Origin of the sequence: Rickettsia endosymbiont of Seladonia tumulorum (genome assembly GCF_964030815.1) — a bacterium.
GTDB lineage: Bacteria > Pseudomonadota > Alphaproteobacteria > Rickettsiales > Rickettsiaceae > Rickettsia.
In genome coordinates this window covers 346,028-510,000 of the sequence record NZ_OZ034963.1, presented here as the reverse complement: position 1 = coordinate 510,000, position 163,973 = coordinate 346,028, and the positions used below count along the sequence as shown (strand labels likewise).

Sequence of the window (163,973 nt, the reverse complement as noted above, 5' to 3'; positions counted from 1 at the left end):
CCTGTCTCTCTATTTGCAATATCTAAAACACCGCAATGTTCTTCAACTATTCTTTTGACTATAGCAAGCCCTACTCCCATACCTTTACTTCTAGTGGTTACATAGCTTTCAGTAGCCTTACCTATTAGCTCAGGCGGGAACCCTCTGCCGTTATCTATGACTGCAATATTAATAAATTGCTCACTCGCATTTACATTAATTTTTATTGCTGCTTGATTACTTCCCTCTAATGATTCTTCAGCATTTTTAAGCAAATTTATCATCACTTGATTTATTTGAGTAGTATCACACGTAAAATTAAATTGATCGATATTAGTTTCAAAACTATAGGAAATATTATCATTAAGTAATTTACGTGCTTCTACAATATTATTAATTACATAAATCAAATCACAATTGGTAAATTTAGGTGCAGGAAGACGAGCAAAAAGAACAAATTCAGATACAATATTTTTAATATCATTAGTATGGCGAATAATCATTTTTAAATAATTCTCAAACTCTGCCCTTTCTTTAATTTCAGGACTAAATTTTTTAAGCAATCTTTCAGAAGCAAGCAAAATAGGTGTTAACGGATTTTTAATCTCATGTGCTACTTTTTTTGCTACATCCGACCAAGCTAATGCCCGTTGTGCTATCACTAAATCCCTTTGTTGGCGTGAAAGCTGCTTAATCATTCTATTAAATGCCGCATAAAGCGTTCCTATTTCGTCTTTATCTACTTCATTCTCTGGGACTTGCACTGTTAGATCACCGCTTTTTACTTTATCGGTTGCAATAACTAACTTCTTAATGGGATTTACTATTTTAGCAGTAACTATAACACCAAAACTTATCGCTATTAAAAGAAGTAATAAGGCTATAAAGATAAAAATAATTGAGAATTTTATTTGTATATTCCCTATCTGGTTTTTAAGACGATGATACTCTGCTGCCGCTCCATTAGTTGCATCTATATGATCAATAATTTTATTATCAATTGACCTACCAACTAGTAAATACACATCATTATATTCTTTTAACTTAATTAACATTCTTATTTTAGTTGGATCAGATTTTACTTCTACAGGCTCACACGAATCTGCCTTTTTAATTAGATGGGCAGGAATAGTTGCAAATGATAGAGAAAAACTTAAATAGCTATTAGCAATTATTGTATTAGTCGACTTATTTAACACTATTGCTTCATCAAGCGATCTCATTTCTGCTTCGGTGTTTAATGTTTTAGTAAATAAAGCGGGATTATGAATTAAATCGTAATACATATCACTTAAATCCTCAGCAACAGCAAGTGCTGTCTCTCGTAACAGCACTTTATGTTCAGCAATATAAGAATCAGCAACCATTATAGATTGATCAAGTACAACAGAAATTTTTCGATCAAACCAAGCCTGAATACTAAGGTTTAAAAAATAAGCAGAAGATATTGAAACGATTATAGTGGGAATAGCAGCAGCTAGACTAAATGCAACTACTATACGATTTTGTAACTTAGAAGTATTTTGATCGCTATTTTTAAAGAAAAAACTTTGGAAAAATCTGCGAGTTAATAATATGCCAAGGATTAAGAAAATTATTAAATCAATTAGTAAAAACCAAATCACTTTACTAGAATTAACTGCACCATTTTTTGTGCCGATAGATATTGTGTAATAAGTGAAATAAGAGAAAATAATAGCTATTGCGACTAAAATACCTATAAATCTTTTACTATAGAGATATTTAAATAAAAATATTTTTAATTTCGGCATCTTGCTATCTTAAAATCTTAATTCGTTTGTTATTTTAACGTGTTGCATGGCTCGTAAATCGTCATTGCGAGCGACCAAAGGAAGCGTGGCAATCTCATGAAGTAGAACTCCTAAGATTGCCACGTCGAGGCTTCGCCTCTTCCTCGCAATGACGACTATCCATCCACGCAAGCAAGTCTCACGCAGGAATAACATTGACTATAATAACAAAAAAAGCTAGAAATACCACTATTTCTAGCTTTTATGCTTTCTAATAAATGAAGATGGTAATTTAATTAAATTCAAGCAGCATCTGACCTTTGACCACATTATCCTTTTCACTTACGAAAATTTTAGCTATTTTCCCGTCACGTTCGGCTAAGATGATATTTTCCATTTTCATAGCGGTTAAGATCATAATTTCCTGCCCTATTGTTACTTCTTGTCCTTCTTTCACTTTAATTGATGCAATTTGACCGTTAAGAGGAGCTTGCAGTTCAGAATTTTCTTCTGTTACTACTTTCGAAACCATTAACCCTTCAAGTTCTGAAATACGAGGAGAACGAACGAAGGCTTTTACGCTAATACCAGCATGTGATAGTAAATAACCAGTTCTGATATTTTCAATTTTAATATTTGTCTTTTTGCCATTAATTATAGCTACAAAAAGCTCATTACCTAAATTCCAGTTACTACGAATATATATTCGGTCACTTTCATGGCGTATATTATAGCCATTTTCAACAGGCGTAATTAGAACGGGGAATAATTTATCGTCAATCGTTACCACCCATCTAGTACCGATTTTATTAGCTTGGTTATTGATATTTCCAGAAATTAAAGAAGCACGTCTTTGCTCAGATATATAAATAAAAATAGCGGTTGCTAAAAATACTCCCGTTACTTCTGAGGTTAGACTTGCACCAGAAAATCCATCTGGATATTCTTCTTGAATAAAAGCAGTAGAAATATCACCGCTAACAAAACGAGGATGAAGCATCACTGCTTCTAAGAAACTAATATTATGAGAAATACCATTAATAATATAAGAGCTTAAGGCAGAACGCATTACCTCAATTGCCTGCTCTCTTGTTTCGCCGTAAGTACATAATTTTGCGATCATCGAATCATAGAACATGCTAACTTCACCGCCAAGTCCAATACCGGTATCTATACGAATATTTGGACTTTTTACAGGTTCAGAATACGCCGTAATCCTACCACTAGAAGGCAGGAAACCACGACTTGGATTTTCTGCACAAATTCGTGACTCAAACGCCCAACCTTTTAATTTTACATCATCTTGCGTAAATGATAATTTTTTACCGGCAGCAATTTTTATCATTTCTTCAACGATATCTATACCAGTTATTAATTCAGTAACAGGGTGTTCTACCTGCAATCTCGTATTCATTTCTAAGAAATAGAAATTTTTCTCACTATCTACTATAAACTCAACAGTACCTGCTGAATAATATCCTACCTTTTTGGATAAAGATATTACTTGCCTATACATTTCTTGCCTTATTTCTTCGGTAATGAATGAGCTTGGTGCCTCTTCAATTACTTTTTGATGGTGACGCTGTATTGAACACTCACGTTCCCCAAGACATACGCTATTGCCATACTGATCAGCAAGCAATTGAATTTCGATATGACGAGGTCTTTGGATCAATTTTTCAATAAACAACCTATCATCACTAAAACTATTACCGGCTTCAAGCTTTGCAGATTCAAAAGCATTTGCCATTTCAGAAGGGTTATTTACCACTCTCATACCACGCCCGCCACCACCGGCAGCCGCTTTTACAATGACCGGAAAACCTATTTCTTTTGCAATATCTATTGCTTGCTTAACATCATTTATAGTTCCCATATAGCCAGGAACAGTACTAACTCCTGCTTCTATTGCTATCTTTTTTGCTTCAATTTTATCGCCCATTTTCTTTATAGTAGCAGCATTAGGACCTATTAAAACTACTCCCTCTCTTTTAAGAACATTGGCAAAATTAGGGTTTTCAGATAAAAAGCCATAGCCAGGATGTACGGCATTTGCACCGCTTTCACGAATTGCGGAAACAAGATTTTTAATAGATAGATAGCTTTCGGTTGCCGGTGAATCACCTATATAATAAGCTTCATCTGCATGCTGAACATACATTGAGTTTGTATCGGCTTCAGAATATACAGCAACCGACCCTATCCCCATTTTTTTTAAAGTACGGATTATTCTAACAGCAATTTCGCTACGATTAGCGATTAAAATTTTATCAAATAAAGGTTTAGTCATAGTTTTTTGTTTATATTATTATGAACTTTAATAATGTCATTCTTTCATAGGGTTGGCGTTATTGCGTAGAACATATGTCATTCCCGCTTAAGGCTTGCCCCACGTGGATCGAAAAGCACCCTCGGTGTCAAGCCACGGGATGACATCAAATGCGTCTTACCTACGCAAGGATGACAGCTATAACGGCAAATTATCATGTTTCTTCCAAGGCAATTCTACCTTTTTAGTACGTAAGAAATTTAGGGCTTTACATATTCGCCATCTTGTATTTTGTGGTCTTATTATATCATCTAAATAGCCTCTAGATGCTGCAACAAAAGGTGATGTTACTACTTTTTTATATTCATCGATTTTTTGTTTTTTAGCCTCTGGATCTTTGCATTCTTCTCTAAATATTATTTCAGCTGCTCCCTCTGCTCCCATAACTGCGATTTCGGAATTAAACCAAGCATAATTTATATCACCTCTAAGATGTTTAGAGTTCATCACTATATAAGCTCCGCCATAAGCTTTACGAGTAATTACAGTAATCTTAGGGACTGTTGCTTCAGCATAAGCATATAAAAGTTTAGCACCGTGCTTGATAATACCATCATGCTCTTGAGAAGTACCTGGCAAAAACCCTGGCACGTCAACAAGACTTACTATAGGAATATTGAAAGCATCACAAAATCTAATGAATCTTGCTGCCTTTCTTGAAGCATTAATATCTAAACACCCCGCTAAATGCAATGGTTGATTCGCAACAAACCCTACTGGATATCCTTCCATATAGCCAAAACCAATGATGATATTCTTAGCAAAATCCGGTTGTAATTCAAAAAACTCTCCTTCATCTACAATACGTTCGACAAGTTCTTTCATATCATAAGGTTTATTGGGAGTATTAGGGATTAGAGTACTTAGAGACATATCAACCCTATCAGCAGGGTCAACAGTAGGACGAATAGGAAGAGGACTACGATTAGATGATGGCAGAAAATTAAAGAACCTACGAATTTCCAACAATGCCTCTATGTCATTATTAAATGCAAGATCAGCCACACCGCTTTTGGTAGTGTGCATACGTGCACCACCAAGTTTCTCTTGGCTTACTTCCTCACCAGTAACGGTTTTTACTACATCAGGACCGGTTACAAACATATAGGAACTATTTTTAACCATGAATATAAAATCGGTTAAAGCAGGCGAATAAACAGCACCGCCCGCACAAGGACCCATAATTAAGGTAATCTGAGGAATAACACCTGATGCTAAAACATTACGCTGGAATAGCTCACCATATCCAGCAAGAGCATCCACACCCTCCTGAATTCTTGCACCACCTGAATCATTAATGCCGATTACGGGAGCACCAGTTGCTATAGCTTGATCTAGAATATCGCAGATCTTTTTAGCATGATACTCACCAAGTGAACCGCCAAGCACTGTAAAATCTTGGCTATAAATAAAAACTAATCTACCATTTATTGTGCCATGACCCGTTACAACACCATCACCTAAAAACTTCTTATCATCCATCCCAAAATTTTCACATCTATGAGCTACAAACATTCCTGTTTCGGTGAAACTATTAGGATCTAATAATACCTCTATTCGCTCACGTGCTGTTAACTTACCTTTCTTATACTGGGTATTAATTCTATCTTCACCACCCCCTTGCCTCGCAATATTTTTTTTTTCGTCAAGTAACTCCGCAGAGATTATATTACTTTGATTCATAGATATTTATAATTTTATTTTTCAAAATATCCGTAGTATAATATAATAATGTTAGCGTGAAAAGATAATTATTTATGTCATCTACCAAAGATAGCAAAGAACAAACTAGAAAAACTAAAATAAAGCCTAATTTTAGCAATTTATCATCTGCTCTAAAAAAGAATTTACAGAGACGAAAAAAAGCTAAGGAAGAAAAACCTAACAATTAAATATTTTAAAAAGGTAAAATATGAATTTATATACATTAATGATTAAAATTGGTAATTTTTTCTCTTTATTTATTCCTGAACAAAATATAGAAAAATCTAGTAATGATATTCCGGCTAATAGAGAAGCCACCCGTGATTATTATGAAGATTTAGGCAACCCTTATTAAAAGGACTAAATATAATTTAAGTTGACGCTATCTCAAGCTTAAAGTAATAATAAAAAACAAATATTATTGAAGAAAATATAAATTATATTACTATTCGAAATCAAACCTTATCTGAACTACAAGAAAAGATAAAAAATTATACAGATTCTAAAGGAAAGAAAATTTCTTTGGCGGATGAATTAATAAAATCAAGACTTCTAGAAGCTGAGAATGAATAATATAATTTATGTCATCTACCAAAGATAGCAAAGAACAAACTAGAAAAAGATGAAAAGATGTAACTTCTTATAAAAATATTTCAGAAGTTAAGATTTCTTTACCGTTAGCAAATAATTTAGCTTGTAATATATTAAAATAAAGTATAATAATGCACGGCAAATTACTAATGAGGAGGAAACGAATATGATTATAACGCATGAAATAATAAATAGAATAGCAACACAACAAGTTACAAAAGATGATGTCGTAACACTAAAAAGTGCTTTTGGTAACGATATCCCTGGACGCAAAGCTTTTCTTGCCGTATTAGATGAAATTTTAACAGATCAGGATTTACATGCATTAAACTCCGCAGTAATGAAGCATGCTAACATTTTAAGTGACGCACCGAATCTTTTATGTAGGACGCAAGAAGAGAAAGTTTTTGCTGACTTACTAGTAATGGAAGCTAAACGTAGTGGTATGCAAATAAAATTTGACAATAATAATAACGCACAACCTCTAAAGCCTCAAGACATTCCTGACGCTATTTTAGCTCATTATAATACATTACAAAAACATTTCTATAATGATACTAAGGTAAGAGAGAATAATAAATCTAATTATGATATCAATAGTTTAGTATCTCAAAGCATAAACTTTCTTTTATATCCTTCTCTTTTAAGAGCTACAAAAACTTACCAAGATTGGAGCGATGAGACTAAAATGAGTACTGAAATAGCATTGCAAGATATGAAAGGTCAGTATATTAAGCAGTTAAGTGACTCTAATATTGCACAACATGCAATCAATCATAAACAAGTAAAATTCAACTCAGACCCACAAAAAAATATATCTTCAGATGATAAAGTTAATAATATTATTACTATTTACGGTAATAATTTAGGTATAACTACAGAAAAAATAGTATTAAGTGCCATAGAACAATATGAAAATAACAACAAATTAAATTTAGATAATTCAACTAAAACAAACGTAACGAAAATATTAACCGATCAACTAAACGATAGTTTACTCAATAAGCTAGAGAAGAATTTTTATCCGACGTTAGTTATAAATAGCAAAAAAATAGTAGATATAATTACTAAAGGATTGGAAAAAATTAAAATAAATAAGCTTAATATATTTAGCAAATTCAAAAATTTTAATGAAGAAAATTTATTGACAATAATTAACAAAGTACCAGAAAAAATAGGAATCGCTAAAAATAAATCTAATATAAATAGAAAGCCACAAATATCACCAGTAATTAAAGGCGATGTAGATGAAATTTTGAATAAATTGTCTAAAATGCCAAATTTATCAGAAAAAGAAAAAATGTTATTACAAAAACCTAATATAACAAATAAACCAAAATCACGAAAAAGCCATACAATTTGACAATAATTCAAACCTAGGGTAATGATTAAAATCATGTATCCTATGTCATCCCGTGGACAAGCCACGGGATGACACATCGGACGCATTTTCCTAACTACAAAACCTCGCCAACCTTACGCAGGAATTAGAAGCAAAACTAATAAACTACTATATACTATGGATTCAAATAAATTATATCTCTTTAAGGATAGGCGATTCTTACCGAATTTTATAGTACAATTATGTGGTTGTCTTAACGATAACATCTTGAAAAATGCTCTTGTAATTCTAATTACTTATGGAGTTGTTGGTTCTCTAAGCAAATATAATAACTTACTTGTTTTAGTTACCAATGCTATTTTTGTCTTACCTTTTATAATATTTGCAAGTATAGCCGGGCAAATCGCTGATAAATATGAACGCTCTACCCTAATTAAAATAATAAAAGCTTGCGAGATTGCTATAATTGCTTTTGCTATTTACGGCTTTCATCATAATAATATTATAGTACTGCTCTGCTCTATTTGCCTAATGGGTATTCATTCCACTTTCTTTGGTCCAATTAAATATAGCGTTCTTCCTGATCATTTGAGTAAAGAGGAATTGCTTGGAGCTAACGGCTTTGTTGAAGCCGGAACTTTCATTGCCATTTTTATTGGTACTATAATCGGCAGTTATTACACAATCAGTAATAATTTCATAATTTATTCCTTAATTACAATTGCAGCTATTGGCTTTATTTCAAGCCTTACTACACCAAAATCAAATAACGCAAATCGTGATATTAAGATAAATTTTAATATCATAAACGAAAGCCTAAATATGATAAGATATGCTCAAACCAAAAAGCAAATATACTTAGCAATACTAGGCATTTCATGGTTTTGGTTTATTGGAGCTGCTATAATTTCTCAGATACCTTTGCTTGCTAAAATAACGTTTAAAGCTGATGAGAATGTTGCTAATTTATTTTTAGCGGTTTTCTCGCTTGGCGTTGGTGTCGGCTCATTTTTATGTAGTAAAATATTTGAAGATGAAATCACTGTTAAATACCTCTTTATTTCAGCACTTGGCATTAGTATTTTTGGCATCGATTTATTTTTTGCTAGTAGAATTAGTGCAGTTGCTTATGAACCAGCTCAACTAAAAAGTATCTTTGTATTTTTATCAAAAAGGCATAATTGGCGAATAGTTATTGATCTATTCTTTTTAGCAGCAATTGGTGGATTATATATTGTGCCTCTTTTTGCTATATTACAGCATTACGCAAATCCCGCTCACCGCAGCCGTATTATTGCCGTAAATAACCTAATTAATTCTATCTTTATGGTGGGATCAACTATTATCCTATCATTATTATTTTATTTAAATTTTACGATACCTTGGATAATATTATTTATCAGCCTATCTAATATCATCGTTACTATCTATATTTATCGCCTAATCCCTGAAGTTAAAATTATTCCTTACCCTGTCTTGCGTAGAATATTCCAATTTTGGTTTGATTTAATGTATAAGGTTGAAGTTAAAGGACTTGAGAACTTACAGAAAGCAGGTAGCAAAGTAGTAGTAATTGCCAATCATATTTCATATCTCGATCCACCTTTAATTGCAACCTATCTAAAAGAGGAAATGACCTTTGCAATAAGCCCTGATATACGCAAAATATGGTGGATTAGACCATTCTTGCGTATGGCTAATACTTTGCCTGTTGATCCAAACAACCCAATGGCAATTAAGACCTTAGTAAAAGAAGTACAAAATGACCGAAAAATAGCTATTTTTCCGGAGGGCAGAATAAGTGTTACCGGCTCTTTAATGAAGATTTATGAGGGTCCTGGGATGATTGCCGATAAAGCAAATGCAACTATTTTACCGGTTAGAATAGATGGCACACAATTTACTCATTTCTCAAAGCTACAAAATATATTAAAGAGAAAAATATTTCCTAAAATTACTGTTACTGTTCTACCGCCAGTAAAATTTGCTGATATTGGTGCTACATCCGGTCAAGAAAGACGCCAATATATAGCAAGAACTCTATATGATATCATGGCTGATATGATGTTTGAGAGTTCAGACTATAAGAATACTTTATTTGCATCGCTGATAGAAGCTGCCAAAATTCATGGGTTTAAGAAAAGAATAGTTAATGATTTTGAAAATAACAAAGCTACTTATCGTGATTTAATACTCAAATCTTTTATTCTTGGTGATTTAATCAAAAGAAATAATATTTTTGGCAAGCATCTAGGTTTAATGCTACCTAACACGACAAATACCCTAATTACCTTTTATGCCATGCAATTTAGCGGGTTTGTTCCAGCTATAATTAATTGGAGCAGCGGGATAAATACTATTATTAACTCATGTAAAACTGCACAGCTAAAAGTAATTTATACCTCAAAGCAATTTATAGAAAAAGCAGAGCTACACGAATTAATAACTAATTTATTAGATTTTGGTATTAAAGTAATATATTTAGAAGATTTTAAAAACCAAATCAATCTAGCTCTAAAATTAAAAGCCTCAATGGGCATCCGTTTTTCTAAAACTTATTATAAGTATTTTTGTCGTAATCGTGATGATGAAAAGCCAGCAGTAATAATTTTTACTTCAGGCACTGAAGGGGAGCCTAAAGCTGTAATGTTATCTCATAGAAATCTGCAAGCTAATAGATATCAAGCAACTGCTAAAATACCTTTTAGCCCTGACGATATAGTATTTAACTCACTGCCATTATTCCACTGCTTTGGGCTTGGCGGAGCGATTATTACAACTTTAAACGGCATTAAGCTATTTTTATACCCCTCACCTTTAAATTACCGCAGCATACCAGAAATGATATATGATGTTGGAGCAACCATATTAATTTCAACTGATACATTTTTAAATGGCTATGCCAATTATGCTCATCCATATGATTTTTATTCATTGCGTTATATATTTGCAGGTAGTGAAAAACTAAAAGAAACTACCAGACAATTTTGGCTTAATAAATATGGCATACGTATTTTTGAAGGATATGGTATAACGGAAAGCTCACCTATCATTGCTTGCAATACTCCTATGCATAGTAAAGCTGGTACTGTTGGGAGGTTGTTGTCAAAGATTGAATATAAACTTGAAAAAGTTGAAGGGATAGATGAAGGTGGACGTTTACTAATTCGTGGTCCTAACGTCATGCTTGGTTATTTAGACGAAAATGGTAACTATATTTATAAAGAATGGCACGATACGGGTGATATAGTTAAGATCGATGGAGAAGGCTACATAACCATTTTAGGACGTTTAAAAAGATTTGCTAAAATAGCTGGCGAGATGATTTCGCTTACAAAAGTCGAGGAGCTTGCAAGTGAGATTGATCCTAGCTCCTTGCATGCTGCAATTTCTACACAAGATGAAACGCAAGGGGAAAAGATTATTTTATTTACTACCAGTACTATTATAAATAGAGAAAATTTTACAAATAACGTACGCAAAGCACAAGTTTCTTTACTCTATATACCGAAAATAGTTATTACTTTACCTGAGATACCGCTACTTGCAAATGGTAAGGTTAATTACTTAGAAATGATAAGAAATTTGGATAAGTATACCAATGAATAATACTTTGCCATCGTGAATAAATTGTCGTATCATTGCAAACGACCGAAAGTCGTAGGGAATTACAAAAATAATAAAAAATACTAATTTATAGCATTTTTTTTACTGAATTGCGTACGTACAATTACTTCGTAATTTCTTAAGCTCAAAAAGAAAAATACATGTACACGCTTAAATCCATATCGATAAAATAAAATGACAAAGCTAGTTAGAGATTTAGTTCCGCAAGCCATCTTAAAATCAGGCAGAATACCGATTACCTATATTGCAGAATCATATGAATATAAAAAACTATTGAAAAATAAACTACTAGAGGAAATAGAAGAATTTGAACGTATCGAAGAAATTGCCGACATATTAGAAGTGCTTGAAACAATTTGTAATATTAATAACTATAAACTAAAAGATATACTAAACAAAAAAAGAAATCTAACGGTGGCTTTAGTGATATAGTAGTTTTAGAAAAGATACTAAACTAACTTACTATATTTATCATCTAAACCGTACTTTCTCCCTTTATTAGAAGAATCTACTATTTTCAAAAACCCCTGATCTACCCAATCGGCACAAAGCTTAGCACTTGTTCGAGGTTTAAAACCAAAAACTTTACCAATTTGACTACTAGTTACAACTTCAAATTGCTTAAAAAGCTCTAAAACTTTTCTCTGTTTAGGATCAAGCTTTCTAAGTAATGCACTCATGTCAGGAAGCTCTTTATTACTTACCTCTTGCATTTGATTAAGTACTTTTTCAAAAGATATAGCCATACCATTTATAAAATACTCTACCCAGCCTGTTATATCTGCTTCAGCATGCCCCATATAGTAATTATGATGTCCTATGCTAATAGCCTCATAATAAGCTCCTAGGTTTTTAGCATAGTACTCTTCAAGAGAATACAAGCCTTTAAGATCGTAACCTCCTAAATGAAGTATTAAGGTTGTAAGTAGTCTTGCAGTTCTACCGTTACCGTCATAATAAGGGTGTATAGTTGCAAATTGATAATGAGCTATTGCTGCAATAACAGGAAAAGGCAGCTCATTATTATTAATCCATAATACCATATTGTGCATAAGATTTTTTACGTCTTTTGCTTCCGGAGGCATATAAATAATTTTTTTTGTCCCGCTATCTTTAATGACATTTTGTCCATCACGATATTTTGTAGGCTTAACATTAGTTTTGCCATTAGACATAACTAAAGCATGAATAATTTGTATTATACTCTCTGTAATTTTTATATTTTGGGCTACCCATTTTTCTACTTGCATTAAAGCTGCATAGTAACCTTTAACTTCATGCTCATCTCGTTCTCTTCCTGGAAAATGCTCTTGATGTTGAACTATGTTTTTAATCTGATCTGCATCAAGCCTATTCCCCTCAATCATAGTAGAATAATGTGTAGTATAAAGACGTGCAGTTTCTCTTAAAGAACTAAGAACAGTAGGATTTAATGGCAAATGCAGTATTTCAGCTTTAACAGCTTCAATACGCATTAATGAGTTCATAACTTGAGGAGTTATTTTATAGTTTGGTTTAAATTTTAGATTTATCTGCATAATAACGGCATTTTATCTGCATAGTTCATTATTACATTATGCAGATAAAGTACAGATAAATCAAATATTTATTTCTCTAAAACCTTTAGCCCCTCTTTCAAACCATGTTTTATAAATGTAATTTTAGCTTGTTTACCATCAGCCGTTATAAACTCTAAATAATTATCATTTGATAAAATCATTTCAATATCATCTTGTGTAATAGTAGCTATAGCTTGGCAACTATTTATCGTACAATTTATATATATTCCTGGTGCAATATTTTTCTCGCCACTATTAATAGCTGTGCCGGCAGGAATTTGAACATTTGGCGGTAGTACTTTAATTAGCTTTAATTCTTTTTTACTTTGATCACTATTGAAATAACCAATATGGTACATTGCTAATATTTCTGTCTCTTTATCTTTTTCGGTATTATTAATTTGTTGTGATAAAAAGCAAATTTGTTTTTGTTCATTATTAAGATTACAATTTAAATTCCAAGCTCCATATTTTTTAGGTGCTGTTGATGCATTAACATTTTCCACCCTAAATAATACAAAAACCCCAGCTATTACAAATAACCCGCTACAAACAAATATAATTTTCTTTATGTAATTTTTCATTTTACTTTTAACCTTTTTAAAATATTTTCTTTCCCTAAAATTTCAGCAATTTCAAATATGCTAGGTGAGCCAACCATACCCGTAATTAAAGCTCTCACAGGCTTCATAACTTCATTTAGCTTTAAACTATTTTCTGTTGCTATTTTCTTAAATTCAGACTGTACTGATTCTTTATCAAACTGCTCAAGTTTTTCTAGGCTTTCTACAACATTGCTAAGCAAATTTTTATCGCAATTTTCTATAATTTCCTTTGCATCATTTTCATAAGCAATAGGAGTATCTATTAAATAAATTTTTGCAAGATTTGCTAAATCTAGTAAGGTTTCGCTTCTAACTAATAAACCTTGTAGACCACATTTTATATAATTTACTTCCTGCTCGCTGACCTTATAATTTCGATTTAATATCTCTAAAATTTTAGTAATTAAACTATCTTCATCAAGCATTCTTAAATAATGGCTATTTAAACTATTCATTTTAGTAAAATCAAGTTTTGCAGGTGATTTACCAAGTGAATCTAGGTTAAACCATTCGATAGCTTGATCTATCTGGATAATCTCATCATCCCCATGACTCCAACCAAGACGCAATAGATAATTACATAAGCTTTCCGGCAAATACCCCATATCCTTATAAGCTTCAACACCTAAAGCCCCATGCCTTTTAGACAATTTAGCACCATCTGCTCCATGAATTAGCGGTATATGAGTCATGCTTGGAACGTGGTAACCAAAAGCGTTATATATAGCGATTTGCCTTGCAGCATTCGTTAAATGATCATCACCTCTAATAATATGAGTTATGCCCATATCGTGATCATCGACCACCACGGCTAACATGTAAGTAGCAGTGCCATCACTACGCAGCAGTACCATATCATCAATGTGAGAGTTCTCAATTACTACGTCACCCTGCAAAGTATCATTAATTGTTATACTGCCTGTGCGAGGAGTTTTTAAACGTATAACTGGCTTTATATCTTTGGGGTAAGTATCAGGAGTTTTATCTCGCCACCTACTATTAAAAATAAAATGCTGCTTATTTTCTAGAGCTTCTTGTCTTTGCTTTTCTATTTCTTCCTGAGGCGTAAAACAATAATATGCCTTACCCTCTGCAAGCAACTTTAATGCTGCTTCCTTATAAAGATCATTGCGTTTAGATTGGAATACAACTTCATCATCCCAATTAAGCCCTAGCCATTTCAGTCCTGAAAATATGGCTTCTACCGCTGCTTCTGTTGATCTTTCTTTATCAGTATCTTCAATACGTAATAGAAATTTGCCGTTATTATGCTTAGCAAATAAATAATTGAATAAAGCCGTTCTTGCTGAACCTATATGTAAAAACCCCGTCGGTGACGGAGCAAATCTAGTAATCACGTTGTTAGTCATTTTTTTATACATAGATGTCATTGCGAGAAGAAACTATAAGTTTTGTACGCGTGCAATCTAGGGATGTTTAATGAGATTGCTTAGTCGCTACGCTCCTCGCAATGACGGGTTATCATTTTTCTTCAAATACATAAAATAATTTACGTCTATATCATCGTCACTTAATACCCATTTGTCTTCTGCCATGTTATACACCAAGCCTTTTATTTCCTCAATTTCTATATTGGTATTTTCTAGCATCTCATAAATTTCAGATGGTTTTAGAAACTTACTATAATCATGGGTATTTTTCGGCACCCATCCAAGTATATACTCAGCTGCTATTATCCCAAGTAAATAAGCTTTTTTGGTGCGGTTAATCGTAGAAATTATAGCCATACCTTTTGGCTTAATACGCTTTACCAAATTAAGCATAAATTCTTGAACATTTTCCACATGCTCGATAACTTCAAGGCAAATCACTACATCATATTGCTTATCGTTTTCTAATTCTTCTATAGTGCTTTTTAAATAATTTACCTTAATATTATTTTCCGTCGCATAAGCCAAAGCAGTATCGATATTACTTTGCAAAGCATCAATAGCCGTAACCTTAAAACCTTGCATTGCAAGATTAGTAGCAATTAAACCGCCACCACAACCTACATCTAATATTTCCAAATCAGAAATATCGTTGTAATGCGATTTTATCTTCTCTATTATATAGTTAAGGCGAATAGGATTTATGCTGTGTAAAATACCGAACTCCCCATCCTTATTCCACCAACTATGAGAGATTTTCTCAAATTTTTCTAATTCGTTTTTATTAACTGAAGACATAGCTATAATATACTTATATGGTACTAATAATACTAGCCCTAATTTTAATTAGCTGCATATTTGCTCCCATTGGCTGCATAGCATTATGGAAAAGATACGTTTACTTTGGCGATGGGCTTGCTCATAGTAGCTTTCTTGCAGTCAGCATTAGTATTATCACTCATTTTCCGTTAATATATTCAGGATTAATTGTTGCAATTCTTTTTTCAATTTTTGTATTTATCTTCCAAAATAATTCTGAAAAAAATGCAGTTATTAATTTAATTTCTAGCTCTATGCTGGCTATTGCTTTAATTATTAATTATTTTTCTTCTGCTCAAAACAATATAGTAAATTTACTGTTTGGCGATATTTTATCTGTAGCTTTTGATGATTTAATTGTGCTAGCAATAATGCTTATAGCTATTATATGCTTTATTGCATATTTTTATAATAAAATTCTTCTTATAATTATTAACAGAGATATTGCCGTAATTAAAGGCGTAAAAGTTAATATTATAGAACTACTATTTTTACTTATTTTATCTATCTCAGTATTTTCTGCAATTAAAATAGTTGGGGTTCTTATGGTGACAGCTGTGTTACTTATTCCTGCTATGATTGCAAGATTTATGGTAGGCAGCCCTGCTATGATGATTATAATATCAATTTTTATTTCGCTATTTATTAATTTCTGTGCTGCTACTGCCTCTTTTTATTTTGATCTACCTCTAACACCATTAGTTATAATAATTGGCTCGTTGATTTATGGGGGGGTGTATTTCTCTGTCATTGCGAGGAAAAATTGGAATTATTAAGTGGCTCTTATATCATTCCGACGTAAGGCTTACTTGCGTAAATACCAAGTCGTCATTGCGAGGAAAAGCTGCAAGCTTTGACGAAGCAATCCAGTTTAAAATACCGATAAATTAGTATTTTTTATTATTTTTTCTGGATTGCCATGCTCATTTCATTCGCTCGCAATGACGTTACACATAATAAAAAAGGCAAGCTATTTAACAATAACTTGCCTTTCATTTTATTTGAAACTAATTAGAAATTATAATCTTCGTACATTCTTTTACGAGCAAACTTTCTTTTTCTTCGTACAGCTTCTTGTGCTTTACGAACACGCTTTACTGACTTCGGTTCGTAGTAACGCTGTTCTTTCATCTTACGAAAATAAAGCTCTCTTTGTAGCTTTTTCTTAAAATTCTTAAGCGTATTATTACAATTACCGGCGTGAACATTTACTAGTATCACTAAAATTACTCTCCTTAAAATAAATATATATTGGTAACAAGCTATATTATCTATATAATAAGTTATAATGTCAAGGTTAAAAATATGAATATTCAAGAAGAACACTACACAAAGAAAATAAGCTTCATGCAATCATTGCTAGAATTATTACCATTTAATGAATGGAATGACAAAATAATTAATGAAGCAGAAGAAAAATGTGGCTTTGCTAAGGTCTATAGTTTAATACTTTTTCCAGATGGATTAGCCGAAATAATAAAATTTTTTGAAAGCTATCTAGATAATATTACGTTAGAAAGTTTAAATGAGCAGAAAGTACCAAATAAAATTAGAGAAAAAATATCCTTAGCAGTAAAAACTAGAATTAAAGCTGTGTTACCTATTATTCATAGCAAGAATGCTGCATATTTCGCATTAAATCCTGTTCAAGGTACAGAAGTTGCATTCCACAGCTGTGATATTATTTGGCAATATGCTGGTGATAAATCGATTGATTATAATTATTATACTAAACGAGGCTTACTACTTTCAGTTTATGTATCATCTATTCTTTTTTATATTCAAGATGACTCAGAAAATTATATTAATACCGATAAATTTATTGATAGTTCTGTAGAAAATATTGTGCAAGCTTTCACGCAAATGAAAAAACTACTCGATCCTTCAAATATTCCAATAGTTAGGATGTTTACATAGAGGATATAATGAGAATTTATTTTATAACTATTATAGCTATATTACTAACAAGCTGCACTTTACCATACAATCCATTAACCTCCAATATCATACTACGGCTTGTACCTTAGGTATCCTTTAGATACGAATTGCAACATAAAACCCTGCTACAACGCCACCATGTGGGGACATTGCCCGCATGGATCAGCTTTTCCGTCATTGCGAGCGAATAAAATGAGCGTGGCAATCCAGAAAAAATAATAAAAAATGCTATAAGTCAGCATTTTTTAGCTGGATTGCGTATGTACAATTACTTCGTAATTTCCTTAGCTCAGACGGAAAAACCGATCCATGTAACAAAGCCGGACAAGCACTTAGATGAGAGGAACGGAAATGATCCTCCCAACAATTATAATTACATTAAGCTTTAAAGTAATAAAATTTTATTTCATTATCTTTAAAAGCATCTCTTTTATTTTTGAAACCCTTTTTTAATGAGCCAGAAGAAAAGTTACTTGTACCAGCTTGTGCAATATCAGGACCTTCTAATTTTATCTTTTCTATATCTTTACTACTTGGAATAACAACTGCAATATGCCCTGCTCTTTTTGGGTTAGCATTCTTATATACCGATACAACAAAATGTCCTTGGTTAGCAAATTTTTGTGCTTGAACAAAACTATCATCACGATTTGCAGTCTTAATATAACTCCATCCATTTTTTACCCCTTCTGTTTCAAGCCATTCAGCTTGTTTATTTGACAAAGCAGGTATAAACTCCTTATCACCCTCAGGGTGAGGAAGTAGTGACTTATTCGGAAGACCTAATGCCTTAGAGGCAGCATATGCAAAACAACTACAATGTGATAAACGCTTTAACTTGGGAGAGTCGTATTTTTCTGTTTCTTCTAATAAAGTTTCACCTGTCCTACAGTTTATTACGCTACCTTTCTGCCATTTTCTTTCAACATTTAAGGAGTTAATTATCTCTAGATTCTTTTTGGCAGTTTCCGACATATTTTCAGCTTGTGCAGTAATATTAATACCAAGCAAACAAACTATAATTAGCTTAAAAATTTTATGCATTTTCTTTCTCTTATTAATTATGAAACTCTATATACAATATCTAAAATAGTAATTCAACTATTAATTGTAATTATTTTTATATTTTATTGTTTTTTAAGAAATGGAATTATAACATATATTCTTAATAAATGAAAAGTCAGTGGAGGAAGTTTTATTTGGAAAGATTGGGTATAAATCATTAACCTGAAGTGTTTCTTGACAAACTATAAGCTTTTATATATGCTTCTTTAGGATTTAGCACCCGTAGCTCAATTGGATAGAGTATATGACTACGGATCATAAGGTTAGGGGTTCGACTCCTCTCGGGTGCGCCACTCTTCAGTTTTTGCTATCTGTACGAACGTATTGAACGGCGAACGCAAGGTATAATCAAGGTTTTGAGGTTTTAGCGTCAGGTTAGCAAATTTACTTCTTACTTTTATTTGAACACCTAATTATGCTGAATAAGGTATATCTCCAGTAAGCTTATATTCACTATCATCAACAGTATATATATGTATTTTATCAGATGTATTATTACTTAGTTCAATTTCAGGTTCTATAATTACTCTAGCATGCGGTTCTAAAATTATCTCGGATACATTTTCTTTCATACGCTGATGTATTCTAAGCTTATCATTTATTTTAACTTTGACTTTATATTTTATAGGTTCATCATCGCTTGTGTGTTGCATAATAAATTCTTTTAAATAGATTAGAAAATTAAAAATGTACTAATATATAAACATATAGAATAAATCAATCTAAAATTTAATAATAATTTTTTCTATTTTGCACTGCTATAGTAGAAATAAGTGCCAGAATTATACTTACTACAAAGAAAATACCTAATATTAAAGGAGATTGATATTTCTGTAATAAATAGGAAACTATGATTGGAATAAAGCTTGCTACTGAATAAGCACTATTATAAATTAACGCTGTAGCCGTATAACGCATTTTAGTAGCAAATAAACGTGATAATATAGGCATATAACTAGTAAAAATTCACTTGAAGAACAGAATCTTTAACTTAATTATTCAATTCTAACGCCTAATCTTTTAAATATTGAAATATTAAATTTGATCCTATTTTCTTCTTCTATTTCTAATTTTGGCAATAACTTTGATTCATATGGATCATTAACATCTAATAATTTAGAAGAGCATTCAAAATGCACCCCCGAAAGAATAGCTATTCCTTTATCGCACTTAATTTCCACGATCGCCGGTAGATAATTATTATCTTTTTCAATATGATAATATGCTAATACATTTACATCTTTATAAGAATCAGCATTATAAAAGTATCCTCCTCCATTATAATAAACACTTATATTAGTGAAGTCATTATCATCAGGCATGTTTACTTTGAGTAGTGCCGCTCTAGCTCCACTATTTGTTTTATAGTCATATTTAGCAAGAATAGGACCGACAGATTTATCAGGGAAAAATGCTAACTCCCTTTCACCCAGAATCTCTAATGCACCATTTTTATCAAACTCAACAAAATTAGAACCATAATATGCTCCTGCACAAAATCCTAAATAACTTCCACCATTTTCTACATATTCTTTAATAATTTTATTTCCCTCACCATTAAGTTTTTTAGTATAAGGTATATCTGCACCACCAGGTATTACTAATAAAACAGCATTTTTAGCCCACTCTTTAGCTAAAATATCTTGTGCATTTATAAAACTAATTTTATAAGCAGTAGCGATTTTTGCTAAGGTATCAAGAACATACTTTATGGAATTTTCACCCGCCCCCTCATCATTATATATGTATATAATATTTGGCGTATATTCTGTATTATTTAAAACCGTTTGTTATTGCTGCCTCGTGGCTTCTGGTTCTAACATAACTCATCATATTTATAGATACGACTTATAAAATATAAAATTCTGTCCAATAATTCAATTTGAATAAAATTTATACTTACTATATTTGCATCCTAATAAAAATCCTTTTTAATATTAAAGTTAATATAGTTAAAATATGTTGTTATAATTATAGATAGAAATTATTACTCATTATTAAAACTCTCTATTATTTCCTTTTATTCCTTATTAATCCTTATATTTCTCAAATTATACTTAGATTATTAATTTATATCTTTAGTTAAATTTCTATTGCATTCTTAAATCTTCTTATCTAGATTCTTTCCATAGCTCATTTTTAACAAAATATTAAAAATTATAGAATTTGATAGAGGATGTAATTCATGTTTACCCAATTAATAGAAGCAATAAATAAATATTATAATCCACTAAATAAAATAGAGGAAATAGAAAATCTAATCTCTCAAATGAGTGCTGCGGAATTAGATAAAGTTGATGGTAATAAATGTACGGCATTGCATTTAGCAGTTATTAGAGGGCAAGAAAAAAATTGTGAATTATTAATATCTAAAATGTCTGATGAAGCTATTAATGCTGTTGATAAAGACGGTTATACAGCTCTGCATTTAGCAGTTATTAGAGGGTAAGAAAAAAATTGCGAACCATTACTATCCAAAATGTCTAAAGAAGCTATTAATGCTGTTGATGAATACGGTTATACAGCTTTGCATTACGTAGCTAGTAATGGAAATGAAAAAATTTGCAAATTATTACTATCCAACATGTCTAAAGAAGCTATTAATTCTATTGATGATGCAGGTCATACAGCTCTACATTTTGCAGCTAGTAATGGAAATGAAAAAATCTGTGCATTACTCATAAAAGAAAATTCTGGTTTAATAGATGTAGCTGATAAAAACGGCAATACAGCTATACACTTTGCAGCTAGTAACGGAAATGAAAAAATTTATGAATTACTAAATATAAATCCCAAAGTAATCAATCATTTTGATAAAAGAGGCAATACAATTCTGCATTTTGCAGCTGTTAATGGAAATGAAAAAATTTCTGAATTAATTTTAGGTGAAAATTCTGGACTAATTGATATCACTAATAATGATGGTCATACAATTTTATATTCAATAGCTAGTGGGGGAGGACAGCACACTAAGTATACTAAACAATTGAGAGCTAAACCAGGAATAATGCTCCCTAATATATTGAAAATTGTTGATAATAAGGGTTATTGTCTAATTTTCCAAAATAGAGCTAATAATAAACTAGAAGAAGTTTATAAATTACTTATAGAAAAAAAACCTGAACTTCTTAATACTATTGATAAAGATGGTAATACAGCTTTACATTTAGCAATTATTCATAAACAAGAAAAAACCTGTGAATTGCTCATAAAAGAAAACTCTAAACTAGTTGATACTATTACTAAAAATGGCTATACAACTCTGCATTGGGCAGTTAACAGTGGAAATGAAAAAATTTGTAATCTACTGATAGAACAAAAACCTGAACTTCTTGATATTACTGATAAAAATGGCAACACTGTACTACATTTAGCAGCCACCCAAAGAAATGAGGAAATTTGTAATTTACTAATAGAGAAAAATCCTAAGTTTCTTGAGGTTATAGATAATAATAGCTATACAGAGCTACTTTACGCAGCCAGAAATGGAATTGTAAAAGCTTACGAGTTACTAATAAAAGCAAATCCTAACTTTCTTGATAATATTGATGATAAAGGTTATACAGAACTACATTATGCAGCTCAAAATGGAAATTTTGAGATTTTTAAATTAATTATAAATAGAAAACCTGAATTACTTAAAACTGTTGATAAACAGGACAATACTGTCTTACATTTAGCAGCTAATAGTGGACAAACAAAAATTTGCGAACTACTTATAAACGAGAATCTTCAAATAACTAAGTCCGTGAATAAAGGAGGTCGTACCGCTCTGCATTTGGCAGCTAGTTTCTATAATGCTCGGGTAAATAACATAGATTTTGAAATTTGTAAATTATTGACGGATAAAGATCCTGATCTAGTTAATATTGTTGATAATCAAGGTAATACGGCTCTACATTATGCAGTTAAAGGAACAGATAGAAAAGAGAAAGTTTGTAGATTACTTATAGAAAAAAATCCTCAAATATTGGATATAAAGGACTATCGTGGTAATACTGTCTTACATAAAGCAGTTATTTCTGGAGACGGGATAATTTGTGAATTACTTATAAAAGAACATCCTCAATTAATTAATATAAAGAATATATGGGGTAGTACGGTTCTACATTATGCAGTTAAAAGAGGACTATTTATGTATGATTTAATAATAAAAGAAAATCCTGAACTAATTTTTGTTACTGACAATAATGGTCGTACAATTTTGCATTATGCTACTGAAAAACCAAATGAAGAACTATGTGAACTCCTAATAAAAAATAATCATCAATTAATTAATATAGTGGACAATGAGGGTAATACGGTTTTACACAAAGCAGCTTCTCGAGGACATATGAAGAGTTGTGAATTGCTTATATCCAAAATGACTTATCAGCTTATTAATCAAGTTAACAAACATGGCTATACAACTCTGCATTGTGCAGCTATCGGCGAACAAGAAAAAATTTGTGAATTACTTATAAAAGAGCATCCTCAACTAATTGATGTCATTGATAATAATGGTAAAACAGCGTTGGATATAGCAAAATCAAGAAATTGCAATAAAATTGTCGAACTTATAACTACAAAATTAACTCAAATACAACAAGAAAAACAACAAGCTGAGTTATTAACTAAGCAGCAAGCAAAACTAGAGGCACAAAAAGCTGAGCTACTAGCAATACAGAAAGCAGAACAAGAAGAATTACAATTTAAAGAATTACTATCAACGATAAGAGAAAATAATCTAGAAGAAGCAGAGAAATTGGCTAAGGATATAAGCGGGCATATACTCAATAATGTTGATGAGAACTCTAATACCGCATTACATTTAGCAATAGAACAAGGTTTAACTGAAGTAGCAAGAATATTAATAATTAAAATGTCTTTTGAAGCTATTAATAAAATTAATAATAATGACCAGACAGCATTAATGCAAGCGGCTAGCAAAGGTTTAAAAGAAATAAGTAAATTATTAATGACCCAAGCAAGTAGGGAAGAAATATCTAAAGCGAAAATTCTATTAGAGGAGTATGACAAACAGCACGCTACATTTGAAGAGAGATTGGTTACATTTCAAGAGATAGTATTCAAAGTAATTTCTCAACTAAATAATAACAATAATATTAGCGAACAAGATAAAGGAAAATTACAAGAAAGAATAAATGAGATAGCAAAAGCGGTAAATACTTTTACAAACAAAGATGACATAAATGCTATGATTATAAATATGGAAAACTCTGCAAAGGGTGAAATTACTATAGAAAGCATTGAAATTTTATAAAGATATTTAAACCACATAATAGAACAGCAGATTTTATTAAATGATAAAATACGCACGGAAAAACTTACTGAATTTGACAACAAAGTAACAGAGCTGACAACTAAAATAAAAAGCAGTACAACTATTAATGAACAAGATAAAAATTTAATGCAAAACAGTATAAAGGAAATTGTAAGTAAGGTACAGAAATTGGACGATAAAAGTGATATAGAAGAGATAGCTAAGAACATAGAAAAACTTGCTGAAAATAAAATTACTAAAGCAAGAATTGCAGTTTTAGAAGAGGATGTAGATCAATTAATAACACAACAACAAAATAAATTGAGTCTAACTACGAGAAATGAAAATCAACCTGAAAATAATTTAGAAAGTTCAGCTGAAAAAATAAAACAAGATAAGTTAAGTATATTCAAAGAAATAACAGCAAAGGTAATTGCTAATTTGGAAAACAATAATGCTATTACTGCAGGTAATAAAATTACAATGCAAAATTCTATAAATGAAATAATAAGCAGAGTACCGCTATTAACGGATATATCTTATATAGAGAAAATAACGGCTAGTATGAAAGAGCTTACAACAGGAAAAATTGAAAAAGGCAAACTTTTGGATTTAAAAGATGAAATCAATGCAACGATATCAATGCAAACGAATGAAAAAGCCAACTATATGCCAATACTTGCGGTAACAAAAATAATTTATGATAATCCGCTTTTGAGTAATCCAAAATTGTTGCAAGCTGCTGCAGAGAATAAATTAAGCTCTGATTTAATCCAAGAGGCAATTAATAATAATGATGAGGAGCTTATTTTAGCTGGATTAGTGAGTGTAGGATATGATATAACAAAAATTAATTAAGTAAGGATAGGTGGCGGTAGCTTGCCGCCACCATTTAAATTTATACTGCTCGTGAATTTCGTTGTATAAAAAAGTATCACTTATTCACCCCCTATAACTATTTTAGGTTAGTAAATCATATATGCTATTTTAAGCCTCATTACTCTTCAAGCTTTTCGGTTAGATATTCCAGCGGTTGCCATTCATTATATCCATATTTCTTAGCAAAAATTGTAGCTTTATGTATAAAATTATTATCTTCGTTTATAATCTCTAACACTATTTTCTTATTTATTTCATAATAAGTTTTAACTTTGATAAGTTTTAAAGTACTAAGCGTACCAAGCACCGCCCAAAGTATTTTATTGATAGACGAATTCATTGAAAGCTTTTGAATTATGACTATAACCGGTTTAATAGAACAATCTCTTACCTGCACTACTAGCTCATTTAAACTTTCATGATCATAAGGATTTTTCAATTCAATAGTTTCAGGTATACCTAAATTATATTTTTTGCAATAAGCTGCAATTCTTGTTTTAAGTTTGTCGCTTCTGGAATTATAAGGAGGTTCTAGTAAAAGAATAGAGTTTTTTATTAATTGATCTTGGTTAGCCATGGACTTGCCACCGTTAAACTTATTAAATTAAACTTAACCACCAATAATTATACCTTTTGGTGGCCAGGGCGTTAGAAAAACCGTTAGAGAAACAGCCGTAGTAACCTTTAGGTTATACCTTGAACATAGCTACTACCACCCCGACCAAGTCGAGGAACACATTTTTTTTGGAAAATGTAACCATCTCTAATAGGGTTTTCTAAGCCCCAAAACAGTTTTAACTGCTTCAGTTAAAATTTATACTTAACTCCCCAAAAAAGTCAATTAACAATTATAAACTTTAAATTAAATATTTACTTATTTTAATCTAGACAAAAGTATATTTTCATATAGTATTTTACTACTTTCAATTTAATCCAAGGTTAAAATATGGCAAAAGAAAAAGGAGTCTATCATTTTGCATTAGGAAAAGAAGGGCAAGATCGTCACGATTTAATAAACAGGTTAAATAATCCTTCAAGTTGTAAATTCTTATTAAAAAAGGGCTTACAACCAGGGATGACAGTATTAGAACTTGGATGTGGTACGGGAACAATGGCTATTTGGCTAGCACAACAAGTGACATCTTCAGGTAGAGTTATTGCAATAGATAATAGTGAAAAACAACTAGAAATAGCTAAAGCTGCTGCAGAGAAAGCAGGAGTTAATATAGAATTTCATCAAATGCCTGTGAACGATGTTGGTAATTTGGGCTTGAATGGCACAATAGATTTTGTTTTTTCTAGATTTCTTTTTATGCAATTAACTCACCCTCAAGAAGCGTTAAATATTGTTAAAAATGTTCTTAAATTAAATACCGGCGTTATTGTATCACAAGAACTTATATCTAAGTTAGCTTTTAGTTCTTCAGATAGCCCCGCTTTACCACAATTAGTTAATTTAGCAGCTAAACTTAACAAGCATTTAAATAAAGATAATAATTTAGGTCTGAAGTTGTTAAAGCTTTATAAAGACGCAGGCTTAAAATTTTCAGATTCAGATTACAAATTTAAAAATACTTTACTAAAAACGAAAGAGGAAAAACTGCTATATTATAAATCTCTTGCAGAAGCAACACCAACTATTTTTAAAAATAATCTAGCTACTGAAGAAGAGGTTAACGAGCTAAAAGAAGGTCTTATGGATTTAGCAAATACTGAAGACATTATTGTCGGTGGTATGTCCAATATAATTATTGCTGGTACTTTGATGGGTGAACAACATACACCGACTACAGATTTAGAATAATAGTAAACTTTACTATATGACTCTTATGTCATTCCTGCGTAAGACTTGCCTGCGTGGATCAATTTTTCTTCTGTCATCCCGTGATGGCATTGTTGCGTGGATCAAAAAACGCCCTAAGGTAGCCATACCATGGCTTGACCACGGTATCCAGAAAAGCAACTTTTAATACTAATAATTTCAGTATTTTAAGCTGGATCCCGCGATCAAGTCGCGGGATGACAGAGGAAAAATTGATCCACGCAACAATGCCGCCACAGGATGACACCGATCATGTTTTTTGATCCACGCAGGCAAGCCTCATGCGAGGAATAACATAAGTGCTATGCAACAACCTATATACAAGCCACGTGATGACTACCTTAAAGCATTTTTTGATCTCAAAAAAATGCCGATTTATCTACAAGATGATATACTCTAATAAGTGAAAAGTTACTAGATAAAGTTTAATTTATTAAATGAGTATATACTGCAAATACTTCTCCTTTATATTTTAAACCCCTATATTGTGTTTTTATTACTTAAATTAAATATTAGCTAAATTTTTTTAAAGATAATTAATAATAAAATTGTGTGCCATATAAATAAAAGTTAATATTTATATATAAATGTTAAAGTGAATATTAATTTTCTTTATTAATACTTTAAAACTAGGTAATATATGAATTTCGATAGCTACAAAAAAAATGAAATACTAAATTTTAATGGTAAATTACGTAATGATGATATTCCGGATCTATTAGAATATTTAAACAAGCATCCTGAAATTACTAATCTTAACTTATCCCGTTGTTGGGAATTAACTGATGAGGGTTTTAAATCCTTAACAAACTCTCCTAACGCTAAAAATATTACTGATCTTGATTTATCATACTGTGTTAAATTAAGTGATGAAAGCTTCAAGGCTTTAGCAGACTCTCCTAATTTGGAAAATATTACTAAACTTAGTTTAGCGGGGTCTAATATAACAGATAAGGGATTTGAGGCGTTAGTAAATGCTCCTGATAATAAAATCACTGATCTTAGTTTGTATAATTGTAGAGAAATAACAGGGGCTACAGTAGTGTTATGCTTTGAAAAGTCATCATTTAAAAATATTGAGTTTTCCCTATCAAAGGAACAAAAGCTTTATAATGCTTTAGTTAAAATAAGAGATAGTAAGGATAAACCAAACTTTAAAATAGAAAATACTGTAAAAGATTTGGTATTTGATTTAGCACCAGCTGATGAAGAAGGTAATGTAATCAGATATATAATAGAAAATTCAGCAAAATTTCCTTTTGCAATCAATTCAACAAGTACAGATGGTTATGATTTGGCACTTTTCTATACTCATTCTCCTAAGATGCAGGAGTTTCTGTTTAAACATGGCATGATTCCTCCAGAAATGAAAGATCAAACTTTAGAAGAGATAGCAAGAGATAATCAATCTGTGCATCAAAGTGAAGCTGTAAAGAAGACTAATTTTATAACAAATGAATTAATGGAATCGACCCAGTTACCGCCTGATAAACTCAAAGAAAGTGCTAAAGAATACCAAAATAAAATACTTCCTGAGCTATATAAAGATAATAACCCTCTAGCTATTAAACTTCTTGAATTAACTGACGGCGAAAAACACAGCGTAATGAAGAGGGTTTTAGGAAATAATAAAGCTCCAGATGATCAAAATTTTATTAAGGAGGTGAAAGAAAAATCAGAAAATATATTAAAAAATGAATATTTAAACGAAAACAGTTCCAAATATAAGGCTTTGATCCAATATGATTGGAGAAAGGGATCAGAAAAGAAAACTACTATTCCTGAATCAATTGGTCTAGTAAGTGAATTAATAGATAAAGCAGCTATCCCCACTAGGGATAAACAAGAATTATGTGTTACTCTTTTAGCAAAAAATCCTAAATTGACTGAAGCAAAATTTACTGAGGTTAAAAAAATCTTAAATGATCAAAATCTTACTTTAGAACAATTAAGTAGTAGAGAAAATCTTCATAAATTATTGAATAATATAGGTGATGATAAATTAAATAACTTATTTAACAATGTAAGTGGGTTTAATATAGATGAAATTTGGAAAGAACAAAAAAACTTTACTTTAGCTAAACAGCTCTACGTAGCAGCAACAACTTATGGAGAGAATACTAGTGCTTGTATTCAAGGAACATATTCACAAATTATAGATAGTGCTTCAGAAATAGACACAACATTACTTACTAAATTTGCAGATTATAAAGAAGAAGAAAAAAAACAAGCAAATAAAATAGGAGCTATTAACGACAATAACATTGCACCTTTTATAGAGACAGTGGTGAATAAATTAAAAGAAGATGAAACTATCATGAAAGATGCAGCATTAAAAGATGCTTTGGAGCGTTTAGATAGTGGGATGATAGATGTTAATGCTCCTAATAATATTACTATAGCTGAGCAAAAAATATTAGCAAAAATAAATCAGGAATTTGTTAATCATATAAAAGACTATATCCCTAATTATAAAGGAACAAATGAAAATTTAGTACCTACACGTGAAGACTATAAAGCGATTATGTATGGAATGTTTGATAAACTAGAACCAGTACAAACTACTCAGATAGGGCAGCCTCAAAAAAATGTAGATATACAAAAGGATACAAAGCAAAATATTATAAGTAATACAAAATCAGCTGATAATAAATCATTTGCTGACCGTGTTCAAAATAGTAGATCATCATCTCCTCAAGGTCGAGGTTTATAAAATATGATTCTAAAAAACAATAAAAAATTTAAAAAAAGATCCGTCATGGCGAGAAAGTTATGTAATAACTGACGAAGTACTCTAGTAAAAAAATACTAAAATCAGTACTTTTTTACTATTTTTTCTGGATTGCCACACTCACTTTGCTCGCTCGCAATGACGAGTTAGTATCTATACAGAACTCAAAAATTTCTCGGCTTCAAGGGCAGCCATACAGCCAGTACCTGCTGCGGTTATAGCCTGCCTATAGATTTTATCCTGAACATCACCAGCAGCAAAAACACCTTCTATATTAGTTTTAGTGCTATCAGGTGCAGTAATAATATAATTATCGCTGTCCATTGTAACTTGTCCTGCAAATAAAGCAGTATTTGGTTTATGCCCAATAGCTACAAATACGCCGTTACAATTTACTAAGCTTGTTTCTTTAGTATGAACATTTTGAATTTTAACTCCAATAACAGATTTTGGGTTATTATTACCAACTATCTCTTCTACTACATGATCCCAAATCACAGATATTTTAGGATTTTTAAATAGCCGCTCTTGTAATATTTTCTCAGCTCTAAAACTATCTCGTCTATGTACTATAGTAACTTTGCTTGCATGATTGGTCAGATATAAAGCCTCTTCAACAGCACTATTACCCCCACCAACTACTACTACTTCCTGATTCTTGAAAAAGAAACCATCACAAGTAGCACAAGCTGACACCCCAAATCCCATAAATTCTTGCTCTGTAGGAATACCAAGCCATCTTGCTTCCGCACCAGTACAAATAATTATGCTTTCAGCTTCGTACTCTGTCCTAGATCCTGTAGACACTTTAAAAGGTCTTTGTGACAAATCCACTTTCTCAACATAATCATTAACAATTTTAGTGCCGACATTTTCAGCCTGCATACGCATCTGTTCCATTAGCCAAGGTCCTTGTACGCTTTCTGCAAATCCTGGATAATTCTCAACATCGGTAGTAATAGTAAGCTGACCGCCAGGCTGAATACCATTAATTAATATTGGATTTAAAGACGCCCTTGCTGCATAAATAGCTGCACTTAAACCGGCAGGACCTGAGCCGATTATCAGTACTTTAGTAGTAATTTTCATAATTTAATTTATTTTTTTATAATTTTTCTAACCAAGATTTTATATGTTCAATTTCATTAGAATTTGTTAAGGAGGGAGTATGACCTGCATATTTAATTTCGTAAAGATCAAAATCTTTTGTTTTTTGCATTTTTTCAACAGTAGATTTTGTTAGAACTTGAGATTTAATGCCGTGAATCAGTAATATTTTACATTCTATTTTATTCCATACAGACCATAAATCTACATCTTTTTGGCTTTTGACATTTCTTATGCCTTTTGTTATAGCAGGATCATAATTCATTTTATATTTTCCGCCAAACGTAGAAATGACACTATACTTTGTTAAATAATCCCAATCTTCTTCATTTTTAATCCCTGATTGTCCATAAATAAGCTTTAAATGCTCTTTTGCACTTTCTAGATCATCTAATATGACAGTTTTTTTAGCATAAGCTGCAATTTTGACTAAAGTAGCAGAATCTATAAACGCCCCTATATCATTTAATATTAAACCTTTAAAAATATTTTTAAATTTACTGGCAAGAACCATACCTATAATTCCGCCCATTGAAGTACCTAGCCAAATAGGTTTTTTTATCTTTAACTTATTTAAAAACAGCAACGTATCTTTAATATCAAGTAGTATAGTTATAATGGCTGGTTTTTTTAAAATTTTCACTATCCCCGCGTCCGGGATAGCTTAGAGAAATTACTCTATAATCTTTACTTAATTCCTTAGCTATTTTATCAAAATCATGAGCATTTCTTGTTAAGCCATGAGCACATATTACTACGTTTTTATTTTGGGGATCACCAAATTCTACATAAGAAATTTTATGTTCTGGTATATATTGAAGAGGAAGAAAGTTAATATATGGACCAACTTTAATTGAGTTAATTTTCATATAAACCTACTAATTTAAATCACTTAAAAATATACTGACCATTGTCGGCATATATACTACTACAAAAAGTAGCGATAAAAACACGGTGGCAGCGACCTTTTCAGGATAAAATTTTTGTAAATTTGCTATAACTATGGTATTTGCAGCTAAGGGAGCTGTAGAAAGTAGCTTTAACGCATTATAATAATCATTATTATACCATTTTGTTACAAAATGATCAAACATGATAAATAGCCCTACCCCTAAAGGATAAAATAAGAATTTAGCAGCAAAAGTAGCAAGAGTAAATTTTATATCCACTTCAAATTTTTGAAGTGATGAAAGAGCAAGTCCTACCATAACCATACCAAGTATAGAAAAAGAACCTTTCATATTATATATAAAATCATCCAAGAAATCAGGTAAAGTAAAACCACAAAAACTAAATAAGCAACCTAGAAAAAATGCATTTAAAATTGGCAATTTTACTACTTTCAATATACTATCAGTAGTATTTGCAAAGCTTCGCATGCAAATATAAAAGCCTACCGAACACTCGTAAATATTAACGCCTATCACTGCCATCATATAAATACTTAGCGTATAATCATCAAAAAGTGCAGCAGCTATAGGCAACATGAAATATCCCCCATTTGCTGTACCAGCAGACAAAGCTATAATATTACGTGTATGATCCTGCCAAAATTTACCGAAAAAATAGTAAGAAAATAATGACAACAATGTCGCAATTACAAAGGTTACAACTGTAACACTTAATGCTGAAAATGTCAAAGTTGTGCTAGCAGGAATAGTAAAGAATACTATAGGTGATATAAAATAGAATAATAAAGAAGAGATACTGTCCCTTTCAACATTTGAGTATTTACCCGCTAAAAACCCGATTACTACACTTAATAACACTGAAACGGTTTTAAAAAAAACTATACTAAAAATTACCATGTAATGAGCTAAAGATATAATTATCTATAATATATTAGATTTTATCTTTTTTCACTAAATTTTGTAAAGATTTTTAATATTAAGTTTTAAGAGGATTTTATTTAACTTTTAATTGAAAAATTATAAATATTATGATATTAATAATGTACGGATATCAATTTATAAAAAATAATCTTACCTATTCCCCGATCTAATTCACTAAGGTTTTCATATGTTTATAAAAAACTTATTATACTTTATTATCGTATTTTTATCCTTAAACTCTTACTCTAACCCTACTCCGCTTGGGCTTGAGCTAAATAAAGCTACCACTTCAGATTTAATAAAAAAATATAAAATTACTGGAGAGGAACTTAATTATTGGCAAGGGCATAATTATTTTATAGAACCTAATGAAAAATACATATCTAAAGCTTTAGTAATATGTAATGATTTTAATATAATAGAAGCAGTAATTTTAACTATAGATAAAAATAAATTTGAAGAATTTTATGAGATTTTGAAAGATAAATATATTTTGGTAGATAATGTAATAGAACAAGAAAGTGGAAAAATGGCTACTTTTAGAAATGATGATTGCTTAGTAATACTTGAATCATCTGAAGATAACTCGAACATGGAGCTAGTATATGTTACGAATAATTTCTATAAGGATTTTTTAAATAAGCTAGAAAAAGAAGAAAAATTAGAACAAACCCAAATAAAAAATTTATTGTGATGTATACCTTTGATACTTCAAAATTTGGTACGTCGAACTTCGGGATTTGCCTTTGCTAACCTAGTTATCTACTACCACTTATTTGACTTCCAGCTTTTAAAGTATCTGTAGTATACTACAAATAAATGAGAAATTTGGAATGGTGGAAGCAAGTAGTAAGATTTGCTAACCAATACCACTCACAGAAGCCAAATTAGTGACGCTTTTTTTATGCAACAAAATTCACAAGCAGCATAAGAATTTAAGGGAACAAATTATCCCCTTTTTTATTCGTTATTTCCTGCAACTTTAACTTCACATCCCCAAGGCGTATCATCTAAATAAGATACTATATGATCTAATATTTCGGATATAAGTCAGAGATATGTTTAACATCACCAGAAATGCTGGACGTTAATTTTTTACATACACCTTTAATAGTAAAAATGTTTGTTTTAATAAAATTATTTAGTTCTTGCAGCTTATCTTCAATATCATCAACCTCAGGTCTCATAGGATTATCACTTACCTTTTTCATCAAATCCTTTTTTAATAATTGTTTGTTAACTATTTGATAATATTTATGAGCATTTAAAACTTTAAAAATTTTATTACTATCATTTTTAAAAAAATAATCGTATAATAACGAACTGAATTTTTTAAATAACTTACAATTTAATTCAATTTTTTTTGTTATTTCCTCAATGCCTATTGGATTTACTTCATAAGTATAGTTACTTTCATAGTCGTGTTCCATGCGATAAATATGAAGCGAAGTAATAGTAGAATTATCCTTTAATCCTCTAGCGATTCCTGTCGCAAATTCTATATTATTTTCACTAAGATCAAGAGAAGTAAGAGAATTATTATTTACTAGATATTCACCGATTTTTGTTGCTCCATCATCTGCTATAAAATTGCCTCTAAGTGTAAGAGAAGTAAGGGAAGTATTACCATTTAGAGCTTCAACAATTATTGCGGATCCTGTATCTGTTATAGAATTGTTATCAAGACTAAGCGACTTAAGAGTATTAAGCTTTAGAAATTCACCGATTTTTGCTACTCCTTCCTCTGTAATATTATTACTACTAAGGTCAAGAGAAGCAAGGGTATTATTACCATTTAAAGCTTTAATTTTTAAAACTTTAATAACTTCTTCAATTTCTATGTTCCCTATATCGTTCCTTATAATATTGAGAGAGGTAATAGTATTATTATTTTTTAAAGCTTTAGTAAAATTTTTTATGTTTTTATTATATAGTACTGTTTCACTATCATCAGGACCACCATTAACGTTAAGAGTAGTTAAACGGTTAACTTCTTCGATAAACTTATGCTTTTTTAAAAATTCTATTAATTCTTCTATATTGTCTTTTTGATAAAATTTTTCAATATTAAGGTTAAGGGGGGCAGTTAAACGATTAACTTCTTCCTTAACTTCTTCAATAGATTCGTGTTTTTTTAAAAACCCTATTAATTCTTTCATACATTTACTCCTTAATTAAATTCTATAATTTTTAATATTTTGTTAAAAATGAGCTATGAAAAAAATCTAGATAAAAAGATTTAATAATGTAATAGAAATTTAACCAAGGATATAAATTAATAACTTAGGAATAATTTGTGAAATGTAAATATTAGTAAGGGATACATGGAAATAATAGGAAGTTTAATAATTAGCAATGATTACTACTTGTGATTATAACAGAATATTTAAAGAATTTTTATTAAGATGTAAATGTAGAGAGTATTTTAGGCAGAACTAACAACCGCTGCTGTAGCTGCTTCACTCAAAAACAAAGACCGCTCTATTTCTCTACGTTTAACGAGTCCTTGCAGCTTCACACCGCCTTTAGCTTTTACCCATCTAAGGAGCTCATCGGCGGCATTATCGTATTCACTTCGGTTAAGTTTCTGCCGCAAGGTTGATGCTTGAAATGCCCCGTAACAGCAGTTGAAGATAAATGAAATTAAAATGGATTATTGGCTTTAGTTAATAGTAAGTTAGTACTATTAAGAAATATATCATCTCAATATTAAAATTAAGTATTTTGGAACATATAAGGAACATATGTTTTTTTAGAAGATTTAAGAAAGGCTAAAAAGCCTTAAAGTAACTGGTGGAGCCAGGGGGAATCGAACCCCCGACCTTTTGAATGCCATTCAAACGCTCTACCAACTGAGCTATGACCCCTAATAGAAAGATAATTGTTTATACTCTAATAATAGTATTAAATCTATAAGTTTTTTTATGTGTTGTGTTAAGATACTGTCATTGCGAGGAGATTCGGGAGTTGTCGCATGGCTCGTTTATGTCATTGAGAACGAATAAAATGAGTGCGGCAATCCAGAAAAAATACTAATAATATTAGTATTTTTAACTGGATCCCGTGAATAAATCTATAGTACCGGACTTATTATTATATGTCATTCTTAGCAACGGCGGGAATCCAGTAAAATAAACATAAAAGCAGCAAGTTTTTTAAATTAAAAGCTCGATTTATCTCGCTTTATGCTGGATTCCCGCCGTTGCTAAGAATGACATATAAGGTCACCTATACCTGAAAAAAATATAATATTTTTTTTAAACTGTCCGGTACTATAGAATAAATCACGGGATGACAATTGGAAAACCGATCCACGCAACAACTTCGGAGATGCAAAGCATTGACACGGCAATCTCGTCAAACATCCTAAGATTGCTTCGTCGAAACTTTCATCTCCTCGCAATGAAGATTTGCTACTGGCTTTATTCCTTATCTTTTAATAACTTAATATCTCTGTACGTAATTATTTTGTCGATTATGCTGAATTTTTTTGCTTCTTCAGGTGACATAAAATTATCACGCTCCATACTTTTCTCAACATATTTCACATCTTGCCCAGTATGTTTACTATATAAGCTATTAAGGATTTTTTTGATTTTCAATGTTTCTTGAGCATGAATTTCTATATCTGTTGCCTGACCTCGATAACCTCCGGATGGTTGGTGGATCATAACACGGCTATGCGGCAGGCTGTATCTCATTCCTTTTTCACCACCACAAAGTAAAAATGACCCCATAGAACAAGCTTGACCGATACAAAGAGTAGCTACTTTAGGCTTGATATATTGCATCGTGTCATAAATTGCAAGACCAGCTGTTACGACTCCTCCAGGAGAATTTATATACATATATATATCTTTTTCCGGATTTTCTGCCTCAAGGAACAATAATTGAGCAGTAATCAAATTTGCCATATGGTCTTCAATAGGACCACATACAAAGATTATGCGTTCTTTTAATAACCTTGAATATATATCATAAGCACGCTCACCCCTAGAGGTTTGTTCAATTACTATCGGTACGTAGGACATTGGATATTTTTCCTTAAAGTTTTTGTTGGAAGGATATGTGTCACCCCGTGGTGGCATTGCCCGCGTGGATTAGTTTTTCGGTCATTGCAAGGAAATTACGAAGTAATTGACGAAGCAATCCAGTATAAAAATGCTAACTTATAGCATTTTTATTATTTTTTCTGGATTGCCACGCTCATTTCATTCGCTCGCAATGACGACTTAGTATCCACGCAACAATGCATCCCGTGGATAAGCCACGGGATGACACACCGAGGAGATTGACTAACAATCCTACTTCTTACTATCTTCTAAAGCATTAGCAAGTATGTCACCCATATTGGTTGTATTATCGCTAGAGCCATATTCTTTAAGAGCTTTTTGACGCTCTGCTATTTTATGGGCTTTTATTGATAATAAAATTTTATTGGTTGACTTTTCGATAGAAACAACTTTTGCTTCGATTTCTTGATCTACTGCAAACATTTCAGGCTTTTGTTCTTCTTTTTCATCTGATAAATCAGATTTTTTAACAAATCCTGCGGCTTTATCGTTTACTAATACTTCCAATCCATCGTCTTTGATTGCTGTCACAACAGCTTTAACTACTGTTCCTTTTTTATATTCATCAGCAATTCCTTGATATGGATTAGGAGTTAATTGCTTGATACCTAGACTAATTTGTTCTTTTTCAATATTGATTGTTAGAACTTTACAATCTACTTCGTCACCTTTTTTGTATGTTTTGAGTAACTCATTGCCATTATCTTCCCAAGTAATATCACCCTCATGAATCATACCGTCTAAATTGTCGCTAAGTGCAACAAAGATTCCAAAATCAGTAATGTTTCTAATTGGAGCTTTAATCACTGTTCCAACAGGATTAGTTTCAGCAAATTTTATTAAAGGATTTTGCTGGCATTGCTTAATACTTAAAGAAACACGATGTTTTTCTGTATCAACTTCTAACACCATGAATTCTACTTCTTGACCTATGGTCAGAGTCTTTCTAGGATTTTGATTAGATTTAAGCCAACTAATTTCACTTGAGTGGACAAGCCCTTCTAAACCATCCTTTAATTCAATAAACACACCATAATCAGCAAAATTTGTGACTTTTCCAGTCATTTTTTTACCGACAGGGAATTCTTCTTTAATTTTTTCCCATGGGTTATAATCAAGTTGTTTCATACCAAGAGATATTCTTTTTGTCTCTTCGTTAAACTTAATAACCATTACTTTAACTTTCTGATTAAATTCTAGCACTTCTGATGGGTGGTTAACTCTACCCCAAGAAATATCAGTTAAGTGTAATAAGCCGTCAACACTACCAAGATCAATGAATGCACCATAATCTGTAATATTCTTTACTGTTCCCTCAAGGATCATTCCTTCTTTGATTTTAGATAGCATCTCGTCTCTAGCTTCAGAACGTGATTCTTCTAATATAGCTCTTCTTGAAACAACTATATTACCAAGCTTTTTATCCATGCTTAGGATCTTAAATGGCTGTCTAATATTCATTATAGAGCTAGGATCTTTGATTGGTCTAACATCAACTTGGCTTCCTGGTAAAAACGCTACAACACCGGATAAATCAACAGTGAACCCACCTTTTACACGACCAAAAATTGTACCATCAACAAACTCACCTTTGCTACACATGAGTTCTAACTGACCCCATAATTCTTCTTTTATCGCTTTCTCACGGCTTAGGGTTTTGCCGCTATGTCCTTCAGTTTTTTCAATATAAACATCAACTAAATCACCAATCTCAGGTAATTTATGTGCCGGTGATAATAAAAATTCAGATTTAGGTATTCTACCTTCATTTTTTAATCCAACGTCAACAACCACTACTTCATTAATATCAACTACTTGACCTTTTACTACTGTTCCAGGTTTTATATGACTCGTATCAACAGTTTCAAGCATTTTAGAAAAATTATCTTCAAATTCATGATTAACTGCTGCAAGTTGTGGAACGAATCTTTGTTTTAATTTTGTTGTCATATTTTTCTTGTAAATATTAGCGGTGCTGAACTAATAGATAATCTTTTTAAAGGGTTAATAAAAAAGATATTTTCCAAATATCACTGTCATCCCGTGGTGGCATTGCCTGGGTGGATCAGTTTTTCCGTCATTGCGAGGAAATTACGAAGTAATTGACGAAGCAATCCAGTAAAAAATGCTAACTTATAGCATTTTTTATTATTTTTTCTGGATTGCCACGTTCATTTCATTCGCGTAGCTCAGACGACTCTCGATCCACGCGGGCAATCTCTCCCGTGGTCAAGCAACTAGATGACATTTCTATCTATAAGCGAGTTTGGAAAAATATCCTCTAAATAAAATAAACTATAAGCACCAAGTTATTTTATTCTTTTAATATAAATTGCGTTATTTGTTCTACAACCGATAAGGGTGAAAGCTTGGAAGTATCAATAATTAAAGCATCCAAAGCCGGTAATAAAGGTGCTACTTCTCGCTCTTTATCTCTTTTATCACGCAGAATTATCTGTTGTAAAATCTCGTCAAGTATACATGCTTTCCCTTTAGCTTGCAACTGTTTATATCGCCTCTCAGCTCTAACCTTAGGGTTTGCGGTTATAAATATTTTAAAATCGGCATTAGGTGCAACTATTGTCCCTATATCTCTACCCTCCATAAGAATTCGAGGTGTAATATTAATTAACTTTACTAAATGCTTATTTAGATTATCTCTTACCTCAGCTATTACGGCAATTTGCGAAGCAACGCCTCCTATATTTTCATCCTCTAAGTCAAACTTATCTGTAATATCTATTTCTTTAGATAAGGAGATTACTTTATTGATATCTGTAATGTCTATTTTTTCTTTAATACAATTAAAAGCAAGCTGCCTATAAACAATACTAGATTGAACATATTTTAAAGAAAATTTTTCAGCAAGCATAAGCCCAATAGTACCTTTACCGGAAGCAGCAGGACCATCAAGTGCAATAACAAAATTTTGTGAAAAGTCTAAAGCTTTAGATTTTAAGTTTGTCATAAAAAATTTGTAGAATAGATAATAAAATACTATAAATAATGTAAATAAAGCTTGAAATCTACTATATTATACAATAAATATAGAACTTAATATTTATAAGGGTGATTAGCTCAGTTGGTTAGAGCATTACGTTGACATCGTAAAGGTCAGAGGTTCGAATCCTCTATCGCCCACCACCTTACCTCCTAGCTTTTCATAATCTACTAATTTTACCTCCCTACTCTGTATGCTGCTTATATGCTCCTCGCATTTTTAAAAATACTGCTTTAATTGCCTTATTACCTCGATTAAACCTGATGTTTAAGTTGAGGTCTTATGCACACTATATGCTGCTCACATTTCACTCCTGATTGTGTAATCCATAATCATAGTGATAAAAATCACACTATCTTCTACAATTTTGTTGGTAATTTTATTCCACCTGAATGGAGTACTCTTACCTCTAATAATGGTAAAATCTTAAGCAAAACTGCAAGACAGCTACTATCTCTAATAGTCTTTCGCTTGCAAATCTATCATAATAATAGCATTGATGAACTTCAGGAAACTTATCACTTCTTTCAAGAGTCCCTAGGCGTGTGTCAAGAACGAGTACGACAATGCTTACTTGAATTACAAAAAAGTAGCTTTATTAAAGTTTATAATGCAACAATCGTGAAATATGGTATTAAATGCCGCAATACTCCTTGTATTAAGCTGGCTAAAAATTTCCAACCTACTTCTAGCAAAATACCATCTGAAAATGAAAAAAATGCATCTATTCACAATAATCAACAACAGTTACAACAACAAAAACTTGCAGCAGATTTACAATTCAAGGCAACAAGCTCAATCAACGATCAACAACAAGCTGATAATACTAATTTCTCTAGTGCTAATATCACAACAGGTGCTACACGGATTAATACTACACTGCAAGCAGTTATAAGTAGCAATAATGCTGCAATTAGGGCTATTAATCATAAAAGCTGGTTCAAAAGAAAGAAATTAGCAGATTTTTATCCATTAAGCCAAGAAGATGCTGATTTACTGCAAGTAAAATCAAATAGAGAATTTAACCTAGATTTTATCAACAAATTGCTCTTAAAGCTTGCAGGAGAATATTCCAATCACCATTTTGGTCATAAGAAAGTGTTACTAAACTATATGGCTAAAGCTTTAGCTCATGAGTTACGTGAAACTACTAAAGCTAATAATAGTGCATTTCAGTTTAAATCTAGCGACTTAAACAACGCTAAAGAACAATATCTAGATAAGATAGAAAGTAGCCTTGATACTAGCTTGCAAGCTCAGCTAAAACGTAAAATTGTTGGTAGTTTTGATCCTGATTCAGCTTATGAATTACTAAGCTCCTGCTCATTTATTGGGGTAGTAGATAATAGGTATCAAATAAAACTGCTTAAAAATATGCTTCTTTCAGAACATAGCCAAGATAAAATATTGCAGCAAGTGCGAATGATCTATGGCAGTAATATTGGACAGTTGCAAATCATACCATTTGCTGAACTTAAAACGAAGCAGAATAATACTGAAGATGAAAAACAAAATTATCTATTGCAGCTTAGCAGGCAATTAAATCCTGATTCAGTATGGTACAGGGTACGGAAATTTCTTATCGAACGTTATAACCAATATATTGATTTTGGGGTATTAAGTAAATTAGTAGTTGTAGAGGAAGATATCATCAATAAGAAAATAATCCTTAAATCAACAACGGCTTTTAATGATTATTATGTTAGGAATCGTTATATGCAAGATCTTACAGAAGCTTTTAAGACTCAAGATTATTGCTTTGAATTAATCAAGTTTGAATATAACTAAGCTATTGTGGTAATTGATAATTTGTAATAACTACTTCATCAGATATTTTATTATGTTCAGGCATGGAATATTTAACTTTAATAATACTAATATTAAAATTTTTGTATAAGTTTCTAATAAAGGGAGTATTACTATTAGAAACCATTATTTTAACATTTTTATCATTGAGTTCTGTAGCAAAATCTCGCAGTCTCGTTTGCTCATTTTCATCAAATGGTAATCTGGTATAAAACTTCTCACCTGACTTATGATAAGGAGGATCAAAATAAACAAAATCACCTTTTTGTGGTTCAATGAAAGAAAAATCCATAGCACAAATAGATGTGCCAGATAAAAGCTGACTACACTGTTTTAATCTAAAGGCAATATCAGATTTACTATAATTTCTACCAGAGAAAGTTTGAGCTGGTTTGCCATCAATATTAATTCGGTAAATGCCTTTAAATGAATATCTATTAAGATAGATAAATCTTGCAGTAATCTTCGCTGGGTCATTACTGTCATTATTACTTCTAACTTGATAATAATGTTCTTTGGAGTGTTTTTCTTTATGGGAGTCTAATAGTTTACTAACCTTATCTGGATTCTTCTTAACCGCATTATAGGACGTCACTAGCTCTAGATTAATATCAGATAAAGCCCCACCACCAAGGAATGGTTCATAGTAGTTATTTAGTGTTGATGGAAAAAACTTAATTAATTGATCGGCAATTTTTCTTTTACCACCAACCCATTGTAGGAATGGTTGTGTTTTGTTTGAGTTATTTACTGACATGAAATTATTATTCAAATATTTACACTATAATTATAGTATAAAATAGGCTTAAATGCTAGCAAAATGCTGTACTCGAAGGAATTTCTGATAATTTTTGTAGCATAATTAATGCTGATTTTGATTTATATGTAATGGATAAAGAATTGAGTTAACCAACAATATTAATTTAACAGTGTCTCATTTGTGCAGCTGTTTGCCTAATTGTATAAAAATCTGTCAAAAAGCTCTTAAATCCTCTGTACTTCGCAGAATTGTGGTGATATCTGTCCTTGTTAAGAGCGGCCGTGGTGCAGTTCTGAGTTCAGAGGCTAAGTTAAAAACAACAAAATTTTATCACCTTAACCTCTGAGCTGTTTTCTTAACTTTAACAGCAAGGAAATGTTATGACAATTAATAATCAAAATCAACCAAAAGATAATCATAATATTACTAAAACAAATTGGAATCTTCAATTATCTCCCATATCTGTCACATTAATACCATATCAGCAAGAAGAGAATGTCATTAATTCGACGATCACAAATTATACTGATATAATTAAATATAAATTAGAATTACAAGAAGCAAATAATAAATTGAAAGAATCTGAGTTATTTAAAAGAGATGTAGTTCAAAATATGGTACATGGATTAAAGATTCCATGTAATGGAATTTTTTCATTAGTAACAGCTCTTTATGAAATAGAAGATAATCCTGAGAAAAAGGATTATCTAGCTAGTGTAGTAAATTGTGCTGAAGAATTACTGGATTATTATAACAACATAATTAGTTATCTACAGAATAATTCTGGACTACCTCCTATAGTTTTAAATAAGTTTGATCCAAAACAGTTGGTAAACAAGATTATTGATAAAGCGATGCCAATAGCTCAACGTAAGGGATTAAATTTATCTTGTAATTTTCAGTATGATTTAACAAATGCTATAATTAGTGATACTTATCGAATAGGAGTAATATTAGAGCAGTTAATAGATAACGCTATTAACTTTACTAAAGAAGGTAAAGTTGTGGTAACAGTGAACATGTTTGCTATTAGTCCTGCATTATTAGAATCAGAACAACAAAATAGAGAAATGGTATTCCAATTTATGGTACATGATAGTGGTGTTGGTTTATCTAAAGAAATCAGGCAACATCTTCATGAAAAGATTGATAAATTTGATATTGCTATGCAATATCATGGACTTAGATCAGGATTAAGTTTTGTAAAACGTCTAATTGGTGAGCTAAATGGAGAGATTGAAGTAACAAGTGAACAAGGTAAAAGTACTACTATCGTCTGTAATATACCAATTAAGTTACCTCTTCTTGATGATCTGATTTATGATAAATAATGTTGATACTTATAAGGTTTTGATGATAATACACACACAAATTATCTCTAAAAGTAAAGTTTTGAAAGTACTCTATTAATTAACAAGTATGATTTTCTTGATTATTGCTATGATTCTTACTACACTTAAATAATATTAGGGATAGATAGATGGCAAAAAATCAAGAAAATCATCAAAAAACTATAGCTCCTATTGTAGGAAAGTTAAACTTACTTAAAGGTATAGATATTGAGCTAGACAAAGTAAAAATTACAGATCTATCAAATTGCCGATATAGTAAAAGGCTATTAACTAAAATCATACTTATTAATAAGATTTCTGAGCACAAAGTTGATCTTAATAAAATTAAAAAAGCAATTTATTTTGCTAAAAAATATCATGGCGGACAAAAACGAGAAACAGGAGAGTTGTATTATTCACATCCTTTAGAAGTAGCATATATGGTTTCTGATTATTTATTTAGAACAGATATCATAGTAACCAGCATATTGCACGATTGTATTGAAGATACATTACTTACTAAAGAAATGATTATACAAGAATTTGGCCATAAGATTGCTAATCAAGTTGAAGATTTAACACGAGTTAAAAATGCTAAAAAAATTAGTGCAGCAGAAATAGTTAAAATATTATATCAGCAAAAGAAAAAAGAGTTGCTATTAATTAAATTATGTGACCGATTACATAATATACAAACAGTAGGAGCTAAATCTCCTGAAAAAGGGTGGAAAACGATTTTAGAAACTTTACAGTTCTTCTTCACTATTGCTACTTACCTAAAAATGCCAAAAGTTGCAAGACAATTACACACACATTGTTTTAATATAACTACAAATTACAAAAAATCAAATTTATATAATAACACAGTACCATTTTCTTCTCTTACTGATTATTTTAATAGATTATTATAATGAGTATACCTCTAATAAATGAATAGTTGTCATTGAAGTAAGAAAGTATTATAAAATCAGGATGAGTTATAGGAAATTAATATCAGTAGAAAGAGAAGAATTAAAGCTGTGTCATAGAGGTGAGAGGGATAAGAGAATTTATGATCGAATCAAAGCCGTTCTCATGTATGATGATGGTTATAGTATTGCTGAGATAGCAAAAGTTTTATTACTGAGCAATGAAGGGATAAGAAAACATTTAATAGACTATCATAATGATAAGAAGCTTAAGCCCGAAAATGGGGGTAGTGATATTAAACCTTACTAGAGGATAGGAAGAAGAATTAATAAACCACCTAGAAATGAATAATTATGTTTATGCTAGAGATATAGGTTTATATATAGAAAGGGAATATGGAGTAATTTATACATTAGCTGGGGTAATCAATCTTTTACATAGACTGGGTTTTAGTTATAAAAAACCTAAGTTACTTTCTGGGAAAATAGATTTAGCTAAACAAGAGGAATTTAAGCTACAATATAGTTTGTTAAGAAATAATTTAGCTAGGGACAAGTCTATTTACTTTATGGATAGTGTTCATCCTCAATATCAATCTAGAGCAAGATTTGGTTGGATTAGGAAGAATGTAGCTAAGACTTTACCAAGTTTTAGTGGTTGGAAACGTAAGCATATTATAGGTGCGATTGATCTAAAGAGTCTAAATTTAGTAACAACTGATAATCCTAAAGTTAATAGTGATTATATCATTGAATTTTTAAAGAAATTAGATAGTAGATGTAGCATAATATTTTAACTCTAAAGTTAGATATTTTTAATAATTGCACTTTATCTATCAACTCTTAAATATGTGCTCCTGCGTGCGTAAGGTGAGTAAAAATCTAAACTCACGCTATGTTTTAGAACAAGTGGCTTTAAGTAACAGGATATTTTAAAGATGCTGCATTATTAAAATCTGCCTTATAAAGAATATAAAATACATAAATTTTAAGTAAAATTGGATAATAATGAATCAAATAATGTCTAATCCTAGTAGTTCTACTAACAATAATAGCCAAATATTACAAAAATGGCTTTTATATACATTTAATATTATCAATGTATATGTTGAGGTAGTAAAAGAAAAAGGTTCTTTTCATATTTCAAATATACACTATAAGAGAATAGGTACAGGAAATGATGGGAATCATATTATTCCTATTACCTTTTTTCTATCACTTATTAAACATTTTTTCATTGTTGGAAGCAAAACTTATGATTGCTTTTCAAAAGCACAATGTTTATTAGAGTTTTTTCATAAAATCCCAAATTCTAAAGAGGAATATGAGGTTATAAAAGATGAACTTCAGAACAGAATAGATGAAAATGACAGTGTATGCTGTCAACAGAAAGTCCAAGTATTTTTTAGTAGTATTTTTATACCATATTTATTATATGTCTGGGATACAAGAGTGAGTGCTAAACACTTTGATAGTAAATATGAAGTATCTCAGGAAGCAACTTTAGTAAGAAGTCTTAATGAAAAAGTAAATAATTTAGTATATTCCTTAGATAGTATCAATTTGGAAGAGCAACTATATAACATACGTAATAGCTTATTTAAAGTACTCGACATACCTATTTTTATACAACAAAATACTAAGATAAGCAATATCAAGGATGAAAATGTAATAAACCAATATCTGAAAGAAATACTATTATTTCTTGTACATAATGTCAAAAAAAATCTAAATTCTTCAGCAGGAGATGAATTCAATTCATACATAAAATATTTACAAAATAAAAAACTTGAAATTAAAATAAATGCACGAAAAGTACAAAGCTTACTTAACAGTTTATCTGCACAGAAACAGCACATGGATGATAAATATTACGAAATAATAAATAATTTACAAGCGTTAGGTATCAAGAATACAAAAACATTGAATATAAATAGATTTTATAAAAATAATGAGGAATCACTTAAGTACTTAGTACAAGATTATTTCAATCTAATCTTATATGATGCACGTAAACATTTATCTTTGCTCTTGTTAACTATACAACAACAAACATATGACAAAAATACTATGGATTATTTTTGTACATCAAAACACAAAAATTTTTTAACAATATTTCTCAATAAAAAAGATTTTGCTACTGAGTTTATTCAGTATATTAATAAAGATTATAAAAAAAACCATGGTAAATTTTTAATATATAATAAAAATGCAATTATAAGTATGTTGGATAATGATAATTCGGAATTCAGTTTTCAATTCTCGAATGATGAATCCTTATTAGCTCAACATGAAAATCCAATACATATTTATCAACTTATTGATAAATATTTCTATACTAATAGTGTTAATATTACTACAGAACAGAGAATAAAATTTATAGAGTACATTCTAGAACTAGATGTAGAAAGCAATAGTGTTGTTATTGCGAAATTAGAAGATGCTAAAATTGGTAATATATCTGTAATTCAGTGGTACATTAACACTTGTTTTAATAATCCTACCCTTCCTGAATTCCTCAAAGAAGTAAAAAATATTTTAACCAAATGTAATGAAAGGACATTAAAAAAGATAAATATCAATGAACAAGCACCGTACAAATGGTATTTTAATAATCAACAAGATCAAGAAAATAGAATTGAAGTAACGAATAGTTTATTGCGACATAGCGATAGCTATGTTATAGAATTTTGTCAATATATTTTGACGCTTGATATACCAATTATTAAAGCAAAAGGAGGAAAACTACGTGGTATTGATCCATTTTTTACGTGGTATATCAAGTCAATAAGTGAGCACGTTGCTGATAATACACCCACAGATTTGATAGCGGCAATTAACAACATTTTAATTAAGTGTAATCAAGATATTATTAGAGATTTACTCGACATCAAGATTGATGGTCAAGAATTTTTAGAATGGTATATTAACAATAGAAATATAAATAATAATACTAAATTAGAAGCATTAAAGAGCATTATAGGAAAATGTAATGACACTTTAATAATACAGCTAATTGAGTATATTATTTTTTTCCCTCAAGATGACTATACTTGTTTTAGTACAGAACTAGCAAACATTCAGGTACATAATCAGCAAGCAATTAAGTGGTATTTAGGTAATCATAACGTAACTCATAATGACAAAGTTATAGCAATAAATTCTATTATTCCTGTATTAAATGATAATGATATCTTGACCATTATAAAAGATATTCTAACTGCAGATGATACAGTGAAAAAAGAATTAATAAATATCCAGGTTCATGATCAGCAAGCAATTAAGTGGTACTTAGGTAGTCACAGTGTAACTCCTAATGACAAAGTTACAGCAATAAAAACTATTATCCCTATATTTGAGGATGATAATATCTTAACAATTATAAAATATATTCTAACTGCAGATAGTACAGACCTGAAAAAAGAATTAATACACATTCAGGTACATAATCAGTCGGCAATACAATGGTACTTAGGTACTCACAACAGTGTAACTCATAATGACAAAGTTACAGCAATAAAAACTATTATCCCTATATTTGAGGATGATAATATCTTAACAATTATAAAATATATTCTAACTGCAGATGATACAGTGAAAAAAGAATTAATACACATTCAGGTACATAATCAGTCGGCAATACAATGGTACTTAGGTAGTCACAGTGTAACTCCTAATGACAAAGTTACAGCAATAAAAACTATTATCCCTATATTTGAGGATGATAATATCTTAACAATTATAAAATATATTCTAACTGCAGATAGTACAGACCTGAAAAAAGAATTAATACACATTCAGGTACATAATCAGTCGGCAATACAATGGTACTTAGGTACTCACAACAGTGTAACTCATAATGACAAAGTTACAGCAATAAAAACTATTATCCCTATATTTGAGGATGATAATATCTTAACAATTATAAAATATATTCTAACTGCAGATGATACAAACCTGAAAAAAGAATTAATACACATTCAGGTACATAATCAGTCGGCAATTAAGTGGTACTTAGGTAGTCACAGTGTAACTCCTAATGACAAAGTTACAGCAATAAAAACTATTATCCCTGTATTAAATGATAATGATATCTTGACCATTATAAAAGATATTCTAACTGCAGATAGTACAGACCTGAAAAAAGAATTAATACACATTCAGGTACATAATCAGTCGGCAATACAATGGTACTTAGGTACTCACAACAGTGTAACTCATAATGACAAAGTTACAGCAATAAAAACTATTATCTCTGTATTAAATGATAATGATATCTTAACAATTATAAACGATATTCTAGATGTAGATAATTTAAATCTTATTGATGCTTTAGGAAGAGAAGTCACAATTCATAATCAACTAACAATTAACTGGTACTTAAGTAGTGTCAATCATAGTGAGATGATACAGCATATAGAAAAAATCATATCTGTGTACAATCAAACTAGTGATACTACTCTTTACGAGGTTATTGATTATATTATAACTAACTGTAATCAATTATTGCTTAAAGAATTAGATACTAAAACTACTATTAGTAGATTATCAATATTGCATTGGTATATACAACATATGATAGACCTTACATATAATGATATTATTGATATAAATGATATAGCACGATCACTATATAGTATACTTATGGAGTGCAGCAGAAATACAATACAGGCAATAGAACAATTACATATGGATGATAAATTAATATTTCATTGGTATATGCAACATATAGAAAATCATGGAATAAATCTTAACAATTATGAAAATAATGTAGTAGAGGAATTAATAGATAATGACATTGAAATATCACTAACCCAAATACTTATGAAATGTAGTACAGATACAATACAGTCGATAGAACAACTACGTATAAATGATAATAACATATTCTTTTGGTATGTTAATTATTGTGTAAATTTTAAATGTGATATAATACAATCACTACACCAAATACTTATAAAGTGCAGCACAAATACAGTTCAATTGATAGAAACAGCACATGTAAATAATACACCAGTATTTTTATACTATGTAAAATATATTAGAAAATATGGGGTTAATGACAGTACTAATGATTATGTTGAAGATGATCTTGCTCAATCACTAAATTATATAAATAATAAATGTAGTCAAAATATGGTTCAGCAGATAAGCATGTTACATATGAATAGAGAGCCGATATTTCAGTGGTATAATAATTATGAGCATAATGATATTAGATACAATGGTTTTTACGAGATGGATGGCTTGGATCAAAAATCAATTCACTATAATCTGCAAAATATAAATGGTGCTAAAAGAATACTAAATCAAAGTAAAGTAATAGTTGAATATGTACATGAGTATAATAAATATTTAAGCATTTTAGGTATACAAGATTATAAGAACAATAACCATGCTGTTGTCTTCTTTAAATATGGCGATAGTCTATCAATTATTGATCCTCTTGATTATATATCAAGCTGTAGCAATAGTTTTATAAAACTAAAAAATCAGTTTTTAAGTTTAGGAATTAAAACTATGAATATTATATATTCTGGATTACAACAACCTGATTCTGGGATATGTGCTGATATATCACTAATCTTGATTAAAAATTTTGCCAATAAATTACAAGATGTGCAATCAGCTGATGATGTAATTAAAATTATCACAACTGTAAGAACAGAAATGTATGGTAGAACATCAGAAAAAAATCAAGAAACAATAATAATAAAATCCTTTGATGCTGTTATATCTAAAGTAATAGATGGTTTAACAAGACTCAATAATTATGATGTTGGTATACAAGATAAACAACAACAAAATAACTGTTCTATTAATAATGAATTTGTTTTTACGGTTCAACAAGATAACTTTTTTATAAAACCAACAGAGTTAACAGGAGATATTGTCGAGTAGAAATCATAGCTCTTACCACTTCCTAATTAGTGAAGTTTCATTGCTATGATAGCCCTCACAGAACCCTACAGGTGGTTTTCCCACATAAGGCTCTTCAATATAGCTATTCTGCTTTACAACAATAGTTTTACTATATAGAGAATACATTATTTTAGGCATTGGTAGTGGATTCCACTGTAAATAGTTTCGTAACCATATATAGCTTACTTTCCTACTACCTCTACGGTTTATCCACTTATGTACTATCTGCACAGTTCTATGATAGAATTTAGAGATAGATTGATAATTACCGCTAATTCCAAAATAATTATAATGTCCTGTTAATTTTGATTTCAGTATTGGCCACCAGTCTTTTAAAACTGCTTGAGATCTTATTGCTTTTAACCATTCTTGCGTTTCTTTTAGTTTTCTTGCAAAGCTACTCTTTATAGTCTTATGACCCATTATAAAGTATCCTTGCCTACTTTTCCCGCAATAATGGGTAAAACCCAGAAAGTTAAATGTCTCTAATTTCTCTTTATTTTTACTGGCGAGTTGCCAAGGACGTCTACCAAACTTAACAATCCTTGTTTTCTCTTCTGATATAGCTAATCCAAAACTTTTTAATCTATCATGTAGTAGGCTTAAAAATTCTTCCGCATCCTTCTGACTTTCGCAACACACCACAAAATCATCACAATATCTGATTAGTTCAACATAGCCTTTAGCTTTTGGTTTAACAACTTTCCCAAACCATAAATCTAAAACATAATGTAAATAGATATTTGCAAGAATTGGGCTTGCCACTGAGCCTTGCGATGTACCTTGATCGCTGGTACTAACAACACCATCCTTGATTACTCCTGCTTTTAAAAGCCTTCTTATTAGCCATATAAAATTCTTGTCTAATATTCTCTCTTCTAAACACCTTTGCAACCAGTAATGATTTATGTTATCGTAAAATTTTCTAATATCAACTTCTACAACATAGTTAATTGGCTTTTTCATTACTACTGTATCTAACGCTTTTATTGCTGCATGACAGCTTAAGTTAGGCCTGAATCCATAAGAGCACTCTAGAAAATCTTGTTCATATATTGCTTCTAATAACTTCTTAACTACTAGCTGCACTAATTTATCTTCAACTGTCGGAATGCCAAGCCCTCGCTTTTCTTTACTATTAGCTTTAGGTATTTCTACCCGTCGTACAGCATTGGCTCTATAGCTTTTATCCTTCAGTCTATGTAGCAGATTGTCTATATTCTCTTCAAGATTCTTGCCATATTCTTCAACTGTTACTTCATCTATGCCACAAGCTCTATTTTTCTTTAGCTCCTTGTAACATTCAATAAGATTTTCCTTATTTACATGATGCACTAATGCCGTAAATTTTAGTCTCTTATCTTCCTTAGCTTTCGCAGATATAAGTTTAAGTTTACTTTCCATTCTACTCTCTAACCTCCGTGTATTAGTGAATTAAGCGTACTTAAACTAACGCTATATTGCTGACCACTTCCCCATGTACATGGCTTTCCCATGCTCAAAGTACTATTAGTCAGTCCGACTTCCATTGTATCTTCCTTTAATCCTTGCTCTTGACAACTTGTTTCAAAGTACTCACTTACGTAAGAATACAATGGATCTCCTAGATTTAGATAAATTCCATCTTGTATCGTGTCGTGGCCTGAGACTCCGGTAGAGCAATAGTTGCTTGCCTTATCGCAACTACACATTCTGCTTTCCATGTGATACAACATGTCAACCTCTACAATATTGTACATTTCGGAGCTTATATCCTTCACTTGCGTTACAACCCGATACATCCCGCCTCTCAGCTTCACATAATTCGTTACCTCCTTACATGTGAGATTTGGTTCTACGCTGCTGGCTAAACTTTACGTAGATTGGATTCTCACCAACTGTAATTTATCCACTTCGCCTAGCGCCCGTATCATATACTACTTAAAAAAGTGCCAAGAATAGAGCTATTGCTTATGTTCTCTAAATAATGAGACAACTCTGTAATGAGGTTTTTAGATAATGGTAAAATAGAGATTGATAACAATGTTGCTGAACGAGCATAGTGGTAGGTATGAAAAACTGGCTTTTTTGTTGGATCATATGCTGGTGGAGAAATCACAGCTGTTATATATATAATCATATAATCAAAAGATATAGGATTACTTGGAAAATTTAGGTAAAAAGTATTGAAAATAATTAATAAGCATTAATGAAAAAGATAGAAGGTTATCAAACAAATTTTGAGATATGTATTTATGCTAAGAAGTTATTAGATAAAGTAATATATTTAAATAGTGTAGTAAAAGTACCACCAGTGGGTGTATTGGAGGTAAAGAAAGCTATATACTATGCTAAGAAATATCATGGTAGTCAGATGCGTCAATCAGGAGAACCATTTTATTCACATCCGATAGAAGTAGCATATATGATATCAGATTACTTATTTAGAACAGATATACTAGTAACTAGTATATTGCATGATACTATAGAGGATAGTGTGCCATAGAGAAACAAGAGAATAACAACTACTTGTTCATAAGCTTTATAGAAGATGAAGGAAGGTCCTTCGGAGTCGGTTTACAGGAGCGGGCTTCAAACCACCCAGTGCAGCTATCATAAAGAGTGATAGTTGTGAGCGACTGAGGAAAAATCGAGATAAACTCGGCAGGTATGGATCAGAAAGACGAATAAACCTGAACTACTGTTGACGCGTCGTAAGAGTAGAAGTTTGACATCAAAACTAGAAGCGTGTCCTCCTTCTAGGATAAATTTGCAAGAAACCTGATTTACTGTGCAGGTGGTGTTCGGCGTAGAGGTAGCGTGATTCTGATCTTGGCTTTTATAAGGAACTATGGGAACTAGTCGTCTTGATGTTAAGGGAGAAATATAAAAGGTGGATATCGTGAATATGAGAGTACCGATGCAAGAAACTAGGGCGGAGCAATTCGTAGTAGCGGAGAAGCTTCTGTAATGGAGGTGGAGCGAAGGGATTGCGTTAGGTAGTTATATTTAAAAAGCAACTTGCAAAAGGAGGATATTTTGAGTACAACAAAACCATTTACTATTCCAAAAGAACTAGTAATGAAAGCGTTTAAACTAGTCAAAGCAAATGATGGAGTTGCTGGGGTAGATCAACAATCCATAGAAAGCTTTGAAGAAGACTTAAAGGAAAATCTTTATAAATTATGGAATAGATTATCATCGGGCAGTTACTTTCCACCACCAGTCAAAGTGGTAGCCATACCGAAGAAAGCTGGTGGTGAAAGAATACTAGGGATACCAACAGTATCAGATAGGATAGCTCAGATGGTAGTAAAGTTAGTTTTTGAACCTTTAGTAGAACCATATTTTTATCCAGACTCTTATGGCTACCATACGCATCAAGTTAAGGGATATATCTCATATTCAAGCATTTTAAGTGTAAAATCATTATGTTTTGTTTTACCCTAAATAAGGCATTTATATTTAAATATGTCTTCATAGGTACATATGATGCCTATCATCAAACTATTCATAAACTACTGTAATAAAGGCAGTTTACACCTTAACTTGATGCGTATGCTTATGGCTACAGACCTGAGAAATCAGCTTTGGAAGCAATAGGGGTTACTCGAAACATAAGTGGAACAAAATGCAAAAGCAGAGTAAATAGCTTGAGTATGAGGGTCTGCCTTAGGAAAAAATAATTCATTCAATAAAACTGTCATATGAACATATAGCATCAGATCAAAATATTCTAAAAATGTTCCAATTGATAATAATCCTACAGCTTTTTTTTGTTCTGTTGTTAATGAAGTAAATGTTCCTTCATTATGTTTAATATATTCTATCATTACTTGACTGTTTTAAATACCATATAATGGTATCAGATGATATACAATTTATCTACTCCTTAATTTAAATATTAAAAATTTTATATATGATATTAATATTAAATTATCTTAATTCGTGATTATCAAAAATATTTTTGCCGATTTTAGTCCAGTGATCTTGGATATTAGGATTTTGTATTAATTTTTCTTTTAAAGAAACAAAAGCTCCTAGTAAACTGTTAGTGGGTAAATCATCAAGTTTAGCTTTAACAACTAAGCCACCGATTTCAATTAAACGACGGGTACGAGCTTTTCTCCTAACAAACTAGATCTCAAGAATGCTCTATTTTAATCACACTAAACCCTAGTTTTGCTGCCTGTTTCTGAAAGTTTTTTACTATTGTTTCTTGATATTGTTTTTCATAATTTTCAATTCCCTTTTCTATATAGTCTTGACCATATCTTAGTAAGCGATAAAATATACATGCCAGCTTCCTTGCTGTAGCAGTAATAGCTTTTTGTACACCAGCTCTACTTTTGATCCTTCTGTAAAATCCTGCTAATGCTGATTTTCCTTTACCTAGGTTAAAAGCAGCCATTCTAAAAGCCATACTTGCTTTATTTTCTACCTTCTTTGTTCTAGTATAAAACACTTTACCACCAGTAATTTTGTTAGTAGGACTTAAACCAAGCCAAGATGTAAAATGTTTCTCTGTAACCCATTTGTCTATATCTAATCCCACTTCAGATACTATTGTTTGTACACTTAATTCACTTAATCCTGGAATCGTAGTAAAATCTACTCCTGTTGCATTATATAGTGATTGTTGTAAATTAAACTTTGGAGCATTTTTACTTCTGTATTGTTTTGTACTATTTATTAACTCACCATCACCACGTTTCTCAAACTCTTTGTAATATGCTTCTATTTCTTTGTCACACTCATTGATTTGTTTTAGGTAAAACTCATAAATATCTAATTCTTGCTTTAATACTATAAGATGCTCTTTACGATAATCTCCCTCTAGTGCTTTAATTATAGTTTCTTCATCATTCTTTATACGATGATCTCTAAACGCTGCTAATTTATTTGTATCTCTTTCACCAGCAATAATTGCTTTTATTATACTTATCCCAGTAACGCCCGTTATATCACTAATCACATGATGTAACTGAATATTCATTTCATTAAGGGCTTTCTGCATACGGTTGATATGGGTTACAGCACTTTTTGTTAATCTGTCCCTTTGCCTTGTAAAAGTTCTGAGTACACATATTTGATCTTTTGGGCGGAATGATCCATTTAATAATCCATAGCTATGTAGTTGTTGTAACCATTGGCAATCTTTAATATCTGTCTTACGACTAGGTACATTTTTTACATGTCTGGCATTAACTAATATTACTTCAAAACCACTACTCTCTAAAATCTGAAATATAGGTATCCAATACACTCCTGTTGACTCCAGAGCTATAGTCTTAACACCACATTTTTTTAACCAATTTGCCATTTCTTTTAAATCACTTGTAAAAGCTGCAAACTTGCGAACATTCTTATCATCTCTGTCAGCTGGTACACATACGTAATGTTCTCTAGAACCAATATCTATACACGCTGCATCGGGATTAATTACAGATAGTTTTTGTTTATTATTTTTACTATTTGGCATACAACCTCCTACGTTCACAATCAGACCGAGCTAATTTAAAGTTGGAGTGGTGTTAAAAATTAATCTCCTAAACGAGGTCTCTTATATATTAATAAAACATACAACACCATCAATGATATTACCAACAACTCCAAAATCATGCTTTCTTACGGACTGCTTAAACCGTACCATTAAAAGCCACCGATTATAGCTCTTTAACTAACTCGGCTAACTTAAACTTTAACACAAAATACCTATAATATCCTTATAGTTGATAACTTACCTCTAATAGTTTGTCTATATTATTACATAATGCTTAGCATTTTGTTCTCTGCTTGTTTGTAAAAACAGGGAGAGACGCAATATATAAACCTAAAGGTTTATTTTTGTTTGCTGGTTCATATGTTTGAGATTCAGTGGATGATTTTAAGATTGCATGGTAATGTCAATGATGGATTGAACATTGTTAGAATTAACAAACCATGGCAATACAGTTTGCAAGAATAGAAATAGTTGGCAGAAGTGAAGGTAAAAATGCTTGTCTGAAAGCTGCTTATAATGCAAGGCTGATTATTAAAGATGAGAGAACTAACATTACTTATAATTTTAGCAAAAAAGGCGATAATGTTTACCATGCAGTATTATTACCTAGCCACGTAGATCAGAAATTCAAAAATCCAAGTATCTTGATGAATGAAGTGGAAAGGAGTGAGAAAAGAAAAAATAGTCAATTATTAAAAGATGTAGTTATAGCTCTACCTGATGATAAGGAATTAGATTTAGATGATAGAATAACTATTACCCATAAAATAATCGAAGAGATGGGATGGGTAAGAAATGGACTTGGAGTTCAGGTTGATATTCATCAGCCACATGATGGAGAGAAGAATTGGCATGCCCATCTGCTTGTTACCACCAGAAGATTCACAGAAGACGGTAAAGCTTTAGGAGCTAAGGCAGTAGATTTAAATCCTAAATTTGCCAAAGTTAAGGGCAAAGCATTCATTATCCCCGAAGATAAAATTATTCATGAAAAAGCTAAAGAAGTAATCAATCAATATTTTGCTAAGTTAGGTTTAGAAATCAGAGTAGACCCGATAAGTTTTATGCCACAGCAGCATGTTGGTCCTACTAGAATGAGAAGTATTATCAATGAAATATCTGAGCAAAATAACATATGCAGGCTTGCCCATCTTGAAATTATCAAAGGAGCGGATGGAGTGCTTGATCGCATGATTCGTCATCAAGCTATTTTTACTAAATTGGATATAGAAAAAGCAGTAAAAGAGATTAAAGAAGAAGCAGAAAAGCAAAAACTAATAAGGGAAATATTAAATTCAGATAGGCTGGTAAAACTATATAATGAAGATGGCACTGATACTAAATACTATACTACTCAAGAGATAAGGGATGAAGAATTAAGGATACTAAGAATAGCAGATAAGATCAATAGTCAGATTCATTTTAATAACGTTATTAAGCTTAAAAGTGCTATCGACAACCTAGCTAGTGTTAATGAAGCACAAAGAGCAAGCCTGCATCATATATTAATTAATAGTCAAGGTATTAGAATCCTTCAAGGTAGAGCTGGCAGCGGTAAGTCACAAGTACTTGCGAAAGCTTATAAAATTGCCACCAATCATGGGCAAAATATTATAGGACTCGCTCCTACTCATAAAGCAGCATCAGAACTTAAAAGTAAAGGCTACCAGAAGTGTCATACAGTAAAAGGATTTTTATTTAAATTGTATAATGGTAAAGCTAATCTACCAAGAAATACTACGCTAGTAGTAGATGAAGCAGGAATGGTAGGTAATAGTGATTATTTAGAATTACTAAAAGTAGCAAGGAGTAACAATTGTAATCTAATACTGGCTGGAGATGAGAGACAACTAACTTCCGTTGAGCGAGGAGGAATGTTTACAGTATTGGCTAGTAAATTTGGCTCATATGAATTAAGTAACATTAGAAGACAAAGCAAGGCATGGGCAAGAGAAATGGCTTCATGCTTTGCAAAATCAGATATTGCCGGTGGTTTGCGTTTACTTGCACAGCATAAATGTTTAAAGATTGATCATACGCTAGAAGAATCAATGGCAAGATTAATTAACGATTGGAGTAACAGCAAATTTGCTCTAAATGAGCGTTTAATAATTACCATGCGTAATGCTGAAGTAGATAGTATTAATCAAGGGATCAGGGAGTTACTAAAAGCTAAAGGCTTGCTTACTGGTCAAGAATATAGATGCTATCTACCAGCTCAGCAGTATGAAGATTATATGGCAGGAGATCGTATTTTGTTTAAAACAACTATTAAAGATTTACAAATAGAAAATGGGGAATTTGCAACGATAACTTCAGTAAGCAACGATAAGTTTGTTACTAAAACAGATAGCGGGAAAGAAATAGAATTTAATCCTCAAGATGTAAGCTTTAAACATGGCTATGCTTCTACAGTGTATAAAGCACAAGGAGCCTCAATTAAAGATGTCTATGTATTACATAATCTAGCAGGAAATAGCAGAAATTCTTATGTAGCCATGACTAGACATATAGAAGAGGTAAAACTCTATTATAATAGGGAGGCTACCAGGAATATGGCCAGTTTAATATCGCAACTTAGTAAAATAGATAATAGGCTATCTAGCATTAATTTTAAAACTTTAGAAGAATTAGTAGCGATTCAAGATCAAAAAAATAAGAGTCCTAATATTATAGATAAAGTAGGTAATTGGTTTAAAGGGGTAGTAGAAGATATTAAGGATAGATTACACAGTAATGATAACTATTACCACTTAAGAGTGAGATCAAGATCATCTGCTAAAGTAGCAGAAATCCTAAGAAGCACTAGCACAAATTTTGCCACAAGCCATAAAGCCCAAGAAGAGCAAAAAAGCTCTTCTTATAACCTTACGAATTGTAATAAACAAGATACAACAATCAGTGTTAAGTTACAAGAGGATATTATGGCAAAGAATAAAATAGATTATAATTCTATTAATAAACAAAAAGCAGTAGAATTAAAGCAACTATTATCATTTAAAGCGGAAGAAATAGGTAGAAATTTGCTAGGCAGTCCAAACAAGCATTTATCAAATAGTCAAGTGTTACGCTGGGAGAAAGATGGCAAAATAGTGATGAGGATAGGTGGCAGTAAAGCTGGCAGATGGTATGATTTTAGTAAAGGAGAGGGAGGAGATTTATTTACCTTAGTACAAAGAGAAAAAAATTGTGATTTTGTAGAAGCTAAGAAATATTTACAAGATATGGTTGGTGTGTCAAACAATAGCAAGTTATTAGAAGATAAGATAAAAGAGCAATTTGACCAAAAAGTTAAGAATCAAGATCAACAAGCGAAATATGCTGAAATATCTAAGATAAAGAGAGCTGAAGAATTATATGAAAAATCAGATTCTATAATCTATATGACGCCAAATAATATAGCAAAAAAATATTTATTAGAACATCGTGGAATTAAAAAAATATTAACAGGATATCAACTAAATAATGATCTTAGAACCAATATGATGTGGGACAGTAATAGCAAACAATATTATCCTGCATTAATTGCTTTTGCTAGAAATAAAGATGGTAATATTACCGGTGGACAATCAATTTATTTAAACAAAGACACAAATAATAAAGCTGATATTGAGGTTAATAAACGTTCATTTGGTAGAATCAGAGGTTCTTTTGTTGAGATTAATAAAAATAACGAACAGCAGAACGTACAAAGCAGGAATGTACAAAGCAGTACAGATGGCAATAATTCAGTTAGTAATATAACGATTATAGCAGAAGGGGTAGAAACGGCTTTAAGCATTGCAGAAGCTGGTATTAAAGGCAAAATTCTTTGTAGTTTAGGTGTAAGTAACATTAGGAACTATGAGCCTATCAAAGGTGAGAGAATAATAATTGCTGCTGATAATGATGGTCAAGAAGCAGTATCGGTTCACACTGTAATGAAAGCTCAGGAAGAATTAATTAGCAAAGGAGCTGTAGTATCAATAATACGACCACCAGAAAAAGGCGATTTTAACGATATGTTAAAATCCCAAGGAGCAGAATCTATAAACAAGCTTATAGAGCCTGAAATAGCAAAATTAACAGTAGCTAGTAAAATAACTAAACAGTCATCCTTAAAAGCAAGTGATGATAGCAAATCACAATTTCAGTCTATAGAATTACTATTGTCAAAAATGGTAAATAACGATAATAACGAACTAAATAATTTGCAACAACAGCAAATAAAAGCTTTAGCACAGTTTGGCACAGCAGAAAATATCGATACTGCTTTACAAATCTACAGAGAAAAAGGTATAGATTCTTGTACTGCTTATAGTAACAAGATTTGCATAGCAGCAATAGAGCAGAAGATACAGAAAGATTTACAAATTATGCAGAATAAATTTGATCCTAATTATAATCTTGGTGATAAAAAATTTTGTGATATAGTAGTACATGATTTTCAAGGCAAAAGCCATCTCGTCCCTGAAGATTACTTAAATGCCATAGGAAGAGATAAACAAATAATGCAATATATAAGTCCAAGCTCAGAAATAGCTAAAGAAATAAGAAGTGCGGTAAAGCAAGTATCTGAGATCAAGCTAAATCAAGGAATAAGAGTTTAGAGTGTAGTGTAATAATATTTTATCAAGTTAAAAAATATAAATATATGAGTGAACAAGGAAACCTGCTGGGTGATCCAGATCAGGATAAGAAGAAAGCTAAGCATGATAAGATATTTCGTAAGGCACTGGAGAATCCTCTAGTTGCTAATGAGTTCTTTAATGCACATTTGCCCCCAAATATTAAAAGTTTAATAGATTTTCCTAGTTTAGCAATGGAAAATACCACTTTTGTAGAAAGCTCTTTAAAAGATTCTATCTCTGATGTTTTATTCTCATGCAAATTTGATAAACAAGATGGATATTTATTTTTGCTTGTCGAACATCAATCAAAAGCAGATCATTTTATGGCTTTTAGGCTATTTAAATATATGATTAATATTTGTGAGCGATATTTAATACAAAATCCTAAATCTAAAACTTTACCGTTGGTATACCCGATGATATTCTACAATAGTCAGGAGAAATACAATGTTGCAAGGAATTTGTGGGATTTATTTGCCAATAACAAATTAGCAAGAGAATTATGGATTAATGATTACCAATTAGTGAATGTCCATGAAATACCAGATGAAGAGTTTAAACAAAGGATATGGTCAGGGATATTAGAATTTTTTCTCAAGCATATACATGAGAGAGAGTTGTTAAAAAGATGGCAAGAAATATCAGATATATTACCGGAATTAACCAAAATAACGATAGGCTATGATTATCTAGAAATGATACTATATTATACTTTGACAAAGATAGAGCAAGCTGATAAAATAAAGCTAGAGAATTTATTATCAACAAAGTTGAATACGGAAATAGGAACAAGGCTTATAAGAAGTTTAGCAGAGCATTGGCAACAAGAAGGAAAAGAGTTAGGTATTCTTGAAGGCTTACAAGTTGGTGAAACTAAAGGTATCCAAATTGGAAAAGCTGAAGGAAAAGCTGAGGAAGGAGTTGAAATAGCAAAAAAACTATTATCCCAAGGTTGTAATATTGCTTTAATTTCTAGTGTAACCGGTCTTGATGAAGCTTTTATTAGTTCTTTAGAGTAAACATATTTCTTGTAAAATTTACTCTGCTGTTTGAAAAATCATTTATAAAAATTCTGAAATAACAAAAAAGTTTTTTATACACAGCTTACCTCTAAAACTCGTAATACTAAATTAGCGATTTAAAGGGGCATTATAATAGAATATTTCTTTATAAGGTTCCCCCCCTCCATCAAACAATTGAAATCTTTTAAAAATACCATTAAAATGGTTTTATATTTTTAGATTTAAATCAAGTTTGTAAATTCATTTTAAGTTTAGTAATAGGGAAATTACCCGCAAGTTTTACATAACAGGTAAGATCTTCTAGATTCATAATTTCAGAAGGCATTACTAATAATTTTCTTTTCTCTAAGCTGTGCATATTTACTCCATCACGCATGGAGTTAGCACCATAAGAGAGATTCTCTTGAGTTTCAATAATTTCTTGCTCACCAAGCATTAAAGCTGATTTATGTGCTGTTTGTTGATCACTTACTCGAAAAATAAACTTGCTGCCAAATAGATCAAGCATTGAAGCTGCTCCTGCATGACCATATATTTCCTCTAATTGATGAATATTTTGCATACCTGCAACAACGCAGCCACCATATTTCCTACTCTCAGCTAAAGCTATAGGGAGTGAAGATATCTTGTGTAAAGCTGGCAGCTCATCAATCACAAACCACATATTACTATGAGTATTATTGATATTTCTATTCATTAATGCTTTTATCGCTATGCTAATCCATGCAGCAATAAGTGGTCGAAGCATTACTCTTTGATTAGGAGTACTAGTTATAAATAACCAACCTTTGTCCGCAGTAAACCACTTTCTAATACTAAAACTACCATCAGGCTTTAAATGTTGCAGAGCTTCAATATTTTTACTAACAGTTGCTTGAATACCTGAAGATGTCTCAGGGGCACTACTGCTAATTATACCGGCTACTGCACTATTTTTAAAGACCCTAACAAATTCCTTATTATTTGCATAAAGAATAGTATTTATTAGCTTTTTGATGTCTTTACTATCCTGATATAATCTTAATCCTTCAGCCAGTACCAACTCAGCACTTTTAGCAAAAAAATCATCTAATTTTGGATTATAATTACTAAAGTTACTTGCCATATCATTATAATCCCAAATTTCATGACAATCATTCCATGGTAACCATGCTGAACTATTCTCTTGTAAGGGATTAAGTATCTTATCACATTTGGAATCAAAAAATCGATCAGTAAAGCTACCTGTTAAATCAACAATAATTGCTCTACCTCGCTCTTTTCTAATCTGAGGTAATAGCTCATTTAACATATTAGTTTTACCGCTACCTGTAGTACCGGTAATAAGAATATGTCTCCTTTCACTATTTTTAACTAATGGTAATCCAGAAAAGCAAATATTAGCAGCTTGCTTGTTTTTATAAAGCATTTTTGCTAAAATACCTGCTTTGACAAAATCTGCTCCTCTGATCTTATCTTGAATAACAGCTTTTTTACCTCGATACATAAAAAAGATTATAGCAGTAAATATTCCAACAGTAAAAGTAATGATACCTTCTTGCCAAGCTGAATGCAATAAAAATTGCCCAAATTGATTGATATTATGCGAATGTGGTGTAATATGCCAGAATTTATGCACAAATTCTTCAGCATTACGGTAAACCCAAGCTTTTTGTTCTAAATAATAGAATTTAATGCCTATTTGGCTTATAGGGTAAAAATGCTCTCCTATGGCAAGTTTTAATTGTACGTATCTCTCTATAATAAAATAATATAAGCTTACTAAGGATAATTTCTGATATATACGCCACATTAACCAAACTACAGTAAATACTAACCCAATAGTTAAAGCATTGATACTTCCTTGACTAAACATTCGTAGCTGATGAGCAAAAATTTGTGAACCACGAGTAAAATTATTTTGATTTTGTGGTTGCATAGAATTACAAATTATCTTGCATTATCTTTAATTTTTCTTCAAACTCATTAGCCATAAGATCATTACCTAATTTCCTTAGACCTTTAATTGCTCTTTCATATTCCTCTATAAGATTAGACCTATATTTAAGAGCCAAGTTAAAGTTCTTTGTAGCTTCTTTGTGTTTACCTAAATTAACTAAAACAATACCTTTTTCAAAATAACTTTCAGAATAATCATCTTGATGCTTAATAGCTAAATCATAGCTCTTAATTGCATCTTTATATTTTCCTAATTTTCTTAAAGATGTACCTTTGTTACAATATACCGCTGCATAATTTGGTTTGTGATTAATGGCTAAATCATAATTTTTAATTGCCTCTTGGTGCTTACCTAATATACTCAATGTATAGCCTTTCAAATTGTATGTTGCTTCATCATCAAGCTTATATTTGATAGCCAAGTCAAAATTTTTAATTGCTTCCTCATATTTCCCTAAATGCATTAAAGATGTTGCTTTATTATAATAGGCGTATGCATAATCAGGTTTATATTGAATTGCTAAGTTACAATTTTCAATTGCTTCTTGATATTGACCTAAGTTTATTAAAGCAATTCCTTTATTATAATAAGCTTCCGGGTATTTTATGTCATATTTAAGTGCAAGATTATACTGTTCTATTGCTTCTGGATATTTTCTTAAGTCATTTAATACACTACCTTTATTATTATATGCTGATGCAAAATTTGGTTTATATTTTATAGCTATGTTATAAAATACAATCGCTTCTTGGTATTTACCTAATTTTTTATATGATACTCCTTTATTATTATATGCTTCCGCAAAATCATACTCATATTTAATAGCTAAATCATAATTTTTAATTGCTTCCTCATATTTTCCTAAATTAGCTAAAACCATTCCTTTATAGTTATAAGCATCGGCATAATTAGGTTTATATTCAATTGCGAGGTTTAAATTTTTTATTGCTTCCTCATACTTACCTAATTTATATAATGACTTACCAATATTAAAATATTCTTCAATTAAAATATTTGGATCTTGAATCTTGTTTTGTAGATCTATTGGTTGTGGTTTGTCATTAACAATACTAGTGGTATTTTCTGCAAAAGCACTGCTAAAAAATATTAATGGTAAGATGAATATGAATGCTAATTTTTTGATATTTTTCATAAACTTATCCTTAATTATTTTCATTTTTATAGCCTGGTAGTTTAGTGTTTCTTTTCTTTATCGCCTTGCTACTTATTTCAAGATTATCTGCTATTTGCTGGCCAGTTCTGACAATCGTTGATTCAGGAGTTTTATTAAATTCATCTTCAATTTGTTCCCTCTTATCTTTTACTTTAGCAGATAACTGCTCAAGAATCTTTACTTTTTCTACTTCATTATTATCTACATTATTAATTAGCATTTGTTCTACATTTTTATCATAAATATCATTTCTTCTGTCATCAATACTACTAATAGCCGCTTGATCATTTAATCGTTGTTTATTTTCATCAAAACTTGATCGCAAGCTTTCTTTAGATGGAATATGAGAGCTACTTGTAGAACTTAAATTTTGCGGTATAGTATTATTAATTTTAGCTATATCTAACGCTATTTGTTCAGCATCTTTTTGGTGAGTACTTGCCCACATAGCAGCTTGCTCTTTACTACTTACTCCAGGAATATTTTTGGCAATTATGCTATTTAATACCGGTTCATTTAAATTACAATCAATAGCAGCAGAGTTTTGAGACACGTAATTCATATTATAGCTTAATTGCTCGATATTTTGTTTAGTTCTGGCTATTTCTTGCCCTACAGATTGTTGCTCAGAAAAATTACTATTTAGATTATTACTAAATGACTGCAGATCACTATTTGTGTGACCTAATCTACCCTCTTTAGTGGCACTTTTAATCTTAGATAATGCTTCATTATATGATTGTTGTTGGTTGACTGATTTTCCTTGTTCTTTTCCTTGGACATGATCTGATGTAACTCTTGATATTGCAGTACCAACCATAGTATTTAACCCTATACTTCCCTCAGCACTAGTACCAGTTCCTTTTCTATTACTGCTACCAGTATGATCAGTAGCAGCGATGCTATCTGAATTCATCTGCTGCAAGGCTAGATACTGGCTATCAGTAATACCTATAGATTTTGCTTCTTCATAGCTTAATCTTTTTCCTATTTCAGTTGCTATAGAATTTCCTGTAGTAGTTAAATCACTATATCTATCATTTAATGAGTCAAGATAACTTTGTGAGCTCATAAACTGAGATTGATAACTATCCTGTAATAATTTAGAAGAGCGGTAGTTGTTAACAAGTGAGTCTACTGCTTGAGTCAGCACTTGTCTACCACTAGCAGTACTGGTGACTCTCATTCCCCCATCATCAATAATTCCTCCTGCCATTTGAAGTAGTGGGGAAAGATTTTGTTGAGCAACAGTTCGATTGCCGATACTATAATTATCCATAGCAAGGTTATTATCAGCAATATTAGCACCAATATTACTTGCAACCGGTACTGGAGAAAATTGATTAGCCAAAGTGGTAGTTGCATGAGCACAAGCCTTTAATACTGCCCATGATAACATTGGAACTGAAGCTGCTAACATCTGAAATGTTGCAAACTCATGCAACAGAATTTCTGAAAAACTCCCCTGCGATAAGATATTTAAACCAGTAAGGTGACTCACGCCTTTACTAGCTAAGCTAATCATCCCTAAACAATGAATCACCGTAAAAAATACCGACCAGCTAGTTACCCAGATAATTAATGTGATCCAGGTCTTAAAGATAGTATAACCGCCTGGCAGCATCGACATTGGAAATACTACGAAGATGAGACAAATTACTAAGGCAAAAAATACTGATTGTAAGATAGGCATTATATTTGCTGCCATCTCTCCTGCAACCAGATAAGAAAATGATTGTTGAAATAATCCGCGGGTAGCATTCATACTAACTAACTGAGGATATATTCTAGATAGCAAAAATTTTTCTCTTAAATCATCATAAGCTTCACGATTAGCATTAAGTAACATTGCTTGCCTCATCCACTGGTGAATATCTGTTTGCTCTTTTTTAAGATATTTTAGAGTATCAGAGGTCATAGTTTTTAATCTGCTAGATAATATCTCTTGCCTATCAGACTGAATCCCTATGATATTTGCAAATTTAGTTAATAACCCATCATTTAATTCTTTATTAATAGCTGCCTTAATTAAAGGAGTTACTTGCTTGCAAGTTTTAAAAGAAATAGCAGAATTACTTGGGTCTTTATAATAAATACCAAAATTATTCGGCATATTTTGTTCGATAAAAGCAATTATATCACTGGCTCTTTGTGCTTCGGCTTTTTTACCTAAAATATTACCGATTATATAAGGTTTCATAAAGCATTGTCTTAAGAATTCTTTTGCGTTGGTTAAAGTTACTGGATCTTCTATTTGAATATCTTTGATTTTACCGACAGCTTTTGCCCCAAACATAATCCCATTCTTCCTGCTTGATAACCCTTCATCAGGTGGTAGTAAATGTTTTTCTAGCATTTCTGATAAGGAATAACTTATTTTTGATGATATAGAGGCAAATAAAGCAATTCCTATTGGAATATTATCAATTTTAACAGGAGCCTGCATTGATATTTCATCCTTAAGCCATACATTTGCTTTTGGAGCAAATAAAAAGATAAAAATAAATAAGGATGGAAAAAACCACTCCATGGCAAAAATACCAATATTACCTCTAAAAATAGCACGAGTTGCTGCCCAAATTCCACCGATTGTCAAAGCAAATTTACCTACCGGTGTAAAATACTCACTATTTGAGGCAAAGACTCTTCCTATACCATTAAAAATTTGCCATAATATATCTCCTCCACCAAATGTATGTATTACGTAATCTGCCATATTCTTTTTAATTTTTATCTGCTTTGCTTATTTTTGTACTGCTTATCTGCTTGCTCATCTAATTTTAATTTATAATTAATTTTTAAACCTTCTCTTTAGCAATTAAATGTTGTTCTATTAATCTTGCTCTTCTATCAATCTGATCACTACTTGTTAGCATATTACTCCATTTCTCCTGAGCAAAAAGTTGTACTTGATCTAAAGCTTTTAAGTAGGCAGTTAAATGATGATCTGCTACTTGCTTGGATTTTAGCATAGTTACTGCTTTTCTGACCTCAGAGACTACCTCCTTTAAATGCTGCAACAAGCTGTAACTAGCCACTAATTCTGAGGAGCTATCTAAAATAGTTACCCCAGATATTGCCTCTAAAGTAATATAATCATATATTGGAAATGCTTCTCCTATTGAAGATAGGAAAGATATGTCTGTATTACTAAACTCATTGTTGCTTGCCAGTTTACTCTTTAATTCATCTAGTTTTGTTTTAGCCTTGCCTTGATATGATTGATCTGGAGCAATAGTAATATTGCGTCTTAGAGCTGGGTTTAAACAATGAATATTATCACAAGTATAAATTGAGGCTGATTCTCCGCCTTTTAAATGAGCAATCCAGCTCTTTTCATCTTGAGCAAGTGACGCAAAGAAATAGACATTATTATCTCGAACTATTATAGTTCCCGTCATTGACATAATGGCATTTCTCATATTTTCAGGAATCCCTGCTTTTTCTGCTGCCCTGATAAAAATATTATAATTATCTAGCATTAGCTCTGGATCTTTATTTTGGATATTCGCTAAAGCTTGTTTCTGCTCTAAATCACTACGACATTTTTTACCGGCAGCAAAATAATCAAAGCCAGAGCTGGATTGTAAATCCTTGCAAACTGATTCTCTCATTGCTGAATCTTTAGGCAGTACTGAAGCAAAAAGAGCCTTAGTCATTTCACAATCGCCCTTAGCAAATTGATTCATTTCCATAGCAAGATTTCTTAAATCTTTTAGGGCATTTTCTATTTGCGGAGCAAAGGTCTTAAGGCCCAATGAAAATGCATAAGCTTTTGCTTGCGAACCTATATTTTTCATCAGCTGTACTAACTCATCTCCTGAAATAATAGAAAAACTACCAAGATAAGAATCAATACCACTACAGCTCATGGTCAGTGTTGGCGGAGTTATAGAGATCGGATTAAAAGCTGTTTTACTAGTCCGCATTGATAGTCCTCCTGCTGCATAATAGCCGGCAGCTTGAGATTGATATGAACCAGGTTTCGTTACATTAACACTCATCCCTTCAAATACATCCTGTAAATCCCAAGCATAAGATGTTGTCGCTTGTAACAATAAAACTATCATGAAAATATGCATCACATGTTTTATGTAGATCACTCTTCTAAACTTATTGTTACCAATCATAATCACTAACCTTTAGTACATTATAGTACTGCACTATCAATAAAATATTTTCAGAAATTTTATTTTCACTAATAATGCCTTTTGCAATTAGATATATTTGTTTGCCGCTGCTATCGACTAAATATAATACCGGTACAAGCTTTGCAGGATTTAGTGTTTGTAATAAACCGGTATCTTTAATGGTTGGCATCCCTTGAAATCTAGTTTCACTATTACTTACAAAAATTAATTGAAAGCCATATTTATCTGCAAATTCTCTTACAATAGGGGTAAATGCCTGACAGTAATTGCATCCTTGATTTACTTGCATAATTAATCCCCAATTCTTAGCTAACAATCTTAGTTTTTTGCTGTTTTCTTCTTCTTGCCTTACTTCATATAATTTTTTATGTAAGGAATTTACTGGTTCATCCATGTTTACTAGCTTGTAATCTAGTATCGTTGCTAGTTGCCACATGGTGGCAAATTTATGTGATTTTTCTAAAATTTGTTTATGTAACCTTTGAGCAATAATGACATTTTCTAGCGTTGGATTATCAAGAGCTTGACGCTGAGCTCTATTAAATTCCTTCTTTAAAGCTTCTATCCTTTCATCATAAGGCTCAAGTTCTGGCTCTTGCTTTTTTTTATCTTGAGAAAATTTTAATATTTCTGGCTTGTAAACATGATCCTCATTATACCATAAAAACCCTTGAGGTTGTTGCCAAAATTGATTATTTACATTAAACCTGATCATTTCATTTTTATTACTACTATCTAACTCCATAGTACCAGCAAATGCATGATTTGACCAATCATTGATTAATAACCATAAATTAATTACTAGTAATGTAATAGCTAGTGATGATTTAGTTATTGTGTTTACTAACCACTTCATTATTTTAATAAGATAAATTTGAATCAGTACAATTATTATTAGACCTTTGTTGTTGCATTATAGGCATCTGGTTTTTTAGTTGCTGTGGAAAACTCTTACTCATTTTACTTTTAGCATGATCAAGTAAATCACTAAATAGCTCCTCTAAATCAAACTTAGAAAAATCTATTCTTTGCAGCTCTTCTACTGTAAATCCCCTACAATTAGCATATTGTGCTGTGCCAAAACCAATAGCTAATTGTTTTTTGCCTTGTTCTTGAAATACTCTTGCAAGTTTTGAATTAAAACAACAATAAGTAGATTTTTTAGTAATACATGTCTTAAATATTTTATCTTTCTTAGCACAATATGTACCAACATAGTAGCACTGACCTTTTGCTTTTTTTAAGGCTAAGGCTTTTTCTTCTGCATTACACCTACTTAATCCTAAATCTTTGCCCCAGCCTTTAAACCCAGAACAACAATTAAGAAAATTACCAATATTTACTTTGCGGCAACTGCTGGCATGCCCTTTAAATACTGAAATCGGATTTGTCTGCATATCTTTTTTCATTTCATTTAGCATGGCAAGGTGACCAATACTTGCAATATCATTCTTTGGCACAATAGTTGCAGTATGACAATTCCCTCCTAAACAAAACATTTTTGATCCTGCTATAGAGGAGCTAAACTCTTTTTTCTGGGCTATACATATGTAATCTTTGTGCCATTGCAAACAAATACTAGCAGCTTGCTTAACGCAATTGCTCCTTGCAAGTTCACAAGCTTGCTTCTTTAAATGATCACACCCATATTTTGGCTCACTACTACATTGATATTTAATTTGCTCACTCCAGCATGGACGATTAACATTATATTGATTAAAAAATAATTTATCACCAGCTTCAAGACATATGCGATTTATTTCATGGCATTCATGTTCTTCAAGCAAAGCTTCTAAAGATTTATTTACTATTTGGAAATATTCACCTTTTTCTCTAAATTCCTTGATTTTATCACGATATTTATAAGTAAAAACATATCTATCCCATTTTACTATATCTCTATCCCAGCCTTCAGTTAACGCTCCTTCTCCTTGAGAAGAAATGCCAATATATGTATCAATATGATCAAGAGAAACATTTAACTTACCGGCAATTGCTGCTCTTACATCAAGCATTATTGCTTGATTATTATGCATATGCATGCTGTATATTGTTTTACGCTTACCGAAATGTCTTTTCTTTTTCCAAAAGACAGGATAAAGCCAGTGATGATAACTGTTACTTATCTCAGAACCTGAAAATGCTATTGCTTTATCTTGCCAATCGCCCCATTTATCTATTAATTCAGCATCTAGTATAAGATTCCTGATAATATCTATTTCAAATTCTGCCCCTTCACAGCAACTCTTATTAATTTTGGTTTTGAATACTTTTTCACTAACATTAAGTGCAGTCCCTTCTGTATGCTTTAATGGATCTGCCTCAATCTTAGCTGAATTACTAATTAAGGGATTGTCAGGATTAAGGTCATATTCTTGCATTGCATTTATTTTCTTCAGCTCACTTTGTTGCAGTAATTGCCCTTGTGCAGAGTTATTTAGCATAACACTACCTTGATTTGTTAAGTCTTGATCATTCATTTTACTTAAATTTGATATATTTACCTCTTTATCAAATATTATCTTATTGCCCATTTGATTAGGATTACCAAGCTTAATACTGTGTTCATACTGTCTGGCACTATTATAACTATCCTCCATAGTAGCAGAGTAAGAACTGATTGCATTCATCACTAAAGTAACTAACATAATAATATTAATACGGGCTGTTGAAAAAGTCTACAATGATTTAAATATATTACAAAATATAAACTCTTAGTTTACGCTAAAATGCGTTTATTTAGTAAAATTTTAAGTTATTACATAGAAAGGATTAGGTATAAAGCACTTTTTCAACAGTCCGATGACATTAGTTTACAGAATGAAGCGAAGTGGTGGAAAGTATTAATTGATCGCAATAAGAATGGTGAGAGATTTTTAACTGAGAATTTGCAAATATTTATCACAACTACAAAAAATGGAGTGGAAATAGCAGAAGAGAAACTGCTGAGCCATTATAATAGTTTAGATTTTCAACTAGCTAGAAACGATAAATTGCATCTTGTTGGTTTATTATCAATACTGCCAATGCAGCAAGCAGTTTTTTGGAAGTCTTTAAAATTCTTTCAATTAGTAAAAAACGTTCCTGCAAGTGAGGTAGTTGCTAAATTACCTATTCATGGAGAATGGAAAGGTATTAATAGAAGCGGTGTATTACTACTTGGTCACAAAGGTGAGATGTTTAACTGGAATCCATTTTATAGGGTAGGAGGTGCCGGTAACTATAATGTATGCGTGATGGCACCGTCAGGCAGTGGGAAGTCATTTTTTTTGCAGGAACTCGCTACTAGTTTAGTGTCGCAAAATGTACAAGTATTTGTGCTAGATATAGGATCGTCTTACCAAAATATTGCTGAGGCTATGGATAATAGTGAGTTCTTAAGATTTAATGCATTAAATGATCTATCACTTAATCCGTTTCATGGGATTATAGGTAGCGGAGCTGTTTATTTAGAAGCTCAGAAGCTAAAGCGAGAAGGTAAAAGCAAAGATGAGATTATGCAGCGTACCGGTTTAACTGCTGAAGGATTAGAAATATTATTCTTGGAAAATAATAAGGCAAAAGAGGTCGCCGAGAATGAGACTATTGAGGTTTTAAAGATTGGAGAGCATTTTGTAACCAAGGATGCGATTATTTATGCAAAAACTACTATAGCTACAATGTGCGGTGTGAGCGGAGATAACACAAAAGAAGCTATAATTGAAAAGGGATTAAATGAAGGGATAAAGCAATACGGGGATACGCTAAACTTAGATAAATATGCGGGGGTTCTAGAAGAGATGGAAAATGGTATGGGAAGAGATCTTGCAATATCTCTATATCCATATACATCGAGTGGAGTTCATGGCAGGTATTTTAGGCAAGGAAAGAATGCTAAATTCAATTCACCTTTAACTGTATTTGAATTTGAAGAAGTTAAAGGTGATGAGGTATTCTTGTCAGTCATTTTGGGCATAATATTAATGCAAATAACAATGCAATTTTTATGTGGGGATAGAAGTATAAGAGATTTGTATTAATTGTTGATGAAGCATGGAGAATTATAGATCATAGCGTAGGTTTTTTAGAAGCATTTGCAAGAACTGTCAGAAAATACGGTGGGAGTTTAATCACCTGCGTACAAGAGTACAAAGATTTAGATAACGGACCGAAGCATCAAGCAATTTTAAATAACAGTAGCTGGACGGCAGTGCTGCGTCAAGAACCAGCTGGGATTGGTCAGATGAGACATTCTGAGAAATTTAAGAACTGTGCGGCATTAATCGAGACTATTACCAAAGATCCGGAAAATAAATATTCTGAGATTATGATCATGGGCAGTAACTTACGTGTTGTAGGAAGATTAGTGGTAGATCCGTATAGCGAGTGCTTGTATTCGACGGAGAGTGAGGATTATGGCTTTTTGCATCAATGCAAGAATAATGGAATAGATAAGGATACGGCAATTAGAGAGCTTATCAAAAGAAAGGGCAAGAAACTACCGGCATTTAAAGTGGATCATAAAAGTATAGAGCCAAAAAGCGGCAGAGAGGAGATAATTCTAATATGAATCAGAATCAGATATCAAATAACGAGTCTAAGACATCACTTCAGGTGGAGGCTGTAAATAATATTACAGTAAATAAGCATCAAGTGAATGTGACAAGACTTATGATAATATTGTTAATATTTCTAATTGGGTGTTGTTGTGGACATCTTGGATCGCAAATGCTCTCTAATTACCAAGATAAAATGCAAATATTATATGTATCACGCAGTGAGATAATGGATTTAGAAAAAGCAAGACTTGAACAGAGCCAAGATCCTGCGGGCAGGATGTTTTTTGGAGAGATTAATAAGGCAATCAGTTTAATTCGGAGAGAAGCGATTAATTATGAGGATAAATATCACCGTGTGATATTTGTAGGAGATAATTATGTGGAAGGGAGAAATGCTAAATCTATTAGTAAAATAGTATATGAAAAAGTAATGCATCAATTAAATGTCATAAATAGTAGTATATAATGATTAAATTAACATTTAAAATACTAATAATTTGTAAAGTAATATTTATTATTGATGCCCATGCTATGGATCCAGGAAAGCAAGGTGCAACATACGAGGTAGTAGAGGAAGGGTTTGTCAGCATGATTAAGAATCGTTTATCGACGCTTGATTTGCAGCAACATCAAGAAGAGATGCTACGAACAGCAAGACGTCAGGTATTAGAGCCAGCACCTGTTGTTGGCATAAGAGCTACAAGTAAGCCAAGGGAGTTTTGGTATGATCCAAGTTTTACCTTAACAAAGGATATAAAATTATCTGACGGCAAGATATTACATAAGGCAGGTACAAAAGTGAATCCTCTAGATCACATGGTGTTTGATCGCGAGCTAATATTCATCGATGGAAGAAGTCAGGAGCAAATGGAGTGGCTTAAGCAGCGATTAGATGGTGCAGAACAAAATAATACGCAGATGATAGTTACACAAGAACGCCAAGAAGAATATAATAATTTAGAAATGATAATTCTTGTAGGTGGAAAAATACTGGAGTTACAAGAGGATATAGGTAGAACATTATATTTTGATCAGGCAGGTGAGTTAACGAATAAGTTTGGTATTGAGCAAGTTCCGGCGATAGTGGTACAAGACGGCAAGAGGCTTAAGATATCTGAAATCAAGATTTAGATTAGACGTAAAATAACTGCTGGCGACGAATAGAAAAAAGAACGCCTCCAGCAGCAAGAGTCATAAAGAATAACGTTAGTAGGTGACAAGAAGAAGAGCAGGAAACCTACTAACATAAATAAGTTAAAAGTAATAATAGCAACAAGTCAAGAAGAATTTAAAGCGAGGTAATAAGGTAATCATGGTAATAAAGCAATATAGTGGGAGTGATGGTACTAGCATTAATATTCAAGGATATGCAGAGTTTTTAGAGAAATTAAAGAATCGAGTTGCTACAAGCAGATTGAGAGCGGCTAGAGCAGTTAACACGGAGCTAACAACACTTTACCATTATATTGGTACTGAGATTTTAGATCGTCAAAAGAGATATGGCTGGGGTTCTAAAGTAATAGATAATTTAAGTCAAGATTTACACTCAGCTTTTCCTGAAATGAAAGGTTTTAGTAGTAGAAATTTAAAATACATGCGACGCTTTGCTGAAGAATATCAAGATTTTCAATTTGTGCAAGAGGTGCTTGCACAATTAACGTGGTATCATAATGTGACTCTATTAGACAAAATATCGGATAAACGCACTAGATTATTTTATATACACCAGGCAATAGAGTATGGTTGGTCACGCAATATTATGGTTATGCAAATCGAACTTGCGTTACATAAGCGTCAAGGTAAGGCAATAACAAATTTTCAAGATACATTACCATCTCCACAATCAGATTTAGCTTATCATACACTTAAAGACCCATATATTTTTGATTTTTTGAATATAGGTAATGAAGCACATGAGCGAGAAGTAGAAAAAGAATTAGTAAAACATGTAGAAAAGTTTTTATTAGAATTGGGTGCAGGATTTGCATTTGTAGGCCGACAGTATCACTTAGAGGTAGGAGATCAGGATTTTTATATTGATTTATTATTTTACCATTTAAAATTACGTTGTTTTGTAGTGATTGAGCTAAAGAATAAGGACTTTAAACCGGAATATGCGGGAAAAATGAATTTTTATTTATCAGCAGTAGATGATTTATTAAAGCATTCAAGTGATAACCCAACTATTGGGCTAATTTTATGTAAATCTAAAAATAATGTATTAGCCGAATATACATTACGAGATATGAGTAAACCTATTGGTTTAGCTGAATATAGATTAACAGAAAACCTACCGGAGGAAATAAAAACAGATCTTCCTACCATAGAAGCGTTAGAAGCAGAATTATCTAAAGATTTAAATTTTAAAGAATATAAGAATCAAGAATAAAAATATAAAGTAGTAAAATAATGAGAAGCAAAGATTATACAAATAAGGTGGTTAACCAGTCGCAAGAGACTAGCAATTGTGTGAAAAAATATTTTTGGCGAGTATGGGCATTAGATAAGATGATGACATGTGCACTAATTATGAGTTTATCAACACTTATGTTGCCTAATTTAAATGATGCAATAATTCTTTTTTTCCACTAATGCTTTTTGTCTAGGGCGGTAGTATGTATCACAAAAGAAAGTTTGAAACCCAGATAGTCTATATGTAATAGTTGAGACGGGCTGTTGAAAAAGTTATAAAAAGAAGTAGAAAAGAGTTAATCTAAGGAATAAGCTGTATTTTTATGCTTAAATGAAGGTGTAAAGATGCAGGGTTATAAGCTTGATCAAAGTGTGAGATGTAATAGCCTTAGCTTAAGGCACATGATACCTAATGATCATTTATTAGTGAGGATTCATGAAGCTAAAGAATTAGAGTTTTCTTTTATCTATGAAATAACTAAGAATCGTTATTGTGCTAATTACGGACGTCCATCAATTGATCCTGTATTATTTTTTAGGATGCAAATAATAAGTTACTTATATGGTATAAAGTCAAATAGACGATTATGTAAAGAAATTCAGTTAAATATAGCATATAGGTGGTTTTGTGGTTTAAGTTTAGAGGATAAAGTACCGGATCATTCATCATTAAGTAGGATAAGAGATAGATTTGGGGTAGAACTATTTCAAGAAATATTTATAAGCTTGATTAAGCAATGGTATGAACTAGATATTATAAAAGGAGAAACAATTATTTCAGATGCCTCTTTAGTTGAATCTAATGCCTCTATGAATAGCCTAATATTAAGAAAAGATCAAGGTGATTCACAAAAGAGAGAATTAAAAAAATATGAACGTCGTTATCATGATTTCCGAGAAGGGAAAAAAGTAAGGAAAATATCTAATCAAACTCATGTCAGTAGGACAGATCCTGATTGTAGTCTTGTATCAAGAACTAATGGTTATAAAAAGCTATGTTATAAGACCCACTACTCAATTGATTCAGATTCACGTATTATAATAGATTGTTATGTAAGTACAGGATCACAACATGAGTGTATTGTACTTCCAAGTAGAGTTTGGAATATATTAAATAATTTTTCTTTTAGAGTAAAAGAATGGATAGCAGACAAAGGTTATGGTAGAGGTCCAACCTATGGATATTTTAAATTACTTGGAATTACAACTTATATACCTTTACATGTAGATAATCTTGGTGAAGGAAAAATAAGTAGGGGGGAATTTCAATATGATAGAGAACAGGATAGATATAAGTGTCCACAGGGACATTATCTTTATCCGTATGATAAATTAGATAAAAAACAAATAAAACGTTATCGTATTACAGGAGGGCATTGTAAAAATTGCTCTCTAAAATCAGGTTGTATTTCTGATAATTATAGTAATAGAGGACGATTTATTTATCGTAATCCTTATCAGGATGAAATAGATGAGGTAAAGGTCAGACAGAATAGAATTGATTTTAAGAAAAAACTAATTGAGAGAAAGTGGAAAATAGAAGGTCTATTTGGTGAAGCTAAGGAGAATCATGGTTTACGAGGAGCAAAATTTAGAAGTGTACAGAAAACACAGATTCAAATACTGATGATTGCGATAGTACAAAATTTTAAACGGATACTTAAAATTATTTTTTGGTTTTTTTATCTACTGCTATTAAAGATAAAAAAATATTAAAGTATTTGCAACCTTATTGATTTTTTCAACAGCCCGTCTGAAGGTTTATACTATATTCAGCCCAATGTACATTATCACTGATGGGAAAAGTCAGCAATATATTTGCCGTAAATGTTGGAAGATATACTAAAACATCACCTGAGCAAAGAATTGCATTTGCATCCGTTAAATCCATTTGGGATGAGAAGCCACTCAAAGACTGCTTGCTGCCTGAAATCTAAAAATATAGCTCTTTTTGACACTATTTTACTTAACTTGACGGCACCCAATCTAATGAATGGCTTCCAAGTAAATCCGGTTCATACTGAGCAACTACTTTACTATAATCACCCACACTATAACCGCCGCCACCTTTTGCAGGATCCATATCTAATGAGGCATCCCAACCGCTTACGTTTCCAAGCCCTTTAGCACCAATGAAATACTTGTTTATTTCTGCTTGATCCTCAACAGTGTTTACTTTGCCGTTTAAATGCTTAGCATACATTAGACCGGTCATTTTGTAAATTTGTTCAGTGCTTAAGTTAGTCCAAATCTCTTTTAATTGTTTTATTGCACCTTTTCTGTTGCCGTCTGTGTCATTTGCAGCATCGCCTTCAAGAGAAAGTCTAGCACATTCGAAAAGATTAGAGCTTGAACCTTGACCAAATTCCATAGACATACAGTTAACAAGCGATGGCGTAATACCTGCTTCGTATAATTTGTTAAGGAAAATTACACCATTTGCATTAAATCCCATTAACCCAGGAGCACCGTCTACAGGTAAGGTATAAGAGACTTTTAATTCAGGATGTGCTTTAATCACCTCAGTTATTGCTACAATATGTCTATCTAAAGCTTCATTATGGGCTAAGAACCCACCCTCGAAATCAAAATCAATTGCAGTCAAATCATAATTTTTGATAGCTTTTAAATAAATATCTACAATTTGTTTAATGTCTGTTATTGGTCCCTCTATTGGTTCATTTGATGCACCGCCAAAAGATAAAATTATATCACCATTCTTTTCTCTAATACCACTAATATAAGATTTATAATAATCAGAAACAATTACGTCTCCTTCATATTGCTGATTATCATTTCCATCAGACATACTTAGGTTACCGCCCCAACAAGCTTTTACTTCACCTGTATTTTTATCGGTAGCAGCAGTAATAAACCCTAAGAAATATCCTTTTAAATTTGTTGATTCAGCCCATTTATCAATAGGTGGTGTAGGCCAAGCCGTTGCATCAACGAAAGGCGAACCCTTAATATGATTACCTTCTTGCCAAGCTGCAGGACCTTTTAAAGCTTCACCGGTAGAAGCGTAATATAAGCTAGGCACAGAAGTATTATTAGCATAGTCAAACACTGTAATATAAATTTCGTAATTTGTATTAGTAGTTAAGTTTTTTAAAGAAATGCTATTAGTTATAGTAGATGCTTCATGATATTTTGTTTCATTAGTGACTCTATACTTTACTATATATTTATCAACACCTGTATCTTTATCTATACTTGGTGTCCAGTTTAAAGAAAAACTTGTAGGGCCAGAAGAAGTTGTTGTTATATTTTTGACTGGTGTTGGAGGAGTATGATCTTCAGGTATTACTATAGGTTCACCGCTAAAAGTAAAGTCAGTAGGTAATGAAGGATATGTGGAGGTGCTAGAAAAACTAACACCAAAAGTTAAAGTTGTAGAACTTTTAGCTTTTAATAAAGATAAATGCTCTGATAATTTTTCTTTAATTACAGGAGGAGTAAATGTTTGTTGAGCAAAACCTGTGTATGCTCTAATTTCACTACCTGGAGTAATGTTGTGTATTTTATTCACGTCAAAGCTTATTTCAGGAGAATTTACATCCTGATCAGTGTTATTTCTGATTGTAAGCTCTAATGGTATATACCAATCAGCTAAGTCTTTTCCCCATTTTGCTGTAATTATATAAGATAGTGGCATAATAACCTCCTCTAATTTATTAAAAAAAAATTGTTCTTAATATAAAAATAGACTGAATAATAAGCTATCTTTATACTTAATTATAAAAATTGCTGAGAATGAGGTTAACATAAGTATTTATTGTCATATGTGCACTCATCCTTACTTTCAAGCTAGCATATTATCTTTTTTTTTAGATAATTAAATTTATGTTACTGCCATATTTCTGTATCATTGTTGTAAGTCTGCACTGTTACAAATAGAGAGAAGTAGTAATATAGGTTCTGTCACATCTAGCAAAATTATAGAAAATGATAACGACGCTATGCGGGTTTCAAGGCAGAAATTTGGCCATTTTATTACAGATGTGACAGAGTCATCATTGATGCCCTCCTTAAGCTCTTCTATATTTTGATAATCATTAATAAATATTTCAGTGTCCTAAAGAAACGCTCAATAACAATATTGTCAATACTCCTGCCATTACCATTCATTGATATCTGAATATTATTATCTTTGAGAATCTGTATATGATCCATTACTGGTATATTGACTACCTTGATCACTATTAAATATCTGTGGAGCTTGATACTTACTTAATGATTCCTTCAATACATCAGTTACCAAGGTGCCGTCAAGACTTATTTAACCGTTCTTTAATGATCCTATAATGATTTGGGGTCAACTCATCATATCGCCATATAAATACCCCCCCTAAATTCAAATCAATAATTTGATCTAGAAAGTAATTTAAATTCCAGTCTGTCAGCCCTACGGTAGTCAAGGCTAACACAATTTTATCTTGTTCTATGCCATAAGAGATACTTTGTACTAATGCTTGTTTTACATTATTGATAATATCATCTTGATTCCACATTGCAGCAGCGTAACAATAATGCACTAATCTATCGCATTGACCTGATGCGATAATCGCCTTAACTTTGTCGGTAATCTTCTTCCCTTTTTCTGTATTTGGATTGTTATAAGAATAACCTGCAATAAAACCAAAACTAGTTTCTTTATTATTTTTTTTTAGCATTTTCATTGTTTCAATAACAAATGCAGTGTTCATATTACACTCGTCATCAAAATCAACGCCATCCCAACCATTATTAATGGTCGCAGATATAATGCGGGATACATCATTCATACTAGAGGGTTTTCCTTCAGGAGTACATCCACCCCCGCCATAAACCCAAAGTCTTTTACCTGTAAAACAAGGATTATACTCTGGTTTTGGTTCATGTTCTGGACTCCACCCTTGAGAAGTCATGCTTCCTGTTGTTAGTTCCTCAAGATTTGTAACCATACCATACATTATGTAGTCAAATTCATTCAATGGGTAACGAGTTAAAGACATACTCCAACCACCAAGTAATTTACTCATACACACCTTTTTCATTTTTGTTGTGGGCAGTAGTACCAAACAGATAATCCTGAGTACTTAAGTTATCATATTTATGATCTTTAGTCCAATAATAATCCATGTTTATTAATTATAAATGTAAGTGCCTATAAGTAATAGCAAAGCATCCAACCATTTTACTCACATCCGATAGAGGTGGCATATATGATATCAGATTACTTATTTAGAACAGATATACTAGTCACTAGTATATTGCATGATACTATAGAGGATACAGAACTTACCAAGGAGAAAATATTACAAGAATTTGGAGAGAATATAGCCAATCAAGTAATGGATTTGACTAGGATTAAGGATAATGGTATAAAGATTAGTTCTGCTGAAATGGTAGAGATGTTATACAAAGAGAAGAAACATGATGTACTGCTAATAAAACTTTTTGATAGGCTACATAATATGCAGACACTAGGGGTAAAATTTCCTGAAAAAATCAGAAAGATTGTAAATGAAACTCTTAAAAAATTTATAACCCTAGGTATTTATTTTGAAGATCAGGTATATGGAGTATTAAATATATCAAACAAAATAGCCGAACTATGCCATCATTATTCACCTATAAAAAAACGTATGTTACAGGATCAAACAATTATATTTAAGGATAATTACCAGCTTCCTTTTCCAACTGCTCAAAATGCGATAATCCATAATTATATCCGCCATATACTGGTATCAAAATAATTAATAATCCCCAATTACCAAAATATTTTATAACATAAATAGTACCGAAAGAGGTTAGTATATATACTATTGCACGTGAAAACGCATATGAAAAGTTACTATAAGTAAATCGTTGAAATATTGGAAAATATTTGAAGAAAATAGGAAATGCTGGTGATTTAGATGGACCAAATATTACAAAAAATAGTTGTAATAACATCACACAAAATGGCGTTGTTAATCCATGCTCTAATATATATGGACAAAATGGAATAAAAATAAGCATAGTCATTATTTTTATTTTTAGTATTTTCAGTGGATATATTCTACGGCTTAAATATGCTATTGATACCAAAAAGTTGTGACTAATAACTTCCTCTGGCGTATAACCGAATTGATTTTTAAGAATATTGCCACAATAAATGAAAGCAAAATAGTTAATGGCCAACTATAATCTATTAAAAATAAAGCTAAAATGCTTTTTTTGTCAGGTTTTTCAGACCACATAGGGTCATCTTGTAATATTCTGTGATGCGTATCATTATCTTGCAGTATTTTTTTTACTCGTGCTTTTGCATTTGCAAATTCCGGCGTTTCTCTAAGAGCAGTTCTAGCTATCGTTCCTATGAACGCAATTAATGCTCCTATCCAAAACACTATCCTCCAATTGAATGCAAATGAGGTAACAATATATGCCATACATAAAGCGGCGGTACTTCCCACAGCAGCAACAGCATCTATTAATGTTACAACTGAATATTGTGCAGGTGGTTTAGTAATTTCAGTGAGATAAAGTTGTGCTCCCATCAGTTCTCCCATCGAAGACATACCTTGTACAATGCGACATATAGTCATTATCACAGTGGCAGTAATACCTATTTGAGCATATGTAGGGAGAGTAGCCATAATTATACAGGCTATAGACATCATAAAAGTAGTAATAACTACTGTGATTTTACGTCCAATATGATCACCAATCCAACCAAAAATTAATGCTCCAACAGGTCTAAAAACAAAAGTAGAACAAAATGCTGCTGCATAAAGAGCTGTAGTTTCAGGATTAGCTTTTGGGAAAAAAAGTTCATTAATGACCACTGCCATATGCACATAAATCATTAGATCAAAATACTCTAAGAATGTGCCTACAGATAATAAGCCAATAGCTTCCATCCGTTGCCTTACAGTAAGCTCTCTTGCTTCTTGCTGATTTTTCATCATTTTTGCACCTTTCAATTATTATGGATGTACTCCAATATTTGCTATTAATTGGCTCTATTATCATTTCAGCTTTTATTGTTTCTAAAACTATCTTTGTTTTTTCTGATGCACTATATTATTTTGCTTTTTTATAAATATCATTGCATGTTGTATTTATATTTTATTTTATAATTTTACTGCCCAGTTTTTGGGTACCATTATAATATTTTCTTACAATAATATTGTATCTCTGTAACAATACTTATACAAGAAGTATTATTAGGAGTTATGCCTTTAACTACGCAGAGTAAATCTCGGGGGCAAGCCCGAAAGAAATCTATTGAATAAATTGACTGGATTTAAATTATGAATTATTTTTGTTATCAATCTACTTTCAATACAGACTCTGAGATATGTCATATCAGGGAGCATAAATGATGCTAAAATTTTTAAAGTATTATTTTTATATAATACTATTATTAAGTACAAAATCTATGGCATCGCTAAATCCAGAAGCAGAACAATATATATCAAGCATGCTTAATAAACATGTACCATATCAGGTAAGTGTTCTTAACAATAATTTTATTATCAATAATGTTAACGCTTATCCTCCTGGAAAATTAACGGCCATGTTTGCAAAATTTTTAATAGACAACAATTTAGTAAAAAATAAGGTGTTTGCAGATATAGGATCTGGATGCTTTGCCTTAGGTATAATAGCTGCAAAGAACGGGGCTCATACAATTATTGGTAGTGATATAAGTGAACATGCAATACAATGTGCAAAAGATAATTTGATACTTCATGGTATTACAAACAATATGTATTTATTTAATGGAGAAGGTGTATTACCGTTGTTACCAAAATTTCTCGGTAAGATAGATATACTTGTCTCAGGGGTGCCTTGGGATAATTTATCTAAAAATGAATTTAACGGTATAATACCTGCAAGACAATCAATCAGCCGAGCTTTTTATGATGTTGATAATGCACTCATAAAAGATATTATGTTGCAAGGTTTTAATTTATTATCAAATCAAGGAAGAATATTTATTACTTCATCACTAAGAAAAATTCAACGAATAGAGCAATTATGCTCAGAGTATCAACTGAATTGTAAGATACTTAAAAGCGAGGATATACACAATGATGGTAACACACATTATATATTAGAAATAACTCGTATAAAATATTTAACTGATAGTAGTTGATACGGAATGTGGTAAAAGTTGTTGACAGTCAAAAATTGTATTAATTGACATTGTAGAAGTCAAGAGGGCTGTTGAAAAAATCAATAAGGTTGCAAATACTTTAATATTTTTTTATCTTTAATAGCAGTAGATAAAAAAACCAAAAAATAATTTTAAGTATCCGTTTAAAATTTTGTACTATCGCAATCATCAGTATTTGAATCTGTGTTTTCTGTACACTTCTAAATTTTGCTCCTCGTAAACCATGATTCTCCTTAGCTTCACCAAATAGACCTTCTATTTTCCACTTTCTCTCAATTAGTTTTTTCTTAAAATCAATTCTATTCTGTCTGACCTTTACCTCATCTATTTCATCCTGATAAGGATTACGATAAATAAATCGTCCTCTATTACTATAATTATCAGAAATACAACCTGATTTTAGAGAGCAATTTTTACAATGCCCTCCTGTAATACGATAACGTTTTATTTGTTTTTTATCTAATTTATCATACGGATAAAGATAATGTCCCTGTGGACACTTATATCTATCCTGTTCTCTATCATATTGAAATTCCCCCCTACTTATTTTTCCTTCACCAAGATTATCTACATGTAAAGGTATATAAGTTGTAATTCCAAGTAATTTAAAATATCCATAGGTTGGACCTCTACCATAACCTTTGTCTGCTATCCATTCTTTTACTCTAAAAGAAAAATTATTTAATATATTCCAAACTCTACTTGGAAGTACAATACACTCATGTTGTGATCCTGTACTTACATAACAATCTATTATAATACGTGAATCTGAATCAATTGAGTAGTGGGTCTTATAACATAGCTTTTTATAACCATTAGTTCTTGATACAAGACTACAATCAGGATCTGTCCTACTGACATGAGTTTGATTAGATATTTTCCTTACTTTTTTCCCTTCTCGGAAATCATGATAACGACGTTCATATTTTTTTAATTCTCTCTTTTGTGAATCACCTTGATCTTTTCTTAATATTAGGCTATTCATAGAGGCATTAGATTCAACTAAAGAGGCATCTGAAATAATTGTTTCTCCTTTTATAATATCTAGTTCATACCATTGCTTAATCAAGCTTATAAATATTTCTTGAAATAGTTCTACCCCAAATCTATCTCTTATCCTACTTAATGATGAATGATCCGGTACTTTATCCTCTAAACTTAAACCACAAAACCACCTATATGCTATATTTAACTGAATTTCTTTACATAATCGTCTATTTGACTTTATACCATATAAGTAACTTATTATTTGCATCCTAAAAAATAATACAGGATCAATTGATGGACGTCCGTAATTAGCACAATAACGATTCTTAGTTATTTCATAGATAAAAGAAAACTCTAATTCTTTAGCTTCATGAATCCTCACTAATAAATGATCATTAGGTATCATGTGCCTTAAGCTAAGGCTATTACATCTCACACTTTGATCAAGCTTATAACCCTGCATCTTTACACCTTCATTTAAGCATAAAAATACAGCTTATTCCTTAGATTAACTCTTTTCTACTTCTTTTTATAACTTTTTCAACAGCCTGAATACTTTGTCTCACATTTGTTCCTCTTGCATTATCTGCAATGCATCATTTAATCCTATATGACCTGCTAGTTTTTTAACTTTGCCTTGGTTATTATCTATCACTACTATCGGTACAGAAGTAATTTGATATTTCTCAAATAGATTTGGATCAATATCAAAACTAATACCAATTTCATCGGCTTTTGCTTTAGTCTCAACAAATGAATTATTTTTTAAACCTCGCATTACAAGTCTTACACCTTTTTGTTCTGCTTCAATATAATAACTCTTTAATGCTGAATCAGGCATTGAAAATGAAACAAAAATGTAGATTTGATTATATGTTTTAGTCTCTAATTTAGGTTGTACTATATTATGTAACAATACTTCTGGTTGTGCCAAAGAACTTGTGCTACCTAATATTAGTAAACAAGTTAAAATTATTGTTTTTAGGTTAAATTGCATACTTCTCAATTTTATAAAAATTTTACAAATTAAAATAAACAGCAACTGCGTTTACGCCAGATCGAATAACCAAAATCTTCACCTTTAACAGGAAATTCTCTTCCCTGCTGCCAGATAATTTCAGTCTCACCAATTTTTTTACAAGAATGCACCTCTGGTATAGGATAAGTCATCTGCAGTCTATATTGGCTCTTTTTGATTATTGGCATTGGATATTTAGAACATAATCCTTCTCTTCCCATATACCCCCAGAGTAACAATTCCCTATGTAACTTAGCCATAAATTTAGCTACTATTAATGCAGAAGATCCAACTCCACAATTATGAGAGCTAGTTGTACCGGTAAAGGGATAAAGATATCCTTGACATCCACCGCACCAAAACATCGCATCATTAGAAAGACTACCAGAACTACAGCTTACACAATCAGCTATACATGCACTTTGAGCTGTAATACTGCCAAATAATAAACTTTCAGGATTTAATATGGCAGCTTTGCTATCGTCTCCCCATAATGGATCAAATTCAGTTAAATATGTGATATCTACTTGTGACATCTCTAAACAGGCAAAATCAAGTAAGATCTCAAGCCAGTAAATAACCGGATATATATACCAATGAACATGATAAAAGCTACTTCCCTCTATATCATCCTTAACACCTTTTTGCATGCTAGTACCAAGATTAATGCCTCCAAGACTTACCATGCACATAGGGGATTTAGTTACATCCACCAGTCTTACCGGCTCCCAGAATCCAATTGGAATACCAGGAACTGGCATCGGAATCGAAGGCTTAGGGCAAAAACAAACAATTTGCCTTGGGTTATTAGTATCAGCCATAGAACTTGATACAATTTTTACTCCTCCGATAGTAATTGGAAATAAACATTTCCAGCAAACATCAGTGATTGGATTTACAAACCTGCCTACGCAGCCAATTGATGCATAACTATAATTACCAAGCAAAATAATTATAATAAACATTATTAACTTCATTATTACTTGTATATTTCAGAAGTGACTAAATCTGTATTTGCTTGACAACCTACCTTTGCTTGCTCAGCTATCATATTATTTTTCTCACCTGCAATTAGATATACTACTTCTCCACTAGATTTTACTATTGCATGCACCTTACCTTGTAATACATGATCTATTATCTTTTCTAAATTTTGCTTTGCTTCTGGTAATTGCCATTTCTTCATAGATTACCTCCGGATTTTATCAGTTTTTATTCACACCTTAATTTTTACTCAAATACTATAATATTTCAATTAATCTTTATTTCACTAATCTTTAATAAAATCCCTTTTTGCTCTATTATAGCTGGAATAGCTTTTATCTTAAAACGAGTAGTAAGCACACCCCCTTGATCAAAAAATATTTGCTTGTTTAATTCTTGCCCAAGCTCTATAGGGTTTCCTTTAGTAAGTACTAATCTTCCTATTTGTAATTTAGCCCACTTAACCTGCTGCTCATCATCTCCATCAATAAATATCAATAGCTCCCCCCAACTTATTTTTTCTAAAGGATTCACACTTGTTCCAGCTTTTACTATGATGTTTCCCGCTTGATCTTTTATATCTGTCTTTTGTATAAAGCTTGGATCATAGTACCAGCTACGGTTTTTATTTGCTTTTGCTAGAGCTAAGACAGGAGTTGGTCTAGAGATTTTTTGCTTTGCTCTATTTTGAAATTCTTCCTGTATTTTCTCTAAATTTCCATTTTGTTTTACTATTTTGAGCCTCGCCATAATTATCTCTAGTAAAGATTCTTCAATAATGGGAAATATATGACCTCTAACACCATAATCTAATATTTTGCTGCTTTTGCCAAGCTTATTAACACCATCCGCATTAACATTACTGACTTGCAATATAGCTAAAAATAAAACAAAAAAGCTGATGACAATAATTTTTATGTCTAAATACCTTCTCATATTTTTTAATCACTTTAAACCAAACCTCGCTCTTCCAGTATATTATTGATGGCATCTGTAACGCTCATTCCCGCAATCATTCTATCTTCTAAAGCCCTATAATCCCTAGCATTAGTAGATGTTAGCATTAGAGTAAATGGATCTAACATTAATCTTGCTACAACTCCATGGACATTAGGTCCATAAATCGCTGCTTCACTATAATGCGGTGGATTCGAATGAATTGATTGTAGTAAATTTAGCTTCCAGTCCTCATCGACAAAACCTGCAAGTTTGGGGTTGGCTCTCATTGCTTTAAAGCTCTCAGGATTTTGCTTAAGAATAACTTTATGTGATGAGTTCTCAAAAGCTTTTTCAGCAGCTGATCCTGCTTCCCTGAAGTAATCAGTTAATTGCTGAGTAGCAAGAGTAATTGAGCCGTTGTATTTTCTAGCTATTCTTCCTGCTTCTTCAATAAATTCTCCAGATCTCTTGCCAGATAGTAATTTCCATGCTTCATCAATCATGATTAGAAAGGGACGCTTCCTATCACCTTTAACCATGCTTTGGTTAATATGCACAATCATGATTTGTACAATTACTGCAAGTAATGCCGGGCTACTACGAAGATGATCAGTTTCAATTACTACTATATCTGAGCTTAAGGATAATTTTGCCTTACCACTAAAAAACTTGCCATATTGACCATCTCTGGTGAACGGAAATAACATATTACCAAGTTCTTGTGCGTAAGACTCTTCTCTTTTTAGCAACCAATCTGCTATATCAGTTATCTCAGCTCTTGCTCCTTTTTCTTGCCAAACAGCTATTAAGGCTTTTTGCAGCATTGGTTGCTGCAAATCATTAGTGCCATACTGAGGAGCTGCCATGGTAGCTAGAATCGATGGAAAACTTGCTAGAAAATCTGCCTGTGCTTCAATTGAGTCTTCACTGCCGCCTGCTGGAATTTCTGAGAATGGATTAATTGATATCGGATTTTTTACATCAAATTCAATATAATTACCACCTAATAACAAACAAGTTCTTTTAAATGATCTACCATAATCAAGAACAAATACTCTGCCGCCAGTACCTAAGACCGATAGCATTAATTCTTGCATAAACACTGATTTACCGGATCCTGGTACTCCTGCTATACAAAGATTAAAATTTTCATTTGGAGCTGCAGATGCAGTATATAAATTTGAGCCAATTAATGCTGAACCAAAGGGCGACCAATACATAATCTGTCCTCTTCTACCGGTAAGTAACATTCCAGGAGAGCTTAAATCCCCTTTCCATTCACCAATGATAGGCAGTAACACCTTACTTTCTGAGGCAATAGTCCTTATGCCTCTACCAAGATTTGATAATGCTACGCCAATTCCCCGAGTCTTTTTGTTAAATATATTATTGAATCTATTAAACTTACCCACTAAAGAATTTGGTATGGCTTCAACTAACTGCATAGGTAAACTAGCAAGCACCACCGCTAAATGATCATATTTACAAGGGACAAAATACCAGCCACTTCTTCGCAGCTGTGAGCAAAACTGTGATGCTGCCCCTTTGGCTTTATTCTTCTGATCCCACATAATGACATTTAAGTGGATATTTACTACTCTATCACCGCTTTGCAAGCACGCTACTGCCCCTGCTAAATCTTGTGCTTCTAGTTGCAGATTAGGAAAGAATTTACCCATCCCGGCATTAATATTTCTCTCTAAAGCTTCTCTTTTGGTAATAGCAGATGTTTTAGCCACTAACTGATTTGGTATAATCTGCAAACCAAAATGAATTAAAAAATTTGCTCTAATATATTCATCTCGTCTTAGCTCATTACCTAAAAATAAATCCATGGCTGATAAACGCCACTCAGAAGGTCTTTTTCCTGCCTCTAAGCTTATAAATATTTGATTATCATTAAGACTTACATAATCTTCCTTTTCATATAAAGAAAAATTACCGGGTAAAATCTGCTCAGATAATATTTCATAAGGGTTAAGTTCAGGATGTTCTTCTTCCCTCCAGCCAAATATTAAACGGACAAATTTTAATAGCAATGTTGCCTCAACATTATAAGTAGTAAGCCCAATTGATTTAAATGTATCTTGCAGTACTTCTCTTCTTCGTATCATCTCATTAATATCAATAGTTAGCATCGGAATAGTGACTGAAATTAATAAAACTACATCTTTGATATTTCCCTCTTCCTTTGCTTTTTGCTCTAAAAATTTTGTTCTTCTACTGCTAAGCTCAGCAAAGATTGTATTTTTTCTATGTAACTGCCAGTTATCTAGATATTCTCTTATATGATCAGAGCCAATCATCAATATTTGAAAACTACTTCCTGCCGGTAAATTCTCATCACTTTTTAAAAATTCAGCTATCTCTCCTTGAGCTTGCAAGCTTGTTCCAACTAACGGCCAGCCAAGCAGGACAAATCCTACTGAAGCTCTATTAAAAAACAAGCTACTCTCCTCATCATATGATTCATAAACAAAATGTTTAGCTAGTCTTTCCCGAGCAAAATCTTTATCAATTCCTGATATCATTATTATACCTTCCAAAGCATCTAGCAGAGTATCTCGATTTAAAATTAGGCTTATCATTATTACTATTTGGATTAAATATATCAAGATCTGCCATTTTATTTACTTCATATAATGATTTACATTTTAGTCCTTGGGGCAGCGGGCAATCAAAATCGTTTCTATATGGCATCAATTTACAATTAGCAACGCTAAAACTTAACATTAATAACAAAAGCAGATTAATTATTTTATTATTCATTAAAAATTACCCGGATATTGTTGTTCTGACTGCAAATCAATATCTGTCATTTCATCAGTCCCATTATCCTTGATAAAATGTTCTTGCAATTTAGTTTTTGCCTTAGAAAAACTTGTCACTTTATTCCCAGAATAATTTTGATCATTACTATAATTTGTGCTATTTTGCGAATAATCAGTAGTAGTTGGCGGCAGTAATCTATCTACTTTATCAGCCTCTTTATTCTCTCTTAAATCAAAACCTTTTCTAAATACTACATCTATTACTCTACCTGAAGCTACAACAATCACTGGACTCATACTTTCTGCTCGTTTAATTGCAAAATCAGCAAGCTTTTCTAAAGCATTACCAGTGCCGGCATAAACACCAGCTTTCAAAGAATCCTGAGCTTTTAAAGCATTTTGTTGCCCGGTAATCGGTGACACCGGAAATATGCTATTGCTTGCCTGGTTCTGGAAAAATTGTGCTATCCCGCCAAGTACGCCGTTAAGCACCGCCATTCTTGCTATATCTGATGATCTATCAACAACTATCCCTTTAATTCCAGGTCTACCATCTTCTCCTATTAACCAACCTTCTACCGGTTTTTCAATTATCTCTCCATTACTATTTAGTAAAGATACCGTCTCCAAACGACATTTAGCCCGCTCTGATGAAATATCCCCGCTGCAAGAACCAATTAAAATTGCTTCTTTGATTTGCTCCGTTTTATATCCTTTAGAAAAAATAGCTGTATCAACAAGCCTTATCATTATTGGCTCAGGAGATGCTGAGTTATTAGTGCCGGTTCCAACTACTACTCCAGTAAGCAGCACCCCTCGTGCAAAGCTGCCGGTAGTAATATAATCTTTAACGTCTTTTTTTATCCTTAAGTCAGCTCTTTTTACATAGCCAAGTAATCTTTTTACTGGAGCAGTAGGAGCAGCAACAATGCTTTGCTCAAGGTTATTATCTAGTAAATCTTCTATTTTTTGATTATTATTAAAATCATTGCCATCATATAATATAGTTTCTTCATGAGGCTTCTCTAATGATTCTAACTTTTGACTAAAATCATCAATTTTAGTTTTAGTTTCTAAATATTTATTCTCTATTAGCTTCTCTAAATGGTTCTGCATGTTTTTAACTTCATTTAATATTTCTGCAGTCCATTTTGCCCTTGGATCTATGGCCTTTTCTATTCCTGATATTTCCCTTGATTGTCTATCTTCTTGTAAACCTCGGGAAGCTTTTACCTCACTTTCTGAAAATCCATAAAATACCAAAACCATTATTACTCCTATGCAAGCTAAAGTAACTAATGATCTGTTTTTAATTATCTCTATGAGTCCTGATAATCTTTTACTAAATGCAGATGGTAATGTATGATTCTCTACTTTACCTTTTATTTCTTCCTGCTTATTGAAATCTTGATCCATTGCTTTTAATCAATATCTTAATTATCTAACTGATTTTCATCCCACTAGAGACCCACTCTAAATAAAACCCTAAAATAATACCAATGGCTACAATTGCTCCGGCAAGTCTTAAATTACCCCTGACTACTGCCCAGATTGATGATAAAATCGTTGCTCCTGATATCCCGATAGTTTTAAGTTTACCAGTAGAGAGCCCACCAATGCGATCTAACTGTCCTTCTAATGTTTCTCCTAAAGCAACTTCAGATAGTATTACATTTACACAAAAAATTAACAATACCGGCAATAAAGGATATATTATTCTTAAATACTGTTTATTATTTTCTTTTTCTATTACATCTTTGTTTTTTACATTCATGATGCTTATCTTCCTTATTATTAGTTAACTTTGTTACTTCTTTTTCTAAATCAAACTTAATGAGTCTAATAGGAGCTGGTTTAGTTTTAGTAAAATTCAAGATTAAATCTTGGGTCGTACCATTTTCTCCAATTAGAGTTAGGTAAAGTTTACTGTTATCTTGCTGCGGTAAAATAAATAAACAGCCTGAATCATGTACTACTACTTCTGCAGCTTCCTGCGGATGAATAAAGATATCATTAATTTTTTCTCCTTCGATATTAATCCTAGTTGGAGCATCTTTGGCTATTTGCAGCTCTAACAAAGAATCAGCATGTAACATATAGCTTATCCCATAAGCATTACTACTAAAGCTTGCAAGCATTATTCCAACGCAAACTACTAATATCTGTAACTCTGACTTCAAACTTTTCATTGCTTATTTGCCTCTTCTTCCTTAATACCTGTAAGTAATAATAAATGATTTGCTCCTCGCTTGTAGGTTAACAAATAAGTTTTATCAGCTGCTATATGCTTATTTTCGGAAAACCAATAACGAAATGTTCCGTTAATTAATACTCCATCCTCAATGACTTTTACTTTTTTAGGAAAAAATACCGATGAAATATTAGAGCCCTTAACAAAATTTAAATGTTCCTTAAAAAATTTATCCAATTGCTCTGTATTACTAGATACTACTTTCATATCAGCTATTTGTCTCTCCACCTCCTCAGACGAAGTAGTAAATAATTCTTTCATTACAAAAACTGCCCATTCTTTAAGATAGGTCTCATGATAGCTTTTGGATGATACTATCATTCTTCTATCTGGCTCCATTGCCGGAATTAATAACCATTTTTCTTCCGTGCTAACTGTTTTAATCATCCCAAGAAGACTCGTAAACGCAAGCAGCAATGTGATAAGCAATAATCTCTTATTATATTTAACTAGCTGCTGAATAGAGCTTTGCTTAAATAAATGATCCATTACTTACCTATTTTTTTACCAAGCAAATTAGGATAAGAAGTAGGAGCATATAGCCATTTCTTAGCAACTAAATAACTCTTAAGTACAAAATACTCCGATAGTTTCTTAAACTTCTTAAATGCATAACAAAGTACAACTCCAGCTATAATACATATCATCCCAAGCTTAGCATGTCCGCTATTTAGTAACACTATTCCAGGTACTATACCAAGTAAGATAACAAACCACTCATCTAAGCTTAAACCCATATATTTTAGGGGAGTAGAGAGTGACCAATATAATCTTTGATTAGCACAATTATTATTCATATTAATTAAGTGATATTTCCATTAATAGATAAGTTTTGCTAGTCATGACATTAACATCCTAATTTTTACATTGCCAGTGGAGTTTTAAGCCATCACAAAAAAAGTTGTAATTCATCTAAAACTGTGGATATCTGGAGATAGAATCTATAGCTCTATCCATGAATTTGTTGATAACTAGCAGTAATTTTGCTAATATTAATGAAATAAATTATGGGTGAGTTGTGTATGTTTAGAAGTGATGTAGAGTTAAAATTAGAATGTTTAAAACTTGCTATTCAGTCCTGCTGTAGTTATGATGCTGTGGATGTAGCAAAACAATATTATCGTTTTCTTGTAGAAAATAGTGAAAATGTGCCGGTTCAATTCCTTTTTAATAATAAAGCTAATTTAAATTAACCATTAATTCTAATTACTTATTTTAGAGTTAGTACGTTTCCAGAATTGTAACTGCTCTAGGGCTTCATCAGACCAAATGACTTTCAACTTTTATTACCTTCTTTTTTCTTCTTTACCTTCAAAAGGTATTCTGTAATATCTTCAGCAGGTACGCCACTATCATAATTCATCCACCACCCATCTTCAGCATTTTCTATTTGTACAATATCTGCTTTAGTAGTTGATAAAATATAATCTTTAATATCATTTATTATATTAGCTTTAAAAAATTCCTGTATCTGTTCTTTAGTAATAGTATTATCTGCATTCTCTATAGCTTCATACCAAATAGAATGTTTATGTGTTAAATGACGTAAATAAGCAGCTGAATGTTCACCATAAAAAGAATATACTTTGTGAAGTAATTTTTTTGTTGCTAAGTCATAAATAGCAAAGTCTATTTCTCCGGGCAAAGGAATTACATTATCTCTAAAGCTGCCAAATATTGAGCGTAAAGCCGGTACTACCGACCCATGTTTCCAAGCCTTGATCTCTTCTTCAAACAACACTTTATCAAATAAAGCAAGATTAATGCCTTGAACAAAATATATTAATTTCTGCAGCTTTAACTAATGGAATGGACCTCCCGATATAAAGAATGAAAAGCGGAAGCTAATCTTCTATAATTAATATTAAATTATTAAAAAAATCAGGAGGCTAAAATGGAAGTTACCACAATTGGCATAGATATTGCAAAGAGAATTTTTCGTGCGCCACGAAGCGTAAATAAACTAGCTGAGGAAGGAGCAGTCATAGAAGTGTTGACCTAGCACACTATGTATCGAGTCTTGGATTGGTTTTGGTAACAAAACCAGTTAAGCGTAGACAGAAATATTATAGGCCGTAAGCTGAAAGGCTGAAGTTATTGAGCCTCGTTAACTTTAATTTATAAGACCGCAGACTGAGTGAAAAATCAGGAATGCAACATCACAGGCAACACAAATAGGCAGTTGGAGGTGGGGTCTTCGGGGTCTAAGAGCATGGCATGTAATAAAAGTTTATTTAGGAACGTGGGAGATCCTATAATTCCTGCTTGAAAGGGCAGTATTAGCTGACAAGTATAACAGCGAGGAAGCTGAAAAGAAGTATAGGAAGTCAGATCGGGTATAGTACCGACGAAGTTGGGTAATGCTAATGGAGGGAAGGCCCGTGGGTAGAGTCGATCTCTTTAGGGAAATGTTATGGTAACAACAGAATATCAAGCAAAGACAGAAACGAAACTGAAGAGAATAGCATGGTTATCTTCAAAGGATAAAGGCAAGGTCTTTAACAATCTCATGCACTTGTTCAATGAAGAAGCACTTACAGTTTGCTACCAAGAGCTTGATGCAAATAAAGCAATGGGAGTAGATGGAGTGAATAAGGTTAAGTATGGATCGAAGCTCACAGGAAATATCAAAGAATTAGTTAATAAACTAAAGAATATGGCTTATAAGCCAGGTAACATTTTGGAAGTAAAAATACCAAAAGAAGGTAAACTGGGTAAATACCGTACTTTAGGAATTAGCAATTTTGAAGATAAGATTTGTCAAAAGATGATGCAGAAAACACTTGAAAGTATTTATGAACCAATATTCTATGAATGTTCTTATGGATTCAGAGTAGGAATTGGGAGTCATGATGCTTTGAGAGAGCTTAGGCAACATCTTGATAAAAATGAAGTTGAGAGCATACTGGATATAGACTTAGCCAATTTTTTTGGTACCATTGATAGGAACATACTAATGAAAATGTTACAAGAGAAGATTCATGATAAGAAGTTGATAAGAAACATAGTTCGCATGTTTAAAGCCGGAGTACTATGTGAAGGAGAGCTGATTATTCAAGAAGAAGGGATAGTGCAAGGTATCTGTGCCAGTCCGATACTTGCAAACATCTTCGCTCATTATGTTTTAGATCAATGGTTTGAGGAAGTAGTAAAACAGCACTGCAAAGGAACTGTAACATTGTTTCGCTATGGTGACGATGCTGTGATATGTTGTAGGTATAAAGAGGAAACAAAGAAAATTAGAACAGCTTTAACAAAGCGTCTTGAGAAATATAATCTTAAACTTAATGAGGAAAAGACCAAGTTGGTAAGATTTTCAAAGAAAGGTTTAAGACAAGGCATAAAACAAGAAGCATTTAATTTTCTAGGTTTTACTTTTTACCTTGGCAAGTCTAGAAAAGGTAAGGTAATACCTAAGGTAAAAAGTTGCAGCAAACGGATAAGTACCAAACTAACGAGAGTTAAGGACTGGTGTAAAGACATTAAGAGCAATAATAAACTGCCTACTATATGGCAAAGCTTTTGCAGCAAGTTAAGAGGACATATCCAATATTATGGAGTAAGTTTCAATTATAAAGCAGTGAGTATTTTTGTATATCAAGCAGTGAGAATATTGTTCAAATGGCTAAATCGACGCAGTCAAAGGAAATCGTTTACTTGGGAAAAATTTAAATTGTTTATCGAACGCAACCCATTACCAAAAGTAAAAATATACCATCAAATCTTATAAATGAAGACCGTGTGAAGGATAATATCTTGAGCCCATTGCCTTAATAGGGCATGATGCGGTTCTAAATGGGGGGCGATTCAGGAAACTAATCGCTCTACCAGCTAAATTCATGGTGTAGATAAAAATGGTAAGACAGTGTTAAAGAAAAAATTAATGAGAGATCAGCTATTAAGTTTTATGGTCAATACACCAAAATGTTTAGTAGGAATAGAGGCATGTGGAGGAGCAAATTATTGGGCTAGAGAATTAATAAAACTAGGTCATGAAGTAAAATTAATGGCACCACAATTTGTAAAACCATATGTTAAGACTAATAAAAACGATCAGGCAGATGCTGAAGCAATATGTGAAGCTGTGGCAAGGCCTAACATGAGATTTGTACCAATTAAGACAATAGAACAACAAGATGTTTTATCAATTCACCGTGTTAGAGAAAGATTAGTAAGAAATCGCACTGCACTAGCTAATGAAATTCGAGGATTGTTAAATGAATTTGGTTTTATTATTCCACAAGGTATTAATAATGTTGTAGTGAAATTAACTGAAATTTTAGATGAGGGGAAATTGAGTTCATTAAGTTACCAAACATTTTATGAATTAAAAGAAGAATTTGTAGAGAATGATAAAAAAATAAAAGAATTAGAAAAACGACTAAAAGTAATAGCTATGAACTTGGTACAATGTCAACAATTAATGGCCATAGCTGGTATTGGTTTAATTACTGCTACTGCCTTAGTAGCCTCAATAGGCAATGCAAGAAATTTTAAGAATGGTAGGCAATTATCAGCATGGTTAGGACTAGTCCCAAGACAGCATTCTAGTGGAGGTAAAGAAAAATTATTAGGCATTAGTAAACGAGGTGATGTATATTTACGTACCCTATTAATCCAAGGTAGTAGAGCAGTACTTAATGCTAAGATAAGATTTATATCTAAAGAAGAAAAGTCCAAGAAAATTTATAGTAAGTTTACAGCATGGATGTTTAATTTAATTGAACGAAATGGTCATAATAAAACGGTAGTGGCTGTGGCTAACAAATTAGCAAGAGTAGTATTTGCTGTACTAAGTTCAGGTAATGATTACTTAGAAAGTAAAATGTGTAACTAAATAAATGAGTAATATAATAAATAACAAAAATAATTTATAGAAAATATAAATTTTTATAAATATTAATGAAATTCCGATCTAGAATATGCGAAAGAAAATGATAATGGTGGTAAATAAGACAAACTTAGCTTACAAAAAAACTGAATAACCCAACGGCTCTTTAGAAGCCGAAAAACTGATAAGTATATAGTGTGTAAGCCAGCGAATTCCATCAGGGCAATAGGATAAATTTGCTAATTTAAATTAGTTAATTTGTTAACTATAAGTCGAATACATGACTGCATTTGCTTTTTTGCTATTAAGTGTTATTTTTTTCTTGCCTTATTGGGAAGGTCCATACATGGGTTATACTATCCCCTGCTTCTCTATCAACTAATACTAAAAAATAATTAGCTACATCAAAACAGCTAAGTACTTTAGCTTTTTCTTTAGTATTCATAATTATAAAATTTTTTATGATGCTTTTTAATAGTGCATTATATTTTCAATAAGCTATAATTTTGTATTAAATTATTGCTATGAGATAATAGTCCAGATAAAAGTTTACATGTTGTAAAATCTTTAAAACGCGAGCATCTATAATGCAAGTCAATAAGAATTAACAAAAATTAGGTGTCCAGCAAGAATTATTTTTAATAATGGCATGCATAAAAGCAAGTAGTTTACGCATTACAGATGCTCGCGTATATATGATGGTGCTACTGTGAATTTAAAACTTACTAAACTGTTAAACCTAATACTCAAAATAAAACACAAACATTAACCCTTGAGCCACAATAATCCTTAAAAGCTCTAAATACACTTATGCTCAAAAAAATAATATATCTATTTTTTAGATACACAAATTATAGTATTACTATAATATTCATTGGCAATAATGTTATAGCTGCTTCCAATACACTCCCAACAAATATCCTTAGTGATCATACTGGAATAATAGAACTTTTGGAAAAAAAGCAAGATTTAATAAAGACGTCAAACGATCGTAGAGATTATAGGATATCACATCTGGAGAACATTAATAACAAAATACGATCAATCAATCATGCTATAGAAAAAAGGAAAGAAGAGTTGGAAGATATTGAATATGAAGATTCAGAACTAAGAAAATTAAATAATAGAAAAAAACTATATGAAAAATCCCAACAAAGCCTTATAAGCTCTGATGAATCTTCAACCGAATTATTAGAGAAAGAATTAAAAAAAATCGATGATATGATATCAAAACATAGTAATTTTGATGAAGGTCATATTGTTACTTCAACTCCTAAAAAATCTCAATCTAGTAGATCAGATAATTTAGATGCTTTAACCTCATCCTTAGACTTATCATCAGACAATGGAATTAATATTTTTAATGATTGTAACCTAGAATTGGATGCAGTAAGTAGTGGCGCTAATCAGACTAATCATAATACTCCAAATAGTAGTTACAACAGTAACCAAAACTTAGAACCATCTGATAGAAATAATGATATTGAGGGTCTTAACCTAAAAGATGAACTAGATGCAGTAGATGGTAGTGGTGGTAATCAGACTAATCATAATACTCCAAATAGTAGTTACAACAGTAATCAAAACTTAGAATCATCTGATAGGAATAATAACATTGAGGATCTTAATCTAAAAGATGAATTAAAAGAACCAAGCAGCAGGATATTAGACCGCATCAGTCAGTTCAGAGCAAGTAATAATGAGGTAATGTTAGCGTTAAAGATATTTAATCAAATAATCCAAAACAGATTAATAGGATTAAATGGTAAATCACAACCAATATCAGGGGGCGATGAGCAGAATAGAGGTTTTAGTATTTGGGATAATAGTGGTTACGCTATTAGTAAACAAGACAGTGGTAGCAGCATATCATCTTACACAGGAAGAATGCTAGCCATAATACTAGGAGGAGAAATATCATTTAATGATAGCTATATATTAGGCATTGCCTACGGCAATATTCATTCATACTTACGATTTAGTGAAACACTAGGCAAAAGCCGTATTAATTCACACATGGTCAGTGCTTATTACCAAAAAGATTTAGATAGAAACGTTTCTCTACAATTAATTGGTTCACTATCAGGTAGCAATATCAAAAATGTAATCAATGCCCAGAGACATGGTAAATCCTATATTCGTGGTATGGGCATTGAAGGTAATTTAAGCTATTATCACAATTTTACAAGTGGTATGCAATTAGTTCCGAACATTAGTCTAAAATATTATAATATGCTGAATAATTTATACAAGGAACAAGGAGCATATGATTATTTGTTAAAGATTTCAAGGAAATCTAGAAAGGTGTTCAACTGTACTATAGGCAGTAAGATAATATTAAATTCTACAGATATTAATTCGCATCTTAAACTAATTCCATCATTACAAGGCAGTATAGAAAGAAATTTTTTTGCAAGTCATAAGGCAATAACAGCTACATTTACAAGTAACCAGGATATTCCTAAAGAGATCAAAAAAGTAGATATGACAAGAAATTCAAGACTAGGGTATAACATAGGTGCCGGAGTAATAGCTCAAAATAATAATATTAAATTACAGTTTGATTACAACTACTACATGCACAAGAAATATAGCACACACTCAGGAACAATTACGGTAAGATTCGATTTATAAATTTTTGAGTTAATAGGGGCTCTGTCCAAATAAGCATACGCATCAAGTTAAGCCATAATTGTTAATAATTTTAGTGTATTTAAGGAAGATAATCTGGTTTTACGATATTTATCTTTCAAAGAAAATTTCCCCCAATCTATAATTAATTTCTTAAGGAACTGCTCTAAATCATTAAGACGTCCAGTAATAGACAGGAATAATTCTCTTGACCTTTTCTGTAGTTCAATAAATGCTTTGGTTAAACTAATTTCTCTATCATTTGCTAATTCTACACAATTCGATAATCCATGAAAAATAAGCACACTACATAATTTACCATATAATTCACACAAAACTCTTGCAGGTTTACTTCTCCCTTTAAGATTCTCAATTTTTGCATGACTTTTATATAATTTAAATAATAATTCAATTTGCCATCTTGCTCGATAAATTATCATTATATGCTCAGCATTAACCATATCCTCTGATATATTAGTGATAAATATTGACCAATCTAGTAATCTCTGGTTTCTTGAAGAAGATTTATATTTATGAGACTTAGCTAATAAATTAGCCTTCCTTCTTCTACCAATAGCCTGTTCATCAGTCAATTTATGACATATAATCCGTAGCTTAACTTTTGCTTGTTTACCTAAAAGTACATCTTTTGATAAAAAGAATTTATTATCTAATAAGTTTAATAAATCAATTTTTTCCTCAGTGATATGGTCATATATATTAGTATCTGCTTTATAACGACTAATAAAATATGCACCAAGTTCGATAATTTGAATAAATGAAGCTGGGACAAAATAACCTAAATCAGATATTAATAAGTCCTTAGTAGATATGTTTGATAAATGTTCTCTATATCCTTGATCAGCCCTTATACCTTCTGTTATATCGACTTTATCTAACGATTGATTTAAATAATCAAATACTACCTGTAATTTAAGAGAAGATTGCACTGTACTACTACGCCCCTTATAGCAAGCACTGCAACCCTTATACATATCCGCCATATTGGCAGGTAGAATAATATGGCTACTATCCAATAATTTAACGCTATTAAATTGCTGCAAAATGTTGCAATCAAGCGGCATAGTATTTCTAAATAATTTCAAGCATTGTTCATACATTGACTGCATAAATTTTACTGCTACCTCAGTAAACCTAAAGTCTAAGCCTTGGGCAGAAATATCTATAGTTTCTTCACTTAAAAAGTTACGCATTCCATCAAGACTACAATTACTATCGCTCATATTACCAAACACTATAGCTTTTAGAAAAGCTGAACCAGTTATTTTTCGTTGTCTCTTAATAAATCCTGTTGTAATGGATAAATTATTGGCTGTCTCTCCAAAAAACTCTTGGCATAGTTTTGCTAAGTTTACTATTTTCCCCATAGTACAAATTCTCACAATTTAGTTGTTAATCTTGCAAAAATTTATACCATATATTAGCTTCTTTTTAATTCATAATTTACTACCGTAATACCAGTATAACCTACTTGCTTTTCTTAACTTGATGCGTATGGTCCAAATAAGTGTGTAAATAAATTCAACAGAGCCCAACAGAGCCCAACAGAGCCTAAAAACAGCATTATCATTTGGAAAAACTCTTTTATTTTTAGTGACCTTGCGTAATTGACTATTGACTTGCATTACAGATGCTCGCGTTTAAAGACTTAATAACTCTTAAGAGTATAGAAGAAACAAAAGAGGAACTTCTAAGCCATTGTAATAATTGCTTTACCACTTTCCTCTTCTGGTCTTTCTGTTCTCATAGAACTCACTTACAGGAGTTATTATAACATAAATATATCAATTAATATATATTTAAGATTTTGTATTTATAATAGCATTTACAGCTCTTTGCATATATTCTCGAGCAGTATCAGTGGCAAGTCTAGTATAAACTGCCGTTGATCTTGGATCTCTATGATTTAGAAGCTGTCCTATTACATATTGATTTGCTCCGGTCATTGCCATCCAGCTTGGTATTGTTCTTCTTAAATCATGGATTCTTAAATTTTCTATTCCTGCCTTTTTACAAATCCTCTTCCACGCTTTCTTTGGTTCCTGCAGGTGACCACTACTGCTGGTCTCACTTGGAAATACTCACATACTAGTAGATTGCTCTTTCCTGGCTTTTAATATTTCTACTGCCTGATTTAGTAAAGGTAAACGGTGAGGATCACCATTTTTGGTTTCTGGAAGATATAATTGTTTATCAGCAAAACTTACCTGTTCCCAACGCATAGTAAGTAAATTATCCTTACGAACTGATGTATACAAAGCTATTAAGAAAAAGTCTTGCATTACCTGGTTTTGCTCGTCTGCTATTGCTGTAAAAAATCGTGGTATTTCTTCCCTAGTTAAATACTTGTCTCTGGATTGTTCCTTGTGCTTCTTTATGCCAATAACTGGATTTATTGTCAGCAATTCCCATTCGATTGCTTTACTAAATACAGGACTTAAAACTTCAAGAAATCTATTAGCTCCATATTTACCAGTTTTAGTTAAATTATTAAACAACTCTTGAATATCTGTTTTTTGAATGGTGGATATTTTTTTGTGATATAAATGTTTGGCATATCTATCTACCGAGGCAGCATAATCTTTCCATCTTTTATTATTAATTTTACTATATTCATTAAGGTATTTGTCATAAAGCTCTTTAAATGTCAGTTCCTTAGCTAATCTTTTCTGCGACGGGATTATATCCTTTTGCAATCTCCCCTTTTAATTCAGATGCTTTGGCTCTAGCATCAATAATTGATAGATCAGGGAACACACCTATTTTAATTCTATGATATTTCTTATCAAGTACTGTGCCCAAATAAAATATTTTACTACCACCATATGATACGATTAGCAATAATCCTTTTTCTTTGGTATCTTTATATACATCTCGTTTTGCCTGTGGAGCTTTAATTTCATGTAATGCTTCTTTAGTAAACAATAGTGATAATAGCTCTGTTATATTCTACAATTTTGTCGGTAATTTTATTCCACCTGAATGGAATAATCTGACCTCTAATAATGGTAAAATCTTAAGTAAAACCTCAAGACAGCTCTTATCCCTAATAGTCTTCCGCTTACAAATCTATTATAACAATTCTATCGACGAACTCCAGGAAACCTATCATTTCTTTGAAGAATCTCTAGGAGTTTGTCAACGAAGAGTAAGACAATGTCTACTCGAACTAGAACAATCCGGGTTCATCAATCTTTCTACCACAACAGTAATTAAATATGGTATCAAATGTCGTAACACTCCTTGTATAAAATTAGCAAAAGATTTCCAGCCTTATAATCATACATCTTCAGCTGAAAACGAAAAAATTTTCAGCCATACACAAAAAATTTTTCGCTCCAACCCGAAAGAAATTTCAGGTCAACCTGAAAAAAATTTCGCCAACTACTTATATATAGATAATAATAAAAATATATCTAATAAATCTAGATCTAACAGATCTACAATTTTTCAAAATAAAAAAAATGAATCTAATTACAATAACCAAACTCAGTTACAAGAACAACAACTTGAAACAAATTTACAATTCAAGGCAACAAGCTTAATCAACGATCAACAACAAGCTGATAATACTAATTTCTCTAGTGCTAATATCACAATAGGTGCTACACGGATTAATACTGCACTCAAGCAGTTATTAATAAAATCTCTAAAAAATATAACTCTACACCATCAAACAGCAATAATGCATCAATTAATGCCGTTAATCATAAAAGCTGGTTCAAAAGAAAAAAATTAACAGATTTCCATCCATTAACCCAAGAAGAGGCTGATTTATTACAGATAAAATCAAATCGAGAATTTAATCTTACTTTTATTAACAAGCTCTTATTGAAATTAGCCGAACAATACCCAGAACATCATTTTGGTCATAAAAAAGTGTTTTTAAATTACATGGCTAAAGCTTTAGCTCATGAACTGAGAGAAACTACTCAAGCTAATTGTGAGAAGTTTCAGTTTAAATCTAGCAATGTGCATAAAGTTAAGGAGCAATATCTAGATAAAATAGAAAGCAGTAACAATACTAGCAGACAAGCCCAGTTAAAACGTAAAATCGTCGGTATTTTTGATCATGATACTGCCTATGAATTATTAAGCTCTTGCTGCTTTATTGGGGTAGTAGATAATAGGTATCAAATAAAATTGCTTAAAAATATGCTTCTTTCAGAACATAGCCAAGATAAAATATTGCAGCAAGTACGAATGATCTATGGCAATAGTATTGGACAGTTACAAATCATACCATTTGCTGAGCTTGCAACTAATCAGTATAACACTGAAGATGCACAACAAAATTATCTATTGCAGCTTAGCAGACAATTAAATCCTGATTCAGTATGGTATAAAGTGAGGAAATTTCTTATTGAACGTTATAACCAATATATTGATTTTGGGGTATTAAGTAAATTAGTAGTGGTAGAGGAAGATATAGTCAACAAAAAGCTAATCCTTAAATCAACAACAGCTTTTAATGATTACTATGTTAGAAATCGTCATATGCAAGATCTTACAGAAGCTTTTAAGACTCAAGATTATTGCTTTGAATTAATCAAGTTTGAATATAACTAAGCTATTGTTGTAATTGATAATTTGTAATAACTACTTCATCAGATATTTTATTGTGTTCAGGCATGGAATATTTAACCTTAATAGTACTAATATTAAAATTTTTGTATGAGTTTCTAATAAAGGGAGTATTACTATTAGAAACCATTATTTTAACACCTTTATCATTAAGTTCTGTAACAAAATCTTTAAGTCTCGTTTGCTCATTTTCATCAAAGGGTAATCTGGTATAAAACTTCTCACCTGATTTATGATAAGGAGGATCAAAATAAACAAAATCATTTTTTTGCGGTTCAATAAAAGAAAAATCTATAGCACAAATAGATGTGCCAGCTAAAAGGCTGCTACATTGATCAACTATTTTTCTTTTACCGCCAACCCATTGTAGAAATGGTTGTGTTTTGTTTGAGTTATTTACTGACATGAAATTATTATTAAAATATTTATACTATAATTATAGTATAAAGTAGGCTTAAATGCCAGCAAAATACCATATTCAAAGGAATTTTTGATAGTTTTTGTAGCATAATTAATGCTACTTTGGATTTAGATGTAATGGATAAAAAAGTTGAGATAACAAACAATAGTAATTTAGCTCTGTCTCATTTGTGCAGCTGTTTGCCTAATTGTATAAAAATCTGTCAAAAAAGCTCTTAAATCCTCTGTACTTCATGGAATAGTTAGGATATCTGTCCTTGTTAAGAGTGGTCGTGGTGCAACTCTAGTTCAGAGGTTAAATTAAAACTACAAAATTTTAGCACTTTAACCTCTGAGCTGTTTTCTTAACTTTAACAGCAAGGAGATGCTATGACAATTAATAATCAAAATCAACCAAAAGATAATCATAATATTACTAAAACAAATTGGAATCTTCAATTATCTCCCATATCTGTCACATTAATACCATATCAGCAAGAAGAGAATATCATTAACTCGACGATCACAAATTATACTGATATAATTAAATGTAAATTAGAATTACAAGAAGCAAATAATAAATTGAAAGAATCTGAGTTATTTAAAAGAGATGTGGTGCAAAATATGGTACATGGATTAAAGATTCCATGTAATGGGATTTTTTCATTAGTAACAGCCCTTTATGAAATAGAGGATCATCCTGAAAAAAAGGATTATTTAGCTAGTGTGGTAAATTGTGCTGAAGAATTACTGGATTATTATAACAATATACTTAGTTATCTAAACACTTCATGAAAACTTAATAGAATTTCTAGAAAAAAGAGGATTGAACCGGCAAGCCGATAGTTTAAGGAAAGATGCTACAACGCTTGATATTTCAATTAAAAACATAGGCGAAGCCGGAGCAACGGAACTCGCTAGAGTTCTAAAAGATAATTCTACTCTTACTTCGCTTAATCTTTCAAAGAACAAAATAGGCGACGCCGGAGCAACGAAATTCGCTGAAATGCTAAAAGATAATTCTACTCTTACATCGCTCTATTTTGGAGCCAACAACATAGGCAAACCGATATTCAAAACAATTGAAGAATATCTAGAAAGAAATCAAGCTATAGCAGAAAAAAAAGCAGAAAGTTTAAATGCCGCAGGTGATGATTTATACAATCAAGAAAAATACAGTGAAGCCATAGAAAAATATAAAGCAGCAATAAAAATTAAGAAAGAACTTGAGCGATATAATTATAGCAAAGAAAACTTATATGAGAAGAATAAAGAAAAAGCAGAAAAGAAATATGAAGAACAACAAAAACAAATACTTTTAGAAAATAACGAACTTGCCGAAACAGTAAATAAATTTTTTCACGATCCTACCTCTGTCAGTCTTTGTTATCAGATAATAACAAATGATTTTGCTAAATTAATCGCAGATAAATTAAAAGTTATTAAGACAATTACCGCTATCGATTTTATGGGTAGCACTATAAGTGAACAAGGTATAAAAATTATTACTGAAGCTTTAAAAGTAAGTACACAATTAAAGAAACTTGATTTTAGCGGATGTGAGTTAGGTAATCACAAAATATTAGTGTTAGCCGAAATCTTACAGCTTAAGACTCTTACGCATCTTTGCCTTAATGCGAATTATATAGGGACTGTAGGAATAAACGCAATTATTAAAGCTTTAAAAGAAAATACTACTATTACGCATATAGATTTAGAGCAAAATAATATAGATCAACAAAGTCAAATTATAATTGAGAAATATTTACAGCGAAATAAAAATATAGCAAAAACGGATGATAAATTTCAAAAGTTAACGGATGACTTAAACGATAAAATATCTAATAATGCTACTATTAATGTTAATGATAAAACTAAAATAGCAGAACAATTAAAGAACATTGCATATAAAGCTAAGCTTCTAATTAATAAAGTCGATATAGAACAAGTAACAAATAACCTACAAGACCTTTTAAGTAAAAACAAAATTACCAAAGGAAATATTCTAGATTTAGAAGATGATATTAATGCAATAATCGACCACCAAAATATAAATGATAATATTAGCATATCAGGAGCAGAGGGTGATAGTAGTTTTATATAGATTAGAAAAACACGAAAACAATCAGTCCCCACTCTCTAAATTTTTATGCTGCTTGTGAATTTTGTTGCATAAAAAAGGGTCGTTTATATACTGTCTTTTATCCATGGTGGTTAGCAAATCGTACTATTTGCTTCCACCATTCAAATTATTCGCAATTAATCATAAATATACTAAATATTAAATTCATTATACATATTTGTATATTTTCCTATAATATCTTTAGCTAATTCAGCTATATTAGCATTAATTTATTATCAGATGATAGAAAACTAAATATAATAATCATCTGAAAGTCAAAAAATCATGCATAAATTATTATTAACTTTAAAATTAATGCGAGCAGATAAGCCGGTAGCTTATTTACTAGTCTTCTTCCCTGCCTTATTTGGTTTACTGCTTGCCAATCCATCTAGAGCAGATTTAATATATTTACTACCACTATTTATCCTAGGCAGCATCACAACAAGAAGTAGCGGATGTATTATCAACGATATATTTGACCGAAAATTCGATAAGCATGTTGCACGAACTAAAAACCGCCCTCTAGCTAGCGGTATTTTGTCTATAAAATATGCTATTGCCATACTTTTTATTCTTGGTGTAATCTCGCTTTTTATTTTGCTAGCTTTGAATAAGACAGCCATATATATAGGTTTTTTCGCAGTGATGATGATTAGTATATATCCGCTAATGAAGCGTGTTACCTACCTCCCGCAAGTTTTTTTAGGTTTTACATTTAATTTAGGAACGCTAATAGCCTATGCAGCAGTTCAGAATAAGCTGGATATAGCAGCAATTACGATGTATTTAGCCTGCTGTTTATGGACGATAGGGTATGATACGATATATGGATTTATGGATATAAATGACGATAAGAAAATAGGAGTGAAATCCTTAAGCATTTATTTAGAGAATAAAGCATATAAATTTTTGCTTTATATATTTTACGTTGGATTTATTTTATTATTTATTTCAGCTGCCGTCTATAATCTAGACTATCTACCTATCCTCGGTGCTTCAACCTTATTAATATTACAAATAGCAACTTTAGACATTCATAATCCGGCTAATTGCATGACAAGATTTAAAGCAAATCATTATGCCGGATTGCTATTAAGTTTAGCCCTAATTACTAAACAATTATACTCCTGATTCTTGCAGGAAGTTTTTGCGATTTATTTTTCATAAAGTTTAGAAATTGGCTAACTGAATCTACTATATCGTCATTTTTGATATGCGGGAAGTTTAGTAATTCCTTTAAGGCTATGGTTGATTGTCTAGGCACTAACACTATACCAGCTTGAAATAACGGCACTACCGAAGCAAATCTTGTAACTTTATCAAGCTTAGGCTTAATACCCACCACTCTAATATTATCACCTAAAAAACCTAAATCTTGAATTAGTTGCTGACCGCTTGCTTTATCTTCTATTAATATAAATCTTGGTTTATATTGATTTGCTAGTTTTTCCGTCAAATTCTTCAGCTCAGGATAATTAATTTTTTTCCGAACCAATGAAATAAGGTAATATTTCTGCCCTAAAATACCCCATATAGTGCAAACGCTATAGTCAGAATCTTCAGAAATCTTAATCGCCGTATCCCAGCTTTGGACTAAATAATCAAACTTCTCAGGCAAATTTTCATAAAAGCTAATATCTTCCATATTAAGCAGTGATGAGCCTTGTGGTATAGGCTCTTGTAAATATTGAGCATGATAATTATAACTACCTATTTCCTGTTCTAATTTTGCTAAGCAATCAGCAGGCTCTTTATAATTCTCCAATACTTCACCTTTAACATAAGAATTTGCTGTTAGTTCAAAAGAATAATCACAATCAGCAATAGCCGGAATTTTTAAGTGATGCCACCCATTGCTACTATTAAGCAAATATCCAGCTAAATCATCACTATGTAGACGCTGCATAACCAAAACTATCGCACCACGATTACGATTATTAAGCCTACTGACAAAGGTTTGTTCAAACCAATCTATCACTTTTTGACGTATTTTATAAGAATGTATTTGCGTAGGGTTATGCGGATCATCGATAATTAAGATATCCCCGCCCTCCCCTGTAGCCGAACCACCTACCGATGTTGCAAATCTAAAACCATTAGCAGTTGTTAGAAACTTGCTTTTTTGATTATGAGTTTTGCTAAGTATAGTATTTGGGAAAAGTTCCTTATACCAATCGGAATTTAAAATAAACCGACAATCAAGCGAATGTTTAACACTAAGCATTTGAGAATAGCTAGCCGACATAATACGCTTGGTTGGGTCAAGTCCTAATAAAAAAGCAGTCCAAGCAACACTAACGCAGATAGATTTCAAACTCCTAGGCGGTATGTTAATTATTAAACGATTAATATCACCATTCTGCACAGCCCTTAAATAATCGCTAATTATGTTAATATGTTTACTGGGATAATACTCAGCACCTGGATTAATAGTATTAAATACCTTAATTATAAAACTAGGAAAATCCTGACGCAAAACCGAATTTAATAATTCTTTTGAATAGATCATAATATATTATTGTAGTAGTCAGGGCTTCACTCCTGTCATCCCGCGGCTTGACTGCGAGATCCAGCATAAAGCGAGATAAATTTTATTATTTTCTGGATCCCGTGGTCAAGCCACGGGATGACACATTGTTACAAATTACCACAAAACCTAGTTGCCATTAATCTCTCATAGTATATAATTTAAAAAACTATAGTTAATTTACTTATGAAGCATTTAAAGATCATTTTAGCATTTATTATATTTACCTACTCGCCTATCATATTTGCAGAAGAGTTAGATTCTGTTACGACTACTGAAGATATTGAGAATGATATATTTAACCTTATTAATAATGATCCACCGGTTTTAAATTCCAATCAAGCCATTAGTGATAGTACAGAATTCAAAAATTGTGATAATTGTGAGATTATTGCCTTAAATAAGACTACTGCTAAATCTGAAAAACTTACGTTTAAAGTTGGGGAAGAACAATATTTCGGTAATATAAAAATTAAAATACATAAATGTGTTAAAAACCTTGATCCGTATAACGAAGATAATTATATATTGATGACTATAACGGAATATATAATTGACGAAGACCCTAAATTACTTTTTCAAGGGTGGATGACCTCCGGCAGCATTTCACTTTCCACATTCGAACACCCTATTTATGAAATCTTTGCTAAAGAGTGTTTTTAAGTTAAAATGATAAACTACTTTTTTATATTCTTAATCCCAAGCCTTGGCATGGTTGCCGGCTTATCAGTCGCAGCTACTGTAACGGTGTTTTTACTCATATCATTACTACAAAATATTGCCGCATGGATACCTAATCGTCATTGCGAGGAGCAAAGCATTGTTACAATCTCATTTAACATCCTGAGATTGCTTCGTCAATTACTTTGTAATTTCCTCGCAATGACGATAAAAACAGAACTACTATTCGCTGGTTGGTGCTTGATATCTTGTTTATTTGCAATTAAACCTACCAACAACCTAATTAATTTTGTTCAAGTCTTTACAATCTTATTTCTTGGCTTTGTTGTCAGTAATTTCAAGCCATTTCAAAATCGCCCACAGCTTAAAAAAGCTTTAATATTTGGTACTCTTACGGCAATTTTACTATTCTTTATTGAATATTTTTCCCCTGGCTTCTTAACTAAAATATTTAAGGCAAATTTTAACCTTTATATGCTAGATCGAGGTTGTGCTTTACTTTCAATTACTGCGTGGGTAGTAATAGCTATTTTAATTTATGATAAAAAATATTATCACGCTCTAATATTATATATCTTAGTACTTTATTTATTAAGTATCTCTGATAGTTTAGCAAGTTTTCTAGGATTTAGTTTAGGCGGGATAGTATTTATTTTAGCAAGACTTATAAAGCCGATATTTTCTAAACTAATAATATTCGGTCTAATAACCGGCTCGTTACTATTTCCAGTTATAGCCATACAAATTAATCCTAAGGAGTTATCAGATAAATATTTATCTACCCATCCATCAGCGGCACATCGTTTATTTATCTGGCATTTCGTTGCAAATAAAATTGCTGAAAAACCGCTTATGATTAATGGCTTTAACTCTTCTAAATATATAGAAGTTAAAGATAGTGAAATGATCGATTATAAAGGTGAAAAATGGCATCCTTTGCCGCTTCACCCGCATAACAATATACTACAAATTACTCTTGAACTAGGGCTAGTGGGATTAGCTTTATTCTTAATCTTGATTTACAAATACCTTAAACAAATTGGTAATATAGGAAATGATAATTTTAGAGCAAGCTCTTATGCATGTTTCATAAATTATTACATTATCGGCATGATTTCATATAATGTTTGGCAAATATGGTGGGTGGCAAGCAGCATTTGGGTACTAATTTTAATGAAGTTATTAGTCAAACCCGATATTGTCATTGATAAATAATGTTATTTGGGGTAAATATAGAATACAGTGTCATTGCGAGGAGCAAAGCGACGAAGCAATCTTGTCAAGCATCCTGAGATTGCCGCGTCGATGCTTCGCCTCTCCTCGCAATGACACCAAAACATAACAATAAAATATATGCTGCAAAACTCAGAACTTTTACAAGAATATTTACCTATTGCTATATTTTTTGGTATTGCAACATTAGTATCTAGCTTAATAATGATTCTACCGAATTTATTAGCCACTAAAAAATATAATAAAGATAAATTAGAGCCTTATGAATGTGGGTTTGAACCTTTCGACGATGCCAGATCAAAATTTGACATACGATTTTATTTAGTCGCTATTTTATTTATTATCTTTGACCTTGAAATCACATTTTTAGTTCCTTGGGCTATTAGCCTTGGAACAATAGGCAAAATAGGCTTTTTCTCAATGATGTTCTTCTTATTCGTACTTACTGTAGGCTTTGTGTATGAATGGAAGAAAGGAGCTTTAGATTGGGAGTGAGAAATACGGGATGTCATCCTGCGGCTTAATTTTCGTCATTGCGAGGAGCGTAGCGACGTGACAATCTCAGGAATATTATATTACTTCATGAGATTGCTTCGTCGAAACTTGCAGTTTCTTCTCGCAATGACGCTCTCGATTTACGCAACTATATTTAACTTTATGTAAGAATAAAAATGCATAATAATTTTTATCAGGAAGACGAATTGCTAAATAATGAGCTTTCAAATCGAGGGTTCTTATTAACTAAAGTCGATGATGTTATTGGCTGGACGAGAAGCAATTCCTTATGGCCTATGACCTTTGGGCTTGCTTGTTGTGCTGTTGAGATGATGCAAGCAGCAGCAAGTAGGTATGATATGGATCGCTTTGGCATGCTGTTTAGACCAAGCCCAAGACAGTCCGATCTTATGATAGTTGCAGGAACGCTTACCAACAAAATGGCACCGGCATTACGCAAAGTATACGACCAGATGGCTGAACCTAAATGGGTGCTTTCAATGGGTAGCTGTGCTAATGGCGGGGGATATTATCACTTCTCTTATTCAGTAGTACGAGGTTGCGACCGCATCGTACCGGTTGACGTATATGTCCCTGGCTGCCCTCCTACAGCGGAAGCTTTAATTTACGGGCTTATGCAATTACAAAAGAAAATCAAACGCACTACAGGTTTTAAATATGACGCTAGAAAAAATCATTGAGAAGCTTGCCGCTAAATCAAGTATATTGATAACTTCCATCACAGTTAAGGATTACCTAGCGTATAAAGTTGAGCCAAGTTTTTTATTACCTTTCTTAAAAGCTTTAAAAGAATCAGAAGAGCTACGTTTTACTGTACTAACCGACTTATTTGGTAGCGATTTCCCTGACCGATGTTATTCCCGCAAAAGCGAGAAGCCAGGGAAAATAGACTTAATAAATAAGAGGTTCGAGGTAGTTTATAACTTACTAAGCTTAAAACTAAATAAACGTCTTATCATTAAAACTTATGTGTCTGAAAAAGAAAGCGTACCATCTATAATCAATATATTTAATGCCGCTTGTTGGTATGAGCGTGAAGTTTATGATATGTTCGGCATAAATTTTGACGGCAATGATGATAAACGGCGAATACTCACCGATTATGAATTTGAGGGGCATCCTTTACGTAAAGACTTTCCGTTAACCGGCTATACGCAAGTTAAATATGATGAACAGACGAAAAAAGTAGCATACGAACCGGTCAATTTAGATATAGAATATCGGGAGTTTGATTTTAGCTCACCTTGGCACAGCCCTACTTATGTATTACCAGGAGATGAGAAAGCTAAATGATTAGAGTGATTACTAGTAAAGCAATGATTCCGTATATCGTAAAAGGTCAACGAAATAAATTAACTTTAGATAAAAATTTTTCATTAAAAATAGATACAGAATTTTTTAAAGCATTTGTTGAAAAAGAAGTACCCTATATACATCTATGTACTATTAATGACTTTTCAAAACATATGGTAATTGATCCTGTAAATAAATCATTTATACGTTACATTGAAGATTCTAAGTCTAATTATGTATGGCAAATAAATTATAATAAGTTTTCTTTTTCATACCAACTTGTTTTAGCAAATAAACAAAATCAAGAATTATATAATACTTTTGCTTATTTTAAGCCTTTTCAATTTGATTGTATAATAACCGATAATTTTGAAGTATTACCCTTAGGTTCTATTAATATAGAAGAAATATAAAATAATGTCATTGCGAGGAGGGACATAGTCCCGACGCGGCAATCTAGGAAAAATTATGAAACAACCGACTGATATTATTACTAACAAAGCATGAACGTAAATTGGAAAAATTTATATGATGAAATTATTTAACTGGATTGCCACGTCGCCTGTGGCTCCTCGCAATGACAAATAATATGACTAATAACACCAAAAGTATAACGTTAAATCTTGGTCCGCAGCATCCGGCAACGCACGGCGTTTTAAGGCTAATTCTTGAAATGGATGGGGAAGTAGTAAATAATGCTGATCCTCACATTGGATTATTGCATAGAGGTACCGAAAAGCTGATTGAGCATAAAACATACTTGCAGGCTATCCCTTACTTTGATCGCCTTGATTATGTTTCACCAATGTGTCAAGAACACGCTTTTGCTTTAGCTGCTGAGTCGCTATTAGAGTGCGAAATACCACGAAGAGCTCAGTTTATCAGGGTACTATTTTCAGAACTAACGAGAATCCTGAACCACACCTTGAATATAGGCAGCCAAGCTTTAGATGTCGGAGCAACCACCCCTTTATTATGGCTATTTGAAGAGCGTGAGAAAATCATGGAATTTTACGAGCGTGTTTCCGGCTCTCGTATGCACTCAAACTATTTCAGACCGGGCGGCGTTGCTGAGGATTTACCTGATGGTTTACTCGAGGATATAGACAAATTTATTGATCAGTTCCCTCCTAAGCTGCAAGATATTGAAAATCTATTAAATGAAAATAGGTTATGGAAGCAGCGTTTAGTGGATATTGGCGTTGTTTCCCAAAAAGAGGCAATGGACTGGGGGTTTTCAGGTCCGATGCTCAGAGGTTCGGGCATAGCTTGGGATTTGCGAAAATCAAACCCTTACGACGTGTATGGTGAAATGGATTTTGAAGTACCGATCGGTAAAAACGGCGATTGTTATGACCGATATTTAGTGCGTATGCTTGAGATGTACGAATCTATTAAGATAATCAAACAGTGTATAGAGAAAATGCCGCAAGGTCCGGTTAAAACCGATGATCCAAAATTAGCACCACCAACAAGGGCTAAAATGAAAGAATCTATGGAAGCAATGATCCATCACTTTAAGCTTTATACCGAGGGGTATGATGTTCCAGCTGGTGAGACTTATAAGGCAGTAGAAGCCCCAAAAGGTGAGTTTGGTGTGTATTTATACTCTACTGGTGGCAATAGACCTTACAGATGCCGAATCAAAGCCCCAGGATTTGCTCACTTACAAGGTCTTGATTTTATGTCCAAAGGTCATTTAATGGCAGATGTTATTACTATTATAGCAACGCTTGATATAGTATTTGGTGAGATCGATAGGTAGACTCGTTTTATTTGAAAAATTGGCTACGTCGCTTCTCATTTTTGATCCTCACTTTACTCGCGTGTACGCTGCGGTCAAAAATTCCGAGGCTTCTTGCTCTTTTCCAAATAAAACTTCGTCTACTAAATTATTCATGATATTAGGAGTATATGAATACAAAAATTACAAATTTTAGTTTTGATAAGAAAAATTTAAGTCTAGCGGAGGATATCATAAAAAAATATCCACCGGAGGGCAAAAGAAGTGCCATATTACCACTTCTTGATTTAGCTCAACGTCAAAATGGTGGCTGGCTGCCTGTTCCTGCTATTGAATATGTAGCTAATATGCTAGAAATGCCGTATATGCGAGCTTATGAGGTGGCAACTTTTTACACTATGTTTAACCTTAAGCCTGTCGGTAAGAATCATATCCAAGTGTGCACTACTACCCCTTGTTGGCTACGTGGTAGCGATGATATAATGAAAACTTGCAAGGAAAAACTTGGCATAAAAGATAAAGAAGTTACAAAAGATCAGAAATTTAGCTTAATTGAAATTGAATGTTTAGGAGCATGCGTTAACGCTCCGGTAGTGCAAATTAACGACGATTATTATGAAGATTTAACGCCGGAAAAGATGGAAGAGCTAATAAATAAACTGCAAAATGACTAGTATATTATTATTGTTACTCAAATTCTACCAATACTTTATCTCCCCGTTGCTAGGTAATAATTGCCGCTTTTACCCTACTTGTTCAGAGTATGCTAAAGATGCTATAACCTCGCACGGCAATATAAAAGGATTATGGCTTGCTGTTAAAAGAATAATCAAATGCCAACCTTTTTGTGATGGCGGATATGATCCTGTTCCACCTACTAAATAAAAATGAATAATAAATTAATCCCTTTGGGACGTGAGTTTTTTGCAAGAGATACTAATATAGTAAGTCAGGAGCTGCTGGGTAAGGTTTTATATTTTCAAGGCAAAACAGCTATTATTACTGAAACTGAAAGCTATATTGGACAAGACGATCCAGCTTGTCATGCTGCAAGAGGTCGTACAAAAAGAACTGATATAATGTTTGGTCCGGCTGGTTTTAGCTATGTTTATCTGATTTACGGCATGTATTATTGTCTAAACTTCGTAACCGAAACTGATGGCTTTCCTGCTGCTACTTTAATTAGAGGAGCATATATTATTTCTACTAAGGATTTATATACCGCAGATACTTCAAAAGTTGGAAGTCAAATAAGTGGTGAGGCAGCTAGGCATAGAAAACTACGTGAGCAAAGGCACATCCCGAAATTTGACGTACCAAATCTTGAAGTATCAAAGGTAGATGGACCAGGCAAGCTATGTAAATATTTAGGGATTAACATCTCTCATAATAAAATTGACCTAATCAATAACAACGAATTTTTTGTTAGCGACATCAATTTAAAACTCCCCTATTCTACCACTACACGCATCGGCATAACTAAAGGCATAGATAAGCTATGGCGTTATGTTGTCACCAATCCTATTGATTTAACAAAAATATCATTTTAACTAAAAGCAGAAATTTGGAAGAAAATTATTGGAGCGGGTGAAGGGATTCGAACCCTCGACTTCGACCTTGGCAAGGTAGCGCTCTACCCCTGAGCTACACCCGCTTAAATATAGAATAATTAGCTGTGGGCATTTTAATATTTGAATTTAAGGGGATAAAATTCATTATTAATATTAAAACACCCTTGTGCTTTTTATTTAAGCGACTTTGAATATAAGAAATAATGGAATAAATTGCAACAGTTAAATTAGAAAATTATTAATATATTGCATTTATTTTAAAACGATTTTTTCAGTTCATAAATCAACTCAAGAGCTTCTTTAGGCGAGAGTTTATCGGGATCTATGGTTTTAAATTTTTCTTCAAGTTTAGAATTCTGCATCTGTTTAGGAGGCTCAAGAGCAAATAAACTCAAATTATTTGACTCTGTCGATAAAATATTCTTTCCTTTACCTGCTGCATTTTTCTCGAATTTAAGCAGAATCTGCTCGGCTCTATTAATAACACTTGCAGGCAGCCCCGCTAAGGCTGCAACATGGATGCCATACGATCTATCAGCTGCACCTGCTATAATATTATGTAAAAATAAAATATCTTTGCCTGATTCCTCAATAGCAATAGTATAATTTTGCATAGCTGGCAGAAAATTATCCATAATAGTTAGCTCATGATAATGCGTTGCAAATAAGCAGCGACATTTTAATTTATCATGGATATATTCAAGCACCGACCAAGCAATAGATACACCATCATAAGTTGAAGTACCTCTGCCGACCTCATCTAATATAATTAGGGAGTTTTTGGTAGATTGTGCAAGGATCGCTGACGTCTCTAGCATTTCTGCCATAAAAGTCGATTGTCCTTTAATCAGGTCGTCAGCTGCCCCGATTCTGCTAAATATTTTATCCACCATCCCTATTCTAGCACTTTTAGCAGGCACGAATGAACCTATTTGAGCAATGATTGCGATAATGGCATTTTGCCTTAGGAAAGTACTTTTACCTGCCATATTAGGACCAGTGATTAGCCAAATACGCTCCGCTTCCGATAAATGACAATCATTATGCACAAAGCTTTTTCTCTCTTTATTCAAAGCTTCTTCGACTACTGGATGCCGCCCTTTAACGATGTCAAAGCTTAAATCATCGGTAAATTCAGGTCTGACATAATCATTTTCACTTGCAATATAAGCAAAATTACAAAATACATCAATACCACTTAGAGAACTGGCAAGAATCCGCAAATAATCGGATTGCTTCGTTACCCGCTTGCATATATCTTCGTATAACTCTTTTTCCAAACTCACTACCAAGGTTTTAGCATTAACTAGATCACTTTCAAGTTTTTGCAATTCAATTGTAGTATAACGCACGCTATTAACAGTCGTTTGACGATGAATAAATTTAGGGTCATTAATCTTATTAGCATTTTTAGCGGTGATATCGATAAACAGCCCTATCACATTATTGTGAGATATTTTTAAACTATCTATTCCCGTTTCTCTTTTATACTGATCTTTTAGTTTTTCAATATGTAATTTGCCGTTATTAATTAGATCATGTAACTGTAATACTTTTGGGTGATATGAATGTTTTATAACACCACCATCATTTAAATTATTCGGGGCATCTTCGCATATGCTTTCTTCTATTAAATTATATAGCTCATCATTTCTTATTAATGGCTTAACAATTTTTTCAATAAAACTTGGTAGCTCAAAGCCATAATTATCGAAAAATATTTCTTTGATAGAGTTAGCCGTCTCTAACGTATATTTAATACTAAGCAAATCACGCCCCGAACCTCTATTCATAGTAATACGGGTTAAACAACGCTCTATATCGCTAGTTTTCTTTAGTAGCTCACGGACTTTTGCGGTTATATCTAGATTAGAATGGAAAAACTCCGTTATATTTAAACGCTGATTTATTTTATGAGTATCAGTTAACGGACTTGATAGGAAGTTATATAACAACCGCCCACCTTGTTTAGTAACAGTGTGGTTAAGGGTGCTAAGCAAGCTTCCTTTATTCCCTCCGCATGAATTTGTAACAATCTCAAGATTACGTCTTGTTGAAAAATCAATTGTCATGTAGCTATGAAAATCGATAATCTTTGGCTTTGGTAAATTGGGGATATTTTCTTTTTGCGTTAGGGTAAGATATTCCAAGATACTACCTATCGCACAAATTTGACTGCTAGATATTTCCCCTACCCCTTTAATATCTTGCATCTTATAAAAATCTAGAATAATCTTTTCACACTTATTAGCGGCAAAAAAACTATCGACTTGATAAGTAATGCGGAAATTTAGTTGCTTGGAAATATTACTCGCAAGATCAGAAGACCTTAAATGCTCGCTAAGCAGAATTTCATGAGGTTTTAGGCGAGCAAGTTCATTAAGAATTTCAAGCTCAGGAACATTAACTACAAAAATCGTGGAAGTAGAAAGGTCAGCATAGCAAAGTGCTGCCGTATCTTTGTTTTTCGGCACAACAAGACTTGCTAGATAATTCGGCTCAGCAGTGGTAATTAGGTTTTCCTCAATCACTGTGCCAGGTGTTATAATCCGGGTAACATTTCTATTAACTACTGCCTTATAACCTCCTCTATTTTTTGCCTCTTCAGGGGTTTCAAGCTGATCGCAAATAGCGACCTTATAATTTTCTTCGATTAATTTAGTTAGGTAATTCTCAAGAGCATGGTAAGGTACGCCGCACATCGGGACTTCTTCATCACCATTCTTACCCCTCTTAGTTAGAGCAATACCGAGTACGCCGCTAGCAAGCACGGCATCTTCATAAAACATTTCATAAAAATCACCCATTCTAAAAAGCAATAAGCAATCTAGGTGAGCAAATTTAATATCTAAATATTGCTGCATCATTTTAGTAGCAGCATCATAACCATATTTATGCTTAAACTCTTGAAAATTCATACCAAGTAAAATTATTTATATACTGGCTTATGACTATATAAGAATGTGCTAATGAATTAAATATATATTTTTTATTATCAGATTTTTAGATAATCATTGCCGTATTTTTCAACATATTCTTTATATTTACCTTTAAAATCGATAATATTTCTTTTATGAGAAAGAGCGATAATTCTAGTTGCTAGGCTTGCAAAGTCACGATCGTGAGTAACTAATATTACTGTACCCTCAAAATCAACCAAGGCTTTTTTAAGTGCTTCTCGTGATTCTAAATCAAGATGGTTTGTTGGCTCGTCAAGAACTAAAATATTGCTTTTTTCTAGTATCATTTTAGCAAGTAATAATCTTGCTCCCTCTCCACCACTTAAATTTAGAATATTTTTATTTACTTCATCACTACGAAATAATACCTGCCCTAATATATTTCTTATGGTGTTCTCTGTTTCTTTTTCAGCGTAATTTTTAAGCCAGTCAAGAATGCTAATATTTTTATTAAGTAATTCATGATGATCTTGAGCAAAATAAGATATTTGTGCTTCATATCCCCATTCATAACTACCCTGATCAGCTTCTATTTTATTCATCAAAATTTTTAATAAAGTAGATTTGCCGATACCATTTGCACCGATAATGATAATTTTCTCGCCTCGTGATACGCTAAAACCTACTTTATTTAATATTTGTTTATCCTCAAAACTCTTAGTTATCTGATCAATTTTTAATACTAACTTCCCTGAAGGTCTTAGCTGCAAAAATCTAAATAACGGACTAATTCGTGAAGTTTTTTGCAAATCCGGCACTTGTATTTTTTCTAACTGCTTTTCTCGCGAGCTACTTTGCCTTGCTCTTGTACCTGCTCTAAATTTATCCACCCAAGCTTGCATATTTTCTATTTTTTTTTCTAAAAAATTTCGCTCACTTAATTTCTGTTCAGCTATTATTGCTTTTTCTTGAACAAAATTATCATAATTACCCGTATATGATTTTATTTCTCCATAATCTATATCTAAAATATCCGTTGCAACATTATTTAAAAAAGCCAAATCATGTGAAATAAAAATTAATATTCCTTTAAAAGAATTTTTTAAATAATTCTCAAGCCAATAAATTGAAACAATATCCAAATGGTTTGTCGGCTCATCTAATAATAAAATATCAGGATTATTAAACAGACTTTGAGCAAGTAAAACCCGCAATTTATAACCCCCTGATAATATAGAAAGAGGCTCATAATGATATTTTTCATTTATCCCAAGCCCTGTAAGCAAACTACTTGCAAAAACTTCAGCACTATATCCATCATTATCAAATATTATTTGCTCAAGTTCACCAAGCTTATAGCCATCTTCATCACTACATTCTTGCTTATTCAATATTTCTTCTTTTTCTTGCAAGGCTTGCCATAATTCTTTATTGCCTGCTATTACCGTATCTATAATTTTGGTATTTTCAAAGAGAAATTGATCTTGCTTTAAACATCCTACTTTAGAATTTTTAGGTACATTAACCTCGCCGAATGCCGGTTCTTCCTCTCTCATTAAAACTTTAAAAAAGGTTGTTTTACCAGCTCCGTTGGCACCTACTAAACCATATCTTTTATTATCTTTGATGTGTAAGTTTACATCTGTAAATAATATTTTTGCACCATAACTCATGGCTAAATCATTAATAATAATCATGTTTTATATTCTAAAAAAATCCTTTATTTCGATTACTTTCAAAAAATCCATATCATGTGAAATAATTAACATCGCACTTAGATATGATTTTAAAATTTGTATTATATGCTCCTTTGTCTCTAAATCAAGGTTGTTAGTGATTTCATCAAGTACTAAAAGCTTTGGTGAGCTAGCTGCAATTTTAGCTAGGCTTAATCTAGCTTTTTCCCCACCTAAAAGCTGACTTACTTTATTATTCACTTCTTCATTTTTTCTAAATAAAAAATCGTTCAAGAAAGATTTTAATTAACTACTTTAATTTCTAATTGATTATTACCATAAAATATGGTAATTTAATTTTTATTTGAAGTATTAAAAATAGGTAACAAGTAATGAAATATATTTTTTTATTAGTCATATTAATATCAATTCAAATTAAAGCATCTCCACATACAGAAAACCCAACTATAGAAAGTAATAACCTCAATGATTTTTTATGGGACGATACTGATCTTATAGATGATAGTATAATTGATGATTTAGTTTTACACTCTCTGTCATATTATCCTTCCTCTCAAAATATTAGAGGAAAGCTCCAATACCCACAATGAAGCAGATAATTTGCAAGATATACCAGATAATAATTCCGTTATAGCCTTAAATGATGAAGAATTAGAGTCAAATTATAACGAAATAATTGAATTGATCGAGCATAATTTTGATGCAGATAACAGTTTAAACGAAAATATAGATAATTTAGCTAAAAATGGAGTAGCTGATAATTATAATCTAAATGATGAAAGCAAAATAAATAGTAATACTGAAGAAAATTTTGAAAATAATTTAGTACATCATGCTAACAATAGCTTAACATCAACGAAAAATTCTACAACCACAGAATTTGCACCACGTAGAGTGGTTAATAATACCGATATTTTAATATCTAATATTGATAATAGATTAAATTCATTAACAAGAAATTTTGGAGCATTAGCCGCAGGAGATGAAGAGCAAATTTATGGATTTTATATTAATCCATTTATAGGCAAAGCAACTCAAAAAGAAACAAAAGAAATAAGTAGATATCATAGTACAAGTAGAGGCACAATAATAGGGCATGATGCACACTTAAACAATTCTTTGCAACTTGGAGCAAATTTTACTAGAGTAGAAACAAAATTTAATTTTCCAAAATATAAAACTACAGTTAGAAGTAATTACTACTCATTGTATGGACTATATATACCTTCAAACCAAAACATCTTTACAAGTATAATTGGAATATATGGAATTAGTGATATAATTAACTTTAATCAAAGAAAAAATACTCACAAAGCCTATACTAGTACTATACAAGTAATGCTTGGCTCTAACTATAAGTTATTTAGTACTACGCATATTAAGCCTATGTTAGGACTTAAATATAACAAAATTAGAGAAGCATCATATTTAGAAGATAATTTATCAATAGCAAGTGTTAAAGAGCAGACGATTGAAAGTATCTTAGGGGTAAAATTAGCAAATCCAAATACACTAAAATCAGTAATTATTACTCCTGAAATATATGCTTTTGCCCATAAAAATATTAAGTCAAAAATACCAAGTGCTCAAACAAATATTATAGATAATAGAATATTACCTATATATATTAGGAAACTACCTTTAAGTTTTAGTTATGGGGCAAAATTAAGCCTTAAAACAAAATCAATTGAGATAGGAATAAATTATAATGGAACTAAAGCAAATAAATTTATATCGCATTTAGGAAGTATAAACTTCAAAATTAATTTATAACTGCTATAAAAAAATGATAACTGGACAGCTTATATTTTAATTCATTCTTAGCTAAAAGTAGTATTGCGGCATGATTTCTATACCATTCCCGCAGAATCTGGGAGACAAATGAGTCATGCAACAATACCACAATAGGGTGACGGATCTACAACTTTAAAAAATAATTTCATTATTCCATAATTTTTCTAAAAATTGTTGCAGAGGTATTATATCTATTTCTTGCGTGTCCCAAGTTATTTTCCTTAGCCTTTCTTCTAAGCATACTATATAGCCTTTATGTACTTTATGCTCTTCCATAAAAGATTTAATACCTCGAAGCTCACTATTATGTACATTTTCTGAGATTTTTACTTCTATCGGTAAAATCTTATTACCACGAACTGTGCTAATTATAAAATCAACCTCTAGACCTGTTTTAGTACGCCAATAATTTATACGATAATCAAGATCATTTAAACCTATATAAGCTTTTAACTCGGTAAATATATAATGTTCTAAGGCTTTTCCTGCTTCTTGCCCTTTTGTATTATCAAATTGATGCTGGGTAATATTATTTGCAACCCCAACATCAAAAAAATAAAATTTTGGCACAGATGATATAATTTCTCTGCTAACTTTTTTGCTATATGGATAAAGTAAATATCCTACTAAAGTATCAACAAGTATTTGATAATATTCCTTAACTGTTTTTGCATCTATGCTACAATCACGTGCTATATTAGAATAGTTTAATAACTCACCATGAGAAAAAGCAATACTATCCATAAATCTACCGAAAGCTGCTATGTTTCGTACTAACCCTTCGACTCTGATTTCATTTGTTAAATAATCTTCTACATATGCTTTTAACAATTTACGAGGGTTATTACTGATAAAATGTGATGGAATTAAGCCATTATTGAATATCTTGAGTAAATTAAAATCTTTTTTTATCTCTGGATATACTAATGGATAAAAATTATATTTTATCGCTCTGCCTCCCAATAAATTTGTACCGGCAATTCTTAATTTTCTTGTACTTGAACCACATAAAATAAAATAACAATCCGTATTCTCTATAAGCCAATGTATTTCATCAAGCAATACAGGTACTTTTTGGATTTCATCTATTATAATAGGTAAAGCGAGTTTATCTTTTTCAAGCCCTAAAATTTCTTCTCGGAAGTCTGAAGACTTTTTTAAATATTTCAGCTGTAAATCTGTTTTTAATAAATCGTAATATATAGAGTTTGGATATAATTCTTTTAGATAAGTAGATTTACCTGTTTTTCTTGCCCCCCATAAAAAAGCTGTCTGTTTTTTATCCAAGCTTAATTTTAAACATCTATTATACATTTTTCCTTACTATTTAGGAGTACATTCCTAAATAGTATCACTTTTTAGGAATTAAGTCCATATTTTAAATTCCATAATATTACTTTTTAAAACCAATATTGTAATCTTTGTAAAAGCTAAAATGTAACTTTTCTTTCAAGCTTTATTAAATTATGTGTTACTCAAAAGCAACTTATCAATCAATTGATTTTCTAAATTGAATTTATATTTTTGATACATTTTAAATTTACTATATTATTTATATATTAACTTTTCTTGTTATATTTTTTAAAAAACAAATTATTATAAAGGAATTAATATGTATCATATTGAAGAGGGAATTGAATTAATTTCTCAAAAATTTCTTGCTTTATGGAAATATGAATTGTTTCCTATTGCTAATAACCAGATCACAGTAAGTAATATCTGTATTTTCATACTACTTTTACTATTTGGTATTAAATATTCAGAACGCTTATCTAAATCTGTTAATAACTTTGTAAGTCATAGATTTAATGGTAACAACACTAGCACAAGTATTATAAGTAAACTAATTACATATTCTATACGTATTTTATATATAATTATTGCTATGTCTCTAGCTAATATCCCTATGGGAAGCTTAGCCATTTTAGGCGGAGCATTAGCATTCGGTTTAGGATTCGGTACGCAAACATTAATTACTAATTTTATTAGTGGAATTATTATAATGATCGAGCAACCGATTAAAGAAGGGGATATAATTGAAATAAAAGGTGTAATCGGAAAAGTAAAAACAATAGGTATTAGATGTATTATTTTACAAACTACTACCAATCATTCTATCCTTATTCCTAGTAGTGAAATTATTTTAAATAATGTAACAAATTGGACCCTAGACAATAATATAGTAAAATATCAGGTAGAAATAACATTCCCGAGTAGCGAAACTAAATTAAATCCTGAAAGTTTGATGGATAAACTTAAAACATCAATAGGCAAATTAGATTTTATAATTCCTAATGAAGAAGCGAATGTATTTTTAACAAAAGTAGATAATAACGGCTTAACTTTCTATATTAGATTCAATATTGACATTAAGAAAAACTCTGATTTTGAATATATTAAAAATAATTTAAATATTGCTTTATATTCACAACTTAAAAATTATAATATTGTTTTAAATCACTTAGATTGTACAAAAATATAATAGAAAAGTAATCATCTGTTGTTTAAAAGGTTAAATATTAAGGCATATAGTAAATTAAACAAAGCCGTTAACTTGATGTTCCCATAGCTCCTTAAATTTACCTTTTTCTATGGAAAGCAGTTCCGTAAAATTACCACTTTCAACGATATCACCTTTATCCATAACTATAATTCTATCCATATGTTTGATGGTGGATAGTCTATGAGCTATAGCAAGTATAGTTACATTATCAATATCGAGCATTGCGTTAATGGATTTCTGTATTTCCTGCTCGGTATGGCTATCAAGGCTTGAGGTTGCTTCATCTAAAATTAAGATCGGGGCATTCTTAAGAATAGCCCTAGCAATCGCTATACGTTGCCTCTGCCCGCCGCTTAGCTTTACGCCCCTCTCACCGACAATAGTGTTATACTTCTCCGGCAAGTTTTCTATAAATTCATGAATATTTGCAGCTTTTGCAGCATTTTCTATTTCGACCTGCGTAGCATTTTCTTTGGCATAACCGATATTCTCACCTATAGAGCGATGGAATAGCATAATATCTTGTGGAATTAACGATATTTGTGATCGCAAACTATCAGAGGAACTATCATAAATACTTTGCTTATCGATAATAATATCGCCGCTTGAGGCTTTAAAATTCTTCAACAACAACGCAATCAAAGTAGATTTACCACCGCCTGAATGCCCGACAATACCAACTTTCTCGCCGGCTTTAATATGCAAATTAAGATTTTTAAATACATTACTATCTTCTTTATAGGCGAAAGATATTTCTTTAAATATTATTTCACCTTTGGAAATTTTTATTTCAGCTGCATTTTCTTTATCTATTGTATCTTGCGGTGCTTGTATAATTGTAAAGGCGGAACGGAAAGCTGCAATTTTCTCTAAAAAGCTTTTAAGCTCCATAGTTGTATGCCATGAATTTTCAGCAACTAAAAAAGTTAGCGACATAATAAAAGCTATATCACCAATGCTAATCTCTCCTAAATTACGCAAGTAAATTACATATATAAATATTCCTATTAAATATACCCAATATACTAAAGATAATATTACACAGATAATAAGATCATATTTAAAATATCTGATTGTCAAAGGGTTATGCACTTTGCAATAATAATCTTGTACTTTATTTAACTCACGCTTTTTTGCTGCAAATGAAAAAACAGTAAAAATATTTGTTATGCAAGCGGCTACTATACCAAATAAATTATACCAAGAATCTTGCTTATCTTGTTCCACTTTAGCAAGCTTGGTAAAAAATTGTAATGCAAGCGGTAAATAAACAGCAGTAAAAGCGATGACAGCGATAAATATTTTAAGATTAGTATTAGCAAGAGTGATACTAGATAATATAGTAATTAATAATGGCTTACTTAATTTATATTCGATTGCTTCATGTATTTTATAATAATTATCACCTATGCCACGTACTTTCCCTACTATAGAACCGGAAAGATTATCCTGAAAATAACTATATGGTAAATTGAAACAATGATTACATATTTTATCCATCATATCTTGAAAAACATAAGGCATCGTTTTAAGCTGAGCAAAATTATGAGCTCGCCAAGCTCCATCAAGTAGAGCTTGTGCCGCTATAAAAACCATTATTGGTTTATAGCTTTGAGCAAATGTAATTTTCTCGTTTTGCGTAAATAAATCTAATACCAGCTTTACAGCATAATTATATATGATAGGATAAACACCGCTTGCAATCGGTGCAATCATCATAATAAGATAGAAATATTTATATGGCTTTATAATCGACCATAAAAAAGGGATGGGTTTAGGTGAGTGGTTCATAAAAAAATTGAAAAACTTGAAGAAATATTATATTTTACAATCTTTAATTCTACAATATTATTATGAATTTTATTTAGGTTCTTATATCTTTAAAAAGTGCTTAGGGAGCATTTTTAATAAACTCTTTAACTAGTTGTGATTTATATAATAAGCCTGTTTTTTGCTTTATACTATTTAAATGATGTTCTACAGTTCTAGGAGATAAATTTAAAATACTTCCTATTTCTTTCATACTTAGTTTTGTCTTATCAGTAGTATCTATAAGATCTTTTGCTTTAACATCAAAATAATCTATACCATATTCTAGTAATTGAGTGTTATTTAAGTAAAAATTCATAGCTTGAATAGCACTACCTTCCATACTAAACATATAACATTCTATAAATTCTGAGTTAATTAGCTTATATATACCGAGCATATTTTTCCAAATATTGAAATCATACATAAGATTCATAATTGGATCTTTTCTTTTATCGTAATGTTCTATTTCAGTTGGAAAAAATACATAGTTATATTTCGTATTAATTGTTTTATTAATTACTGTAGTACCCGTAAATCCTTGATTTTTTATTATAGAAAAATAGGCTTGCATAAACTCAGTTGTAATATTTGATATAAGCGGTAAATAAGAACCATCCTTAAAAATTTTTATATATCCAAAAAAGGGAACTCCAAGGCTTATTAAATGATCATATATAGTTTTTAATCTCTTTGAGTAGATAAGTAATATTGATAAGCAAGAGCATTGATTTCAGCTAAACTAGACATAATTATACAATCAATAAAATATTCTGTACTAAAAATAAATATGAAATAAATGATATCAATTATAAATTTAAAAACCATCCGTAATTTTTACTGATATCTTTTTAACATATAATTCAACTATTGTTAATAAAGTTAGATGAAAAATAATTATTATTTTTATTTTTTTAGTTACTAATATATTATGTCTTAAAGTAATTTATGCTCTTACTGAGAGACACCAAACAAAAATAAGGAAAATACTTTAATGAACATGATCAAAGCAAAAATAAAAATTTTAAAAATTGATGATATGAACTTAAAAAATATATCTGAGCAGATAGACAAAACACAGAAACTAAATGATATATTAAATAAATTGAATGAAGAAGAAAATTTTGATGATGACATATGGATGGATTTTCCTTTTAGAAAGGCAAATTAACTTTACTAGTTGATTTATTGCAATATTTAACGGGTTATTTCAATTTACGTAAGTAATTTATAAGATTTTTAATAGTACCCGACAGTTATTAAAAAAGAACCTGTCATTGCGAGGAAATTACGAAGTAATTGTACGTACGCAATCCAGTAAAATGCATAGCATTTTTTATTATTTTTTCTGGATTGCTAAGAAATAACTAAACTAATTCATAAGCTTTTTTAGCTAGTTTCAGAAATTAATTTATTTTCTATCCCATATTCAAGATTCCAGCAAATGGCTAAAATAAGCTGGACGAAATAGCAATTTCTAACTTCTTGTAGATTAAATCTAAAATAATTTGCTACAAATTCTGTATCTTTCTCTATATCTATAATAAATGCCCATATTTCATTTATAGGATATCCAATCACTCCTTTAGGGTCAATTGCCACCCACTGCTTTCCATTTTGTAGTATATTGTCATGATGTAAATCACCATGAAGTAAAGTTTGAGGTTCGGTACGCTCAAGTAGCTTATCTCTCAAAATTTTTGCTCTTTGTAAATAGGTATATTGCTAATAAATGAAGAGTTGGAAAAATAAAGAAATAAATTAAATTCGTATTCTAGATGGGAACCGCTTTCCATCTAGAATACTTATTATTATAATCTTCTTTCAAAAGGAGTATGAAATACTACTTTTGAAAGAAAAGAAGTATATTCTTTTAAGGAAACACCTAGCACTGCTCTTTCAAGCAATAATGCATTATGTTTTTGAGCTAGAATAGCTACAGCACCAAAATTTCTAAAAGCTTTTAAGGCTTCTGCTTCTTTCAATAGTTCAGTGTTATCAAAGCTTATTTTTAATATAATAGGTGTATTATTTTGATAGCCTGAAAGAACATAGTTAAAAGATAAATTATTTATAGATTTAAGTTCCGTTAAATTCCAATCTATAGCTAGCTCTGTTACAATCTTAGGCAATTTTTCAAGCCAAGCTTTTCCTTGCTCTTTATATATACTGATTATATTATTTTTAGTTGGCTAGAAGAGCCTCATATAAAAGAATTTTGGATAATAGTAAAGAGCATAAAGAAGATATTATAAATTTTATTAATGGTAGGAAACAATATTATTTTTATGGAACAACTTATTATTGGATTGGCTTTATAGATAATAAACCGCTTTGTTTTATTTTATCGGATATTCTTGAAAAAGATCAAAATTTGTCAGATATTCAAAAAAAATATCTATCTAAATCAGGTCATACTATAACTCTTGATTTTGGTATAGGTAATAAAAACTTTTTATGTAAAGGGTTAGCTGGCAATACTCTAGAAGCTTTTATAAAATTTTATCATAAATCTATTGAGCCATTAAGCGATATTTTTTTTATCGATCCTGATGAAAATAACCCACGGGCTATACATGTTTATAATAAAGCCGGTTTCAAGCAAGTTGGAAAATATGAAGCACAAAGCGGTGCATTTAAAGGTAGTACAAATTATTTAATGGTAAAAAATATTAATTTATAATGTTTTTGAGTATATTCCTTTTAATAAAAAATGAAGCTAATAATATAAATAATAAACAGTAAAAATAAAAGGGATATATAAATAAGAAAATGGAATAGAAATTAAAAATTTAGATAATTTATTCTTTTAATAGTTGCTTAAGCTAAATTATATTATATATTATTAGTTGTATAAAACATAATTGTATTATTAGAAAATAAACATATGAATATTAACCCTTTATTAATAGAAAAACTTGCAGCTGAAGCATTTTGGTACTTTACATACAAATATGGAATAAAAAATACAGGTTTTCCTACTTCTGTGCATAGTATTCCCTCGTTAATGTGGTCTAAGGAGATCGCTAAAAAGAAATTAATGCAGCTAGGCATCACTGAAGAAAAAACAGTAGAACTGATTTATTATTTGGTTGCAGAGAATATTGCAGTTCACGGTCAAGAAGAAAGAAATATTATTGGCTTAGTATACGTTGAAGATTTTGAGGAATGTAAAGAAAAAGATTTTCCTTACACAAATTTTATTGAGCAATTAGCTTTTGATAGTGATGAAAAGTGTGATTACAACATTAATATAAAAGGAACTTTTTCTTATAACGGTACATTACTTTTAAGAACTCCTTTTCCTGCAGGAATACTACTTAAAGAAGATCCTATAAAATCAAATTTAAAATTATTAATTCAAAATACAACTACTGCTTTAGGGTTTGAAAAAACAATAATTATGTTGCCTGGTAATATAACTATTTTACCCGATAATCCTTACGGCTATAAAGTATTTGCTTCAGGTATATTTCATATTCCTACCAAAGGACCTATTAGTACTATTTGGAAAAAAATTATTCCGAATAGTACTTGCATTCTTGAACAAATAGATTTTAATGATAGCAACGGTAACGAAAATTCCATTATAATTAATAATAAAAAAAGTGGGGTATTTTTTAGATAAAAAATACGGCATTACTGACTAAGTATAGAGAAGTATAGAAAGAAGTGTTAAAGTTAAAGAAAAAGGGTTTTAAAATGGAAGGAAAATGTAAGAGCTGCGGGTCAGCAGAGAGAGTAAAAACGGTTATGTAAAAAGGAAGCAAAGATATAAATATAAGAGTTGCGGGAAGAGTTATAGAGAAGGAGATTTAAGAGAAAGATATAGTACAGAACAAAAACTCAGAGTAATTAAATGGTATCTGGAAAGAGCTGGTATAATGTCAATAGAGAGAATGGAGAATGTGCCAAATCCATTAATAATAAAATGGATACGTAAATTTTCAAAAATATTGCGTCAACGTTTAAATGAGATAGAGATACCTGAAGATGTAAAGAAAATAGAGATAATAGAATTAGACGAGTTATTTTCGTATTGTCAAAAAAAACTAACAAAGTCTATGTATGGCTTGCTGTTGATAGAGTCCGAAATCAAGTTGTTGACTTTGAAGTGAGTAAAGGACGAGATATTAGTTCATATTTACCTATGGCTTTAAGGCTCGAGGAGAATTATGAGATAGATATTTCATGCAGCGATCATTACGATGTTTATGGAGCATATAAGATAGCAAAACGGCATTATTTTACTAAAAAAGAAACTGCTTTAGTAGAGTCATTTAACTCTCTAATACGGAATTATCTTGCTAGATTCAATCGTAAAACTAAGCGATACAGTAAGGCTATTGATATGATCTATAACTCTATTCTTCTACTTTTTAATAAAAATTTATTACTATCAGTCGTTACTTAGCAATACCATTTTTCAAGCCAAGCTTTTCCTTGCTCTTTATATTTACTAATTATATTATTTTTAAATATATCCATACTAATATTATATTATGAAATTTTTTGAAAACCAAAATAATAATAAACCTAAATTATTTATCTTTTATTTAGGAGGAAAAATCGATAAATGCAATATAGAAATTCATGATGTAGTGTTTGTTATAGGACAATCTGATATTGAAATAGCAAATAAAGTTAAAGAAAAATGGATTGGCAACCCTAAATCTTTCCATATAGATTCTTGGTTTATGATAGAAAATATTGATGGATTTGAGATAGAAGTTAATCAAGGCAAAATAAAACCAACGCCTAATAGTTTATTTTTTGTCAATTTAGGTTATTACCTACAAGATAATTTTGGCGAAAGTCATTTTATGACTTTAACAGTAGCAAAATCTAGAGCAGAAGCAATAAAAGCAGCAAGGAATAAACTTTTTGCTAATCACCAAATGTTACATACAGATAATATATATGATATTGATGAATGCATAAAACTAGAACAGATTAGTAATTATTATATATCACTAAAATATACTGGTAATGCAAAACCAAACGTTATAAATAACGGATATCAGAAATTAAGTTATTAATCATAATTTTTATTTAAAATAAAATCTTCTAATTTAGGCGTATTTTTAGGATCGATTTCAAAGTCAGGAATATAAGGTATATTGTCGCCTCGATTGCGATTCCTATAAACCTTAATAGGAAAAGAAAAAACGCCTAGCTTACTTGGTAGCTCGACCGTTCTTAATTCCATATATAACCGATCTGCCTTTGTAGTCTTTCCTACAAGAATTACATTTTGAGTCATTATTTCTAACTCATCGATAAAATCAAGTGTGCTACTTACATTTTTCTCATCAATAATTATAACAATTTTTGCTTTAACCGGATTTAGTAAAGAAGTATTTAAGGGTAAAGATTTATCAAATAGTAACTCTCTATAATAAGGTTGCTTTTCTTGTAAATTTTTCTCTAAACCTTCAATAATATTTTTAAGACAAGGATTTTGATATCGTTTATATAAATTTTTAACATGATTTAAATTATTAAGGCTTACCCGCCAATCTACATAAACATTTTTATAAGCTAGATTTCTTTGTTGTGTAGCATAATTTTTCCCAAATAATTGGTTAATAAGTTCGCTACCATAATCAGAGTTTCCTCCTTGATTACCCCTTAAATCAAAAACTATTATATTCTTTTTTCTAAAGTTTTTAATTGCAGCAAGAAGTGAATTAAATTCTTGTTGTTGCGATTCAGTTAAATCAAAGTTAGGTAACTCTATCCAAACAATATTTTTAAGAAAATACTTAATTTGAAATGGTTTAAAATTATAAGGTATTATTTTTGGCATTTCATTATACCAATTAACGCTTAAATGAGTATCGTTAAAAGTGCTGATAAAAGCTTCTATAATTTGCTTAGGGTTTTGTTGAGATGTTTTATAAAAAGCTTTGTTTGCTTTTAGATAATTATGTTTAAGGTTTTCCTTAAATGTAGGGTCTTCTTTATTAAAAATACCAGGATGATTTTCTTGAATTTCGTTATAAATATATTTAAGATCGCTGTTTCTGTGATTATCATTCTGACAGCTAGTTAAAAAAATAATACTAAAAAATATATAAAGAAAAATCATATCTTATGTATCTACTCAGATAGAACTTGAAAAATTGGCTACGTCGTCTTATAAGATCGCAGGTAGCCACGTATTAAGTATACGCTTCGCTCAGAGGGCTTTAGACCGATTACTCTTTTCCAAGTTGATCTTCGTATACCCAACTCTTCATTTATTAGGAGTATATAATAAAATGATTGAATGTCCTAACGATGCTTTTTGTCGCTCATAGCTCATTTTATTATTTATAGTCTCTACTTTTTGTAATTGAACTTAATTTTTTGAGTATAAAAAGAAGATTTAACAAGAGGAATTAAAAAATTTGCATTGCAAGCTTGGCAGCGACTTACTCTCCCATGCCTTATGACATAGTACCATTAGCGCTATGAGGTTTCACGTTCGAGTTCGGGATGGGATCGTGTGTTTCACTCATGCTATAACCACCAAGCTAGCAATACAAACTTTTTAAATAGTAGATTTGTATTGGTTGCTGTTAGTGTTGTTGCATGGCTTAATTATCTTGTATCACAATTTGTATCCTGAGATCCCGTGGACAAGCCACGAGATGACATTATATTTTACTGGATCTCGTGGTCAAGCCACGGGATAACAATCATGCAACAACACTTTTATTAATTGATAAAGCTATTTTAACCTGATAACTTTGTGAGTTGATACTGACATATTATAGAATAAACACTATATACATGTGTAATCTCACAGCAAAGTAAATCAATCGAGCTATTAGTATCAGTTAGCTACACACATTACTGTGCTTCCACACCTGACCTATCAACGTGGTGGTCTTCCACGGCTCTAATAGGGAAGTCTAGTTTTGAGGTGGGTTTCCTGCTTAGATGCATTCAGCGGTTATCCCTTCCGTACTTAGCTACCCAGCTGTGCCGTTGGCACGACAACTGGTCCACCAGGGGTACGTCCACCTCGGTCCTCTCGTACTAAAGGCAGATCCTCTCAAACTTCCTACACCCACGGCAGATAGGGACCGAACTGTCTCACGACGTTCTAAACCCAGCTCACGTACCACTTTAATCGGCGAACAGCCGAACCCTTGGGACCTTCTCCAGCCCCAGGATGTGATGAGCCGACATCGAGGTGCCAAACGATTTCGTCGCTATGGACGCTTGGAAATCATCAGCCTGTTATCCCCGGAGTACCTTTTATTCGTTGAGCGATGGCCCTTCCACTCGGGACCACCGGATCACTATGACCGACTTTCGTCTCTGCTCGTCTTGTCAGACTCGCAGTCAGGCTAGCTTATGCCATTGCACTCTAAAAGTTGATTTCCGACCAACCTGAGCTAACCATCGCGCGCCTCCGTTACTCTTTGGGAGGCGACCGCCCCAGTCAAACTACCCACCATGCATTGTCTCGGATCCTGATTCAAGGATCTCGGTTAGATGTCAAGAACCAAAAGGGTGGTATCTCAAGGATGACTCCACAAAGGCTGACGCCTCTGCTTCATAGTCTCCCACCTATCCTGCACATTTGATTCCTAACACCAGTGCAAAGCTATAGTAAAGGTTCACGGGGTCTTTCCGTCTGACCGCGGGAACTCCGCATCTTCACGGAGAATTCAATTTCGCTAAGTCGATACTGGAGACAGCGGGGAAATCGTTACGCCATTCGTGCGGGTCGGAACTTACCCGACAAGGAATTTCGCTACCTTAGGACCGTCATAGTTACGGCCGCCGTTCACTGGGACTTCAATTCAGAGCTTGCACCCCTCCTCTTAATCTTCCAGCACTGGGCAGGCGTCAGACCCTATACTTCGTCTATTGACTTTGCAGAGCCCTGTGTTTTTAATAAACAGTCGCTACCCCCTAGCTTGTGCCACCCACAAATGGTTGCCCATATGTAGGTCATCTTTCTTCCGAAGTTACAGATGCAATTTGCCTAGTTCCTTCAGCATCGTTTTCTCAAGCGCCTTGGTATACTCTACCTGTCCACCTGTGTCGGTTTCGGGTACGGTCTATAATGAAGGTGTTATTTCCTGGAAAATATTCGCTGCACAATCAATCCAATAAGACTGTACAACTTACTACTTTCGTCACATCCTTCAGGTTCAGGAATATTAACCTGATTCCCATCGATTACGCCTTTCAGCCTCACCTTAGGGACCGACTAACCTTGCGCAGATTAACTTTACGCAAGAACCCTTGGACTTTCGGCGAGAATGTTTCTCGCATTCTTTATCGCTACTTATGTCAGCATTCTCACTTCCGATACCTCCAGCAAACCTTACGGTTCACCTTCACAGGCTTACGGAACGCTCCGCTACCACTCACACTAAATGTGTGAATCCGCATCTTCGGTACATGACTTGAGCCCCGTTACATTGTTGGCGCAAGAAAACTTATTTAGACTAGTGAGCTATTACGCTTTCTTTAAATGATGGCTGCTTCTAAGCCAACATCCTAGTTGTTTTGGTCTTCTCACATCCTTTAACACTTAGTCATGATTTAGGGACCTTAGATGGCGGTCTGGGCTTTTTCCCTCTCGACTATGGACCTTAGCACCCATAGTCTGTCTGCTATGCTATACTCATCGGCATTCGGAGTTTGATTGAGTTTGGTAAGTCTGTGGGACCCCCTAGCTCATTCAGTGCTCTACCTCCGATGGTAACCGCTATAACGCTCTACCTAAATAGATTTCGCGGAGAACCAGCTATATCCGAGTTTGATTGGTCTTTCACCCCTAACCACAGCTCATCCCCTACTTTTTCAACAGTAGTGGGTTCGGTCCTTCAGCGGATTTTACTCCGCTTTCAACCTGGCCATGGCTAGATCACTCGGTTTCGGGTCTAATTCATCTAACTATAGTCGCCCTATTCAGACTCGCTTTCGCTACGCCTACACCTAACGGCTTAAGCTTGCTAGATAAACTAAGTCGCTGACCCATTATACAAAAGGTACGCCGTCACAAGACATAAATGCTTGCTCCGACTGCTTGTAAGCATTTGGTTTCAGATACTATTTCACTCCCCTTGTCGGGGTACTTTTCACCTTTCCCTCACGGTACTTGTTCACTATCGGTCACTAGAGAGTACTTAGGCTTAGAGGGTGGTCCCCCTATGTTCAGACAGGATTTCACGTGTCCCGCCTTACTCAAGGACTTCAAACTTTTTACCTATACGGGACTATCACCCTCTACGGTCAACCTTTCCATGTTGTTTTAGTTATTTTTTTGAAGCCACTGGCCTGGTCCGCGTTCGCTCGTCACTACTAACGGAGTCTCGGTTGATGTCCTTTCCTCCAGCTACTTAGATATTTCAGTTCGCTGGGTTTGCCTCATATAGCTATGTATTCACTATACAATACCTAATAAATTAGGTGGGTTTCCCCATTCGGAAATTTTCGGATCAAAGCTTATTCGCAGCTCCCCGAAGCTTATCGCAGCGTATTACGTCCTTCATCGCCTTCTAATGCCAAGGCATCCACCAAATGCTCTTATTATATTTACTTACGCTTTATTACTTGAGATTACACGATGCATACAGAATTAATTTTACAATTTCTTCAGTATCTAACTCACGATATAAATTTTTATTATCGCGGTGTATTTAGTTTTTAGCTTTATCAACTTTTTAAACAGCTACAAAGTTTTGTGTTTCAAACCTTGTGTGATTGATTTTATATCCATAATTTCGAATGTTGTCAAACACTATTTTAAATAATTTTTAAATTTCTTTTTTACGATAAGAATAAAATATTATTTTAACTTCTTTTAAGAATCGACTTTTTTGGCTTTCCATTAGGACTTATTGCACTTTTTGGAACTTTTACATCTCTACCTGAATCTTCAAAAAAGAATCCATCTTTTTGTAAAATTTTATTCACTTTCTTCAATTCTCCTTGCCTATATTACTAAGCCTTTCTCTGTTTTAACAAACAATAACTTACCATTTTTTCGTAATACTATCTCTTCATCGGCTTCAAAATTTTTAGATATTTTTAAATTACCCTCCTTATCAAACTTGCCTAAAATATCTTTTTGTAAATCGGCAAATTCTGCAAAAGCGTATAATTTTAAATTTTGTTTTATCTGTTCAGGTTCAGTTATATATTCCCCAGCTTTATTAATAAAACCAGTTATCTCATATCTGAAATCTTTACCATGCAGAGTTTTTTTAACAAGAAACTGAGTTTCAGTAAGTAATTTAGTTTCATTTTCTACCTCATCGTCAACTATATTAATTATTTTTCTCTTTATAGAATAGATATCGCTATTTTTATCGAGTTTTGGATCAAACTCTTTAATTTGTGGATTTTCATTAAATCGAACTGATTTTTTATTTTTAGTCATAATCACCTCTGTTAAAGATTTTTTAATAATAATCAAGAATAGCTTGATATTAAACTAATGTAAAATATTTACGCTGCTTCAAAAGAAAGTTGATAAACTAATCATTAGTTTAATTTATATTAATATTTATTATACTGAAATCTTAATTATTATAAACTTTTTGTTGACAAACTTTAGAACCATATTATATGGTAATGCACTAAAAGTTAATTTATAATTATTAAAGGAAATTATTTATGCATGGAAAATTAAATTTTGATAGTCATAACACAGATATTTTTAATTTAAATTTACAAGGTTTAATTACTCAATTAAAAAATATAAAAAAAGTAGAATTTGTTAAAACTAGTAAAGCAAATAATAGTTATATTGATATTATAAGATGTGCAATTGATCAAGCTATAACAGATAGTCACGACCCTGAAAATGAAGAAATAACAGCATTACTTCCTATTGCTATTAAAACAATTAAAAAGTTAGCTGACTCCCCTGAAAGAGTGAAAGAACTAAAACGTTTAGAGGCAACTGATTTAGATATCGCTTTTATTAAAGGTGATTTTGAAAGTGTAAAAAACCTGACCAGCAATAATATAGAAACAAACTTAGATTCATGAATTTTGCTATAAATCAAGATAATTTTAAGTATAACTTAACTCTTAAAATTAATGAAAAAGATATACCTCTTTATTCATTATTTAGTAATATATTTACCGAAATTACTAGTATAGATAAAAATAACTTAGCTTTTATTATACAAGATGATGGGGGGAAAACTTGGAATTATAATAGTTGTAATTATGAATATAATAATTTACGCCCTTTATTTGATCAATTAGTAACATATGGCACCGGTTCTAAATATCTTTTTTCAGACCAAATATCTGAAACACTTCAAAAAGAAGCAAAAAATATTAGAGACTAAAAACTAGATTTTGTTTTTGTAATGATTCATTCTCATGACTCAAAAGAAGAAGGAAAATTACAAAAAGTAATATCAGAATTTCCAGATGATTTAGCAAAGGAAACTGTATATCTTATTAGAAGTTGCTATTCAGGTCAATATCATAAAGCTTGGGAAGAAAGCAGCAAAAATGCTATTTTATTCACCACTGCTAGCGAAAACGAGTCTTCTTTAGTTACAAGTTTTAATTGTGAAAAATTTAGCGAATTTTTTGCAAATCAACAAGTAGATACTAAAACACTTGTAGAATTTCTTTCTAATTATGATGGATCTACGCCTCACATTAGTGGAAATTATGAAGGCAAGTTTATTCAGTATATGCCGGTAAAAGATTTTCATGAGCAATTAATCTCAAATAACCTTGAAGCCCCAATATTAGAAACCAACATAAATGATGATATTATAGGCTTAGGCGAAACTATATTTGATCACGTAGAATTATACTCATAATTTTATTTATAAGATAATAGTAATTTTTAAATTACTATTATCTTATTTTATTACCATTTACCTAAAAGCGGATTTGTAATATTTTTAGCAAATTTTCTTTTTATGTAAACACCTATTAAAAATGTTAACATAGTGGTTGGAACATAGCGGATAATCGTTGGTAAATATTTAATCAAGGTTTTATTAGGAATTAAATCTGCAAACTGATCACTTACACCATCTACTAGATTTCTACTTTTATCCCTTAACATATTTATTGTACGATATCTATTTTTGTATTTTAGATAACATCTGATAGCTTCAATAATAATAGAAATTACTATAGATGCTATACCGATATTCATAAGAGAACAGAATTTTACCGCATCCGCAACATAAAGATAATTAGCAGCAATTATTAAAGCTAAACCTAGAACATTGAAAAAATATACAAACGGCTTACCGTAAGATTTTTTTTCCTGCTCCATGCTACTTTTTAATAACTCAAATATTAGAGATTTTAACATTGAACTACCTATTTCATAAGAATAGCGAGTAACACACCTGCACCAAAAGCGTAGGCGAGATTCCGCAAAGGGTGGTCACGTGTCGACTCACATAAATCAGCTACATTAGCTTTACCTTTTTCTATTCCTTTATGTTTGTAATGATCCATAACAGATGATAAATTATCTAGCTGCTCGTCTAGGATGTCACCAGATTTACCTTTTAAATTATGTAACCTTGAAACTAGGCTCTCTATATCTTTTTTGATTCCTTCGATATCTTCTTTAGCAGAACCAACTTTTAAGTCTTTCATAATTTACTCCTTTATTAATTTATGTATTTATTAAGCAAATTATTTTGCTTATAGTTAGATGATACACCTCTAAAATCTTCTTTACAATAGCTTAATTACATTATTTTTATTTAACCAAATTGCTTTTTCCATTCTTTCTTCATAGCTTTATATTTCTCATTTTCTTCCGCTTCTTGCCATTTTTTAAAAAATATCTCAGCACTTATGGCTTTTTCAGGATCACCTGTTCCTTTTTCTAACTGCTCGTAATCATGCTCAGCATCATATTTTTTACCCCCCTTATAATTAGTGTAACGTCTGCTTCTGGTAAAACCCATTTGTAAATATTTACGAGCCATATCTGCCCCCACAAAATCATCATCATTTAAATACTCCAAAAACATATCATATATTTTTTCACTACTTTCTTTAGCAATTTCAGGGGTTTTAAACTTCCAGAAAGGTAATATTTCATTTTTATAAGGCTGACAAATAAGCACGCCTTGCTCACCTTTCCCTACTCTATATTTTTCAGGCTCCTTGCGATAATCAATATCGTTTTTCCATCTATAATTTTTATTGTCGAAATTTAAATAACTTGGCTTCTGCATAAAAAATGATATTTATATTTATTATTTATTTTAATTATTTTGTTAGATGTTAGCAAACCTAATAAAAAAGTTACTACCTTTAGTTCCTACTCTACCAGGAATATATTTAATGTATAATTCTGATAAGGAAATTATTTATATAGGTAAAGCTAAAAATTTAAAAAAACGTTTAAACTATTATAGTAAAAATAATTTGCGTGGCAGAATAGCTAGAATGGTGCGTCAAGTTTATTTAGTTGAATATAAAGTTACTACTTCAGAAAGCGAAGCTTTTTTGCTGGAAACACAATTAATTAGGCAACATCAACCACGTTTTAATATATTACTTAGACGAGATAAATCAGCTAGCTATATAAAGCTACGATCAGACCATGACTTCCCTACATTAGTAAAATGTTATGTAGATAATTCAACAGGAAATAAATTGTTTGGACCTTTCACCTCTGGACATCAAATCGACTTGATCATTACAGAGTTACAAAAAATCTTTAAGCTACGAACTTGTAGCGATAGCGATTTTGCCTTTAGAAAACGTCCGTGTTTAGAATATGAAATTGGCAAATGCTTTGCTCCTTGCACAGGTAATATTTCTAAAGAAGATTATGCCGAATTGATAGAACAGATTAACGATTTTTTATCAAGCAATATAGAAAAATTACTAGGAAAATTAGCTCTTAAAATGCAGACTCTAAGCGATGATTCTCATTTTGAAAAAGCAGCTTTGATTAGAGATAGAATTAATCTTATAAAATTATCTAAATTACGTATCGGAAAACAATATGAAAGGATAATAGATGCTAATGTGCTTATTATTACTGAAGAAAATGATAGATTTTATATTAAGGTTACACTTTACAGGGGAGGACAGAAATGGGGGGAGCAAAACTATTCCCCCATTTATAGCAGAACAAGCACTAAATTAAAAGTTTTAGAGTCTTTTATTGGACAGTTTTATCAAACAAGAAAACCTGCTAAAGAAATAATAATTAACGTACCGATACAAAATTCTGAATCAATTATTAGTTTTCTTAAAAAACTATATAATATAAAAACTAAATTTATAATTCCAAAAAGAGGAAGCAAAGCCCAGATATTGAGGGATTTACTTACTACCGAATGAAGAAACAATTTTGTTAATTAAGGATTCGATATTAATTGCCGATTGAGTATATTTTATTTCCTCATTAGGTGTTAAATCATCATTATCGTTTCCTGGTACGATTGCAATATATTTACCTCCGAGTAAACCACTAGTAACTACTTGAGCTTTTGAGTCTTTAGGTATTTTAACATTCTCATTGACATTTAAATATACAGTAGCAAAATAGCTGGTTGGATCTAAAAAAATCTTTTTAACATTACCGATTTTTATACCTGAAATCATCACGTCACTTCCGACTGATATCCCTTCCGCACTTTGAAAGCTGGCAGTGAGCTGATAGCCTTTGGCATTAGTCATAGAACTGCCAGTTTTATAAGCAAAAATTAAGAATAGGAAAGCAATAATTAATACTGCAAAACCAATAATTGTTTCAATAATATTTTGTTTCATTGTTTTTTATACCAAATAGTTAATTTATGGTTGCCATCTACTATATCTAGCATTTGACGATTTAGATGATTTTTGGCTTATTTTGTTACTTTCTTGCCAAAAAAAAAGCTTAACATTTCTCGGCACTTCATTTACTAAATGATGCAGCCATGCATGCCAACTTGGCGAAATTTTTGTTGGTTCGTTAGCATTTTTATAAATAACAAATCTTTTAGGACGCCCTAAATAGTCAAGCTTCTTACTTTCGTAATATTGGTTTAGTAACTCATCTTCTCCTACTTTTTTATGAAAAAAAGTAATAAAAAACTTATTTATCCACGACATTTTAAAATTTCTATAGCAGTTTGTCTTCCTTGTACTGCAAGTTTATCAGCAGCAATATTACCGCTATTACTTGCATGTCCTTTTACCCATTTCCAAATGATAGTATGTTTGCTTAATTCTTCGTACAAATTTTGCCATAAATCAGCATTTTTAACGGGTTCATTGTTGCTTTTACACCAGTTGTTTTTTATCCAATTATGGATCCAAACGGTAATACCTTGTTGTAAATATTTACTATCAGTATAAATTTCCACATGACAAGGTTTTTTTAGAATTTTTAGTGCTTCAAGAGCTGCTGTAATTTCCATACGGTTATTAGTAGTCTCAAGCTCATGTCCAAATATTTCCTTATTCACCTCATTAAATTGAAGTAACGCTCCCCACCCTCCTGGACCTGGATTACCAGAACATGCACCATCGGTATATATAACTACTTTCGATATATCTTCTTTCAATATTTTAACTAGGTTTAATAGGTTTAGACTTAGAAGAGTTACGGAATTTATCTAGCATAATAACATTTTTTGACAATAAAGCTTCATCAATTTTATCATTATTTTCTTCTTCCAAAATTTGCTTTTCTATTTTCAATATTTCAGCTGTATTATTATTTTGGATATTTAATTGCTGATTAAAAGTAAAACTATAACTATTGCTTGAATCAACAAAACTAATAAGAGCATCAAATGGTATATAAATTGTTTCCTTAATGCCGCTAAAACTTAACATTACAGAAAATCCGGTATCTTTTACTATTATATTCTCAAATTGATTCTGAAGTACTATCGTTATTTCTTTTGGGTATGCTTGTCTAACTTTTAAAGGCAAAATGACAGCTGGATGATCGGTCTTATATGATATATATATTAATTGGTCCCAATATAAATTTTCATGCTGAATCCTTGCCAAAACCTTTTTTACAAATTCCAACATAGATTCATTTAAAAATTTTTTATATTCGATATTCATATATAAAAGAACTAAATAATAGTAAGTAAGTAGACGAAGTTTTATTTGGAAAAGAGCAAGGCGTTTTGAAGCTTTTAACCGCAGCGTATACTTAATACGTGAGGATTAAAAGCAAAAAACAACGACGCCAATTTTTCAAATAAAACGAGTATACATGAGGGTTTTTCTGTTGCCCGGTAAACCCCCAAACCGCGCAGGTTTATGCTACAGCTAAAGCTGGAGTACCTGCAGAACGATAGTTATCGTTTGCGTTTCTTTGTTTTGACCCGTAAGGCAAAAGCCTGCGGCGGAATCATCCCGAGTAAAAGCAATTTTTTTATTAGGCACGTCGATCCTATTTCGCCCCCTCAAAATACTACTTATCTTTTAAAAATTGCTCTTTCATTTTATCAGGGATTCGTGATGCTCACGTATTAAGTATACGCTCCGCTCACTCACCCATCAAAATAAAATTCAATTTTTAAAATACAAGCAGTATTTGCATCATATTGTTATACGAAGATCAATTTCAAAAAGAGCAAGGCGTCCACAAGACGAGGAACGGAGCGTATACTTAATACGTGAGTACCGGAGTACTTGTAGGACAACGTAGCAAATTTTTGAAATTCATCGAGTATGAGTATTGGTGGAGGCGTCGGGTACTGCCCCCGAGTCCGCAACCTCTATTCTAAATTACGTTTATTACTATAGCTATATTAGCACTTACTATTATCGCTTAATTTGATTAATTTGTAAAGGTTTTATAGATTTATATTTAAAATACGCTTATAATCAATATTAGATTTTAAATTACAAACTATTTTATGCTCCCAAATCTTGGAATTATTGCTGGTAAAGGTTCATTACCTTCTTTAATAGCAGGTAATTATAGAAAACAAGGTGGTAATTGTTATATAGCTGCGATAGAGGGCGAAGCTGATATAGAGTTAATTAAAGACTTTGAGTATCAACCTCTTAAAATCGGTATGGTTGGAGCAGCTATTAAATATTTTACACAACATAACGTAAAAAATATTATTCTTATAGGAGGAGTCGATAGACCAAATTTTAAAAATTTAGCAGTGGATAAAATAGGTAGTTTATTACTTCTTAAAATAATTAGCCAAAAAATTCGTGGGGATGATAATTTATTAAGAATAGTAGCTAAATTCTTTGAGAATTATGGTTTTAAGATAATTTCAAGTAGTGAGATATATCAAAATCAACAATGTGATTCTAATATTATAACTGATACTAGCCCTACAAATTCTGATAAAAAAGATATTGAATTTGGGGTAAAATTATTAAATCATTTAAGTAAATTTGATATTGGTCAGTCGGTTATAGTTGAAGATGGTTATGTGCTTGGCATAGAAGCGGCTGAGGGAACGGATAATTTAATAGCTAGATGTGCAGACTTACGTAAAAAATCTTGCGGTGGAGTGCTTATTAAACTTTCAAAAATAGGACAAGATAATAGGCTAGATTTACCAACTATAGGCGTTAATACTATAAAAAATCTTGCTAAATATAATTACAAAGGCGTTGCAATTCAAAAAAACCAAGTAATTATAGCTGAAGAAGAGAAAACTATAAAACTCGCTAATGAACATAAAATTTTTATAACAAAATGTTAGCAATAGGTATTACCGGTAGCTATGCATCGGGCAAAACTTTTATTTTGGATTATTTAGCAGAAAAAGGATATAAGACTTTTTGTGCCGATAGATGTATAAAAGAATTATATCAAGATTCAAAGATCCAAACCGGTATTTTAAAATTATTGCCGGAGCTTGAAACTTTTAACATTGGAAAGATTAGTAATTTAATTTATAACAATGATCTCGCACGTGAGAAATTACAAAACTTTATTTATCCACTCCTAATAGATAAGCTAATTCAATTTAAACAGGAAAACATAAAATCCAAATTCGGATTTGCCGAAATACCGCTATTATACGAAGCTAAATTTGATAAATATTTTGATTTTGTCGTGACTGTGCATTGCTCTGAAGAAATAAGAATGCAAAGAGCAACAACCAGATCTTCTTTTGATATGGAAATCTATAACAAGATAAAGGAAATTCAGCTTTCGCAGGAGAGTAAAATAGCAAAAGCAGATTTTGCTATAAATAGCGGCGTTGATATGTTAGAATTAGAAACTCAGATAGCAAAGTTAATAGAGGATTTGGAATGTCAAGTTTAAGAGAAATAATTTTAGATACCGAAACTACGGGACTTGATCCAAAAGGCGGTCACCGAATTGTTGAGATCGGTGCTATTGAAATGGTAAATAAGGTACTAACCGGCAGACATTTTCATTTCTATCTTAATCCAGAACGAGACATGCCATTTGAGGCTTATAGAATTCACGGCATTTCCGGCGAGTTTCTAAAAGATAAACCACTATTTCATACTATTGCAGATGATTTTTTAGAGTTTATTGCCGATAGTAAGCTCGTCATTCATAATGCACCTTTCGATGTTAAATTTCTAAATCATGAATTATCATTATTAAAAAGAGCTGAAATTAAACTCCTAGAACTTGAACATGCTATTGATACTTTAGTGATGGCTAGAAGTATGTTTCCTGGATCAAAATATAGCCTTGATGCTTTATGTAAAAGATTTAAGGTGGATAATTCCGGCAGACAACTTCATGGAGCTCTTAAAGATGCAGCTTTACTTGCTGAAGTATATGTAGAACTAACCGGCGGTAGGCAGTCAGCCTTTAAGATGCTTGATAAAGCTGCTAAGGTAAATAATTTTAGCTATAATCGCTTGGATTCTCAGGCACATAGGAATATTCCCGTTATTAAACCAACAAAAGAAGAATTACAAAAACATAAGGAATTCTTAAGCAAGATTTTAAAACCTGCTTCGTAAAGCGTCATTGCGAGGAGATGCATAGCATCGACGTGACAATCTCAGGAATTTTATACTATTGCATGAGATTGCTTCGTCAATTACTACGTAATTTCCTCGCAATGACGATTATTAACATTCCTAAAACCCAATTATGAAAACCAAACTCACCGTACTCATCACCTTTATAATACTCATCTCTTTAGGTTTTTGGCAGCTTAATCGCTTAAAAGAAAAGAAGCTATTTTTAGCATCGATGCAAGAAAATCTTACCTCCCCTGCAATCGATTTAGCTGAAATTCATGACAACTTACCTTATCAAAAAATAAAACTTAATGGGCATTTTTTACCTGATAAAGACATATATTTATATGGTAGGCGGTCAATGTCGAGTGAAAAGGATGGCTATTATTTAGTTACACCATTTAAGACCGATGAAGACAAAATTATTTTAGTAGCACGTGGTTGGTTTAGTAACCGCAATAAAAATATTATTACACAAGCAACCAATGACCAACCCCATGAGCTTATCGGCGTTACTATGACATCCGAAAAAACTCGTAGCTACTTACCTGCAAATGATATTAAAAACAACGTATGGTTGACCTTAGACTTACAAGAGGCATCTAAAGTTTTAGGATTAAATCTTAAAAATTTTTATCTCATTGAAGAGAGCAAAGATATTAGCAATCTAGATATTTTGCTACCGCTTTCAATAAATCATTTAGCAGCTATTAGAAATGATCATTTAGAATACGCTTTTACTTGGTTTGGACTCGCCGCATCTTTAGTTGTAATTTATGTAATATATAGAAAGAAAAATAACCTTTCCAAAATTTAAATTTTTACTTGCAAAAGCAAAACAAATAAATATTATGAGTATAATTTTTTGATTTTGCAGGAGTTTATGACTAATCATCTAATATCCAATCTTCTAGATTTTGATAAACAGCGGGAAGCTTATAAGTTAATTCGCCAATATAAATCGCAAATTAAAGAAAATCCTAGCTTAGCTAATTCAGATTTATATATTGAAATTGGTGATTTATATATTAAAAACGTAATGTTTGAATTTGCTTTAAAATTTTATAATAAAGCAAGATTTTTAGAAATTAATAATCTTGAAAAACAAGCTCTTATAATTCAGAAAATACAAGATTTACATGAAATACAATTTAAAATATATGTACAGAAAGCTTTGGAAAACAAATCTCTTTTTATAGAAAAAAATCTTGATATAGAAAAATGTGCAAATGATTTTAGCAATATATTTAATATCAGTTCAACTGCTTTTTTAAAAAAATATACTATTCTTAAAGAACATAGAAAGCTTTTATTACAAGAAAAAACATATCAAAATTACTTAAACATTGCTGATGATTATATGGAATTAGGAGAGTACGAAAAAGCTCTATCATACTATAATTACGCTAAATCTAAATACTCAAGTACTAATAATTATCCTCAAACAATTGATGCTACTTTAAAGATAATTATAGATAAGCAACAGCACTCACAAAAAAACATCACATAATAAATTACATACTAAACCTTGAAAAAAACAAATGAAAGCTCTAGAACCATACGCAGAAAATGATTTAGCTCTTATGGGAGTAGAATATAATTCAGATGAAGATATTGTATAATCTTTAGTTAGCGTTATAATTTTAATATTATTTTTTACATATATTTAAAATTATAACTAATGAACAATTTACAACAACAAGCTTCTGATCCTGATTATTCCGTTTGGGTGTCGGCGTCTGCTGGTACTGGTAAAACCAAAATTCTAACTGATCGGTTTTTACGCCTATTAATCAAAGGAGTAAATTTTCAAAATATATTATGCCTTACTTTTACTAACGCAGCTAGCGTAGAAATGCAGCTAAGAATTAGTAACAAACTCAAAACTTTCTCTCTTTGTGATCCCAAACAACTAGAACAAGAGCTTTTCTTAATGAGTGGTCAAAAGCCGCTTGCTTTAGAGCTTGAAAATGCAAAAAATCTATATAGTAAATTGCTTGATAATAATGAACCTTTAAACATTTATACGATCCATGCTTTTTGCCAAAAAATCCTTAAAACTTTTCCCGTAGAAGCCGGCATAACACCCGAGTTTCAGATTCTTGAAGAGACTCAATTACAAGATATCTTTCTAAAAATACGAAATGAGATTTATTTAAGCGATGAACATAATGATTTAATTAAAACTTTACTAAATCGTTTTCATGAAATAACTTTGCAGGATATTTTCAGCGAGATTATTGACCAAAAAATTAAATTCAAAAAATTATTCACTTATAAAACTATTCCGGCAGAAATACACAATAAGAGATTAGCACTATCCGAGCTAAATAATATCTATGATAAGGTAAAAAATTTATTTGCAGATTATGATTTAGAAATAGAGCCGAAAGAGTTATTTTTTACCAAAGACGGAAAAAAACGTAAAAGCCTTTTATCGAAAGAGCTAACCCAAAAATATCCTAAATTACTGTTAGAGTTAGAGAAGCTAACATCTCAGATTTATAAATTAGATGAAGAATATCGCATAGAAGAGCTAGAATATCATACTAATTTACTTTGTAAACTTGCTTATATTTTGCTAGAGAAATATGAGAAATTTAAAGAAGAAAATAACTTGCTTGATTATGATGATTTAATTTATTATACCGAAAAATTATTTGAGAATAAAGCTATACATGAGTGGTTATCGCATAAGCTTGAAAGTGAGATTAATCACATACTTGTCGACGAGGCACAAGATACAAGCCGTAATCAGTGGAACATAATCACCACTCTAATAACCGAGTTTAATAGACCTGATAGTAGCATCTTTATAGTTGGTGATGATAAGCAATCTATTTATAGTTTTCAAGGTGCTGATCTTGCGAATTTTAATTTAGTGAATGAGAAATTACAAACGAATCTCGCTAAAGCAAATAAAAAATTTAAGAAAATTACACTTGAATATTCTTATAGATCATGCGGCGAAATTTTACAATTTACTCATCAGGTTTTTAAATATATAAAAGCTCATTACCCTACTCTTTTCCTATCCGATAATCCGGTAATTTCTGCATTTCGTACACATACCGGTTCTGTAACAGTTTGGTCTTTGGTAACAAGCGAAAAGCAGGAGGAACTTTTTTGGGCATTGCCACAAGATTATGCCAATGCTCTTTCATCAGCTGATTTACTTATAGAAAAAATTATTAGCTTCATAAAGGAAAAAATAGCCAGCAAAGAAATTCTACCAGCAACCGGTAATCCTATATCCGAAAAAGATTTTATGATTTTGGTAAGAAAGCGAGATGAATTTAGCAATAATCTTATAAAAGAGCTTAACAAAGCTAACCTTAAAGTCGAGGCAAGCGATAAAGTAAACCTTAAAGAGCATTTATCGATGATGGATTTAATTTCGGTAGCTAAATTCGTACTTTTACCTTACGACGATTTAAACCTTGCAGCCTTACTTAAATCACCGATTATCGGTATTAGCGAGCAACAATTATACGAACTTCTAATGAATAAAAATGATGAAAGTTTGTGGGAAAATCTGTCCTCATATACGGATATATATAATAAACTTACTTCTTTTATTGAACTTTATCAAAATTCTACTCTTGATAATTTCTTTATCTTAGTCGCGAATACTCTAAATTTACATATCGATGATATGGTAAATGAGCTGCTAACACTAAGCAGTAATTACGCAAATGATATGGATAATTCTCTGCAAGGTTTTGTAGCTTGGTTTGAGAATAACGATATTTGGATTAAGCGTGATATGGAGCATTCCGATAAAATAAGAGTGATGACCGTACACGGTTCTAAAGGCTTGGAAGCACCAATTGTTATATTATGCGACTCCACCACCCTACCTATCAGCAGTAGTAAATTTATTTGGCATGATAATGGGGGAATAGACCATTTGGAGAACGCAGCTAATAAAGAGGAATTTATAGGAAACACGGAACGCAGCACCGCAGCATATACTTTAGTACGTGAGGATGCGAGTACCGGATTGACGCATAAATTACCTTTAGAAGCAAGTTATACAAGTGGTCGAATGTTCTTTTCTGCTAATGCTGCTGACACTCCTGAATTTCTACAAAAAATGAAAGATGCAGAAAAGCTAAAAGATCTACAAGAATATATAAGGCTGCTCTACGTTGCAATGACTAGGGCTAAAGATCATTTAATTATATGTGGTTTTAGTAACAAATCAAATATCCCCGAAAACTGTTGGTATGAAATAACTAAAAATTTATTCAATTAGTAGTTGCTTTACTAAACATAATATGCTATAAGACGCACATACAACCTATAGCAGCATATTATGTGGGACTTTTTTGAAAATAAAGCAAGAATTAAGATAGATAAATTTAAGCAATTACCGCCACTACATAAAGCAGTTTTGGACGGTAATGTCTCAAATATAAGGATATATTTACATAAAAAATGCGACGTAAACGAACAAGACATCTATGGTAAAACAGCACTGCATTATGCTTATGAAAAAAGAAACCTAGATATAATAAAGATATTGCTAAAATGTCCAGGAATAAAAATATGTATAAAAAATAATGATGATTATACTCCAGTGGATTTAATTTGTTCAACTATAAGTTCATATATAACATCATCAGTAGAAAATAAAATAGATGAGGTAGACAAACTTGGTAAAACACCACATTGCGAGGATAGTTAATATTCTATAGAGGCAGTTGTTGCATAGTTTGATTTTTTCGTCATTACGAGGAGACATTGCCCGCGTGGATCGATTTTTCCCTTGTGTCATCTAGCGAGCTTGTAGCGGGATTCAGCTTAAAATACTAAAATTACTAGTATTAAAAGTTGTTTTCTGGACCCCGTGGACAAGCCACGGGGTGACAGGGGGAAGTGATCTATGCAACAAAGCCCCACGTGGGCAATGCCAGCTAGGTATACAAGAATAGTTGAACACAGGCGAATCCCGAAATGTATAGTAAACTTAGTTAAATTTTATGACAGGCGTGAGGGTAGAACCTATAACAATAGACGAGACAACGAATAATTTGCTACATGCGTTCAAATCATTTTACTACAACTTCCAAAGCTTGAAATATTAAAGGTACAAATACCCTACATATTATCTTATATAATTTCAATAAAAATTTTTTGACATAATATTTTTTTCGTGTATAATTTCCATTAATAGTAACTAAAATACTAATATTTTTAAATTATAATTAATAATTATTTATTAAGGGGTGCTGAATATTATGTCTAATACAAAATCAAAAAACTTTTCTAAATTAATTTTAATTTGTGCTGCAACTACTATATTAACCGGTATAAATCTAGAAGCTCAAGCTACAGCAGAGGCGGATATTAAAAAAGCTCGTAAGCGTGTTATTAAAAAAGGTATGGACGTTGAAGCTTTTAATAATATGGCAGCAGTCGGTACTAATGCAGCATTAAAAGGAAGAAAAAATTTAAAACCTATTTTAAGAGATGAACAAGGAAAGATAATTGATGAAAAAGTAGTGGAGGCAAAGCTAAATGCTCGAAATGAAGCTGCAAAAGGTCAGAACGTATTAAGGTCTGCAGCTGAAAGAGAAGCAGAAAGAGCTGCAAGAAATATAATTATGAATACTATTAAAATAGGAGGATTTGTACCGCATGTAGCAATAAACCCAGAAATTACAGGAGCTAATGATAATTTTGATGGTATTCGCTTCTTTAAACCTATATTAAGAGAAGCTCCGAATGAAAATATAAGAAAAGAAATAGAAAGAACCTTAAATAAAGTAAAAGAAAATAATTCACCATTAACATTAGCTCGAAAAGTACAAATACTTGAAACAATAAAGGCAAATGACTGGCACTATAATAAAGATGATATAATCAATATCCCGGTAAACCCTAATAAAGTTCTTCCACCAGTTCAAGTAAAACCAATTAATGTTAATCCTACAATTGGATATAAAAGTAGCTTTACTGTAGGTGATAATTATAAAATAAAATATTTTCATGTAAGAGATAATATAATTAAAGAAATAGATGTTACTGATAAACTTATTGAAGCAGGAAGAACTTTTGAACTACAGGGGATTAGAGCATTTAGAGATAAGGACTTAACACTTGATCAACTTCGTGAAAAAGAAAAAGAAGTATTACTAAAAAATTTGAAAGAAGATATTAGAACAGAAGTAATAAATGGTGTCGATATAGTAAAAGCTGTTGAAAATATTCAAGTTCCACGTCACCAAGAACGTAACAATTATACTTTATATTATGATAATGTCGTTGATAAATCAGAAGAAAAAAATGAGTATAAGAAATATCTAACACAAGCAGAAATTAATGCTATAAAAGATGGAAGAGGAATGGTATTAGCTTATCAAGAGAAAGCATTAATGATTAAAAATGATATGGATCTTTTAACTCATCAATTCCAAAATGGTAACCTTACTCAACAGCAATATGATGATAAGATGGCTAACTTAGTTGTTGATAATTATGGCGAGGAATCTGAGTATATACGCTCTCCATTTAAACCACAACCTGGTGTTACACAAGTTAAATATAATATATATGAAGAAGAATTAATAAAGGATGCAAAAAGAAGAGCTGTTATTGCATATATAGATAATATGGAGAGAGCCAATCTTATAAATGATACTAGACTTACAATTGAAAGAGCAGACGGAACAATAGAAAATATCACAACGGATAAATTTGGAACAGGAATTGAAGCAAATCCGATAATTCCTGATTTATCTCCAAATCCAGTACCTGTAGCACGAGTAATAACTCGCCAAGGAAATGTAGAAGCAAAGGAGGTAATAGTTTTACCGGAAAATGAAGCCGTGCAAATACTACAAGCACAAATGGCAGAATTATTAAGAGAGAATGGGGATCTAAGGACGGTAATATTAAAATTAAGAGGACTACAGGAGCAGGGTCAAAATCAAGTTCATCTGCAAGCACAAAATCAAACTCAAGGTGAAAACCGAAGACAAGATCAAGAACAAACTGGAAGCAGTGAATCTTTTAAAGAAGCAGAAGAATTAGATAAAGAGGAAAAAGCTAAAGAAGAATTTGTTATCTTCGAGACAAAACGTGCAGAAGAAGCAAGAATTGAAGCTTTAGAAGTAGCGACAATGCAGGTAGCAGTAAAAGAAGATGAGAAAGTAGTCGTAACGATTTTTAATTCAACTCAAGACATTTATACTGTAAGCAAAGGTACTGTATCTAGCAGAATAAATAGTTTTACTGGAGTTGCTGCCGGTGATGAAGATGAAAGAGTGCTTGATAAAGGTTTTTGGATATCAGGAACTTATGGAATCAGTAAGCAAGGTACTCAAAAAGGTTTTATAGGGTATAGAGGGCATACTTCTGGTGGTACTATCGGTTTTGATATTGGATCTGATAATGATAAAGATTTAGTCGGTATCGCTTATACTAGACTAGATTCAAAGTTTAAATCTAACGGCGGTAAATTAAATACTAATGTCGATAGTCATATCATAGCTTTATATGGTCAAAAAGAGTTGCCAAAAAACTTTATGATCCAAGGTATGTTTGCTTATAACCATAATATTGTAAAGAGTAAGATCAACCGCTTAGGCACTATTGCAAACGGTAAATATAAGAATAATAATTATAATTTTGAAAGTTTATTAAGTTATAATTATCTTATCGGCAATAAAGTGAGCTTCACTCCAAATATCGGGATAAGATATGGTTATATTAAAGATGGTACTTATCAAGAAAGCGGAGCTGGTATTCAGCATTTAAGTATTGCCTCTAAAAAGCAAAATATATGGTCTAGTATTGTAGGCGGTAATGTATCGTTAGCTCCACAGAAAATAGGAGCAGTAAGCATTACACCAACAATTATGGCTTCTGTAGAGAATTATTTTAACAACAAAAATAACAAACTTGAGGCTAAAATAAAATGGAGAGATAGAGAAGTTACTGAAATTGTTGTATTACCAAAACAACCTAAAATTGGCTACAATATCGGTGCTAATATTTTAGCTGAAAAAGGTAATATAAGTGTATTAGTCGAGTATAATTGTCACTTACAAAAGAAGTATAAAAGCCACCAAGGTTTTGTTAAATTAAAAGTTAAGTTGTAGGTTTAACTCTCTCACAAGCTTTGTGTATAGTTTGAAAAAAGTGTTTTGTGTTATCCCCGCAGAGGCTTGTCCGCATGCATTGAAAAACATCCTAAGGTAGTCATGCCGTGGAGGCATTGTTGCGTGGATACCAAATCGTCTGAGCTACGCGACTGCAAGGAGCGTGGCAATCCAGAAAAAAATAATAAAAAATGTTATAAAGTTAGCATTTTTTTACTTCCTTGCTTCGTCAATTACTTCGTAATTTCCTCGCAATGACGACTCTCAATCCACACAACAATGCACCCCGTGGCTTGGGAACTAGGTCCAGCTAAAAAATACTAATATTATTAGTATAAAAAGTTGTTTTTCTGGATACCGTGGTCAAGCCACGGTATGACACCGAACACGTGTTTTGATCTACGCAACAATGCCACCACGGAATCTAAAAAACAACTAAAAATATCAACAATATTGACATTTTTAACTGGACCTCGTGAATAAATCACGGGGTGACAGGAGTGGGGGTGAGCCATGTAATAATGTCAGTTTTCTCTCACAATGACGTTAAATTTTCAACAACATGCTATTGCTTGTGGGATATAATTATTTCCTAAAAGAGCATTATCATAACCATAATATTGGTGCGGCTCTATGTAATATGGAATAGGGGCATTTTCAATTTTCATGCTTTTTTCTATAGCCCACTGTTCTTGACAAAATTCATCAAAAAGTGCATTTTGAATTTCTATATCATTTTCTATAGCTACCTGCTCCTGATAAAATTCAGCCATTCCTTGCTGTACTCGATTTATTCCATCATATACCGCTTTCAGCATCATTAGATTTACTAGCGGGTTTATAGTATTATTTGGAATAGCAATAGCCGGTTCTGCTGGAATTTCTATGATATCATCAGAGCCAGTAGTAACCTCAACTTCTTCAGATTCTAGGATAATAGGCGGTTGACTACATGGTAAAGATACCGGGTTGTTATCTTTTATTTTGACTGCTTCGGTATTAACCAACTCAACTTTTTCTTCAAATTCTTTAAAATCTACTTCAGGAAAAAGTTTTTTTACATCTTCCGTTTCCATTGTTTCACCATTCTTACCTGCCATATATATTGCAGAAACAATTTTCTTATAAATGATTTCGACTAATTCTTGTTTCTCTACCATTTCCTCAGAATGCTTTACTCCCCCATTATCCCAGAAATTTATAAGTTTTGAAGCGAATGGTACATATTTTTTAACTTTTATTATAAAATTTTGTAACAATGAAAATTTAGGCTGCTCTATTAATTCAGGCTTTTCTTCATATTTTTTTAATATATATTCAACAATTTTCGGGATATTGTCATCAGTTTCTTTACATGAACCTTCTTTTATTTTCTTTTCAATGCTTTTATTTATTTTTTTTAAAAGAGTATTACCAATGTTTAAATATGTAAGTGAAACAGTACCTAATGTAACAAATTTTATAGCTTGAATAGCTATTATAAATGGTAAAGAAATGAATTTTAATGTGTATTTAAGAATATTATATCTTGTTGGATGAGGTGTAAGATCATAAACATTATGAAATTCTTTTATTTCTTTATATCTATTTTCAATGTGTAAAAAGGTTTTAGCTTCTAGACTCAGCATTAAATTACTTAATTTTAATTATTACTAGGCAAAAAATATAAAAAACGTTAAATTATGTCAATTAGTTTTTAATTTGGTTTCTCTATAGGCAATTAATACTTGCAAAGTTTCATAAGATAAATAGAATTATCTAGGAAAATGTTAATAAGGAAAAATAAATATGCTACATGTAAAATTTACTGAGGAAGAATCATTAAATACTCAAGCATTAATAGTGTTTATTGATGACAAATTAAAACTTGATAGTGAACTAATAAACCTTGACCAACAACATCATGGTTTGATCTCCAAGACTATTGCCAATAAATTACAATTTACTGGTAAATATGGGCAGATCAAAATTATTCCTTCTGTTGTTAAGTCAGGGGAAGTAAAATATTTAGTATTAGCAGGGCTTGGAAGTGAAGAAAAACTAACTGAGGTTAAGATTGAAGAATTAGCGGGTAAAATCCTACAAAATGCTACTAATGCTAAAATCGCTACTATTGGCTTAAAAATTAAGAATAGAATAAGCAGCTTTACATCATCGCTTGTTGCATCTTTAATTGCTAGTGGTGCGTTACTTGCTTCCTACAGATTCGATAAATATAGAACTACTTTAAAAGAAGCAGATAAGTTTGTTGTAGAATCATTTGAAATCTCTACAGATAATAACGTAGAAGCAGCAAAGTTGTTTGAAGTTAAAAAATTAATTGCTGAAGGGGTCTTTTTCACAAGAGATATTAGTAATGAACCATCAAATATTAAAACTCCACAAATATATGCTGAAAGAATAGCAGAAACACTAGAAGAATTAAATGTCGATGTTTCTATTCTTGGTGAAAGAGAAATGAAAAATCTTGGCATGGGTGCTCTTCTTGGAGTTGGTCAAGGTTCACAAAATGAATCAAAGCTAGTGGTAATGGAATATCAAGGTGCAAGCAAAGAGGCTCCTTATATTGTTCTAGTCGGAAAAGGAGTTATTTTTGATACAGGAGGTATATCTCTAAAACCATCAAATAATATGCATTTAATGAGATATGACATGTGTGGTTCTGCCGCAGTAGTTGGTACTATGATTGCGGTTGCTAGTCAAGAATTGCCGGTAAATATCGTAGGTGTTGTAGGGCTCGTTGAAAATATGCCATCAGGTAATGCACAGCGTCCTGGGGATGTTGTAACTACTATGTCAGGTCAAACTGCTGAAGTTTTAAATACCGATGCAGAGGGGCGTTTAGTTCTTGCTGATGCTGTTTGGTATGCACAAGAAAAATTCAAACCTAAATGCGTGATTGACGTTGCGACGTTAACCGGTGCTATAGTCGTTTCTTTAGGTCCTACATATGCTGGTTGTTTTTCTAATAATGATGAGCTTGCTGATAAGCTAATAAAAGCTGGTGAAGAAGTAAATGAAAAATTATGGAGAATGCCGCTTCATGAAGATTATGATGCAATGATTAACTCCGACATAGCTGATATGGCAAATATCGGTAATGTGCCAGGAGCTGCTGGAAGTTCTACCGCTGCTCATTTTATCAAACGTTTTATTCAAGAAGGGGTAGAATGGGCACATTTAGATATAGCAGGCGTTGCAAATAGCAATAAACCCTCATCGCTTGGCCCGAAGGGTGCTGTAGGTTATGGTGTAAGGCTACTTGAGAAATTTATAAAGGAAAATTATGAGCAGTAAGCCTTATATATTTGTTATAGGTAATGAAAAAGGTGGGGCAGGTAAAACAACCTGCTCTATCCATTTAATAGTGGCACTACTTTATCAAAAATATTCAGTTGTAAGTATTGATACTGATTCTCGCCAAAGCTCTTTAACTAATTACCTAAAAAATCGAGATTTGTATAATGAGCAAAACCCTGACAAACCGGTATTAGTACCAAAGCATTTCCATGTCAAAGAAAGTTCTGAAGAAGAGCAAGCAAATAGTTTTGAGCAGATATTAAAGGATAATATGGATGCTGATTATATAGTAATCGATACGCCTGGTAGCCATACTGCTTTATCAAGGCTTGCTCATTCTTATGCTGACACCATTATTACGCCGATAAATGATAGCTTTTTAGATTTAGACGTAATAGCAAAAGTTGACAATAAAGATGAAATTATCAGCCCCTCAATCTATAGCCAAATGATATGGGAACAGAAAATGCAGCGTGCTAGTCGTGATAGAGGGAGTATAGATTGGATAATTTTGCGTAATCGTTTAAGTAACCTTGATGCTCTAAATAAAAGACGTGTTAGTAACGTATTGAACAAGCTTGCTAAAAGAATCAATTTTAAACTCGCTGATGGTTTTAGTGAACGTGTAATATATAGAGAGTTATTTCTGCAAGGTTTAACTCTACTTGATTTAAAAGTCGCAAATTATGACCGAGCATTTAACAGCTCACATATAGTTGCTCGTCAGGAACTAAAAAATTTCTTAAAATTCCTAAATATTACTTTTGTATCCTAGGCTCTGTGAAGATTTCTAAAAAGATTTAATTTTGACTCTTTTTTGCTGCAAATTACAAGATTTTTTTGAAATATGAATAACTATTCCGTCAAAAATCTTATTAATTTTCGCTAAAAAATAGTTCAAAACTCAAAATCAATTAGAACCTTTCACAGAACCTAGATAATTTTATTGCAGGATTTAGCTATTTTGATTATAGTGAGTTGATTTAAAAAACAAAGATAAAATGCATAAATATAGAACTCATAATTGTAATGAATTAAAAATTTCCGATGTTGGGACTGAAGTAAAACTGTCTGGTTGGGTACATAGAAGAAGAGATCATGGCAATCTAGTTTTTGTAGATTTACGTGATCATTATGGCATAACACAAATCGTGTTTACCGACCAAAATCCGCAGCTTATGGACGATGCTAGCCGTTTACGTTATGAGTCAGTTGTAACAGTAGTTGGGAAAGTAGTAGCAAGATCAGAAGAGACTATTAATAACACACTTCCTACCGGTCATATAGAAGTTTTAGCTGGTGAGTTTATTGTTGAATCAGCTGCTGATACTCTGCCGTTTGTGATTAATACGGAAAAAGACGCACCTGAAGACTCAAGGCTTAAACATCGCTTTTTAGATTTAAGACGTGAGAAGTTGCATAATAATATAATGCTACGTTCACAAATTATTTCTTATATTCGTCATTTAATGACTGCAAGAGGCTTTACCGAATTTCAAACACCAATTCTTACCGCTAGCTCACCTGAGGGAGCAAGGGATTTCTTAGTCCCAAGTAGATTACATCCAGGCAAGTTTTATGCATTACCGCAAGCACCACAACAATTTAAGCAGCTATTGATGGTATCGGGATTTGATCGCTATTTCCAAATCGCTCCATGTTTTCGTGATGAAGACGCAAGAGCAGATAGGTCACCAGGCGAGTTTTATCAGCTAGATATCGAAATGTCGTTTGTTACGCAAGAAGATATATTCACCACAATCGAGCCTATAATGTATGAGCTATTTACTAAATTTACAGATAAGAAAGTATCAGAAGCACCATTTATCCGCATTCCATATAATGAGTCTATGTTAAAATACGGCTCTGATAAGCCTGATTTACGTAACCCTATTATTATTGCCGATGTAACGGAAATTTTTAGAGATTCAGACTTTGCTATTTTTAGGGAAAATATCAAGAAAGGTAGTATTGTCCGAGCAATTCCTGCACCAAGTGCTGCAAGTCAGCCTCGTAGTTTCTTCGATAAAATGATAGAATTCGCAATATCGGAGGGAGCTGGAGGACTTGGCTATATTCAGTTTAGCGAAAGCGGGGAAGCAAAAGGACCAGTTGCAAAATTCTTAAGCACTCAGCAGTTAGAAGATTTGAAGGCTACTGCTAATATTAGCAATGGAGATGCGGTATTTTTTGCTAGCGATAAGAAAGATAAAGCTGCTAAACTTGCCGGTAAGGTAAGAATTAAACTTGCTGATGAGCTAGATTTACTTGAAAAAGATTGCTTTAAATTCTGCTGGATTACCGATTTTCCATTTTATGAGCTAAACGAAGAAACCGGTAAAATTGATTTTAGCCATAATCCGTTTTCTATGCCTCAGGGTGGGTTAGAAGCTCTTGAGAACGCAAAAACAACCGAAGAGTTGCTAGAGCTTACCGCATATCAGTATGATATTGTTTGTAATGGCATAGAGCTTTCTAGCGGTGCTGTTAGAAATCATAAGCCTGAGATAACGTATAAGGCATTTGCTATAGCTGGTTATAGTGAAGAAGAAGTGGATAAACGATTTGGCGGTATGATTAGAGCGTTTAAATTTGGAGCTCCTCCACACGGCGGCATAGCTCCAGGTATAGACCGAATCGTTATGTTACTTGCGGAAGCTACTAATATAAGGGAGATAATCGCTTTTCCATTAAATCAGCAAGCCGAAGATTTATTAATGAACGCTCCGAATTACGTAGAAGATAAGGCGTTAAAAGAACTAAGTGTCATGCTATCCCCATCTGCTAGAAAGAATGCGGAGAAAGAGTAGGGATTTATAGTTATTACCGTATCAATAGCACTATAGTACCGGGCAGTTATTATCCTATGTCATTCCCGCGTAGGCACAGTAGTGTCCGGAGAAAATTGGAGTATTATTAAAACTGTCATTGCGAGCGGTCGTAGACCGCGTGGCAATCCAGAAAAATAGTAAAAAATAACTAATTTTAGCATTTTTTAGCTGGATTGCTTCGTCAATTACTTCGTAATTTCCTTAGCTCAGACGGAAAAACCGATCCACGTAACAATACCATCTTACTGTTGAAAATTCATAGATTATTCGAGGTTACTTAACATTATTTTAGCGGCTTTTATGCCTGCTTCTTTTGAGGTTTTTGGGCTAGATATTTCTGTATGGGAAACTATTTTACTACCATCGAGATTACCAAGCATAAAATCGGTTTGTATATCACCATTATCTAAATATTTCGAATAAGCACCTATAGGCGTGCGGCAATTTGCATCTAAATATTCTAAAAGTGCTCTTTCCGGCTTTACCAATTCAAAAGTCGGTAGGTGGTTAATTTGTTTGCATATCTCAATCATAGCATGATCATCTTTTCGTATTTCAATCGCAATAACACCTTGCCCTATACATGGCAACATCTGCGAATGCTCTATCAAATGACAATATTCCGGATTAAATGCATTAAGCCTTTTTAAGCCGGCATATGCAAGTATGGTTGCGTCGACTTCCTTATTAATTAGCTTATTGATTCTTGAGTCAACATTACCCCTAAACACTATTATTTCTAAATCCGGTCTTATTCTTTGTACACATAATTTTCGGCGTACCGAAGAAGTCCCTATTACGGCATTTTTTGGCAGTTCTTCGATGGATTTATGTGTTAGACAAACAAACACATCTCTTGAATCTTCCCGCTCTAAAACAGCTGCAATACTCAAATCTTCAGGTATTATTCCTGGAACATCTTTCAAAGAATGAACAGCCAAATCAACCTTTTTATCAAGCAAAGCCTGCTCTATTTCTTTCAAGAATAAAGCCTTACCGCCTATATCATATAAAGGTTTATTTTGGATCAAATCACCGCTAGTAGTAATTTCTACTATCTCACAATTAATATTAGGAAAATGCTTTTTGATTTGCTCAATAACTAGGTTAGTTTGTGTTAAAGCGAGTTTACTTTTTCTAGTCCCTATTCTAATGGTTTGTATCATATATTAATCTTCTAAGGCAAAAGGACTAGAGAAACTTAAGTAATTACCGCTTATAACTACTTCATGATTCATAATAACCGGTTGGTTTACTGCTCCATGCCCTATTCCTTCAGCTCTATAAGTCTCAATATTTGGAATATAATTTAAACAGAAGCTTTTTATAGCTAATTCTGTATTTTCATCCCCGCTAGTAAAATCACCAAAAATTATCGCCTCTATTCCATCAAATATACCAGCATTTTTTAGTTGTACTAGATTACGATGAATTGCATAACCTTTTTCGTTGATGTCTTCGAGTAGCAATATATTGTTTGTTTTTAGATTAATAGAAGTGCCAATTAGCTTGCTAAAAACCGTTAAATTACCGCCTAGTATTTTTCCCTCTATAGGATTGTCATTAATTTTATTTATTGGCGAAAGAGCAATTTTACTATCTTCACCTTTTAAAACATTTAGGATAGAATTAATATCTTGATTTACAGGCGGCAAAAAAGAAGTTAGCACTGAGCCGTGAATAGTTGGAATATCATAATGACCATTTAAAAGTAGATGCAGTGCTGTAATATCGCTATAACCTATCAGGATTTTATCACCTTTCTTCTCTATGTTAAAACAATCTTCTACAATCTCACTACAACCATATCCACCACGAAAAGCCCAGATTATTCTAACTTGCTCGTTTTCCATCGCCTCTTTAAACATTCTCAGCCTTTCAGCCTTCGGAGCAGCAAAAAATGGTAGCTCATCCCCCATAAATATTTTATCATCTACTAAGGTCTTAAATCCTTGTGAATTCAGCATTTCAATTGATTTAGCTAACCTATCTTGTGCATCAGGACAGCTTGATGCCGGTGCTATAATTGAGACAAAATCTTGTTGTTTATTAAAAATAATTTTTTTCATGTTTTTTATGCCGTTCCTAGCTCTGATGTATATCCTATAATTTTTAAACCTCTATCTCCATATAAACATTCCTCTTCATTAAAAAAATGATTTTCTTCTTCAAACTCCTTTGCAACTGTTTCAGCATCACTATAGGCTTCATCAGTAATAACATTAATAATTAAATTAACTTCATTATCCTTTAATAATTTAGCTCCTTTATTAGTTTCTAGTATTTTATTTACTTGCTTTTTATGAACATCATTCATAGCAGTATTTTTCTTAATATATAACCTACCTGCTACTAAGTCTAAAGCTTGCGTGATTTGGCTTGAAGATTCCCCGCCAATAACTACTATGCTTTTTTCATTTTCTATGGCTGCACCTAAATATCCTTTGAATACACTTGGCTTTCCAAATACAAAATTCTCAAATTTTACTTTTTCCTCTGCTTCATTACCTAATATACTTTCTACTCCTTTTAAAAAAGCTTTACTAACTAAATCAATATCACTATTTTTTTCATGTACTGGAAGTTTTACTTTATCAGGAAAAGCCTTAGGATCATATTGACCGGTTCTAGGTCCATTTGTCACTAAAAGCATCATATTTTTTAATTTTACAATTTGAGCTAATTGCTCACCCAATTTATAAGCTTCTTCTTGGGTATAAAATTTTATTTTTCCATTTGAATCAGGAGCATCACCTGATAGACAGGTAAATATATAGCCGTTAGAAGAATCAGGAATTAACTTTTTATCAGCTAAATCTTTATACTCCTTTATACAATCCTCTTTTGTAAGAGTATGAGGTATGCCTGTAGTTTCTATTAACTTAACCTTTGCTTCTTGAATTTGTTTAATTTGCTCTTGATTTAAAGCATAGGATGGTAACACTATATTATCTAGAATCTTTAAATTTTCTGTTACTTCATTTATTAATTGATGACCACTCCAAATAAATTTACTAGTGCCTTTGTTAGAGTTTAAAATAGTAAATGCTTTAATACCATCAAGCCCTGCACCTATAATAATTACCTGATTTGGATATTTTTCTATCTGATTAGGATCTAGCTTATCGATTTCCAAATTAACTATATCAATCTGTAAGTTTTCCTTTTGATATTGTTGTTTTAAAGCCTCAGTAATTGCTAAAACATTATCGTTATCACCTTTATATTGCGTGCTAAGTAATGCTATAAGTAAAATTGTTTTCATATACTTATTATTTTGTTATTGTTTCATTGTCATCCCGTGGCTTGGGAACTAGAGCCAGTTAAAAATACGTTAGTATTTTTTATTGTTTTTTTGGATACCGCTACAAGCTCGCGGTATGACATTAAAGGGGCATAGTAAA

General features: G+C 31.8%; 139 protein-coding genes, 4 tRNA genes, 2 rRNA genes, 1 other RNA gene and 11 pseudogenes (2 of these 157 running past the window's edge). 75 read left to right on the top strand and 82 right to left on the bottom strand.

The features are described 5' to 3' along the window. The 3 genes from AAHF54_RS02430 to AAHF54_RS02420 all read right to left on the bottom strand — a co-directional run. Window positions 1-1,751, bottom strand: the 5' portion of a protein-coding gene (locus AAHF54_RS02430; RefSeq protein ID WP_341788999.1) for a PAS domain-containing sensor histidine kinase. 82 nt of this gene lie to the left of the window's left edge; 1,751 of the gene's 1,833 nt are visible here — the first part of the coding sequence; the start codon lies at window positions 1,749-1,751; its stop codon lies beyond the left edge, outside the window. 271 nt (window positions 1,752-2,022) lie between these two features. Continuing rightward, entirely contained in the window at window positions 2,023-4,020 is a 1,998-nt protein-coding gene (locus AAHF54_RS02425) for an acetyl/propionyl/methylcrotonyl-CoA carboxylase subunit alpha (RefSeq protein WP_045798767.1), read from the bottom strand. Between the two features lie 177 nt (window positions 4,021-4,197). Beyond that, window positions 4,198-5,742, bottom strand: a complete 1,545-nt coding sequence (locus tag AAHF54_RS02420) for an acyl-CoA carboxylase subunit beta (protein ID WP_341788998.1) — start codon at window positions 5,740-5,742, stop codon at window positions 4,198-4,200. 74 nt (window positions 5,743-5,816) lie between these two features. Here AAHF54_RS02420 and AAHF54_RS02415 point away from each other — a divergent pair, with 74 nt between their 5' ends. The 5 genes from AAHF54_RS02415 to AAHF54_RS02395 all read left to right on the top strand — a co-directional run bounded on the left by AAHF54_RS02415 (window position 5,817) and on the right by AAHF54_RS02395 (window position 11,755). Then, the gene (locus AAHF54_RS02415; RefSeq protein WP_341788997.1) at window positions 5,817-5,951 is read left to right on the top strand and encodes a hypothetical protein; all 135 of its coding nucleotides are present in this window, start codon (window positions 5,817-5,819) and stop codon (window positions 5,949-5,951) included. A 20-nt stretch (window positions 5,952-5,971) separates the two neighbouring features. Continuing rightward, the gene (locus AAHF54_RS02410) at window positions 5,972-6,118 is read left to right on the top strand and encodes a hypothetical protein (protein ID WP_012152024.1); all 147 of its coding nucleotides are present in this window, start codon (window positions 5,972-5,974) and stop codon (window positions 6,116-6,118) included. 402 nt (window positions 6,119-6,520) lie between these two features. Continuing rightward, window positions 6,521-7,717, top strand: coding sequence for a DUF5410 family protein (locus tag AAHF54_RS02405; RefSeq protein ID WP_342170157.1), 1,197 nt, complete (start codon window positions 6,521-6,523; stop codon window positions 7,715-7,717). 156 nt (window positions 7,718-7,873) lie between these two features. Continuing rightward, window positions 7,874-11,305 (top strand): acyl-[ACP]--phospholipid O-acyltransferase, encoded by a 3,432-nt coding sequence (locus tag AAHF54_RS02400; RefSeq protein WP_341788995.1) that lies wholly within the window; start codon window positions 7,874-7,876, stop codon window positions 11,303-11,305. A 192-nt stretch (window positions 11,306-11,497) separates the two neighbouring features. Beyond that, entirely contained in the window at window positions 11,498-11,755 is a 258-nt protein-coding gene (locus AAHF54_RS02395) for a hypothetical protein (protein ID WP_342170252.1), read from the top strand. A gap of 17 nt (window positions 11,756-11,772) precedes the next feature. Here AAHF54_RS02395 and AAHF54_RS02390 read toward each other — a convergent pair whose 3' ends face one another. From AAHF54_RS02390 to ubiG, 4 genes are all read right to left on the bottom strand, one after another. Further along, a complete protein-coding gene (locus AAHF54_RS02390) occupies window positions 11,773-12,861 on the bottom strand; it encodes a Fic family protein (RefSeq protein WP_342170156.1) in 1,089 nt (362 codons plus the stop codon). 68 nt (window positions 12,862-12,929) lie between these two features. Next, window positions 12,930-13,466 (bottom strand): invasion associated locus B family protein, encoded by a 537-nt coding sequence (locus AAHF54_RS02385; RefSeq protein ID WP_341794421.1) that lies wholly within the window; start codon window positions 13,464-13,466, stop codon window positions 12,930-12,932. Next, window positions 13,463-14,857 (bottom strand): glutamate--tRNA ligase, encoded by a 1,395-nt coding sequence (gltX, locus tag AAHF54_RS02380; protein WP_342170155.1) that lies wholly within the window; start codon window positions 14,855-14,857, stop codon window positions 13,463-13,465. Before gltX ends, AAHF54_RS02385 begins: the two co-directional genes overlap by 4 nt. Before the next feature lie 87 nt (window positions 14,858-14,944). Next, the gene (gene ubiG, locus AAHF54_RS02375) at window positions 14,945-15,676 is read right to left on the bottom strand and encodes a bifunctional 2-polyprenyl-6-hydroxyphenol methylase/3-demethylubiquinol 3-O-methyltransferase UbiG (protein WP_342170154.1); all 732 of its coding nucleotides are present in this window, start codon (window positions 15,674-15,676) and stop codon (window positions 14,945-14,947) included. 17 nt (window positions 15,677-15,693) lie between these two features. Here ubiG and AAHF54_RS02370 point away from each other — a divergent pair, with 17 nt between their 5' ends. Next, window positions 15,694-16,473 (top strand): metal ABC transporter permease, encoded by a 780-nt coding sequence (locus tag AAHF54_RS02370; protein ID WP_342170152.1) that lies wholly within the window; start codon window positions 15,694-15,696, stop codon window positions 16,471-16,473. Between the two features lie 235 nt (window positions 16,474-16,708). Here AAHF54_RS02370 and rpsU read toward each other — a convergent pair whose 3' ends face one another. Beyond that, a complete protein-coding gene (gene rpsU / locus AAHF54_RS02365; protein WP_341788989.1) occupies window positions 16,709-16,918 on the bottom strand; it encodes a 30S ribosomal protein S21 in 210 nt (69 codons plus the stop codon). Window positions 16,919-17,002: 84 nt separating this feature from the next. Here rpsU and AAHF54_RS02360 point away from each other — a divergent pair, with 84 nt between their 5' ends. Beyond that, the gene (locus AAHF54_RS02360; RefSeq protein WP_342170151.1) at window positions 17,003-17,614 is read left to right on the top strand and encodes a COQ9 family protein; all 612 of its coding nucleotides are present in this window, start codon (window positions 17,003-17,005) and stop codon (window positions 17,612-17,614) included. A gap of 399 nt (window positions 17,615-18,013) precedes the next feature. Here the strand turns inward: AAHF54_RS02360 and AAHF54_RS02355 are convergent, their stop codons facing one another. Continuing rightward, window positions 18,014-18,679: a hypothetical protein gene (locus tag AAHF54_RS02355; RefSeq protein WP_342170150.1), complete on the bottom strand. Its 666-nt coding sequence runs from the start codon at window positions 18,677-18,679 to the stop codon at window positions 18,014-18,016. A gap of 237 nt (window positions 18,680-18,916) precedes the next feature. Between AAHF54_RS02355 and AAHF54_RS02350 the strand changes: the two genes are divergently transcribed. Beyond that, window positions 18,917-18,993 (top strand) — tRNA-Arg (locus AAHF54_RS02350). Between the two features lie 120 nt (window positions 18,994-19,113). Here AAHF54_RS02350 and AAHF54_RS02345 read toward each other — a convergent pair. The 3 genes from AAHF54_RS02345 to AAHF54_RS02335 form a co-directional block, all read right to left on the bottom strand. Then, on the bottom strand, window positions 19,114-19,353 hold the full coding sequence (locus tag AAHF54_RS02345) for a hypothetical protein (protein WP_341788986.1): 240 nt from the start codon (window positions 19,351-19,353) through the stop codon (window positions 19,114-19,116). A gap of 76 nt (window positions 19,354-19,429) precedes the next feature. Then, window positions 19,430-19,651, bottom strand: coding sequence for a hypothetical protein (locus AAHF54_RS02340; protein ID WP_341788985.1), 222 nt, complete (start codon window positions 19,649-19,651; stop codon window positions 19,430-19,432). 44 nt (window positions 19,652-19,695) lie between these two features. Beyond that, the gene (locus tag AAHF54_RS02335; protein WP_342170231.1) at window positions 19,696-20,412 is read right to left on the bottom strand and encodes a BPL-N domain-containing protein; all 717 of its coding nucleotides are present in this window, start codon (window positions 20,410-20,412) and stop codon (window positions 19,696-19,698) included. A 473-nt stretch (window positions 20,413-20,885) separates the two neighbouring features. Between AAHF54_RS02335 and AAHF54_RS02330 the strand changes: the two genes are divergently transcribed. The 3 genes from AAHF54_RS02330 to AAHF54_RS02320 all read left to right on the top strand — a co-directional run bounded on the left by AAHF54_RS02330 (window position 20,886) and on the right by AAHF54_RS02320 (window position 24,821). Continuing rightward, entirely contained in the window at window positions 20,886-21,149 is a 264-nt protein-coding gene (locus AAHF54_RS02330) for an ankyrin repeat domain-containing protein (protein WP_342170149.1), read from the top strand. A 30-nt stretch (window positions 21,150-21,179) separates the two neighbouring features. Then, window positions 21,180-23,963: an ankyrin repeat domain-containing protein gene (locus AAHF54_RS02325; protein WP_342170148.1), complete on the top strand. Its 2,784-nt coding sequence runs from the start codon at window positions 21,180-21,182 to the stop codon at window positions 23,961-23,963. A gap of 147 nt (window positions 23,964-24,110) precedes the next feature. Further along, window positions 24,111-24,821 (top strand): hypothetical protein, encoded by a 711-nt coding sequence (locus AAHF54_RS02320; protein ID WP_342170147.1) that lies wholly within the window; start codon window positions 24,111-24,113, stop codon window positions 24,819-24,821. A gap of 139 nt (window positions 24,822-24,960) precedes the next feature. On the opposite strand, the gene AAHF54_RS02315 is transcribed toward AAHF54_RS02320, so the two are convergent. Then, window positions 24,961-25,419, bottom strand: a complete 459-nt coding sequence (locus AAHF54_RS02315; RefSeq protein WP_341788982.1) for a hypothetical protein — start codon at window positions 25,417-25,419, stop codon at window positions 24,961-24,963. Window positions 25,420-25,788: 369 nt separating this feature from the next. Between AAHF54_RS02315 and AAHF54_RS02310 the strand changes: the two genes are divergently transcribed. Together AAHF54_RS02310 and AAHF54_RS02305 are read left to right on the top strand one after the other, a co-directional pair. Then, complete coding sequence (locus AAHF54_RS02310) at window positions 25,789-26,646, top strand: class I SAM-dependent methyltransferase (RefSeq protein ID WP_342170146.1); 858 nt, start codon at window positions 25,789-25,791, stop codon at window positions 26,644-26,646. 658 nt (window positions 26,647-27,304) lie between these two features. After that, the gene (locus tag AAHF54_RS02305; RefSeq protein ID WP_342170145.1) at window positions 27,305-29,377 is read left to right on the top strand and encodes a hypothetical protein; all 2,073 of its coding nucleotides are present in this window, start codon (window positions 27,305-27,307) and stop codon (window positions 29,375-29,377) included. Between the two features lie 171 nt (window positions 29,378-29,548). Here the strand turns inward: AAHF54_RS02305 and trxB are convergent, their stop codons facing one another. The 3 genes and pseudogenes from trxB to AAHF54_RS02290 all read right to left on the bottom strand — a co-directional run bounded on the left by trxB (window position 29,549) and on the right by AAHF54_RS02290 (window position 32,310). Continuing rightward, on the bottom strand, window positions 29,549-30,484 hold the full coding sequence (trxB, locus tag AAHF54_RS02300) for a thioredoxin-disulfide reductase (RefSeq protein WP_341794411.1): 936 nt from the start codon (window positions 30,482-30,484) through the stop codon (window positions 29,549-29,551). Between the two features lie 16 nt (window positions 30,485-30,500). Beyond that, window positions 30,501-31,371, bottom strand: a pseudogene (locus AAHF54_RS02295) (alpha/beta fold hydrolase). A 9-nt stretch (window positions 31,372-31,380) separates the two neighbouring features. Then, window positions 31,381-32,310 carry an AEC family transporter gene (locus AAHF54_RS02290; protein WP_011477117.1) on the bottom strand — a complete coding sequence of 310 codons (930 nt, stop codon included), beginning with the start codon at window positions 32,308-32,310 and terminating at the stop codon, window positions 31,381-31,383. 211 nt (window positions 32,311-32,521) lie between these two features. Here AAHF54_RS02290 and AAHF54_RS02285 point away from each other — a divergent pair, with 211 nt between their 5' ends. Continuing rightward, complete coding sequence (locus AAHF54_RS02285) at window positions 32,522-33,028, top strand: hypothetical protein (protein ID WP_341788976.1); 507 nt, start codon at window positions 32,522-32,524, stop codon at window positions 33,026-33,028. Window positions 33,029-33,365: 337 nt separating this feature from the next. On the opposite strand, the gene AAHF54_RS02280 is transcribed toward AAHF54_RS02285, so the two are convergent. From AAHF54_RS02280 to cmk, 6 genes are all read right to left on the bottom strand, one after another. Next, on the bottom strand, window positions 33,366-34,493 hold the full coding sequence (locus AAHF54_RS02280; protein ID WP_342170144.1) for a hypothetical protein: 1,128 nt from the start codon (window positions 34,491-34,493) through the stop codon (window positions 33,366-33,368). A 266-nt stretch (window positions 34,494-34,759) separates the two neighbouring features. Beyond that, window positions 34,760-34,984: a lysozyme gene (locus AAHF54_RS02275; protein ID WP_410525916.1), complete on the bottom strand. Its 225-nt coding sequence runs from the start codon at window positions 34,982-34,984 to the stop codon at window positions 34,760-34,762. Window positions 34,985-35,125: 141 nt separating this feature from the next. Continuing rightward, window positions 35,126-35,201 (bottom strand) — tRNA-Ala (locus AAHF54_RS02270). 555 nt (window positions 35,202-35,756) lie between these two features. Continuing rightward, entirely contained in the window at window positions 35,757-36,365 is a 609-nt protein-coding gene (gene clpP / locus AAHF54_RS02265; RefSeq protein ID WP_342170143.1) for an ATP-dependent Clp endopeptidase proteolytic subunit ClpP, read from the bottom strand. A gap of 273 nt (window positions 36,366-36,638) precedes the next feature. After that, the gene (locus AAHF54_RS02260; RefSeq protein ID WP_342170142.1) at window positions 36,639-38,357 is read right to left on the bottom strand and encodes a 30S ribosomal protein S1; all 1,719 of its coding nucleotides are present in this window, start codon (window positions 38,355-38,357) and stop codon (window positions 36,639-36,641) included. A 364-nt stretch (window positions 38,358-38,721) separates the two neighbouring features. Next, window positions 38,722-39,375, bottom strand: a complete 654-nt coding sequence (gene cmk / locus AAHF54_RS02255; RefSeq protein WP_341788971.1) for a (d)CMP kinase — start codon at window positions 39,373-39,375, stop codon at window positions 38,722-38,724. Window positions 39,376-39,474: 99 nt separating this feature from the next. On the opposite strand from cmk, the gene AAHF54_RS02250 reads away from it, so the two are divergent. Further along, window positions 39,475-39,551: transfer RNA gene (locus AAHF54_RS02250), tRNA-Val, on the top strand. 139 nt (window positions 39,552-39,690) lie between these two features. Further along, the gene (locus tag AAHF54_RS02245; RefSeq protein ID WP_342170141.1) at window positions 39,691-41,196 is read left to right on the top strand and encodes a hypothetical protein; all 1,506 of its coding nucleotides are present in this window, start codon (window positions 39,691-39,693) and stop codon (window positions 41,194-41,196) included. A 1-nt stretch (window position 41,197) separates the two neighbouring features. Here the strand turns inward: AAHF54_RS02245 and AAHF54_RS02240 are convergent, their stop codons facing one another. Continuing rightward, complete coding sequence (locus AAHF54_RS02240) at window positions 41,198-41,971, bottom strand: Dam family site-specific DNA-(adenine-N6)-methyltransferase (protein WP_342170140.1); 774 nt, start codon at window positions 41,969-41,971, stop codon at window positions 41,198-41,200. 383 nt (window positions 41,972-42,354) lie between these two features. On the opposite strand from AAHF54_RS02240, the gene AAHF54_RS02235 reads away from it, so the two are divergent. From AAHF54_RS02235 to AAHF54_RS02215, 5 genes are all read left to right on the top strand, one after another. Then, window positions 42,355-43,305, top strand: a complete 951-nt coding sequence (locus AAHF54_RS02235; RefSeq protein WP_342170139.1) for a HAMP domain-containing sensor histidine kinase — start codon at window positions 42,355-42,357, stop codon at window positions 43,303-43,305. Between the two features lie 149 nt (window positions 43,306-43,454). After that, the gene (locus tag AAHF54_RS02230; protein WP_341788968.1) at window positions 43,455-44,216 is read left to right on the top strand and encodes an HD domain-containing protein; all 762 of its coding nucleotides are present in this window, start codon (window positions 43,455-43,457) and stop codon (window positions 44,214-44,216) included. A 61-nt stretch (window positions 44,217-44,277) separates the two neighbouring features. Next, window positions 44,278-44,523, top strand: a complete 246-nt coding sequence (locus tag AAHF54_RS02225; protein WP_341788967.1) for a helix-turn-helix domain-containing protein — start codon at window positions 44,278-44,280, stop codon at window positions 44,521-44,523. A gap of 34 nt (window positions 44,524-44,557) precedes the next feature. Continuing rightward, entirely contained in the window at window positions 44,558-45,010 is a 453-nt protein-coding gene (locus AAHF54_RS02220; RefSeq protein WP_342170138.1) for a winged helix-turn-helix domain-containing protein, read from the top strand. A gap of 211 nt (window positions 45,011-45,221) precedes the next feature. Next, window positions 45,222-50,114, top strand: coding sequence for a hypothetical protein (locus tag AAHF54_RS02215; protein WP_342170136.1), 4,893 nt, complete (start codon window positions 45,222-45,224; stop codon window positions 50,112-50,114). Between the two features lie 12 nt (window positions 50,115-50,126). Here AAHF54_RS02215 and ltrA read toward each other — a convergent pair whose 3' ends face one another. After that, window positions 50,127-51,539, bottom strand: a complete 1,413-nt coding sequence (ltrA, locus tag AAHF54_RS02210) for a group II intron reverse transcriptase/maturase (protein WP_341788963.1) — start codon at window positions 51,537-51,539, stop codon at window positions 50,127-50,129. Window positions 51,540-52,117: 578 nt separating this feature from the next. Here ltrA and AAHF54_RS07455 point away from each other — a divergent pair. The 3 genes and pseudogenes from AAHF54_RS07455 (at window position 52,118) to AAHF54_RS02200 (ending at window position 53,564) form a co-directional block, all read left to right on the top strand. Next, a complete protein-coding gene (locus AAHF54_RS07455) occupies window positions 52,118-52,177 on the top strand; it encodes a hypothetical protein (protein WP_134820363.1) in 60 nt (19 codons plus the stop codon). A 146-nt stretch (window positions 52,178-52,323) separates the two neighbouring features. Next, window positions 52,324-52,611 (top strand): annotated as a pseudogene (locus tag AAHF54_RS02205) (bifunctional (p)ppGpp synthetase/guanosine-3',5'-bis(diphosphate) 3'-pyrophosphohydrolase); the annotation flags it as partial. 542 nt (window positions 52,612-53,153) lie between these two features. Then, window positions 53,154-53,564: a hypothetical protein gene (locus tag AAHF54_RS02200; protein WP_341788962.1), complete on the top strand. Its 411-nt coding sequence runs from the start codon at window positions 53,154-53,156 to the stop codon at window positions 53,562-53,564. A gap of 164 nt (window positions 53,565-53,728) precedes the next feature. On the opposite strand, the pseudogene AAHF54_RS02195 reads toward AAHF54_RS02200, so the two are convergent. The 3 genes and pseudogenes from AAHF54_RS02195 to AAHF54_RS02185 form a co-directional block, all read right to left on the bottom strand. Continuing rightward, window positions 53,729-53,947, bottom strand: a pseudogene (locus AAHF54_RS02195) (MFS transporter); the annotation flags it as partial. A 103-nt stretch (window positions 53,948-54,050) separates the two neighbouring features. Beyond that, window positions 54,051-54,218, bottom strand: coding sequence for a conjugal transfer protein TraD (locus AAHF54_RS02190; protein ID WP_410526175.1), 168 nt, complete (start codon window positions 54,216-54,218; stop codon window positions 54,051-54,053). Window positions 54,219-54,258: 40 nt separating this feature from the next. After that, window positions 54,259-55,596, bottom strand: a complete 1,338-nt coding sequence (locus tag AAHF54_RS02185) for an IS110 family transposase (RefSeq protein ID WP_342170135.1) — start codon at window positions 55,594-55,596, stop codon at window positions 54,259-54,261. A 461-nt stretch (window positions 55,597-56,057) separates the two neighbouring features. On the opposite strand from AAHF54_RS02185, the gene AAHF54_RS02180 reads away from it, so the two are divergent. Further along, on the top strand, window positions 56,058-60,206 hold the full coding sequence (locus AAHF54_RS02180) for an AAA family ATPase (RefSeq protein ID WP_342170134.1): 4,149 nt from the start codon (window positions 56,058-56,060) through the stop codon (window positions 60,204-60,206). A gap of 44 nt (window positions 60,207-60,250) precedes the next feature. Next, window positions 60,251-61,246, top strand: coding sequence for an Rpn family recombination-promoting nuclease/putative transposase (locus tag AAHF54_RS02175; RefSeq protein ID WP_341788959.1), 996 nt, complete (start codon window positions 60,251-60,253; stop codon window positions 61,244-61,246). Window positions 61,247-61,475: 229 nt separating this feature from the next. Here the strand turns inward: AAHF54_RS02175 and AAHF54_RS02170 are convergent, their stop codons facing one another. From AAHF54_RS02170 to AAHF54_RS02145, 6 genes are all read right to left on the bottom strand, one after another. Further along, window positions 61,476-63,167, bottom strand: coding sequence for a type IV secretion system DNA-binding domain-containing protein (locus AAHF54_RS02170; protein ID WP_341788958.1), 1,692 nt, complete (start codon window positions 63,165-63,167; stop codon window positions 61,476-61,478). Window positions 63,168-63,171: 4 nt separating this feature from the next. Next, entirely contained in the window at window positions 63,172-64,341 is a 1,170-nt protein-coding gene (locus tag AAHF54_RS02165) for a tetratricopeptide repeat protein (RefSeq protein ID WP_341788957.1), read from the bottom strand. 10 nt (window positions 64,342-64,351) lie between these two features. Then, complete coding sequence (locus tag AAHF54_RS02160; protein WP_341788956.1) at window positions 64,352-67,078, bottom strand: conjugal transfer protein TraG N-terminal domain-containing protein; 2,727 nt, start codon at window positions 67,076-67,078, stop codon at window positions 64,352-64,354. An 82-nt stretch (window positions 67,079-67,160) separates the two neighbouring features. Further along, on the bottom strand, window positions 67,161-68,492 hold the full coding sequence (locus tag AAHF54_RS02155; RefSeq protein WP_341788955.1) for a conjugal transfer protein TraH: 1,332 nt from the start codon (window positions 68,490-68,492) through the stop codon (window positions 67,161-67,163). Beyond that, complete coding sequence (locus tag AAHF54_RS02150) at window positions 68,482-69,372, bottom strand: conjugal transfer protein TraF (protein ID WP_341789204.1); 891 nt, start codon at window positions 69,370-69,372, stop codon at window positions 68,482-68,484. The genes AAHF54_RS02155 and AAHF54_RS02150 overlap by 11 nt, the downstream gene beginning before the upstream one ends. Window position 69,373: 1 nt before the next feature. After that, on the bottom strand, window positions 69,374-71,161 hold the full coding sequence (locus AAHF54_RS02145; RefSeq protein ID WP_342170133.1) for a conjugal transfer protein TraN: 1,788 nt from the start codon (window positions 71,159-71,161) through the stop codon (window positions 69,374-69,376). A gap of 81 nt (window positions 71,162-71,242) precedes the next feature. Between AAHF54_RS02145 and AAHF54_RS02140 the strand changes: the two genes are divergently transcribed. The 7 genes and pseudogenes from AAHF54_RS02140 (at window position 71,243) to AAHF54_RS02115 (ending at window position 77,179) form a co-directional block, all read left to right on the top strand. Beyond that, complete coding sequence (locus AAHF54_RS02140; RefSeq protein WP_341788953.1) at window positions 71,243-72,532, top strand: DUF5934 domain-containing protein; 1,290 nt, start codon at window positions 71,243-71,245, stop codon at window positions 72,530-72,532. Further along, window positions 72,532-73,062 (top strand): hypothetical protein, encoded by a 531-nt coding sequence (locus tag AAHF54_RS02135; RefSeq protein ID WP_341789203.1) that lies wholly within the window; start codon window positions 72,532-72,534, stop codon window positions 73,060-73,062. The genes AAHF54_RS02140 and AAHF54_RS02135 overlap by 1 nt, the downstream gene beginning before the upstream one ends. Then, window positions 73,059-73,517, top strand: a complete 459-nt coding sequence (locus tag AAHF54_RS02130) for a hypothetical protein (protein ID WP_341788952.1) — start codon at window positions 73,059-73,061, stop codon at window positions 73,515-73,517. Before AAHF54_RS02135 ends, AAHF54_RS02130 begins: the two co-directional genes overlap by 4 nt. Continuing rightward, window positions 73,517-74,182, top strand: coding sequence for a conjugal transfer protein TraW (locus AAHF54_RS02125; protein ID WP_341788951.1), 666 nt, complete (start codon window positions 73,517-73,519; stop codon window positions 74,180-74,182). The genes AAHF54_RS02130 and AAHF54_RS02125 overlap by 1 nt, the downstream gene beginning before the upstream one ends. A gap of 181 nt (window positions 74,183-74,363) precedes the next feature. Next, window positions 74,364-75,440: a YhcG family protein gene (locus tag AAHF54_RS02120; protein ID WP_341788950.1), complete on the top strand. Its 1,077-nt coding sequence runs from the start codon at window positions 74,364-74,366 to the stop codon at window positions 75,438-75,440. Window positions 75,441-75,961: 521 nt separating this feature from the next. Then, window positions 75,962-76,166: pseudogene (locus AAHF54_RS07450) on the top strand (transposase); the annotation flags it as partial. 107 nt (window positions 76,167-76,273) lie between these two features. Next, complete coding sequence (locus AAHF54_RS02115) at window positions 76,274-77,179, top strand: transposase (RefSeq protein ID WP_410525699.1); 906 nt, start codon at window positions 76,274-76,276, stop codon at window positions 77,177-77,179. Between the two features lie 250 nt (window positions 77,180-77,429). On the opposite strand, the gene AAHF54_RS02110 is transcribed toward AAHF54_RS02115, so the two are convergent. From AAHF54_RS02110 to AAHF54_RS02100, 3 genes and pseudogenes are all read right to left on the bottom strand, one after another. Next, window positions 77,430-79,121 (bottom strand): fibronectin type III domain-containing protein, encoded by a 1,692-nt coding sequence (locus AAHF54_RS02110; protein WP_342170132.1) that lies wholly within the window; start codon window positions 79,119-79,121, stop codon window positions 77,430-77,432. A 407-nt stretch (window positions 79,122-79,528) separates the two neighbouring features. Further along, window positions 79,529-79,742, bottom strand: a pseudogene (locus AAHF54_RS02105) (DDE-type integrase/transposase/recombinase); the annotation flags it as partial. Beyond that, the gene (locus tag AAHF54_RS02100) at window positions 79,735-80,502 is read right to left on the bottom strand and encodes a hypothetical protein (protein WP_342170131.1); all 768 of its coding nucleotides are present in this window, start codon (window positions 80,500-80,502) and stop codon (window positions 79,735-79,737) included. The pseudogene AAHF54_RS02105 and the gene AAHF54_RS02100, both read right to left, overlap by 8 nt. Before the next feature lie 123 nt (window positions 80,503-80,625). On the opposite strand from AAHF54_RS02100, the pseudogene AAHF54_RS02095 reads away from it, so the two are divergent. Further along, window positions 80,626-81,204, top strand: a pseudogene (locus AAHF54_RS02095) (HD domain-containing protein); the annotation flags it as partial. On the opposite strand, the pseudogene AAHF54_RS02090 reads toward AAHF54_RS02095, so the two are convergent. Then, window positions 81,119-82,398: pseudogene (locus AAHF54_RS02090) on the bottom strand (MFS transporter). The pseudogenes AAHF54_RS02095 and AAHF54_RS02090 sit on opposite strands and share 86 nt — an antisense overlap. A 476-nt stretch (window positions 82,399-82,874) precedes the next feature. Between AAHF54_RS02090 and AAHF54_RS02085 the strand changes: the two are divergent. Beyond that, on the top strand, window positions 82,875-83,594 hold the full coding sequence (locus AAHF54_RS02085) for a 50S ribosomal protein L11 methyltransferase (RefSeq protein ID WP_341788948.1): 720 nt from the start codon (window positions 82,875-82,877) through the stop codon (window positions 83,592-83,594). Between the two features lie 100 nt (window positions 83,595-83,694). Here AAHF54_RS02085 and AAHF54_RS02080 read toward each other — a convergent pair whose 3' ends face one another. The 12 genes from AAHF54_RS02080 to AAHF54_RS02025 all read right to left on the bottom strand — a co-directional run bounded on the left by AAHF54_RS02080 (window position 83,695) and on the right by AAHF54_RS02025 (window position 93,362). Then, the gene (locus AAHF54_RS02080) at window positions 83,695-85,008 is read right to left on the bottom strand and encodes a transposase (RefSeq protein WP_172686766.1); all 1,314 of its coding nucleotides are present in this window, start codon (window positions 85,006-85,008) and stop codon (window positions 83,695-83,697) included. A 156-nt stretch (window positions 85,009-85,164) separates the two neighbouring features. Then, complete coding sequence (gene trbC / locus AAHF54_RS02075) at window positions 85,165-85,599, bottom strand: type-F conjugative transfer system pilin assembly protein TrbC (RefSeq protein WP_341788942.1); 435 nt, start codon at window positions 85,597-85,599, stop codon at window positions 85,165-85,167. A 29-nt stretch (window positions 85,600-85,628) separates the two neighbouring features. Beyond that, entirely contained in the window at window positions 85,629-86,597 is a 969-nt protein-coding gene (gene traU, locus AAHF54_RS02070; RefSeq protein WP_342170130.1) for a conjugal transfer pilus assembly protein TraU, read from the bottom strand. 2 nt (window positions 86,598-86,599) lie between these two features. Then, window positions 86,600-86,806, bottom strand: coding sequence for a type II toxin-antitoxin system prevent-host-death family antitoxin (locus tag AAHF54_RS02065; protein ID WP_266234656.1), 207 nt, complete (start codon window positions 86,804-86,806; stop codon window positions 86,600-86,602). 65 nt (window positions 86,807-86,871) lie between these two features. Then, window positions 86,872-87,540, bottom strand: a complete 669-nt coding sequence (gene traW / locus AAHF54_RS02060) for a type-F conjugative transfer system protein TraW (RefSeq protein WP_266234655.1) — start codon at window positions 87,538-87,540, stop codon at window positions 86,872-86,874. Window positions 87,541-87,554: 14 nt separating this feature from the next. Next, complete coding sequence (locus tag AAHF54_RS02055) at window positions 87,555-90,074, bottom strand: TraC family protein (RefSeq protein ID WP_342170129.1); 2,520 nt, start codon at window positions 90,072-90,074, stop codon at window positions 87,555-87,557. After that, the gene (locus tag AAHF54_RS02050; RefSeq protein WP_341788938.1) at window positions 90,058-90,312 is read right to left on the bottom strand and encodes a conjugal transfer protein TraV; all 255 of its coding nucleotides are present in this window, start codon (window positions 90,310-90,312) and stop codon (window positions 90,058-90,060) included. The genes AAHF54_RS02055 and AAHF54_RS02050 overlap by 17 nt, the downstream gene beginning before the upstream one ends. Further along, entirely contained in the window at window positions 90,312-91,730 is a 1,419-nt protein-coding gene (locus tag AAHF54_RS02045; RefSeq protein ID WP_342170128.1) for a TraB/VirB10 family protein, read from the bottom strand. The genes AAHF54_RS02050 and AAHF54_RS02045 overlap by 1 nt, the downstream gene beginning before the upstream one ends. A gap of 25 nt (window positions 91,731-91,755) precedes the next feature. Next, window positions 91,756-92,088 (bottom strand): hypothetical protein, encoded by a 333-nt coding sequence (locus AAHF54_RS02040; RefSeq protein WP_045805770.1) that lies wholly within the window; start codon window positions 92,086-92,088, stop codon window positions 91,756-91,758. Beyond that, complete coding sequence (locus AAHF54_RS02035; protein WP_341788936.1) at window positions 92,048-92,503, bottom strand: hypothetical protein; 456 nt, start codon at window positions 92,501-92,503, stop codon at window positions 92,048-92,050. Before AAHF54_RS02035 ends, AAHF54_RS02040 begins: the two co-directional genes overlap by 41 nt. Continuing rightward, window positions 92,500-93,054: a TraE/TraK family type IV conjugative transfer system protein gene (locus AAHF54_RS02030; protein ID WP_341788935.1), complete on the bottom strand. Its 555-nt coding sequence runs from the start codon at window positions 93,052-93,054 to the stop codon at window positions 92,500-92,502. Before AAHF54_RS02030 ends, AAHF54_RS02035 begins: the two co-directional genes overlap by 4 nt. Then, complete coding sequence (locus AAHF54_RS02025; RefSeq protein WP_341788934.1) at window positions 93,054-93,362, bottom strand: hypothetical protein; 309 nt, start codon at window positions 93,360-93,362, stop codon at window positions 93,054-93,056. Before AAHF54_RS02025 ends, AAHF54_RS02030 begins: the two co-directional genes overlap by 1 nt. A gap of 225 nt (window positions 93,363-93,587) precedes the next feature. On the opposite strand from AAHF54_RS02025, the gene AAHF54_RS02020 reads away from it, so the two are divergent. Next, window positions 93,588-93,758 carry a hypothetical protein gene (locus AAHF54_RS02020; protein WP_342170127.1) on the top strand — a complete coding sequence of 57 codons (171 nt, stop codon included), beginning with the start codon at window positions 93,588-93,590 and terminating at the stop codon, window positions 93,756-93,758. Window positions 93,759-93,841: 83 nt separating this feature from the next. Here the strand turns inward: AAHF54_RS02020 and AAHF54_RS02015 are convergent, their stop codons facing one another. Continuing rightward, on the bottom strand, window positions 93,842-94,303 hold the full coding sequence (locus tag AAHF54_RS02015) for a hypothetical protein (RefSeq protein ID WP_342170126.1): 462 nt from the start codon (window positions 94,301-94,303) through the stop codon (window positions 93,842-93,844). A 675-nt stretch (window positions 94,304-94,978) separates the two neighbouring features. On the opposite strand from AAHF54_RS02015, the gene AAHF54_RS02010 reads away from it, so the two are divergent. Next, window positions 94,979-96,295 carry a reverse transcriptase domain-containing protein gene (locus AAHF54_RS02010; protein WP_342170125.1) on the top strand — a complete coding sequence of 439 codons (1,317 nt, stop codon included), beginning with the start codon at window positions 94,979-94,981 and terminating at the stop codon, window positions 96,293-96,295. A 105-nt stretch (window positions 96,296-96,400) separates the two neighbouring features. Then, window positions 96,401-97,402, top strand: coding sequence for an IS110 family transposase (locus tag AAHF54_RS02005; RefSeq protein WP_341789202.1), 1,002 nt, complete (start codon window positions 96,401-96,403; stop codon window positions 97,400-97,402). Window positions 97,403-97,700: 298 nt separating this feature from the next. On the opposite strand, the gene AAHF54_RS02000 is transcribed toward AAHF54_RS02005, so the two are convergent. Then, window positions 97,701-97,841 (bottom strand): hypothetical protein, encoded by a 141-nt coding sequence (locus AAHF54_RS02000; protein WP_341788930.1) that lies wholly within the window; start codon window positions 97,839-97,841, stop codon window positions 97,701-97,703. A gap of 365 nt (window positions 97,842-98,206) precedes the next feature. On the opposite strand from AAHF54_RS02000, the gene AAHF54_RS01995 reads away from it, so the two are divergent. Next, window positions 98,207-100,030: an autotransporter domain-containing protein gene (locus AAHF54_RS01995; protein ID WP_342170123.1), complete on the top strand. Its 1,824-nt coding sequence runs from the start codon at window positions 98,207-98,209 to the stop codon at window positions 100,028-100,030. Between the two features lie 47 nt (window positions 100,031-100,077). Here AAHF54_RS01995 and AAHF54_RS01990 read toward each other — a convergent pair whose 3' ends face one another. Then, window positions 100,078-101,415: an IS4 family transposase gene (locus AAHF54_RS01990; RefSeq protein WP_341788944.1), complete on the bottom strand. Its 1,338-nt coding sequence runs from the start codon at window positions 101,413-101,415 to the stop codon at window positions 100,078-100,080. 432 nt (window positions 101,416-101,847) lie between these two features. Continuing rightward, window positions 101,848-102,994 (bottom strand): annotated as a pseudogene (locus tag AAHF54_RS01985) (tyrosine-type recombinase/integrase). On the opposite strand from AAHF54_RS01985, the pseudogene AAHF54_RS01980 reads away from it, so the two are divergent. Beyond that, a pseudogene (locus AAHF54_RS01980) lies at window positions 102,945-104,617 on the top strand (hypothetical protein). The pseudogenes AAHF54_RS01985 and AAHF54_RS01980 sit on opposite strands and share 50 nt — an antisense overlap. 1 nt (window position 104,618) lies before the next feature. Here the strand turns inward: AAHF54_RS01980 and AAHF54_RS01975 are convergent. Further along, window positions 104,619-104,966: pseudogene (locus AAHF54_RS01975) on the bottom strand (DNA adenine methylase); the annotation flags it as partial. A gap of 455 nt (window positions 104,967-105,421) precedes the next feature. On the opposite strand from AAHF54_RS01975, the gene AAHF54_RS01970 reads away from it, so the two are divergent. From AAHF54_RS01970 to ubiA, 3 genes are all read left to right on the top strand, one after another. Then, window positions 105,422-105,826 (top strand): hypothetical protein, encoded by a 405-nt coding sequence (locus tag AAHF54_RS01970; protein WP_341788928.1) that lies wholly within the window; start codon window positions 105,422-105,424, stop codon window positions 105,824-105,826. Window positions 105,827-105,857: 31 nt separating this feature from the next. Continuing rightward, window positions 105,858-107,135: a ribonuclease inhibitor gene (locus tag AAHF54_RS01965; protein WP_342170122.1), complete on the top strand. Its 1,278-nt coding sequence runs from the start codon at window positions 105,858-105,860 to the stop codon at window positions 107,133-107,135. 303 nt (window positions 107,136-107,438) lie between these two features. Then, complete coding sequence (gene ubiA / locus AAHF54_RS01960; protein ID WP_342170121.1) at window positions 107,439-108,287, top strand: 4-hydroxybenzoate octaprenyltransferase; 849 nt, start codon at window positions 107,439-107,441, stop codon at window positions 108,285-108,287. On the opposite strand, the gene terL is transcribed toward ubiA, so the two are convergent. After that, window positions 108,268-109,665, bottom strand: coding sequence for a phage terminase large subunit (terL, locus tag AAHF54_RS01955; protein ID WP_341788925.1), 1,398 nt, complete (start codon window positions 109,663-109,665; stop codon window positions 108,268-108,270). The two genes, ubiA and terL, sit on opposite strands and share 20 nt — an antisense overlap. 204 nt (window positions 109,666-109,869) lie before the next feature. Here terL and AAHF54_RS01950 point away from each other — a divergent pair, with 204 nt between their 5' ends. The 10 genes from AAHF54_RS01950 (at window position 109,870) to AAHF54_RS01905 (ending at window position 116,700) form a co-directional block, all read left to right on the top strand. Continuing rightward, complete coding sequence (locus tag AAHF54_RS01950) at window positions 109,870-110,346, top strand: DUF2155 domain-containing protein (RefSeq protein WP_341788924.1); 477 nt, start codon at window positions 109,870-109,872, stop codon at window positions 110,344-110,346. 6 nt (window positions 110,347-110,352) lie between these two features. Continuing rightward, window positions 110,353-111,579 carry an O-antigen ligase gene (locus AAHF54_RS01945; RefSeq protein ID WP_342170120.1) on the top strand — a complete coding sequence of 409 codons (1,227 nt, stop codon included), beginning with the start codon at window positions 110,353-110,355 and terminating at the stop codon, window positions 111,577-111,579. A gap of 138 nt (window positions 111,580-111,717) precedes the next feature. Beyond that, the gene (locus AAHF54_RS01940; protein WP_341788922.1) at window positions 111,718-112,092 is read left to right on the top strand and encodes an NADH-quinone oxidoreductase subunit A; all 375 of its coding nucleotides are present in this window, start codon (window positions 111,718-111,720) and stop codon (window positions 112,090-112,092) included. A 176-nt stretch (window positions 112,093-112,268) separates the two neighbouring features. Continuing rightward, window positions 112,269-112,793: an NADH-quinone oxidoreductase subunit B family protein gene (locus AAHF54_RS01935; RefSeq protein ID WP_341788921.1), complete on the top strand. Its 525-nt coding sequence runs from the start codon at window positions 112,269-112,271 to the stop codon at window positions 112,791-112,793. After that, complete coding sequence (locus AAHF54_RS01930; RefSeq protein ID WP_341788920.1) at window positions 112,771-113,406, top strand: NADH-quinone oxidoreductase subunit C; 636 nt, start codon at window positions 112,771-112,773, stop codon at window positions 113,404-113,406. The genes AAHF54_RS01935 and AAHF54_RS01930 overlap by 23 nt, the downstream gene beginning before the upstream one ends. Then, window positions 113,403-113,819 carry a hypothetical protein gene (locus tag AAHF54_RS01925; RefSeq protein ID WP_342170119.1) on the top strand — a complete coding sequence of 139 codons (417 nt, stop codon included), beginning with the start codon at window positions 113,403-113,405 and terminating at the stop codon, window positions 113,817-113,819. The genes AAHF54_RS01930 and AAHF54_RS01925 overlap by 4 nt, the downstream gene beginning before the upstream one ends. A 176-nt stretch (window positions 113,820-113,995) precedes the next feature. Then, window positions 113,996-115,171: an NADH dehydrogenase (quinone) subunit D gene (nuoD, locus tag AAHF54_RS01920; RefSeq protein WP_341788918.1), complete on the top strand. Its 1,176-nt coding sequence runs from the start codon at window positions 113,996-113,998 to the stop codon at window positions 115,169-115,171. A 149-nt stretch (window positions 115,172-115,320) separates the two neighbouring features. After that, window positions 115,321-115,824 carry an NADH-quinone oxidoreductase subunit NuoE gene (gene nuoE, locus AAHF54_RS01915; protein WP_341788917.1) on the top strand — a complete coding sequence of 168 codons (504 nt, stop codon included), beginning with the start codon at window positions 115,321-115,323 and terminating at the stop codon, window positions 115,822-115,824. Next, window positions 115,817-116,035, top strand: a complete 219-nt coding sequence (gene yidD / locus AAHF54_RS01910; RefSeq protein WP_341788916.1) for a membrane protein insertion efficiency factor YidD — start codon at window positions 115,817-115,819, stop codon at window positions 116,033-116,035. The genes nuoE and yidD overlap by 8 nt, the downstream gene beginning before the upstream one ends. Window positions 116,036-116,037: 2 nt before the next feature. Next, a complete protein-coding gene (locus AAHF54_RS01905) occupies window positions 116,038-116,700 on the top strand; it encodes a DNA-3-methyladenine glycosylase (protein ID WP_341794872.1) in 663 nt (220 codons plus the stop codon). Window positions 116,701-116,729: 29 nt separating this feature from the next. Here the strand turns inward: AAHF54_RS01905 and AAHF54_RS01900 are convergent. The 4 genes from AAHF54_RS01900 to AAHF54_RS01885 all read right to left on the bottom strand — a co-directional run bounded on the left by AAHF54_RS01900 (window position 116,730) and on the right by AAHF54_RS01885 (window position 121,591). Continuing rightward, a tRNA-Gly gene (locus AAHF54_RS01900) sits at window positions 116,730-116,804 on the bottom strand. A gap of 174 nt (window positions 116,805-116,978) precedes the next feature. Then, window positions 116,979-119,639, bottom strand: coding sequence for a DNA mismatch repair protein MutS (gene mutS, locus AAHF54_RS01895; protein ID WP_341788914.1), 2,661 nt, complete (start codon window positions 119,637-119,639; stop codon window positions 116,979-116,981). A 77-nt stretch (window positions 119,640-119,716) separates the two neighbouring features. Then, window positions 119,717-121,318: an ABC-F family ATP-binding cassette domain-containing protein gene (locus AAHF54_RS01890; protein WP_342170118.1), complete on the bottom strand. Its 1,602-nt coding sequence runs from the start codon at window positions 121,316-121,318 to the stop codon at window positions 119,717-119,719. A gap of 3 nt (window positions 121,319-121,321) precedes the next feature. Then, complete coding sequence (locus AAHF54_RS01885; protein ID WP_342170117.1) at window positions 121,322-121,591, bottom strand: ATP-binding cassette domain-containing protein; 270 nt, start codon at window positions 121,589-121,591, stop codon at window positions 121,322-121,324. A 327-nt stretch (window positions 121,592-121,918) separates the two neighbouring features. On the opposite strand from AAHF54_RS01885, the gene AAHF54_RS01880 reads away from it, so the two are divergent. Further along, window positions 121,919-123,091: an autotransporter outer membrane beta-barrel domain-containing protein gene (locus tag AAHF54_RS01880; protein ID WP_341788911.1), complete on the top strand. Its 1,173-nt coding sequence runs from the start codon at window positions 121,919-121,921 to the stop codon at window positions 123,089-123,091. A 153-nt stretch (window positions 123,092-123,244) separates the two neighbouring features. Here the strand turns inward: AAHF54_RS01880 and AAHF54_RS01875 are convergent, their stop codons facing one another. After that, window positions 123,245-124,426, bottom strand: a complete 1,182-nt coding sequence (locus AAHF54_RS01875) for an ATP-binding protein (RefSeq protein WP_341794877.1) — start codon at window positions 124,424-124,426, stop codon at window positions 123,245-123,247. 298 nt (window positions 124,427-124,724) lie between these two features. On the opposite strand from AAHF54_RS01875, the gene AAHF54_RS01870 reads away from it, so the two are divergent. Continuing rightward, complete coding sequence (locus AAHF54_RS01870; RefSeq protein WP_341788909.1) at window positions 124,725-125,594, top strand: mechanosensitive ion channel family protein; 870 nt, start codon at window positions 124,725-124,727, stop codon at window positions 125,592-125,594. Window positions 125,595-125,648: 54 nt separating this feature from the next. Here AAHF54_RS01870 and AAHF54_RS01865 read toward each other — a convergent pair whose 3' ends face one another. The 3 genes from AAHF54_RS01865 to AAHF54_RS01855 all read right to left on the bottom strand — a co-directional run bounded on the left by AAHF54_RS01865 (window position 125,649) and on the right by AAHF54_RS01855 (window position 128,252). Beyond that, window positions 125,649-127,406, bottom strand: a complete 1,758-nt coding sequence (locus AAHF54_RS01865) for an ABC transporter ATP-binding protein (RefSeq protein ID WP_342170116.1) — start codon at window positions 127,404-127,406, stop codon at window positions 125,649-125,651. 100 nt (window positions 127,407-127,506) lie between these two features. Further along, the gene (locus tag AAHF54_RS01860) at window positions 127,507-127,998 is read right to left on the bottom strand and encodes a helix-turn-helix transcriptional regulator (protein ID WP_342170115.1); all 492 of its coding nucleotides are present in this window, start codon (window positions 127,996-127,998) and stop codon (window positions 127,507-127,509) included. A gap of 110 nt (window positions 127,999-128,108) precedes the next feature. Further along, window positions 128,109-128,252 (bottom strand): hypothetical protein, encoded by a 144-nt coding sequence (locus tag AAHF54_RS01855; protein ID WP_342170114.1) that lies wholly within the window; start codon window positions 128,250-128,252, stop codon window positions 128,109-128,111. Between the two features lie 166 nt (window positions 128,253-128,418). On the opposite strand from AAHF54_RS01855, the gene AAHF54_RS01850 reads away from it, so the two are divergent. Further along, window positions 128,419-128,595, top strand: a complete 177-nt coding sequence (locus tag AAHF54_RS01850; RefSeq protein WP_341788906.1) for a hypothetical protein — start codon at window positions 128,419-128,421, stop codon at window positions 128,593-128,595. Window positions 128,596-128,813: 218 nt separating this feature from the next. On the opposite strand, the gene AAHF54_RS01845 is transcribed toward AAHF54_RS01850, so the two are convergent. Then, a complete protein-coding gene (locus tag AAHF54_RS01845) occupies window positions 128,814-129,119 on the bottom strand; it encodes an aminoglycoside phosphotransferase family protein (protein ID WP_342170113.1) in 306 nt (101 codons plus the stop codon). Window positions 129,120-129,235: 116 nt separating this feature from the next. Next, window positions 129,236-129,556: a hypothetical protein gene (locus tag AAHF54_RS01840; RefSeq protein WP_341788904.1), complete on the bottom strand. Its 321-nt coding sequence runs from the start codon at window positions 129,554-129,556 to the stop codon at window positions 129,236-129,238. A gap of 86 nt (window positions 129,557-129,642) precedes the next feature. Here AAHF54_RS01840 and AAHF54_RS01835 point away from each other — a divergent pair, with 86 nt between their 5' ends. From AAHF54_RS01835 to AAHF54_RS01820, 4 genes are all read left to right on the top strand, one after another. Further along, on the top strand, window positions 129,643-130,107 hold the full coding sequence (locus AAHF54_RS01835) for a GNAT family N-acetyltransferase (protein WP_342170112.1): 465 nt from the start codon (window positions 129,643-129,645) through the stop codon (window positions 130,105-130,107). 204 nt (window positions 130,108-130,311) lie between these two features. Beyond that, entirely contained in the window at window positions 130,312-131,052 is a 741-nt protein-coding gene (locus AAHF54_RS01830; RefSeq protein ID WP_341788902.1) for a hypothetical protein, read from the top strand. Between the two features lie 411 nt (window positions 131,053-131,463). Further along, window positions 131,464-131,838, top strand: coding sequence for an IS1 family transposase (locus AAHF54_RS01825; RefSeq protein ID WP_341788901.1), 375 nt, complete (start codon window positions 131,464-131,466; stop codon window positions 131,836-131,838). 88 nt (window positions 131,839-131,926) lie between these two features. Next, window positions 131,927-132,463 (top strand): DUF1543 domain-containing protein, encoded by a 537-nt coding sequence (locus tag AAHF54_RS01820; protein WP_341788900.1) that lies wholly within the window; start codon window positions 131,927-131,929, stop codon window positions 132,461-132,463. Here AAHF54_RS01820 and AAHF54_RS01815 read toward each other — a convergent pair. From AAHF54_RS01815 to AAHF54_RS01800, 4 genes and pseudogenes are all read right to left on the bottom strand, one after another. After that, window positions 132,460-133,515: a S41 family peptidase gene (locus AAHF54_RS01815; RefSeq protein ID WP_342170111.1), complete on the bottom strand. Its 1,056-nt coding sequence runs from the start codon at window positions 133,513-133,515 to the stop codon at window positions 132,460-132,462. The genes AAHF54_RS01820 and AAHF54_RS01815 overlap by 4 nt on opposite strands. A gap of 312 nt (window positions 133,516-133,827) precedes the next feature. Beyond that, window positions 133,828-133,942 (bottom strand): 5S ribosomal RNA (gene rrf / locus AAHF54_RS01810). A 275-nt stretch (window positions 133,943-134,217) separates the two neighbouring features. Then, a 23S ribosomal RNA gene (locus AAHF54_RS01805) occupies window positions 134,218-136,976 on the bottom strand. Between the two features lie 252 nt (window positions 136,977-137,228). Beyond that, window positions 137,229-137,634 (bottom strand): annotated as a pseudogene (locus tag AAHF54_RS01800) (hypothetical protein). Window positions 137,635-138,053: 419 nt separating this feature from the next. Between AAHF54_RS01800 and AAHF54_RS01795 the strand changes: the two are divergent. The 3 genes from AAHF54_RS01795 to AAHF54_RS01785 are packed head-to-tail and all read left to right on the top strand — an operon-like array spanning window position 138,054 to window position 139,228. After that, window positions 138,054-138,431 (top strand): hypothetical protein, encoded by a 378-nt coding sequence (locus AAHF54_RS01795; RefSeq protein WP_341788898.1) that lies wholly within the window; start codon window positions 138,054-138,056, stop codon window positions 138,429-138,431. Continuing rightward, window positions 138,428-138,739 carry a hypothetical protein gene (locus AAHF54_RS01790; RefSeq protein ID WP_341788897.1) on the top strand — a complete coding sequence of 104 codons (312 nt, stop codon included), beginning with the start codon at window positions 138,428-138,430 and terminating at the stop codon, window positions 138,737-138,739. The genes AAHF54_RS01795 and AAHF54_RS01790 overlap by 4 nt, the downstream gene beginning before the upstream one ends. Window positions 138,740-138,760: 21 nt before the next feature. Further along, complete coding sequence (locus AAHF54_RS01785) at window positions 138,761-139,228, top strand: hypothetical protein (RefSeq protein ID WP_342170110.1); 468 nt, start codon at window positions 138,761-138,763, stop codon at window positions 139,226-139,228. Window positions 139,229-139,278: 50 nt separating this feature from the next. Here the strand turns inward: AAHF54_RS01785 and AAHF54_RS01780 are convergent, their stop codons facing one another. From AAHF54_RS01780 to AAHF54_RS01770, 3 genes are all read right to left on the bottom strand, one after another. Next, entirely contained in the window at window positions 139,279-139,734 is a 456-nt protein-coding gene (locus tag AAHF54_RS01780) for a hypothetical protein (RefSeq protein WP_341788895.1), read from the bottom strand. 8 nt (window positions 139,735-139,742) lie between these two features. Continuing rightward, window positions 139,743-140,027: a hypothetical protein gene (locus AAHF54_RS01775; RefSeq protein WP_011477061.1), complete on the bottom strand. Its 285-nt coding sequence runs from the start codon at window positions 140,025-140,027 to the stop codon at window positions 139,743-139,745. A gap of 110 nt (window positions 140,028-140,137) precedes the next feature. Further along, window positions 140,138-140,617: a DUF4385 domain-containing protein gene (locus AAHF54_RS01770; protein ID WP_342170109.1), complete on the bottom strand. Its 480-nt coding sequence runs from the start codon at window positions 140,615-140,617 to the stop codon at window positions 140,138-140,140. A 46-nt stretch (window positions 140,618-140,663) separates the two neighbouring features. Here AAHF54_RS01770 and AAHF54_RS01765 point away from each other — a divergent pair, with 46 nt between their 5' ends. After that, window positions 140,664-141,737, top strand: a complete 1,074-nt coding sequence (locus AAHF54_RS01765; RefSeq protein ID WP_341788893.1) for a GIY-YIG nuclease family protein — start codon at window positions 140,664-140,666, stop codon at window positions 141,735-141,737. Here the strand turns inward: AAHF54_RS01765 and mlaD are convergent. The 5 genes from mlaD to ssrA all read right to left on the bottom strand — a co-directional run bounded on the left by mlaD (window position 141,720) and on the right by ssrA (window position 144,202). Continuing rightward, entirely contained in the window at window positions 141,720-142,169 is a 450-nt protein-coding gene (mlaD, locus tag AAHF54_RS01760; RefSeq protein WP_341788892.1) for an outer membrane lipid asymmetry maintenance protein MlaD, read from the bottom strand. The two genes, AAHF54_RS01765 and mlaD, sit on opposite strands and share 18 nt — an antisense overlap. Before the next feature lie 24 nt (window positions 142,170-142,193). Then, on the bottom strand, window positions 142,194-142,493 hold the full coding sequence (locus tag AAHF54_RS01755; RefSeq protein WP_342170108.1) for an NADH-ubiquinone oxidoreductase subunit NDUFA12 family protein: 300 nt from the start codon (window positions 142,491-142,493) through the stop codon (window positions 142,194-142,196). Next, the gene (rnhA, locus tag AAHF54_RS01750) at window positions 142,481-142,948 is read right to left on the bottom strand and encodes a ribonuclease HI (RefSeq protein ID WP_011477056.1); all 468 of its coding nucleotides are present in this window, start codon (window positions 142,946-142,948) and stop codon (window positions 142,481-142,483) included. The genes AAHF54_RS01755 and rnhA overlap by 13 nt, the downstream gene beginning before the upstream one ends. A gap of 4 nt (window positions 142,949-142,952) precedes the next feature. Continuing rightward, the gene (locus tag AAHF54_RS01745; protein ID WP_011477055.1) at window positions 142,953-143,462 is read right to left on the bottom strand and encodes a ClpXP protease specificity-enhancing factor SspB; all 510 of its coding nucleotides are present in this window, start codon (window positions 143,460-143,462) and stop codon (window positions 142,953-142,955) included. Between the two features lie 154 nt (window positions 143,463-143,616). Next, window positions 143,617-144,202, bottom strand: a transfer-messenger RNA (tmRNA) gene (gene ssrA, locus AAHF54_RS01740). Between the two features lie 63 nt (window positions 144,203-144,265). On the opposite strand from ssrA, the gene AAHF54_RS01735 reads away from it, so the two are divergent. The 8 genes from AAHF54_RS01735 to AAHF54_RS01700 all read left to right on the top strand — a co-directional run bounded on the left by AAHF54_RS01735 (window position 144,266) and on the right by AAHF54_RS01700 (window position 154,438). Beyond that, entirely contained in the window at window positions 144,266-145,078 is an 813-nt protein-coding gene (locus tag AAHF54_RS01735) for an LpxI family protein (protein ID WP_341788891.1), read from the top strand. Further along, window positions 145,072-145,647: a dephospho-CoA kinase gene (gene coaE, locus AAHF54_RS01730; RefSeq protein ID WP_342170107.1), complete on the top strand. Its 576-nt coding sequence runs from the start codon at window positions 145,072-145,074 to the stop codon at window positions 145,645-145,647. The genes AAHF54_RS01735 and coaE overlap by 7 nt, the downstream gene beginning before the upstream one ends. After that, a complete protein-coding gene (gene dnaQ, locus AAHF54_RS01725; RefSeq protein WP_341788889.1) occupies window positions 145,635-146,327 on the top strand; it encodes a DNA polymerase III subunit epsilon in 693 nt (230 codons plus the stop codon). The genes coaE and dnaQ overlap by 13 nt, the downstream gene beginning before the upstream one ends. A 133-nt stretch (window positions 146,328-146,460) precedes the next feature. Further along, a complete protein-coding gene (locus AAHF54_RS01720; RefSeq protein WP_341788888.1) occupies window positions 146,461-147,147 on the top strand; it encodes an SURF1 family protein in 687 nt (228 codons plus the stop codon). Between the two features lie 66 nt (window positions 147,148-147,213). Further along, on the top strand, window positions 147,214-147,840 hold the full coding sequence (locus AAHF54_RS01715) for a hypothetical protein (RefSeq protein WP_341788887.1): 627 nt from the start codon (window positions 147,214-147,216) through the stop codon (window positions 147,838-147,840). A 171-nt stretch (window positions 147,841-148,011) separates the two neighbouring features. Then, window positions 148,012-150,588, top strand: a complete 2,577-nt coding sequence (locus tag AAHF54_RS01710) for a UvrD-helicase domain-containing protein (RefSeq protein ID WP_341788886.1) — start codon at window positions 148,012-148,014, stop codon at window positions 150,586-150,588. Window positions 150,589-150,648: 60 nt separating this feature from the next. After that, on the top strand, window positions 150,649-151,020 hold the full coding sequence (locus tag AAHF54_RS01705; protein ID WP_341788885.1) for an ankyrin repeat domain-containing protein: 372 nt from the start codon (window positions 150,649-150,651) through the stop codon (window positions 151,018-151,020). 553 nt (window positions 151,021-151,573) lie between these two features. Beyond that, entirely contained in the window at window positions 151,574-154,438 is a 2,865-nt protein-coding gene (locus AAHF54_RS01700) for an autotransporter outer membrane beta-barrel domain-containing protein (RefSeq protein WP_342170106.1), read from the top strand. 554 nt (window positions 154,439-154,992) lie between these two features. Here AAHF54_RS01700 and AAHF54_RS01695 read toward each other — a convergent pair. Beyond that, complete coding sequence (locus AAHF54_RS01695; RefSeq protein ID WP_342170105.1) at window positions 154,993-156,066, bottom strand: hypothetical protein; 1,074 nt, start codon at window positions 156,064-156,066, stop codon at window positions 154,993-154,995. A 160-nt stretch (window positions 156,067-156,226) separates the two neighbouring features. Between AAHF54_RS01695 and AAHF54_RS01690 the strand changes: the two genes are divergently transcribed. The 3 genes from AAHF54_RS01690 to aspS all read left to right on the top strand — a co-directional run bounded on the left by AAHF54_RS01690 (window position 156,227) and on the right by aspS (window position 160,548). Beyond that, a complete protein-coding gene (locus tag AAHF54_RS01690) occupies window positions 156,227-157,735 on the top strand; it encodes a leucyl aminopeptidase (RefSeq protein ID WP_342170104.1) in 1,509 nt (502 codons plus the stop codon). Then, window positions 157,725-158,513, top strand: a complete 789-nt coding sequence (locus AAHF54_RS01685; RefSeq protein WP_341788881.1) for a division plane positioning ATPase MipZ — start codon at window positions 157,725-157,727, stop codon at window positions 158,511-158,513. Before AAHF54_RS01690 ends, AAHF54_RS01685 begins: the two co-directional genes overlap by 11 nt. Before the next feature lie 226 nt (window positions 158,514-158,739). After that, on the top strand, window positions 158,740-160,548 hold the full coding sequence (gene aspS / locus AAHF54_RS01680; protein ID WP_342170103.1) for an aspartate--tRNA ligase: 1,809 nt from the start codon (window positions 158,740-158,742) through the stop codon (window positions 160,546-160,548). A 284-nt stretch (window positions 160,549-160,832) separates the two neighbouring features. Here the strand turns inward: aspS and hemC are convergent, their stop codons facing one another. The 4 genes from hemC to AAHF54_RS01660 all read right to left on the bottom strand — a co-directional run. Then, complete coding sequence (hemC, locus tag AAHF54_RS01675; protein ID WP_341788879.1) at window positions 160,833-161,735, bottom strand: hydroxymethylbilane synthase; 903 nt, start codon at window positions 161,733-161,735, stop codon at window positions 160,833-160,835. A 3-nt stretch (window positions 161,736-161,738) separates the two neighbouring features. After that, entirely contained in the window at window positions 161,739-162,638 is a 900-nt protein-coding gene (locus AAHF54_RS01670) for an LD-carboxypeptidase (RefSeq protein WP_341794915.1), read from the bottom strand. Between the two features lie 5 nt (window positions 162,639-162,643). Continuing rightward, window positions 162,644-163,834 (bottom strand): hypothetical protein, encoded by a 1,191-nt coding sequence (locus tag AAHF54_RS01665; RefSeq protein ID WP_342170102.1) that lies wholly within the window; start codon window positions 163,832-163,834, stop codon window positions 162,644-162,646. 121 nt (window positions 163,835-163,955) lie between these two features. After that, window positions 163,956-163,973 carry the 3' portion of a sodium:solute symporter family transporter gene (locus AAHF54_RS01660; RefSeq protein ID WP_342170101.1) on the bottom strand. 2,733 nt of this gene lie beyond the right edge of the window, so 18 of the gene's 2,751 nt are visible here — the last part of the coding sequence; its start codon lies beyond the right edge, outside the window — the gene reads right to left on this strand; its stop codon occupies window positions 163,956-163,958.

Coding starts and splice junctions, on each gene's coding strand:
- AAHF54_RS02425 (WP_045798767.1), bottom strand. CDS start 4,020: ATGACTAAACCTTTATTTGATAAAATTTTAATCGCTAATCGTAGCGAA.
- AAHF54_RS02420 (WP_341788998.1), bottom strand. CDS start 5,742: ATGAATCAAAGTAATATAATCTCTGCGGAGTTACTTGACGAAAAAAAA.
- AAHF54_RS02415 (WP_341788997.1), top strand. CDS start 5,817: ATGTCATCTACCAAAGATAGCAAAGAACAAACTAGAAAAACTAAAATA.
- AAHF54_RS02410 (WP_012152024.1), top strand. CDS start 5,972: ATGAATTTATATACATTAATGATTAAAATTGGTAATTTTTTCTCTTTA.
- AAHF54_RS02405 (WP_342170157.1), top strand. CDS start 6,521: ATGATTATAACGCATGAAATAATAAATAGAATAGCAACACAACAAGTT.
- AAHF54_RS02400 (WP_341788995.1), top strand. CDS start 7,874: ATGGATTCAAATAAATTATATCTCTTTAAGGATAGGCGATTCTTACCG.
- AAHF54_RS02395 (WP_342170252.1), top strand. CDS start 11,498: ATGACAAAGCTAGTTAGAGATTTAGTTCCGCAAGCCATCTTAAAATCA.
- AAHF54_RS02390 (WP_342170156.1), bottom strand. CDS start 12,861: ATGCAGATAAATCTAAAATTTAAACCAAACTATAAAATAACTCCTCAA.
- AAHF54_RS02385 (WP_341794421.1), bottom strand. CDS start 13,466: ATGAAAAATTACATAAAGAAAATTATATTTGTTTGTAGCGGGTTATTT.
- gltX (WP_342170155.1), bottom strand. CDS start 14,857: ATGACTAACAACGTGATTACTAGATTTGCTCCGTCACCGACGGGGTTT.
- ubiG (WP_342170154.1), bottom strand. CDS start 15,676: ATGTCTTCAGTTAATAAAAACGAATTAGAAAAATTTGAGAAAATCTCT.
- AAHF54_RS02370 (WP_342170152.1), top strand. CDS start 15,694: ATGGTACTAATAATACTAGCCCTAATTTTAATTAGCTGCATATTTGCT.
- AAHF54_RS02360 (WP_342170151.1), top strand. CDS start 17,003: ATGAATATTCAAGAAGAACACTACACAAAGAAAATAAGCTTCATGCAA.
- AAHF54_RS02355 (WP_342170150.1), bottom strand. CDS start 18,679: ATGCATAAAATTTTTAAGCTAATTATAGTTTGTTTGCTTGGTATTAAT.
- AAHF54_RS02345 (WP_341788986.1), bottom strand. CDS start 19,353: ATGCAACACACAAGCGATGATGAACCTATAAAATATAAAGTCAAAGTT.
- AAHF54_RS02340 (WP_341788985.1), bottom strand. CDS start 19,651: ATGCCTATATTATCACGTTTATTTGCTACTAAAATGCGTTATACGGCT.
- AAHF54_RS02330 (WP_342170149.1), top strand. CDS start 20,886: ATGTTTACCCAATTAATAGAAGCAATAAATAAATATTATAATCCACTA.
- AAHF54_RS02325 (WP_342170148.1), top strand. CDS start 21,180: ATGTCTAAAGAAGCTATTAATGCTGTTGATGAATACGGTTATACAGCT.
- AAHF54_RS02320 (WP_342170147.1), top strand. CDS start 24,111: ATGCAAAACAGTATAAAGGAAATTGTAAGTAAGGTACAGAAATTGGAC.
- AAHF54_RS02315 (WP_341788982.1), bottom strand. CDS start 25,419: ATGGCTAACCAAGATCAATTAATAAAAAACTCTATTCTTTTACTAGAA.
- AAHF54_RS02310 (WP_342170146.1), top strand. CDS start 25,789: ATGGCAAAAGAAAAAGGAGTCTATCATTTTGCATTAGGAAAAGAAGGG.
- AAHF54_RS02305 (WP_342170145.1), top strand. CDS start 27,305: ATGAATTTCGATAGCTACAAAAAAAATGAAATACTAAATTTTAATGGT.
- trxB (WP_341794411.1), bottom strand. CDS start 30,484: ATGAAAATTACTACTAAAGTACTGATAATCGGCTCAGGTCCTGCCGGT.
- AAHF54_RS02290 (WP_011477117.1), bottom strand. CDS start 32,310: ATGGTAATTTTTAGTATAGTTTTTTTTAAAACCGTTTCAGTGTTATTA.
- AAHF54_RS02285 (WP_341788976.1), top strand. CDS start 32,522: ATGTTTATAAAAAACTTATTATACTTTATTATCGTATTTTTATCCTTA.
- AAHF54_RS02280 (WP_342170144.1), bottom strand. CDS start 34,493: ATGAAAGAATTAATAGGGTTTTTAAAAAAACACGAATCTATTGAAGAA.
- clpP (WP_342170143.1), bottom strand. CDS start 36,365: ATGTCCTACGTACCGATAGTAATTGAACAAACCTCTAGGGGTGAGCGT.
- AAHF54_RS02260 (WP_342170142.1), bottom strand. CDS start 38,357: ATGACAACAAAATTAAAACAAAGATTCGTTCCACAACTTGCAGCAGTT.
- cmk (WP_341788971.1), bottom strand. CDS start 39,375: ATGACAAACTTAAAATCTAAAGCTTTAGACTTTTCACAAAATTTTGTT.
- AAHF54_RS02245 (WP_342170141.1), top strand. CDS start 39,691: ATGCACACTATATGCTGCTCACATTTCACTCCTGATTGTGTAATCCAT.
- AAHF54_RS02240 (WP_342170140.1), bottom strand. CDS start 41,971: ATGTCAGTAAATAACTCAAACAAAACACAACCATTCCTACAATGGGTT.
- AAHF54_RS02235 (WP_342170139.1), top strand. CDS start 42,355: ATGACAATTAATAATCAAAATCAACCAAAAGATAATCATAATATTACT.
- AAHF54_RS02230 (WP_341788968.1), top strand. CDS start 43,455: ATGGCAAAAAATCAAGAAAATCATCAAAAAACTATAGCTCCTATTGTA.
- AAHF54_RS02225 (WP_341788967.1), top strand. CDS start 44,278: ATGAGTTATAGGAAATTAATATCAGTAGAAAGAGAAGAATTAAAGCTG.
- AAHF54_RS02220 (WP_342170138.1), top strand. CDS start 44,558: ATGAATAATTATGTTTATGCTAGAGATATAGGTTTATATATAGAAAGG.
- AAHF54_RS02215 (WP_342170136.1), top strand. CDS start 45,222: ATGAATCAAATAATGTCTAATCCTAGTAGTTCTACTAACAATAATAGC.
- ltrA (WP_341788963.1), bottom strand. CDS start 51,539: ATGGAAAGTAAACTTAAACTTATATCTGCGAAAGCTAAGGAAGATAAG.
- AAHF54_RS02185 (WP_342170135.1), bottom strand. CDS start 55,596: ATGCCAAATAGTAAAAATAATAAACAAAAACTATCTGTAATTAATCCC.
- AAHF54_RS02180 (WP_342170134.1), top strand. CDS start 56,058: ATGGCAATACAGTTTGCAAGAATAGAAATAGTTGGCAGAAGTGAAGGT.
- AAHF54_RS02175 (WP_341788959.1), top strand. CDS start 60,251: ATGAGTGAACAAGGAAACCTGCTGGGTGATCCAGATCAGGATAAGAAG.
- AAHF54_RS02170 (WP_341788958.1), bottom strand. CDS start 63,167: ATGCAACCACAAAATCAAAATAATTTTACTCGTGGTTCACAAATTTTT.
- AAHF54_RS02165 (WP_341788957.1), bottom strand. CDS start 64,341: ATGAAAAATATCAAAAAATTAGCATTCATATTCATCTTACCATTAATA.
- AAHF54_RS02160 (WP_341788956.1), bottom strand. CDS start 67,078: ATGGCAGATTACGTAATACATACATTTGGTGGAGGAGATATATTATGG.
- AAHF54_RS02155 (WP_341788955.1), bottom strand. CDS start 68,492: ATGATTGGTAACAATAAGTTTAGAAGAGTGATCTACATAAAACATGTG.
- AAHF54_RS02145 (WP_342170133.1), bottom strand. CDS start 71,161: ATGTTAGTTACTTTAGTGATGAATGCAATCAGTTCTTACTCTGCTACT.
- AAHF54_RS02140 (WP_341788953.1), top strand. CDS start 71,243: ATGCGTTTATTTAGTAAAATTTTAAGTTATTACATAGAAAGGATTAGG.
- AAHF54_RS02130 (WP_341788952.1), top strand. CDS start 73,059: ATGAATCAGAATCAGATATCAAATAACGAGTCTAAGACATCACTTCAG.
- AAHF54_RS02125 (WP_341788951.1), top strand. CDS start 73,517: ATGATTAAATTAACATTTAAAATACTAATAATTTGTAAAGTAATATTT.
- AAHF54_RS02120 (WP_341788950.1), top strand. CDS start 74,364: ATGGTAATAAAGCAATATAGTGGGAGTGATGGTACTAGCATTAATATT.
- AAHF54_RS02115 (WP_410525699.1), top strand. CDS start 76,274: ATGAATAGCCTAATATTAAGAAAAGATCAAGGTGATTCACAAAAGAGA.
- AAHF54_RS02110 (WP_342170132.1), bottom strand. CDS start 79,121: ATGCCACTATCTTATATAATTACAGCAAAATGGGGAAAAGACTTAGCT.
- AAHF54_RS02100 (WP_342170131.1), bottom strand. CDS start 80,502: ATGAAAAAGGTGTGTATGAGTAAATTACTTGGTGGTTGGAGTATGTCT.
- AAHF54_RS02085 (WP_341788948.1), top strand. CDS start 82,875: ATGGCATCGCTAAATCCAGAAGCAGAACAATATATATCAAGCATGCTT.
- AAHF54_RS02080 (WP_172686766.1), bottom strand. CDS start 85,008: ATGATACCTAATGATCATTTATTAGTGAGGATTCATGAAGCTAAAGAA.
- trbC (WP_341788942.1), bottom strand. CDS start 85,599: ATGCAATTTAACCTAAAAACAATAATTTTAACTTGTTTACTAATATTA.
- traU (WP_342170130.1), bottom strand. CDS start 86,597: ATGAAGTTAATAATGTTTATTATAATTATTTTGCTTGGTAATTATAGT.
- AAHF54_RS02065 (WP_266234656.1), bottom strand. CDS start 86,806: ATGAAGAAATGGCAATTACCAGAAGCAAAGCAAAATTTAGAAAAGATA.
- traW (WP_266234655.1), bottom strand. CDS start 87,540: ATGAGAAGGTATTTAGACATAAAAATTATTGTCATCAGCTTTTTTGTT.
- AAHF54_RS02055 (WP_342170129.1), bottom strand. CDS start 90,074: ATGATATCAGGAATTGATAAAGATTTTGCTCGGGAAAGACTAGCTAAA.
- AAHF54_RS02050 (WP_341788938.1), bottom strand. CDS start 90,312: ATGAATAATAAAATAATTAATCTGCTTTTGTTATTAATGTTAAGTTTT.
- AAHF54_RS02045 (WP_342170128.1), bottom strand. CDS start 91,730: ATGGATCAAGATTTCAATAAGCAGGAAGAAATAAAAGGTAAAGTAGAG.
- AAHF54_RS02040 (WP_045805770.1), bottom strand. CDS start 92,088: ATGAATGTAAAAAACAAAGATGTAATAGAAAAAGAAAATAATAAACAG.
- AAHF54_RS02035 (WP_341788936.1), bottom strand. CDS start 92,503: ATGAAAAGTTTGAAGTCAGAGTTACAGATATTAGTAGTTTGCGTTGGA.
- AAHF54_RS02030 (WP_341788935.1), bottom strand. CDS start 93,054: ATGGATCATTTATTTAAGCAAAGCTCTATTCAGCAGCTAGTTAAATAT.
- AAHF54_RS02025 (WP_341788934.1), bottom strand. CDS start 93,362: ATGAATAATAATTGTGCTAATCAAAGATTATATTGGTCACTCTCTACT.
- AAHF54_RS02020 (WP_342170127.1), top strand. CDS start 93,588: ATGTTTAGAAGTGATGTAGAGTTAAAATTAGAATGTTTAAAACTTGCT.
- AAHF54_RS02010 (WP_342170125.1), top strand. CDS start 94,979: ATGGTAACAACAGAATATCAAGCAAAGACAGAAACGAAACTGAAGAGA.
- AAHF54_RS02000 (WP_341788930.1), bottom strand. CDS start 97,841: ATGAATACTAAAGAAAAAGCTAAAGTACTTAGCTGTTTTGATGTAGCT.
- AAHF54_RS01995 (WP_342170123.1), top strand. CDS start 98,207: ATGCTCAAAAAAATAATATATCTATTTTTTAGATACACAAATTATAGT.
- AAHF54_RS01990 (WP_341788944.1), bottom strand. CDS start 101,415: ATGGGGAAAATAGTAAACTTAGCAAAACTATGCCAAGAGTTTTTTGGA.
- AAHF54_RS01970 (WP_341788928.1), top strand. CDS start 105,422: ATGACAATTAATAATCAAAATCAACCAAAAGATAATCATAATATTACT.
- ubiA (WP_342170121.1), top strand. CDS start 107,439: ATGCATAAATTATTATTAACTTTAAAATTAATGCGAGCAGATAAGCCG.
- terL (WP_341788925.1), bottom strand. CDS start 109,665: ATGATCTATTCAAAAGAATTATTAAATTCGGTTTTGCGTCAGGATTTT.
- AAHF54_RS01950 (WP_341788924.1), top strand. CDS start 109,870: ATGAAGCATTTAAAGATCATTTTAGCATTTATTATATTTACCTACTCG.
- AAHF54_RS01945 (WP_342170120.1), top strand. CDS start 110,353: ATGATAAACTACTTTTTTATATTCTTAATCCCAAGCCTTGGCATGGTT.
- AAHF54_RS01940 (WP_341788922.1), top strand. CDS start 111,718: ATGCTGCAAAACTCAGAACTTTTACAAGAATATTTACCTATTGCTATA.
- AAHF54_RS01935 (WP_341788921.1), top strand. CDS start 112,269: ATGCATAATAATTTTTATCAGGAAGACGAATTGCTAAATAATGAGCTT.
- AAHF54_RS01930 (WP_341788920.1), top strand. CDS start 112,771: ATGACGCTAGAAAAAATCATTGAGAAGCTTGCCGCTAAATCAAGTATA.
- AAHF54_RS01925 (WP_342170119.1), top strand. CDS start 113,403: ATGATTAGAGTGATTACTAGTAAAGCAATGATTCCGTATATCGTAAAA.
- nuoD (WP_341788918.1), top strand. CDS start 113,996: ATGACTAATAACACCAAAAGTATAACGTTAAATCTTGGTCCGCAGCAT.
- nuoE (WP_341788917.1), top strand. CDS start 115,321: ATGAATACAAAAATTACAAATTTTAGTTTTGATAAGAAAAATTTAAGT.
- yidD (WP_341788916.1), top strand. CDS start 115,817: ATGACTAGTATATTATTATTGTTACTCAAATTCTACCAATACTTTATC.
- AAHF54_RS01905 (WP_341794872.1), top strand. CDS start 116,038: ATGAATAATAAATTAATCCCTTTGGGACGTGAGTTTTTTGCAAGAGAT.
- mutS (WP_341788914.1), bottom strand. CDS start 119,639: ATGAATTTTCAAGAGTTTAAGCATAAATATGGTTATGATGCTGCTACT.
- AAHF54_RS01890 (WP_342170118.1), bottom strand. CDS start 121,318: ATGATTATTATTAATGATTTAGCCATGAGTTATGGTGCAAAAATATTA.
- AAHF54_RS01875 (WP_341794877.1), bottom strand. CDS start 124,426: ATGTATAATAGATGTTTAAAATTAAGCTTGGATAAAAAACAGACAGCT.
- AAHF54_RS01870 (WP_341788909.1), top strand. CDS start 124,725: ATGTATCATATTGAAGAGGGAATTGAATTAATTTCTCAAAAATTTCTT.
- AAHF54_RS01865 (WP_342170116.1), bottom strand. CDS start 127,406: ATGAACCACTCACCTAAACCCATCCCTTTTTTATGGTCGATTATAAAG.
- AAHF54_RS01860 (WP_342170115.1), bottom strand. CDS start 127,998: ATGCAAGCCTATTTTTCTATAATAAAAAATCAAGGATTTACGGGTACT.
- AAHF54_RS01855 (WP_342170114.1), bottom strand. CDS start 128,252: ATGGTTTTTAAATTTATAATTGATATCATTTATTTCATATTTATTTTT.
- AAHF54_RS01850 (WP_341788906.1), top strand. CDS start 128,419: ATGAACATGATCAAAGCAAAAATAAAAATTTTAAAAATTGATGATATG.
- AAHF54_RS01830 (WP_341788902.1), top strand. CDS start 130,312: ATGAATATTAACCCTTTATTAATAGAAAAACTTGCAGCTGAAGCATTT.
- AAHF54_RS01820 (WP_341788900.1), top strand. CDS start 131,927: ATGAAATTTTTTGAAAACCAAAATAATAATAAACCTAAATTATTTATC.
- AAHF54_RS01815 (WP_342170111.1), bottom strand. CDS start 133,515: ATGATTTTTCTTTATATATTTTTTAGTATTATTTTTTTAACTAGCTGT.
- AAHF54_RS01795 (WP_341788898.1), top strand. CDS start 138,054: ATGCATGGAAAATTAAATTTTGATAGTCATAACACAGATATTTTTAAT.
- AAHF54_RS01790 (WP_341788897.1), top strand. CDS start 138,428: ATGAATTTTGCTATAAATCAAGATAATTTTAAGTATAACTTAACTCTT.
- AAHF54_RS01785 (WP_342170110.1), top strand. CDS start 138,761: ATGATTCATTCTCATGACTCAAAAGAAGAAGGAAAATTACAAAAAGTA.
- AAHF54_RS01780 (WP_341788895.1), bottom strand. CDS start 139,734: ATGTTAAAATCTCTAATATTTGAGTTATTAAAAAGTAGCATGGAGCAG.
- AAHF54_RS01775 (WP_011477061.1), bottom strand. CDS start 140,027: ATGAAAGACTTAAAAGTTGGTTCTGCTAAAGAAGATATCGAAGGAATC.
- AAHF54_RS01770 (WP_342170109.1), bottom strand. CDS start 140,617: ATGCAGAAGCCAAGTTATTTAAATTTCGACAATAAAAATTATAGATGG.
- AAHF54_RS01765 (WP_341788893.1), top strand. CDS start 140,664: ATGTTAGCAAACCTAATAAAAAAGTTACTACCTTTAGTTCCTACTCTA.
- mlaD (WP_341788892.1), bottom strand. CDS start 142,169: ATGAAACAAAATATTATTGAAACAATTATTGGTTTTGCAGTATTAATT.
- AAHF54_RS01755 (WP_342170108.1), bottom strand. CDS start 142,493: ATGTCGTGGATAAATAAGTTTTTTATTACTTTTTTTCATAAAAAAGTA.
- AAHF54_RS01745 (WP_011477055.1), bottom strand. CDS start 143,462: ATGAATATCGAATATAAAAAATTTTTAAATGAATCTATGTTGGAATTT.
- AAHF54_RS01735 (WP_341788891.1), top strand. CDS start 144,266: ATGCTCCCAAATCTTGGAATTATTGCTGGTAAAGGTTCATTACCTTCT.
- coaE (WP_342170107.1), top strand. CDS start 145,072: ATGTTAGCAATAGGTATTACCGGTAGCTATGCATCGGGCAAAACTTTT.
- dnaQ (WP_341788889.1), top strand. CDS start 145,635: ATGTCAAGTTTAAGAGAAATAATTTTAGATACCGAAACTACGGGACTT.
- AAHF54_RS01720 (WP_341788888.1), top strand. CDS start 146,461: ATGAAAACCAAACTCACCGTACTCATCACCTTTATAATACTCATCTCT.
- AAHF54_RS01715 (WP_341788887.1), top strand. CDS start 147,214: ATGACTAATCATCTAATATCCAATCTTCTAGATTTTGATAAACAGCGG.
- AAHF54_RS01710 (WP_341788886.1), top strand. CDS start 148,012: ATGAACAATTTACAACAACAAGCTTCTGATCCTGATTATTCCGTTTGG.
- AAHF54_RS01705 (WP_341788885.1), top strand. CDS start 150,649: ATGTGGGACTTTTTTGAAAATAAAGCAAGAATTAAGATAGATAAATTT.
- AAHF54_RS01700 (WP_342170106.1), top strand. CDS start 151,574: ATGTCTAATACAAAATCAAAAAACTTTTCTAAATTAATTTTAATTTGT.
- AAHF54_RS01695 (WP_342170105.1), bottom strand. CDS start 156,066: ATGCTGAGTCTAGAAGCTAAAACCTTTTTACACATTGAAAATAGATAT.
- AAHF54_RS01690 (WP_342170104.1), top strand. CDS start 156,227: ATGCTACATGTAAAATTTACTGAGGAAGAATCATTAAATACTCAAGCA.
- AAHF54_RS01685 (WP_341788881.1), top strand. CDS start 157,725: ATGAGCAGTAAGCCTTATATATTTGTTATAGGTAATGAAAAAGGTGGG.
- aspS (WP_342170103.1), top strand. CDS start 158,740: ATGCATAAATATAGAACTCATAATTGTAATGAATTAAAAATTTCCGAT.
- hemC (WP_341788879.1), bottom strand. CDS start 161,735: ATGATACAAACCATTAGAATAGGGACTAGAAAAAGTAAACTCGCTTTA.
- AAHF54_RS01670 (WP_341794915.1), bottom strand. CDS start 162,638: ATGAAAAAAATTATTTTTAATAAACAACAAGATTTTGTCTCAATTATA.
- AAHF54_RS01665 (WP_342170102.1), bottom strand. CDS start 163,834: ATGAAAACAATTTTACTTATAGCATTACTTAGCACGCAATATAAAGGT.